Here is a 225,148-nt window from a genome sequence, read left to right as displayed (position 1 = left end):
TCGACACCTTGGTCGCATCGGAGGGCGACCACTGGATGCTGCCGGTGATACCCAGCCGCTCGCGATCGTGACCGACTTCGCCATAGCGCGGGATGCGCGGGTGGAAGGCGAGTGCCGCTTGGTCGCATGCGGCACTCGGGCGATAGCTGCCGCCGCTGTTCGCCGCCGGCGTGGTGTAGGTGACGCCGGTCGCGGCATTGCCGGTCGAATTGTAGAAACACGGCGTGCCGCCGACCGAATCGAAATACGCCTGGCTCCAGCGGACGGTATTGTTGCCGAGTTCGAGCGTGTCGGTCTTCTGATAGGCCGCCGACACCGCGACGCCGAAATCGCCGTTCGGCGACTTCCAAGACAGCAGGCCCGCGACGCGCGGTCCCCACGTCTTCGACAGATCGTTGTACGACGCGTTCGCCGAGCCGACGAGCGTGAAGCCGGTCTTCCCGCCCAGCGGATTGCCGGTGTTCAGGTCGACGACCGCGCCCAATGACCCCTCGTCGAGCGATGCCTCGGCGGTCTTGTGGACGACGATGGAGTTGAACAGCTCGGATGCAAACACGTTGAAGTCGAACGCGCGGTCGCGGTTGGCGCTGGCGCCGTCGGACGAGGTCGCGACCGTTTCCATCCCGTTGACGCGGACGCGGGTGAATTGCGCGCCGAGCCCGCGAACGGTGATCGCGCGGCCCTCGCCGCCGTCGCGCTGTATCGAGATACCGGGAATGCGCTGGAGCGATTCGGCCAGGTTCTGGTCGGGGAATTTGGCGATATCCTCGGCGACGATCGCATCGACCGCGCCGACCGAGAGGCGCTTCACGTTGAGCGCGGCGTCGAGCGACGCGCGGAAGCCGGTGACGACGATGTCCTCGCCCTGGTCGTCGGCAGGCGCGGGCGCGTCGGTCGTCGTCTGCGGGGCGGGCGTGGAATTGCCCGTCGTCTGCGGATCGGTCGCCTGGGCATGCGCCGGAGTGGCGAGCGCGAGCGCGAGGGCGCCCATCGAAACCGTGCCGATCGCGTGGCGAACCGTCTTCATGTCATCCTCCCACACCGGACAAGCGATCCGGTTCCCAAAGTCCTGACACCGGTAACCGCGCGATGCGCGCGGATCGGGGGTCGATCGATGAGCGGTGTGGGCCGGGGCGGGGAGTGGGACACTTTGGCCAGCGGGGCTGAGCGAAACCTGTCCTCTCCTCCGGCACGCTGCCCGTGCTCTCGATCGCCGGCCCTTGTGTTTTTAGGAAACCGGTGTCAATCGCATGTTTGAAGCCACCGGCGCGCCGTGTCAAGGTGCCGGGGCGCGAACAGGAGAGGCGTATGCGTGGAACTGTCGGACGGGCCGGAGTGCTTGGGCTTATGGCCGCGGCGGCATTGCTGTGGGGCGCACCGCATGCCGCCTCCGCGCAAGTGTCGGCTCCGCAGATCGCCTTCCCCGGCGCGGTCGGCCCCGCCGCGAAGACGCCCGGCGGCCGCGGTGGGCGCATCATCCGCGTGACGACTCTGTCCGCATCCGGCCCCGGCAGTTTCAAGGAGGCGCTCGACGCCAAGGGGCCGCGCATCATCGTCTTCGAAGTCGGCGGCGTCATCGACATGGGGCGCAAGAGCTGGACGATCACCGAGCCGTTCGTGACCATCGCCGGCCAGACCGCACCGTCGCCGGGCATCACGCTCATCAAGGGCGGGCTGGACATCAAGGCGCACGACGTCGTGCTGCGCCACATCCGCATCCGTACCGGCGCCGACGACCAGCCCAAGCGGTCGGGCTGGGAAGCCGACGCGCTGTCCACGGTCGGCGCGTACAATGTGATCGTCGATCACTGCACCTTCAGCTGGGCGCTGGACGAGAACATGTCCGCCTCCGGCCCGCGTTTCGATGGTGGGCCGACCGTCGCCGACTGGCGCAAGCGGACCAGCCACGACATCACCTTTCAGTACAATGCCGCGTACGAGGGGCTGGCCGATAGCTCGCATCCGAAGGGCGAGCATTCGAAGGGGTCGCTGATCCACGACAACGCGACCGGCATCACCATCTGGCGCAACCTGTACGCCCACAATGTCGAGCGCAACGCGCTTTTCAAGGGCGGGGCGCAGGGTGTGTTCGTCAACAACCTGATCTACGATCCCGGCAAGCGCGCGCTCCACTATAATCTGATGGCGCTCGAATGGGCCGGGCACCCCTATGTCACCGGCGAGATTTCCGCGGTCGGCAATGTGATGCGCGGCGGGCCGTCGACCGACGAGCGGCTGCCGTTCCTGATGCTCGGCGGCGACGGCGATCTGCGCTATTACGGCAAGGACAATCTGGCGGTCGATCGCCACGGCGTGCCGCTGCCCATGACGGGACGCTACGGCGAGACGCAGGCGAAGCTGATCCTGGCGACGAAGCCGGTGGTGTGGGTGCCGAACCTGCCTGTCCTGCCCGCGCGCGACGTCGAGACGCATGTCCTCGCCAACGCCGGCGCCCGCCCGTGGGACCGCGATGCCGACGACATTCGCGTTTTCTTCTTCGTGGCCGAGGGGCGCGGCGCGATCATCGACGACGAGAAGGATGTCAGCGCCTATCCCGCGTTCAAGCCGACCCGCGCGGCCTTCGTCGAGGGCGACTGGAACCTCGACACGATGGAGCCGCGATCGGGCCGCTATCCGGGGCAGAAAGGTCCGGGGCCGCAGGAGCATCTGAGCACGCGCGATGCCGCGATGCGGACGACCGCGCAATGATCGCGCTCGCGCTGCTGCTCCAGGCGGCGCCGATGGTGGTCGTGGACGAGCGCGACACGCTGGTGCGCGAGGCACCGCCCCACGGCGCGATCGGCATGAGCACCGCGTGGCGCATCACCGATCGCGTACCCGGGCGAGCGATGGAGTTCCGCCGCCGCACGCTCGACAGGGGCGCCGCGATCGGGGCGCATCCTATCGCTCATGACGAGGTCTATTACGTCCTGTCGGGCGAGGGCGAGGTGGAGAGCGACGGGGTGAAGCGGCGCCTGCGCGCGGGCATGACCGCCTATCTCTACGACGGCGCGAGCGTCGGCATCCGGCAGATGGGGGCGGCCCCACTGTCGCTCATCATCGCCTATCCGCTGAAGGCGCGCACGGCCCCGCAGTGAGCGATCCGCCGCGCACGCCCGACGGTCGCTACATCGTCGTCGACGGCGTCGTCTGGCGCGCGACCCGCCCCGACCTGCCCGCGGACGAGCGCGAGCACCTGGTCAAGGCACTAATGGCCGCCCGCCGCGCCGTCGGCCAGGCAACGGATGCCGACGCCACCCGCACCGCCCGCGCCGCAGTCAATGCCGCCAAGATCGCACTCGGCGAACGCGGCCCGGTGTGGTGGGACGACGGCGCCCCGGATTACAATCGCCGCAAGGTCGAGAACACGCCGTATGCGGCGTGGTGGGCGGGGCGCTGAACGGGCTTGCAGTGGCAAGCGTTTTCAGTAGCTTCGCAATCATGATCCGACCCCTCGGGCGTTCGCTCGCCGCCGCCGCCGCCACCACCGTCGCTGTCGCGACACCTGCCGCTGCCGAGTGGCGGGAGGCGAGTTCGGACCATTTCATCGTATATGCCGATTCCAGCGAATCATGGCTGCGCAACTTCGCCGGTCGGCTTGAGCGCTATGACGCCGCATTGCGCCTCGTACGTCCCGTGCCGGAGATCGACGGGCTGAAATCGAACCGCGTCGTCGTGTATGCTGTCCCGAGTGTCGAGGCGGTTCAGAAACTGTGCGGTCGCTGCGGCGCAGTCGCCGGCTTCTACGTTCCGCGCGTTGGCGGTTCGGTCGCTTTTTCGGCGCGGTCGGGTGGCGATACGGCGCGCGACATTTCGGCCGACGTCGTGCTGTTCCACGAATATGCCCACCATTACATGCTGTCGAAGACCGAGTATGCCTACCCGCGCTGGATGACAGAGGGGTTCGCCGAGTTCCACGCCACCGCCAAGGTCGATCGCGATGGCGACATCGACATCGGGCGCCCGGCAAATCACCGCGCCTACAACCTGATCAACACGCGGATGCCGGTGACTAAGGTATTCGATCCACCCACGAAACTGGATCTCCAGACCCAGGATCAGTTCTATGGCCGCGCTTGGGCGCTGTACCACATGCTGACGTTCGATCCGGCGCGCAAAAGCCAGTTGAGTACGTATCTGGCGGCGATCAACAACGGCAAGCCGGGGCTGGTCGCGGCGCGCGAGGCGTTCGGCGACCTGGCGGCGCTCGACAAGGATCTGAACGCCTATATCGGTCGCCCCATCAAGTTCGTTCCGATCAAGGCGGCCGAGCTGAAAACCGGGCCGATCGCGGTGCGGACGCTGAACGCGGCTGAGGCGGGGATGATGCTCGTTCGCATGCAGTCCGACCGCGGGCTGAACCGAGCGGCTGCGCTCGCGCTGATCCCCGAAGCCCGGCGGCGGGCCGCGGCGTTCCCGAACGATCCGGCTGTGCAGAATGCGCTGGCCGAGGCCGAATATGACGCCGGCAACGATGCCGAGGCTGAGGCCGCGGTCGATCGCGTGCTGGCCGCCAACCCAGGTGATCCACAGGCATTGCTGTACAAGGGGCGGGTGCTGACCCGCCGCGCCGCGACCGCGAAGATCCGCGATGCAAAAGTCTGGCGGGAGGCGCGCAGCTGGTTCCTGAAGGCGAACAAGGCCGATACCGATGCGGCAATGCCATTCGTCTTGTTCTATCGCAGTTTTCGCGAGCAGGGCATCGCGCCGACGCCCAGCGCGATCGCCGGGCTGGAGCGTGCGTTCGAACTTTCGCCGCAGGACCGGGGCCTGCGCTGGAACGTCGCGCAACAATATCTGGCGGACGGCAAGATGGCGCTGGCGCGGCGCACGCTGCTGCCACTTGCCTATGATCCCCACGGTGGCGATCAGGCTGGTTTTGCCGCGCGGCTGATTGCGGCGATCGACGCGGGCGAGGCCGGAGCGAAACTGGCTCGCGAGCGCCCGACGGCGGCGGCGGCAGAGGGTGCCGCGCCGACCGACTGACCGATCAGCTGCCCGGCTGGATGTAGGGCACGCGCGCGAACAGTTCGCGTTGCCAGCGGCGCGGGTCGTTTTCGATGTGGCTGGCGGTGTCGAAGATCATCGTCGCGCGGTTCTTCAGGTCGTAGCGGGGCCATAACGCTCGCCCGGTTTGCGCAAATGCGACGAAGGCGTCCTGCATCGCCTTGCTGGCGGCGCGGGCGTCGGCGCCGGTGCCGGTCTGCGATCCGGCGCGGTCGATCGTGCCGAAGACGAGCGGTATGTCCATCGTGTGGAACGCGCCGCGGCGCGGGTCGGTGCGGCTGGCGAAATCGACCTGATAGACCCAGGCGGGCACCCCGGCCTTCGCGCGGGCCTCCGCCTCGCTCACCTGCCCGCGCCAGCTGCGCGCGGCGGTGGTGGCGTCGTAGAAGACCTGCATCGGCGTCCACGCCGGATAGCGCGCGCGGTATTGCGCGACGACCCACTCGGGCAGGATGTCGACGCGCATCTCGGGCGCCATCCGCGACGGCAGATTGTCCCACGTCAGACCAGTGACCTTCGGCCCATCGGGATCGATGAATCCGCCCGTCTCCTGCCGGGTGTTGCCAAGCATCAACGGGATGGCGTTGCCCTGCGGGTTGGCATCGGGCCAGAACGGGTGGCGGTTGAGCCACTTCATGTCGAGCACCGGCCCCATATAGACGCCGCCGCCCAGCACCGGATCGGTCGCCGACAGCGCGTCGACCATCCGCTCGACCGGCATCGACAGGAGCGGGGAGATGTCGCTGTCCTTGACTCCCAGCTTCGCCAGATACGCGCGGGTGCGAAGCGTCGCGTTGAGCGGGCCCGATGCCGTCACCTGCTGCCCGCTCATCGTCGCGGCGCGGTGGAACAGGCCCTTGGCGGCGGGCATTCCCATAAGCGTTGCGATCTTGGCGCCGCCGCCCGACTGGCCGAACACCATGACGCGCGCGGGATCGCCGCCGAAGCTCGCGATATTGTCGCGGACCCATTGGAGCGCGAGGATCAGGTCGAGCTGGCCGAGGTTGCCGCTGTCGGCGAAGCGCGGGTCGAGCCGGGCGAGATAGAGGTAGCCGAGTGCGTTCAACCGGTGGTTGACCGTCACCACCACTACGTCGCCGCGCGCGGCGAGGGCATGGCCGTCGTTCAGCGGATCGACGACGCTGCCGTTCGAGTACGCACCGCCGTGGATATAGAGCATCACCGGCTTCTTCACCCGCGCATCGGGCTCGGCGGTCCAGACGTTGAGGAACAGGCAGTCCTCCGACGTCGCGCCGACCTTCCCGGTTTGCGGGCAGGAGGGGGCGAAGGCGAATGCCGAGACGATGCCAGCAGCGGGGGGCACGGGCATCGGGGCGCGAAACCGCTCGGCGCGGCCGTAACGCAGCCCCTTGAAACTGACGACACCGTTCCGCGAGGCGCCGGCAAAGGCCCCCGCGGGGCTTCTGATGACGACCGGCGGCAGCGGTGTTTCGGCGCGTGCGCCGCCTGCGGCCAGCAGGGTCGCGCCAGCGGCAATCACGGTGCGGCGATCAACGCCGGACATCGAAGCTCCCGCCCAGGAACGCGTCGATATCGCCCTGCGTGAACAGGCTGGCGTCGCCGGGCAGCGAGTGTTTCAGGGCGGTGAGGGCGAGGCCCGTCTGCGCGACATCCTCCAGCGCCAAGCCGCGGCGCAGGCCGTGGAGAATGCCGCTGGCGAACGCATCGCCCGCGCCGATGCGGTCGACGATGCCGGTTATGAGCGCCTCGTCGGTCTGGAAACCGCGCTCGCGCGTGTCGATACGGGCGGACACGCGATTGCGGTCGGCGTCGTCGGCGTGTCGGGCGGTCGAGGAGATGACCTGCAGCTTCGGGAAATGCGCGAACGCCGCCTCCGCTGCCTCGCGCCGGCGCTCGGGGCCGTCGCCGTGGAAGGTCTCTCCGAGCAGCAGCGAGACGTCGCGGTGGTTGCCGAACAGCACGTCGGCGTGCCCGATCAATTCGGTCAGCGTCGCGCGTGGATCGCTGTCCCACGCCTCCCACAATCGCGCGCGGTAATTGCCGTCGAACGAGACCGGGATGCCCAGTCGCGTGGCGGCCTCGGCGGCGGCGATCGCGGCGGCAGTGCCGTTGGGCCCCAACGCCGGGGTGATGCCCGAGAGATGGAAGCGGTCGGCCCCGGCGAGCAGCGCGTTCCAATCCCAAGCATCGGTGGGGGCAGTCGCGAAGCTCGATCCGGCGCGGTCGTACAGCACGTCGGTCGCGCGGAAGCCGGCGCCGCTGGTCGCGAAGTAGAAGCCCATGCGCCCGGCCAACCGCTGGATGCCGCGGGTATCGACGCCGTGACCGCGCAGGTGCGTGACCGCCGCGTCGCCCAAACCGTTGGCGGGGACCGCACTGACGAGGGCGGTGTCGTGGCCGAGCTTCGCCAGCTGCGTGACCACATTCGCCTCGGCGCCCGCGACCCACACGTCGAGCTTCGGCGTCTGCAACAACAACTCGCGTCCCGGCGGCGACATCCGCAGCATGACTTCGCCGAAGGCTACGAAACGACCCATAACGTTCTATTCCCCGTTCGCCCTGAGCTTGTCGAAGGGCTGCCCTTCTTCTCTTGGAAGAAAGGACAGTGCTTCGACAAGCTCAGCACAAACGGCGGAGGAGAATATCACCGCGCCAGCCACCCGCCGTCGACCGCCAGGATATGCCCCTGCACGTAGTCCGACGCTCGGCTCGCCAGGAACACCGCTGCGCCGCCCAAATCGCCGGGATCGCCCCAGCGCCCCGCCGGGATGCGATCGACGATGCCCTTGTTGCGCGCAGCATCCGCCTGCAGCGCCGCGGTGTTGTTGGTCGCGATATAGCCCGGGGCGATCGCGTTGACGTTCACGCCCTTGCTCGCCCATTCGTTGGCCAGCAGCTTCGTCACGCCGGCGATGCCCGATTTCGACGCGGCATAGCTCGGTACGCGGATGCCGCCCTGGAAAGTCAGCATCGACGCGATGTTGATGATCTTGCCGCCGCCATTTGCGATCATGTGGCGGCCCGCAGCCTGGCAGAGGAAGAACACCGATTTCAGGTTGGTGTCGATCACCGCGTCCCAGTCGGCCTCGGTAAAATCGACCGCGTCTGCGCGGCGGATGATGCCGGCGTTATTGACCAGGATGTGCAGCCCGCCCAGCTTGTCCACGGTTTCGTCCACCACGTTCTGCACAGGCGCGATGGTGGACAGGTCGGCGGACACGATCTCCGCCCGCCGCCCCAGCGCGCGGACCTGCGCGACCGTATCGGTCGCGGGCGATCGCCCGACCGCGGCGATGTCCGCCCCCGCCGCGGCGAGGGCCAGCGCGATGGCCTGGCCGATCCCGGTATTGGCGCCGGTGACGACCGCGACGCGGCCGGTGAGGTCAAAGGGGTTCATCAGCCGTCCATTCGTTTCGAGCGAAGTCGAGAAACCTTTGCCCGGAACACGTGTCTCGACTTCGCTCGACACGAACGGGGAGGGGGGAATTGCCCCCGCATCGCCTCACGCCAGCTGGCAGATATCCAGCACGTTCATGTCGGTATAATCCTGGTTCTCGCCCGCCATCGCCCAGATGAAGGCGTAGGATTTCGTCCCCGCGCCCATGTGGATCGACCAGGGCGGGGAGATCACCGCTTCCTCGTTGGCCATCACGATATGTCGGGTCGCCTCGCCTTCGCCCATGAAGTGCATCACGCGGTCGGTGTCGAGATTGTCGAGTTCGAAATAGAAATAGATCTCGCTGCGGCGCTCGTGGATGTGGGGGGGCATGGTGTTCCACACGCTGCCTGGCTTCAGGACGGTCAGGCCCATCACCAGCTGCGCCGAATCGCAGATGCCGGGGATTACGAGCTGGAAGATGGTGCGCTCGTTCGATTCCTCCAGGCTGCCGCGCTCGAGCGCATTGGCGTCGGCGATGCCGAGCTTGCGCGTCGTGAACGCCTTGTGCGCCGGGCAGGAGGCGAGGTAGAAACGCGCGCCGTCGCCTGAAAAATGCACGTCCTTCGCGCCCATCGTGACGTACAGGCAGTCCCTGTTGCCGAGCGTGAAGCTCTCGCCGTCGACGGTCACCGTGCCGTCGACCGTGCCGACGTTGACCACCGCCAGCTCGCGCCGTTCGAGGAAGGGATGGCCCGCCGCCGATTTCGGCTCGTCCTGGTCGGGCAGCTTCACGCTGCCGCTCGTCACCGCGACCCCGCCGATCACGAAGCGGTCGGCGTGGGTGTAGTTGAGGACGCACTCGCCGTCGCGGAACAGGCCCTGAATCAGGTAGCGGTCGCGCAGTTCGTCGTTGCTGACGCACTCCATCATGTCGGGATGGGTGGCGTAATAGGTGCGGTCGAACATGAAAGGCCTCTCCGGTGTCTGCGCGTCTGGTAACCGGTGTCAGGGGGTGAAGGCAAGCGTTAGCGCACGCCCCTTCAGATCCGCGCTACATTATCGTCCGGGCCCGGTGGCGGGCCGCGGTGCCTTCCCGGCGAACGTGACGAGGCTCTCCGATCCGTCCGCGGCTACCGCGGACACACCGACGAAATGATCGTCGACCGGCACGTCCTTCAGCACCGTGGTCGTCGCATCGGCGACGATGCGGCTCTGCTGCCAGCCCTGCGTATCCGTCCGCCGCCACGACACCTTGTAGCGCGCAGCGCCCGGCACCGGTGCCCACGCCACCGTCGTATCGCGGCTGAGCGCGCCGGCGATCGTCACCCCGGTCGGCGCGGCGGGGGCGGCGGCGAGTTGCGACAGCGCGGCGATGTTCACGCTCGCCACTTTCGCCAGATAGTCGAAGTCCATGCCGACGGGCAGGTCGCCGTACTCGCGCCCGTTTTCGGTGCGGACGTTCTGGTGCTGGCGATCCCAATTCTCGCCACCGGACGTAAAGCGCACCGCCGGGTAGCCGAGCGCCAGGAACGGTTCATGGTCGCCACCGCGGCCGAAGCGGTCGGGGCGGCGATCGACGAACACGTCGAACTTGCCGGGCAACGCGTCGGCCACACCGTCGATATATTTGGCGAGCGCGCGGCTGGGGCCGTCGTCCTCGCTGCCCTCTCCGCGGCGGGTCATCTGGTCGACCAGGCTGTCGCTCGCGCGGACGCCTTCGGAAAACACGCGGACGCGGTCGCCGGTTTTCGCGCCGCCTTGCGAGATCGCGTTGCCGACGATGTCGTTGTTGAGCATCGCCGACACCTGCCACCCGCGCGCCTTTACGGTGTCGGCGAGCAGGGTCGCGCCCCACAGTCCCTGTTCCTCGCCCGAGAACACCGCGTAGACGATCGTCGCGGAGAACTTGCGCTTGCTGAGCAGCCGTGCCGCCTCCAGCACCACCGCCACGCCCGACGCATCGTCGTTGGCGCCGGGCGCATCGGAGGTGAAGTCCATCACGTCGCTCGGCATCGAATCGATGTGCCCGCCGATGATGACCACACGGTTGGGATCGGTGCCGGGTTGGATGCCGAGCACATCCTCGATCAACACGCCGTTCGGCGCGCGCGGGCCGGTGAAGCGGCGCGAGATCCGCTCGACCGTTAGGCAGCCGCCGCACCCGCGCGCGATCGCCTGGAATTCCGCCGACGCCCAGTTGCGCGCGGCGCCGATGCCGCGCTTCGGATCGGTCGTGCTCGACAGCGAGTGGCGCGTGCCGAAGCCGACCAGCGTAGTGACGGTGCGCTTCAGTTGCTGCGGCGATGGCTCGTCGCGGGCAATGGCGGGAGCGGCGAGTGTAAGCGCGGCGAGCGCAAGTGCAGGTTTTAGCATGGCCGCGAATGTCGCCGGTTTGGCGCTGCCGCGCAACGCCGAAACGCACGCGGAATCTGCAACTTCGCGGATGATCCGATCGCGTCCCTGGTGCGTTCACCGTGCAGGAGAGCGACAATGACTGAGGCGAGCCGTTACGCGACACTACCCCCTGACGGCACGGCCTATCCGTGGAACACCGGCCCGAGCGGGCAGGGCGCGGAGGAATGCGGCTGGTGTGGCCGCTTCATCTATCGCCCCGCCGTGCCATGCTCGGTTGTTCCGATCGCGGGGCTGGAGGATATCGAGACCGCACCGGGTCTCGGCGAGCGGTGCAAGTACGAGGCGGCGACACGGCGGGGGAATTAGTGCTGGGCGGGGGCATCATCGATACGCTCGGCGCGCCACTGCGCCGTCGGATTTTGCGCGAGGTCCGCGCGACGATCAGCGGGGCGGCCGACGGCAGCGCCCGCATCGCGCTCAGCGACGACGCCTATTTCGCGCCCGACACCGTCATCCGCCGCGTCCACGGCGACGTGACCTCGATGATGGTCGGCGGTATCGCCGCGCTGTTGCTCCAGATGCTGCACCCGGCGGTGCTGGCGGGTGTGTGGGATCATTCGAATTTCCGCGAGGACATGCTCGGGCGGCTCCACCGCACCGCGCGCTTCATCGCGACGACGACCTATGCCCACCGCGACGATGCGGACGATGTGCTGGCGCACGTCCGCGCGATCCATGACCGGGTGTCCGGGGTGCTGCCGGATGGAACGCCCTACGACGCGAACGATCCGCGGCTGCTCGCCTGGGTGCATGTGTGCGAGGCGGTGAGCTTCGTCGATGCCTGGAAACGCTACGGCCGCACGCCGCTGTCGGCAGCGGAGGAGGATTCCTATTTCGACCAGTTCGCGCTGATCGCGGCGAAGCTCGGCGCCGACCTCATCCCCCGCACCCGCGCCGAGGCCGATGCGTTGATCGCCGACATCCGCCCCGAACTGCTGAGCGACCACCGCACCCGCGAAGTCGCCGCCCTCGTCGTCCGCCCCCGCGCGGCATCACTCGCCGCGGTGCCGGTGCAGGCGCTGACCATCCAGGCCGCAATCGACCTGTTGCCGCCGTGGGCGCGCGCGCTGCACGGGTTTGGCGGGGCGGGTGTGGGGGCACCGCTGGTGCGGGCGGGCACGAGCGGCATCGCAAGGACGCTGCGGTGGGCGTTTGCTTGACAGCTATCGCCCAATAGCGATCTTTGATCTTAGCCGTTAAACACCGTTGCATGGAACACGTGTATCTTCTGCACCACGTCCGTGAAGACGATGAATACCGTGAAGATGCCAAACTTATCGGCGTTTATCGCAGCAGAGCAACCGCAGAGCAGGCGATCACACGCCTCGCGATCCAGCCGGGTTTTTGCGACTATCCGCAAGGTTTCGAGATTGGCGAAATGCCGCTGGATCGGGACCATTGGGAAGAGGGCTTCGTTAGAATGATCGGCGTACTCATGCCGCTCCATAACGCAGGGGCGGACGTGTGGCGCCCAGTCGAAGCGGAAGTGCTTCCCCTCGAACGATTTAAGATAATTGGGCCGATGCCAAACGACGAAGTCTGGCGATATGCGCCCGGATCAATCGTCCGCTGCGAGGTTCAAAGACGCGAACATGGCGAGACATTGGTCGCGGTTGCTCGCGCCTAGCTGCCAATGGCAGCTAACTACCCAAAAGCCGTTACTAACCCTTCACCGCCGCCACGCTCCCTCGCCGGATCAGTGTTGACAGGAACATCGACGGCTCCTCGGCATCGTCCTCGCCCTCGACCGCGCCGGCCAGCAGTTTCGCCGCCGCGGCGCGGGCCATCGGGATGATCGGCCAGCGCACCGTCGTCAGCGGGGGCCAGATGTGGCTGGCGATCGCGGTGTCGTCGAAGCCGACGATCGACAGGTCGTCGGGAATCGTCAGCCCGCGCTGGCGGGCGGCGTGCATGACGCCGGCGGCCATCTCGTCGTTCGAGCACACGATCGCGCTCGGGCGCGGCGTCACGTCGAGCAGGCGGTCGCCCGCCGCGATGCCGCTTTCGAAGCGGTAGGTGCCGTCTGCGACCAGGCTGCGCGGCACCTTCAGTCCCGCCTCGGTCATCGCCTGTTCGAACCCGGCGCGGCGCTCGGCCGCCGAGCGGAAGCCGTGCGGCCCGGCGACCAGGCCGATGCGGCTGTGGCCCTGTTCGATCAGGTGGCGGGTCGCCGCCGCCACCGCTTCGCGGTCGTTGGACGCGACCATGTGGATGTCGTCGTCGAGCCGCGCCGAGCCCATGCGGACGTAGCGGGCGCCGGCCTCCCGACACACCTGCGCCAGCGCGTCGTTCTCGCTGATCGGTGGCAGCAGCATCACGCCGTACAGCCGCTGGCGATCGAGGAAGCTGCGGATGTCGTCCAGCATGGTCGGCGATCCGCGATCGACCGGATGGACGACCAGCGCGAATTCGGTGCCGCGAATCGCCTCGAGGATGCCGGTCTGCACACCCAGAACCATCTGCGCATTGGGATTGTCGTGGATCAGCCCGATCAGGAAATTGCGGCGCAGCGCCAGCGCCCGGGCCTGCGGATTGGGGACATAGCCCAGTTCCTCGATCACTGCCTCGACCTTGGCGCGCGTCTCTCCGTTCAGCAGGGGCGAGCGGTTGATGACGCGGCTGACCGTCTTCTTCGACACCCCCGCGATCCGCGCGACGTCGTTGATCGTCGATTTCCCCTCGCTTTTCATTGCCGTTCGCCCCTCATGCCCGCCACGATAGCCGGGACGGCGCGCCCAAGGAAGCGCGAAGGGGTCTTGTCGATGACACCGGTTTCCGTTACGCCGCCCGAAAGAACATGTGTTGGGGTGAGGGGGTCAGTTTGAGCGATACGGGCTTTGCCGCGGCGGACGATATCGCGCGCAGCTTCGTCGAGGCGCGGCGCGACGGACGCGGCCTGGCCGCCTATCCGGGCACCGCGCCGCGGACGCTCGCGGAATCCTATCGTATCCAGGACGCCGCGATCGCGCTCGACGGCGACAGCGTCGGCGGGTGGAAGCTCGGGCGCATCCATCCCCCGCTCGACGACTCGCTCGGCGCCAATCGCCTGGCCGGGCCGATCTTCGCGCGCTCCATCGTCACGCCGGGCACGGACGAAGCGGAAATGCGCGTGTTCGCGGACGGCTTCGCCGCGGCGGAGGCGGAATTCCTGCTGCGCATCGGTACCGCGCCGGACGCCACGCGCACCGATTACACGATCGCGGAGGTCCGCGAGATGATCGACGCGGTGCATGCGGGGATCGAGATCGCGTCGTCGCCCTATCCGTCGATCAACGCCGACGGGCCGACCGTCACCGCATCCGATTTCGGCAACAACAACGGGCTGGTGGTGGGCGAAGCGATCTATGGCTGGCGCGATACCGACCTGAACCTCTGGCCGCTCGAACTGCTCATCAACGGAGCCGTCATCGGCACGGGCAAGGCGCGCGACATGCTCGACGGGCCGTTCGGGGCGGCGGCGTTCCTGTTCAACCATGCCGCCACCCGCGGGCTTACGCTGCGCGCCGGCCAGTGGATTTCGAGCGGTGCTGTGACCGGCGTCCACCCGGTCGCGGTCGGCGACCGCGTCGAGGCGCGGTTCGACGGAAAATATCCGGTCCGCGCCGAAATCGCGGCGTACTGATACAAGAAAAAAAGCAGGAGAGAGACGATGGCGACGAATGCTGAGGCGGGCATCGCCGCCGCGGGCGAGCGGGTCGGGCGCTATCGCTGGGTGGTGGTTGCGATGCTGTTCGCCGCTACCGCGATCAATTACATCGATCGCCAGATGATCGGCGTGCTGAAGCCAACGCTACAGGGCGAATTCGGCTGGACCGAAACCGATTTCGCCAACATCATCTTCTGGTTCCAGGTCGCCTATGCGATCGGCTATATCGGGTTCGGTCGGGTGGTCGACCTGCTCGGCGCGCGACTGGGCTATACGATCGCGATCGTCATCTGGACGATCAGCCACATGGCGCATGGCCTTGCGACGTCCGTGACCACGTTCGCGATGGCGCGCTTCGGTCTGGGCGTCGGCGAATCGGGCAATTTTCCCGCCGGCATCAAGGCGGTGACCGACTGGTTCCCGCAGCGCGAGCGCGCCTATGCGATCGGTCTGTTCAACGCGGGCGCCAACGTCGGCGCGATCATCACGCCGCTGCTGGTGCCGTTCCTGGTGCTGATGTTCGACTGGCGCGTCGCCTTCTACATCACCGGCATCTTCGGCGTGCTGTGGCTGGTGATGTGGTGGGCGCTGTATCGCCACCCGAGCGAGCACAAGCAAGTCGGCGCCGCCGAGCTCGCGTGGATTCAGCAGGATCCCGCCGACACCTCGACCCCGATCCCGTGGCGCCAGCTGCTCGGCATCCGCGAAACCTGGGCCTATGCGCTCGGCAAGTTCTTCATCGATCCGATCTGGTGGTTCTTCCTGTTCTGGCTGCCGGGGTATCTGTTCACCCGCTACAACCTCGACCTGAAGACGTTTGGGCTGCCCTTGGCGGCGATCTATCTGATCTCGGACGGCGGATCGATCGCGGGCGGATGGCTGTCGTCGCGGCTCATCAAGGCGGGCAGGAACGTCAACTATGCGCGCAAGCTGACGATGTTCGTCTGCGCATGTTGTGTGGTGCCGATCTTCTTCGCGCAGGATATTTCGAACGTGTGGGGGGCTGTGCTCGTCATCGGCCTGGCGACCGCGGCGCATCAGGCGTTCTCGGCCAACCTCTACACGCTGCCGTCGGACATGTTTCCACGGAAAGCGGTGGGGTCGGTGGTCGGCATCGGCGGCACCGTCGGCGCGATCGGCGGCATGGGGATGGCGCTGTTCACGGGCTACATCCTGGACGCCACCAACAACAATTATTCGATCCTGTTCGCGATCGCCGGCAGCGCCTATTTCCTGGCGCTCGCCGCGGTCCACCTGCTCAGCCCGAAGCTGGCGCGGGTGGATCGGGTGGAGGATTAGGACCGGCGTGCCCCCGCGCAGGCGGGGGCCCAGAGCCGCGGGCATTGCGCCACGTTGCCCTGGGCTCCCGCCTGCGCGGGCGCACGAAGTTCAGTCTTCCAATATCCGGCTGTGCGCCTTGGTGTCGCGCATCTTCAGGTACGTCGCCAGCGATACCGCGATCATCGCGGTGACGTACCAGTAGAAACCGCGCTCCCACCCGGCCTGCTTGAACCACAAGGCGACATATTCGGCGGTGCCGCCGAATATCGCATTGGCGATGGCATAGGGCAGCGCGACGCCCAGTGCGCGGATGTGGGCGGGGAACAGCTCAGCCTTCACCACCGCGTTGATCGAGGTGTAGCCGGTCACCGCGACCAGCGCCGCCAGCATCAGGCCGAACGCGGTATAGGGGCTGCGCACGCTCTCCAGCGTGGCGAAGATCGGATAGGTCAGCAGCACGCCCGACACCCCGAACGCCACCATCAGCGGCTTGCGTCCGATCCGGTCGCTGAGCGCACCGGCGAGCGGCTGCAAAGCCATGAACACGAACAGCGCGGCGGCGTTGATCCACGTCGCGGTCTCGACGTCGAAGCCGCTGGTGTTGACCAGGAATTTCTGGAGGTAAATCGAATAGGCATAGAAGGCGAGGGTACCGCCTGCGGTCAGCAGCATGACCGTCGCCGCCTCGCGCGGATGCTCGCGGAACAACGCGCCGAAGCTTGAGCGGCCTTCCGCCTTCTTTTCGAAACTTTCGGTCTCCGCGATCCGTCGCCGGATCCAGAACACGACGACCGCCAGCACCCCGCCGACCAGAAACGGGATGCGCCAGCCCCACGCGGACAGCGCCGCATCGCTCATCACCGCCTTCAGCAGCAGCAGAACGCACAGCGCGACCAGCTGGCCCGAGATCAGCGTGACGTACTGGAAACTGGAATAAAAGCCGCGGTGGTGCTTCCCCGCCATCTCTGAGAGATAGGTGGCACTCGCGCCATATTCGCCGCCCACCGACAGCCCCTGCATCAGCCGCGCGATCACGAGCAGGACGGGCGCCAGCACGCCGACCTGCGCATAGCTCGGGCTGACCGCGATCAGCAGCGATCCCGAACACATCAGCGTCACCGACAGCGTCAGCCCGGCTTTCCGCCCTTTTCGATCGGCATAGATGCCCATCAGCCACCCGCCGATCGGGCGCATCAGGAAGCCGACCGCGAAGACGCCCGCGGTGTTCAGCAGCTGGGCGGTCGTATCGCTCTTCGGAAAGAAATGCGGCGCGAAGATCAGCGCGAACGCGGAATAGGCGTACCAGTCATACCATTCGACCAGATTGCCCGCCGACCCGCCGATGATCGACCGCAGGCGGTGGGGGTGCTTGGCGTCTGGCATCATGGAGTCCTTGGCGGAAAAGCGGTCAGCGCGGGGTCCGGGCGGTCAGCATACCGGTCTTGCGCAGCGCCCATTGGCCGACGCGCAGGACCGGGTAGAGCCACGCGGCACCATCGGGCAGGCGCCCGCGCGCCCGGTCGATCGGATTGGTCGCGAGCGCGGCGATGCGCCGCCCCAGTTCGCGCGGCGCGGTTTCGTAGATCATCGGGGCCAGCCCGTGGGGTATGTGGCTGAAGGTCGATGCCGCCGGGTCGCCATCCTCGCGGTGCCGAATCGCGCGGTGGGCCAGCGCGACCAGGATGCGGTCGCGCCGCGTCGTCAACGCGTCCACGGACGCCGGCACCGCCATGCCGAGCAGGTCGCGCACCAGGATCAGCGCAGGGACCACGCAGTGCCGCGCGCCGCCGGCCAGCGCGTCCTCGATCAGCCCTTCGATCTCCGCGGCGGACATCGTGCCGAGCAACGCGGCCAGGTCGGCGAGCCATTTCAGCCGTACCCAGCTGTGTTCGGCGCCGTGGACGCACAGATAGGCGGCGAGCGGCCCGCGGGCGAGCGTCGCGACGCCGACGCCATCGGCCAGCGCCACGTCGGTCCGCGGCGACGCGATGCCGAGGCTCGGCAGCAAGCTGGTGCTGGAAATCAGGCGCCAGTGCAGGTCGATTGCCCGGCCGGTCGCAGGCTCTGTCCACGTCGCCTCGTGCGCGTGGGCGGTCCATGCGGCGAGTTCTTCGAGGGACAACCCCTCCGGATAGGCGCAGCGATAGCCGGCCTCGATCAGGACCGCGAAGATGCGCCCGATGGCGGCGGCATCGACCAGGACGTCGACGTCGATCGATTCCTTGATGCCCTGGTGCCGATAGGCGATTGCCGCCAGCGCCGCGCCCTTCACGAACAGCCGGTCGATGTCGTGGCGCGCGAACAGCCGGTCGAGCCGGATCGTGGCGCCGGCCAGGTGCAGCCCCTCGATCCGCAGGATGTGCGCGGCGTTCGCCAGCCGTGCGGCATCGCGCTCGGGCAGGGGCAGCTCCGCGGCATCGACCGCGGCGGCCAGCAGTCCGCGGACCCGGTGCCGCTTGGCGACGTCGATCACGCGCGACCAGTCGGCGATGTCAGCCGCCGCCTGCCTCAGGGCCGCGACCGCGGCGGCGTCATACGGCCACCGGCAACACGCGATGACGAAACGCAATTCGGGCGAGAACCGCTCGATCGGCGGGCGTTTGTGGCGGCGCCGGAGCATGGGCAGGCAGTGATAGCCGCGGCCCGGTCAAACGCAATGCCTGGTTGGGGAGGGGCAGCTCGCCGCACGGCTCGGTCCACGCTCGCGCGCCGCGGCGGACGGGTGTAGGGCCGCTCCGGCGAGCACGGTGGCGACAGGAAGCGGCGGCAATGGTTCAGGACGCGGGAACGGGCACGGCGTGGACGCGGTTCGGGTGGTTCGTCGCGATCTGGGCGATGAGCGTCGCGGCGCTCGGGGCGGTGGCGATGGTGCTGCGCTGGTGGATCGCCTGAAAACCGGCGCATCCCCACGCTGGTTGATGCCGACTCGGGTTGAAATGGCGAAGAGCGGCTGCTAGGGGCGGCGCACTTGCCGGCGCGGATGCTGTTCGCGGCGTCGCCCAGCTATTGACCGAGGCTTTTGGATTTTATGCAGATCATCGTTCGCGACAACAACGTCGACCAGGCTCTCCGCGCGCTCAAGAAGAAGCTGCAGCGCGAGGGCGTGTACCGCGAGATGAAGCTGCGCCGTCATTACGAGAAGCCCAGCGAGAAGCGCGCCCGCGAGCGTGCTGCTGCGGTCCGTCGTGCGCGCAAGCTGGAGCGCAAGCGCATGGAGCGTGACGGCGCCAAGTAAGGCGCCGTGACCCGCGGGGAAGCCTCGCGGGTCTCGACATTCCCACCATCCGCAAGGCCGGCGACGAGTCGGCGCGTAGCAGCACTGGACCCGCCATGTCGTCGGTAACCGCCGTTCCGATTCCGCCCGTCAAGCGCCGCTATATCACCTATCTGGTCGTCGGGCTGGTGCTGGCGGTGGTCGCCGCCGCTGCGCTGGCGATGCAGGCGCCGGTCGATCCGGTCGCGCAGTTCCTGGCCAGGAACGCACGGACGTCGGGTGTGGTGACCACGCCGTCGGGCCTGCAATACCGCGTGCTGAGCAAGGGGCAGGGCGCGGCGCCGACCGACGCCGACGTCGCGCTGATCAACTACGTCGGCAAGCTGACCGACGGCACGATCTTCGACCAGAGCCGCCAGCCGACGCCGATGCCGGTCGCGGGTGTCGTCCCCGGCTTTTCAGAAGCGATGAAGCTGATGCCGAAGGGGTCCAAGTACCGCCTGTGGATCAAGCCGTCGCTCGGGTACGGCGACAAGGCGGCGGGACCGATCCCGGCGAACTCGGTGCTCGAATTCGACGTCGAGATGCTCGACTATCTGCCCGAGGCGATGGTCCGCCAGATGCAGCAGCAACAGCAGATGCAGGGCGCACCCGGCGCCGTCCCGCCGACCGGACGCTGAGCGCATGACCCATACGGTTCCGGCGGCGAAGCCCGTCGCCCCTGCCGCCAGGCCCAGCCGCAAGGCGTTCTGGATCGGCGTCGTCGTCGGCGCCTTGCTAATGGGCGTGGTGCTGACCGCGGTGTCGCTGTTCCGTCCCGGCGGGTCGGGTGCGGCGACTGCATTCCTGGTCAAGAATCGCTATGCCGAGGGCGTCGTCCAGACCGCTTCGGGCCTGCAGTACAAGGTGCTGACGCCGGGCAAGGGCGCGAAGCCGACCGACGCCGACGTCGCGCTGATCACCTATGTCGGCAAGCTGACCGACGGCACGACCTTCGACCAGAGCCAGCAGCCCACGCCGCTGCCGGTGACCGGCGTCGTGCCCGGCTTTTCGGAAGCGCTGAAGCTGATGCCGAAGGGCGCGAAGTACCGCGTCTGGATCAAGCCCGAACTCGGTTACGGCGACAAGGCGTCGGGGCCGATCCCGGCGGGCTCGGTACTGGTGTTCGATATCGACCTGATCGATTTCCTGCCCGAATCGGTCGTCCGCCAGCTCCAGGCGCAGGCCGCCGGCGCGCCTCAGGCTCCCCAGGCCCAGCCGAAGCGCTGACCCGGCTGCACGAACCGGCAAAGCGGTTGCGCGGCAAACACTTGAACTGAGGTCCACGCAGGCGCAGGGCGTTCGTTCATGGAAAGCCTCGACGCTATCGTCCTCGCCCGCGCCCAGTTCGCGTTCACGGTCAGCTTCCACTTCATCTTCCCGGCGTTCTCGATCGGGCTCGCGAGCTACCTCGCGGTGCTCGAGGGTCTCTGGTTGTGGACGAAGAAGCCGGTCTTCCTCGACCTCTACAAATTCTGGCTGAAGATCTTCGCGGTCGCGTTCGCGATGGGCGTCGTGTCGGGCATCGTCATGTCGTACCAGTTCGGCACCAACTGGTCGGTGTTCTCGGACAAGGTCGGGCCGGTGATCGGCCCGCTGATGGCGTACGAAGTGCTGACGGCCTTCTTCCTGGAGGCGGGGTTCCTCGGCGTCATGCTGTTCGGCATGAAGAAGGTCGGGCCGCGGCTGCACTTCGCCGCGACCTGCTGCGTCGCGGTCGGCACCTTCATCTCGGCGTTCTGGATCATCTCTGCGAACAGCTGGATGCACACGCCCACCGGCTTCACCACCAACGCCGCCGGTCAGTTCGTGGTGGCGGGGTCGTGGATCGACGTGATCTTCAACCCCAGCTTCCCCTACCGCCTAGTTCACACCGTCATCGGCGCGTATCTGACTACCGCGCTGTCGGTCGGTGCGGTCGGCGCGTGGCATCTGCTGAAGGCGCGACGCGGCGAGGTGCCGCACGTCGATGCCGGCGACGGCCCGGAGTTCGAGCATAGCCTGCCCAAGGGCGCGGATTCGCCCCCCGTCGCCCACGACCACGCCGTCCACCCCTCGCTCCAGGCCGCCCGCGTCATGTTCTCGATGGCGATGTGGATGCTGGCGCTCGTCACCCCGCTCCAGATCGCGGCGGGCGATGCGCAGGGGCTGAACACGCTCGCGCACCAGCCGGCCAAGTTGATGGCGATGGAGGGGCATTTCGAGAGCCACAAGGACGGCGCGCCGCTCTACCTGTTCGGCATCCCCAACCAGCGCGAAAAGCGGCTGGACTATGCGGTCGGCATCCCAAAGGCGTCGTCGCTGATCCTGAAGCATGACCCGAACGCCCCGCTCGCCGGGCTCGACACCATCCCCGACGATCGCGAGCCGCCGGTGGCGATCGTCTTCTGGTCGTTCCGGGTCATGGTGGGGCTGGGGTTTGCAATGCTCGGCCTCGGCCTCTGGAGCCTGTACGCCCGCCTCCGCGGCAAGCTCGCGCACTGGCCGTGGCTGCACCGCGCGGCGGTGGCGATGGGGCCGGCGGGGTTCGTCGCGGTCATCGCCGGCTGGATCACGACCGAGGTCGGGCGCCAGCCGTTCACCGTCTATAACCTGCTGCGCACCACCGATAGCGCCTCGCCGCTCGCCGCGCCTGCGGTCGCGACGTCGCTGATGGTGTTCGTCATCGTCTATTTCGCGGTCTTCGGCTTCGGCACCTGGTACATTCTCAAACTGATGGCGAAGGGGGTCGAGGTGGGCGAAAGCGAGCCGAGCGAGGACGTGCCGACCCGCACCGCCGGCATCGCCCCCGGCGTCGCGCAGCCGGGGGTGGGGCGATGAGCGTCTCGATCGATCTCGCCACCGCCTGGGCGTTCATCATCGCCTTTGCCGTGTTCGCCTATGTCGTGCTCGACGGCTTCGATCTGGGCATCGGCATCCTGTTCCCGGCGTTCGGGGTGGGGGAGGAGCGCGACCAGGCGATGAATTCGATCGCGCCGGTGTGGGACGGGAACGAGACGTGGCTGGTGCTGGGCGGCGGCGGGCTGATGGCGGCGTTCCCGCTCGCCTATGCCATCGTCCTGCCCGCGCTCTACCCGCCGATGATCGCGATGCTGCTGGCGCTCGTTTTCCGCGGGGTGGCGTTCGAATTCCGCTGGCGCGATCCCGCCCACCGCGCATTCTGGGACTTCGCCTTCACCGCCGGATCGGTGACCGCGGCGTTTGCGCAAGGCGTGACGCTCGGCGCGCTGCTCCAGGGGATCAAGGTGGCCAACCGATCCTACGCCGGCGGCTGGCTCGACTGGCTGACCCCGTTCTCGTTGCTGACCGGCGCGAGCGTCGTCGCGGGCTATGCGCTACTCGGCGCGTGCTGGCTGATCTGGAAGACCGAAGGCGGCGCGCAGGACCACGCCTTCCGCCTCGCCAAGCGCGCGGGCGTCATCACGCTGGCCGCGATCGTCGCGGTCAGCGCGGCGACTCCGTTCCTGCAAGGCCGCTACTTCGCGCGCTGGTTCGCGTGGCCGGCGATCCTGGAGGTGGCGATCGTGCCGGTGCTGGTTGCGGTGCTCAGCATCGCCTTCGTCCGTGCGCTCGCCAAGCGCCACGAACGCGCGCCGTTCCTGCTGGTGCTGGCGCTGTTCGGCCTGAGCTTCGCGGGCCTGGGCATCAGCATCTTCCCGACGATCGTCCCGCCCGACGTCACCATCTGGCAGGCCGCCGCGCCCGAAAACGCGCAGGTCTTCATGCTGATCGGCGCCGGCATCATGGTGCCGATCATCCTCGCCTATACTGCCTGGGCCTATTGGGTGTTCCGCGGCAAAGTGGGCGAGGGCTATCACTGAGCGCCACCGCCCGCCGGCTCACACGCCGTGGTAGTCGCGGTACCATTCGACGAAGCGCGGTACGCCCTGATCGATCGTCGTCGACGGCTGGAAGCCAAGGTCGCGCTGGATCGCGTCGATATCGGCATAGGTCGCGGGCACGTCGCCGTCCTGCATCGGTTGCAGGTCGCGGATCGCCTTCTTCCCGCAGGCCCGCTCGATCAGGTCGATCATGTGGTTCAGCTGTTCGGAACGATGGTTGCCGATGTTGTAGATGCGGTGCGGGCCGATGCTGCCCCCCGCCTTCACCGCGCCGTCGTCGGGCGGCGGATTATCGAGGCACGCGACCACGCCCGACACGATGTCGTCGATATAGGTGAAGTCGCGCTGCATGTCGCCGTTGTTGAACACCGCAATCGGCGTTCCTTCCAGGATCGCCTTGGTGAAGATCCACATCGCCATGTCGGGGCGCCCCCACGGACCATAGACCGTGAAGAAGCGCAGGCCGGTCTGCGGCAGGCGGTAGAGATGGGCGTAGGTCTCGCTCATCAGCTCGTCCGCCTTCTTCGTCGCGGCATAGAGCGACAGCGGATGGTCGACCCGGTCGTCGACGCTGAACGGCAGGTTGGTGTTGCCGCCATAGACCGACGACGACGACGCATAGACGAAATGCTCGACCCGGCGGTGGCGCGCGACCTCCATCATGTTGAGGTGCCCGACCAGGTTCGCCTGCACGTACGCGCGCGGATTCTCGATCGAATAGCGCACGCCGGCCTGCGCGCCGAGGTGGACTATCCGGTCGAACCGCTGGTCGGCGAGCGCCGCGTCCAATGCCTCGTGATCGGCGAAGTCGATGCGCAGGTGGGTGAAGCGGTCGTCGCTTTCGTCGGCGAGCAGCTTCAGCCGGTCCTCCTTCAGCGACACCGTGTAGTAGTCGTTGACGCAATCGATGCCGATCACCTCGTCACCGCGCGCCAGCAACCGCCGCGCGACGTTCATGCCGATAAAGCCGGCAACGCCGGTGACGAGTATGCGCATGTGATCTTCGTCCCTTACAGCGACCAGTAACCGATGCCGTCGCGGCCGCGCAGCGCGGGCACGCCGTTCTTCAGGTCGGCGAACACCCCGCCCGGCACGACCAGCCCGGCCAGCGCGTCGGCGCCCATCGCCAGATAGTCCTGATGCGCGACCGCCAGCACGACCAGGTCGTAGTCGCGCGACAGGGCGCCTGCGTCCAGCGTCACGCCGTATTCGTGACCTGCCTCGTCCGCGTCGGCGAGCGGATCGTGCACGGTCACGTCATGGCCCAGCGCCGTGAAACGCGCGATCAGGTCCGCGACCTTGCTGTTGCGCAGGTCGGGCACGTTTTCCTTGAACGTCAGCCCCAGGATCAGCGTCCGCCCCGCCTTGCCCGCGCGGGCGTGGATGGCATCGGCCGCCCAGGCGGCCATCGTGTCGTTGGTGCCGCGGCCCGCCAGGATCACCTGCGGATGATAGCCGAGCGTTTCCGACAGATGGCTGAGGTAGAAGGGATCAACCCCGATGCAGTGTCCGCCGACCAGCCCGGGCTGGAACGGCAGGAAATTCCACTTCGTCCGCGCCGCCGCCAGCACGTCCCACACCGACAGGTCGATGCGCGAGAAGATGCGGGTGATTTCGTTCATGAACGCGATGTTGATGTCGCGCTGCGCGTTCTCGATGACCTTGGCCGCTTCGGCGGCCTTGATCGAGGCTGCGCGAAACACGCCGCCGGTCGTCACGCGTTCGTAGAGCGCGGCCACGCGGTCGAGCACGTCGGGCGTCTGCCCCGCGACCACCTTCATGATGCGGTCGACGGTATGTTCACGGTCACCGGGATTGATGCGTTCGGGCGAGTAGCCGAGGAAAAAATCGCGCCCGCACGTCAGCCCGGTGATCGCGGCGATCTCCGGCCCGCAGATATCCTCGGTCACGCCCGGATAGACGGTGCTCTCGTAGACGATGATCGGTGTGCGCTCAGGGTCGATCATGCCGGCGACGGTGCGGGTCGCCGCGCGCACGATCGACAGGTCGGGCTGATTGTCGGCGTCGACCGGGGTCGGCACGGTGACGATATAGATGTCCGCTGGCGGACAGTCCGCCGGATCGCTCGTCAGCGTCAGCGGGGACGCCGCCAGCCGCTCCGCATCGATCTCGCCCGTCCGGTCGTGCCCGTCGCGCAATTCGGCGATCCGCTGGGCATCGACGTCCAGGCCCCACACCTCGGTCGTCCGTGCGAGTGCCACGGCCAGCGGCAGCCCGACATAGCCGAGCCCGATCACCACCACCCGTTCCGCCGTGTCCATCGCGCTTGTCCGCCCCTCGTGCGTCGGCACCGGAAGGCGGTGCGTGAGCGCGCTGCCTTTGCAAAGCTGGCCCCAAGTTTCAAGGAACGCGTGCTTTCCCGCCCACGCTGCACTGCGGCATGGATGCTTGCGCGGGCGCGGCGGTGGGGCTACTCGGCGAACGTCATGCGCAACAGGGGGTTAGCCACGCTGTGAAGAGTCCGGCGAACCGGTCGGGAGTGCATAGCGTCAGCCCGCTCAGCCGCATGCGCTACCAACTCGGTGGCGCATTGCTGGTCGCAGGCCTGCTGCCCTACGCCTGGCAGCTCGCGCTCGAGGGCACGTGGCGCTCGGACAATCCGGGCCTCTTGTGGACGCTGACGGCGGTGCTGGTGGCGATCGTGTCCGGCTTCTACGCCCTGCGCGCGATCAGTGCCTATCCGGGCGTGAAGGCCGGCATCTTCGTGATCCCGGCGTTTCTGGCAAGCTACGCCTTCGTCTTCACGCTGCTGGTGCTGACGCGCATCGATTACGTCCGGCCCGTGCTGTTCTTCAGCGTGCTCGCCTGCGTCGGGTGGTTCCTGACGATCCACGCCTCGGTCAGCCGGGCGCGGCGGATGACCATCGCCATCGCCCCGTTTGGCGACGTCGGTGACCTGCGCGAGCTGGACGGGGTCGAATGGCTCTGGCTGACCACGCCGTCCTTGCCCGACCGGCCGATCGACGGCGTTGTCGCCGACCTGCGCGCCGACATGCCCGACGAATGGGAACGGATGCTGGCCGAACAGACGCTGGCGGGCACGATGGTCTATCACGTGAAGCAGCTGCGCGAGGCGCTGTCAGGGCGCGTGCTGATCGATCACCTGAGCGAAAACACCTTCGGGTCGCTGATGCCGGTTGCGGCCTATGTCGGGATCAAGCGCGTGCTCGACACGCTGGTGGCGCTGGCGCTGCTGCCACTGTTCGCGATCGTGTTCGCGGTGCTGTACGTGGTCGTGAAGCTCGACAGCCCGGGGCCCTTCATCTTCCGCCAGCAGCGCGTCGGCTATCGTGGCCATCAGTTCACGATGTTCAAGATCCGCACGATGCGCGTGCCGTCTAGGGCCACCGATCTCACGCAGCGACGTGCGGCGGCGATCACCGCGGACGAGGATCCGCGGATCACCCGCATCGGTCGCTTCCTGCGCCGCATGCGGATCGACGAACTGCCGCAGATCGCGAACATCCTGCGCGGCGAGATGAGCTGGATCGGCCCGCGTCCGGAGGCGCACGCGCTGTCCGAATGGTACGCCCATGAAATCCCGTTCTATGCCTATCGCCACATCGTCCGGCCGGGCATCTCGGGCTGGGCGCAGGTGAACCAGGGCCATGTCGCCGAAGTGCACGAAGTGCACGAAAAGCTGCAGAACGATTTCTACTACATCAAATATTTCTCGCCGTGGCTCGACCTGCTGATCGTCGTGCGGACACTGGCGACGGTCCTGACGGGGTTTGGCGCGCGATGAACACCACCGATGCCGTGGATTGGCACACTTCGATCGCCGAGGACTTCGCCGCCGGCTATGACCGGTCGCCGCGATTCCGCGAGCGGCTGGCGGTGTGGCGCGGACTGATCGCGCGGCACGTGCACGGCGGCGACCGGGTGCTCGACGCGGGCTGCGGCGCGGGCACCTTCAGTTTCGAGGCTGCGGATCGCGGCGCTCGGGTCGAGGGGATCGACGGCAGCCCGGCGATGATCGCGCTGTGCCGCAAGCGCGCGGCGGCCAGCCCGCAGGCCGACGTGCGTTTCGACGTGGCGCTGCTCGAAACGCTGTCGACGCGGCCCGCAGGCAGCGTGGACGTCGTGATGAGCTCCAGCGTGCTCGAATATCTTCCCGATCTGGAGGGTGAGGTCGCGCGCCTGGCGCGGCTGCTGCCGGTCGGTGGGCGGCTGCTCCTGTCGCTGCCCAACGCCGCGTCGCGCTATCGGCGGATCGAACGCCTGGCGTTTCGCCTGACGCGCCGACCGCGATATTACGCGCACGTCCGCTCGCTTGCGACCGAAGCGGAGATGCGCGACATCTTCGCGCGCTGCGGGCTGGAGATGATCGAGACGACCGATTATGCCGTCCCACCGGGCCCTGCATGGCTGCGCCGCGCACTGGGGCTCGACCGCGGCGGGCAGATGCTGCTGGTCGCGGTGGGTCGGCGGGGGGTGGATGCAGATGCTACGGGTACGCCATGACGATTGAATCGATGCCGAACAGCCCCGGCGACGGGGTCGTCGATCCGACCGCTGCGTTGAACATGCCACGGAGCACGCGGTTCTATCCTGCGCTCGAGACATGCCGCGGCATTTGCGCTTTGATGGTCGCCGTCATGCACATCCCGTGGGACTGGTCGTTCCGGTCGGCCCCGCTCGTCCGGCACAGCTGGTTGTTCGTTGATTTCTTCTTCGTGCTATCGGGGTTCGTGATCGCCAACGCCTTCATCGAACGGATGCGGGATCGCGCCGCAGTCGCAACGTTCGCGAGACGCCGGTTTTTTCGCCTGTATCCGTTGCACATCGTCACCACGCTCGCCACGCTTGCCCTGATCGGCGTCAGGTACGTGATGGAACCGGCATCGACGATCGAGACGATGAAGATAAACGCGGACTGGTGGTGGCTTGCGGCATCAAACGTCTTCCTCGTGCACGCTTGGGGCGTGTCGGGCGATGCCGTTCTGAATACCGCGAGTTGGAGCATCAGCACCGAAGTTGCCGCCTACATTGCATTCGGGTTGATATGTTCGCTCGTGGCGACGCCGGGCCGCCGCGTCCTGGCTCATCTGGCGCTTGGCATCGCTTCGGCCGCGGTTCTCCTCCTCTTCCGCCACGACGTCGGACTGGGCGGGGATGTCACGCTGCGCGTCTTTCGCTGTACGTACAGCTTCGCTTTGGGGGTCGGCATCTGGTGGCTGGTGCGCAAGCGGGAGATCGGCGGCAAGGGGGAAGTTTCCAGTGCCGTCCAGGTGATGGCGTCGGCGGTTGTGATCGCAATGGTGATTGTCGTCGGCGGCTACGGTGTGTCCACGATGCTCATTCCGTTCGCATTTGCCGCCGCGATCCTGGCGCTGGCAGGCGGCCCCGACAGCTTTGTGTCGCGGTGCCTTTCGATCGGTCCCCTCCTATGGCTCGGAACATTATCCTACTCGGTGTACCTGACCCATGCCCTGGTTCAGACCGTGTTCGACGTTGCGCGCAAGCGGGCGATGGGATCGATCGACCTGACGACGGAAACCTGGATCGGCGACGCGCTGGTGTTGGTCAGCACGTTCGCCGTCCTGCTGGTATCGGCCGTCACGTATCGATGGATCGAGGCGCCCTGGCGCGACTTCGGCAAGACGCAGCGTCTGTCAGCGCGAGGCGATCTCGGGGTTGCGGCGGCTTCGTGAGGAAACGACGTGCTTGACGATCGGCGGCGAGGCGCGTCACCTTCCCGTCTGCAAATGCCAACGCTCGGTATTCCACAGTCCGAGCGCGGTTAGCCGGCCGGTTTCATACGCGCCGGTGTCGATGCCTATGCGGTTGGGCTGCGCATCGACCTCGGGGCTGATCGTATGGCCGTGAACGACGATGCCGCCATGCGGTTCGGCGTGGTCCAGAAAAGCGCCACGGATCCACCTCAGATCTTTAGGTTTCTGACGCGCCAGAGGGAGGCCCGGACGGATGCCCGCGTGGACGAACCAATAGTCCCCGATCGTCAAATAGTCGCATAAAGCGTGCAGAAACCGGATGTGATGTGCAGGCACGCGCGCTGACAGCGCGGCCATGATCTGCTCGGCAGTGCCCTGGTCGATAATGTCGGGTGGCAGGCCATAGCTGCGGAGCGTGGCATCGCCGCCATTGTCTATCCAGAAACGGATCCCGCTCGGATCGCCGTCCAGGACGTTCAGCATCAATTCTTCGTGGTTGCCGATGACGAAATCGGGCCGACTTTCGCGCCAGTCGTACGTCGCGCACAATTCCACGACTCCAGCGGAATCGGGGCCCCGGTCGATAAGGTCGCCGAGCAGGACGATGCGATGTTCGGAAGGATCGCGGAGGGCGACGTCGTCAGCAATGCGCCCGAGAAGCTCGGACAGCAGGTCGAGCCGTCCGTGGACGTCACCGATCGCATGTACGAGAACACCCTCCGGTACGCGCGCCGCGCTGGCATCGGCGGGAAGTTTGGCATCGACCTTTTGTCGGGAGCGGAAAAAGCGCATGCGGGGTCTGCGAGCAGGAGGGGAGCGGACGGATCGACGTCGCGTTCGCTCGGATGTCAGGCGGAGAAAGGCGTGTCTGGCGCGCGACCGCACCATTGTCTAGAGGCTCGGGGCAAACCCTGCGACGAAGGCGGCAGTGACCGGATGTATTTGAACGACCAACCGTCCCGGCAGCGATCGTATCGACGAGCGCCGATGGCACTCGCCGGGGCATTGCAGCCGAGCATAGTCGAACTGGCGCTCGTCGGGTTTGCCTGCCTTATTGCCCTCGTCGCTCTGTCCGATGGGCAGTTTGTTTCCCCGAACTGGAATTATGTCGTTTCGCCGATACTTTCCGTCGGATTGGCGACGGGGGTGGTGACGATGGTCTCACGCGACAGCGCCACGCTCTGGGCGCCGTTGATGTGGTGGCGTGTTGTGACCATCCTTTACACGGGCATCGGATCGATGTTGCCACTGCTCGCGTCGGCGGAAACGGTGGATTACGCCAACGGCTTCTTCAAGACTTATCCAGCCGACTCGCTCAAATACACGGCAGTCTGCGCGACCTTCAGTCTTGTTGTGCTTTCCACCCTCCGGATATCATGTGCGGTCGCCCAGTGGCGCGTGGGACGTCGTCCCACGTCCGGCGCAGTACCTTCCGAAGCCGCACGTTTCAGTATTCGCCCATGCGCACTGTCAATCCGTGATGCCGGTTTCGTAATTCTTCTGATCGGGATCCCGATCAAACTTGTCGTGAGCATTGTGCCTCTGCTGACGGGCGTCGACTCCAGTGCGCCCGTTATCATGGCGACCTTCGAGAATATCGCCAGCCTTGGTTACGCTCTGCTTGTTGCGCACTATGTCAGCATCGGTTCGCGTAAATATCTTTGGATCATATTACTCGTCGCGGCGGAAATTTTCATTGCGACACTGCAATTCAACAAGTCCAATGCGGTGTTTCCGGTGATTTTGATGTCGTTGGGATACATCTACGCCCGGCCGTCGTTCAGGGCGGCTGCCATTGCCGGCGCGACCGCTGCGGCGCTTTTCGTCTTCCTGCAGCCACTGACCGGCTACGGCCGGTCGATGGATTGGGAATTCACGGGCAATCGGCAGCCGCAGATATCGCGCAGCCTGTCCATCATCTCGACCTATCTGAGCGAGGACAAGGCCGCGGTCGAAGACAGCGACGTCAGTTTGAGTTGGGCGCGCATCGCCTATTTCCCGGCGGGTTCCTTTGCCATCAACCAGTATGACAATGGCGTCCCGGGCGATTCGTACAAGCTGATACTTATCACGCTCGTTCCGCGGGCGATTTGGCGGGAAAAGCCGGTGATCACGGAGATTGGCGCCAAGTTCAATTTCCTGGCCACCGGCAATGAGAACTCCCAGTCGAGCCCAGGCATACCCGCGGAGGCATATTGGAACGCCGGTTGGGTCGGCGTGCTGGCGGCGGCCGCCGGGTTCGGCCTCATCATGAGCTTCTGGTCGTTCTACAGCGTGGCGGTGATGACCTCTCGCGCGTGGCACCTCATGCCGGTGGTGTTGCTGGGGATCCGGTCGGGCACGCGCATCGACGGGTTGTTGGCGATCGACATCATCCCGGGCGCGGTGTTGTCGATCGTGCTGCACTACGGTCTGACGATCGCCAACGAGCTGATCATGCGACAGCGCATGACGGTCGCCGCGCGGGCCGCCGCCTGATGTGCGGTCTCGCCGGATATTTCGCGTATCGCGACGCCGCCGTAACGCCTGCGCGGGAGACGCTGGCTGCGGTGCGCGACCGGATGACGGCGCGCGGGCCGGACGGGGCGGGGCTGTGGGTCGCCGGTGACGCGCGGGTCGGGCTGGCGCATCGCCGGCTGTCGATCATCGACCTGTCCGACGCCGGCTTCCAGCCGATGCTCAGCCGCGACGGGCGCCATGCGATCGTCTTCAACGGCGAAATCTACAATTACGCCGCCCTCCAGGCCGAACTGGAGGCCGAGGGGCGGGTCTTCCGCGGGCATAGCGATACCGAGGTGCTGCTGGCGCTCTACGACCGCGACGGCGATGCGATGCTCGACCGGCTGCGCGGCATGTACGCGATCGCGCTGTGGGACATGGAGCGGCGGCGCCTGCTGCTCGCCCGCGATCCGTACGGAATCAAGCCGCTGTACATCGCCGACGTCGGCGGCTGCATCCGCTTCGCCTCGCAGGTGAAGGCATTGCTCGCCGATCCGGCGATCCCGCAGACGATCGATCCGGCTGGGCTGGTCGGGTTTCACATGACGGGGTCGGTGCCCGAGCCGTTCACGCTCTACCGCGCGATCAGCGCGGTGCCGGCGGGGCACAAGATCGTGGTCGACGCAGGCGGGGTCGGCCCTGCGGTGCCGCACGCGACCGTCGTCGACCGCATCGCCCGCGCGGAGCCACGCGCGTTCGATGCGGGCGCAGTGCAGGCGGCACTGGCGGACAGCGTCCGCGCGCATCTGGTCGCCGATGTCGAGGTCGGCATCTTCCTGTCCTCGGGCGTCGATTCGGGTGCCTTGCTCGGACTGATGCGCGATGCCGCCGATGCGCCCCCGATCGCTACGACGCTGCGGTTCGAGGAATTTGCCGGCCGCGACAACGACGAGACCCCGCTGGCCGCGGAGATCGCCCGCCTGTACGGCGCGCGCCACCACGTGCGCACGGTCACCGGCGCCGAGTTCGCTGCCGATATCGACGCGATCGGCGCGGCGATGGACCAGCCGAGTATCGACGGCATCAACAGCTGGTTCGTCAGCAAGGCGACGCGCGAGCTGGGGCTGAAGGTCGCGCTTTCGGGGCTGGGCGGCGACGAACTGCTCGCCGGATACAGCAGCTTCCGCACGATGCCGCAGACGCACCGCTACGCCGGGCCGCTGGCGCGGGTGCCGGGCCTCGGCCCGGTGGCACGCGCGGCACTGAAGCGGCTGGCACCGCGGCTGCTCGACCGCAATCCCAAGCTCGCCGGGCTGTTCGACCTGCCGGCCAGCTGGGCGGGCACGTACCTGCTGCGCCGCGCGGTGCTGCTGCCGTTCGAGCTCGACGCGGTGCTCGACCGCGACACCGTGGCCGAGGGGCTGGAGCGTCTGGACATCCTCGGGCTGATCGGACGGGCGGTGCCCGTGGGTGCGGGCAGCGACGTCGCGCGCGTCGCCTCGCTCGAATCCTCGCTGTACATGCGCAACCAGTTGCTGCGCGATTCGGACTGGGCGGGGATGGCTCACGGGCTCGAAATCCGGGTGCCGCTGGTCGATTACACGCTGCTGGGCCAGGTCGCGCCGATGATGGGCGCGATCACGCCGGGCCTGGGGAAGGCGACACTGGCGGCGGCGCCGTCGGTGCCGCTGCCCGACCATGTCGTCAACCGGCCCAAGACCGGCTTCTCCATTCCCGTCGCCTCGTGGCTGTCGAACAGCCAGTCGGCGCCCGACCGGCGCGATGCGCGGCAGTGGGCGCGGCATGTCGCGGGGCTCTTCGTCGGCGACGCCGCCGCGCCGATCGCTGCGTGAGCCGCTGCGCCGCCCATGCACATCCTGCTGCTGACGCATTACTACCCGCCTGAGGTGAACGCCCCGGCGTCGCGCTGTTCGGAAAACGCGCGGGCCTGGGTCGCGGCGGGACACCGCGTGACCGTCGTCACCTGTACCCCGAACCACCCCGCGGGCCGGCTCTTCCCCGGCTATGCCAACCGCCTGTTCCAGCGCGAGACGATCGACGGGGTCGAGGTGATCCGCGTGTGGACGTGGCTCGCCGCGAACGAGGGATTCCTGCCGCGCATCGCCGGCTATGTATCGTACCTGGTATCCGTCGTACTCCAGCGGTTCCGCATCCCCTGGGCCGACGTCGTCGTGTCGACCTCGCCGCAGTTTTTCGCCGGGCTGGCGGGGTGGGCGTTCAAATCGCGCCGGCGACCGTGGGTGCTGGAAATCCGCGACCTCTGGCCCGAAAGCATCATCGCGGTCGGCGCGATGCGACGCGGCTTCGCGATCCGCGTGCTGGAGCGGATCGAGGCGGCGGCCTACCGCGCCGCCGACCGGGTGGTCGTCGTTACCGACAGCTTCGTCGATCACGTCCGCGCGCGTCGTCCCGCCGGGCCGATCGACGTCATCAAGAACGGTGTCGACCTGACGCATTTCCGGCCGGCGACAGGCGATGCCGTCGCTGCCTTTCGCGCAGCACACGGCCTGACCGGCAAATTCGTCGCATCCTATGTCGGCACCCACGGGATGGCGCACGGACTCGACACGATCCTCGACGCGGCGGAGGTCCTGCGCGACCGTGCGGACATCGCGTTCCTGCTGGTCGGGGCGGGCGCGGAAAAGGCGCGGCTGGAGGCCGAGCGCGACCGCCGCGGCCTGACGAACGTGGTGATGCTGGGCCAGCAGCCCAAGGCCGCGATGCCGACCGTCTGGAGCGCGACCGACGCGGCGCTGGTGGTGCTTCGCGATTTCGACACGTTTCGCAGCGTAATCCCGTCGAAGATGTTCGAGGCGATGGCGCTGGCCAAGCCGATCGTGCTGGGCGTGGCGGGCGAGGCCGCGGCGCTGCTCGCGGCGGGCGATGCCGGTATCGCGATCCCGCCCGAGGACAGCGCGGCGTTGGCGGATGCCGTGCGCACGCTCTCCGACGATGCGGCGCTGGCCGCGCGGTTGGGCAGCAGCGGCAGCACGCATGTCGGCGCGGAATTCGATCGCTCGGTGCTCGCGGCACGGTATCTCGCGTTGCTGGAGGCCGCGGTCGCGGCGAAGGCATGAGCGCGCGCCGGCTGATCCGCGCCGCGCAATTCGCGCGGTACGTGCCCGTGTCGCAGCTGTTGTGGCGCGTCCGGCTGGCGGGGCAGCGGCGGCTGGGCATCGGCCTGCGTACCTCCGGAAAGCCCGCCCCACCCTTGGCGCCCGAACCGCCGCAGCCGGTATTTCCGCCGCGCACCGGCCTGATCGAGCGCGGGGAGGGCGGCTGGCGCTGCACCTTCGTCGGACGCAGTGTCGATGTCGGCGATCCTGTCGACTGGTCGCTGCCGTCGCGAGGCGCCGCCGATCAGCTGTGGCGCATGAACCTCCATTATTTCGAATATCTGGAGGCGCTCGACCGCGACGCGGGCCTTGACCTGATTCGCCAGTGGATCGCCACGCATCCCAGCGCCACGCGCGAGACGCTCGCCGATGCGTGGAACAGCTATGCGCTGTCGCTCCGGGTCGTGTGCTGGATGCAGTTCCTGGCGCGGACCGGCGGGGCGGGCGACGTGCGCGACGTCGTCGACGCCCTTGCCCGACAGATGCGGTTCCTGACCCGCAACCTCGAGCGTGATCTGGGCGGCAACCACCTGATGAAGAACATCAAGGCGCTGCTCTGGGCGTCGGCGGTGTTTTCAGGGGCCGAGGCGGGGGAGTGGCGCGCGCTCGGCACGCGCCTGTTGCGGCGCGAGCTGGCGACGCAGGTGCTGGGCGACGGGGTGCATTATGAACTGTCGCCCTCCTATCACGCGCAGGTGCTCGCCGATCTGATCGAGATCCGCCACGCCGCGGGAGAAGTGCTTCCGGGGCTCGGCGCGACGATCGCGGCGATGACGCGCGCGGCGGTCGACCTGGCGCATCCCGACGGGCGCGCGGCGCTGTTCAACGACGCCGGCCTGCACATGGCCTATCCCCCCGCGGCTTTTGCGGAGGCGGCGCCGCAGCCGGTCTTCGCCTACCGCGAAGCGGGCTATTACGGCGCCCACCTGCCGGCATGGTCGATCATCGCCGACATGGGGCGGATCGGTGCCGATTCGCTGCCCGCGCACGCCCACGGCGATATCGGTACGTTCGAGCTGTCGGTCGCGGGACTGCGCTTCGTGGTCGATCAGGGCGTCTTCGAATATGTCGCGGGTCCGCGGCGCAGCCTGTCGCGCGCCGCCCATGCCCATGCCGCGCTGGCGATCGCGGGGGCCGAGCAGGCCGATTTCTTTGGTGCCTTCCGTTGCGGGCGTCGCCCCGACGTAACCGTCACGCAGTGGCAACCGGGCGAGGCCGGCTTCGTGCTCGAGGGCACGCACGACGGCTACAGCCACCTGTCCGGGGCTCCGGTCGCCACCCGTCGCTTCGAGGTGTCGGCGGACGCGATCCGGATCACCGACCGCCTGAGCGCGCGCGTGGACGCCGCGGTGTCGGTCGGGCTGCTGCTTCACCCCGAATGCGTGGTTACGATATCGGACGGCATCGCCCTGGTACGGCGGGGCGACGCCGCCATCGCGGTTCAAGGCAGCGGCACCCTGTCGGACGCGCCCGCGACATGGTGGCCGGACATGGGCGTGGAGCACGCCACGCGCCGCCTTACCTTGACTTGGGCGGAGGGTTCGGATGAAGGCTGGCTGCAAATTCGGCCGCTGGCCGGCTGAGTGATCGGGGTACAGGCGTGAAACAGGTCGAACAGAATTATCGCAGCGGCGCGCTGCGCCTGATCGACGCGCCCGTGCCGCGCGCCGGCCGGGGTGCAAATCTGGTCGCGACGACCGTCTCGCTCATCAGCGCGGGCACCGAGAAGCAGATCATCGACCTCGCCCGATCGTCCCTGGCCGGCAAGGCGATGGCGCGGCCCGATCTCGTTCGCAAGACCTTGCAGAAGGTGAAGCAGGAAGGGCTGCTGCCGACCGCGCGCAAGGTGTTCGCAAAGCTCGATACGCCAATCCCGCTCGGTTATTCGACCGCGGGCCGGGTGGTGTCGGCGGGCAGCGACGGCGGCGGCTATGCCGTCGGCGACCGCGTCGCCTGCGCCGGTGCGGGCGTCGCCAACCACGCCGAATATAATGCCGTGCCCAAGAACCTGTCGGTGCGTATCCCCGACGGCGTCAGCGACGAGGATGCGAGCTTCGTGACGCTGGGCGCGATCGCGCTCCAGGGCGTGCGCGTGACGCAGCCGACGCTCGGCGAGCGCGTCGTGGTGATGGGGCTGGGCCTGATCGGGCAGCTGACGGTACAGCTGCTGAAGGCGAACGGCTGCCAAGTGCTGGGCTTCGATCCCAACCCGGCGCGCGCCACGCTCGCCGAGGCGATGGGCGCGGATCGCGCGGTGTCGGGCGGGCTGGAAGAGGCGGTCGCTGCCTTCACCCGCGGCGTCGGTGCCGATGCGGTCATCGTCACGGCTTCGTCCAAGTCGTCGGATCCGACCAACGTCGCCGGCGCGATCAGCCGCATGAAGGGCCGCGTCGTGCTGGTCGGCATGGTCGGCATGAACGTCGACCGCGAAGCCTATTACAAACGCGAGCTCGATCTGCGCCTGTCGATGTCCTACGGCCCGGGCCGCTACGACCCGAGCTACGAGCAGGCCGGCAACGATTATCCGATCGCCTATGTCCGCTGGACCGAACAGCGCAACATGGAGGCGTTCCTGGAGCTGATCGCCAGCGGGCGGGTGACTCCGTCGAAGCTGGTGACGCACCGCTTTCCCATCGCCGACGCCGAGACCGCCTATGCGATGATGGACGGCGACGAACCGTATCTGGCGATCCTGCTGACCTATCCCGAGGAGCCCGCCGCCATCGCGCGCGCGGTGCCGATGGCCGCGGCCGCCGCCGCGCCGGCGCCGACCGGCAAGGGATCGGCCTTCGTCGGTTTCGGCAATTACGCGAAGGCGGTGCTGCTGCCGGCGTTGAAGAAGGCAGGAGAGACGCGGCTGACTGCGGTCGTCACCTCGACCGGCATCTCCGCGCACAGCGCCGCCGAGGGCTCGGGGTTCGCCACCGCATCGACCGATCCGGCGACCGTGCTCGACGATCCCCAGACCGACTGCGTGTTCGTCGCCACTCGGCATGACAGCCATGCGCGTTTGACCATCGATGCGCTGAAGGCGGGCAAGCACGTCTTCGTCGAGAAGCCGCTGGCGATGACGCATGAGGAACTGGCCGAAGTCGCCGAGACCGCCGCGTCGGCGCCGGGCATCCTGACCGTCGGGTTCAACCGCCGGTTCGCGCCGATGGTGGTCGCCGCGCGCCAGGCACTCGCGGCATCGGGCGGGCCGCTGGTGATGCAGTATCGCATCAACGCCGGCCATGTGCCGGGCGACAGCTGGCTGCACGGGGCCGAGGGTGGCGGGCGCATCGTCGGCGAAGTCTGCCACTTCGTCGACACGCTGAGCGCGCTGTGCGGCGCCGACCCGGTGGCGGTGGAAGGGGTCAACCCGACCGGCATCGGCGACAGCCTGGCCGCGATCGTTCGCTTCGGCGACGGATCGGTCGGCACCATCCTCTACGCCTCGGTCGGCGATCCGTCGGTGCCCAAGGAGGCGATCGAGGCGTTCGGTACCGGCGTGGTCGTGCGCCTCGACGATTTCCGCAAGCTGCACGTCACGCGCGGCGGCAAGACCCAGACGACGTCGGCATCCGCGCAGGACAAGGGGCAGGCGGCGCTGGTCGGCGCGTTCCTCGCCGCAGCGCGCAGCGGCGCGGCGGCACCGATCGCGCTCGATACACTGATCGCGGTTTCGGCGGCCACTCTGGAGCTCGCCGGCGTCGGGCCCGACTGATGCGCCTCGATTCCGCGGCCAAGCCCTCGGTCACGGCGATCATCCTGTCGTTCAACGAGGAAGTGCACATCGAACGCTGCATCACGCGGCTCCAGCCGGTGTGCGAGCGGATCGTGGTGATCGACAGCTTCTCGATCGACCGCACGGTCGAGATTGCGCGCGGGCTGGGCGCGGAAGTCCTGCAAAACCCCTTCCGCGGCCATGCCGACCAGTTCGACTGGGGCATGCGCGCCGCGAAGGTGACGTCCGACTGGACGATGAAGATCGACTGCGACGAGTATCTGGAGGAGGGGCTGATCGCGCAGATCCGTCGCGATCTGGGCTCTCTGCCGGAGACCGTCACCGGATGCGATCTGAAGCTGAAGGTGATCTTCAAGGGCAAGTTCATCCGCTGGGGCGGCTATTACCGCACGGTCCTGACCCGGCTGTGGCGGACCGGCGTGGGGTCGGTCGAGAAACGCTGGATGGACGAGAAGATCGTCCTCGCGCACGGCGAGCGCCACCGGCTGAACGGGGGCGACCTGGTCGACGAGAGCCTGAAGGACATCGGCTGGTGGACCGCCAAGCATAACCATTATGCGACGCTGCAGATGATCGACTTCATCAATCTGGAGCATCGGATCTTCCCGCTGGACGAGCGGATGGCGGTCGACGCCAATGCCAACGCCCGGCGCAAACGCTTCTTTCGCAACATCCTGTATGCCGGGGCGCCGCTGTACCTGCGGGCGGTGCTGTATTTCGTCCAACGCTATTTCCTGCGTCTGGGCTTCCTCGATGGTCGCATGGGGTTCGTCTGGCATTTCATGCAGGGCTTCTGGTTCTTCATGCTGATGGACGCGAAGATCGACGAGGCACGGCGCCAGATCGCAGCGTACGGCACCGAGGGCTTCGGCGACTATCTGGAGCGGACCTATGGCATCCGTGATGCCGTTCCCGTCGCCTCGCCGGAGCAGGTAGCGTGAAGCCCCGCGTCCTGATCTGTGCTGGCAGCTATGTTCCGGGATTTGATTCCTCCGGCCCGAACCTCAGCCTGCGCGCGATGTGCGAAGCGTTGCGGGACGATTTCGATTTCAGCATCGCCGCCCGCGACCGACCGCTCGGCGCCGCCGCGTCGACCGTGGAGGCGGGCCGCTGGCACGACCTTGGATACGCCCGCTCGATCCACCTGCCCGCGCGCCGGATCGGTGTGTCGGGGCTGGGCAAGCTGCTCGCCGAGACGCCGCACGACGTTCTCGACCTGAACGGTTTCTTCGACCGGGACTTCACGATTCCGGCGCTTGTCCACCGCCGGTGGGCGGGCCGCAGCGGCGGTGTACTGCTGTCGCCACGCGGCGAATTTTCGGGCGGGGCGCTCGCGCTGAAATCGCCGCAGAAGCGGGCCTATCTGTTCGCGGCGCGTGCGCTCGGCCTGCTGCGCGGGGTGACGCTGCACGCCACCAGCGATGCCGAATTCGCCGACATCCGCGAAGCCTTGCCGGACAGCGACGTGCGGCTGGTCACGAACCTGCGGCCCATGTTCGATCTGCCGGATCATGCACCGCGTCCGCCGGGCACGCCCCTGCGCGTGGCGTTCCTCGGGCGCATCTCGCCGGTCAAGGGACTGGACGTCGCGTTGCGCGCGCTGGCCCGCGTCGTGCGGCCGGTCCGCTTCGAAATCTACGGCCCCGCGCAGGACATGGCCCATTGGGAAGGCTGCCAGCGGCTGATCGCGGCACTGCCAGGCCATATCGAGGCGGTGGCGATGGGGGAGATCGCCAACGCCGATGCCGCGCTGGCGATGGCGCGGCAGGACGTGCTGTTGCTGCCGTCGCGGTCGGAGAATTTCGGACACAGCATCTTCGAGGCGCTGGCCGCGGGCACGCCCGTCGTGATCGGGCAGAAGACCCCGTGGCGGGATCTGGCTGCGGTCCAGGCCGGGTGGGACGTGCCGCTCGATGACGTCGATGCGGTGGCCGCTGCCATCGACCGATTCGCGATCATGCCCGATGCCGAGCTTGCCGCGTGGCGGACCGGCGCACGACGCCGCGCGGAGGCGCACGTAGCGGGTAGCGATGCGCTGCCGAAGATGCGCGAACTGTTCAACGAACTCGCCGGCAAGAAGGCAAAGCGATGACCGACACCTCCGCGCTGTATGACGACTATCACGCCTGGAAAGGCTGGGGCACGGCCTTTGCCTGGACCGCCGAAGAAGGACGCTATTATGCGGCTGAATTCGCCGTGGATCCGACCGGCCTCGAGGTGCTCGAGATCGGGTTCGGGGCAGGCGAATTTCTCGGCTGGGCAAAGGATCAAGGCGCGCGCGTTAGCGGGATTGAGATCACCGCCGCGTCGATCGCCGCCGCGGAGAAGGCCGGCATCCCGCTGCTTGCAGCCGATTTCGAGCAACACAGTGCGCTGCGCGCCGAGTTCTATGACGCAGTCGTCGCCTTTGACGTGTTCGAACATCTTCCGCCCGCCGCCATACCTGCGAAGATCGCGGCGATCGCGCGTTCGCTCAAGCCCGGCGGGCGCCTCATCCTGCGCTATCCCAACGGCCAAAGCCCGTTCGGGCTCGATCCGCAGAACGGCGACGCGACCCACCTGATCGCCCTGTCTCGGGCCAAGATCGAACAATTCGCGAGCGGCACGGGATTACGAACGATACGCTATGGAGGGGTGGCGCGTGTGCGTTCTGGAAACGCCGCCCGCGATGCGGTGCGGACTGCGCGCCATATCGTGCGCCGGATGATCGAGGCGGTGGTCAGGTTCGCCTATGGTACCAGCGTCGAACTGGCGCCGGTGGCGGTTCACGTGTTGGCAAAGCAAGCCCCGAGTGCTTCCGCAGTCGTTCCCGAGCCGGGCAAGGAGTGATCGAGTGAGCCTATCCACTGCCCCCGGCGGCGACGAACGCCTGCGCTCTAAGCCAAAGAAGCGCTTGGCGATCATTGTTTCGCATCCGATTCAGCATTTCGTGTCGCTCTACCGCGCGCTCGCGGATTCACCGGACATCGTTGTCCGGGTATTTTACGCCAGTCGGATCGGTCTCGATCCTTATTTCGATGCCGAGATGAATGTCGAGCTGGCATGGAAGATGGATTTGTTGGCGGGCTACGACCACGTTTTCCTGGCCGGCGCGGAAAGAGTTAAGTCCATCGGCTTTTCCACGATTGATTCTCCCGGACTCGAAGACGCGCTGGACGCCTATGATCCGGACTCGGTGATGGTGTACGGCTACAATCAGCGTAACGCGTTGCGTGCCGCGGACTGGGGTCACCGTATGGGGCGCGCCGTCCTGATGATAAGCGACAGCGAATTGCTGCAACGACGCGCGTTCTGGCGTCGCGCAGTCAAGCGGCTGCTCGTGCCGCTGGCCTATCGTCGCATCGATGCTTTTTTATCCGTGGGTGATCGCAACGAAGCCTATTACCGCCACCACGGCGTTCCGGCATCGCGCATTTTCCGGTCTCCCTTCACTATCGACGAGGGGGCGTTCAAGCGCGCCGCCGCCGTCCGTGCGGAAGTGCGCGCCGCGTTGCGCAAGGATCTCGGACTCGAGCCTGACGCGATCATCGCTCTGTTCGTAGGCAAGCTGACCGAACGAAAGCGCCCGCAGGATCTGTTGCGGGCTGTGTCGGCACTCGCTGACGACGGTGTGACCGTCCACGCCGTCTTCGCAGGCAACGGCGCTTTGATGGAACCGATGCGGCAGGAGATCGAGGCGCTGGGTGCGCCGGGGCACCTGCTCGGATTCGTAAACGTGGATCGGCTTCCGGGCCTCTATGCGGCGTCGGACTTGCTCGTTCACCCGTCGGAAGCGGACCCCCATCCATTGGTTTGCTCCGAGGCGGCATGCGTCGGTCTGCCGGTCGTGCTGAGCGACAGGATCGGGGCCGAGGGGGCGACGGACATCGCGCGTTCTGGTGAAAACGCCTTGGTTTATCCTGTCGGCGACGTGCAGGCCCTGGCCGCCCATATCCGATCATTGGCCGAAGACGCCGACCTGCGCGCGGCGATGGGTCGGCGGGCGCTCGAGATATTTGGCGAGTTGGACCTGCACCGCAGCGTCGACGGCATCAGGCGCGCAATCGAAGCGGGACCGCGGCGTGGTCGCCGAGCATGACGGTTACGCGAGCCGTGATGGCGACGGAATTCTGGCATGGGGCTACGGGTCTGGGTCTCGCCAACGGCTTTCGCGACCTTGGATGGTTGGTCGAGCAGATCGACGTTCGTGATTTTCTGCCCCATGGCAGGGGAATTGTCAGCCGCATCGAAGCGCGTCTGCTGCAGAAATTTCATGTCGCGGACTATAATGCCGCGATTCTTCGCGCCGTGGAACGGTGCGGGGCTACCGTATTTATCACCGTTAAGGGTAGTTTCGTCACGGCTGGCACGCTTGCAAGTCTTCATGCGCGCGGTGTTCGCACCGTGAATTACTATCCCGATGTGGAATTCGAGCATGTCGGCACCGACCGTTCCGTTCTTTCGCGCTACGACCTGATCGTAACCACCAAAACCTATCACCTCGATTATCTGAAGGATTTGGTCGGATCGAACAGGCTGGCATTCGTGCACCACGGATACTCTCCGCTGGTCCACCGCCCCGTCTCTGTGCCTGCGGATGAGAACGATTACGAATACGATATAACGTACGTGGGAAATCCGTCGCCCTACAAGCTTGCTTGGCTAAGGCACGTCGTCGACGCATTTCCGGACCGAAGAATTGCGATCGTCGGATGGAATTGGGCGAACATTGCCAAAGGCCCGGCTTTCGAGCGCGCGATCATCGGACATGCGATCAGCGGCGATTTCTACGCCCATCTCGTCGGCGTGAGCCGCATCAACCTCGCGCTGCATTCCGGGCCGGTGCGTACGCCCGGATGGGAGGATGCAGTATCGACGAGAAGCTTCGAAATACCAGCATGCGGCGGGTTCATGTTGCATGTCGATAATGCTGAAGTGCGATCGCTTTACGATCCGGATAAGGAGATCGGGACGTTTTCCACACCGGGCGACCTTGTCGGGAACATCGACCGATTTCTCGCCGATGCCGATGATCGGCGGGCGGTTGCGGCTGCTGGTCATGCGAGAGCGGTGCCGGCCTATTCGCTCGATGCGCGCGCAACGGAGATCGCCAACGCCATTCAGCGGCTATGACGGTGGCGACGTCGCATCAGGACGGCGCAGCCGCCGACCAAGCATTGCGATGAGTGCACTGCGACGGCGCGCGTCAATACCGAACGCCGCGACCGCCACGGCGCCGGCAAGACCGCCTGCCAGTCCGCCGGTAACCAAGCGCAGGAGCGGCGGAGCCTCGATCATCCCGCCAAGATAAGCGGCGAAATACGTCATGCCGACGGCGGCCGCCGTCGCCAGTCCGGCGCGGATGGTCAGGAGCAGCATGGACCCCGGAACGCTTTTCCGCACGGCACGCGTCAATCCAATGCCGAGCGCGACGATTTCCGCCACGGCGAGCGCCACAAACATGCGCATTGCCGGATCCGCGATCGGCAGCGCAACGTACCCAGCGACCGACAGCAATGTCTGCACCACCCGCGACCAGGCGATCGGCCAAGGGTCGTTGATGGTCGACAGATAGGCTTGCGCCATCATGATCGATGGAAACAGCAACGGTGGCGCAATCGCGAACATCAGCATTAGGGGATCGAACAGGCTGCGGTGGCCCGACCAAAGGGCGAATACGATCTGGCCGAGCGCCATCAGGATAGCCGCCGGGATGGCGCCGAGCACGCCTAGCAGTACGACGGATTCACCGTAGGTCGATCCCACTCCGGCACGATCGCCAATCGCGAACCGCCTCGCGCTTTCCTGGCCGCATACCACCGAGAATGGTTGCAGAACGGCACGCATGACATTTGACAGCGTGCGCATGAGCGCGAATTGCGCAAGGCCGGTCGCTGTGCTGACCCCGCCCAGCAAAAAGATGGGTATGTAGGTCAAGGCCGTCGATGGGGCGCTTTGCAACCAGAAACCCAGCATCATGTGGGCTGCGCAGGGCCGTTCCTCAGGCGGGATCGCGCCGATGCCGAAGCGAAACTCCGGGAACCGGCGATTGTTGTCCAGGACGATCGTCAGCCCGTGCACAAGAATCGCTGCCCCGCATTGTGCCGCCGCGACCATTAGGAGCGGCGCACCGGCAAGGACGAAGATCGCCGTTACCAGCAAACGGGCGACGTCGCCCGCCAGCCACAGCAGCGATTGTCGGGCAAACTGCTCGTGCGCCCGATAGACCGACATCTGGATCGTCGTCGCGCTGCGCGCGAACGTCGCACCGGCGACCAGCGCAGCCGCAAGCCACAACGACGGCGAAACCTCGACGCCGCCCGTCCGCTGTGCATAGAAACCGAAGCCGATGATAACGGCCAGCAGGCCTGTGGCGCTGGCCCCTATCATCAGCAGGTTCCCCGCGCGCGCGACGGCACGTGCACGCGCGGCATCGCCGCGCTGGACGAGGAACAATACCCTGTTCGCCCAGTAGAGATTGACGCCGAAATCGAACAGGCCGACCAACCCGCCGGCGGCGAGCACCAGCGACCATTCGGCAAATCCCGATACGCCCCAAGCGCGGATCAGGAGGCCAGCGATCAGAATTCGATCGGCAATCTGGACGCCGAAGCCGAGCATCTGCACGGCCATTTCGCGACCGATACGGCCTGCGATCTTCATGCCTCGATCAGCCTCGCCATCGCGCCTCTGATACGCTTTCCGAAGGATTCGAGCGAGAAATGTGCGAGCCCCGCCGGCACGCTCTTCGGTTGCTCGATCGCGGTCAGGATCGCCTCGCGCAGCTGGTCGGAATCGTCTGGATCGACGACCTGCCCGATCAGACCGTCGCGCACGGCCTCGCGCGAACCGTCGCGGCTGCTGCCGATCGCCGGCACGCCGCAGGCCATCGCCTCGAGCAGGACGATGCCGAAACCTTCGCCTCGTCCGGGCAGTGCGAACACGTCGGCCAGGCGGTAGATATCGGCCTTGTCCGCTTCTTCTATGCTGCCGGTGAACACGACCTGGTCGGCGACGCCCAGCGCCAGCGCCTTGGCTTGCAGTCGCGGCAGGTCGCCGCCGCGACCGGCGACGAGATAGGTGAGGTCGGGGCGCATCCGCAACAGATCGGGCATCGCCTCGATCAACTCGTCGAAACCCTTGTAGCGTTCGGTCGGATCAAGCCGCCCGAAGCTGAGCACCACCGTGCGGTCGGCGAGACCGTATTTCTCGACGAGGTCGGCCCGGCGGGGCGCCATGCCGTAGGCCTCCAGGTGGATGGCGTTGTGGACGATCACGCAGCGCGCCGGATCGACAGGGCACCACGAGCGGAACCGGTCGAGCGTCACCTGGCTGACGCTGACGACCAAGTCGGCGCGGCTGGCGAAGAAGCGGGCGCGGGCCGACGCCGCGCGCGGCCAGGCGTCGATACCGTGGATCGCCAACGCCCACGGCGCGCGCGTCCACCGCGCGGCGAGCCAGGCAATGGGCGCGAGATTGATATGGCCGCACCAGATCGCGTCGAACCCGCGCCGATCCCGAAGATGCCGCCAGACGGTGGCGAGGAACGCGCGCTTGCCGGCGATGCCGCTCGTGTCGAAAGTCACCTTCGGCGGGACCGCGTCGTCGAACGGCGCGGCGATGCGCGGGATCGAGACGATCTCCGCGAGGCGCGGTTCCTCGGCCAGGGACTCGATCACGTCGCGGTTGTGGAGCGCGATACCGCCGTAGCCGCCATAGGCATCCGTCACCAGATGCAGCACGCGCAGGCCGGTTGGCGGCGCGGCGCGGGTGTCGTGCGCGCTCATCGATCAGGCGGGGACGTTGCTGACGTCCCAGTGCACCGATCGCGCGCCGATCGCATCGGCGACATCGGCGCGGACAAGCACATAGTTAGCCTCGAAATAGCGATCGAGTTCCGGATTCCATTCAGCAAACAAGGCGACCGCATCCGGCAGCACGCGCCCGACGCGGTAGCCGGTGCCGGCGACCAGCGTGAACACCTCGTGCAGGCTGCCGCGGTTGTGCAGCCAGCGGTGGTTGTATTCGAACTGCACCACGGCCGGCAGGCCGCGCGCGAGTAGGGGCGCCATCGCCCGAAGGATCGCGATGTCGTGACCCTCGGTATCGATCTTCATCAGGTCGATGTGGTCGATGCCTTTCTCGCCCACGATGGTTTCCAGAGCGGCCAGCCGTACAGTGATCGTGCGAGATCCCTGTACGGCGGGCCCGTCGAGGCTGTTGGTGCCCGCGGTCGGCCCGACCAGATGCATCTCGGTTTCACCATCTCGATCCGAGATCGCGACCGGATTGACCGTCGCGCGGTCGCCGCCGCCGACTGCCGCGATGGCATTGGTGGTTGCCGCGATCGCGTCCGGCACCGGCTCGAACACTTCGATGCGGCACGGCGCATTGCCGGCGGCGGCAAGCGCCGCGACGGTCCATTCGCCCAGGTTCGCCCCGATGTCGAAGGCGACGATCGGTCGATCGGGATGCTGCGCCCTCGCCGCGGCGAACACCCGGTGGATCAGATCGGCCTCGCCGTTGGTGGCGATGGCGTTCGCGGTCTCGTCCCGCGCCGCAAGATAGAGCGAGCGCCCGATACGCCAGGTCATGCGGCGACCAAGCAGGCCGAGGGCGAGTTTTGCGATCATGGCCGCCAGCGCATAGATGCGGCGCGCGATTATTCAAGCGGATTGGCAGTTGCGCGGGCACGCGACGATGGCGGTGGCGATCCTTGCGGCTTGCGTCAAAACCCCGTAATCGCCGCGACCCGGACTTTCCCGGCGTTCCTTCCAAAATTTTCAGCGGGCACCATGTCATTTCTGCGCCGGGCGTCCGATCGCCCCAGAACCTATTATGCGGCGATGGCGCTGCTGGTGGCCGCGGTCGTGTTCGGCGGCGCGTCGCGGTACGAGGTGCTGGGGTCGGTCGTGGTGCTGCTGACGGCGATCGCGGCGGGCGCCTACCTCGTGTGGATCACGCCCGCGGGGCGTCTGACGATCGAGCGGCCCGCCGCATGGCTGATCGCGGGGATGGTGGCATTGCCGCTGATCCAGCTGATCCCGCTGCCCTATGCGCTCTGGTCGCACCTGCCGGGCCGCGGCTTCGCCACCGACGTCTATGCCGCGATCGGCGTGCGCCCGTGGTTGCCGATCAGCATGGTGCCGCAGCGCACGGTCGCCGCCGCGCTGGCGCTCGTCGCACCGGTCGTCGCCTTCGTCGCGACGGCGCAGCTGGAGACGAAGGGCCGACGCAATCTGACCCTGGTCATCGTGACGCTCGCCGCGATCAGCGCGGTGATCGGCGTCGTGCAGATGGCGGGCGGAGCGGAAACGGCCTTCCGCTATTACGCGATCACCGCCGCCGATGCCGGCGTCGGCATGTTCGCCAACCCCAACCACCAGGGCCTGTTCCTGTCGATCGCGACGGTGCTGGCGATCGGGTGGCTGGGCGAGCAATTCCCGAGGCGCGGGCCGTTCCCGACCAACGCCTTCGTCCTGACGCTGGTGCTGCTGCTGCTGTTCGGCGGGGGCGTGGTGCTTGCCGGATCGCGCGCCGGGTTCGGCTTCTTCCTGCTGGCGGTCGTCGCGGGGGCGGCGACGCTGCCCTATGATCTGATCCAGGTTCCCGAAGCGCGGCGGCGGCGCGTGTTCGTCATCGCGGCGACTATCGCCGCCGCCTTCATCGCCGTCCTCGTCCTGCTCGCCAGCAATCCGGCGGTGCGCGCGCTGCTGGAATCCGAGTTCGCCGACGGCAGCGCTGGGCGCATCGGGTTGCTGCCCCGGTTCCTCCGGATCGCCGGAGACATGTTCCCGTTCGGCTCGGGCCTCGGCAGTTTCGACCCGGTGTACCGGACCTACGAAACGCTCGACACGATGACGATGAACTATCTGAATCAGGCGCATAACGAGCCCGCGCAGCTGCTGATCGAGGGTGGTCTGGCCGCCGCGATACTGATCGTCGCGCTGCTCGGCTGGGTGATCGTGCGGGGGCGGGCGGCCTGGTCGGGCGGGCTGGTGACGCCGGCGACGCTGCGCCTGCGCCGCGTCGCGGTGGTGGCGGTCGCGATGGTGCTCGCTCATTCGCTGGTCGATTATCCGCTGCGCACGGGGTCGATTTCGGTTGTGTTCGCGGTGCTGTGCGCGATCATGCTGCCCGCACCGGACCCCGAACGGACGCGCAGCCGCCGGAACTGATGTGTTGCGAGCCCGGGTGGTTGACCCTATGGCAGGCAACGAATGTCCGCCCCGCGTCGATGGGGCGGCGAACTATTTGTGGAAAAGGGGTGCGGCTGTGCGGAGTTTGGTGCTGCCTGCGTCGCTTGCGCTGGTATTGACGGGCTGCGGCGGCAGCAATTTCCGCCCGGAGCAGGCAGGTGCGGTCACCGCGGGTGAGACGCTGCCGGCGCCGCTGGTGTCGGACCTGCGCGAGGTCGGTGAATATCGCCTGGGGCCGACGGACAAGATCGCGATCCGCGTGTTCGGCGTGCCCGAACTCTCGGGGGACACCCAGATCGAGGCTGACGGCACCGTCGCGGTGTCGCTGATCGGCAACGTGCCCGCCAGCGGGGAGACCACCCAGTCGCTGGCGCGGACGATCCAGAACCGCCTGGGCGCGCGTTATCTGCGCGATCCGAACGTCACCGTCTCGATCATCGAGGCGCAGAGCCAGCGCGTGACGCTGGACGGCGCGGTGAAGACGCCGGGCCGTTATCCGATCGTCGGGCGGACCTCGCTGACCGAGGCGCTGGCGCTGGGGCAGGGGCTGTCCGACTATGGCAAGGCCAGCGAAGTCGTGGTGTTCCGCACCGTCGGCGGAAAGCGGTATGCGGCGCGGTTCGACCTGAAAGCCATTCGCGGCGGGCGGCTGGCCGACCCCGAAATCTACGGCAACGACATCGTCGTGGTCGGCACCGACGCGGTGCGCCTGGCGCTGCGCGACGTCGCTTCGGCGGCGCCGATCCTCGGCCTCTTCTACCTCATTCGCTGATCGATAGCGGGGACATATCCGATGACCGTCGACAACCCTGCGATCGATCCGGCGCAGGACACCGATCCCGTTCGCTATCTCGTGCAGCCGGAGGGCAGCGAGAATCCGCTGACCACGTACATGCTGATGCTGTATCGGCGGAAGTGGCTGATCCTCGGCTTCGCCGCCGCCGGCCTGCTCGCGGCGCTGCTCATCACGTTGAACGCCACGCGCCTGTACCGCGCGACCGCGTCGATCGAGATCCAGCGCGAGGCGGCCCGCGTCGTCGATCAGAAGGGCGTCGAGCCGCCGTCGTCGGTCGGCAGCATGGAATTCTACCAGACCCAATATGGTCTGCTGCGCAGCCGCGCGCTGGCCGAGCAGGTCGTGCGCAAGCTGCGGCTGTCGCAGAACACGACGCTTCTGTATGGCGGCAAGGCGCCCGACCAGCCGAGCGGTGCGGCGGCGCCGACCCGTAAGATGCTCGAGGAGCGTGCGATCGGTGCCGTTCAGGCGGGCCTTGTCGTCTCGCCGGTGCGCGGGTCGGGCCTGGTCGAAGTCAGCTTCTCCAGCGCCGATCCCCAGCTGTCGGCACAGGTCGCGAATGCCATCGCCGACGCCTTCATCGAATCGACGCTCGCGCGGCGCCTGGATGCCACGTCCTACGCCCGCGATTTCCTGGGGCGCCAGCTTGAGGCGCTGCGTGGCCGGCTTGAGGATTCCGAGCGCCGCGTGGTGGAATATGCCAACCGCGAAGGCCTCATCACCATCCAGACGCCGGGCAAGAGCGGCGAGAGCGCAGGCGAGCAGGATCTGGCCGCGATCGATCTCGCGGCGCTGAACACCGCGCTGGCCGAGGCGCGCGCCGACCGCATCGCCGCCGCCGCGCGTTCGACGGGGCAGGGCGCGCAGAGCGCGGCGCTTGCGAAGTCGCTCGCCGACCCGGCGATCGCGTCGCTGCGCCAGACGCGCGCCGACCTCGCATCGCAGCTTGCCAAGCTGCGCGTGCAGTTCAAATCCGACTATCCGCAGGTCCAGGCGACCGAGCGCCAGATCGCCGAGATCGACCGCCAGCTCGCGAGCCAGCAGGGCCTGGTGACCAGCTCGGTCGGCGCCGATTACCGCGCTGCGGTGGAACGTGAATCCGAACTCCAGGCGCGCGTCGATGCGTTGAAGGGCAACGTGCTCAACAACCGCTCGCGCTCGATCCAGTACAATATCCTGCAGCGCGAGGCTGATACCAACCGCGAGCAATATCAGGCGCTGCTCCAGCGATTCAAGGAAGTCGGCATCGCCGGTGGCGTCGGGGTGAATAACATCTCGATCGTCGACCGCGCGATGGTGCCGAGCGGCCCCTACACGCCGCGCCCGCTGGTCAACCTGCTGGTCGGACTGGCGCTTGGAACCGCGCTTGGTGCTGCCCTGGCGCTGCTACTCGCCCAGCTCGACGAGACCGTGGGCACGCCGCATGATCTCCAGTCGAAGGTCGGCTTGCCGCTGCTCGGCTCCGTGCCGCTGATGAGCAGTGATACCAACATCATCGACGAGCTGGACGATCGCCGATCGACGCTGGTGGAGGCGTATAACTCGGTCCAGACCAGCCTGCGCTTCTCGACCAGCCACGGCGTGCCGCGCACCCTCGTCATCACCTCGGCGCGTCCGGCGGAAGGCAAGACCACGACCAGCGTGGCGATCGCGCGAAACCTGGCGTTGCTGGGCACGCGCACGCTGCTGGTCGATGGCGACATGCGCAACCCGTCCATCCACCGCTCGCTGGGCCTGCCCAACAGCAAGGGGTTGAGCGATGCGCTGACCGGGGTCGAGAACCTGGGCGGCCTTATCCACCGCATGGAGGGATCGTCGCTCGCGGTGATGTCGTCGGGCCCGCTGCCGCCGAATCCGGCCGAGCTGCTGGCGGGGCGCCGTCTCGACGCGGTGCTTCAGGCGCTGGAGAAGGATTTCGACCACATCGTCATCGATGGTCCGCCAGTGCTCGGCCTCGCCGATTCGCCGCTGATCTCCAGCCATGTCGAGGCAACGGTGTTCGTGATCGCCGCCAACGAGACGCGGAGCAAGGCCGCGCGCATCGCCATCCGCCGTCTGCTCGACGCTCGCGGGCGTGTGCTTGGCGCCGTGCTGACGAAGTTCAACGCGCAGCAGATCGGCTATGATTACGGTTACAGCTATGAATATGGCGACCGCCGGCGGAACGCCTGAGCGGGCGGGATAGGCATATGACCAACGTCACGCTTCCGACCGGCGCGCGCGGCGCCCGCGTCGCGGCGCTTGCGGTCGCCGCAGTGATCGGCGTGTGCGGGCTGCGCAGTGCGCTGTCCTTTGCGGCCCTGAAGGCCAACCCGGAACTGGCCTACACGGTCGATTCGGGCAATGCCGAGGCGGTTGCCGGCCTGGCCTACCAGCGCATGCTGGAGGCGAAGGGCCCGGACGACGCCGTCGCGACACGGAAGCTGGCGACCGAGGCACTCGAAATCTCGCCCTATGCGCCCCAGGCGCTGCGCAACATCGGCTTCGTGGTGGCGCGCATGGAGGGGGAGCCGAAGGCGGAACCGATCCTGGTCGCCGCCGGCCGCACGTCGCTCCGCGATTTTCTGACGCACCTGTGGCTGTTCGACAAATATTACCGGGACGATCAGACGGCGAAGTCGATCGGCGAAGCCGACATCGTGCTCAGCCAGCAGCCCGATCGCTGGGATGGGGTATTCCCCATGCTCATCGGGCTGCTCGACGATCCCGCCACGAAGGCGCCGCTGGCCGAGGTGCTGGTGCGCAGGCCTTACTGGCGACCGACGTTTCTCGAACGGCTCGGTCTCGACAAGACCAACGCCGCCGGCAAGTACGACCTGTTGGCCGAGCTGAAGCGGCGTGGACAGCCCGCCAGCAGCGCCGAGCTGCGGACCTATTTCCTGGTGTCTCCGGAGAGCACGCCGGCACCGGTGCTGCGCGCTCGGTGGGTATCGTTGCTGACCAATCCGTCGCTCGCGCAAACGTTGTTGCTGGACGGCAGCTTCGATGGCGTCGATGCCCCGCCGCCCTATGTCTGGACGTTTACGCCCAGTGGCGACACCTATGCCGAGCGGCAGCAGCGTGAGGACGGGCGTGGCAGTGCGCTGTACGCGTCCTTCAACGGGCAGGGTAACGCGACGTTTGCGGTACAGTCGTTGGCGCTGCGGTCTGGACGCTATCGCCTGTCGGGGCAGGCGCTGGCCGAGGATGCGACGGTGGCTGGCCAGTTCAGCTGGATCGTCCAGTGCGGTATTGCGGGCGGGCGCGAGATCGGCCGCCTGGCCCTTGCGCCCGGGTCGGGGTGGACGCGGTATTCGGGCGTGGTCGACGTGCCTGCCGACTGCGCGGGCCAGACCCTGGCGCTGACCGCTACGGGCGTTGAGAATGGCCATACCGCGACACTGTGGGTGGATGACGTGTCGATCGCGCGCGCACCGGGCAGCTGAATCGATCGGCGCCGGTAAGCGGTTTTCGGCGAGATAGCGACGCGCTTTGGATGCGGGCGCCTCACGCCGTGGCTTTAGCGCGTGTCGATGTTACGGTTCGTTGGAATGCCGCCTTTGCGCGATGGGCGCTGTTGGAAGGCGCGCATTCGAGCTTGAGGTGGCCAGCGATTGTCTGGCGGGTCTGCGAGCAAGCATGTGATGCAGCCGCGCCCGCGCATTCCGTGATGCCCGACGTCGCGACGGACGGTGCCGCCCCCCATGAAAGACCCGGCCGAGTGGGCTCCACATCAGGTTGATGGCGCTACGGTTGCGATGGTGCCGGACCTCACCCGTGCGAATCGGGAACGCATCGCGTCCGCCCCAACTCGGGTCCGACGGACGGGTCTCCGTCCATCTCGCGCAGGGTGAAACTATGAGAGGCGATTCGTCGGGCCGCTGACACTTGTCCGTGTTGTCGGAAAGCACTCGGCGCCGCCGACCGAAACCGAACGCGGTGCGAGTGCGCCGTCGGCGGACGGTGACCTGGAGCCTGACTCTTGGCGATCGGTCGTGTCGGACAGGGGCAATGATCGGGTAGTGCCTCGCAGCGCAGACCGGCCCGAGGCGATGAGGCGATTTGATTCGGGAGTTGCCGGGGAAGGGCGCAGAGAGCCGTGCGGCGAGTGCGCAAGGCCTTCCATGTGTCACTATTCGTCAGCCCCGCAGCGCGGTGGCAAACTCGCAGATTTGAGGAACTGCCGCGGCATCGACGTGCTGCATGATCGCGGCTCGACGTGCGACCGCCTCGGGTCGGCGTCGGCTGCCGCTTGGTTCAGGACGCCGTGGGGCAGCAACCCGCTTCGTTGCGGATCAGGTTGTTACGTCGGCATGGCGTTTCCGATGCGCGGCCAACGCATCCACCCCATTCGCGGTACGCGCAAAAAAATTGGGCCAGGCTTTCGCCTGACCCAATCAATATCTGCAGTGCGATCCGCCAGCGATTACGGGCTGGTGGGGCTGCTGTCGCCGCTGACGGCGGCTGCGATGCCGAGGCCGACCGCGACGATCGCGAGACCGGCGACGATCCACGTGCCCGAACCGGACTTCTCTTCTTCCTGACGGCTCACGCCGCGCAGCTTGCTCGCCTTGCGAACGTCAGCCTTGACCGTCTGCTTCGCAACCGACTTCTCAGCTGCGAGGGCAGGCGCCGTCGCCAGCGACATGCTGACGATGCTCGCCGCAATGATCTTCGTAAGACGCATCTACTGCTCCCTTTTTTAATCTCTTAGGACCGCTTCGAAACGACCCCTGCCACAATTCACCATGCGGTGCAAGAAAGTTTGGCCACCAAATCCGGCTTTACGACCGCTTCCTTCCGCCTGCTTCGTCAGCGAGGTACCTCGCGTTCAATTACCGGTCAGTGAACGGAACGCAACCCGTCCGGTTCCCCAACCGCCCGGGCGAACGCGAAAAAACCGGAAAAAGAGTGCTTGTGTGTCGCGGAGGCAACTCGATAAGGCCCGGGCCGATGACCTCCGCGCCGCTCCGCACCCTCCCCATCCGCATCCTGGTCGTCTTCGGCACGCGTCCCGAGGCGATCAAGCTGTTCCCGCTATTGCAGCGCCTGGCAGGCGACCCGCGCGTCGCGCTGAGAGTCTGTGTCACCGCGCAGCACCGCGGCATGCTGGACCAGGTGCTGGCGATCAGCGGGATCGTGCCCGACATCGATCTGGACGTGATGCAGCCCGGGCAGACGCTCGACGCGCTGACCGCACGGCTGCTGACCGAGCTGGGCGCCGTAATGGACGCCGAAAAGCCCGACCGGGTTGTGGTGCAAGGCGACACCGCGACGGCGATGGTCGCGGGGCTGGCCGCCTATTACCGCAAGATTCCGGTCAGCCATGTCGAGGCGGGGCTGCGATCGTTCGACATCCATCATCCCTGGCCCGAAGAGGTCAATCGCAAGATTATCTCGACCTTCGCCGACCAGCATTTCGCGCCGACCGAGACGGCCGCCGCCGCGCTGCGCCGCGAATCGGTCGATCCGGCGAGCATCCATGTCACGGGCAACACCGTGATCGACGCGCTGCATGTTACCCGCGAGCGTATTGCGGCCGACCCGACGCTTGCCGCGGGGCTCGATTCGCTGATCGAGCGGGTCGCTGGTCGCCGCATCGTCGCGGTGACCACCCACCGCCGCGAAAATTTTGGCGACGGCATGGAGGCGATCGCCCGTGCGGTCCGGCGAATCGTCGAGCGCCCGGACGTCGTGGCGGTGTTCCCGGTGCATCCCAATCCCAACGTGCGCGAACCGATGAACGCGCTGCTCGGCGGGCGCGACGACGTGTTCCTGATCGACCCGCTCGACTACCCCCATTTCGTTCGGCTGCTGTCGGTCGCGCACGTCCTGCTGACCGACAGCGGCGGCGTGCAGGAGGAGGCACCCGCCTTCGGCAAGCCGGTGCTGGTGATGCGCGACACCACCGAGCGGCCCGAGGGAGTCGAGGCCGGCACCGCCCGGCTGGTCGGCACCGACGAGGAGCGGATCGTCGCGGAGACCGCGCGCCTGCTCGACGATTCGGCGGCCTATGACGCGATGGCCCGCGCCCACAACCCGTTCGGCGATGGCCATGCGAGCGAACGGATCGCCAAGGTGATGATCGATGGGAAGTGATCGTTCGGTGGACTGCGCCGTCATCGGCCTGGGCTATATCGGCCTGCCGACCGCGGCGGTGCTCGCCCGGTCGGGCACGCGGGTATGCGGCGTCGACGTGTCGCCGCACGTCGTCGAGACGGTCGGATCGGGCGGCATCCACATCGAGGAAAAGGATCTGGACGCGCTGGTGCGCCAGGTCGTCGCCGACGGGCTGCTGACCACATCGCTGACGGTGCCGCAGGCCGATGTCTTCGTCATCGCCGTGCCGACCCCGTTCAAGGACGATCATGCGCCCGATATCGCCTATGTCCTGTCGGCGACGCGCAGCATCGCGCCGGCGCTGAAGGCGGGCGATACGGTGATCCTCGAATCGACCTCGCCCGTCGGCACGACGGAAGCGATCCGCGACGTGCTGGCCGAAGCGCGGCCCGATCTGCGCCTGCCCCATGAGGGGCAGGAGGGCGCGACCGTCGCGGTCGCCTATTGCCCGGAGCGCGTGCTGCCGGGCAAGATCATCGAGGAGCTGGTCAGCAACGACCGCAGCATCGGCGGCATCACCCCGGCCTGCGCCGAGAAGGCGCGCGCCTTCTACAAGCGATTCGTCGCCGGCGAATGCACGATCACGACCGCCCGCACCGCGGAGATGGTGAAGCTGGTCGAGAATGCATCGCGCGACGTCAACATCGCCTTTGCCAACGAACTGTCGGTGATCTGCGATACGCTGGCGCTCGACGTGTGGGAGGTCATTCGCCTCGCCAACCGGCATCCGCGGGTCAACATCCTGCAACCCGGACCCGGCGTCGGCGGGCACTGCATCGCGGTCGACCCGTGGTTCATCGTCCACAGCGATCCCGACAATGCCCGGCTGATCCGCACCGCGCGTCACGTCAACGACGACAAGGTCGCCTATACGGTCGGTCGCGCGGACGCCCTGATCGAGGCGTGCGACGGCCCCGTCGCGTGCCTGGGCCTGGCGTTCAAGGCCAATATCGACGACCTGCGCGAAAGCCCGGCGATGGCGGTCGCCAGTGCGCTCGCCCGGCGCTGGGGCGACCGCATTCGCATCGTCGAGCCGTACATCGACGCGCTGCCCGCCGCGTTCGACGGCACCGGTGCGCGCCTCGTGCCGCTCCACGAGGCGTTGCGCGACAGCGCGGTGGCGGTCGTCCTCGTCGATCACGACGCGTTCCGCGCGGTGCCGGCGGCGGCGCGCGCGCATCTGGCGGTGCACGACAGCCGCGGCATCTGGAATGGCGCGCCGCGCTGACCGGCGCATGATCGCGCTCGCGGCGCTGCTGGCGGCGGGAGTCGCCGGGGCGACGGCGCTGTCGAGCGCGCCGGCGGACGACCCGCTCTTCCCCGCGCTGCGGGCGCTGCAGGCGCAGGACGCCCGCGTTGCCGAGGTCGCATTCCGGCTGACGACCCGTGCGGTCGCGCTGTGCCCCGTGCAAGAGCCGGCGACCGGCCTGTCGATCCAGACCGCGGATGCTTACCGCGGCGCCTATAACGCCGCCGCCCGCCGCCTCTACGGGCTCGACGCCGGGGCGGGGGTGCTGGCGGTCGCTGGGGGCAGCCCGGCCTCGCGCGCCGGTGTGCGCGTCGGCGATGTCATCGTCGCGATCGCCGGGCGACCGCTGGTCCTGGCGAAGGGACGCGACGCGATCGGCAGCGTGCTGGTGCGCGACCAGCTCGTCGCTGCACTCGCCGGGGGCGGCGCCGTCGTCACGGTGCAGCGCGACGGCACCCGCCGCGACGTCCGCATCGTCGCGGTCCCGTCCTGCGCTTCGCGGTTCGAAGTCACCGACGGCGACGACCTGAGCGGCGCGGCGGACGGGCGCGTGATCCAGATCAGCAGCGGCCTGATCGACGCGGCGGACACCGACGATGCGCTGGCGGCGGTGATCGCGCACGAACTCGCGCACAATGTCCTCGGCCACCGCGCCCGCCTCGAATCGCAAAGGGTGTCGAAGCGCACGCGCCTGCGCTGGAGCCGGGCGCTGGAGATCGAGGCGGATCGGTTTTCCCTGCGCCTGCTCGACCGCGCCGGGGTGGCGCCTGCGGCGGCGGTCGATTTCTGGCAGGACTATGCCCGGCGCCTGGCCCGCCGGATCGACGGGCGGGGCACGCATCCCGACTGGGAGGCGCGGCTGTCGGCGATGCGCGACGAAGCCCGCGCCATCGATGCCGCGCGGGCGCCATTGCGATAGCCCGGCGGCGCGACTAGGGGCGCTGACATGACCTTCAAACCCCTGCGCAAGGCCGTGTTCCCCGTCGGTGGACTCGGCACCCGGTTCCTCCCCGCGACGAAGGCGTTGCCCAAGGAGATGCTGCCTGTCGTCGATCGCCCGCTGATCCAGTACGCGGTGGACGAGGCGCTGGAGGCGGGGATCGAGCAGATGATCTTCGTCACCGGGCGCGGCAAGTCGGCGATCGAGGATCATTTCGACGTCGCCTATGAACTCGAAACGACTATGGCGCAGCGCGGCAAGTCTATGGAATTGCTGCACCAGACCCGGCTGAAGCCCGGCGCGGTCGCCTATGTACGTCAGCAGGAGCCGATGGGCCTCGGCCATGCCGTCTGGTGTGCGCGCGACATCGTCGGCGACGAACCGTTCGCGGTGCTGCTGGCCGACGACCTGATGGTCGGGGAGCCGGGCTGCCTGAAGCAGATGGTCGACGCCTACAACCGCACCGGCGGCAACATGATCTGCGCTCAGGAAGTGCCGCATGACCAGACCCACATGTACGGCGTCATCACGCCGGGCGCGCGTGGCGGCGCGCTGACGCAAGTGCAGGGGCTGGTCGAGAAGCCGAAGCCGGGCACGGCACCGTCGAACCTGTCGGTGATCGGTCGCTATATCCTCCAGCCCGAGGTGATGCGCGTGCTCGAGGGGCAGGAGAAAGGCGCGGGTGGCGAGATCCAGCTGACCGACGCGATGGCGCGGATGATCGGCGACCAGCCGTTCCACGGCCTGACCTTCGCCGGACGCCGCTTCGACTGCGGCGACAAAGCGGGCTTCATCCAGGCGAACATCGCGCTCGCTCTGGCGCGGGAGGATATCGGCGGCGCGGTGCGCGATTTCGCGCGCGCCGAACTGGGCTGATTCGCGCCCGGGCGGGAGGCCTCAGTCGCGAGCGGGGCGCGATCCGGCCAGTTGGACGATGGCCGAGCGCCCCAGGATGCGCGGTCGCTGCGATTCGGATTCGTAGATCAGCAACAGCGCCTCTGCCTGCGAGGCTTCGGGCAATCGGCTCCACTGCGAAATCGCCTGGTCGACCGTGGTGGGGACGGCGGGTGCCGCGACCGGATCGAATGCCGTTATCAGCTGTGCGCTGCCGCTTGCCTGCGCCATTTCGGACCCCTTCAACGCTGAACGCGTGGCGATGCATACCACGCGCGCCGAACGCGCCTTTAGCGAAGATTGTTCCAATTCGGCCGCATCAGGCAACGACCAGGCGATCGTCCCCCAAGTCGCTGAAAAGCGAGATCATTCCTCCCGCCTCGACCCCGTCGGGCAGCGCCACGCCGTGCTCCGCCAGCGCCGACTGGCAGGCGACGACCGCAACCCCCAGTTCCAGCGCCATCGCCAGCAGCGGACCCGGCGCCAGCAGCGTCACCGCCGAGTCGTGGAGGTAGAGCCGCGCTCGCGCGCCGAGCGCCGCCTGCGCGTTCGCCATCGTCAGCGCGGCGTCGAATCGCGCCGCGTCGGCGCCCGCCACCACGGTCGTCAGCCCGCGCATGCCGGACACCCCGGATCCTTGGGCAGCGCGATGGTGCGGAAGCGGAAGGCGAGTGCATCGACCAGCAGCAGCCGGCCCGCGGGATCGTCGCCGAACGGCACGATGCTGCGGATCGCCTCGAGCGCGGCGAGGCTGCCGATGACCCCGGTCAGCGCGCCGAGCACACCCGCCTCGGCACAACTCGCTTCCGCCCGGTCGGGATCGTGGCCGACGAGGCAGCGGTAGCAGGGGAGCGTCGGCTCCCACCCGCGATACACCGCCAGCTGCCCCTCGAACTGCGCGACCGCGGCGGAGACGAGCGGGATGCGCGCCGTTAGACACGCATCTGCCACCGCCAGCCGCGTCGCGAAATTGTCGCAGCCGTCGACGACCACGTCGTGGCCGGACAGGATGGCGGCGGCGTTGGCCGCGTCGATCCGAACGGGCGTTGCGTGCACGGTGACGCCCGGGTTCAGGCGCGCGACCGCCGCCTGCGCCGCCGCCACCTTTGGCGCGCCCACATCGCCGTCGCCGAACAACGTCTGGCGCTGGAGGTTCGACAGGTCGACCCGGTCGTCGTCGACCAGCGTCAGCGTGCCGACCCCCGCGGCGGCAAGATACTGGATGACCGGCGATCCGATTCCGCCGGCGCCGATCACCGCGACGCGCGCCGCCTTCAGCCGCGCCTGTCCGGCGCCGCCCACTTCCTTCAGCACTATGTGGCGTGCGTAGCGGTCAAGCTCCGCGTCGGTCAGCGTCATCGGCTCCAGGCGATCGTCAGGTCGGCGTGGTACCAGCCCGCGGCGGGCAGGCGCAGGTTGTTGCGCGCGAAGCTGGTGACGAGCCCCGCGCCATATTGCTCGACATTGGGGCAGGCGATGGCGCGCGGTACGACGCTACGCACCCCGCCGTCGGAGCGCACGAGCACCGCGAATTCCATCCTGAGCGCGCCCGTCGGCAGCGTGCAGCGCCCGGCGCGGACTTCATCGGCGATGAAGTCGCCCATGTCGGGCGTGACCGCCGGCGCGGTCTTCCACGGCAGCGGCGGCAACGACGGCAGCGCGGCGAGCGGCGGCGGTGCATCGGTTGCGACGACCGGCGGCGGTGCGGTCTGCACCCCCAGCAGCAAGGCAGCGATCAGCATCATCGTCCCGTCGATCCGAATCCTCCGACCCCGCGTACTGTCTCGTCGAGATCGACGACCTCGTCCAGCCGGGCGCGCTGGACCGGGGCGGGGACGAGTTGCGCGATCCGGTCGCCGCGCGCGATCACGAACGCCGCGTCGCCCAGATTGGCGAGGACCACCTTTACCTCGCCGCGATAGTCGCTGTCGATGGTGCCGGGGGTGTTGAGGCAGGTGACGCCGTGCTTCAGCGCGAGGCCGGAGCGCGGGCGCACCTGAACCTCGTACCCGACCGGTATCGCCATCGCGAACCCCGTCGCCACTGCCGCCCGCGCGCCGGGTGCAAGCGTCACATCCTCTGCCGACACCACATCCATCCCCGCCGCGCCGGCGGTGGCGTAGGCGGGCAGCGGCAGGCCGTCGCCGTGCGCCAGTCGCTTCACCGAAATCGCGATGTCCTGCATGTGGCTCGTGCCCCCAAATCGTCGATCGGCAGGTAGGCTTCGAAACCACCCCGGACAAGCGTCAGCCGTTGTGCACCACGGCCAGCTTGTTGCCCGTGGGGTCGCGGACGTACGCCGCATACCAGTTCGGACCGTAGTTGGGGCGTTCGCCGGGCGCGCCCTCCTCGGCCCCTCCGTGCGCCATCGCCGCGGCGTGGAAGGCGTCCACCGCCGCTCTCGACGGAGCGGCCAGCCCGATCATCACGCCGTTGCCGGCAGTAGCGGTTTTCCCGTCGAACGGCGTGACGATCCAGACGGTCAGGCCGGCGTCGCCGCCACCTGCCGAATAGGCGCGCCAGCCGGGAAACTCCATGCGCTTGGCAAAGCCGATCGTCGCGAACACTGCATCGTAGAAGGCGAATGACGCTACCGGATCGATCGCGCCCAGCGTGACATAATGGTCCATCGTCCTGCTCCCGTTCGTTGTTTCAGGATGAGAACAAAGGAGGAACTTGTCAATCCGCCAGTGCGACCGCGATCCGCTGGACCAGTCGGCGGGCGACGTCGGCCTTGGGGAGCGGCTCCCAGTCCTCGACGCCGGTCGCGGTCACCAGATGCACGGTGTTGCGGTCGCCGCCCATCACGTCGCCCGACACGTCGTTGGCGACGATCCAGTCGGCGCCCTTGCGCGTGCGCTTGGCGGTGGCGTGTTCGACCACGCGCTCGGTCTCGGCGGCGAAACCGACCAGCAGGCGCGGGCGCTGCTGGTTGGCGGCGAGCCCTGCCAAGATGTCCGGATTGGGCGTGAGGGCGAGGGCGGGGGGCGCGTCGCCCTTCTTCAGCTTTTGAGCGGCCGCGGCGACGTGCCAGTCGGCAACCGCGGCGACCATGATCGCGGCGTCGGCGGGCAGGGCGGCGGCGACCGCGTCGGCCATCGCGCGCGCGGTTTCGACGTCGATGCGCGTTACGCCGGACGGGGTCGGCAGCGCGACCGGGCCGGCGACCAGAGTCACCCGCGCCCCCGCCTCGGCCAGCGCCGCGGCAATCGCGAAGCCCTGTTTCCCCGACGATCGGTTGGCGATGTAGCGTACCGGGTCGATCGGTTCGTGGGTCGGTCCGGCCGTCACCAGCACATGCTTGCCGGAGAGCGGCCCGGTGCCGGCGAAATGTCGCTCGATCGCCGCGAAGATCGCCTCGGGTTCAGGCAAACGACCGGGACCGAACTCGCCGCACGCCATCGCGCCCTCGTCCGGCTCCATGACGGTGATGCCGTCGCCGCGCAGCGTGGCGACGTTGCGGGCGGTCGCGGCATGCTGCCACATCCGCACGTTCATCGCGGGCGCGGCGAGCACCGGCGTGTCGGTCGCCAGCAGCAGGGTGGTGGCGAGGTCGTCGGCGTGGCCGCCGGCCATCCGCGCGATCAGGTCCGCGGTGGCGGGGGCGACGACGATCAAATCGGCCTGGCGGCTCAGCTGGATATGGCCCATCTCGGCCTCGTCCTTCAGATCCCACAGGGTCGTATAGACCTTGTTTTCGCTGAGGGCCGCGAGCGTCATCGGGGTTACGAAATGCGCGCCGCCATCGGTCAGGACGCAGGTCACGGCCATGCCCGTCTTGCGGCACAGGCGGACGAGTTCGCACGCCTTGTACGCGGCGATGCCGCCGCCGACGATCAGCAGGATGCGCTTCATTGGGTAATTCTCTGCACCCGCACCCGCGGCCTGTCGAGCAGCGCGCGCCACAGGTCGCGCAACGCGTCGGGCGCGAAGGCAAGGCCGGCCAGGAACACCGGCGCCGCCATCAGCGCCCAGTAGAAGGTATCGGCGCGCGCGAAGATCGCGATCGCCGCGCCGTAGCCGAGCAACACCGCCAGCGTGCGCTCGGCCAGCGGATCGCGCCACGCGCTCCACCCGAACAGCGCGAACGCGACCAGCGGCGCGGCGACGATCGTCGGCAGCAGCTGGATCGCGGTCGAATCGATCAGCGCGCGGGTGAAGAAGCCGGGTCCGAGCAGCCCGCTCCAGCCGGGCGATGCGGGGTCGAGCGGGTTGACGACGCGCGATACGCCCCACGCATGCGCAACCAGCGCCAGCGCGAACGCGGCGAGCGCGATGCCCCATCCCGCCGCCTCCCGCCGCTCACCGTCACGCCACGCCGCCAGCAGCATGAGACCCGCGAACAGCGCCGCAGTCTCGCGCACCAGCATCGCGATCAGCGCGAGCGCCAGTGCCGCGATCCAATGCCCCGGCCTCCGAACCGCCAGCGCGAGCGCGGTCAGTTGCGCGGACCAGACTTCGGGAAAGGCGATCAGCCCGCTCTGGACGAAAACGACCATCCCGCCAGCCAGCAGCAGCATCGCCGCCACCCGCGCCGGTGGCCGCGCCAACGCCGGCGCCAGCCGCCGCCACCACGCCGCCATCACCCCCAACGCCAACGCATAGAGCAGGGCGAGCGTGACGATCGGCGGAAGGGCTGCCTGCACCACCGCATGAACCGGCAGCCGGAACGTGACGAAGGGGCGCAACGGATAGCTGCCCGACCGCAACGCGTCGGCGGCGACCTGATAATAATCCCCGCCCGCGCGCAGACCGGCGATGATGCCCTCATAGAGCAGCAGATCGGTAACCTGCGCATTCGCCTCCGGGCTGTCGGGGGCGGGGCTGGGCGTTGCCAGGGCGGAGAGCGCTGCGATCAGCAACAGCGCGAGTAGGGCCGCCACCCATGTCGCACGACGGCGGTCGAAACCAGCGAAGCGGCTCGGGGCGGCGAGCCAGAAGGGGGGACGTACTCGGGCCAAATTTCAGCCCCTAACCGTTCGTTTCGAGCGTAGTCGAGAAACGCCGGACAGCGCCTGAAGCCGGATTTTCGACGACGCTCGAAACGAACGGCCACCGGCTCATCCGAGGAAGCCCCAAACCCCCGCCGCGCCCGCCAGCGCCGCCAACACCGCGACTGCCGCATAGCGCCAGCCGCCGCCGACCCGCACGACCTCTATCTCGCGCAAGGGGGGCGCAGGCGGCGCGCCGCCGGGGGCGGGATAGCGTGCCTCGATGTTGCGGATCAGGTCGGGCAGGCGGGCAAAGGTTTTCAGGTCCGCGACGATGCGGTCGGCGGCCCATGCCTCCGGGCCCAGTTCGGTGCGGATCCATTCCTTCACGAACGGGCCCGACGTCTCCCACATGTTGATGTCGGGATCGAGCCGGGTGGCGACGCCCTCCACCACCACCATCGTCTTTTGCAGCAGCAGCAGGTGCGGCTGGGTCTGCATGTCGAAATCGCGGGTGATGCTGAACAGCCCGTCGAGCATCGCGCCGACCGACATGTCCTTGACCGGGCGCCCGCGCATCGGCTCACCGACCGCGCGCAGCGCCGTTGCGAACTCGGCCATATTGTGGTGCGAGGGCACATAGCCCGCCTCGAAATGGATCTCGGCCACGCGCTTATAGTCGCCGGTGATCAGGCCGTAGAGGATTTCCGCCAGCCACACCCGTGCGCGCCGGTCGATCCGGCCCATGATCCCGAAATCGATCGCGGCGATGCGCGCGTGTCCATTGGCACCCGGCAGCGCGAACAGATTGCCCTGGTGCATGTCGGCGTGGAAGAATCCTTCCGAAATCGCCTGGCGCAGGAACGATCGCACGATCAGCTTCGCCATCGCCGCCATGTCGTATCCCGCGGCGACCAGTGCGGCGCGGTCGTTCAGCTTGATGCCGTCGACCCACTCCAGCGTCAGCACCTTGCCGGTCGTGCGTTCCCAGTCGATCGCGGGGACGTGGAAATCGGGCTCGGCCTCCATCCCCTCGGCGAGTTCCGACGCCGACGCACCCTCGCGCCGCAGGTCGAGTTCGCGCGCAGTCCAGCGCTTGAACGTCTCGATCACCAGCCGCGGGCGCAGGCGCGACGCCTCGCCGCCAAGCCCCTCCAACTGAGCGGCAGCCCATTCATACGTGGCGATGGCGCGCGCGAACTCGGCCTCGACGCCGGGGCGCAGCACCTTGATCGCGACGGTGCGCCCGTCGGTCGTCACCGCACGGTGGACCTGCGCGATCGACGCCGCGCCGATCGGCGATTCTTCTACCGAGGCGTAGAGATCGGTCAGCGGTCGCCCGAAACTCGCCTCGATCGCGGCGCGGATCGTGTCGAAGGGGACCGGCGGCAGCGAATCCTGCAATCGCATCAGGTCGTGCGCGGCATCCTCGCCGATCAGGTCGACACGGGTGGCCAGCGTCTGCCCGAGCTTGATCGCCGCCGGCCCGATCGCCTGGAAGGCATCGGCATAGCGCGGCACCTTCGGCACGCGCGCGCCGAAACGGGCCACGCGCGCCAACCGCCGCACCGCGGCCGGCGTGTTGGGATCGCGCTCGATCCCGCGCAGCGCCCCATGCCGCGCGAGAATGCGCCCCCATTTCAGGAGCCGCCAGAGATGGGTGACAGACGACGTCACGGGCGGGTCAAATCTTCCAGCCCGAATGAATCGCGACCAGCCCGCCGAGCAGTGGCTCGACCTTGGTCTGCACGAACCCGGCGTCGGCGATCATGCCCTTGAACGTCGGCATGTCGGGGAAGCGGCGGATCGATTCGATCAGGTAGCGATAGCTGTCCTCGTCGTTCGCCAGCAGCTTGCCGAGCTTCGGGACGACCTTGTGCGAATAGGCGTCGTACACGTCCTTGAACCCCGGCCAGGTCGTGGTCGAGAATTCCAGGCAGTAGAACCGCCCGCCACGGCGCAGCACGCGGTGCGCCTCCCGCAGCGCCTTCGGGATGTCGGTCACGTTCCGAATGCCGAAGGCGATGGTGTAGGCGTCGAAGAATCGGTCGGGGAATTGCAGGTCCTCGGCATTGGCCTCGGTCCACACGAGTCCGTCGAAGCCGCGCTCGGCGGCGCGCTCCATGCCGACGTCGAGCATCGCCGGGTTGATGTCGGCGACCGTGATCGCCGCTCCGGATTTAGCCAGCCGGAACGCGATGTCGCCGGTGCCGCCGGCCATGTCGAGGATCTGTTCGTGCGCCTGCGGTTTCACCCGCGCGACGAAGCGGTCCTTCCACAACCGGTGCATGCCCCCCGACATGGCGTCGTTCATCAGGTCGTAGCGGCTGGCGACGCCGGCGAAGACTTCGCCCACGCGGGCAGTCTTCTCGGTCGCGGGGATGTCTTCGTAGCCGAAGGAAACGATGTCGGTCATGGCGGCGGCGATAGCGAAGCCTTGTGGGGGGAGCAAACGCAACCTAGCTGCGCCTCATGCCTGAGCTTCCCGAAGTCGAGACGACCGTGCGCGGGCTGGAGCCCGTGCTGCTCGGCCATCGCATCGCCCGCGTCACGCCGCGTCGCGCCGACCTGCGTCGCGCGATGCCCGCCGACCTTGGCCAGCGGCTGACCGGCGCCACCGTCACGCGGCTGCACCGGCGCGCCAAGTACGGGCTGATCGACACCGACCGCGGCGACACATTGGTCTTCCACTTGGGCATGTCGGGGCGGTGGCGCGTCGATCCGGCGGACCTGTTGCCGCACGACCACCTGCTGATCGACACCGACGCCGGGCGGCACCTCGCGCTCAACGATCCGCGGCGGTTCGGGTCGCTCGACCTGATGGCGACCGCGGTGCTCGACGACTGGGCGCCGTTCCGTGCGCTGGGTCCGGAGCCGCTCGGCCCAGAACTGACCGGTGCCTATCTCGAGGCGGCGTTCGAAGGCCGAATCGCGCCGGTGAAGGCGCTGCTGCTCGACCAGCGCGTCGTCGCGGGGCTCGGCAACATCTACGTCTGCGAGGCGCTGTTCGAGGCCGGCATCCGCCCGTCGCGCCCCGCCGGGCAGATCGCGCGCAAGCGGCTCGACCGGCTGGTCGAGACGATCCGCGCCGTGCTATTGTCGGCGATCGACGCGGGCGGATCGACTCTGCGTGACTATGCCCGGCCTGACGGCGAGCTCGGCTATTTCTCGAAACAGTTCAAGGTGTACGGGCGCGAGGGGGAGCCGTGCGCGTGCGGCGGCACCGTCCGTCGCTATACCGAGGGCGGGCGATCGACCTTCTGGTGCCCGGCCTGCCAGCGGTGAGCGCCAACGCTGACTGGTTGACCGAATCGCGAGGCGCGGTTACAGGGCGCGCTTTCCCGGCTCGTGGAGGCTTTCCGCGCGCCCTCAAGACAGCAGGATTTTGAAGCAATGGCGAATACGCCTCAGGCGAAGAAGCGTATCCGGCGCAACGACCGTCGCGCGGAGATCAACGGTGCCCGCGTGGGCCGTATCCGGACGTTCGTGAAGAAGCTCGAATCGGCTCTGGCCGCGGGCGACAAGGATGCCGCCACCGCCGCCATCGCACAGGTTCAGCCGGAGCTGGCGCGCGGCGTTGCCAAGGGCGTGCTGCACAAGAATACCGCGTCGCGTAAATTCTCGCGCCTGACCAAGCGGGTAGCGGCCCTGGGCTGATTCGCCCGCCGCTTCGGCTTTCAACAAGACCCCGCCGGGACGATCCCGGCGGGGTCTTTTTTTGTTCGCGCGGGGGCGCGTCGGAACGCTTGGCGAACGCGGTTTCGGACGTTTTTTGCAAAGCCGAGGATTCCCGCCGATTCGCGAAGAGCCATCTGCTTCAAAGTTCACAAGACATTGATTTTGCCGGATAAAATAATTTCCCCGCGGGAATCCGTGTGTCAATTCCCTTTATTTCAGAATCTTTACAGGCCGGCGCTTGATCGCCCGCCCCAAGCGTTTCAAACAGACGCTCCGGGCGGCGCTCGCTGCCTGGGACATCCAGCCTTGGGTGGACGTGCGGGCGATGAACGGGGGTGTTCGTCCGCGGGGGATTTGCGGTTTGATCGACTTGGGCACCGGCGCGTGGCGTCGGGGCGACGGAGAGGGCGTGTCTGTGGTGGTTTCGGTGGCAAGGACTGGGGAAGCGGACGACGTCGTGGGCAAGGCCTGGGCGCGCGTTCGTCAGAACCTGCGCCACTCGGCCGGGCAGCGCCTGTTCGACCAGTGGCTGAAGCCCGCCGAGCTGATCGAGGGCAGCGACGCCGAATCGATTCGCCTGGGGCTGCCGAGCGCCTTCGCCGCGACCTGGGTGAAGAGCCATTATTCCGACCGGCTGTTCTACGAATTCCGCGCGATCCTCCCCGGCGTCCGCTCGGTCACCGTCGAGACGATCAGCGAGGCGCGGCCCGTTCGCAAGCTGGTAGTCGAGACTCCGATCGTCCGCGAGGAACCGGCCCGCGCGCCCGCCCGCAGCACTGCGCCGCAGTTCGACGCGCGCTTCACCTTCGACCGATTCGTCGTCGATGCGTCGAACCGCGTCGCGTTCAATGCGGCAAAGGCGCTGGCCGAGCCCGGCCGCCCACGGTTCAGCCCGCTGTACCTCCATTCGGGCACCGGGCAGGGCAAGACCCACCTGATGCACGCGATCGGCCACGCGTTCCTCGACGCCAATCCCGACGCGACCGCGCTGTACATGCCGGCCGAGCGGTTCATGTTCGAATTCGTCCAGGCGCTGCGTGCCCGCGACACCCACGCTTTCAAGGCGCGGCTGCGCGGCGTCGACCTGCTGATGATCGACGACCTGCAGTTCATCGCCGGCAAGGACGCGACGCAGGAGGAATTCTTCCACACCGTCAACGAGTTCATGGGCGCCGGCAAACGGCTGGTGATCGCCGCCGATCGCAGCCCGATGACGCTCGACGGCGTCGAGCCGCGGCTGCTGTCGCGCCTGGGGTCGGGCCTGGTCGCCGACATCAAGCCGCCCGAGCTGGAGCTGCGCCGCGCGATCCTCGCCCGGAAGCTCGACGACACGCCCGACGCCGCGGTCCCCGCCGACGTCACCGACCTGCTTTCGACCCGTATAACCGGCTCCGTCCGCGAGCTGGAGGGGGCGCTGACCCGCGTCGTCGCCTATGCCCAGCTGACGGGCGAGACGATCACGCTCGACTTCGCGGTGACGACTCTCGGCGAAGTGCTGCGGGGTGCCCAGCGCCGCGTGACGATCGACGAGATCCAGAAGGCGGTGTCGACCCATTTCGACCTGAAGCCGATCGACCTGCTCTCCGCCCGCCGCGCCGTCGCCGTCGCACGCCCGCGCCAGATCGCGATGTACCTCGCCAAGCGCCTGACGACGCGCTCGCTGCCGGAAATCGGCCGCAAGTTCGGCAACCGCGATCATTCCACCGTCATCCACGCCGTCCGCCGCATCGAGGAACTCCGCGGCACCGACCGAGACATCGACGGCGCGGTGAACACGCTGTTGCGGCAGCTGGAGCGCTGACGGGCGGCGCGCGGTTTGCTCAAGCAAATCGCCGACTCGCCACGGCGGGCAGCGGCGCGGCGCAGCCGCTCCGGCTGACGGCGTGGCGGGCTATCTGGACTTCGGCTAAGGTCGCCCTGCCAGCGTGACGGAATGGATAGACGTATCGCTACAGCGGTCCCCGGTTACGGGGTGCAGGTTCGATCCCTGTCGTTGGCAATCGACTAGACCAGCAACCCCACCGCTTCCTGCGCCGCCCGCAAGGTCGGCGCCGCCAGCGCATTGGCTCGCGCCGCGCCCTTGGCCAGTTCTGCACCTACCGTGTCGCGATTATCCAGCAACCCGGTCAGCCGCTCACGGATTGGCCTGAGCACCGAAATCGCCAGGTCGGCCAGCGCCGGCTTGAACGCCCCGAAGCCTTGCCCCGCGAACCGCTCCACCACCGCCTGCGGCGCCATGTCGGCAAGGGCTGCGTAGATCGTCACCAGATTGCGCGCCTCCGCCCGCTCGGCCAGCCCCGCGAACGTATCGGGGAGCGGCTCCGCATCGGTGCGGGCTTTCCGGAATTTCTGCGCGATCACATCGTCCGAATCGATCAGGTTCACGCGGCTCATGTCCGACGGATCGGACTTCGACATCTTCGCCGTGCCGTCGCGCAGGCTCATGATCCGCGGTGCCGCGGTCGAGATCAGCGGCTCGGGCAGGGTGAAGATATCCGCGCCGACGTCGGCGTTGAATTTCTCAGCGACGTCGCGGGTCAGTTCCAGATGCTGCTTCTGGTCCTCGCCGACCGGCACGTGCGTCGCCTGGTACAGCAGGATGTCGGCGGCCTGGAGCACGGGATAGGTGAACAGCCCGACCGGCGCGCCATCGCGGTTCTTGCCGGCCTTGTCCTTCCACTGCGTCATGCGATTGAGCCAGCCCATCCGCGCCGTCCCCTGCAAAATCCAGCTGAGCTCGCTGTGCGCCGGCACGCGCGCCTGGTTGAACAGGATCGACCGGTCGTCGATTCCCGCCGCCAGCAGCGTCGCCGCCATTTCGATGGTGGTCGATGCGCGCTCGGCCGGCGTGACGTCGCCGGTCAACGAATGCAGGTCGGCGAGGAAGAACAGGCAGTCGCCGCCTTCCGCGCTGACGCTGTCCTGCATCGCCACCCACTGTTTGATCGCGCCCAGATAGTTGCCGAGGTGGAGGTTGCCGGTGGTCTGAATGCCGGACAGGATGCGCATGATGGTCCTCAGGTCTGCGAGCGGCGCCGAACGAGCGCCTTCAGGTCGGCGACGCGGTAGGCGCCGGTGACGAAGCACGCGATGCCATAGACAGCCGCCCCCGCCGACACCAGCACGGCAAGCGCCGCGACGCGGATCCAGAAGGTCGCGGTCAGATACGGATCGAGCAGCGCTTCCCCGCCGTAGAGCGCCGCCCCCATCAGCACCGCGGCAACCAGGAACCTAGGCAGGCGACGCAGCAGCCGCGCATCGGCGTGGAAATGCTCGCGCCTGGCAAGCGTCCGATACAGCATCACGACGTTGACCGTCGACGCGATCGCAGTCGCAAGCGGCGGGCCGACATGGCCGATCAGTGGGATAAGCGCGAGGTTGAGGACGAGGTTCACCGCCACCGAGATCGTCGCGAACCGCACCGGCGTCTTCGTATCGGCGCGCGCGTAGAAGCCGGGGGTGAGCACCTTCACCAGCACATAGCTCGGCAAGCCGACCGAGAAGGCGGCGAGCGCCCAGGCGCTCCGCGTCGTGTCAATCGCGGTGAACGCGCCGTGTTCGAACAGCCCGCGGATGATCGGCTCGGCCGCCACCAGGAAGGCGACCGTGGCGGGCAGGGTGAGGAACAGCGCGAGTTCGATGCCCCGATTCTGCGTTTCCATCGCCGCGGCATCCTCGCCCCGGCTCAGCAGCCGTGAAACGGTCGGCAGCAGGATGGTGCCGAGCCCGATACCGATCAGCCCCAGGGGCAGCTGGTTCAGCCGGTCGGCGTAATAGATGTACGAAATCGCGCCGGGATCGAGCAGCGCGCCCGCCATCGCCGTCGACACCAGCAGATTGACCTGCACCGCGCCGGCGCCGAGCGCTGCAGGGCCGATCAGCTTCAGCAGGCGGCGCACGTCGTCGTCGATCCGCGGGCGGCGCAGCTTCAGCGACACGCCCGCACTGCGGCACGCCCACATCAGCCACGCGAGCTGCAGCGCACCGCCGACCGTCACCGCGATCGCCTGCACCCGCGCGGTCGCATAGGGGTCGGGCCCGTGGAAGAACCACAGACCGACGACCATCGCGACGTTGAGCAGGATGGGGGCGGCGGCGTTGACCCAGAAGCGGTCGAGCGAATTGAGGATGCCACCCAACAGCGACACCAGGCTGATGAGCGCCAGATAGGGCAAAGTGATCCGCGACAGCATTACCGCGAAGTCGAACTGTGCGGGTGTCGGATCGTTGAACCCGCCCGACAGCAGCCAGGTCACCGGCCACGCCGCGACGATCAGCAGTACCGTGAAGGCGACGACGATCGGGAACAGCACCGACAGCGCGCGCTCGGCGAAGGCGAGGCCCGCGGGCAGGCCGTCGCCCTCGGCCACCTTCTTGTTGAACATCGGGATGAAGGCGGCGGAGAAGGCGCCCTCCGCGAACAAGGCGCGGAACATGTTCGGCAGCCGGAACGCGACCAGAAACGCGTCCGACGCGAACCCCGCGCCGACGAACGTCGCCTGCAGCGAATCGCGCACCAGTGCTAGCACGCGGCTGATCAGCGTCAGCCCGCCGATCGATCCGAGCGACCGCGCAAGGTTCATCTGGGTCGCCCCCGCTCAGCCGTCATACCGGTCATCCCCGCCGCGCGTCCCGAAGCACGCGCGGCGACAGGATCGAAGTCTTACGCCTGGCCCGCCGGCTCGCCCTCGGCCAGCGCGCCCTGCTCGGCGAGCTGCTGCATGTACAGCTGGCCGAAATCGATCGGATCGAGCAGCAGCGGCGGGAAGCCGCCGTCACGGACGGCGTCAGCCACGATGCGGCGCGCGAACGGGAACAGGATGCGCGGCGCCTCGCCCAGCAGGAACGGCTGGACATGCTCGTCGGGGATGTTGCGCAGGCCGAACAGCCCGCCGAACGTCAGGTCGACGACGAACGCGGCCTGGCCATCCTCGGTCTCGGCGCGCACGTCGATCTTCAACATGACCTCGTGGACGTCCTCGCCGACCTTGGCGGCGCCGATGTTGAAGCCGACGTCGATCTTCGGCGCGCCCGGCGTCTGGTAGATCGCGGGCGCGTTCGGGTTCTCGAACGACAGGTCCTTCACATATTGCGAGATCACACCCGCCACGGGGGCCGTATCCGCGCCATTTGCCAGCGGTTCGCCGCCCGCGCCGAAATTCTCGTCTGCCATGATGCTTCCTTCGTGCAACGCTTGGGACCGGTGATGCGTTTGCGGTTGTGGCCCGGCGTGAAAAATCAGGTCGGGCGACTAGCAGCCGCGGCGGGCGGTTTCAACGTCGCGTTAGGGCGGCTCCGCGTAACGCCGGTTTGTAGTTGAGCCGCCGAACGCCTATGTTGGCGGTTGCGTATCTGGGGCGGCGTGCCCCGTTGTGGAGGTCGAGTGTCCTTTTACGTCATCCTGCTCGCGATGGTCGCCGGTTTCCTGGCGCTGCGTCTGTACTCGGTGCTGGGCAAGCGGACCGGGCACGAGCAGACCTTGGCCAAGCCGGTCGAGGAGCGGCTGGGCATCAACCAGCCGCCGCGCACGATCGACGTGCCCGCCGACGTGCGCGAGCCGGCGCCCAAGGCGATCGAGAGCGGTGCTGAGGGTGGTTTGCGCGCGATCGTCCAGGCCGATCCCGGCTTCGACGTGGCGCAGTTCGTGGACGGGGCGAAGTCGGCCTATCGCATGATCCTCGAGGCGTTCTGGGCGGGCGACAAGGACACGCTCGGCTGGCTGCTGGAGGATGAGGTCCGCGCCGAATTCTTCGCCGCGATCGACGCGCGCGAAGCAGCGGGCGAGACGCTGGAGAACCGCCTGGTCGCGATCGAGCGCGCCGCCATCGCCGAGGCGTCGGTCACGGGCCGTGTCGCCAGCATCACGATGCGCTTCGACGCCGACATCGCCGCGATCACTCGCGACAAGGGCGGCGTCGTCATTGCCGGATCGATGACCGACGCGGTCGAGACGCACGACGCCTGGACCTTCCGCCGCACGCTGAAGAGCGACGATCCCAACTGGAAGCTGGCCGACACCGACGAGGTGTGAGGGTTTTACTCACGCCGTTCGTTTCGAGCGAAGTCGAGAAACAGCCACGATCGGAGCGCAGCGTTTCTCGGCTACGCTCGAAACCAACGGGCGAGGGCGACGATCAGCCCTCTAATTCTTACCGTTGCCGCAGGTTGAACCGATCACTTGGACCGGCTCAGCTTCGACACGCTCAAGCCGCTACCGCCGTCGGCCCCATGAGCGCCGCGAAGAACCCTTCGTGCGCCGCGCGCAACGTCTCCAGCGGCACGACGTGGTCGGCATCGTGGCATTCGACGATGATCCGACCGGCGATCGTGCGGCCGATTCGCTCGACCTCGACACCCGCCTCGGTCGACGCCTTCAGGAAATCGAGCAAGTGCGCGTCGTCGACGGTCGCGACGTACAGCCCTTGGTCCTCGGCGAAATAGGTCGCGGCGAGTCCACGCGGCGTGGGCAGCGACAGCATCGCGCCGATGCCCCCGGCCAGCGCCATTTCGGCGACCGCCACGATCAGCCCGCCATCGGACACGTCGTGCACCGCGGTCAGCGCGCCCTTGCCGATTTGGGCGCGAACGAAATCGCCGGCGCGGCGCTCGGCGGCCAGGTCGACGCGCGGCGGCGGACCGTCCTCGCGGCCCTTGATCTCGCGCAGCCATAGCGACTGGCCCAGATCGCCGCGGCGATCGCCGATCACGACCAGCACGTCGCCGGTGCCCTTGAACGCGATCGTCGCCGACGCCTCGTAATCGTCGAGCAAGCCGACCCCGCCGATCGCCGGCGTGGGCAGGATCGCGCTGCCGCCGCCGGTCGCCTTGCTCTCGTTGTACAGGCTGACGTTCCCCGACACGATCGGGAAGTCGAGCGCGCGGCACGCCTCGGCCATCCCCTCGATACAGCCGACGAACTGCCCCATGATTTCCGGGCGCTGCGGGTTGGCGAAGTTCATGCAGTCGGTCGCCCCCAGCGGCTTCGCACCGACCGCGCACAGATTGCGCCAGGTCTCGGCAATCGCCTGCTTTCCGCCCTCGACCGGGTCGGCGAAGCAGTAGCGTGGGGTGCAGTCGGTCGCGATCGCGAGGCCCTTGCGCGTGCCGTGGACGCGCACCACCGCGGCATCGCCGCCGGGGCGCTGCACCGTGTCGCCGCCGACCATGTGGTCGTACTGTTCCCAGATCCACCGCCGGCTGGCCAGGTCGGGCGAGCCCATCAGCGTGATGAGATCGGCGGCGAGATCGTCGGTCTCCGGCGCGTCGGTGATCGCCTGCCTCGCCGGGGTCGGCACCCAGGGGCGGTCATAGGCGGGCGCATCGTCGGCCAGCGGCCCCAGCGGGATGTCGCACACAGTCTCGCCTTGGAATTTCAGGACCATGCGACCGGTGTCGGTCACCCGCCCGATGACTGCGAAATCCAGCTCCCATTTGCGGAAGATCGCCTCCGCCTCGGCCTCGCGGCCGGGCTTCAGCACCATCAGCATCCGCTCCTGGCTTTCGCTCAGCATCATCTCGTACGGGGTCATGCCCTCCTCGCGCTGGGGGACGTCGTCCATCACCAACTCGATGCCGACCCCGCCCTTCGACGCCATTTCGACCGAGGAGGAGGTAAGGCCCGCGGCGCCCATGTCCTGGATCGCGACGATCACGTCGGTCGCCATCAGCTCCAGGCACGCCTCGATCAGCAGCTTCTCGGTGAAAGGGTCGCCGACCTGCACGGTCGGGCGCTTGGCGTCCGCGTCCTCGCCGAAATCGGCGCTCGCCATCGTCGCGCCGTGGATGCCGTCGCGCCCGGTCTTCGACCCGACATAGACGATCGGATTGCCGACGCCCGACGCTGCGGAATAGAAGATCTTGTCGGTATGCGCGACGCCGACCGTCATGGCGTTGACCAGGATGTTGCCGTCGTACGCGGGGTGGAAATTCACCTCGCCGCCGACGGTCGGCACGCCCACGCAATTGCCGTAGCCGCCGATGCCGTGGACGACGCCGGCGATCAGGTGGCGCATCTTCGGATGGTCGGGCGACCCGAAGCGCAGCGCGTTCATGTTGGCGACGGGCCGCGCCCCCATCGTGAACACGTCGCGCAGGATACCGCCGACCCCGGTCGCCGCGCCCTGATAGGGTTCGATGTACGACGGGTGGTTGTGGCTCTCCATCTTGAACACCGCGCACTGCGCGCGGCCGTCCGCGTCGGGGCCGATATCGACGATGCCGGCGTTCTCGCCGGGGCCGCAGATGACTTGCGGGCCGGTTGTCGGCAGCTTTTTCAGGTGGATGCGGCTGGATTTGTAGCTGCAGTGTTCGGACCACATGACCGAAAAGATGCCGAGCTCGACCAGATTCGGCTCGCGCCCCAGCGCGTGCAGCACGCGATCATATTCGTCGGGGGACAGGCCGTGATCGGCGACGATTTGGGGCGTGATTCCGGTCATGGCCGCACCCCTTAGCCAGCCGCGGCGCCCGCGTCACCTTGCCGCGCGACCGGCTCGCGAATACCCTGTTTACCACTGGGCATTACGGGGAATGCATGACGCAGCGGCTCACCTTCACGGCACCCGCAATCCTTGCGCCGCAACCCGTTGCGCGGGCGGGGGAAACCATTGACGCCGGCCCGCTCGAAAGCCTGCCCGCTGCGTGGCAGTGCGACCTGGCGGATGATTCGCTGACCTGGGCGCCGGGCGTGTTCGCGCTGTTCGGGGTGCCCCGCGAGCACCGGCTCGACCGGCGCGAGATCGTCGCGATGTACGCCCCCGAATCGCGCACCATGCTCGACTATCTGCGCAGCCACGCGATCGCGACCTGCGGCAGCTTCACGTTCGAGGCGCGGATCGTCCGCGCCGACGGGGCCGAACGCTGGATGCGCCTGACCGCCGACACCGCGCATGCCGGCGGGCGCGCGACCCACCTCTACGGGCTGAAACAGGATATCACCGCCGACGTCGCGGCGGGCGTCATCCGCCCCTGACGCGCCGCGCCAGCCCGCGAAGGAGCCCGCCGGTCGTCGCCTCGAACATGTCGTCGGGGTTCTCGGGATCGAGCACCTCGTTGTCGGCCAGCCATTCCTCGACCGACGACAATTCGGGCACCACATAGTCGCGTAGCGTCCGGCCTGGCCCGCGCAGTTGCTCGATCGTGGCGATCAGCGATCCCGTCGTCGCCAGCGATTCAGCAACCTCGTCCACCGACCGCCCGAGATGCTCGGCGATCAGGCCGTCGCGAATCCGCGCGATGCACGCCGCGGTCGCGGGGTTGCCCGCGGTCAGCGCGACGTCGCATTCGGTGTCCAGGCGCATCGACCGGTTGTTGAAGTTCGACGAGCCGACGCGCAGCAGCCGCTCGTCGACCACCAGTACCTTGGCATGGACGTAGATCGCCTCGCCCTTGGCGGTGAAGGGCAGGAACAGGCGCAGCCGCCGGTGCGGATCGCGGCGGCGCAGCGCCTCGACCAGCCGTGCGCGGGCGGTGTCCATCGCCAGCGGCTCCAGCCAGCCATCGGCGCTTTCGGGGTTTATGATGACGATCTCGGGACCGTCGGGCTCCTGCAGCCGCTTGCCGATCGCCTCGGCGACGCGGCGCGACGCGAAATACTGGCTTTCGGCGTAGATGAAGCGCTTGGCCGACGCGATCGCCGCCAGGTACAGCGATTCGATCTCGTGGACCGGCTGCTGGTCGTCCATCTCGGGCACGGTGCGCGCGATAGCGACGGGCAGGTCGGTGAAATCGACCGGCAGGCCGTCCGGCCAGCACCCCTGCGTCTCGGGCGGGGCGTCGATGGGATCGCCCCCGGCGACTGCCCAGCGATCGCGCGACAATTCGCCCAGCGCCGCCGCGACCGGCCCCTGCAACGCGGTCGTCGCGTCGTGCCATGGCTCGTAAGCGTCGCCGTTCGGCAGCACGCGCAAGGGATCGTCGTCGCGGTGCGCGCGCGTGTCCCACCGGCCCGCGGTCATGTCGATACCGCCGCAGAAGGCCAGGCAGTCGTCGATCACCACGATCTTCTGGTGGTGCGACGCGCCGGTCGGATGGTGGCCGTCCAGCTTGGTGTGGATGCGGTCGTGGCGCATCCAATTCAGCACGGTCAGCGCGGTCTTGCCCCGCGTCAGCGATTTGAGCGCGCCGACGTCCCAGCGCAGCAGATAGACGTTCAGCGTCGGCGTGCGTTCGATCAGCCAGCTGATGAAGTCGCCGACTTCCTCGGGCCCGTCGTCCTCGGGCGGCTCGCTGCCGCCCAGGCGGATGCGCGCGTCGAAGTCCCATCCGATCAGCAGGATCTGGTGCTTGGCCGCCACCATCGCGCGGCGCGCGACGCGGAAATAATCGTCGGCATCGACGATGACGGTGGCGCGCGTCGCCTGCTCGATCCGCCAGCAGGTTTCGCCGGGGACCAGGACGGGCGGGGTCTCGCTCACAGGATTTCCTTCACGACGTCTTGCGGCCGACACAGGCGGACGCCCTTGTCGGTCGCGACCAGCGGGCGGTTGATGAGGATCGGGTGCGCCATCATCGCATCGAGGATGGCGTCGTCGCTGGCCGACGCAAGCGCCATCTCGGTCGCCAGCGGCTCCTTCGCGCGCAAGCCGTCGCGCGGGGTCATGCCGGCGCGAGCGTACAGCGCCGCAAGCGTCTCACGGGTGGGCGGCGTCGCCAGATACTCGATCACCTCGACCTCGACGCCCGGCGTCTCGCGCAGGATGTCCAGCGTCTTGCGCGATGTGCCGCAGCGCGGGTTGTGCCAGATGGTCGCCTTCATGGACGGATTTCGCTCGCGTCGTAGATCTGCAGGTCGGGCGCCCGCGCGGCGAGCCCTGCCAGCGCCTTGCCGAACGCCCGCGACGCCGGCACCGCGAAATGCGCGGTGAGCGCCGCCATGTCCGCCCAGCGCTCGACGAACACCAGCCGCAGATCGTCCTCGCAATCGCGGTGCACGGCGTGGGCGATGCAGCCTGGCTCGGTCCGGGAGCGATGCACATGCTCCAGCGACAGCCGCAGTACGTCGGCGAAAGTGTCGGGCCGCGCGACCACGCTGCCCGTCACAAGGATCACGCCGCGGGATCCTGCTTCGCGAGCCATTCCTCCAGCCACTTGATCGTATAGTCGCCGGCTTGAAACTCCGGATCGTCGAGCAGCGCCTGATGGAGCGGGATGGTCGTGGTGATACCATCGACCACGAACTCTTCCAGCGCGCGGCGCAGGCGGCGCAGCGCGCCGGCGCGGGTGGTACCGTACACGATCAGCTTGGCGATCATGCTGTCGTAATAGGGCGGCACGCGGTACCCGGCGTACAGGCCGCTATCGACCCGGACGTGCATGCCGCCCGGCGCATGATAGCCCTTCACCAGTCCGGGCGAGGGCGCGAAGGTGCGCGGATTCTCGGCATTGATGCGGCACTCGATCGCGTGGCCGCGGAAAACGACGTCCTCCTGGCGCAGCGTCAGCGGTTCCCCTTCGGCAATGCGGATCTGCTCGCGGACCAGGTCCAGGCCGGTGATCGCCTCGGTCACCGGATGCTCGACCTGCAGCCGGGTATTCATCTCGATGAAGTAGAATTCGCCGTCTTCCCACAGGAATTCGATCGTGCCCGCACCGCGATAGCCCATGTCGGCCATCGCCTTCGCGCACACGCCGCCGATCCGCGCGCGTTCCTCGGCGGACAGGACGGGGGAGGGGGCCTCCTCCAGCACCTTTTGATGGCGGCGCTGGAGCGAGCAGTCGCGCTCGCCCAGATGGATCGCGTTGCCCTTGCCGTCGCCGAAGATCTGGATCTCGATATGGCGCGGGTTGCCGAGATATTTTTCGAGATAGACGGTGGCGTCGCCGAACGCGGCCTTCGCCTCGCTGCCCGCTTGCAGCATCTGCGCTTCGAGGTCCTGGGGCGAGGTCACGACCTTCATGCCGCGCCCGCCGCCGCCCGACGCCGCCTTGATGATGACGGGATAGCCGGCCTTCTCGGCAATCGCCTTGGCTTCCTCGATATCGCTGATCGCGCCGTCGGAGCCGGGGACCAAAGGCAGGCCGAGCGCGCCGGCGGTGCGCTTCGCCTCGATCTTGTCGCCCATCGTCACGATGTGCTCGGGCTTCGGCCCGACGAAGATCAGGCCGTGCGCCTCGACGATCTCGGCGAACTTGGCGTTTTCGCTGAGGAATCCATAGCCCGGATGGATCGCATCGGCGTGGCTGATCTCGGCTGCCGAGATGATGTTCGGGATATTCAGATAGCTGTCGGTCGCCGACGGCGGCCCGATGCAGATCGCCTCGTCCGCCAGCCGCACGTGCATGGCGTCGGCGTCGGCGGTCGAATGCACCGCGACGGTCTTGATCCCCATTTCGTGGCAGGCACGGTGGATGCGCAGCGCGATCTCACCACGGTTGGCGATCAGGAGCTTGTTTATCTTGGGCATGATTACTCGACGACGACCAGGGGCTGATCGAACTCGACCGGCTGGCCGCTTTCGACCAGGATCGCCTTGACGGTGCCGGCGGCGGGCGCGGTGATCGGGTTCATCACCTTCATCGCCTCGACGATCAGCAGCGTGTCGCCGGCGGCGACCGACTGGCCGATGCTGACAAAGTTCTTCGCCTCGGGGTTGGGCGCCAGATAGGCGGTACCGACCATCGGCGACTTGACCGCATTGGCAGCGGCGACCGGCGCAGGTGCAGCCTCGGGCGCGGCGGCAGTCGGTGCGGCGGCTGCGGGAACCGGGGCGTGTGCCGGCGCGGGGGCATAGGCCACCTGTTGCGGCGCCGGTGCGGCCTGGCGCGCGACGCGCACCTTGCGGTCGCCGTCCTCGACCTCGATCTCGGTCAGCTGGGTTTCGTCGAGCACCTGCGCGAGCTGGCGGACCAGCTCGATATCGACGTGCATGCCCCCTGATGGGTTGGTCTTGTCGCTCATTTGCCCCTCGATTTCGAAAGCGGGTGCCTCTGTCAGAAGCGGACGGCGGCGTCTAGCGCGAGAAGGTAGGAAAGCGCGCCGAACCCCGCGATGGTTCCGCGTGCGACACGACCGACATAACTCAGGTGGCGGAAGTCCTCGCGGGCATGCGGGTTGGACAGGTGCACCTCGATCACCGGCGTGCGGATCGCCTTGATCGCGTCGTGCAGCGCGATCGAGGTGTGGGTGAAGGCGCCGGCGTTCAGGATCACCGCCTTTGCATCATGCGCCTGCGCCTCGTGCAGCCAGTCGACCAGATGCCCCTCGTGGTTCGACTGGCGCAGGTCGATTTCCACGTCGTGTTCGCGGGCGCGGTCCTCGAGCATTCCGGCGATATCGTCGAGCGTATCGGCGCCGTAGATCTCCGGCTCGCGCATGCCGAGCAGGTTCAGGTTCGGGCCGTTCAGGACATAGACGGTGTCGGCCAAGAAACAGCCTTTCGGTTGCGGCGTCCGGCATGCGGACCTAGATCGTGCCCGCATCCTTACCCGCTCGAACAGAGCGAAGTCGAGAACGGAGAATATCATCTTGGCCAGCACCGACGGCACCGTCTCGATCACCGTGAACGGCGAGCACAAGCGCGTCGTCGCCGGCATGACCATCGCCGGATTGGCGGAGAGCCTGGGCCTCGTGCCCGCCAAGCTGGCGGTCGAGCGCAACCTGGAGGTCGTACCCCGCTCGACGCTCGATCAGGTGCTGGTCGAGGATGGCGACGAGCTGGAGATCGTCCACTTCGTCGGGGGTGGCGATCATGCTTCGCCGATCGACGCCGACACATGGACCGTCGCCGGGCGCACTTTCCGCTCGCGCCTGATCGTCGGCACCGGCAAATACAAGGACTTCGCCCAGAACGCCGCCGCGCTGGAGGCGTCGGGCGCGGAGATCGTGACCGTCGCCGTCCGCCGCGTGAACGTCAGCGACCCCAATGCGCCGATGCTGACCGACTTCATCGACCCGAAGAAAGTGACCTACCTCCCCAACACCGCCGGTTGCTTCGACGCCGAGAGCGCGATCCGCACGCTGCGGCTGGCGCGCGAGGCGGGCGGCTGGGATCTGGTGAAGCTGGAGGTGCTGGGCGAGGCACGCACCCTCTATCCCGACATGGTCGAGACATTGCGCGCGACCGAGGTGCTGGCCAAGGAAGGCTTCCTGCCGATGGTCTATTGCGTCGACGATCCGATCGCCGCCAAGCGACTGGAGGATGTCGGCGCGGTCGCGATCATGCCGCTGGGCGCGCCGATCGGCTCCGGTCTCGGTATCCAGAATTCGGTCACCATCCGCCTGATCGTGGAGGGCGCGAAAGTGCCGGTGCTGGTCGATGCCGGCGTCGGCTGCGCGTCGGACGCGGCGGCGGCGATGGAACTCGGTTGCGACGGGGTGCTGATGAACACCGCGATCGCCGAGGCGAAGGATCCGATCCTGATGGCCGCGGCGATGAAATCCGCGGTCGAGGCGGGCCGCCTGAGCTACCGCGCCGGTCGCATGGCGAAGCGTCGCTATGCCGACCCATCGAGCCCGCTCGCCGGACTGATCTAAATAACGACGATCTGCGGAACGCAGGACGCAATCGACCGTTCTCTTTCCACACCATGCCGAGGCGTTAGGCGCGGCATTTAAGGAGACAGATCATGGGCGAATTCGTCGACAAGGTTAAGGGCAACGCCAACGAAGCCATTGGCAAGGCCAAGCAGGCGCTCGCCGGCGACGGTGCTGACCGCAACGAAAAGCTGGCCGCCGAAGGCGCCGCTCAGGAAGGCAAGGGCAAGGCCCAGCAGGCAGTTGGTTCGGTGAAGGGCGCCCTCGGCGACGACATCTGAACCCGGACGAACCCCCCGCTGGGGGGCACTACGGGGAGCGGGCCGTTCGGGAAACCGGACGGCCCGCTTCGTTTCGGCGGCGTCGCTTGACCAAGCCTGATGCCCGCGATCACATGACTGCGTGGATTGCCGAAAGGATCCTGGGATGACTGTGCTGGTGACGTTGAATCCTCCCCACGCTGCTCCCCGCGGCGATGCGTAGCCATTCCGAGGGGCATTTGGTGTCGCGCATCGGCTGGCTGCGGGCCGCCGTGCTGGGCGCGAACGACGGCATCGTGTCGACCGCCAGTCTCATCATGGGCGTCGCTGCCGCCGACCCCTCGCGCGCGACGATCCTGTTGACCGGGCTAGCCGGGCTGGTCGCTGGCGCGATGTCGATGGCGGCGGGCGAATATGTCTCGGTGCGCTCGCAGGCCGATACCGAAGCGGCGGATCGGGAGAAGGAAGTCGCCGAACTGGCGGCTGCGCCCGAGGCCGAACTGATCGACTTGGCCAGCATCTATCGGGAGCGCGGCGTCGATCCCGCGACGGCGCGGGCGGTTGCCGAGCAGTTGATGGCCCACGACGCGATCGGCGCGCACATGCGCGACGAACTCGGCCTTCACGAGGCGCTGGCGGCCAGGCCGGTGCAGGCCGCCGCTGCCTCGGCCGCAAGTTTTGCAGCCGGGGCGATCGTGCCGCTGCTGACCGCAATCCTGACGCCGCATGCGATGCTGGTCTGGGTGTTGCCAACGGTCACCGTCGCGTTGCTCGCGGCCTTGGGCGGATTGGGCGCCCGGGCCGGCGGTGCTCCGGTTGCGGCAGCTATGGTGCGCGTGGCCTTCTGGGGCGCGGCGGCGATGGCGGTCACCGCAGCGATTGGGCGCGTGGCCGGCGCCAACCTGTAGCAACCAAGTTGAATACCCATTCACCTTGGCTTGACCGCACCCTGCGCGTCGCCCTAATCGGCGACACACGCCAGGAGGGATGCCGATGAAGAAGCTGTACCCGGATGCCGCCGCCGCGCTCGACGGGCTGCTGCACGACGGCATGACGATCTGCGCGGGCGGGTTCGGCCTGTGCGGGATCCCCGAACGGCTGATCGACGCGATCCAGGCATCGGGCGTCACCGGCCTGACCATCGCCAGCAACAACGCCGGCATCGACAATGAGGGGCTCGGCAAGCTGCTGCGCAGTCGCCAGGTCGCCAAGATGATCTCGTCCTACGTCGGCGAGAACAAGGAGTTCGAGCGCCAGTATCTGTCGGGCGAACTCGAGGTCGAATTCTGTCCGCAGGGCACGCTCGCCGAACGCTGCCGCGCGGGCGGGGCGGGCATCCCCGGCTTCTACACCAAGACCGGCGTCGGCACGAAAGTGGCCGAGGGCAAGGAAGTGAAGAGCTTCGACGGGGAGGATTACATCCTCGAACGCGGCATCCGCGCCGATTTGTCGATCATCAAGGGGTGGAAGGCGGACGAGGCGGGCAACCTGATCTTCCGGAAGACCGCGCGCAACTTCAACCAGCCGATGGCGACCGCGGGGCGCATCTGTGTTGCCGAGGTCGAGGAAATCGTGCCGGTCGGCACGCTCGATCCCGATGCCGTCCACCTGCCCGGTATCTATGTGAAACGGATGATTGTCGGCGCGCCCTACGACAAGAAGATCGAGTTCCTGACGACGCGCCCGCGCGCCGACGCGGTATCTGCGGCGTGATCCGCGCGCTGGCGGCCGTGTCGCTGATGGCGCTGACCAGCGGCTGCATTGCTGCTGCCGTCGTGCCCATCGCGGCATCGTCGTCGGCGATCGTCAAGTCGCGCATGGCGGAGAAGCGCGCCGCGCACCAGGGCGCGGCGCCGCAGACGCTCCCGGCCCCGTCGGCGGGGGAGGGGCTGACCAATCTCGTCCCGACCCTGAAGGAGCGGCAGGTCGGCGCCGAGGCGCCGCCCGCACCCGGCATTCCGGCGACGCTCCCCGCACGCGGTGTCGTCCCCGAGGGCATGCAGTATCTCTACGGCTCCGGCGAGGCGTCCGCGGGGTCGATCCAGGCGTATCGCGCGCTGCAACGCTACCTTGCCGACATCGTCACCTACGGGAAGAAGGGCGCGGCACGACAGGTCGTGCTCTCCGACGGCGCCTCGCTCAACGCGCCGCAATTCGAACCGTGCGGGCCAAAGCCGCTCGCCGTCGTGCTCGACATCGACGAAACCGCGGTGCTGAACCTGGGTTACGAGGCCGACGCCGCGCGCCGCGGCGAAAGCTACGACGCCGCTCGCTGGTCGCGCTGGGAACAGAGCGGCGCGGATAAGGTCGTCGCGGTACCCGGCGCCAAGATGGCGCTCGACGCCGCGCGGGCGGCGGGCATCACCGTCATCTTCAATTCGAACCGTCTGGCCGAAAATGCCGCCGCGACCGAAGCGGCGCTGGCGCACGCCGGGCTCGGGCCTGCCAAGCACGGCACCACTTTGTGGCTGAAGGGCGACGACGGCGGGGGCTCTGGCAAGGACGACCGCCGCTGGGCGATCGCATCGGGCTACTGCGTGATCGCACTGGTCGGCGACCAGCTCGGCGATTTCAGCGACCTGTTCAACGAGGCGCGGCTCGCCCCCTCCACCCGCCGCGCGCTCGCCGGCTCGCCCGCGCTCGCTGCGCTGTGGGGCAACGGATGGTTCATGCTGCCCAACCCGGTGTACGGCACCGCGCTGAAGGGCAGTGCGGACGAGATCTTCCCCCACGACATGCGCTGGACCGATCCCGGGCCGGCGGCGACAGCGCCGGCGGCGGGCACGGCGGTGCAGCCGAAATAGTCCGTCGCGGCGACGTCCCGCCAGTCGAACTCTACATAGAAGGAATGCCGAAGGAATGCCCTGGGATCGCAATCAGATGGCCGCCCGCGCCGCACAGGAGCTGCGCGACGGCTATTACGTCAACCTCGGCATCGGCATCCCGACCCTGGTGGCGAACAACATCCCCGCGGGCATGACCGTCACGCTGCAGTCGGAAAACGGCATGCTCGGCATCGGGCCGTTCCCCTATGAGGGAGAGGCCGACCCCGACCTCATCAATGCGGGCAAGCAAACCATCAGCGAGCTGCCCTCCAGCGTCTACTTCTCCAGTGCCGACAGTTTCGCGATGATCCGCGGCGGGCACATCGACCTGACCGTGCTGGGCGCGATGGAGGTCGCGGAGAACGGCGACATCGCCAACTGGATGATCCCGGGCAAGATGATCAAGGGCATGGGCGGTGCGATGGATCTGGTCGCCGGCGTGAAGAAGATCATCGTCGTGATGGAGCACACGTCCAAGAACGGCGACCCGAAGTTCATCCCCGACTGCACCCTGCCGCTGACCGGCAAGAACGTCGTCGACATGATCGTCACCGACCTGGCCGTTTTCCAGCGCCCTGACCACCAGTCGCCGTTCAAGCTGGTCGAGCTTGCCCCCGGCGTGACTGCTGACGAAGTCGCGGCAAAGACCACCGCCCGCTACGACGCCTGATGCTGCGCTGGGCGATCGTCGCGGCGGTGGCCGTCCTCGCCGCGCTGGGAATTGCGGCGGCATTCACCCAGCCGCCGAAGCTGCTGAGCATCCTCGATGGCGCCGTCGGCGGCGGGCGGGGGACGCGGCAAATGGGCGACGGGATCGCGTTCGGCACACACGGCCAGCGGCTCGACGTGTGGCGCCCCGCCGTCCGCGCCGATGATCCGCGGCCCGTCGTCGTCTTCTTCTACGGCGGCGGCTGGGTGAAGGGGACGCGCGACGCCTATGCCTTTGCCGCGCGCGCCTATGCGTCGCAGGGGTTCGTCGTGATCGTGCCGGACTATCGCAAGGTGCCCGGCGTCCGCTTCCCAGCCTTCGTGCAGGACGGCGCGCAGGCGGTGCGCTGGACACGCGACCACATCGCCGAATATGGCGGCGACCCGACGCGGATTGCGCTCGCCGGCCATTCGGCGGGATCGCACACCGTCGCGATGCTGGCGCTCGACCCGCGCTTCCTGCGCGCCGAGGGCGTCGATCCGGGCATCGTCAAGGCGGGCGTGGGCCTCAGCGGCCCATACGACTTCTACCCCTTCACCGGTCGCGCGGTGGAGGCGATGAAGGGCGCCGATCCGCTCGCAACCCAGCCGATCGCCTTCGCCCGCGCCGGCGTAGCGCCGCTGCTGCTGGTGACATCGAGCAACGACACCGTCGTCCGCCCCAAGAATGCCCGCAACCTCGCGATCGAGCTGCGCCGTGTTGGCGCGCCGGTGGAGTATCGCAACTATACCGGCCTGACGCATGAAGACGTAGCGATGGCGCTGTCGAAGCCGTTCCGCGGCAAGGCGCCGATTCTGACCGACAGCGTCGCCTTCCTGAACCGCGCGATGCCCGCGCCGCGGCGATAGCTGAGGGCGGCGAGCGTGCGCATTCTCCTGACCGGATCGAGCGGCTGGCTCGGGCGGCACCTCGCGCCGATGCTGCGCGATGCGGGGCATGGGGTGGTCGGGTTCGACACCGCGCCGGGTACCGACACGCAGGTCATCGGCACCGTCGCCGACCGCGCGCTGGTCGACCGGACCTTTGCCGAGCATGCGATCGACGCGGTCGTCCACGCCGGCGCGCTGCACAAGCCCGACATCGCCCGCTTCCCGCAGCAGGCGTTCATCGACGTCAACGTCACCGGCGCGCTCAATTTGCTGGAGGCGGCGGTGGCGCACGCCGCGTCGCGTTTCGTTTTCACCTCCACCACCTCGCTGATGATTACTCAGGCGATCCGCGACGAACGCGCGGGCGAAGCCGTGTGGCTCGACGAGGGCAGCGGCCCGCTTGCCCCGCGCAACATCTACGGCGTCACGAAACGCAGCGCGGAAGAATTGTGCCGCCTGACCCAAGCCGACAGCGGGCTGCCCGTCGTCGTGCTGCGCACCGCGCGCTTCTTTCCCGAGGAGGACGACACCCACGACGCGCTGTCGGGCGAGAACATGAAGGCCAACGAATTCCTAAACCGTCGCCTGACCGTCGAGGATTGCGCCCGCGCGCACGTCGCCGCGCTGAAACGCGCGCCGCGGATCGGTTTCGGCACCTACATCGTCTCCGCCCCGACGCCGTTCGCGCGAGAGGACGCCGCGTCGCTGAAGGCGGACGCACCCGCGGTCATCGCACGCTACTTCCCCGACGCGCCCGCCCTTTACGCAGCGCGCGGCTGGTCGCTGCCGGCCAGTGTCGGCCGCATCTATGATGCCGGTGCGATCGAACGCGACCTCGGCTTCCGCTGCGCAACCGACTTCGCCGCGGTCCTCGACAGCCTCCGCGTCGGCACACCGCTGCCATTCGCGCACGACGCGAGCTACGTTTCGCCGCAACAAAATATCGCTGCGGGTTGATCGCGCGAACGATTGCGTTAACGGGAGGCCGTCATGGCCAGCCGTCCACTCACCCTTTACGAAAAGATCTGGGCCGATCACGTGATCGAGCGGCGACCCGACGGCACGTGCCTGATCTACATCGACCGACATCTCGTCCACGAAGTCACCAGCCCCCAGGCGTTCGCCGGCCTCCGCGCCGCCGGGCGCAGCGTGCGTCGCCCCGACCTGACCCTCGCGGTACCCGACCATAATCTGCCCACCACGCCGCGGGTCGATGCCGCGGGCAACGCGCTGCCGATCACCGACCCGGAAAGCGCCAACCAGCTCGCCACATTGCGCGCCAACGTCGCCGAATTCGGCGTGCCCTACATCGACGCGCTCGCCGCGGAACAGGGCATCGTCCACGTCGTCGGCCCCGAACAGGGTTTCACGCTGCCCGGCACGACGCTCGTTTGTGGCGACAGCCACACCTCGGCGCACGGCGCGCTCGGGGCGCTCGCCTTCGGCATCGGCACCAGCGAGGTTGAACACGTTCTCGCCACGCAAACCCTGCTGCTCCAGCAATCGAAGACGATGGAAATCCGCGTCGACGGCACACTCGGATTCGGGGTCAGCGCCAAGGACGTCGTGCTCGCGATCATCGGGCGGATCGGCGCGGCGGGGGGCACCGGACATGTCGTCGAATATACCGGCGACGTCATCCGCGCGCTGTCGGTCGAGGGCCGTCTGACGATCAGCAACATGTCGATCGAGGGCGGCGCCCGCGCCGGGCTGATCGCGCCCGATGAGACGACTTTCGCCTATCTGAAGGGGCGCCCGATGGCCCCGACCGGCGCTGACTGGGATCGCGCGGTCGCCGTCTGGCGCCGCCTGCCGAGCGACGCCAACGCGACCTACGACGCGGTCGTGAAGCTCGACGCCACCGACATCGCGCCATCGCTGACGTGGGGCACCAGCCCCGAGGACGTCGTCGCCATCACCGGCAGCGTGCCCGATCCCGACAGCTTCGCCGACCCGTCGAAGCGCGTCGCCGCGCGCAAGTCGCTTGACTACATGGGCCTCGCGCCGGGCACGCGGATGCAGGACGTCGCGATCGGCCACGTCTTCATCGGCAGCTGCACCAACAGTCGGATCGAGGATCTGCGCGCCGCCGCTTCGGTCGCGGACGGTCGCCACGTCGCCGACGGCGTCCGCGCGCTCGTCGTCCCCGGATCGGGGTTGGTGAAGCGCCAGGCCGAGGCCGAGGGACTCGACCGTATCTTCACCGACGCCGGCTTCGAATGGCGCGAGCCCGGCTGTTCGATGTGCCTGGCGATGAACCCGGACAAGGTGCCGCCGGGCGAACGCTGTGCGTCGACCAGCAACCGCAATTTCGTTGGCCGGCAGGGGCCGGGTGCGCGTACACATCTGGTGTCGCCGGCAATGGCGGCAGCGGCGGCAGTCACGGGGAGGCTGTCGGACGTTCGGGACTTGATGGGGGGGAAGTGACGATGAAGCGCGTATTGGCCTTGCTGGCCGCCGGAACGATCGTGTCCGGCGTCTGTGCCTATTCGGCGACCGGGCAGACCGCGGTGTCGAAACCGGTGCCGCGGGTGACGCTGACGCGGCTCGATTGCGGCGCGAACAAGACGCCGCGCGACATCGCCGCCTTTTCGGACACCCACGCGCTCGACGGGCAGAAGAAGGCACTGGTCGCCAGCTGCTACCTGATCCGCCACGGCGACGAATATATGCTGTGGGATACGGGGTACGCGGCATCGAACCGTACCGATCCGAAATCGGCGATCGCGCTGCCGCGGACCATCGTCGAGCAGCTGAAACAACTCGGGCTCGACGCCGCCGACATCGAATATGTCGGGGTCAGCCACTATCACGGCGATCACACCGGGCAGGCGCGCGATTTTCCCTCGGCCAGCCTGCTGATCGGGCAGGGCGACTGGTCGGCGCTGACCGCTAAGGACCGCGCCGCCAACGTCGATCCCGCACCGCTCGCCCACTGGATCACGGGCGGCGGCAAATATGAGGCGGTGCGCGCCGACAAGGACGTGTTCGGCGACGGCAGCGTGACGATCCTCGACACGCCCGGCCATACGCCGGGCCACAAATCGCTGCTGGTGCGGCTGCGCGGCATGGGCAACGTGCTGCTGACCGGCGACCTCGCCCATTTCGCGAGCAACTATGCGGGCAATGCGGTGCCGGCGTTCAACACCAACCGCGCCGACACGCTCGCCAGCCTCGACCGGTTCAAGCGCATGGCCGCGAACCTGAAGGCGACCGTGGTGATCCAGCACGAACCCGCCGACGTCGCCAAGCTGCCGGTGTTCCCGAAGGCGGCGGAATGAACCAGCCGGTCACCCGCGTCTCGGGCCGCGCCTATCCGTGGGGTGCGGAGAACATCGACACCGACGTCATCATCCCCGCGCACTGGCTGAAGACGACGACGCGCGAGGGGCTGGGGAAGGGCGCATTCGAAACGGTGCGCAGCGCGCCCGGCAACATCTTCGACGATCCGCGCTACGCCGGCGCGCCGATCCTGATCGCGGGCGAGAACTTCGGCTGCGGCTCCAGCCGCGAACATGCCGCCTGGGCCTTGGGCGACATGGGCCTGCGCGCGGTGATCGCGCCCAGCTTCTCGGACATCTTCTCGGGCAACGCGTTCAAGAACGGCATCGTCGCCGTCGTCCTGCCCCAGGCGGCGATCGACCGGCTGATGGAGGCCGCGCAGGACGGAGAGGTCACCGTCGACCTGGAGACGATGACCGTCACCACCAGCTACCAGGACCGCTTCGCCTTCGAGATGGATGCGTTCCGCCGCGACTGCCTGATGCAGGGGCTGGACGAGATCGGCCTGACGCTGGCAAGGGATACCGCGATTTCGAAATTCGAATCCGCGGATCGACAGCATCGCCCGTGGATCAGCGGGAGAGGCCATGATGCGAGCATTGCTGTCTGAGGCGCCGGGCGGACCGGAAACCCTGAAACTCGCCGAGCTGCCCGATCCGGTGGCGGGCGCGGGGCAGGTCGTGGTCGCGGTGAAGGCGTGCGCGATCAACTATCCCGACGTCCTCATCATCGAGGACAAATATCAGTTCAAGCCGCAGCGCCCGTTCGCGCCGGGTGGCGAGATCGCGGGCGTGATCGATTCGGTCGGCGAGGGGGTCGAGGGCTGGGCGGTCGGCGACCGCGTCATCGGCATGGTCGGTCACGGCGGGCTGGTCGAGAAGGTCGCGGTCGACGCGGCGAAACTCTACCGCCTGCCCGAGGGGCGCAGCTTCGCGGAAGGATCGGCGCTGCTGCTGACCTACGCCACCACCATCCACGCTTTGCTCGACCGTGGGCATCTGAGGGCGGGGCAGTCTCTCCTCGTCCTCGGCGCCGCCGGCGGCGTCGGCCTGGCCGCGATCGAGCTCGGCAAGGCGTATGGCGCCCGCGTCGTCGCGGCGGTGTCGTCGGAGGAAAAGGCGCAGGCCGCGCGCGATGCCGGGGCGGACGAAACCATCGTCTATGCCCGCGCGCCTTTCGACAAGGACCAGTCGAAGGCATTGGCCGACCAGTTCAAGGCGGCGGGCGGCAAAGGCGGCTACGACGTCATCTACGACCCGGTCGGCGGCGATTATGCCGAACCGGCGCTGCGATCGATCGGGTGGGAGGGGCGCTACCTCGTCGTCGGCTTCCCCGCCGGCATCCCGCGCCTGCCGCTCAACCTGACGCTGCTGAAGAGCTGCGACGTGTGCGGCGTGTTCTGGGGCGCGTTTGCCGCACGCGATCCGCAGGCAAACGCCGCCCACGTCGATACGCTGTTCCGGCTCTGGACCGAAGGCCGGATCAACCCCCGCGTCACCGATACCTTCGCCTTTGCGGACGGCGGCCAAGCCATCGCCAAGATGGCCGCGCGTGGGGCGATCGGGAAGCTGGTGGTCGAGGTTTCGCAGTAGAAGGGGGTTCAGGGAAGGCGCGAAGGGAAGAGGGGGCACGCGGAGACGCGGAGGCGTCAGCGCCAGGTCTGCGCGTAGCGCTTTAATGCGACAGCGTTGGAGCGCCTTCGGCGAGGCAAGAACGCAATCTCCGCGCCTCCGCGCCTCTGCGCGAACAATTCCCTTTCATTCTTCGCGCCTTCGCGCCTTCTCTGAACCACCTTCTCCTCCGAACCCCCGCACCGCAGGTTGCGCCACTCCCGCCCCCGCCCTATCTCATCCGCCAGGACAGCAAGGGGCATGCGATGACCAGTTTCGACGACCGCGAACGTGCATTCGAGACCAAGTTCGCGCGCGACGAGGAAATGGCGTTCCGCGTGACCGCGCGCCGCAACCGGCTGGTCGGCCAGTGGGCCGCGCAGAAGATGGGCCTGACGCCCGAGGAGACCGACGCCTATTCGAAGGCGGTCGTCCAGGCCGATTTCGAGGAAGCCGGCGACGACGACGTCATCCGCAAGCTGCTGGGCGACCTGACCGCCGCGTCGGTCGAGATCGACGAGGGCGAAGTGCGCCGCGCGCTTGAGGAAGCGACCGTCGATGCCCGCCGCCAGCTGATGGAGGCGAAATAGCCGCGATGCCGATGGCCGCCGACGATATCGAAACGCTGATCCGCGCCGGCATCCCCGATGCGCAGGTCGAGATCACCGATCTTGCCGGCGACGGCGATCATTATGCTGCGCGCGTGACGTCCGCGTCGTTCCGCGGCCAGTCGCGCCTGCAGCAGCAGCGCGCCGTGTACGCCGCGCTCGGCGAGCGGATGGGGGGCGTGCTCCACGCGCTCCAGCTCACCACCGCGGTTCCCCAGGAGTAGTTCGATGACCGACCCCACCCACGCCCGTATCGGCGACCTCGTCAACAAGGCCGACGTGCTCCTGTTCATGAAGGGCAGCCCGCTGTTCCCGCAGTGCGGCTTTTCCAGCCGCGCGATCGCGATCCTCCAGCATCTGGGCGTCGAGTTCGACAGCGTCGACGTGCTTCAGGACCAGGAGGTCCGCCAGGGGATCAAGGCGTTCAGCGACTGGCCGACCATCCCGCAACTCTATGTAAAGGGCGAGTTCGTCGGTGGATCGGACATCATGATGGAGATGTACGAGAGCGGCGAGCTCAAGGAACTTCTGTCCGAGAAGGGGATTGCCCACGCGGAGTGACCCTCCGCGTGCAAAACCTTCAAGGCGAAGTGACGTGTTGCAGAATACCCAGGCCGTCGGCGTATCGGGCGGCGTCCGTGGAGCATCCCGCCCACTGCTGCTGTGCGACCTGACGCAGAGCTATTCGCCCTCGGGCGGCGGCGGCATCAGCACCTACCTGCGCGAAAAGCGCGACTATGTGCTGACCCACACGCCGCACCATCTGCTCCAGATCGTGCCCGGCCCCGAAGACCGCGTGACCGTCAACGGTCGCCACATCTTCGTCGAGGTCGGCGCCGATCCAGTGCGGGGCAGCCCCAATTACCGTTTCATCCTGCGCACCGGAAAGGTGCGTGAGGTGCTGGCCGAATACCGCCCCGACGTCATCGAATCGCTCTGCCCCTGGCTGCTGCCGTGGACCGCGATCAACCACCGCAAGGCGTTTCCGGAAACGACACTGGTCGCCGGGTACCGCACCGATTTCCCCAACGCCCACATCTACCGCGTCGGGCGCGAGAAATTCGGTGAGACGACCGCGCGCATCCTGCGGTCGCTGATCTGGGGCTATGCCGAAGTCACCTACCGCGAATTCGACTGGGTCTATACGCTCAGCGAAGACGCGCGCGCCGCCCTGCGCAAGCGCACGATCACGCGCTCGAGCGTGCTCCCGCTCGGCGTCGATACCGACCTGTTCCACCCGTCGAAGCGCGATCCCGACTATCGCCGCTCGCTGGGGCTTAGCGGGCAGGGGCCGCTGCTCGTCTATGCCGGACGCATCGACAACGAGAAGCGCGCCGACCGGCTGGTCGAGATGATGCGCCGCCTGCCGCGCGATCTGGGCGCTGCGCTCGTCATGGTCGGCGACGGCAAGCTGCGCGCCCGCCTCGAGGCCGAGGCTGCCGACCTGCCGGTAGCCTTTACCGGTTTCGAGGAGGATCGCGGCGAACTCGCCCGCGCGCTGGCGTCCGGCGACATCTACGTCTCGGCGATGGCGGACGAGACGTTCGGGGTTTCGGTACTGGAGGCGCAGGCATCGGGCCTGCCGATCATCGGCGTGACTGGCGGTGCCATGCCGGACCGGGTGCCGGAGGGCACTGGCCTGCTCTCGCCGGTCGACGATATGGTGGCGATGGCGGCGAACGTCGCCGCGATCTGGCCCGATCGCGCGCGCGATATGGGGCAGGCAGGGCGCGCGCTCGTCGAGGCGAACTACAGCTGGCGGCGCACGTTCGAGACGCTGTTCGGCGACATCTATCCTGCGGCGATGGCGAATACCGCGCGCCGGCTGGAGGAGGATGCGGCGCTGTTGTTCCCGCCGAAGCGCGATCCACGATCGCGCACCTATCGCGGGACGCTGGCGACGGCCTGATCTGTCGAAGAGCCGGGTGCGGGCGGGTCGCCTTGGGTGGGGACCATAGGGGGTTCGACGACCCGCCCTGCTGAAGCGTGGAACGCTCGGCTGTCACAAGCGATGCAGATGCCGTGCCAGTCGCGCGCGGCGGCGCTTTTCCGCGCCGGACGGTGGTTGCCGGCGGTTAACCACGCACCGCAATTGTAAAAATCGCCGACGCTCCCCGCCCGTTCGTACTGAGCTTGTCGAAGCACGTGTACCGGCACGTGCTTCGACAAGCTAAGCACGAACGGGGGGCTGGGTGGTCCGAACTTCAAGTCATTTCCACGCCGCAGCATCAGGAAATCCCCCTATTGACTACACACGTAATCAGTACGATTACAGGCGTAGTCGTAGGGAGGATCCACGTGGCCGAACGAATCAGCGATGCCGAGCATGCGGTGATGGAGGTGCTGTGGGACGCGTCCCCGCTCACCGCGCAGGACGTGGCCGAACGCGTCGCCCCCGACCGCGGCTGGAGCGCCAACACCGTCAAGACGCTGCTTGGGCGCCTGCTGTCCAAAAGCGTCGTCGGCTATGAGGAGGACGGGCGCCGCTACCTCTACCGCCCCCTTGTCGCGCGTGACGATTATGTCGCCGGCGAATCGCGGCGGCTGATGGACCGGCTGTTCGGCGGCAAGCTGACCCCGCTGGTCGCGCACATGGCCGAACGCGACGAACTGACCGCAGAGGACATCGCCGAGATCGAGGCGCTGCTGCAGGAGCTGAAGTCGTGATCGCCTGGGCCGTCGAAACGGTCATCGCCACCAGCCTGCTGATGCTGGTGGTGCTCGCGATCCGCACCCCTGTCCGCCGCCACTTCGGCCCGGCGATCGGCTATGCGCTCTGGGCGATCCCGGCGCTGCGCATGGTCCTGCCGCCGCTGCCCGACAGCTGGCGTGGTGCCGCGATCCCGGTGCTGCCGACGCCGCAGGACATCACCATCTACCTCGGCGATCCCGTCGCCACCTTGCCCGCGGAGGCCGCCAACGGTTTCGGCTGGCCCACCGTCGTGGTGGCGCTCTGGGTGATCGGCACCGCCGGCTTCGCCCTGTGGCACATCATCGCCCACCACCGGTTCTGCGCCCGCATCCGCCGCCATGCCGACAGCGTGACGCCGGTCGCGGCGGGCAATGTTCGGGTCATCGCCACCGATGCCGCCACCGGGCCGCTGGCGTTCGGCGTCTGGCGCAAGTTCGTCGCCTTCCCGCGCGATTTTGCCGAGCGGTACGATCCGCTCGAACAGGATCTGGCGCTGGCGCACGAGCTTGGCCACCACGCCCGCGGCGACCTGATCGCCAACTGGATCGCGCTCGTCATCCTGGCGGTCCACTGGTTCAATCCGGTCGCCTGGCGCGCCTATCGCGCCTTCCGCGCCGACCAGGAGATGGCGTGCGATGCCCTCGTCCTGGCCGGTCGCGCCCGCGAGCTGCGCGCCGCTTACGGTCGCGCCATCGTCAAGTCCGCGCACGGCGGCGCCGTGTCTGCCGCCTGTCACCTGCACACCATCAACGAGATCAAAGGGAGGTTGAAGATGCTTGGAGTTCACGACCGCACGACCCGTACCCGCCTGTATGCCGGCACCGCTGCCCTCGGCGCGCTGCTGCTGACCGGGCTCGGCGTTACCGCCTCCGGCACCGCAGCGGCAGAGGGCGTCCGCACCGGCGTCGAGACCGCGACAGGCGTCGATTTCGCGGCGATGGAGCTGCCGCGTCTGCCGGCGCTGGCGCAGGACCTGCCGCCGCCCCCTCCCGCACCGCCCGCGCCCCGGGCTCCCGGCGCGCCCGGCACCTCGATCGACCGTCAGGTCACCGTGACCAATGTCGACGGCAAGCCCGTGAAGAAGGTCCGCGTCATCATGCACGACAAGGACGGGGTGACCCGCACGCTGACCGACGACGAGATCGGCGATCTCGACATCAAGCTGCCCGAGGGGCCGGGCGGCGTGAAGCATCGTTTCGTGTTCCGCAGCAAGGACGGCAAGCCGATGGCCTGGGACGACAAGGCTATCGCGGGCCTGAGCCCCGAAATGCGCGACCGCCTGAAGAACATGCCCGAGATCAGCTCGCGCACCTGCACTGAGGGCGAGGGCAAGGGCGAGAACGTCATCCGCCGCGAGGATGGCGCGAAGAAGATCGTCATCATCTGCACCAACCGCATCGAGAAGATGGCGGCGCTGTCGATGGGTGAGGCCGACAAGGCCGGCACGCGCGCCGTCGTCATCCGCCGTCACGCCGAAACCACCGCTCTGGAGGGGCTGCGCGACGCCCGCCGCAGCATCGAGGCCAATCGCGACATGACCGACAGCCAGCGCGCCGCCGCCCTGTCCGGCATCGACAGCGCGATCCGCGAGATGGAATCGATGGAATCGAACCGCAAGGATTGACGGGTCGCTCGGCGGTTCCGCCCGGCTTCGGCGCCGCGCTCCCCTGTGCGGCGACCGGACGATTGTCGGGAGGCATGCGGGCGAACCGCCAGGTGCGGGCGGCGTCGGTGGCAACACCGGCGCCGCTTCGCGCGTGGGTGAGGGGTGTGCGTGAGGACGCCCGTCTGCGTGTGGGTGCGAAGGTGGCAAACGCTGCCTCCCCGTCCGTTCGTGCTGAGCCTGTCGAAGCACTGTCCTTCTCCGTGCCGCAACCACCGCGCCAACTACCCGCGCATCCCCCGCTTGCCCCGCTCCGCGCAAATCGCCATCTGAACCCCATGACCGCCGCCACCCTCCGCGGGCCCGAGACGCTTGAGCCCGGCGTCGTCAGGCTGACCGCGAACAACCCGTCGCCCTTCACCGACACCGGCACGCAGAGCTATGTCATCGGCACCACCGATGTCGCCGTGATCGATCCCGGCCCCGCGGACGACGCCGCGCACCTCGCCGCGCTGCTATCGGTCATCGGCGACCGCCCGCTCGTCGCGATCCTGTGCACCCACACCCACCGCGACCACAGCCCGCTCGCCCGCGCGCTGAAGGCGGCCATCAGCGCGCCGATCGTCGGCTGCGCCCCGCTCGCGCTCCCCGACGACGCCCCCCGCGCCGACGCAGCGTTCGACCATGATTACGCCGCCGACCGCGTGCTGGCGGACGGGGAGGGGGTGTCGGGCACCGGCTGGACGCTGACCGCGGTGTCGACGCCCGGCCACACCTCCAACCACCTCTGTTTCGCGCTGGAGGAAAGTGGCGCCCTGTTCAGTGGCGACCATGTCATGGGCTGGTCGACCAGCATCGTTTCGCCCCCCGACGGCGACATGGGCGACTATATGGCGAGCCTTCAGCGGCTGCTCGATCGCCCGCAGGACCGCGTCTATTACCCCGGCCACGGCCCCGCCGTCGCCAATCCGCAGCGGCTGGTGCGCGGCATGATGGGCCACCGCAAGAGCCGCGAGGGCGCGATCCTGCGCCTGCTGCGCTCCGGCGACACCGACATCGCCGCGATGGTGCAGGCGATGTATTCCGGCCTCGACCCCCGCATGCACCCCGCCGCCGCGCGATCTGTACTGGCGCATCTGCTCGACCTCGAACAGCGTGGGCTCGTCACCGGACAGGAGGATGCGACATGGTCGATCGCCGCGTGAAGCCCGGCCAGATCGTCGGCGCGGTGCTCGCCATCGTCATCCTCGTCGCGGCGGTGTTCATCGGCAAGCCGCTCTACGATCGCTTCACCGACAGCTATGTCGTCGCCCGCGCCGACGACGGCCAGGCGGTGACGCAGGTGGTGCGCGCGACGTTCTCCCGCGCCAGCGCGCTGAAGGTCGGCGCGCTGTCGGGCAGCGTCCAGGCGACCGCCTCCGACAGCCGATTGGGCGGGATGCTCACCGCCGACCACGTCATCAAGGCGCCGTTTTCCGTGGATTATTTCATCGACGTCTCGCGCCTGCGCCCCTCCGATTATCGCTACGATCCCGTCAGCCGCACGCTCGTCATCGACGCCCCCGACGTCACCATCGGCGCCGCCAACGTCGACGAGGCGCGCCGGACGCTCAGCGAAACCCGCGGGCTGTTCGTGACCCGCAAGGCGTTCGACCAGATGTCGCAGCGCGTCTCCGCCGCCGCGCAATCCTCCGCCGCCACCGAGGCGCAGAAGCCCGAGCGGCTCGCCCAGGCCCGCGACAATGCCCGCCGCGCGCTCGCCGGCCTGCTCGCACCCCCGCTCGCCGCCGCGGGCGAGCGCGACGTCCGCGTCGTCGTCACCTTCCCCTACGAACGCTCGGGGCCCCGCGAACGCTGGGACCAGAGCCGCACGCCCGAGCAGGTCCTCTCCAACCGCTATTGATCCGCGCGCACGCGCGGGCCACATGACAGGCGTGGTCAGCGCAAGGGTGGAATGATGGACGCACGGAACGGCATTGGCGGCTCGCTCACCGGGCTCGACCTGCGCGCCGAGATCGATCGGCTGCGCACGGAAAAGAACGCCGTCATCCTGGCGCATTACTACCAGAAGCCCGAGCTGCAGGACATCGCCGACTTCGTAGGCGACAGCCTGGACCTGTCGAAGAAGGCGGCGGAAACCGACGCCGACGTCATCGCCTTCTGCGGCGTGCGCTTCATGGCCGAGGTCGCGAAGATCCTGTCGCCCGACAAGATCGTGGTCCTGCCCGACATGGATGCCGGCTGCAGCCTCGAGGACAGCTGCCCCCCCGACCAGTTCAAGGCGTTCCGCGAGGCGCATCCCGACCACATCGCGCTCACCTACATCAACTCGTCGATCGAGGTGAAGGCGCTCAGCGACATCATCGTCACCTCATCGTCGGCGGAAAAGATCCTCAGCCAGATCCCGATGGACCAGAAGATCATCTTCGGTCCCGACAAGCATCTGGGCGGCTACATCAACCGCAAGATGGGCCGCGACATGCTGCTGTGGCCGGGCGTGTGCATCGTGCACGAGGCGTTCAGCGAAACCGAGCTCTTGAAGCTGAAGGCGCTGCACCCCGACGCCCCCGTCGCCGCGCATCCCGAATGCCCGCCGCACGTGCTCGACCACAGCGATTATGTCGGCTCGACCAGCGGCATCCTGAATTTCGCCAAGACCTTTCCCGGCGACACGCTGATCGTCGCGACCGAACCGCACATCATCCACCAGATGGAAAAGGCGGTGCCGCACAAGCAGTTCATCGGCGCGCCGGGTGCCGATGGCAACTGCAACTGCAACATCTGCCCGTACATGGCGCTCAACACGATGGAGAAGCTCTACGTCTCCCTGCGCGACCTCGAGCCCCGCATCGAGATCGCCGAACCGCTCCGCCTGAGCGCGAAGAAGAGCCTCGACGCGATGCTCTCGATGGCAAGCGCAACGGTGGGGATGGGCGATCTCGGGCCGGCCAAGGTGACGGGGGATTGAGCGGCGGTTCGTAAATGAAGGATGACGACTTACGCCCAATTGCGGACTTTCGGGTTCGAATTTTTAAGGAATCAGCGTCCTTAGGCGCTTCTGCAAATTTCATCAGGATCAAGCATACAAGCCAGCACCACAGTTAGCGTGCGAGAGTGCCGAGTATACGTGATATGAGCGGTTCAAGGTCGAAGACGCCAACCCTTACATATTGGGATACCCGCGGCATGCCGAACACAGCAGAAATTGAGCGATTGCGGGGACGTATCATTCAAACTCGCCATATGGAATCGGAGTCGAAAGACATCTCGGTTCGCATTGCGCACCGGCAAATGGGCGACGCGCTCGACCGGCAGCTAGCCGCAATTAGCCCCAAAATTATTTTGTCGCTGGTCGCCAAAACGCCGATCTAGCCCGCAGCTACTTTGTTCGTTTGATCGATTATTTCCAAGCTCTTCTATCTGTGTGCGCGTACTCAATCTGTTCAACGGGCGGTACGATGTCGAATTGGAAGTCTAGCCTGGATGTAATGTTCAGCAAAAGTGCGGCGTTTGACCGGGCGGAAGCACTCGATTTGCCGGAGCGTCGGCGGGCACAGGTCGCCGCAGACGCCGATTTTCTCGCCCGGATGGACGAGATTGAGCCCAAATTCCTTGAAGCCGCCGCCTACTTCAAGGGGAGAAAGTGGACCGCCGAGATCGTGCGGCACGAAGCCTCGTCAGAAAGCGACACCGGACTTCGTGCTCCGGCAGGAATGCACCTGCATTTCTCGAGGCCGGGAGAGGGCCAGCCCGAAAGGTCCATCGGGCCGTACTTCTCGTTCGTCTATGTCGCGGGCAGCAAGTCGGTGGCCTTTCTAGAATCGACCCTCGGACCGAACCATTCCGGATCGATGACTGGGGGCGGACGGTGTCCACTCGGCGAATTGACACCGGCGTTGGTGCAGGCGAGGTTGTCCGAGTACCTGCGGCGCATGCTGAAGGATGCGCTGCCCGGGATGACGTAAATCGGTGCGGGCGGATGACGCGCATCACGCGCGACATCGCTGCCTTTGGGGGTTGTGCGCCGGATCAGCCGCCTAAAGCCGCTGCGTGCACATTTGCCGCTAGTTCAGTAAATCGACTTCGACGGCGGCAAATCGCAAAGGTGGCAAATTCCGCTTTCCACCCAATTCCTGCCTTCACATATCGCCCGCTACCGTGCTCCCAACCCAATCAACCACGGCTTGACCCCGCCGGTCGGCTGCGGCCTCCCATCCAGCCGCACCGCACGCCGGATATCGATCGTTTTCAGCAGCATCTGCCCCCGCATCGCCCCCGATCCGCCACCGGTCGGCATCGCCAGGATGCGCTGCACCACGTCCATGCCCGCGACGACGCGCCCGAAGGCGGCATAGCCCTCATATTGCCCCGCGGCGTCCATGTTCGGCGCGCCGCCGATCGTGATGAAGAAATTGCCCCCCGCCGATCCGCCATAGGACGGACGCGCCATCGATATCGTGCCGTCGAGGTGCTTGATCCCGGTCTGGCTGGTCTTTTCCAGCGGAAACGGCGGCAGCATCCGGCGCGCGTCGGTGCGGATGCCGCCCTGCACGAAGCCGAACTTCGGCGCGATCTTCTTGCGCGCGGCGCGGTAGAACACGGTGCCGTCGAACCGCCCGTCATCGACATAGTTCAGGAAATTGCGCGTCGTCCGTGGCGCCCGCCGCGCATCCAGCGCCAGCACGATCGGCCCGGCGGTCGTCTCCAGCCGCACCCGGACATAGCCGGGCGTCGGGCGGTTCGACGGCACCTGCGCCGCGGCGGGCAGGGCGATCAACAGAGCGAGCAGGGTGGACAGGATACGCATGTCGGGCGGGCTAGGGGCGCGACAGTGCCAGCGCAAGCACATCACGCACCGGGCAAAACCGTCGGGTGGCCCAAACTTTCGGCGGCATCGAACAAGCGTAGGTCCAGCGTCGCCAGAGCGGCGTCGAGCCGAATGGCGCACGCCAGATGGACCGCATCGGGAAGCCGCAATTTCAGTTCGTATCGCAGCACGAATTGCGTCGCCAGTGCGACATCGGTCGCGGTCACATCGACCGATCGTGCCATTCGCGAACACCACAGATCGACGTCGCTCCATGCCGCGTCGGCCTGCGCCGGCGTGAACAGACGGGTACGCACATGGCGTGCCAGCGCGGATGCCGCTTCGCCCATGCCGAAATCGCTGACGACGACGGTCATGCCATCGGGCGCCGTCACGTCCCATGCCGCAGCGGTCGATTGCTCCTGCACATGCATCGCAATGATCACCGATGCGTCGAGATAGAGCGGCGCCGGCTTAGTCGCCACGAAGTTCGTTCAGCACATCGACGCTGGAGGTGTCGGCTGCGGGGCGCTCGGCGCGCCGTTTGGCGAGCCAGGCGCGGATATCCGTACCCGGCTCGGGGAGGATATCCGTTTTGGAGACGACCCGGAGTTCGACCGCCGGTTTGCCGTGCCGCGTGATGACCACGTGCTCGCCCGCCTCGGCTGCGGCGATAAGCCGTGACAGCTGATCCTTCGCGCCTGCAATGCTGTATGTCGCCATTCAACGTCTCCGATATGGCCATATACCGAATAAAGTGGCCATATTCAATGCGCCAGCCGGTCCTTCGCCACGTCCGCATCGAACACGAACAGCACCTCGTCGTCGGGCGCCTTCACCCCGTCCGCGACCTCCGTCGGCGCCACCCTGCGCAGGATGTGGCGGATCGCGGCCTTGCGGGCATCTTTCTTGTGGTCGGTCGCCACGCACACCCACGGCGCGGCACTGGTGTGCGTCGCCAGCAGCATCGCATCGCGCGCCGCCGAATAGGCGTCCCATTTCTCCTGCGCGACCGCGTCGAGCGGCGACACTTTCAGCGCCTTCAGCGGATCGTCGCGGCGTGCCTCCAGCCGTTTGGCCTGTTCGTCCTTCGAGATGTCGAGCCACAGCTTGACCAGCCGGATGCCGCTTTCGACCAGCATGCGTTCGAAATCGGGCACGTCGCGCAGGAATTGCGCCTGCTCCGCAGCGGTCGAGAAGCCGTTGACGACCTCAACGCCGGCCCGATTGTACCAGCTGCGGTTGAAGATCACGAGCTCGCCTGCCGCGGGCAGGTGCGCGACATAGCGTTGGAGAAACCACTGGGTTTTCTCGCGGTCCGATGGTTTCGGTAGCGCAACGACACGCGTCGATCGGACCGACAGATGCTCGGTCAGCCGCTTGATAAGCCCGTCCTTGCCCGCGGCGTCCCGCCCCTCCAGCACGATGACGATGCGCTCGCCCGATGTCTGGGCGGCGACCTGCGTTTCGACCAGGGCCAGTTGCAGGGCGTCCGATCCGCTCAATGTGTCGCTCACGCGCGTTCTCCCTGTCCTACGCTGCCCAGACTATGCCACAGGAGCAGGGGCAGGCCGATACCCCCCAATCGGCCGTCAACTTTGTCAACATTCGCGAGTGACGACGGCCATGACGATCCCCGGTTTCGACATCGACGCGTTCGTCGCCGCCACGCTGGCGGAGGATCTGGGAGATGTCACGAATGGGGGTGGCGACATCACCTCTGCCGCGGTCATCCCGGCGGACGCGCGCTTCGCCGGCGTCATGGACAGCCGCGACGCGATCACCGTCGCGGGGCTCGAGATTGCCGAGGCGTTCTTCCGCGCGCTCGATCCCGATGTCACGATCGAGCGGCTGGTGGAGGATGGCGCACGCGTCGCTCCCGGCGCCGATCTGATGCACCTGACCGGCAATGCCCGCGCGCTGCTGACCGCGGAGCGCTCCGCGCTCAACACCGTGCAGCATCTCTCCGGCATCGCCACGCTCACGCGCACCTATGTCGATGCCATCGCCGGCACCGGTGCGACGCTGCTCGACACGCGCAAGACCATCCCCGGCCTGCGCCTGCTCGAGAAATATGCGACCCGGATGGGGGGCGCGACCAATCACCGCGTGGGGTTGTGGGACGCGGCGATGATAAAGGACAACCACGTCGCGGTCGCGGGCTCGGTGGGGGAGGCCGTCGCCCGCGCCGTCCGCGCCGGTATCGCCCGCATCATCGTGGAGGTCGACCGCATCGACCAGATCGAACCCGCGCTCGCCGCTGGGGCGACGCACCTGCTGCTCGACAACATGGACGTCGCCACCCTGCGCGGCGCGGTCACGCTGATCGGCGGACGCGTGCCGACCGAGGCCTCGGGCGGTGTCCGCCTCGACACCATTCGCGCGATTGCCGAAACCGGCGTGACCTACATCAGCGTCGGGCGCCTGACCCAGTCGGCGCCGGCTGCCGATGTCGGTCTGGATTTCACCGCGATGTGACGCGCCATTGCGCTGTCCGCGATCGGCGTTAGCTTGGCGGCTGCAATTGGGGGAAATGGACATGACGCGACCGACATCGATCGTGACGTTTGAGCGTGTGTATCTGGGGGCGTGGGCGCTCGGCGTCATCAACACCGCGATGACGTGGTCGGTGGTGCAGGCGAGCCCGGAAGTGGCGCTTGCCACCGCGCAGATCGGTGCCTGGTATGTGCCGACCATTACCGCGATCGGGCTGCTGATCCCGCTGCTGGTCTGGTATTTCGTGGCTCGTCGCGGCAGCGCGGTGGCGAAATGGATCATGGTCGTGCTGACGGTCATCGGCGTCGGTGGTCTCGCTTTCTCGGCACTGATGGGGCGGCTGCCGGGAACGACCGCAGCGATCATCTCGATCGTCACCGTCGCGCTGAACGTCTTCGCCGCGACCCAGCTGTTCAAGCCCGATACGCGCGTATGGTTCGGCGAAACCCCGGTCGAGCGCGCATGACCCCGGCGCGCATCGTCCTGGCGCTGGCGGCGCTCACCGCGCCCGCAGTGGCGTCGGCGCAGGCGTATAAATGCGCGATCCCCGACCGCATCGCGACGCCGCGCCCCGACGGCCCGACGCCGCGCGAGCCGCGGCGTGTGCTGCCGATCGGGGGTTATACGCTGGCGATCACCTGGGCGCCGCAATATTGCCGCAGCAACGCCGACCGCGACGCATCGGCGTTCCAGTGCGGCGGCGGCAATCGCTTCGGTTTCACGCTCCACGGCCTGTGGCCGGACGGGCGCGGCAAGCAATGGCCGCAATATTGCAGCACTGCCGCGATCCTCCCGCGGGAGGTCGTGCAGGCCAATCTCTGCGCGACGCCCTCGCCGCAGCTGCTCCAGCATGAATATGCCAAGCACGGCACCTGCATGGCGGTGCCGCCCGCGGACTATTTCCGGCGATCGACCGCGCTTTACGCCCGGCTGCGCTATCCCGACATGGACGCGCTGTCGCGACGCCCGGGGCTGACGGTCGGTCAGTTCGCGACGGCCTTCGCGCGCACCAATCGCGGGATCGCCCCGGACATGCTGCGCGTGACCGCGAACCGCGGCGGCTGGCTGGACGAAGTGTGGCTGTGCCTCGACACGCGCATGGCCTATGCGCGCTGTCCGTCGCATCAGGGCGGGCTTGCCCCCTCGAAGCGGCTGAAGATCTGGCGCGGCGCGCGGTAGATCAGGCCTCGATCGTCATCGTCGACGGGTGATGACGGTCGAGGTGTTTGCGGATGATCCGCAGGTTGCGGGTGTTGGAGCGGAAGAAGAAATCGGCGGCATCGCCGACCAGCGGCACGGCGCCAAGCAGGGCGTCGAACCCGACGTTGGCCGACATCCGCGCCAGCTGCCACTTCGACATGCCGAGATTGCGGGCCTCCCACACGAGCCAGCTCCCCATCGCCGCCGCGATCACGTCGCCGACCACGGGGACCAGCCCGACGATGAAGTCGAGCCCGACCGGCTGGTTGATCCCCGGCACGACGAAGCTGCGCTCCAGCAGCTTCTCCAGCGCCTCGATCCGCTGGCGGACGGCGGCGGGGTCGGTGCCGAGCGACAGGCGGATGTCGGGGCGGAGCGGGGTGGGGTTGGCCATGTCCCTCAATTGGGGTCGCCGCGCAAATGGTTCAACGGGTGCGCCGCGCGGGCATTGGGCGTGAACGCCTTCAGCCGCGCCGCCACCAGCGACCAGCGGAGCGGGCGCGCGATCGGGATGAAGGCCACGTCCGCCGCCAGCGCCTGATCGGCGGCGCTCAGCAACCGCGCCCGCTCCTCGAGCGTATCGGCATCGCGCGCCGCGGCGATCTGCGCCGCAACCGGCGCGCCGCACGGCTGGCACGCGGTGCGCAGATACCATCGCGCGCTGTCATAGGGGGCGACCTGATCGACCAGCCGCAGGTCGGCATCGGCATCGGCGGGGACGCGCACCGTGGCGATCCCCACGCGGCGAAGCATCGCCCCCAGCTGGCCGTAGAGCGTCGTCATCCCCGGCCCGGACGGCAATGCGATGCGCAGCCGCACCGGCTGCCCCCAGGCCGCGACCTGCGCCGCGGCCGCCGCCTGGCGCTCGTCGGGCGGCAGCAACGACCAGCCGGCAGGCGCAGGCGCTGCGGCGGCGTCGAGCTGCTCGGGAAGCACCGTCTCGCTCGTGCTCCAGCCGTCGCGGAAGACCCCGACCAGCGCGGTGCGGTCGATTGCCTGCGCCAGCGCGGCGCGGTGGTCGGCGCTCGCCAGGAACCCCGCGCGGTTGGCGATGGCGAGGCCGAACAACCCGGCGGCGGGGTCGACGCGGATATTGGCGGGCGCGACCCCGGCGAGAGCGAGCAGCGGCCAGTCGGCAAGCGTGCCCCCGGTCACCATGTCCGACCTCTTGTCGGCAAAGCGCAGCACCGCCACCGACGCGCGTTCGCCCCGCAGCCGCACGAATGCCTCGGGCGGTGGCGCCTCGTCGTCGTCGGTCTCGGCGAGCGGGCGCAGCATAACGCCCGGACCCGCGGCGCCGGCCACGATCCGGAACGGGCCGGCACCGGCGATCCCTCCCCGCGCGGCGATCGTCATGTCGCCCTGCGCGAACAGCTTCAGCAGGTCGGGGCGGGGGCGTTTCAGCCGCACCTCGATCACCTGCGGCGTCATCGCCACGATCTCGTCGATCGCGGTGAGGTAGGGCGCGACCGCCGTGCCCGGGCGCGCGGCGACCGCGCGGCGCAGGACGGGCACGATATCCTCCGCGACGACCGCTCGGCCATCGGGCCAGCTGGCCTCGCGCAGGCGGAAGATGAAGCTGCGGTTGTCGTCGCGCACGATCCAGCGTTCGGCGAGGCCCGGCTCGATCCCGCCGGCGGCGTCGAACTGGACCAGGCCCTGCGCGGTCGCCGCGACCAGCGTGCGGGTCGCGGGGGAGGGGGGCGCGCGCCCGGTCGCGGCGGTGTTGACCGGCCCGCCGATGACGCTGACGACGACCGGCACGTCATCGGGCCGGCGCTCGCACGCGGCGAGGGTCGAGAGGAGAAGAGCAGTGGTGCGGACGGCGGGACTCGAACCCGCACGCCGTTTCGGGCGAGGGATTTTAAGTCCCGTGCGTCTACCAATTTCGCCACGTCCGCGCACTGACGGAGCGAGGAACAAGCGCAGCTTGTTCCAGACTCCGTCGAGCCGGCCGGCGGGCATTAGCCCGTCCGACGTCATGCGATTTACTCGCATGACGGCTCGATACGCTAGTCGTTTCATTAGAAAAGCTATTGGCCGATATTCGCGCCGCGGCAAAGGCTCTCCTGAGCGCCTGCCTTGCAGGCAGTCGAAGGGCCGCGTCGTGACGTCGAACCTCGCATGCGCGAGGCCGGCCGGTTTTCGGCGAGTCCGTCCGTAAGGTGCGCTCGCTCCGCTCCGCTTACCTTGCGACCGGCCGCCTCAAACGTTCAGCCGTGCCCGCATTTCCTTGCCGGGCTTGAAGTACGGCACGCGCTTCGCCTCGACATCCACGGTTTCGCCGGTGCGGGGGTTGCGACCCTGGCGGGCGTCGCGGGCGCGGGTAGAGAAAGCGCCGAAGCCGCGCAGCTCGACACGGCCATCCGCCGTCAGTCGCGAGACGATCTGGTCGAAGAACACATCGACGATCTTCTCGATATCGCGCGCCGAAAGGTCGGCGTGATCGCGCATCAACATGGTCACAAGTTCAGACCGGATCATTCCGCCCCCCAGAGCGTCCCCGTTCGAATGGCCGGGCGTGGCGCATCCTTGCAGAGACCGTTCTTACGCAGCAATCCCAACTTACATCAACTGGCGGGACCAAAAAAAGCGGGGCAGCAAAGTATTTTGCTGCCCCGTTTCGATGTTACTTGGTTTCGCCGGTGCGGGCCTTGAGGGCCTCGCCCAGGATGTCGCCGAGCGACGCACCCGAGTCGGACGAACCGTACTGCTGGACCGCCTGCTTCTCCTCGGCGATCTGCATCGCCTTGACCGAGAAGGTCGGCTTCTTCGACCGGTCGAACCCGGTGACCATCGCGTCGAACTTCTGCCCGACCTGGAACCGCTCCGGACGCTGCTCGTCGCGGTCGCGACCGAGGTCGGTGCGCTTGATGAAGCCGGTCGCGCCGTCTTCGCCTGCCTGCACCTCGAGGCCCGCGTCGCGGACTTCGAGGACGGTGACCGTGACGACCGAGTTCTTGTTCAGCTTGTCGCCGGCTGCCGCCGCGCCGACCACGGGGCCACCGCGCTCGAGCTGCTTCATGCCGAGCGAGATACGCTCCTTGTCGGGCTCGATCGCGAGCACGACGGCCTGGACCGTCTCACCCTTGCGATGCAGGTTGAGCGCGTCCTCGCCCGAGATGCCCCAGGCGATGTCCGACATGTGGACCATGCCGTCGACGTCGTTGTCGAGGCCGATGAACAGGCCGAATTCGGTCGCGTTCTTGACTTCGCCCTCGACGGTCGAGCCGACCGGGTGCGCAGCCTCGAAGGCCTCCCACGGATTGGCCTGCGCCTGCTTCAGGCCGAGCGAGATGCGGCGCTTGTCCTGATCGACCTCGAGGACGACGACTTCGACTTCCTGGCTGGTCGACACGATCTTGCCGGGGTGGACGTTCTTCTTGGTCCACGACATTTCCGACACGTGGACCAGGCCCTCGATGCCGGCTTCCAGCTCGACGAACGCACCATATTCGGTGATGTTCGTGACGCGGCCCGACAGCTTGGCGCCGACCGGGTACTTCTGCATCGCGCCGTCCCAAGGATCGCTCTCGAGCTGCTTCATGCCCAGCGAGATGCGCTGCGTGTCCTTGTTGATGCGGATGATCTGGACCTTGACGGTGTCGCCGATGTTCAGGACTTCCGACGGATGGCCGACGCGCTTGTAGCTGAGGTCGGTGACGTGCAGCAGGCCGTCGATGCCGCCCAAGTCGACGAACGCACCGTAATCGGTGATGTTCTTGACGACGCCGTCGATGATCTGGCCCTCGGCCAGGCTCAGGATCAGGCCCGAACGCTGCTCGGCGCGGGTCTCTTCCAGAACGGCGCGGCGCGACACGACGATGTTGCCGCGCTTGCGGTCCATCTTCAGGATCTGGAACGGCTGCGGGATGTCCATCAGCGGGGTGACGTCGCGCACCGGACGGATATCGACCTGCGACCCCGGCAGGAAGGCAACCGCGCCCGAGAGATCGACGGTGAAGCCGCCCTTGACGCGACCGAAGATCACGCCCTCGACGCGGGCCGACTTGGCGAATTCGGTTTCCAGCGTGTCCCAGGCGGCTTCGCGGCGGGCGCGGTCGCGGCTGAGCATGGCTTCGCCGTTCGCATTCTCGACGCGGTCGACATAAACCTGGACTTCGTCACCGACCTTCAGGTCGGCCTTCTGGCCCGGCGCGGCGAATTCGCGCAGCGGCACGCGGCCTTCGCTCTTCAGGCCGACGTCGATGACGGCCAGGTCGTTCTCGATGCCGGTGACGGTGCCGATGACGACGCGGCCTTCGAACCCGTCGGCCTGGCCGAGAGTGGCGTCGAGCATTGCGGCGAAATCATCGCGGGTGGGATTGGCGGCGGTTGCCATAAATATGGGCGTCCTGTTCAACTGTTTTCCGGCCAGCCGGTTGGATCCGGCGGTCTTGGCCAAAATGCCGCGGCGGCCGGGTGCCGAACGCGGCGTCCACCGGGGCAAAGCCGCCGACGCGAAGACTTTGGGACTGATGCGCATACGGCGCGGCCAGCGATGCCGGTATCGACCGGGTGCGCTCCGCGCCTCGCGAGCTAGGGCTGTTTCGCCGTTGCCGTCCGAGCCTCCACGAGCGAAATCGCCCGCTGGACGGCGGCGTCTATAGAGAGAAAGCTGGTGTCGAGCAAGGCGGCATCCTCGGCGGCGCGCAAGGGCGCTTGGCTGCGGCTGGAATCGCGTTCGTCCCGCGCGCGGATGTCGGCCAGCACCTTGTCCAGGCTCGCAAAGCTGCCGCGGTCGCGCAACTCGGCGTGGCGGCGACGGGCGCGGATCATTGGCGTCGCCTTCACGAACAGCTTGGCGTCGGCGTGCGGCGCGATGACGGTGCCGATATCGCGCCCGTCGAGCACTGCGCCGCCGGGCTGTGCCGCGAACCTTTTCTGCCGCTGGAGCAGCGCCGCCCGCACCAGCGGGTGTGCGGACACGATCGACGCGGTCTTGCCGATCAGGTCGTCCTTCAGCCGCTCCTGCGCCAGCATCGCCTCGTCGAAATTGCACGCAGCGACCGCGTCGGCCTCCTTCTCGGGGTCGAGCTCGTTGTCGAGCACGGTGGCGGCGACCGCGCGGTAGAGCAGGCCGGTGTCGAGATGCGGCAACTTATAGTGCCGCGCCAGCGCGCGGGCGATGGTGCCCTTGCCGGAAGCCGCGGGTCCGTCGACGGCGATAATCATGCCTCGACTTCCGCCACCGGGGCGACCGCGTCAAGCGTCGCGAAGAACATGGGATAGCTGGTTGCGACCGGCGACGCGTCGTCGATCGTGACCGGTGCTGCGGCGTGCAGCCCGGCGACCGTCAGGCTCATCGCGATACGGTGGTCGAGCAGCGAGGCGATCGTCGCGCCGCCGGGCAGGGGCCCGCCGCCGGTGCCGGTCACCGACAGGCCATCGTCGTGCTCGGTGACGGCCACGCCGATTGCCGACAGCGCCGCTGCCATCGCGGCGATGCGGTCCGATTCCTTGACGCGCAATTCCTCCGCCCCGCGCGCGACCGTCGTGCCTGTGGCGAAGGCGGCTGCGACGAACAGCGCGGGATATTCGTCGATCATGCTCGGTGCCAGGTCGTGCGGCACGGTGATCGCCGACAGCGCGGCGTGGCGGACGTGCAGGTCAGCGACCGGCTCGCCCCCGACACTGCGCGCATCGCGCTCGGTGATATCGGCGCCCATCATCCTGAGTGCTGTGACCAGTCCGCTGCGCGTCGGATTCAGCCCGACATTCTCGATCACCACGTCCGACCCCGGCACCACGCTCGCCGCGACCAGCCAGAAGGCAGCGGAGGAGGGATCGCCCGGCACGACGATATGCTGTGGCGCCAGTTCGGCCTCGCCGCGGATCGATATCACGCGGCCCTCGGGCGTTTCCTCGATGGTCAGGTCGGCGCCGAACCCCGCCAGCATCCGCTCGCTGTGATCACGGGTCGCGACCGGCTCGATCACGCGGGTGATGCCCGGCGTGTTGAGTCCCGCGAGCAATATCGCCGACTTCACTTGCGCCGACGCGACCGGCAGCGTGTAGGTGATCGGCACCGCCGGTACGATCCCGCGGACCATCAGCGGGAGGCGCCCACCCGGACTCGCGGTGATCTCGGCACCCATCGTCGCCAGCGGATCGATCACGCGCCCCATCGGTCGCTTGCTGAGCGAAGCGTCGCCGGTGAACGTGGCGGTGATGGCGTGGCTCGCGACCAGCCCCATCAGCAGCCGCGTCGATGTGCCCGAATTGCCCATGTCGAGCGCACTCGCTGGCTGGAGCAAGCCGCCGACGCCCACGCCGTGGATCCGCCAGCTACCGTCGTCGTCGCGCTCGATCGTCGCGCCCATTGCGCGCAGCGCCGCCGCAGTGGCGAGCACGTCCTCGCCCTCAAGAAGTCCCTCGACCCGGCTTTCCCCGACTGCCAGCGCGGAAAACATCAGCGCGCGGTGGCTGATCGACTTGTCGCCGGGCACGCGCACCCGGCCTTTCAACGCACCGCGCGGGCCGATCGTCAGCGGGGAAGGGGCGGGGTGGCTCATGCGCCGGGGTCTTTGACAGTGCCCTTGCGCTATGGCAAGGCGCGCCCCACGTCGCTGGCACTGTCGGCGATTTCCCGATTATTCCTGTAAGCGAGAGCGGTTCATGGTGAAGCCCGAATGGGGCACGAAGCGTGCGTGTCCGAAGTGCGGAACGCGCTTCTATGATCTCGGCAAGGATGATCCGGTCACCTGCATCGAATGCGGCGTGAACTGGAACCCCGAGCCCATCCTGAAGTCCAAGCAGCCGCTGCCGTTCGAGGCGGTGAAGGCCGACAAGAAGGAAGCCGATTCCGATCTCGGGGCGGATGACGATCTGGACGCCGACGTCGAGGAAGAAGAGCCCTCGGCCGACGACGACGTCGACCTGGGCGGCGACGACGACCTGGGCGTCAAGACCGCGGACGAAGACGAGGAAAGCTGATTTTCCTGGCACGGGTTGGGCGGTGCGGTTTTTCCCGAGAAACCCCGCTCAACCCGCTTGCCAACCGCGTCGCGCCTGACTAGAGGCGACGCCTTCCCAGGGTATATCCCGCAAGGTTCGGGGCCGTAGCTCAGCTGGGAGAGCGCTGCAATGGCATTGCAGAGGTCAGGGGTTCGATCCCCCTCGGCTCCACCATCTTTCCATGATCTCAGATACTTGGGCGTCTTACGGCGCCGCGTCGGTTTTTGTGCGCGTCGCGCGTGATGCCGGCACCACTTCGATCCTGAGCGGCGCTGCCGTCAGGTAGCGGCGGACCACCGCCTGCACCGCGGCGGCATCGACCACGCGGCGCCCCTCCACATAGCTGCGGATCGATTCGACCTGGCGCGGATCGTCGAGATCGCCGCCGAGCGCCGCACGCCAATAGGCGTTACCCGCGCGGTTGCGTTCGGCGGCGGCGACGACGGTCTGGCGCGCGCGGGCAAGCGCATCGGCGTCCGGCCCGCGCGCGGCGATGTCGGCCACGATGCGCGTGACGGCGGCGGCGAAGTCGGCGATGCGTTCGGGCCGCAGCTGCGCGCTGGCGACGACCGCGCCGAAATCTTCGAAGCCGGGCGCCGCAGATCCGCTCACGCTCGGGCTGTAGCTGCCGCCTTCGGTCTCGCGGAATTCCTCGGTCAGGCGGTTCTGGATCAGCGCCTGCGCGACCAGCAGCGCGCGTGCTGTCTTCAGGTCGGCCAGCGCACCGCCCGTGCGCCAGGCGAGCATCACCGCCGCCTGATCCGGATCGCCCGCGTGGGTCGCCCGGATCGGTCCTGCCGCCATCGCCGAAATGGCGAGCGACGCGGCGGCGGGCGGCACGTCGGTGCGCGGCGGCAGCGCGCCGAACGTCCGCGCGACCGCGGCGATGGCGGCATCGCGGTCGACGTCGCCGACGATCGCGATGCGTACCGGCCCGGCCGCCATCTGCTCGGTCCAGTAGCGCCGCAGCCCCAGCACGGTCGCACCATAGACGTCGCCGGGCGCCGGCAGGCCACGGAAGCGCAGGTCGCCCCCGTAGAGCGCGGGCGCCGCGACGAGTTGCAGCACCGAGCCTGGCCGGTTGCGGATCGTCGCGAACACCGCCTTGAACCCGTCCTTCGCCTGGGAAAGCGCGACCGGATCGATGCTTGGTCGCAGCACACCCGCCAGCATCACGCGCAGTGCCTCGTCGAGGTCGCGGCGGCTGGTCGTGCCGCTGAGGCTGAGCGCCCCGGTGCCCGGCGAAACGCCGAACCCGACCTGCCGCCCCGCCGCGAAGCGCGCGAGCTCGGGCGCGGTGAAGCCCGCGATCCCGCTCGCCGCCAGCACGCCGCTGCTCCATCCCAGCCCGGCATCGCCCGGGCGCCGCCCGGCCAAGCCGTGGCCGATGCGCACGTCGATGCCGATCGAATCGCGTGCATAGTCGGTGTGCTTGATGTCCAGCTCGACGCCGTTGGCGAAGGTGACGCGCTCGATGCCGAGGTCGTTGATCCGGCGTTCCCCGGCAATGGCGCCCGCGGCGCGCGGCGGGCTGAGCGCGTCGATGGTGACGGTCCGCAGCGCGGACGCGGCACCGCCGCCGGCCTTGCGGGCATCGGTCAAGGCCTTGGCCGCGTCGCCGGCAGGGACCGGCGCTCGCGCGATCACCAGCAGGCGCGGTTCGGGCGCGAACAGCGTGCGCAATACCGACTGCACTGCCGCGGGCGTGATCGCCGGAACCTGCGCCGCGAACAGATCGGCGTAATAGGCGCGGGGGCCGGCGACGTCGCCGCTGTCCACCGCCCCGACGAACAGGTCGGCCTGCGTCGCCGACGACCATGTCGTGCTGGTATCGGCCGCGCGGCGCAGCGCCTGGCCGACGCCGGCGGTCTGCTGGTCGATCTCGGCCTGGTCGACCGGTGTCGCGAGCGTGCGGTTGACGACGCGGTACGCCTGGACCAGCGCGGGGAGCAGCCGGTCGGGGCGGGGCGAAACCGACAGCGTGGTCTGGTCGGCAAGATTGCGCGACTGCGACCGCGAGACGCTGGCGCCCAGCATGTCGCCCCCGGTCCGCGCCTCCGCATCCAGCCGCTGGTTCAGGATCCTGAGCGCGATCGTCGCCAGCGTATCGGCGCGCTCGCGCTCGGCGGTGACCACCGCGTCGTCGTGCGGCGCGATCCACGCGACCGCCAGCCCCGCCGGCACCAACGGATCGACGACGATGCGCGTGTTCGTCGCAGGGATCGTCGGCGCGCCATAGGCCGGCTCGCTCGGGCGCGGCCCGTCGCCCTGCCAGCCGCCGAAATGCCGCCGCACCAGCCCCTCCAGCACCGCCGGATCGGCATCGCCCGCGACCACCACGACCGCGCGCTCGGGACGGTACCAGCGTTTGTAGAACCGCCGCAGCCCGGCGCTGTCCGTCGCCGCCAGCGACGCCGCGGTGCCGCCGACGTCGCGGCGTTCGGCGAGCAGCCCGGACTGGAACAGCGGGCGCACCGCGTCCTGCACCTTCTGCGCGCTCGGCGTGATCCGGGCGGCGCGCTCGGCCAGCACGACCTTGCGCTCGATATCGACCAGCTTCGGCGCGATCGTCGCGTCGGTCATCATGTCGGCAAGCGCGCCCGTCGCTTCGTCGAGCGATGCGGCGTCGTTTCGCGGCAGGTCGAGCTTGTACACCGTCGCGCGCATCGAGGTGAAGGCGTTGGTGTCCGATCCAAAGCTCGCGCCCAGCCGCTGCCACAGCCGCACCGCTTCGCCGTCCGGGCGTCGGGTGGTGCCGCGGAACACCATGTGCTCCAGGAAATGCGCCCAGCCGCTCTCCGCGTCGCCCTCCATCAGCGCGCCGGCGTCGATGCGCACGCGGATCGCGACCGTGTTGGGCGGGGTGGCGTTGCGCCGCACGGCATAGCGGACGCCGTTGGGCAGCGTCCCCGTCCGCCACTCAGGATCGGCGGGAATGTCGCTGCCCGCGTGCAGCCACGACGGCGCCACCGCGGGCGCGGCGACCGGCGGCGTCGGCGTCTGGTTCCGGGCGACGCCCGCCGCCGCACAGGCCATCAGGGCGAGTGCCGAAAGGCGGCGGGCGAGCGAATTCAGGGGCATGGATGGGGAAACTCCGGTTCCCGCCAGCTTGCCCGATCGCCGCCAGGCCGCAAAGCCACTTGGCGATGACACCGGTTTCCAATAGCGTGCCTCGTATCGGGGGGGGTGACGAGATATGTGGCGAACGGCTTTGGCAATGTGGGCGGCGACGCTGGCGCAGGGAGCAGCCGGCCAGACGCCCGTTCCACCCGTCCAGCCGATCCGAGCGACGAAGATCGTCCTGGTCGGCGATTCGACGGTGCAGGCGAACAGCGGCTGGGGCGGGGCGTTCTGCGCCTATCACGTCACGTCGTTCGCGGCCTGCGTGAACCTGGCGCGTGGCGGGCGCAGCACGTCGAACTACCGGGCGGAGGGGTCATGGGCGCTGGCGCTCGCCGAGATGCGCACGCCCGGCTTTGCCGTCACCTATGTCCTGATCGGGTTCGGGCACAACGACCAGCCGGGCAAGCCGGGTCGGTCGACCGACCTTGCCACCGAATTCCCCGCCAACATGGAGCGCTACGTCGCCGAGATTCGCGCGACGGGGGCGATCCCGGTGCTGTTCACGCCGCTGACCCGGCGTCAGTTCAAGGACGGCAGGCTCGACCGCGATCTCGATCCCTGGGCGGCGGCGATCCGCGCGGTGGGCGCGCGCACCGCGACGCCGGTGATCGACCTCAACCGCCTGTCCGCCGACGCGGTGCAGGCGATGGGCCCGGTCGCCGCCAACCACCTCGCGCAGCTTCCGCCGCCACCGTTGGTGCAAGTGGCCGCCGCGACCGGCACGACGATCGCCGCGCCCAAGACCGAAGTGATGGTGCAGCCCGCCACAACGGGCCCGCGCTGGGGCGATCCCAAGCTGTCGTTCGACTACACCCACTTGGGACGCGCCGGCGCGGACTATTTCGCGACACAGATGACGACGGCGCTCGGGGAGGGCGTTCCCGCGCTGCGCCCGCTGCTGATCCCGTAGCTACAACGCGCGGTAGCGGAAGTCGCGGAACGTCGCCGCGCCCGTTCCTGCCGAATAGAGCCCGGGCCGCAGCATCAGGAAGCCGCCGCGGACATTGTGGTGATAGCCCGACACTTCCATCCCCCGGTCGAACCGCGTCCAGCTGACGCCGCCGTCGGTCGATGTGTGATAGCTGACGATGTGGCGGTTGTTCGTCACGCGCATCCGCATGCGCCGGCCGTTGGGATTGGCCGGGCGCCCGCGCTCGATGCCATATTGGTGGGTGACGAATCGCTTTTCGTCGAAGCCCAGGCCGCAATAGAGCTTCTCGTCGTAGAACAGGATCAGCCCCGCGGTGCCGCCGGGCGCGATCTCGATATCGCATTCGAACTGGTAGCCCCGGTCGCCCGCGATCAGCAGCAGCGGTGAGGACGTGGAGGGGGCGGTGCCCCGCGCCGCCAGCACCAGCGCGCCACCCACGACGTTCGCGCGCGATCGTTCGTCGGCGGCGGGTTTGAAGAAATTCCACTTGCGCCCGATGTCCAGCGTGCCGAAATCGTCGGACAGCGCCATGCCGTGGGGAGCAATTTTTGTGCCGCCCCGGGGCTTGGCGATCGGCTGCGACAAATCGCCACCCGTCATCCGGAACCAGCCGTCCGGAGTCCACTCGACCGGATCGAGCAACGTCTGCCGCCCGAGCGTCCAATAGCCGTTTTCGTACCCGTGATAAACGCTCCACCAGTCGCCCGCCGGCCCCTCGACCAAGGTGGCATGGCCGCGCGACCACCAGTTTTCGGAAAGGTCGGTGGTGCGGACGATGGGGTTGTTCGGCGCGTTGACCCACGGCCCATGGATCGATCGGGAGCGGGCGGCGATCACCATGTGCCCGGTCGGCGGGCCCGCCGTGCCGCCCACCGCCAGGATCAGGTAGAACCAGCCGCCGTGGCGCAGCACCTTCGGCCCTTCAGGGCTGAACCCCTCGACGTCCCAGCTGTCGGGGTAGCGCCATGGATCGTACACATGTTCGGGCTCGCCGATGCGGCGCAGGCCGTCGTCGGACAGCCGCACCCGGTCCCCGCCCGACAGGAACAGCCAGCGCGATCCGTCCTCGCCCACCGCATGGCCGGGATCGATGTGGGCGGGCAGCTTCAGGTCGATCGGCGCGCTCCACGGCCCCTCGATCCGGTCGGCCCAGATTACGTAAATCGTGTTCGGCGACGCCTTCACCGGGATGTACAGGAAATAGCGCCCGCCGTGCTTGGCGAGTTCGGGCGCCCACACCGACCCGATATTCTGTGTGAGGGCAGCGGTGATCGGCGTCCAGTTCACCAGATCGCGCGAATGCCAGATGACCAGCCCCGGATATGAATCGAAGGTCGAGAAGGTCATGTAATAGTCCGCCCCGTCCTTCAGGATCGTCGGGTCGGGATGGTCGCCGGCCATCAGCGGGTTGAGGAAGCGGCCGTCGCCCAGGTCGGCGATGCGTTGGTTGTCGTACCCGCGTTTCCAGTCGAGCACGGGTGCGCGCCGGGCCGGTGCCGCTGCCGCGGCGGGGACAGGCGGCAGGGCGGCGGTCAGCGCCACCGCTGCCGTCGCCCCGAATGCCTCGCGCCGCGTCAGCGCGATCTCGCCGTCCCGCCGCGCCACGGTCAGAACTTGAACCGCGCGCCGACGCGGTAGATCGGGCCCGAGCTCGCATATTGGGTCACGACCGGATTCTCCTGATAGGCAAAGCGATTGGTCGTCTGGTTGGTCAGGTTCAACCCCTCCGCCGTCACCGAGAACCAGTTGGTAAACTTGTAGCTGACCGACGCGTCGATGTTCGTCGTCGCCTTCGAATAGACGAAGTCGTTGACGAGCGGGCCGTTGCACTCGACCCCGGCGACCGACGGGTTGGCGGGGCTGTTGGTCAGGCCCGGTGCGCACGGCCCCGCCGCAATCGGGTAGGCGGTGCTGTATCCTTTACGATACGCCCCCGAAACGCGCGCACGCAGCTTCTTGGTTTCGTAGAACAAAGTCGCGTTGATTGCCTGCGGCGATACGCCCACGAACGGCGCCTTGCCCAGAATCTGCGGGGTCAGCTGCACGCCCGCTGCCGACTGGGTGCCGGGGTCGAGGATATAGTTCAGCTCGGACTTGATGTACGTATAGTTCAGCTGCGCGCCCAGGTTGCGGAAGATCCACGGCAGGAATGTGAAGTTCTGCTGATAGCTGAGCTCGATCCCGCGCAGATAGCCGCCCGGTGCATCCTGGAACTGGCGCGCGGTGAACGGGCCGTTGTTGTTCAGATACGCGATCTGGTTGGCGTTGGTGAACTGCGCGGTGATCGCCGCCACAGTCGCGGCATCGGCGAAGTTGCTGAGCGGTCCGGTGAACAGGATCGTCTGCGGGAAGCTTTCGATATCCTTCTGGAACAGCGCGACCGAGAACAGCCCGCCGCGCGCGAAATACCATTCGAAGCTGGCGTCGAGGTTGGTCGAGCGGAACGGTTTCAGCTTGGGGTTACCCACCGTCAGCGAGGCGCCGACCGTGCTGCCGTCGTTCGGGACCGACAGGGCGGTGATCGTCGGCGACAGATTGCCCAGCAGCGGACGCGCCATCACCTTCGACGCGGCGAAACGGACGATCACATTGTCGATCGGCTCGTACACCAGGTTCATCGACGGCAGGTAATCGGTGTAGCGGTTCGTGCCGACGATCGGACGGCCCGCGGTCGTGGTGCCGTTCGAGGTGACGTCGGTGATCGCGACGCGCGTGCCCGCGTTGCCGCGGAACGGACGCCCGAACAGCATCGTGTTCCAGTCTGCCTGGAAATAGAATCCGGTGTCCTTTTCGGTCACCGAAAAATTCTCGCGACCGCCGTTGCGCCGCGTCGTCAGGCGCCAGTCGCCCCATTTGTTGACGCAGTTGCAGGTGAAGTCGAACAGGTTCTGGAAACCCGCGATCGTCGGCACCAGGAAGCTGGTCGCGGTCCCCTCGGGCAGGGTCAGGCCCTGGCCGAAGTCGATCGTCTTGCTGACCGAGGCGACCGTGGCGCCGGCTTCCCTCAGTGTCGGATTGAGCAGGTCGTTGTTGCGCTCGGCCAGCGACGTCTCGAACCCGAACTCGCGATAGTTGCCGCCGAAGCCCAGGTTGAATTCGTCGTTCACCTGCCAGTCGAAATCGATCTTCGCCTGCTTGTAGGTGTTTTTCACCTTGCGGACATAATGGCGGATCGCGGAGAAACCCTTGACCGTCTGCCAGCTGGCCGGATCGGCGGCGTCGAAGCCGAAATCGATCTTGGGCATCGCCCCGTCACCGCGCTCGTCATAGACGAAGCTGCCCGGGCTATCCATGCGGTTGAACTCGACCAGCAGGCCTTGCGTATCGTTGGTCGACTGCGATCCGCCGCCGATGAACACCGCCTTGAAATTGTCGGTGAACTCGTGCGCCAGGTTGATCGACACCTGACGGAACTCGGTCGTGTATTCGCTTTGGTCTGCGGCCGAGCGGAAGTCGACGTTGCGGAGCACCAGATAGTCGGCGACGCCGTTGGTGACGTTCGCATCGAGCACGTCGACCGCCGGCCGCCCGATCAGCTGCCCGCGGAACGCCAGCCGGTTGGTCGACGCGATGTACCCGACCGAATTGGGGTTGTTATAATAGTCATAGGGATCGAGGTTGAACGGATTGACCGAGAAGATGTTGGCGGTCGCCGGGTCGTTTGCCGCCACCGCGCCCGGCGTGACTGCCGACGGCGCGAGGACGGACGGCACCAGCACGTTCGCGCTGTTGAGCGCCGTCGCGAAGGCCGGGGTCGTGCCGTACAGCTGGCTCCCGCAATCCTGTGCGGGCACGATGTCGCTGCCGGCATTGGGCACGCACAGCCCGGGATACAGCGCGCGCGCCGCGGACGGCGTCAGCGTGTTCGACGCGGTGTTGTAGGTGGCGTTGGTGTTGTTGCGGTTCAGGCCGACCGAGGAAATCTGGTTGTTGGTCGACCGGTTCTTGAAGCGCGAATAGGCGCCGTCGATCGATAGCAGGGTGCGGTTGCTGATCTGCCACTGGTACGAACCGGTGATGCCGATCCGCTCGTTCTTCACATCCTGCTGCTGCAACGTCGCGAGCGCCGGGATCCGCACCAGCGAATCATCGAAGCGCCCCGCGGTGTTGTACGGCGCGCCCGGATACAGCTTCGCATAGGCGGTCGGGTCCGATCCGGTCTGCGCCGCGATCGCTTCGGGATTGGTGATCGCGGTGCCGAAGGTCGTGCCGGCGGGCGCGGAGAAGCCGGCGCGCTGCGGGTTCTCGTTCCCGGCCCACTGCGTGCCGCGGTAGAGATAGTCCGACTGGCCCGGCTGGCGGAAATACTGGTCGAGCGAATTTTCCGACTTCGAATAGGCGCCCGAGATCAGGATGCCCATGTCGCCGTTCAAAAAGCGGGTGGAGGCGAGGCCGGCGATGCGCGGCGACCATTTCTTGCTGTTCTGCTGATAGCTGCCCTCGGTCGAGAGCGCGAAGGTCGTCTTCTTGTAGTCGAACGGACGCCCGGTCTGCAGGTCGATGGTCGCGCCGAGCGAGCCTTCATCGGTTTCGGCGGACGGGGTCTTCTGCACCTTCAGCGAACTGAACAGCTCGGATGCGAACGTGTTGTAGTCGAAACTGCGGCTGCGGTTCGGGCTGGTCCCCGCATCGTTCGACCCTGCGGTCGCCAGCGCCTCCAGCCCGTTCAGGCGGGTACGGTTGAAATCGCCGCCGAGGCCGCGGACGGTGATGCCGCGGCCCTCGCCATTGTCGCGGTCGATCGACACGCCCGGCAGGCGCTGCAGCGACTCCGCCAGGTTGGTGTCGGGGAAGTCGGCGATGTCCTCTGCATTGATCGCATCGACCTGCACGATCGATTCGCGCTTGGTCGATATCGCGCTTTGCAGGGCGGCGCGGTATCCGGTGACGACGATGTCGCCGTCCGCTGCGTCGGGGGCGGCGGTTGCGGTTTCGTTCTGCGGGGTCGGCTCGGCACCGGGGGCGATCTGGTTCGAATCGACCGATGGCTGCGGCGCGTTGTTGGGCGTGGCCGGGCGCTGCGGCGGGTTCGACGCGTCCTGCGCCAGCGCCGGCGTCGCGCCGATCAGCGCCGCGACCGCCATCGCCAGCGTCGATGCCGTCGCGCCGTGCAGCGCCTGTCGTGTGGTCTTCATCGCAATCATCCCTCCCAAGATTTCCCCAGGCGCCGCGTCATCCGCGCGGTCGCCAATTCGTGATGTCGGTTGCCTGCAGCAGCGCAGCGGCGGCGGCGCGGTCGATCATGCGCCGGGTGTCGGCGGCGGGCGCAGCGCCGGGGCCGCGGCTGCCATGCTCGACCAGCCGCGCCTCCTGCGGCGTCAGTTCCGTGCGGCGTCCGTCCGGCGCGGTGTAGCCCATCGCCGTCCACCCCGACCGCGCGATGTGCGCGTCCATCCGGCAATCGATGAAGGCGGCGGCCCCGGTCAGCGCCATGTTGCCACCCGCGCGCCACGGACGCCCCAGAAATACGGTGCCGTCGGCAAGACCGCGCTCGCGCTCCAGCCGGCAGCGGTGGAACACCAGCCCGACCGGCTGGACGGCGGGCGTACTCGGCGCGGCGACGAAGCCCGCGATCGGCCCCGGGATGGCGCGGCTGACGATCGTGCAATCCTCGAACCGCGCGGCGGCGCCGCCGAAGATGAAATCGGTCCCGCCGAGGATGCGGCAATCCTCGAACCACGCGCGCCCTTCGCGCACGTACAGAGTGTCCTGATATCCCTCGATCGCGCAGTCGCGCACGACGCTGCGGTCGGCCCCCGCCGCCAGCGACAGCGCGACCGCCTGCGCCCCGCCCGACGCGCCGCTGCTGAGGTCGGAAAGATAGTCGAAATCGTTGCGGATCGTCAGGTTGCGCAGCGTCACGCCCGGGGCCGCTACCGTCAGCGTCGCCGATCCGCCGGTGCCCCAGCGCGTGCCGTCGGGGCGGCGAAGCCCCGCGGCCGCGCCAAAGGTCAGCACGCTCGTCGCTCCATCGCCGACGATCGTCAGGTCGGGGACGTCCACGACCGGCTTCTCGCGCCAGACGCCGGCGGTCAGGCGGATGGTGGCCGGGCGCCCGAGCTGCCGCGCCATGTTGATCGCCGCAGACAGGGATGCCACATGGCCGATGCCGGGCCGGATTGACACAATGATCTCCGCGCGGGTTGCCGCCTGTGCCGGGACGGTCAGGCAGCAAAGCCCGGCAGCCCCGATCGCAAGCGCGCGCCGGCGATCGACCGGGCCGTGGCCTGGTGCACCGGTGTCATCGCGATGGCGGGCGCACGCGGCTCCCAACTCCGTCCTCCCCCGTTTCGAAGCCGGTGCGTCTTTTGCGCCCCGCAGCTCCGCTTCCGATGTTATGACACCGGTATCAGAATCACGGCATATCGCGTCCGGGCGCTCGTCGCAAGGGGAAGGGGCGCTGCCGCTGTACGCGGGCGAGGGCGCGGGTAACCACGCGGCGTCTCGCGACGGGACGGCGGTTAACCGATTGTTGACGGTGACGAATTGGTAACCGGCGCGTTAATCGATCGCCATGAAGAGACGCTACCTGGTCCTGACCGACGAAGCCCGGCGGCATCCGTTCCGCCAGTCGCTGCCGAAACTGCGCACCGTGGAGGTCGCGGATCAGGACAGCGACCTGAAGCTGTTCGCGCTGAGCTTCACCGCCTTTTTCATCTGCTTCTACACGTTCCTGATCTGACGCAGACGTGCGCCGCGCTCAGTCGCAGGCGCGGTGCAGCTTTTGCGCCAGCCACGCCGACGCGACGCACATCGCGGCGACCAGCAGCAGCATGTTTTCCGGCGTGACGCCCAAGCCGGTGATGACGATGACGGCGATCGATCCGATCGTCATCGCGCCCGAATTGACGACGTTGTTGGCCGCGACCGTGCGCGCGGTCTGATCCTTGGTGACCGTCGTCGTCAGAAACGCATAGAGCGGCACGACGAAGATGCCGCCCGTGATCGCGATCGCCAGCAGGGTCGCCATCACGACCAGCGATTGCGGGTGCGTCAGGAAGTCGCCGACACCGTACAGCGTGCCTGTCGGCGCCGGGGTGAAGCCGCGCGCCTCGAACGAGAAGGCGACGACGCACACCGCCATCGCGAGCACCGCGACGGGCGAATAGCGCGCCGATACCTTGCCCTTCAGCATGGCATTGATCGCCACCGAGCCGATCGCCACCCCGACCGAGAATACCGCGATCGTCAGGCTCGCGACCTGCTCGTCGGCGGTCAGCACGTTCTTCACCAGCGCCGGGAAAATGATGATCAGCACCGACCCGATCGTCCAGAAGAAGCTGATCGCGCAGATCGCCAGGAAAAGCCGCGGGATGTGCATCGTCGCCGAAATCAACCGCCACGACGACGTGAACGGATTGTAGTTGATCTTCAGCTTCGGCCCCATCCTTGGCGCCGGGGGCACCATCCGCCCGGCGAACCAGCCGATCAGCGCGACGATGACGACCAGCCCCGCCGCGACCTCGACAGCGACATAGCCCGCCAGGATCGTGCCGGCGAGGATCGACAGATACGTCGCCGCCTCGACCAGGCCGGTACCGCCCAGCACTTCCTCGTCCTGCAGATGCTGCGGCAGGATCGCGTATTTGATCGGCCCGAAGAACGTCGAATGGGTACCCAGCATCAGCACCGCGCCCAGCATCATGCCGATGCCGACGCTGGTATAGCCCGCCTTCGCCGCCAGCAGCCCGGCGGCGCCGAACACCATGATGAAGATTTCGACCGTCTTGACGATGCGGATGATTCGCGACTTGTCGAACGTGTCGGCCAATTGCCCCGAAAGCGCCGAGAGCAGGAAGAACGGCAGGATGGCGAGGCCGGTCGCCAGCGCGTTGAAATGCTGTTCGAGCGCGGGATCGTTGAACACCTGATAGGTGGCGAACAGGACCATCGCGGTCTTGAACAGATTGTCGTTGAAGGCGCCGAGGAACTGGGTGACGAACAGCGGCAGGAATCGCCGCTCCTTGAGAAGCCCGAGGGCGCTGATCATGAGAACTGGCGCCTCGGCCGTTGTCGAAGGCCAGGGGCATAGCGGATCGGAAAGGGTTGCGGCAACGCATGTTTCTGCGCGCCTCCGCGGCGTCGCGACGCGCGCGGCCATTGCCGTTTTCCGGTGCGGACCGTAAGCCCGGCCAACGATGCTCACTCTTCCCAACGTGCTGACCTTGTCGCGGATCGTCGCGGTGCCGCTGCTGGTCGCGCTGCTGTGGTGGCCGCAGTGGGAGGTGGGCTATGCGCTGGCGTTCGCGCTCTACTGCCTGATGGGGCTGACCGATTATTTCGACGGCTATGTCGCGCGGGCGCGCGGCACCGTGTCGAAGCTTGGCCAGTTCCTCGATCCGATCGCAGACAAGATCATGGTCGCCGCAGTGATCCTGATGCTGGTGGGCACCCGGTTCGAGGATCGCGCGATCATCACTGGCGTCCATCTGATCCCGGCGATGGTGATCCTGCTGCGCGAGATCATGGTGTCGGGCCTGCGCGAATTCCTGGGCGGCATCCAGGTGTCGATCCCGGTCTCGCGGCTGGCGAAGTGGAAGACGACACTGCAACTGGTCGCGCTCGGCGCGCTGATCCTGGCCGGCGCGCTGCCAGGACTGGCGTTCGTGAAGCTGACCGGCCTGTTTGCGCTTTGGGGCGCCGCCGTGCTGACCCTTGTCACCGGCTGGGACTATCTGCGCATCGGCCTGAAGCACATGGATAGCTGATGGACGTCCTGTATTTCGCCTGGGTGCGCGAGGCGGTCGGGAAGGGCAGCGAGAACGTGGCGCCTCCTGCGGACGTTACTACGGTTACCGAACTGCTGGACTGGCTTGCGCGTGACAGCGTGCCCCACGCCACCGCCTTCGCCGACCGCACCCGGTTGCGCGCGGCGATCGACCAGCAGTTCGTGCCGCTCGACGCGTTGCTGGCCGGCGCGCGCGAAGTCGCGATCTTTCCCCCGGTGACCGGCGGATGATCCGCGTCGGCGTCCAGAGCGAGCCGATCGACGTCGCCGCGGCGCTGGCCGCGGTCGAAGGCGACGGGGCGGGGGCGGTCGCGACCTTCACCGGCCTCGTCCGCGCCGACGACGGCGTGGCGGTGCTGGAACTCGAGCACTACCCCGGCATGACCGAAGCCGCGCTGGAGGCGGTGGCGCGGGAGGCGACCGACCGCTTCGCGCTGACCGCCGCGACGATCATCCACCGCGTCGGCGCGATGCGTCCCGGCGAGCGCATCGTCCTTGTAGCCACCGCGGCTCCACACCGCTCGGCGGCACTCGATGCGTGCGCGTATCTGATCGACCGGCTGAAAACCGACGCCCCCTTCTGGAAACGCGAAACCCGCGCCGACGCGGCCCGCTGGGTCGAGGCGCGCGGCACGGACGACGCTGCCGCGGAGCGGTGGCGGTAGGGGGAAACATCTTCCGTTCGTGCGTCGATAACCTCAGCACGACCGGGTGGGGGACGGAGATCACGACCACCCTCCCGTTCGTTTCGAGCGTAGTCGAGAAACCGCAGAGGAGCGCCCGGTAACCGTTTCTCGACTACGCTCGAAACGAACGGGGAAATTCTACCCCTCCGCCAGCACCCCCGCCAGCAACCGGAAATCCTTCTCCCGCGGCGACCCCCTTCGCCATACCAGCGCGATGTCGCGTGCGGGGTCGTCGGCGGCGAGCGGGCAGGCGACGACCTGCGTGCCCTCCAATATCCCCGCATCGACCGCCATCGCTGGCAGGATCGTCATGCCCAGGCCGTTGTCGACCATCTGCACGATCGTGTGCAGCGATGTGCCGAGCATCGTCGGCTCGGCGCGGATTTCTGGCCGGTTGCAGGCGGCGAGCGCATGGTCCTTCAGGCAATGCCCATCCTCCAGCAACAGCAGGCGGGTCTCGTCGATCGCGTCCGGGCGGATGCCGCGCGTCGGCGGGTCGATCTCGCCGCGCTGGAAGGCGAAGTGCAGGGTGTCGGCGAACAGCGTCACAGCTTCGACGTCGCCGCAGGCATAGGGCAGCGCCAGCAGCACGCAGTCAGTGCGCCCGTGGCTCAGCCGCTCGCACGCCGCCGCACTCGGCTCTTCACGCAGGTACAGCTTCAGGTCGGGGTAATCGCGCCGCAGCCGCGGCAGGATGCGTGGCAGCATGAACGGCGCGATCGTCGGGATCACGCTCATCCGCATCTCGCCCGACAAGGGGCGCCCGGCGGCGCGCGCCATGTCGCCCAGTTCGTCCGCCTCGCGCAGCACGCGCCGTGCCTTGTCGACGATGCGCTCGCCCAGCGGCGTGAACCGCACCACCCGCCGCGTCCGCTCGACCAGGGTCACGCCGATCAGCGTCTCCAACTCGCGGATGCCCGCCGACAGCGTCGATTGGGTGACGAAACAGCTCGCTGCCGCGCGCCCGAAATGCCCCGCATCGCGCAGCGCGACGAGATAGTGGAGCTGCTTGATCGTGGGCAGGTAGGTCGCAGCCAGTGATCGTCTCCGTCGATGACTGGCCCGGTTATATACGAAACCGGCGATCTACCGCCAGACCGAGGCGTAGAGATTGTAGAGGCTGGTGAGCGTCAGCAACGCGCCGACCAGCAGCATCAGCACCCGCGCCGGCACCCGCTTCGCCAGCAGCGCCCCGAGCGGCGCGGCGACGACTCCGCCGATCAGCAGCCCGACCGTCGCCAGCGTGAACGCGGCCCAACCGAGCGTGGTGATAAACGTGGCTGAAATCGTCGCCGCCAGGAAGAATTCGGCGGTGTTGACCGTGCCGACCGTCATCCGCGGGTTGGCGCCCTGCACCAGCAGGTTCGACGTCACTACGGGCCCCCAGCCGCCGCCCCCGGCGGCATCCAGAAACCCGCCGATCAGCCCCAGCGGCTCGACGATCTTGGGCTTGCGCTCGATCGGCGGGAAGTGCCAGCCGCGCCACAGCAGGTACAGGCCGATGCCGATCAGATACGTCAGCACGAACGGCTTCGCGACCTCGGCATGGAGGTTCGAGAGCATATAGGCGCCCAGCACCCCGCCGATGACGCCAGGGATGACCAGGCGGAAGAACATCTTCCACTGCACATTCCTGTGCAGCGTGTGGCTGACGCCCGACACCGCGGTCGTGAACGTCTCAACCGTATGCACCCCCGCCGACGCCGCGGCGGGCGGCACGCCCAGGCCCAGCAACAACAGGTTCGACAGCACGCCGAAGGCCATGCCCAGCGCCCCGTCGACGATCTGCGCGGCAAACCCGACTGCGATGAAGGGCAGGAGGGCTTGCCAGTCGATGCCGTCGAGCATTCGAATCCTCTCAACCGGGGGCGGCGTGGGTACCATGACGGCGCGCGGCAATTCCGACAACACAGATAGGCTATCGCGCAGCCAAGGCGAGACATCGCCGTGCTGGAAATCGCCGAAATCGCATCCTACATGGACGGGCCAAGGGGATTTGCGATCATGCCACGGCTCGTCGATTATCTGGATTCGATCAAGAGCCGCGACCCCGCGCCGCGCTCGCGCTGGGAAATCCTGCTGTATCCCGGCGTCCTCGCGGTCGGGCTGCACCGCGTCGCGCACTGGCTGTTCCAGGCCGATCTGTTCTTCCTCGCGCGGTTCGTGAACCATTTCTCGCGCTTCCTGACCGCGATCGACATCCATCCCGGTGCCGTCATCGGGCGCAATTTCTTCATCGACCACGGCTTCACCGTCATCGGCGAGACCGCGGTGATCGGCGACGACGTCACCATCTACCAATGCGTGACGCTGGGCGGGACCAGCCCCGACAACGGCGTGGCGGGCAAGCGTCATCCGACGATTGGAAACGGGGTCATCGTCGGGTCGGGCGCGCAGGTTCTGGGTCCCATCCTGGTCGGCGAACGCGCGCGGATCGGCGCGAACGCTGTGGTGACGAAGGAAGTGCCCCCGGGCGCGACGATGGTCGGCATCCCGGCACGCGCGGTGGTGGTGGAGGCGGAAACCTACCAGCGCGATTTCGTCCCCTACGGCACGCCCTGCCGCGAGATGAGCGAGGCCAGCATGACGCGGTTCGACATGATCGAGCGCGACCTGGTCGACATGCGCGCGCGGCTCGCCTCACGCGAACAGGCCGAAAATCAGGAGCGTGATCGCGCCTGATGGGCAGCGTCACGCCATTCCCGCTCGCCGCCGGACGCCCGCTTCAGATCGGGTTCGAGCGGCTGGAACTCAACCGCATCCTCGACCTCTACGGCCGCATGGTGGCCGCCGGGCACTGGCGCGACTATGCGATCGATCTCGGCCGCGACGCCGCGATCTTCGCCGCCTTCCGCCGCGCCGCCGAACGCCCCGAATTCCGCATCGAGAAGCGCCCGAGCCTGCGCGGCAAGCAGGGCATGTGGGCGCTGGTGGGGGAGTCGGGGGCGGTCCTGAAACGGGGGCATGATCTTGGCCCCGTCCTCGCACCGGTCGAGCGCCGGCTGATGAAGTTGGTCGAGGGTTAACTCCCACTTCACCGTTCGTTTCGAGCGAAGTCGAGAAACAGGATCTGTAGACAGGTTTCTCGACTTCGCTCGAAACGAACGGGTGAGGGAGAATGCCGTAAAACGCCCGGCGGTCCGTGGAGGACTGCCGGGCGCTTTCATATCAAGCCGTCAGACGTGGGCGAGGCGGGGTTGCTGCACCGGCGGCAGATACCCGGCGATCGTACCGAGCGCCCCGACGACCAGCCCGCGGGCGCGGTGCCAGAAGGCGGACAGCAGCAGCAGCGCCGACCCGATCACGAGGCCCGTGAACGCCGCCGACAGCTCGACCGCCCCCGCCGTCTCGAACAGCGACACCAGTGCGTACAGGACGTAAGCGAGGCTCGAGACGAGCAACGCCCGCCGATCAACCGCCAGCGCGACAATCGCGAAGGCGACGTACAGCGCCACCACGATCACCGCCATGCCGACGCCGATGCGGGCGTCGAACACGCCGAGCATGTGGAACACGGAGTGCGCGATCATCGGTGCGGCGGCGAGGTGCAGCCAGAAGGCGACGTCGCTGCGCCGCGTGCGCCGCTCACGGTCGCTGATGTCCCACCGCATGGCGAAGGCGAACATGGCGATGCCCGCGACCAGCACCAGCGGGAAGATCGCGTCGCGCGCCGGCGGGATCAGCCCGACGATCAGCGACATGACCACGCCCACCACCGCAACCGCACCCGCGGCGACCGTGATCGGCACCATGAACCGCCGCCAGTGCAGCCACGCCGCAAACGCCGCGACGCCCGCGATCACCGCAGCGATGGTGCCCGCAATCGCCATCTGCACGTTGCGGTCGGCGCTCTGTGCCTCGATCCAGCGACCCAGCGCGTCGCCATTGTCCGCGACTACCCCGGCCAGCGTCGCCGCGACCCCGCCGACGAAGGCAAGCAGCAGCAGGATGCTCGGCAGCGCCATCCGCCGCTCGCGCGTGAAATATTCGGCCAGCCCCCATGCCACTGCCGCAACCGCCGCGCCACCGAGCGGCGACCAGACCGACCCGCCGATCCACCCGACCGCGGCCAGCAGCAGCGCGCTGGCGATCGCGACGAAGATGTCGTTGAATCCGGTCAGCAGCCGGAACTGTTCCTCGTCCACCGACGGCGCGCCCCGCGTCGCGGCGATATGATTGCGCAGTGCCGCGGCGGCGTCGGGGGTGATCGCCCCGGCCTCCACGGCGCTCATCAGATCCTGTTCGCTATACATGGCAATCCTCCCTGTTGGGGAAGGCTACCACGAGTGTATTGGTGATGCAATACAGTGCGGCGAGCGGTCAGCCTTGGAAGTGCTTGAGGATCGTCATCGCCTGTTCGGACCCGGACTGCGGCACGATCTCTCCGGTCCGGTCGGTGATCCCGGCCCAGTGCGCGGCGACCCCCTCGGCGGTCAGCTCGTCGCCCTGCAGGCGCACCCCCGGCGTCAGCGTGACATAGGCCGCCTGGAAGACGCCCGCGCCCGCGCCCAGGATCGCGTTGGTCGGCGCATCCTCGCTCACCAGATACACCGCCGCCGGCGCGACTGTCTCGGGCGCGAACAGCTTGAAAGCGTCGGCGGGGAACAGATCCTCGGTCATCCGCGTGCCAGCGGTCGGCGCGATGGTGTTGACCCGGACGTTATACTTGGCGCCCTCCAGCGCCAGCGTCTTGGTCAGCCCGGCGAGGCCCAGCTTCGCCGCGCCATAATTCGCCTGGCCGAAATTGCCGAACAAACCGGTCGACGACGCCGTCATCAGAATGCGGCCATACGCCTGCTCGCGCATCGTCTCCCACACCGCCTTGGTGCAGTTGGCGGAGCCGTTCAGATGGACGTCGACGACGAATTTGAAGTCGGCGGGCTCCATCTTGGCGAAGCTCTTGTCGCGAAGCACGCCGGCGTTGTTGATGAGGATGTGGACGCCGCCGAACGCTTCCTTCGCGCGCGCGACCATCTCGACCATCTGGTCGTATTCGGTGACGCTGCCGCCGTTCGCCATCGCGGTGCCGCCCGCCGCCTCGATTTCCTCGACCACCTTCAGCGCAGCATCGGAATGGCCGGTGCCGTCGCGCGATCCGCCCAGATCGTTCACCACCACTTTCGCCCCGCGCCGCGCCAGATCGAGCGCATAGGCGCGGCCCAAGCCACCGCCGGCTCCGGTGACGATGGCGACTTTTCCGGCAAAATCGATGATCATTCAGGCTCTCCATTGCGGGTTTGCGAAGGGCCTTAGCGGCGGCAGCGGAAACCGGAAACACCTTCGCCGTTCGTTTCGAGCGTAGTCGAGAAACCGCCACCTGCGCTCCCGTTGCGGTTTCTCGACTACGCTCGAAACGAACGGATGGGGAGGGAACACACAACGGGCGCGGCCTCCGGTTGGAAGCCGCGCCCGCCGTAGCGTCAAGGACGGTCGATCAGCCGCCGCGCTGGCGGCAGCTGTCGGTTATCGTCTTCGAACACAGCGGATAATTCGCCTTGGGCGCCGGCGGCGGCGGGGCCGTCATCGGTGCAGGGGCGCCTGCGTCCATCGAGGGTGCGGGCGGCGGCGCCATTGCTGCAGGATCAGCCGGCGGCGGGGGCGCAGGCGGCGTGGCCGGCGTCATCGTCTGGTCGGCCATCGGTGCGGCGGGATCGGCCGGCGGCGGCGGCGGCATGGGTGCTGCGGGCGGCATCGGTGCAGCCTGCGGCGCAGGGGGCGGCGGCGGGGTCTGCATGTCCTGTGCGACGGCAGCCGTGCCGCCAAAGGCGAGCGCAGTCGCCAGCAAGAGGGCTTTCATGATCGGATCGCTCCTAGATTTCGGCGCATCTGTTCGTGCGTCATGCTGGGTAACGCGGCACGCGCGGAGTCGTTGCCTCTGCGATCCGACTTTCGTCGCTCGCTACCCGGCATCCAGCGCATAACCCGCTGAACGGACAGTGCGAATGATGTCGGGCCGGTCGCCGACGTTGATCGCCTTGCGCAGCCGCCGGATGTGGACGTCGACGGTCCGCGCCTCGATGTCAGAATCGTGCCCCCACACCGCATCGAGCAGCCGCTCGCGCGAGAACACCCAGCCGGGATGCTCCAGGAAATGCTTCAGCAGCCGGAACTCGGTCGGCCCCAGCGCGACCGTGTCGCCGCCGCGCTTCACCTTGTGGCCGACGGTGTCCATTTCCAGATCGCCATAAGTCAGCGATTCGCCCGCCAGCCCCGGCCGCACGCGGCGCAGCACCGCGTTGACGCGGGCGATCAGCTCGCGCGGGGAAAACGGCTTTGTCACGTAATCGTCGGCGCCCGTCTCCAGTCCCCGGACACGGTCCTCCTCCTCGCCGCGCGCGGTCAGCATGATGATGGGCACGTTCTGCGTGGCGGTCTGGCGGCGCAGGCGGCGGCAAACTTCCAGGCCGGAAATGCCCCCCTCGATCATCCAGTCGAGCAGGACGATGTCGGGTGCTGCCTCCTGCGCCATCAGCATCGCTTCCTCGCCGTCGGCGGTGTGGCGGACCTCGAAATCCTCGCGGCGGAAGTTCCAGGACACCAGCTCCGCCAGCGCGGGATCGTCCTCGACCAGCAGCATCGTCGCGCGGCTCACAACCTCGTCTCCCCCTGCGGGCCGTCGCCCATGATGTCGTTCTCGCGGTCGGCGAGGTAGCGGCCGGTCGCCGCGAAATAGACCATTTCGGCGACGTTGGTGGCGTGGTCGCCGATCCGTTCCAGGTTCTTGGCGACGAACATCAGGTGCGCGACCTCGCTGATCGTCTTCGGATTTTCGGCCATGAAGGTCAGCAGCACGCGGAAGATCGAATTGTAGAAATCGTCGACCGCGCGGTCGCGTTGGCACACGTCGATCGCCGCCGCCGCGTCGCGCCTGGCGAACGCATCCAGCACGTCGCGCACCATGTCGCTGGCCAGCACCGCCATCGCCGGCAGGATCGACAGCGCCTCGATGCGGTCGGCACCGGTGTGGATCATCGGCACGCGCTTGGCGATGTTCTTGGCATAATCGCCGATCCGCTCGATCACCGCGGCGATCTTCAGCGCGGCGACGACCTCACGCAAATCGTCCGCCATCGGTGCGCGCAGCGCGATGACGCGCACCGCCAGCCGCTCGACCTCCGCCTCAATCGCATCAATCGCCTTGTCCTTGTCGCGGACCTGGCGTGCGAGCGTCTCGTCGCCGCGGGTCAGCGCGGTCATCGCATCGGCGATCGCCTGTTCGGCAAGCCCGCCCATCTGCGAGATCAGGCCGCGCAGCTGGCCGATGTCGGCGTCGAACGCCTTGACGGTATGTTCGTGACCAGTCGGCATCATTTGCTCCTTGTGAGCGCGGTCGGGCAGGCCTCAACCATAACGCCCCGTGATGTAATCCTTGGTCCGCGCCTCGCGCGGCGCGGTGAAGATCTCGTCGGTCAGCCCGTATTCGACCAGCTGCCCCAGGTGGAAGAACGCGGTGCGCTGCGACACGCGCGCGGCCTGCTGCATGTTGTGGGTGACGATGACGATGGCGTAATTGCCGCGCAGGTCGGCGATCAGCTCCTCGATCCGCGCGGTCGCGATCGGGTCGAGCGCGCTGCACGGCTCGTCCATCAGGATCACTTCCGGGTCGACCGCGATCGCGCGCGCGATGCACAGCCGCTGCTGCTGCCCGCCTGACAGCGCGGTGCCGCTGTCCTGCAACCGGTCCTTCACCTCGTCCCACAGCCCGGCGCGCTTCAGCGACCGTTCGACGATGTCGGCCAGCTCGCCCTTCGACTGCGCCAGCCCGTGGATGCGTGGGCCGTAGGCGACGTTCTCGAAGATCGACTTGGGGAAGGGATTGGGCTTCTGGAACACCATGCCGACGCGCGCGCGCAGCTGTACCACGTCCATGTCCGACGCGTAGATGTCCTCGCCGTCCAGCAGGATCTTGCCGGTCACGTGCGCCGACGGGATGGTGTCGTTCATCCGGTTCAGGGTGCGCAGGAACGTCGACTTGCCGCAGCCGCTTGGCCCGATGAAGGCTGTCACCTCGTCCACCGCCATGTCAATCGACACGTCGGACACCGCCTGCTTGCCGGCGTAGGAGACGCTGACGCCGCGCGCGGCCATTTTGGGGGAGCTAAGGGTCACCAGCGGGTCTCGAACCTGTTGCGGAGGTAGATGGCGAGCGCATTCATCGCCAGCAGGAAGGCGAGCAGCACCAGGATCGCCGCCGACGTCTTCTCGACGAAGCCCTGGCTCACCTCGTCCGACCACAGGAAAATCTGCACCGGCAGCACGGTGGCGGGGTCGGTGAAACCCTGCGGCGGGCTGGCGATGAAGGCGCGCATCCCGATCATCAGCAGCGGCGCGGTCTCGCCCAACGCGCGCGCCATGCCGATGATCGTGCCGGTCAGGATGCCGGGCAGCGCGATCGGCAGGACGTGGTGGAACACGACCTGGATGCGGCTGGCACCGATGCCGAGCGCGGCATCGCGGATCGACGGCGGCACCGCCTTGATCGCGTTGCGCCCGGCGATGACGATGACCGGCATGATCATCAGGGCAAGCGTCAGTCCGCCGACGATCGGCGCCGACCGCGGCAGGCCGAACGTGCCCAGCAGCACCGCCAGCCCCAGCAGGCCGAAGATGATCGACGGCACCGCGGCCAGGTTGTTGATCGACACCTCGATCAGGTCGGTCCAGCGGTTCCGCGGCGCATATTCCTCGAGGTACACCGCCGACAGCACGCCGATCGGGAAAGCGATGGCCAGCGTCACCAGCATCGTCATCAGCGATCCCTTCAGCGCCCCCCAGATGCCGACCGCGCCGGGATCGGTGGCGTCGGCGCGGGTGAAGAAATCGGGGTTGAACCCGGTCGAGATCAGCCGAAGTCCTTCCAACCGCGCGACGATCGCCTCTGCCTCTGGCGATCCGGTCCCCCGCATCGCCGCATCGATGTCGGTCGATGCCGGCACGTCGATCGCCGCACGGGTGCGCAGGATGGCGGGGTCGGCGCGGATCGCGTCGCGCACTTTCAGCCACGCGGCATCGGCGATCACCCGGTCGCCGTCCGGGCCGAACGCGGCGACCGCCGCGCTAGAAACCGCACCCTGAAGCCCCGCGCCCGAGATGGCGAGGTCTGCGCCCGGCCCCTGCAACTGCGCGCGGGTGATCGGCAGCGCCAGGCTCTCGAAATCGATCGACAGCTTCACCTGCGTGCGTTGAAACCCGCCGATCCCGCCAGACACCATCGACCCGAGCAGGAACGCCAGGAACGCGCCCGACAGCACAACCGCCAGCAACCCCATCAGCCGGAAGCGGCGCTCGGCGGCATAGCGGCGGCGGATGCGGCGCTGCATCGCGTTGTCCCGCCAGTCGGTCGGCGTGCGCGGGGCGCTATTCATACGCTTCCCGATACCGTTTCACGACGCTCAATGCGACGATGTTCAGCAGGAAGGTGATGAGGAACAGCGTGAGGCCCAATGCGAACGCGGCGAGCGTCTTCGGGCTGTCGAACTCGGCTTCCCCGGTCAGCAGGTCGACGATCTGCTTAGTGACGGTGGTGGCGCTTTCGAACGGGTTCAGCGTGATCGTCGCCGCGCCGCTCGCTGCCATCACCACGATCATCGTCTCCCCGATCGCGCGGCTGACCGCCAGCAGCACGCCCGCCACCACGCCCGGCAGCGCGGCGGGCATCAGGACGCGGCGGATCGTCTCGTTGGTGGTCGCCCCCATCGCCAGGCTGCCGTCGCGCATCGACGCCGGCACCGCGGCGATCGCGTCGTCCGCCATCGACGACACGAACGGGATGATCATCACCCCCATCACCAGCCCCGCCGACAGCGCGCTTTCCGAACTGGCGAACGGCATGCCCAGCGCCACCGCGACCTGCCGGATCGCCGGCCCGACGGTCAGCGCCGCGAAATAGCCGTACACGACGGTCGGAATCCCTGCGAGCACCTCCAGCATCGGCTTCACCCAGCGCCGCACCGAGGGCTTGGCGTACTGCGTGAGGTAGATCGCGCTCATCAGCCCGAACGGAATCGCCACCAGCATCGCGATGACCGCACCGATGAAGAAGGTGCCCCAGAACAGCGGCACCGCGCCCAGCGCGCTGCCGGGGTCGTTCGCCGGGATGACCTGCGGGCTCCAGTTGGTGCCGAGCAGGAAGTCGGTGACCGGCACGCGCTCGAAAAAGCGCACGCTTTCGAACACGAGGCTGAGGAAGATGCCGAGCGTCGTCAGGATCGCGATCAGCGACGCGACCAGCAGCGCGAGCATTACCCCGCGCTCGACCTGCGCACGCGCCCGAAACGCCGGCGCGACGCGGCTCAGCGCATAGGCGCCGCCGGCAAAGGCCAGCAGGATCGCGACGATCGTCCCGATCCAGCGATAGCGGCTGGCCGCGGCGGCGAAGGCGGGGGCCAGGCCTTCCGACTGCGAATAGAAGGCGCCGTATGCGCTGCCCGCTGCCAGGCTGCGCGCCTCGTTCAATATTGCCTCGCGCTCGAACCCGCCCGCCGGCAGCACGCTGGCGGCGGGGTGGGAGAGGGCGGTGGCGGTGACCAGCGACGGGCTGAGCGCCGCCCACCCGGCGAGGAAGATCAGCGCCGGCACGACCACCCACAGCACGACATAGGCGGCATGCTGTCCGGGCAGCGAATTGGCCCGTGCCGGTCCGCCCGCAAACGCGAACGCCCGCGCCCGCGCGCTCATCCAGCCTATCAGGGCCAGGCCGGCGATCAGGGCGAGGAGGGCCACGCCGTTCACGTCAGTGCAGCCCCGCCGGGTCGAGCGGGGTCCGCCTGGCAACCACCGCCGCTGCACGCGCCCGCACGTCGGCGCCCGCCGCGATCAGCCCGCGCCGCACCAGCGGCCCGCCCGGTCCCCACATCGTCACATAATCGGCCAGGAACTCGCGCAGTCCCGGCACCGCCCGCAGATGCGCAACCTTCACATAGATGTATAGCGGTCGCGCGCCCGGATAGCTGCCGTCGGCGATGCTGGCATAGGTCGGCACCACGCCGTCGAGCGGCACGCCGTGCAGCCGCGCGGCATTTTCCTCGAGGTAGCTGTAGCCGAAGATGCCGATCGCATTGGGGTTGGTCGACAGGTTCTGGACGATCAGATTGTCGTTCTCGCCCTTGTCGACATAGGCGCCGTCCTCGCGCAGCCGCGTGCAATGCTCGGCGAACGCGTCGGGGTCACTGTCCTTCACCGCCTTCATCCGCGGCTCCAGCGCCTCGCAGGCGGGCACCATCACCAACTCGGCAAAGGCGTCGCGCGTGCCGCTGGTCGATGGCGGGCCGTAGGTCTGGATCGGGATGGCGGGGAGGGCTGGGTTCACGTCGCTCCACAACCGGGCCGCATTCGCCTTGCCCAGCGGGTTTGCGGCCAGCGCCAGATACACGTCGCGACGCGATAGCCGCAGTTTCGGCCCGGCATTCGATTCGGCAAGCGCGATGCCGTCGGTGCCGAACTGCACTTCCATCACCGGTCCGACGCCGTTGGCGCGGCAGGCGTCGTATTCGGATCGCTTAATCCGCCGGCTGGCGTTGACGATGTCGGGATGCTGCGGGCCGATGCCGGCGCAGAACAGCTTGATGCCAGGGCCGGTGCCGGTCGATTCGACCACCGGCGCCTTCATGTCGGGACGCGCGTTCACGAAATTCTCGGCGACCGCGGTGGTGAAGGGATAGACGGTCGACGATCCGACGACCTTGATCTGGTCGCGCGTCGTGCCCCCGCCCGAGCAGGCGGCGAGCACCAGCAGGGAGGCCAGGATCGGTCGGGCGGCTCGCATCGCGTTCGGGCAATCTCGCTGGCGACGACGCGCGATTCGTCCGCGGGCGTCGTCAGACCCCTGTTGCGGTTTCGTTACGGCATGATGACAGCGCGTCCGTGTCGTCCGCGACCGGGGCGGCGGGCAGCACCACCGCGATCGTCGTCCCCTGTCCAACCATGCTGCGGATATCCAGCCGCCCGCGGTGCCGCTCGACGATGTGCTTGACGATGGCGAGGCCCAGGCCCGTGCCTCCGACTGCACGGCTGCGCCCCGGATCGACGCGATAGAACCGCTCGGTCAGCCGCGGCAAATGCTCGGGCGCGATGCCGTCGCCCTCATCGGTCACGGTGACACGCGCGATCGTGTCGTCGCGCGCGATGGCGATCGTCACCGGGGTTCCGACCCGCCCGTATTTCATCGCATTGCCGACGAGGTTGTGCAGCAGCTGCGACAATTGCGCCGCGTCGCCCGGCACCACGACCGGCACGGACGCGTCCAGCACCAGGTCGCCCGCCCGCGCCGTATCGCCCGCGCTCAGCTCGACGCAGACGCCGCGCGCGACGTGCGCCAGATCGACCCGCGTTTCGGGCGCGCGAAATTTCTCCGCCTCGATCCGGCTGAGACTCATCAGGTCGCCGACCAGCCGCTCCATCCGACGCGCCTCGTCGTCCATCACCCGCAGGAACCGCGCGCGCACTTCAGGCTCCTCGCCCGCGCCCTCCTGCAAGGTCTCGATGAAGCCCAGGATGGAGGCGAGCGGGGTGCGCAGCTCGTGGCTGGCGTTGGCGACGAAATCGACGCGGATGCGGTCTGCGGCGCGGCTGTCGGTGCGATCGGACAGGTGGATCAGCCGCCGCTCGCCGCCGATATCGCGCAGCCGCATCTGCCAATGCTGGTCGCGCTGGCCCAGGCCGACCAGATCGACGGCAGCGTCGTCGGTGTCGTCCCGGATCAGCCGTTCGGCGGCGGCGGGGTGGCGGATGGCCAGGCGCACGTCCTGCGCGATGACATGCTCCCCGACCAGCGCGCGCGCGGCGCGATTGGCGCGCACCACCTGCGCGCCGGCGATCACCAGGATCGGTTCGTCCACCGCGTCCAGCAGCGCGTCGATGCCATTGTCCGCGGTGTCGGCGTCGCCCCCGCCGATCGCGCGCACCGGCTCGCCGAGCCCCGCGCCCAGCAGCACCGCCGCCGCGCCGATCACGGGCACCAGCAACGTCGTCGATCCGTCGCCCGTCAGCAGCCAGGCGGCGATGCCGGTCCCCGCGACCAGGGCCAGCGCCAGCATCAGCCGGATCGATCGTGCCGTCCCCATAGCGCCAAGCGGCGTAGCGGAACGGGACGCGCGCCGTAAAGCACGCGCTTGCACCGCCTTCACGATTGTGAAAGGCAAATGGCGGACAAGGGGCAGTGATGAGCGACGACAGCGACCTTCCGACCGGATCGACCCGCCGCCGCGCGCTAATGATCGGCGCGGTCGGGGCATCGGCGATCGTCTCGATCCGCCCGGCGCTGGCGCAGGCGGCCGGATCGGTCGCGAACTGCGAAATCCCGGTCCCCGATCCCGGCCGCGCCGGCAAATACATCGCCGCCGACGGCTCGCTGGTCGATCCCGGCACCCCCGGCGCCTTCCCGCCCGCAGGTGCCGCGTTCAAGGGCGAGGATGTGAAAAAGGCGCTGAACGGCGGCACGCTGCCCGGCACCGACTACGAACGCAGCAAGGCGTACACCAACTACATCCGCCGTCTGCAATCCGGCCAAAGCGGCTTCACCTGCTTCGCCTCCCTGCAAATGCCGCGCGGCTGAGGCTTTCTTATAGCGGTTCCTGTCGAGACATCTGCGCCCGCCAAATCCCTCGATACGCGATCTCGATACGGCCTGCGGCCTACTCGATCGCTACTCGGGACGAACGGTAGGGGGTGGGCAAGGGTTGTGCGGATCAGGCGCGATGCTCGACGGCGCTCACGGCGGTGCGGGATGGATAGCGTATGTCGCAGGGCGGTTGGGCTGGCATATTTCGAAAGTGAGGGATTGACCGTCGGGAGCTTCGCCGGGCTGATGTGCCGCGGCGTCGCAACGGCCGCGCAACGCCCGACGCCAACCGAAACGACCCCTGCCAAGATCGCCATGCCGCGCGCGCTTCAAAAACCGTTCTTGTCGAGGAGAGACCGAGTAGCGTGGCACACGCGTATCGAGGGCTCGTATCGAGACATCGTGGGACTCGAGACCGCGCGCCAATCCGATCCACGACTAACGGGTAGATGCGAGGGGCAAGGATAGTGACGAACCGCTACACCGCCGCCGACCCCCGCACCCTGCGCATCGTCGACCTCGACGCGCTCACTCTCATCTACCACCGCACTTCCGGCATCACCCACGTCGTCGCATCGCCGGTTCCCGAGCTGCTCGCCGCCCTCAACAAACCCCGCGATCTCGACGCATTGCTCGCCCATCTTGCCAACGAATATGAACTCCCCGACGCCGACCCCGCCGCGCTGACGGAACGCCTCGCCGAACTCGAAGCCGCCGGACTGGTATCGCGCGCATGAAGCACGTCCACCGCGTCCGCATCGGCCCGGTCGGGTTCCGCATCGGCAGCGACTGGCGCGCGCCGATCGCGCAGATCGCCGACCTCTACCGCGACTATCCCGCTCCAAACGATGGCGTTGCCGACTACAACGTCCGCCTGTTCGCCGCGCGTCCGTGGCGCCGCTGGCTGAGGCCAGCGATTACGCTCGGCGGAGATTTCACATTGCCCGACGCGGTGCCGATGCCGCTCGACTGGGGCGTGCTCGCCGCGGAAATGGCGATGAACCTGCAACTGGCGCTGGGCGAGCGGCGCTACCTGCTGCTCCACGCCTCCGCGGTCGAGCGCGACGGACGCGCGCTGCTGATGACGGGGGTGTCGGGCGCGGGGAAGTCGACCCTCGCCGCGCTGCTTGCGACGCGCGGCTGGCGCCTGATGGGCGACGAATTCGCGCTGCTCGACCCCGCGACCGGCCTGGTCCACGCCTTCCCGCGGCTCGTCAGCCTGAAGAATGCGAGCGTCGGCGTGATGCAGGCGGCGGCGCCGGCCGCCCGCTTCGGGCCGCTGCTGGCGAGCACGCCGAAGGGTGACCTCCGCCACATGGTGCCCGACGCCACCGCGATCGTGCGGATGGATCAGCCCGCGCGTCCGGCGCTGATCCTGTTCCCCAGCTTCGGCTTCGACCCCGCCACGCGCCCATTGCCGCAGAGTGAGGCGTTCGTGCGGCTGACCCAGGCATCGACCAACTACACCGCGCTCGGAGAAGCCGGGTTCGACGCGCTGACCCATCTCGTCCGCGCCGTGCCATCACGCGCGATCGACTATCCCGACACGGACGCCGCGCTGGAGATGGTCGAGGCGGAGTGGTCCGCGCTGTGACCGACGCCATGACCCTGGTCCGCGCGCTGCGCGATCCGGCCTCCACCGCGGCGCTCGACGGCGACGGCTGGACCGCGCTGATCGCCATGGCGCGGGCCGAGCAGATGGCGGGCACGCTCGCCCGCCGCGTCACCGGCATCGCCAAACCCCCCGCCGCCGACTGCCTGCTGACCGCAACCCTCGCCTCCGCCGAACAGGGCCGCATCGCCGCGCTGTGGGAGGCGGAGGCCGCGCACCGCGTCCTCGCACTGCTCGGGGTACCGGTCGTGCTGCTGAAGGGGACCGCCTATGTCGCCGCGGGCTTGCAGGCGGGGCAGGGGCGGTCGATCGGCGATCTCGACATTCTCGTGCCCCGGGCTTCGCTCGACGCGGTCGAAGCGGCGCTGCTGGCGGCGGGGTGGGAATGGGTGAAGCCCGATCCCTACGACGACGCCTATTACCGCCACTGGATGCACGAACTCCCCCCGCTCATCCACCGCGAGCGCGACCGGATGATCGACGTCCACCATACCATCCTGCCGCTCACCGCCCGCATCACGCCCGACATCGACGCGATGATCGACGACAGCGTGACACTGGGAAACGGCCTGCGCGTGCTGTCGCGTGAGGACATGGTGCTGCACTCGGTCGCGCATCTGTTCGCCGACGGCGATCTGGCGGGGGGATTGCGCAACCTGTGGGACATCCACTGCCTGCTGAAGGAGGTCGAGACGTCGGCGCTGATGGCGCGTGCCCGCCACCACGGGCTGGAGCGCGAAGCCGCGCGCGCGATGCGGCTGGCGCAGGCGCTCTACTCCCCGAGCGAAGTCGAGAAACCTGTCAGTCCGCTAACGCTCGCCGACCGTCTCTACCGCCGCCGCCTGCTCGCCCGCGACGGCTGGGGCCGCGCCACGCGCCCGCTCACGCGCCTGGCCTTCTACATCCGCTCGCACTGGCTCCGCATGCCGCCACTCATGCTCGCGCGGCACCTGTGGACCAAGTGGCGGAAAGCCGGTCCAGCGTAGGCATCAGCGCGCCGTAATCGTCGATCACAGCGTCCGCCCCCAGATCCTCGACCGGCCCGGTCAGGAAGCCGAAGCTGACCGCGATCGCCGGCACGCCCGCATTCCGCGCCGCCATCATATCGTAGATCGAATCGCCGACGAACGCCGCGCTGCCGCCGCCGCAGCGCTCGATCATCTCGCGGAGCGGGGCGGGGGAGGGCTTGGCGTTGCCGGGGCCGAGCGTGTCGCCCCCGATCACGCACGCGAACCGCTCGCTGAGTCCCAGGTCGTCGAGCAACTTCACCGCAAAGCTCTCGAACTTGTTGGTCACCACCGCCACGGTCACGCCCAGCCCCGCCAGCCGGTCGAGCGCGTCCACCGCGCCGGGGAACGGCTGGCTATGCACCGAAATACTGGCCTCATATGACGCCAGCAACATCTTGTAATATCGCCGAAAGTCCGCCTCGTCGCAGCCGCCGGTGGCGTCCAGCGTCAGCCGCAGCATATGCTTCGCGCCCCCGCCGATCATCGGTCGCACCTCGTCTGCGCTCAGCGGTGCCCTCCCGGCGGCGGCCAGCGCGACATTCACCGCCGCGGTCAGGTCGCCCGACGTGTCCACGAGCGTACCGTCCAGGTCGAAACCGACGATGTCGAAGGGTTTTGCGGTCATGGCGCCGATGCCTGCACGCGCGGCTATGGAATTGGCAAGACGTTCGTGGCAGTGCGGCGCGCGTGACCACACCGCGCCCCCTCGCTGCGATCATCCTGGCTGCCGGCCAGGGTACGCGCATGAAATCCGACACGCACAAGGTGCTGCACCCGATCGCCGGGCGCCCGATGCTGCTCCACCTGATCGACAGCGTCGCCGAACTCGCGCCCGCCCGCACGATGGTTGTGGTCGGCGCGCGCCGTGAGCAGGTCGAGGCGGCGGTCGCGCCCCTGGGGGCGGAGATCGTCCACCAGTCCGAGCAACTCGGCACCGGCCACGCCGTCGCCCAGGCCGAGGCGGCTTTGGGCGGTTTCGCGGGCGACGTGATCGTGCTCTACGGCGACGCCCCGCTGGTCCGCGCGGCCACGATGCGCGCGATGATCGACCGGCTTCACGCCGCCGACCTGCCCGCCGCCGTCGTGCTCGGCTTCCGCCCCGCCGATCCCGGCGCCTATGGCCGCGTCATAGCCGACGCGGATGGTCGCATCACGAAAATGGTGGAGTTCAAGGACGCGACCGATGCCGAGCGCGCGGTCGATCTCTGCAACTCCGGGCTGATCGCGGTTCGGGGCGAGGATCTGTTCGGCCTGCTCGCGCGCGTCGGCAACGCCAATGCCGCGGGCGAATATTACCTGCCCGACGTCGTCATGCTCGCCGATGCCGACGGTCGCCCCTCCGCGGTGATCGAGACCGCTGCCGCCGAAGTCGCGGGCATCAACAGCCGCGCCGAACTCGCCGCGGTCGAGGCCGACTGGCAACACGCCCGCCGCACGCAGGCGATGGCCGACGGCGCGACGCTGATCGCCCCCGACACCGTTTGGTTCGCCCATGACACGGTGCTCGGCCGCGACGTCACCATCGAGCCCAACGTCGTCTTCGGCCCCGGCGTGACCGTCGCCGACGGCGTCACCATCCACGCCTTCAGCCATCTGGAGGGGGCCACGATCGCATCGCGTGCCGAGATCGGCCCGTTCGCCCGCCTGCGCCCCGGCGCCGTACTGGGTGAAGGTTCGAAGGTCGGCAACTTCGTCGAGATGAAGAAGGCCGTGCTCGGCAAGGGCGCGAAGGCCAACCACCTCAGCTACATCGGCGACGCCGACGTGGGGGCGGGCGCGAACATCGGCGCGGGCACGATTACCTGCAATTACGACGGCTTCTTCAAATACGGTACGAAGATCGGCGCGGGCGCCTTCATCGGCTCGAATAGCGCGCTCGTCGCTCCGGTCAGCATCGGCCCCGGCGCGATCGTCGGTGCCGGATCGGTCATCACCCGCGACGTCGATCCCGACGCGCTGGCCGTCGCCCGCGGCGAACACCGCGCGCTCCCTAACTGGGCCAAACGCTTCCGCGACAACATGCTGGCGAAGAAGACAGGCAAATGAGCGACCGGTACGACGGCAAGCCGTTCCTGCGGCTGCTCGACAGCTACATCCTCGACGCGATCGGTCACCTCCCCGCCGATCAGGAGGCCGCGCTGACCGCGATGGAGCCGAAGTTCGCCGAGACGTTCGGCACCACCGGGCGCTGGCGCGACGTCGTCGCCACCCAGATGAAATTCCCGGCGGGCATGGCCGGCGCGGTCCGCGAAGTGTGGGACAAGGGGCGCCCGCGCTTCGTCGCCGCCCACGGTCGCGAACCCGACCCTGCGGAATTTACCCGCACCTTCGTCGACACCAATTTCCCGCGCTGAGCGGCCTGACAGGAATTAGCGTACATGTGTGGAATCGTCGGAATTCTGGGCACGAGCGACGTCGCCCCGCGCCTGTTCGAGGGGCTGAAGCGGCTCGAATACCGCGGCTATGACTCGGCGGGCATCGCCACGCTGGTGGACGGTCGCATCGAGCGCCGTCGCGCCGAGGGCAAGCTCGCGAATCTGGCGGTCAAGCTCGCCGAAGATCCGTTGCCCGGCACCATCGGCATCGCCCACACCCGCTGGGCGACGCACGGCGCCCCGACCGAGGACAATGCTCACCCTCACATCGTCGGCGAAGTGACGATCGTTCACAACGGCATCATCGAAAACTTCAAGCCGCTGCGCGACGAACTGCTGGCCGAGGGCCGCGAATTCCGATCGCAGACCGATACCGAGGTCGTCGCCCACCTCGTCAGCCGCGAGCTCGAGCGCGGCGCCACGCCCCGCGATGCCGTCGCCACCGTGTTGCCGATGCTGCACGGCGCGTTCGCGCTGGCGGCCATGTTCGCCGGCCACCCCGACCTGCTGATCGCCGCGCGGCTCGGCGCACCGTTGACGGTCGGCTACGGCGAGGGCGAGAACTACCTCGGCTCCGACGCCCATGCGCTCGCCGGCCTGACCCAGCGCATCGCCTATCTCGACGAGGGCGACTGGGCGGTGCTGACCCGGTCGAGCATCGAAATCTTCGACCGCGACAACCAGCCGGTCGTGCGCGAGATCGTCGCCTCGGGCGTCTCGCCCGCCGCGATCGAAAAGGGCAACCACGCCCATTTCATGCTCAAGGAAATCTACGAGCAGCCCGTCGTCGTCGCGCAGACGCTGCAAAGCTACATTCGCCCGGTCGAGCAGATGGTCGCCATGCCCCAGATGGATTTCGATCTGGGCGCGATCGAGCGGGTCGTCATCATCGCCTGCGGTACGGCGAGCTATGTCGGCATGATCGGCAAATACTGGATCGAACGCTTCGCGCGCCTGCCGGTCGAGGTCGATGTCGCGTCCGAATACCGCTACCGCGACCCCGTGCTGCTGCCGAACACGCTGGGCGTCGTCGTCAGCCAGTCGGGCGAAACCGCCGACACGCTGGCGGCGCTGCGCCACATGAAGGCGGCGGGCGTCACCACCGCGGGCATCATCAACGTGCCGACCAGCAGCATGGCGCGCGAGGTCGACCTGCTGCTGTCGACCCATGCCGGCCCCGAGATCGGCGTCGCCTCGACCAAGGCGTTCACCTGCCAGCTGGCGGTGATGGCGGCGCTCAGCGTCAATCTCGCGCGCGCCAAGGGGCGGCTCGATCGCGAGCAGGAGCAGGCGATCGTCCGCGACCTGATCGCATCGCCCGAGGCGATCAACGCAGCCCTGGCGCACGACGACGACATCCGCGCGATGGCGCACACGATCGCCGGCGCCCGCGACGTCCTGTATCTGGGGCGCGGCCCAGATTTCCCGCTGGCGCTGGAAGGCGCGCTGAAGCTGAAGGAGATCAGCTACATCCACGCCGAGGGCTATGCGTCGGGCGAAATGAAGCACGGTCCGATCGCGCTGATCGACGAGCATGTGCCCTTGATCGTCCTCGCCCCCTCGGGCCCGCTGTTCGACAAGACCGTGAGCAATATGCAGGAAGCGCAGGCGCGCGGCGCTCAGGTCGTCCTGATCTCCGACGCAGCCGGCATCGCCCAGGCCGGCGAGAACACAATTGCGACGATCGAGATGCCCGAGGTCCACCCGCTGATCGCCCCGCTCGTGTATGCGGTCCCGGTCCAGCTGCTCGCCTATCACGTCGCCGTCGCCAAGGGCACCGACGTCGACCAGCCGCGCAATCTGGCGAAGTCGGTCACGGTGGAGTGAGGTCGCGCCGCCTGCGGTAAGCGATTGCGACCCCGTCCGGATGCACCGGAAAGTCCGACCGCTTCGGTGGCAATGGCGTGCAGGGGCTTGACTTCGCACCGGATAGTCTTCGAGATTGCCGGTGCGGTCGGCCAGGGGGGCGGCCGCGGAGGGGGATATCATGAGGACCTATCTGATCGCGCTCGCGTGCGCGTCGGCACTCGCGCCTGCCGCAGTCTGCGCCCAGACCGCGCCGGCGCCGGCGCCCGTGCCCGCAACGGCGACCATCGCCGCATCGACCGAGACCATGCTGCGCGCCGGAACGCCGATCGCGCTGAAGACCGCCGAGCCGCTGACGACCGAGGGCAAGAAGCTGCGCATCGGCCAGCGCGTCCAGCTCGAGGTTGCCGAACCGGTCATGATCGGCAGCACCGTCGTCATCCCCGCGGGCAGTCCCGCGACCGGTGAGATCACCGACGTCCGCAACAAGGGCATGTGGGGCAAGTCCGGGCGCATCAACGCCCGCGTGCTATTCGCCCGCGTCAACGGGCGCCAGATCCGCCTGACCGGCGGCTTCGACGACAAGGGCAAGGCCGGCGGCGTCGGTGCTGCCGCGGTGTCGGCCATTGTGTTTCTGCCCGCCGGTTTCTTCATGACCGGGACCAGCGCCAAGATCCCGCTCGGCGCCCCGGTCGGCGCCTTCCTGGACGAGGATCTGCCGGTAACCTTCGCCGCGGCGGCCCCGCTGGCAGCTCCGGCGGCGACACCGGTCGTGACCGCGGCGCCCGCCGCAGCCGTACCGGTTTCGACGACCACGACGATCAAGAAGTGAGGATCGCGGGGCCTGCCGGCGCCGACCGGCAGGCCCCGCCACCACCGCTACGTCCGCGCCAAGCAATTGTTTGCGGCGCACGGGTGGTTTCCGCCTAGATAGGCGCCACCATGTCCCGCCCGACCCACCTCGACGCGCTCGAAGCCGAATCGATCCACATCCTGCGCGAAGTGGTGGCAGAGGCCGAGCGCCCGGTGATGCTCTATTCAATCGGCAAGGATTCGGCGGTCATGCTGCATCTGGCGCGCAAGGCGTTCTTCCCCGCGCCGCCGCCGTTCCCGCTGCTCCACGTCGACACCACTTGGAAATTCCGCGCGATGTACGAGCTGCGCGCCCGCGCCGCAGCGGCGGCGGGGATGGAGCTGCTCGTCCACCGCAACCCGGACGCGGAGGCGCGCGGGATCAATCCGTTCGATCACGGCGCGCTCCACACCGACCTCTGGAAGACCGAGGGGCTGAAGCAGGCGCTCGACCTCCACGGCTTCGATGCGGCGTTCGGCGGCGCGCGCCGCGACGAGGAGAAGAGCCGCGCCAAGGAACGCGTGTTCAGTTTCCGCTCGGCCACCCACCGCTGGGATCCCAAGGCGCAGCGCCCCGAGCTGTGGCAGCTCTACAACGCCCGCAAGGCGAAGGGAGAGAGCATCCGCGTCTTCCCCTTGAGCAACTGGACCGAGCTCGACATCTGGCAGTACATTCTGCGCGAGGGGATCGAGATCGTGCCCCTCTATTTCGCCGCCCCGCGCCCGACGGTCGAGCGCGACGGCATGATCCTGATGGTCGACGACGACCGCTTCCGCCTCGCCCCGGGCGAAGTCCCGGTCCATCGCTCGATCCGCTTCCGCACGCTCGGCTGCTACCCGCTGACCGGTGCGGTCGAGAGCGAGGCGACGACGCTCGGCGCCGTGATCCAGGAAATGCTGCTCGCCACCACCAGCGAGCGCCAGGGCCGCGCTATCGACCACGACCAGTCGGCCAGCATGGAGAAGAAGAAGGCGGAGGGCTATTTCTGATGCCGCCCCGCGCCTGTCCTACACACGCCCGCGCCCCTAACGTCCGCGCCATGACGGACGGTCGCAACTTCACGCGTTTTACAACACGCCTGTGGACGAACTTCGAGAAATTCGGCGGCGGCGCTTTCCCTGCGCAGGGCATCGCCCGATGACCCGCCACGCCTACCGCCCCGACGCGCTGATCGCGACCGACATCGACGCCTATCTCGCGCGGCATCAGGAAAAGTCGCTGCTGCGGTTCCTGACCTGCGGCTCGGTCGACGACGGCAAGTCGACGCTGATCGGGCGGCTGCTGTACGATGCCCGCGCGATCTTCGACGACCAGCTCTCCAGCCTCGAGGCGGATTCGAAAAGAGTCGGCACGCAGGGCGCGAACATCGACTTCGCGCTGCTGGTCGATGGCCTTGCCGCCGAGCGCGAGCAGGGCATCACCATCGACGTCGCCTACCGCTTCTTCGCGACCGATCGGCGCAAGTTCATCGTCGCTGACACGCCCGGCCACGAACAATATACCCGCAACATGGTCACCGGCGCCTCGACCGCCGACCTCGCCGTCATCCTGGTCGATGCCCGCAAGGGGGTGCTGACCCAGACGCGTCGCCACGGCTTCCTCGCCCACCTGCTCGGCATCCGCCACATCGTGCTGGCGGTGAACAAGATGGACCTGATCGGCTGGGACCAATCTGCCTACGATGCAATCGTCGCCGATTTCGCCGCGTTCGGCACCTCGATCGGGATGGGGCAGGCGGTCGCGATCCCGATTTCGGGGCTGGGCGGCGACAATATCGCGTCGCGGTCCGCGAACACACCGTGGCATGATGGGCCGACTTTGCTCGACCACCTCGAAACCGTGTCGATCGACAGCGACGACGCCTCGCCCGCGGCGTTCGCGATGCCGGTGCAGTGGGTCAATCGCCCCAATCTGGACTTCCGCGGTTTCGCCGGCACCGTCGCCGGGGGCAGCGTCCGCCCCGGCGACCGCGTGCGGATCGTGCCCTCGGGCCGCACCAGCCATGTCGCGCGCATCGTCACGCAGGGCGGCGATCTCGACGTCGCGGTGGCGGGGCAGGCCGTGACGCTGACCCTGACGGACGAGGTCGATTGCTCGCGCGGCGACGTCATCGCCGCCGCGGACGACCCGCCCGTGGTCGCCGACCAGTTCGCCGCGACCATCGTCTGGATGGACGAAACCCCGCTGCTGCCGGGTCGCGGGTACTGGCTGAAATCGGGCGCGACCACGGTCAGCGCCAGCGTCCGCGCGCCCGAATATGCGATCGACGTCAACACGCTCCAGCATCTGTCGGTCAAGACGCTCGGCCTGAACGACATCGGCGTCGCCGACGTTCAGGCCGATCGCCCGATCCCCTTCGCGCCCTATGCCGACAGCCGCGTGCTCGGCGGGTTCATCCTGATCGACAAGCTGACCAACGCAACCGTCGCTGCGGGCATGATCGAGCATGCGCTGCGCCGCAGCCAGAACGTCCACTGGCAGGCGATCGAGATCACGCGCGAGGCACATGCCGCGCAGAAGGGGCAGGCGCCGAAGCTGCTCTGGTTCACCGGCCTGTCGGGCTCGGGCAAGTCCACCATCGCCAATCTGGTCGAAAAGAAGTTGCACGCGCTCGGCCGACACAGCTTCCTGCTCGACGGCGACAACGTCCGCCACGGATTGAACCGCGACCTGGGCTTCAGCGACGCCGACCGGATCGAGAATATCCGCCGAGTGGGGGAGGTCGCGCGGCTGATGACCGACGCCGGGCTGATCGTGCTCACCGCCTTCATCTCGCCGTTCCGCGCCGAACGCGAGCTGGTGCGGGCGATGCTGCCGGAGGGCGAATTCGTCGAGGTGTTCATCGACACGCCGCTCGCCGTGGCCGAGGCACGCGACGAAAAGGGGCTCTACGCCAAGGCCCGCAGCGGTGAGATCGCGAACTTCACCGGCATCTCCAGCCCCTATGAGCCCCCCGAACACCCCGACATCCGCATCGACACCCAGCGCATGTCGGCGGAGGATGCCGCCGAGCTGATCGTCGACCGCATCGTCGGCATGTGGATGCCCGTCATATGACCGACGCCGCGCTCGCCCGGTCGATCGCGGAGGAGGCGGGGCGACTGCTGCTCTCGATCCGCCATTCGGGCGCCACCGGGCGGGCGCTGGGCGACGCGGGCGACCGCGCGGCCAACACGCTGATCCTCGACCGGCTGCGCGCGGCCCGGCCCGGCGAGTTCATCCTGTCCGAGGAATCGGAGGACGATCCGGCGCGCTGCTCTGCACGGCGCTGCTGGGTGGTCGATCCGCTCGACGGGACCGCCGAATATGCCGCGGGCCGCGGCGACTGGGCGGTGCATGTGGGCTTGAGCATCGATGGCGTGCCCGCCGCCGGCGCGGTCGCGCTGCCCGCGCGCGGCCTCGTCTTCGACACCGAAGCCTGTGCCGCCGCGCCGCCCGCGCGCGTGCCCCCGCGCATTGTCGTCAGCCGCACCCGCCCGCCGGCGGAAGCGGTCCTGCTTGCCGAACGGCTTGGCGGCGAACTCGTGCCGATGGGCTCGGCAGGCGCAAAGGCGATGGCGGTGGTGATGGGGGAGGCCGACATCTACATCCACGCCGGCGGCCAATACGCTTGGGACAACTGCGCCCCCGCCGCCGTCGCGCTCGCCGCCGGCCTCCACGTCTCGCGGCTGGACGGCACGCCGCTCACCTACAACCGCCGCGAAACATGGCTGCCCGACCTCCTGATCTGCTCGCCGGCGGTGGCGGGGACGATCCTCGCGGTGCTGGCGGAGGGTGGCGAGGGGTAGGGCTCAGCCGGTGCGCATGGCGCGGATGCCCTTGCCCTTGCCGATCTTGACGAAATAGCTGCCGAGCGCCGCCTTGCGGATCGTCATGACCTGGCCCGCCACGGGCGGCAGGCTGCCGACCCAGGCCTCGGTCGTCGCCCAGCGCGCCCCGCCCTCGATCGTGAAGCCGTATTTGCCGTAGCCCAGCGTCGAGACATTCGTGATCTTCGCCTCGATGGTATCGATCTCGTCGCCCTTGTCGGGTCCGCCTTTTCCGAACAGCCCGATCCGCGGCAGCTGGAAACCGAACAGCGACCGGCGCGTCGATTTCACCTCGTCCTTGTCGACCATCACTATCTCGCGCCGGCGCGTGGCATCGACCAGCGCGCGGCCCGCCGCGTCGAAACACTCCAGGCGCCGCGTGTTGTCGGCGATCTCCAGGCAGGCGGCGATCCTGTCGACATGCGACGGTGCGCCATCGCGCGTTGACGTTTGCGGTGCCGCTGTGGCGCCGATCATGGCCATCAGCAATGTTCCGACACTCAACTGCATGTCTTGCTCCCGAGTTTTGATTTGCTAGCTACTGTTTCAGCATAAGTAAGATTATGAAAATATTGCGGTTAGAGTCCCATGTTGCGGCGACGCAACAGCTCAATTGCAATCGGCTCGACGTTCCAATTCTAGCGTTGCGCACCGGGGCGTTCAAAGGGACGATAAGGGGGAGCGTGGTGGAACACCATGCGCATTGTGCCGCCTTGGGGGGCGGTATTTGTGGGGACCAAACTGATGAAGCCATATATCCGCCGCCGCCTGCTGGCGTCGACGTTGCTGATTTCGGCAGCCGCGCTGTCGACGCCGGCCTATGCCCAGGTTGCGGAAGCGACCGAGACCGCTCCCGACGCACAGCAGGCGCCTGAGGCGCAGGTCGGTGAAGACATTGTCATCACCGGTTCGCGCATCGCGCGTCCCGACCTGGAAGTCGCCAGCCCGGTCAATGTGATCGGCAGCGAGGAAATCGCGCTGCGCCAGCCGAACACGGCCGAAGACCTGCTCCGCGAGCTTCCGTCGGTCCGCCCGAACCTCGGCCCGGCAGTCAACAACGGCTCGGACGGCTCGGCCGCGGTCGATCTGCGCGGCATCGGCGCGAACCGCACGCTCGTCATCCTCGACGGTCGTCGTATCGTGCCGTTCGGCCTGGACGGCGTGGTCGATCTGAACGTCATCCCGACCGGCCTGGTCGAGCGCGTCGACGTCGTGACGGGCGGCGCTTCGTCGGTTTACGGCGCCGACGCTGTCGCTGGCGTGGTGAACTTCATCACGAAGCGCAACTTCTCGGGCATCCAGGCTTCGGGCAATTACCGCGTTTCCGAACTCGGCGACGCAGTCCAGTACCGCGGCGACCTGCTCGTCGGCGCGAACCTTGATGACGGTCGCGGCAACGTCGTGCTCGGCCTCGGCTATGCCAATCGCAAGGCGGTGCTCGCCACCAGCCGCAAGATCGCGGAAATCCCGATCGGTTCGGGCACCGGCACGTTCCTGGGGTCCACTGGTTCGGTTCCGGCGATCTTCCAGTCGAGCCTGGCGACGACGACCAACCCGAACGGTCTGCCGACCACCGGCCTCGGCGCGGTGATCGATCCGGCCACGGGGTCGTTCCGTGCGGCGACGCAGGCGGACACCTTCAACACCAACCTCGGCACCTATTTCCTGACGCCGCTCGAGCAGTACAACGTGTACGCGTCGGGCCGTTACGAAGTGGCGGACAACATCGAGGTCTATGCGACCGGCATGTTCACGCGCAACAAGGCCGAGCTGGCGCTGGCCTCGTCGGGGACGTTCGGCAACGCCTACGACCTGCCGCTCAACAACCCGTACCTGCCGACCACCGCCCGCAACCAGCTGTGCGCAGCCAACGGCATCTCGGTCGCCGACTGTAACGCAGCGGCGGCGGTCAACACCGGCACGGCGCGCACCGTGCGCGTGATCCCGTCGCGGCGCTTCGCCGAATACGGTCCGCGCGGCAACCCGATCGAATCGACGATGTTCCAGGTCCAGGCCGGCATCCGCGGCGACATCGTGGAAGGTCTGAAGTTCGACGTCTCGGCGCAGTACGGCGAGACCAACCAGAACCAGGCGCGCATCAACTGGGGTTCGTCGTCGAAGGTGCAGCAGGCGCTGCTCGCCTATCGCAACGCCGCCGGCCAGCTGGTCTGCTCGAACACGGCCAACGGCTGCGTTCCGCTGAACGTGTTCGGCGCCAACGGCTCGATCACCCCGGACCAGATCGCCTTCATCGACCTCGACGCGCAAATCCGCCGTCTCGTATCGCAGAAGGTCATCACCGGCTCGATCAACGGCGATCTTTTCAACCTGACGAGCCCGTTTGCCAACTCGCCGATCGCGTTCTCGATCGGTGCGGAATACCGCAAGCTGACCGCATCGGCGACGCCTGACGCGCCGTCGCAGATCCAGGGCGAAGTGCTCGGCACCGGCGCACGCACCCCGCCGGACTTCGGCACCTACGACGTGCGGGAAGCGTTCGGCGAGATCATCATTCCGCTGATCGAGGACAATTTTCTGTATCGCGCCTCGATCGAGGCAGGCGTCCGCTATTCCGACTATTCGACGACGGGCGGCAGCACCACGTGGAAGGCCGGCGGCACGATCGAGCCGATCCAGGGCTTCAAGTTCCGCGGCATGTACCAGAAGGCGGTTCGCTCGCCGAACATCCAGGAACTGTTCCAGTCGCCGGTGCAGGGCCTTTCCAACCTGCTCGTCGATCCGTGCGCCGGCGCCGCACCGACCGCTTCGCGCACGTTGTGCGAGGGCACGGGCGCTCCGGCCGGCACGTACGGCGGCATTTCGCAGCCGTCGTCGAACCAGATCAACGTCACGACTTCGGGCAACCCGAACCTCGACGTCGAGCGCGCCACGACCTACACGCTGGGCGCCGTCATCGCGCCGCGGTTCATTCCGCGGTTCTCGCTGACCGTCGACTACTTTAACATCAAGATCCGCGACCTCATCAGCGCACCGTCGCAGAATGACATCCTCAACGGGTGCTATTCGACGACGCTGAACCCGTCGCAGACGCTGAACGGCTTCTGCTCGCTCATCCGCCGCAACCCGCTGACGGGTTCGCTCAACGGTGCGGGCGAGACGCCGGGCGTCATCCTGGGTTCGTCGAACCTGGGTCGCCTGCAGACCGCCGGCATCGACGTCGGGTTCAACTATGCGATCCCGCTCGGCAACAGCGAGCTGCGTCTCGGCTTCAACGGCACCTGGCTCGACTATTACCGCATCCAGGCGACGCCGCTGTCGATCTTCCGCGAGTGCAAGAGCTATTACTCGACCAGCTGCACGAACGCGCGGCCCGAGTATAAGTGGAATGCCCGTGCCAGCTACGACTTCGGCGTGCCCGACGTCTCGCTGCTGTGGAACCACATCAGCAAGGTCCGGCTCGAAGACATTCGTCCGGCGTCGCTGGGCCTGAACGATCCGGGTCCGGGCAACACCGCGACCGCGTACAACGGCATCCTGCCGCAGTTCCGCCAGGTGAAGTCGTACGACTATTTCGACCTGAACGTGCGCTTCGACGTTTCGGACGAGTTCGAATTCGGCCTGCTGGTCGAGAACCTGTTCGACAAGAAGCCGCCGCTGCTCGGCAACGGCGTTGCCGGTACGGCGTTCAACAACGGCAACACCATGCCGACGATCTACGACGTGATCGGTCGCGCCTACACGATCAGCGGCAAGCTGAAGTTCTGATCGTCCGGTTGATCCGAGACGCCTTTCGGGGGGCGGGCCATTGGTCCGCCCCCTTTTTTTGTCTTTCCTTTGGCCAGGGCCGTCGCCACACATCGCGGCGATGCTGCCCGGCGCACCTGTCGCGATCGATCGCGCGATCGACACCGCTATCCGCCTGCGCGACGCGGGACAGGGCGGTGCTGCCCTGAACGAACTGAAGGCGGCGCTCGCGACATGGCCGGGTGAGGCGGGGCTGTGGCAGACACTGGGGACGGTGCATCGGGCGCTGGAGCAGTCGAGCGAAGCCATCGACGCATTTTCTGAGGCCGTGCGATTGCGGCCGCAGAACGTGCGCGCCGCGCAGGGTGTCGCGCAGGCGACGCTGGAAGCCGGTCGTCCCGCCGCCGCGCTGTTCGAGGCGCTCGCCCGCAAGGCACCGGGCGAGGGCCAACTGCTCCTGGGTCTCGCCGCCGCGCAATGGGCTGAGGGCGATGCAGAAGCGGCGCTGAAGGGGCTGGCGACAGCGGTCGATGCCAACCCGCTGTGGCTTGAAGGACAGGCGACGCTGGCCGACCTGCGCTGGCAGGCGGGCGACCGGCAGGGTTTTGCGGGCGGCTATGTTTCGGCGCTGCGTGCGCATCCTGCGCATCTGGGCCTGTGGCTGGCGCTGATCGACCTGTTGGTGCGCCTCGAGATGTACGACACGGCGACGAACGTGATCGCGCAGGCGCATCAGTCGACCGGCGAGATTGCGCCTCTGATGCTGGCGGAGGCGATCTGCGCGTCCGAGCTTGGCGACATCGCCGCCGCCGACGCCGCCTTCGACCGGATCGTATCGCCGACCGCCGGTGTGGCGGTCATCGAACGGCACACGCGACACCTGATCGCCACCCGGCGGGTCGAGCAGGCGGCGGACGGAATTGATGCCGCGCTTTCCCGGGCGGACGCCGATAGCCTGTGGCCCTATGCGGCGCTGATCTGGCGCGTGCTGGACGATCCGCGGTGGCAGTGGCTGGAGGGTGATCCCGCGCTGGTCGCGACCTACGATCTCGATATCGACCTGCCGGCGCTCGCGGAGCGTCTGCGTGCCCTGCACACGGCGCGAAGCGACCCGCTCGGCCAGTCGGTGCGCGGCGGCACCCAGACCGATGGCCCGCTGTTCGCCAACGCGGCGCCGGAGATCCAGTCGGCCCGCACAGCGATCGTCGACGCGGTCGGGCGTCATATCGCGGGACTGGGGCGGCGTGACCCAAGGCATCCGACGCTGCGGCATGTCGGCAAGCCGTTTCGCTTCGCCGGGTCGTGGTCGGTGCGCCTGACCGACGGCGGACATCACAGCCCGCACGTTCACTCCCGGGGATGGCTGAGTTCGGCGTGCCACATCGTTCTGCCCGGCGGGCATGCTGCCGGGGACAGTGGCGGCGTCGCCGGCGCGGGGCAGCTGCTGCTCGGACAGTCGCCCGCGGCGCTACGCCTCGATCTGGCGCCGCTCCGCACGATCGATCCGCAGCCGGGCCGCCTGGTGATGTTCCCTTCGACCATGTGGCACGGCACCACGCCTATCGGCGCGGGCGAACGTCTGAGCATCGCCTTCGACGTCGCCGCAATCGGCTGAGCTCATCTCTTAAACGGTTGTTTACCGTCCCCGCTTACGGTCGCGAAAGCAGTATTTGGGGAGCGGTCCGTGCGCATTCTTATCATCGATGACGAACCCGCGATGCATGAGAGCTACGCGCAGAGCTTTCGCCCGCGCGATGCGGGCGCGGGGGCCGGGCTCGATGCGATGGCGGCGGAGCTGTTCGGCGACGATGCGGCGGACGACGCAGGCGCGCTGAGGCCCGAATGTGCGACGTTCGACCTGACGCACAGCATGCAGGGGCTGGACGGCGTCGCCGCGGTCGAGGCGGCGCTGGCGGCAGGCACGCCATATTCGGTCGCGTTCATCGACGTGCGGATGCCGCCGGGGATCGACGGCAAGGAAACCGCGCGCCGCATCCGCGCGCTCGATCCCGACATCAACCTGGTGATCGTCACCGGCTATTCGGATTTCTCCCCGCTGGAGATCAGCCGCGCGGCGGGCCCGGCAGACAAGATCTTCTACATCGCCAAGCCGTTCGAGGTGGAGGAAGTCGTCCAGACCGCCACGGCCCTCTGCCACCGCTGGGCATCGGACCGCGAACTGGCGATCGCGCGCGAGGCGATGGCGGGCCATGTCCGGCTTCTCGAAGAACAGAAGCTGGAGCTCGCCGCGAACGAGAGCCGCGCGGTCCACATGGCGAACCATGATTCGCTGACCGACGCGCCCAATCGCCTGGCCTTTCTGCGCGCACTACATGGATCAGTACGCAGCACCGAGCGGTTCGCGATGGCGATGCTCGATCTCGACCGGTTCAAGCTGGTCAACGACAGTTTCGGCCATCTCGCCGGCGACGAGTTGATCCGGGTGGTGTGCGAGCGTCTGCATCAGGCCGCACCGCGTGGCACGTTCATCGCACGGCTGGGCGGCGACGAATTCGCCGCGCTGTTCCCCGCCACCGGCGAGGACGAGGCGTCGATGATCTGCGAGCGCCTGCTGAAGGCGTGCGCGACGACGTTCAGCGTGTTCGGCCATTCGGTGCAGGGCGGTGCCTCGGTCGGCGTGGTCGTGGTCGAGCCGGGTTCGACTGGCGACCCGATCGACGTCATGCGCCGCGCCGACCTGGCGCTGAACGAAGCCAAGCGCAGCGGGCGGGGCGTAGTGCGCGCGTTCGACGAAAGCATGGACGAATCGATCCGCTTCCGCCGCCGCATCGAAAGCGGGCTGTCGAACGCGATCGCCGGCGGCGAACTATCGCTGGTGTACCAGCCGATCGTCGCGCGCGAGACGCTGGAGATCACCGGGTTCGAGGCGCTGCTGCGCTGGCACAGCCCCGAATATGGCATGATTTCCCCGGCGATGTTCATCCCGATCGCCGAGGAATCGAACCTGATCCATGAGCTGGGCGACTGGGTGCTCGAAACCGCGCTTGCCGCCGTGAAGGCGTGGCCGGGGCAATATGTCTCGGTCAACTTCTCGCCGCGCCAGTTCCGCCGCCAGAATTTCGTGGGGCAGGTGATCGAGCGCGTCCAGCGTTCGGGCGTGTCGCCCAGCCGCGTCCAGATCGAGATCACCGAAACCGCCATCTTCGACGATGCCGAACGCGCCGCCGATACCCTTTATCGCCTGCGCCAGATGGGCTTCCGCATCGCGCTCGACGATTTCGGCACCGGCTATTCCTCGCTCTACAACATCCGCAAATTCGCGCTCGATTGCCTGAAGATCGACCGCAGCTTCATCGACGGCATGGGGCGCGAGCGGGAGTCGATGGCGATCGTTCAGTCGATCATCCATCTCGGCCGCGCGCTGGGGATGGAAGTGGTCGCCGAAGGGGTCGAGACGCAGGCGCAGGTCGAAACGCTGCGCGTCGCGGGCTGCTCGCACCTGCAGGGCTATCATCTGGCGCGGCCGATGCCGCAGGACGATGCCGATACGCTCGCCACCGCACGCTTCATCGGCACCAGCGACGAGGCGGCGACCGGGACCGCAGCCTGATGCCGACCCTGCCGGCGCGACTGGCCGAGCGGCTGGGCCTGTCGCGCGTACCGCGCTCGCTCGGGGCGAAGCTGGTGCTGATCCTGACCGCGGTGGGCCTGGCGGGTAGCATCGCCATCGCCGCGCTGCTTTCGCTGGTCATCACGCCCAGTTTCAACCGGCTGGAGGATGCCGCGGTGGCCGCGCATGTCGAACGCACGCGCGCCGCGCTCGGCGACTTCGCCCGCAAGGTCGAAACCGCGGTGCGCGACTATGGCGACTGGAATTCCAGCTACGATTACATGGCCGCGCCGTCGGCGGCGTTCGAGCGAGAGAGCTTTTCGACGCTGGCGATGCAGAACCTCGACGTCAGCGGCATGGCCTATGTCGCCAACGACGGGCGCATCGTCATCGCGCGTTGGATCGATCCGGGCGCGGGCGTCGATCGCCCCGACCTGCGCGCGCGGCTGATCGCGGCGGTGCCCGCGATGCGGCTCGACCGGCTGCTCGCAACCGACAGTTCGAAGGGCTTCTACCTGCGCCTCGGCGACCGGCTGGCGGCGATCGGGGTGGCGCGGGTGCGCCGCAGCGACGGCACCGGCACGCCGCGCGGATATGTGCTGATGGCGCGCGAACTGTCGTCGGCGCAGCTGCGCACGCTGCTGCAACTGCCCGCGCGGGTCGACCTGACGAGCGCGAGCGAGGCGGTGACGGTGGATCCCGCGCGCGAGACTTTGGGGATATCGGTGCCGGTGGTCGGCGCGGACGGGCGCCCGGTCGCGGCGACGCGGTTCAGCGTGCCGCGCGACCTGTCGCGGCTGGGGCGGCAGATGCTGTTCCTGGCGGTCGGCGGGGCGGTCGTGCTGCTGATGGTGGTGCTGATGGCGCTGCGGCGGATTATCGGGCGGCTGGTGCTGCAACCGCTGCATCGGGTCGAGCGCCACATGGGCGTCGTCCAGGCGTCCGGCACGCTTGCGCCGCTGGCGGGGGCACCGCGCGTGGACGAGATCGGCAGCCTCGTCACCAGCTTCAACGCGATGTTGCGCCAGCTGAAGGATTTGCGCGAGCAGGTCGAGGTGCAGTCGTTCAAGCTGGGCCAGAGCGAAAGCGCGGTCGCGGTGATGCACAATGTCCGCAACGCGCTGGGGCCGATCAGCACCATCCTGTCGCGCGGGCTGGCGACGCCGTCGACCGCCGACCGTGTCCTGATCGACCGGGCGCTGGGCGAGCTGGCGGGGGACGCGGTGCCGCTCGCCCGCCGGCAGAAGCTGACCGCCTTCGTCGCCGCCGCCGCCCACGCCGACGTCGCCGAGCGCGAGCAGCGTCGGGCGGATATGGAGATCGGGCGGACCGCGCTGCACAACGTGCTGGAGATCATCGGGCGCCAGCAGGAACAGGCGCATGAGAAGCCGCCGCTCGCCGCCTGCGACCTGTCCGACGTGGTCGCGCAGAATGCCGCGATCGCGCGCTATTCGGGCGAAACATCGATCGCGTTCGTGTTTCCGTCGAAGCCGCACTGGGCGCTCGCCAACCGCGTGATCCTGAGCCAGGTGATCGGAAACCTGTTCGCCAACGCCGGGGAAGCGATCACCGCGCGCGGCGGGGAGGGGGGATCGATCAACGTCGCGATCGTCGAGACGGGCGACCGCGTCGAGCTGGTAATCCGCGACGATGGCGAGGGCTTCGACGCGGGCGCCGAGCCGCGCTTCTTCCAGCGCGGGTTTTCCACGCGCGCTCACAAGTCGGGCGGGCTGGGGCTGCACTGGTGCGCCAATTCGATGCTGGCGATGGGCGGCAGCCTGCGCCTGGAAAGCGACGGGCGCGGCACCGGCGCGCGCGCGATCCTGACCGTGCAGGCGATGCCCGCCGAGGTCGATCTCAGCGAGCGTGCCGCCTGACGTCGGGCAGGACGCTCTCTCGCCGACGCAGATACGGCGCGACCAAGTTGCGGGCGCGGTAGAATTCCTGCCGCTCGGGCGCCAGCGTCGCGAAATTGCCGATGACGCGGCGGCAATCGGGGCTGCGGCATTGGCAGATCATGTGCCAGTTCGATTCGGTCAGCGTCGTCGAATAGTCCCAGCTGATTTCCTCGCCCGGCGCGATGGCGCGGATCGCGACCAGATAGACGCCGTCGTCGGCGAAACGCAGCCCGGCGTTGGGATCGCAGCTGTGGTTGACCAGATCGTCCATCCGCCCCGACGGGCCCATGTAATGATCGGGCGTCACCTGCACGTAGCGGTCACCCGCACCGCGCATCAGGCTCGGCACCTGCGCCGCGCGAAAGCGGCGACCGGTGAATTCCAGCAGCGGCTGGCCCTCTGCGAACGGGACGGCGGCGAACACCGCCTTGCCGAGGTGGGTGTCGCCGACCGCGAACAGGCTGGCGGTCTTGCGATAGGCGTCGAGCACGTAGAAGCCGCCGCGACGCCGCCCGAAGCTGCGCAAGGGGTTGATCGTCGCCAGCCCGATCATGAACCAGACGCTGGCGTGGCACAGGAATTCGACGAGCAGATAGGCATATTGGCCCGCGCCCTCGCCGCCGCCGCGCGCCGCCACCAGCAAGGTGGCCAGATCGCCGAGCGTCCACAGCCCCCATGCGGGCGAGCGTTCGCGCGCGGGATCGGCGCGGACGCTGGCCCAGGTCGGCAGGAAGCTGACCGGCACCGCGGCGACCACCAGCATGTGCGCCCAATAGGCTTCCCGGAACACCAGCCACAGGACGAGCGCGGACAGGCAGGCGGCAACGCACAGGGTTTCGGTCGGCGAGGGCGCGGCCCAGGCGGCGCGGCGCCAGATGCCGAAGGTGACGGCGACACAGGCGATCGCCGACACCAGGATGACGATGCCCTGCAACGCGCCGGGGTTCACCGCGGCATAGGTCGCCGCCTCCATCCCCGTCGCCGCGCTCCAGATCAGCCACGATGCGCGATTGGGCTCGACGAGGTTGCGGCGCAGCCCGGCGAGATAGATCGCATAGCCCGCAAAGTTGCCGGCCACCGCCACCACAAACCACGGCTCGATGACGCCCAAAGCCTTCCCCCCAGGCTCGTGCGTTTACCATCCGGCGCGAATCCCGTCCATGCGAGCCGTCGCGATCAATTACGGTACAAATAACGAACATTGTAGCAATACTGCAAAAAATCCCTGAATCAGGCGTAAAATCCCCGCTTCAGGCCCACTCTCCCCTTGCTGCGAAAGCGGCGTTGAGTTAACCCAATTGCAGAGGGGCACTCTCCCGTGTTTGCGCGTGGATTCGAAGGCGGCGAGGGGCCGTTTTCGGAAACGGGAGACGCTTGCCACTCGACGGGGCGAACGGGCGTGAACGACTTCGAACTTTACGAGGGCAGCGCGTTGCAGGGGGTCGATGCGAAGGGTCGCGTCGCCATCCCCGCCGATTTCCGCGCCACGTTCGAAAAGAATTCCGAAGCCCGCACCATCGTCATCGGCATCCACCCGCTGCTGCCGTGCCTGCGCGCCTATGACCTCGGCTGGTCGAAGATCAATTTCGCCCAGATCCAGCGCGACATGCAGAGCCCCGACGCCGACGTCCGCGCCATCGCCCAGAAGCGCAACGCCGATTTCTCCGATGTCGATCGTGCCCCGTTCGACCCGAGCGGCCGGTTCGTGCTGGATGAGTTCTTCCGCTCCGAAGCGCAGATCGAGACGCCGGGCTGGGCGTTCTTTTCCGGCGACGCGCAGACGTTCAACATCTGGAACCCCGACGTGCTGATGGCGACGACCGAGGGCGTCAGCCCGGTCACGCGCCGTCGCTGCGCGTACCTGATGGCCAATCGCAAGGTGCGGGCATGACCGCCGCGCCGCACATTCCCGTCTTGCTCGACGAAGTGCTCGCCGCGCTCGCCATCGCGCCCGGTGAAGCGCATGTCGATGCGACCTTCGGCGCGGGCGGCTACACGCGGGCCATTCTCGGCCAGGGTGCGCGGGTGTTCGCGTTCGACCGCGATCCCGACGCCATCGCCGAGGGGCAGCCGCTGGTCGACAGCGCCGATGGCGCGCTGACGCTGATCGCCGCGCCGTTCTCGGCGATGGAGGCCGAACTCGACACGCGCGACGCTGCGCAAGTGGACGGCGTGGTGATGGACATCGGCGTGTCGTCGATGCAGCTCGACCGTGCCGAACGCGGCTTCTCGTTCCAGGCCGACGGCCCGCTCGACATGCGCATGAGTCAGGAGGGCGAGAGTGCCGCCGATTTCCTGAACGGGGCCGACGAGGCTGCGATCGCCGACGTGATCTATCAGTACGGCGACGAGCCCAAGTCGCGCCGCGTCGCCCGCGCGATCGTCGCCGCGCGCCCGCTGACCCGGACGTCCGAGCTGGCGACCGTCGTGCGCAAGGCGCTGGGCCACAAGCCGCACGACAAGAAGGATCCCGCGACCCGCACCTTCCAGGCGATCCGCATCCACCTGAACCGCGAGCTCGACGAGCTGGTCGACGGGCTGGCGGCGGCGGAGCGCGTGCTGAAGCCGGGCGGGCGACTGGCCGTGGTGACGTTTCACAGCCTGGAGGACCGGGTCGTGAAGCGGTTCTTTCGCGAGCGCAGCGGCGGCACCCCGGCAGGGTCGCGGCATCGCCCGGCTGTGGCGGCGGCGGACGCGCCGACATTCGAGACACCTGCGCGCGCCGTGCGTGCCGGAGACGACGAGACCGCGCGCAACCCGCGCGCGCGGTCCGCAACCTTGCGGGTAGCGCGGCGCACGGCAGCCGCGGCGTGGGCGTAAAGAGGGAGTTGGTGCGATGGCGGTGAGCGGATTCAAGGGGTTCGGATACCTGCTTTGCTTCGCGACGGTGTCGCCGGCGTGCTACATGGTATCGTCGCAGGTCGCGGCCGAGCGGGGCCGAGTGGAATCAGTCGAGCGCGCGATCCTTCAGGCGAAGGTCGACATCCGCACGCTCGAGACCGAGTTCGACACGCGCGCCAACCACGACCAGCTCGAGCGGTGGAACGGCGACGTGCTGGCGCTGTCGGCGCCGCGGCCCGAGCAGTATCTCGCCAGCGACATGGCGCTCGCTTCGCTCCAGCCGCTGGGCGGTGGTGAGACGCGGCTCGCCGCAGCGGTGGTGCCGGCGGCGGTGACCGTACAGCCCGCCGCGATCCAGGCGGCGTCGTTCGATGCCGGCGCTCCGGCAGCGGCAGTCGCGGCACCGGCGCCCGCGCCTCAGCCGGCGATCCGCAAGGCCGTTGCGACCGTTCCCGCCGGCGCGGCGCCGCGCCCGCGTCCGATCCAGGCCGTTGCGATGGTCGAGCGCCGCCTGCTGAGCGACTCCACGCTCGGCGACCTCACGTCCAGCGCGCGCGCCGAACGCGTGGCGATGCGTTGATCGTCCTGGTCGCCCCCCACAGCGGCGATCGCCGCCGCGAGGCCGGCCGGCATTCGCTGGTCAGCGTCGCGCACCAGCGCCTGATGGTGCTGATGCTGCTGTTCGCCTTCGCCAATTGCCTGGTGATCGGGAAGCTGGGGTGGATGGCTCTGTCGGCGCAGCCGGCGACGTCGCGCGACGCGGCGGCGGCGCTGGTCCCCTTGCGCGGCGACATCGTCGACCGCAACGGCGCGCCGCTGGCCCGCACGATCGACGCCTGGTCGATCGGCATCCAGCCGCAGAACGTGATCGGCGACAAGGTGCAGCTGGCGATGCGGCTGGCCGAGCTGATCCCGGAACGTGACGCCAGCCAGTATCTCGGCATCCTGAATTCGGGCGTCCGCTTCACCTATCTGAAGCACCGCGCGATGCCCGAACTGGTGTCGGCGGTGAACGCGCTGGGCGATCCCGGCATCACCTTCGCCCGCGAGCCCGAACGCCTGTATCCGCAGGGGACGATCGGCGCGCAGTTGCTCGGCTATCTCAACTCCAGCCGCTCGGGCGTGCGCGGCGTCGAGAAGGTGCTCGACGACCGGCTGAACGATCCCGCGCTGCGCGGGACGCCCGCGGCGCTGTCGATCGACCTGCGCGTGCAGGGTGCGCTGGAGAACGAACTCGGGCGCGCGATGGCGAGCTTCCAGGCGGCAGGTGCGGCGGGCGTGGTGCTCGACGTGCACACCGGCGAAGTGCTGGCGATGTCGTCGCTGCCGAGCTTCAACCCGAACAAGGTGCAAGCGGGCGAGGGCGGCATCCTGAACAATGTGACGCAGAGCGTGTATGAGCTCGGTTCCGCGTTCAAGCCGATCGCGATGGCGGCGGCGATCGATACCGGCACCGTCACCTCGATGTCGCGACGCTTCGATGCGACCCAGCCGCTCCAGGTCGGGCGCTTCAAGATCAAGGACGATCACGCCCAGAACCGCTGGCTGAACATCCCCGAGACGCTGATCCACTCGTCGAACATCGCGACCGCACGGATCGCGGACGAGATGGGCAAGGAAAAGCTGTCGGCGATGTTCCGCAAGGTCGGCTTCGACACCGCGCCCGATATCGAGATCGAGAAGGCGCGGCCGCTGTGGCCCAAATTCTGGGCGCGCACGACGACGATGACGACCGCCTACGGCCACGGCATCGCGGTGACGCCGCTGCATCTGGCGAGCGCCTATGCCTCGCTGGTTAACGGCGGTATCTGGCGCCCGGCGACGCTGATGAAGGTTGCGCCGGGCCAGGCCGCATCTGGCCGGCGCGTCATCTCGGAATCGACCAGCGCGCGGATGCGTCAGCTGCTGCGGCTGATCGTGACCGACGGCACCGGCAAGAAGGCCGAGGCGCCGGGCTTCCGCGTCGGCGGCAAGACCGGCACCGCGGAGAAGCCGGGGGTCGGCGGCTATTCCAAACACGTCAACGTATCGACGTTCGCGGCAGCTTTCCCGATGGACGCACCGCGCTATGTGGTGATCGCCATGCTCGATTCGCCCAAGGGAAATGCCGAAAGCTTCGGCCTGACGACCGCCGCCTGGACCGCCGCACCGGTGGTCAGCCGCTTCATCATGCGCGCCGGGCCGCTGCTGGGCGTGCAGCCCGACGTGCGCCGCGACGTCGACCTGTCCGACATCACGCCGCTGCTGTGGCGGGCGCCGGGCGAGAAGCTGGGCGCGGCGGAATGAGGCTGGGCGCGCTCACCGGTCACGGCGAGAGCGAGACGGTCACCGGCTTCGCGATCGACCACCGCAAGGTGGCGCCGGGCACGATCTTCGGCGCGTTCGAGGGTGCGCGCGTCAACGGCGAGGATTTCATTCCCGCCGCCATCGCCAGCGGTGCGATCGCCGTCGTTGCGCGACCGGGTGCGGTGGTCGACGGAGCGGTGCATATCGCCACGGACAACCCTCGCGCGTGCTTCGCCGAACTCGCCGCGCGCTATTTCGCGCCGTTTCCCGCAACGACGGTCGCGGTCACCGGCACCAACGGCAAGACCTCCACGGTCGAACTCACGCGCCAGCTGTGGCGGATGGCGGGGCATCATGCCGCGTCGATCGGGACGCTGGGGGTAACGACCGCCGACGACCGCGTGACGACCGGCCTCACCACGCCCGATGTCGTCACCTTCCTGTCGAACGTCGCCGGGCTGGGGCGCGAGGGCGTCACCCACCTCGCGTTCGAGGCGTCGAGCCACGGCCTGTCGCAATACCGGACCGAGGGGCTGCCGGTCACCGCCGCCGCCTTCACCAACCTCAGCCGCGATCACCTCGATTATCACGGCGACATGGCGAATTACCTGACCGCCAAGCTCCGCCTGTTCGCCGAAGTCGTGCGCGACGACGGCGTGGTGGTGGTGTGGGCGGACGATCCCAATGCCGATCCGGTCATCGACCTGGCGCGTGCGCGCGGGCTGCGGCTGATCTCGGTCGGCACGCATGGCGAGACACTGCGCCTGACCGGGCGCACGCCCACTTTGCTGGGGCAGGGGCTGACGATCGAGGCGGAGGGGCGGACGCATCAGGTCAACCTGCCGCTGATTGGCGCCTATCAGGCGGCGAACGCGCTGACTGCGGCCGGCCTCGTCATCGCGACCGGTGGCGATGTGGCGCAGACATTGGCGGGGCTCTCGCGATTGGCACCGGTGCGCGGACGGCTGGAGCGCGCGGTCATCACGCGCAGCGGCGCGCCGGTCTATGTGGATTACGCGCATACCCACGATGCCCTCGACGCCGCGATCGCCGCGCTCAAGCCGCATGTGACGGGGCGGCTGATCGTCGTGTTCGGCGCGGGCGGGGACCGCGACGCAGGGAAACGCGAACCGATGGGCCAGGCCGCTGCTTCCGGGGCCGACGTCGTGATCGTCACCGACGACAACCCCCGCTCCGAAGATCCCGCTGCGATCCGCGCCGCGGTGCTTGCCGGGGCGCCCGGAGCGTTCGAGATAGGCGACCGCCGCGCCGCCATCGCCCACGCCGTCGCCATCGCCGGGCCCGAGGATATCGTGCTGCTGGCGGGCAAGGGGCACGAGCAGGGCCAGATCGTCGGTGACCTGGTGCTGCCGTTTGACGACGTCGCCGTGGTGCGCGATTGCGCGGCATGACCGCCGCTCGCCCGCTCTGGACCGCCGAGGAAATCGCCGCCGCCACCGACGGTACCGCCAATGCCGAGTTCGCGGCGACCGGGATCACTTTCGATTCGCGGGAGGTTGGTAAGGGCGATCTCTTCGTCGCGCTGACCGGCCAGGAAACCGACGGTCACCGCTTCCTGGGCGGCGCGTATGAGTATGGCGCGGCGGGCGCATTGGTGTGCGTGCCGACCAGCTACCCGAGCGTCTTCGTCGACGACACCATGCCCGCCCTGGAGGCGCTGGGCCGCGCCGCTCGCGCGCGTGCCGATGCGGTGGTCATCGGTGTGACCGGCTCGGTCGGCAAGACCGGCACAAAGGAGGCGCTCGCCGCGTGCCTCGCCCGCGCGCATCCCGGGCGTGTGCACTGGTCGGTCAAGAGCTACAACAACCATACCGGCGTGCCGCTGAGCCTCGCCCGCATGCCCGCCGACACCCGGTTTGGGGTATTCGAGATGGGGATGAACCATGCCGGCGAGATGACCGCGCTGGCCCAGATGGTGCGACCGCACATCGCCGTCGTCACCGCGATCGCGCCGGCGCACACTGCTTTCTTCTCGGGCGAAGAGGCGATTGCCGACGCCAAGGGCGAGATATTCACCGGATTGCAGCCGGGCGGCACCGCGATCGTGCCCTTCGACAGCCCGCACCGCGACCGGCTGATCGCCGCGGCGCGCCCGCACGCGGGGCGGATCGTCACGTTCGGCAGCGGCGCCGGCGCCGACGTCCGCGCGATCGAGACGATGCCGGTGGCGAGCGGCGGCACCTTCGTGTCGGCGCGCGTCCACGACCGCGACCTGAGCTTCACCCTGTCGCAGCCCGGCGCGCACTGGGTGTCGAACGCGATGGCGGTGCTGGCCGCAGTCGATGCCGCGGGCAGCGACCTAGGGCTTGCCGGGCTTGCCTTGGGCGACATGGCCGGGCTGCCGGGACGCGGCGCGCGCTTTGCGGCGCGGGTCGCAGGCGGCGAGGCGTTGGTCATCGACGAGAGCTACAACGCCAACCCCAGTTCGATGCGTGCGACGCTTGCGGTGCTCGGCGCCGAAAAGGGACGGCGGCTGGCGGTGCTGGGCGGGATGCGCGAACTGGGCGACGATTCCGACCGCTATCACGCAGGTCTTTCACGCCCCATCGACGAGGCGGGGCTTTCCCACGTCATACTGGTTGGCGACGAGATGGCGGCGCTGGCCGAAGTGCTTGAGGGGCGGATGGATTTCGTCCATGTGCCCGACGCCGCAGCCGCGCGCGACCGCCTGATGGCGGTGCTGGCGCCGGGGGATGCGGTTCTCGTCAAGGGTTCGAACGGAATCGGGTTGTCGGCGGTCGTCGCCGCACTCCGGGACCGGCATGGGGCAGGGGTGGCCGACTGATGCTGTACTGGATCGCCGAGCACCTCGGCTTTCCCGGGGTCCTGAACCTCATCCGCTACCTGAGCTTCCGCTCAGGCGGGGCGGTGGCGACCGCGCTCATCATCGGCTGGATCATCGGGCCGAAGTTCATCGGCTGGCTGCGCGTGCGGCAGGGCAAGGGTCAGCCGATCCGCAGCGACGGCCCGCAGACGCACTTGGCCAAGGTCGGCACGCCGACGATGGGCGGGCTGATGATCCTGACCGCGATGAGCGTGTCGATCCTGCTGTGGATGGACTTGGCCAACCCCTATGTCTGGGCGTGCCTGTTCGTGACGCTCGGCTTCGGGATGATCGGGTTCCTCGACGACTATGACAAGGTGCGCAAGGCGAGCACCGCGGGCGTCTCGGGACGGGTGCGGCTGCTCGGCGAGTTCGTGATCGCGGGCGCGGCAGCGTGGCTCATCACCCAGCACAACGGCACCGAGCTGTACGTGCCGTTCTTCAGCAATTTCAAGGTCGACCTGGGGCCGTTCTACATCGTGTTCGCAGCGTTCACGATCGTCGCGTTCGGCAATGCGGTGAACCTGACCGACGGGCTGGACGGCCTCGCGACGATGCCGGTCATCATCGCCAGCGTCACCTTCATGATCATCGCCTATCTTGCCGGTAACGTGAAATACGCGACCTACCTCGGCATCCCGCACGTGATGGGGGCGGGCGACCTGACGATCTTCACCGGCGCGATCGTCGGCGCAGGGCTCGCGTTCCTCTGGTACAATGCGCCGCCGGCCGCGGTCTTCATGGGCGACACGGGCAGCCTGGCGCTGGGCGGCGCGCTTGGCACGATCGCGGTGGTCGCGCACCACGAACTGGTGCTGGGCATCGTCGGCGGGCTGTTTGTTGTGGAGGCGCTGTCCGTCATCATCCAGGTGTTCTTTTACAAGCGCACCGGCAAGCGCATCTTCCGCATGGCGCCGATCCACCATCATTTCGAGCAACTGGGCTGGAGCGAGCCGACCGTCGTCATCCGCTTCTGGATCATCGCGCTGGTGCTGGCGCTCGCCGGCCTGTCGACGCTGAAGCTCCGGTGATTACGAGCGCCGCCTGGGCGGGGAAGCGGTACGCCGTGCTCGGGCTGGCGCGCTCGGGCGCGGCGACGGTGCGCGCGCTGTTGGCGGGTGGAGCGGAGGTATTGGCTTGGGACGATGACAAGGCAAAGGGCGCTGCGTTATCAGGCGATGCACTGTTCATGGACGACTTTTCGGACTGGCAGGAGTTCGAGGCCGACGGACTGGTCCTGTCGCCGGGGGTGCCGCTCAACCGCCTCCCACTCGCGGAAGTGGCTCGTGAACAGGGCACCCCGATCATCGGCGACATGGAACTCTTCGCCCAGGCGCGCGCCGGCCTGCCGGCACACCGCGTCGTCGGCATCACCGGCACCAACGGCAAGTCGACCACCACCGCGCTGATCGCGCATATCTGCGAGAGCGCGGGGCTGCCGACGCGGCTGGGCGGCAATATCGGTCTGCCGATCCTGGGGCAGGATCCGTTGCCTGAAGGCGGGGTCTATGTGCTGGAGCTGTCGAGCTACCAGATCGACCTGACCCACAGCCTCGACTGCGACGTCGCGGTGCTGCTCAATATCACCCCCGACCACCTCGACCGCTACGACGGCTTCGACGCCTATGCCGCGTCGAAGGCGCGGCTGTTCGCGATGCAGTCCGCCGGCCATGCCGCGATCGTTGGCATCGGCGATGAAGCCTCCGCCGCCGTCGCTCGGCAGGTGTCCCGCTCGGGTCGCGCCGAGGATGTCACGAAGATCGCGCCGGGCGTCTGCCTCGACCAGTCGAAATGGCCGGCGTTGCAGGGGCCGCACAACGCCCAGAATGCGCTCGCTGCGATCGCGGCGTGCGAGGCGTTGGGGATATCGAACGCCGCGATCGACGCCGGCCTCGCCAGCTTTCCCGGCCTGCCGCACCGCATGGAGCGCGTGGCGACGAAGGGCGGCGTGCTGTACGTCAATGACAGCAAGGCGACCAACCCGACCTCGACCGCACCTGCGCTTGCTGCGTTCGACCGCGTCCACTGGATCGTCGGCGGGCAGGCCAAGACCGACGACCTCGACGCCTGCCGCGCAGGCTTCGGCCACGTAGTCCGCGCCTATACGATCGGGGAGGCCGGGCCGATGTTCGCGCGCCTGCTGGCCGATGACATGCCGGTGACCGAAAACGAAACGCTGGCCGAGGCGGTCCGCCAAGCCGCCGCCAACGCCGCCCCCGGTGACACCGTGCTGCTCTCACCCGCGTGCGCTTCCTTCGATCAGTTTGCGAATTTCGAGGATCGCGGCGACCGGTTTCGCCGCGCAGTGGAGGCGCTGGCATGACCGGCGCGACGCGCGACGATGCCCGGGGCCTCCGCGGCCGGGTCGAGGAACGGCTGGGTCGCGCCAACCGCGGACCGGTGGCGATGTGGTTCTGGGAACTCGACCGCGTGCTGTTGCTGCTCGCGTTCCTGCTGATCGCGATCGGCCTGATCGCAGTGGCCGCCGCGAGCCCCGCGACCGCGCGGCGCTATTCGGATGGCTCGCACCAGATCGCGCCGATGTATTATTTCTGGCGGCAGGCGATGTGGGTCGGGCTGTCGATCCCGGTCATGCTGCTGGTGTCGATGATGCCGACGTCGCTCGCGCGGCGTTTCGCGCTCGGCATGGCGGCATTTTTCCTGCTGGCACTGCTGGCGACCCCGATCATCGGCGTCGAGGTGAACGGCGCGAAGCGGTGGCTGGGAATGGGCATCGCCCAGTTCCAGCCGTCGGAATTCCTGAAGCCCGTCTTCATCGTCAGCATCGCCTGGATGCTCAGCCTGCGCGCGCGCGATCCCGATCTGCCGATGGTGCCGGTGACGCTCGCGCTGACCGGCCTCGTCGGCGCGACGCTGATGCTCCAGCCCGATTTCGGGCAGACGATCGTGTTCGGCAGCGTGTGGATGATCCTGCTGATGGTGTCGGGCGTGTCGTCCCGGATCATCGGCGGGTTCGTCGGCGCGGGCGCGGCCGGCGTGGTCGCGGCCTATGTCTTCTACGACACCGCGCGCATCCGCATCGATAATTTCCTGTTCCCCGATCACGGCGGGGCAGGGGCCGACCATTACCAGACCGACATGGCCCATGCGACGATCACCGCAGGCGGCGTGACCGGCACCGGTCCGGGAGGCGGCGTCGCCAAGTTCCGCCTGCCCGAGGCGCATACCGACTATATCTATTCGGTGGTGGGTGAGGAATTCGGCTTGCTCGCCTGCGCGATCATCGCCGTCCTGTTCCTGACCATCGTCGTGCGGGTGTTCGTGAAGCTGCTGGACGAGGAGGATGCGTTCCGCGTCCTCGCCGCCGCCGGCCTCGCCGCGCAATTCGGGGTGCAGGCGACGATCAACATGGCGGTCAACACCGGGCTGGCCCCGTCGAAGGGCATGACTTTGCCCTTCATCAGCTACGGCGGGTCGTCGATGATCGCGCTGTCGATCGGCATGGGGTTGCTGCTCGCCTTCACGCGCAGAAACCCGTATCTCCACCGTTCGCCTTATATCGTGCGATAGGGAGTCATGGGAATCTCGCGTCACTACGTCCTCGCCGCCGGTGGTACCGGCGGGCATATGGTCCCGGCTGCGGCGCTGGCCGCCGAATTGTCGCGCCGCGGCCACCGCGTCGCGCTGGTCAGCGACGAGCGCGGGGCGCGCTTCCCCGATTTGTTCGACGGCATCCAGACGCATGTGCTGCCGGCCGGGCGCCTGTCGGGCGGGCCGATCGGCTGGGCGAAGGCCGCGCGGCAGATGTGGCGCGGGCGGGCGATGGCGCGGGAGCTGTACCGGACGTTCAAGCCGGCGGCGGTGATCGGCTTCGGCGGCTATCCGGCGCTGCCCGCATTGCTGGGCGCTTTCGCCGACGGGATTCCGGCGATCGTCCATGAGCAGAATGCGGTGCTGGGCCGCGTAAACCGGCTGGTCGCGGGGCGCGTCGCGGCGATCGCGACCTCCTACGCCGACGTCGCCCGCATTTCGGCGAAGCAGGCCGGCAAGGTGCGGCTGGTGGGCAATCCGGTGCGTACCTCCATCCTCGACATCCGCGAGCGGCCCTATCCGGTGATCGACGAGGACGGCATCTTCCGCGTGCTCGTCACCGGCGGCAGCCAGGGGGCGACCGTGCTGAGCAACGTCGTGCCCGACGGCCTCGCGCTGCTGCCGCTCCACTTCCGCAGCCGGTTGCAGGTGACGCATCAGGCGCGGATCGAGGATATCGACGCGGTGCGCGCCAAATATGCCGAGCACGGCATCCCTGCCGAGACGGCGACGTACCTGCCCGACCTGCCCGAGCATCTGGCGTGGACGCACCTGGTCATCGCGCGTGCGGGGGCATCGACCATCGCCGAGCTGACCGCGGCGGGGCGCCCCGCGATCCTGGTGCCGCTGCCCGGCGCCACCGACGACCACCAGACCGCCAACGCGCGCGAGATTGCCGCGGCGGGCGGCGCGCGGACGATCGCACAGCCACGCTTCACGCCGCAGGAACTCGCCAAGCAGATGCAGAAGCTCGGGCTCGATACTTCCGCGCTCCAGAATGCCGCGGCGCGCGCGAAGGGTTGCGGACGTCCGAAGGCGGCATCGGATCTTGCCGATCTGGTCGAGGGGCTGTCACAGTGAAGGGCGTCGCGACCGACATCGGCGTCATCCACTTCGTCGGGATCGGCGGCATCGGCATGTCGGGCATCGCCGAGGTGATGCACAATCTCGGCTATCAGGTGCAGGGCAGCGACGTCGCCGAGGGCTATGTCGTCGACGGCCTGCGCAAACGCGGCATTGCGGTGACGATCGGCCATGCCGCCGAGAACGTCGCCGATGCTGCGGTCGTGGTCACGTCGACCGCGGTCAAGCGCGGTAACCCGGAGGTCGAGGCGGCGCTGTCGAACCGGATCCCGGTCGTGCGCCGTGCGGAAATGCTCGCCGAACTGATGCGGCTGAAATCGACCGTCGCGGTCGCGGGCACGCATGGCAAAACCACCACCACCAGCATGATCGCCGCGATCCTGGATGCCGGCGGGGTCGACCCGACCGTCATCAACGGCGGCATCATCAACAGCTACGGTTCGAACGCGCGTTTGGGCGCCAGCGACTGGATGGTGGTGGAGGCCGACGAGAGCGACGGCAGCTTCCTGCGCCTCGACGGCACGATCGCGGTCGTCACCAACATCGATCCCGAACACCTCGACCATTACGGCAGCTTCGAAAAGGCGAAGGACGCGTATGTCGAGTTCGTCGAGAACGTGCCGTTCTACGGCGCGGCGCTGCTGTGCCTCGACCACCCGGAGGTGCAGGCGCTGATCCCGCGCGTGCGCGACCGGCGGATCGTGACCTACGGCTTCGCCGCGAGCGCCGACGTGCGCGGCGTCAACGTCACCCCCTATCCCGGCGGCAACCGGTTCGAGGCGATCATCCGCCACCGCGACGGATCGACCCGGTCGATCGAGGGCGTCGACCTGCCGATGCCGGGGCGCCACAACGTGCAGAACGCGCTGGCCGCGATCGGCGTAGCGCTCGAGCTGGGCCTCGACGACGCGACCATCGCCAAGGGCTTTGGCGCGTTTTCGGGCGTGAAGCGGCGCTTCACCAAGGTCGGCGAGGTGGCCGGCGCGACGATCATCGACGATTACGGCCACCACCCGGTCGAAATCCGCGCGGTGCTGTCTGCGGCGCGGGAGAGCGCGCAGGGCCGCGTGATCGCGGTGGTCCAGCCGCATCGTTATTCTAGGCTCGGCAATCTGATGGACGACTTCCAGGGGGCGTTCAACGACGCCGACGTCGTCTATGTCGCGCCGGTCTATGCCGCGGGCGAGGTGCCGGTCGAGGGTGTCGATGCCGATGCGCTGGTCGCCGGGCTGAAGCTGCGCGGACACCGCGCCGCCGCGACCGTGGCGGATGCCGATGCGCTGGCGCAGGTACTGGCGGGCGATCTTTCGGCGGGCGATCAGGTGATCTGCCTGGGTGCGGGCGACATCACCAAATGGGCGGCGGGTTTGGCCACGGCAATCGAGAAGGTGCGGGCGGCATGAGCGATTTCTTCTCCACCGCGATAGCCTTCCAGCAGGAAATCCTGCGCGCGCAGCAGGCGCAGATGGACGCCGCGCAGAAGGCGCTCGACATGGGTCGCCAGATGATGGCCGCGCAGGCCCAATCGCAGAAGGCGGCGAAAGCGAACCTGCAGGCGTGGAACAGATGGGCGTCGCTGTGGGGGTGGAAGTGACGGCAGCCGCCATCCACGATCCGTTCGTTTCGAGCGAAGTCGAGAAACCGGCACCCGGCGCTGGTTTCTCGGCTACGCTCGAAACGAACGGGGATAAGACAGTGCGGGGCAAGCTCACCCCCAACGCTCCCCTCGCCCCGCTGGTGTGGTTCAAGGCGGGCGGCGCGGCGGAGTGGCTGTTCGAGCCTGCCGATGTCGATGATCTCTGCGAATTCCTGCGCGATCTCGACCCGTCGGTTCCGGTCATGGGTCTTGGCCTCGGCTCGAACCTGATCGTCCGCGACGGTGGGGTGCCGGGGGTCGTCGTGCGGCTGGGCAAGGCGTTCGCGAAGGTCGTCGCCGACGAAAATTCGCTGACCTGCGGCGGCGGGGCCAGTGGCATCCTCGTCTCCTCGACCGCGCGCGATGCGGGGATTGCCGGCGTCGAATTCCTGCGCTCGATCCCCGGCACGGTCGGCGGATTCGTGCGGATGAATGGCGGAGCCTATGGCCGCGAAGTTTGCGACGTGCTGACATCGTGCGAGGTCGTGCTGCGCTCAGGCGAGCGGCGGACGCTGGCTCTCGGCGAGCTTGGCTACACCTATCGCCACAGCGCGTTGCCAGATGGCGCGATCGTCGTATCGGCGACGTTTCAGGGAGAACCCGGCGAGCCCTCCGCGATCCAGGCCGAAATGGACCGCATCGCCGCCGCGCGCGAGGCGTCGCAGCCGCTGCGGTCCAAAACCGGCGGATCGACGTTCAAGAACCCCGAGGGGCACAAGGCCTGGGCGTTGGTCGACGCGGCCGGGTGTCGCGGCCTGCGTCGCGGCGATGCGCAGGTGAGCGAGAAGCACTGCAACTTCCTGCTGAACCTCGGGCAGGCGACGAGCGCGGATATCGAGGGGCTGGGGGACGAGGTGCGGGCGAAGGTGAAGGCGCAGTCGAGCGTCGAACTCGAATGGGAAATCCAGCGGGTGGGGGTGGATTCTTCTTCTTCCCCCTCTCCCCATCGGGGAGAGGGGCCGTCACACGCACCGTCCTCTCTGCGAGGCGCCGCCCCCTCTCCCAACCCTCTCCCCGAGGGGAGAGGGCTATGAAGGCCTTGCACGTCGCCGTCCTGATGGGTGGCTGGTCGGGCGAGCGGCCCGTATCGCTGATGTCGGGTGCGGGCGTTGCCGATGCGCTGGAGCAGCGCGGGCACCGGGTGACGCGGATCGACATGGACCGCGACGTCGCCGCGCGGCTGGCGGAGGCGAAGCCCGACGTCGTGTTCAACGCCCTCCACGGCTCGCCGGGGGAGGACGGCACCGTCCAGGGCATGCTCGACCTGATGGGCATCCCGTACACCCACTCCGGCCTCGCCGCGTCAGTGATCGCGGTGGACAAGGTGCTGACCAAGAACCAGCTCGTCCCCCACGGCATCCCGATGCCGGGCGGGCGCATCGTGCGGTCGGAGGAGGTGTTCGCCGGCGACCCGCTGGCACGCCCCTATGTGCTGAAGCCGGTCAACGAAGGCTCCTCGATCGGCGTCGCGATCGTCACTGACGACGGCAATTACGGCAACCCGATCGGCCGCGACGTCGCGGGGCCGTGGCAGGATTTCGCCGAACTGCTGGCCGAACCCTATATCCGCGGGCGCGAACTCACGACCGCGGTGCTCGGCGATCGCGCGCTGGGCGTGACCGAGATCAGCCCGAAGACGGGCTGGTACGATTTCGACGCGAAATACACCGACGGGCTGGCCGATCACGTCTTCCCGGCGCAGATCCCCGACGAGATTGCGGATGCGTGCAAGCGGATCGCCGTCGATGCGCACCGTATCCTCGGTTGCAAGGGCGCGAGCCGCTCCGATTTCCGCTGGGACGACGATCGGGGCGTGGACGGGCTGTTCCTGCTCGAGGTCAACACCCAGCCCGGCATGACGCCCTTGAGCCTCGTCCCCGAACAGGCCGCACATTGCGGCATCAGCTATTCGGAGCTGGTCCAGTGGATCGTCGACGAGGCACTCGGCAAATGAGCCGCGCGCCCGCGAGCCGCACCCTGAAGCGCAAGGCGCAGCCGACGCGCGGGCGCAAGCCTGCGAAGAAGATCGGCCTGATGGACAAGGCGGTCGCCGCGCTGCCGGTCAGCGAACAGACGCTGCGCAAGACCACCGGCTGGTCGATGTTCGCGGTCGCCTGTGCCGTGCTGATCGCGATGGCGTCGTGGCTCGGCATCCCCGGCACGATCGGGACCGCGGTTGCCGAAAGCGTCGGGCGGGCGGGCTTCCGCGTCGAGCAGATCGAGGTGACGGGGCTCAATCGGATGGAGCGGATGACGGTCTATGCCGTCGCGCTCGACCAGCGCAGCCGGGCGATGCCGCTGATCGACCTGTCGGAAGTGCGGTCGCGCCTGCTCGACTATCCGTGGATTGCGGACGCGCGCGTCTCGCGGCGGCTGCCCGACACGCTCGTCATCGACATCGTCGAGCGTGAGCCGGTCGCGATCTGGCAGAGCCAGGGACAGCTGATGCTGATCGATGTGACCGGCAAGCCGCTGGAGCCGGTGTCGCCCGACGCCATGCCCGCGCTGCCGCTGGTGATCGGGGAGGGCGCCAACGAGCGCGAGCCGCAATATCAGGCGCTGATGCAGTCGGCCCCGGCGCTCAAATCGCTGGTGAAGGCGGCCACCTGGGTCGGTGACCGGCGCTGGGACCTGCTGTTCGACAGCGGCGAGCGGCTGGCGCTGCCCGAGGGGGAGGCGGCGGCGGCCAAGGCCTTGGCGAAATTCGCCGAGCTCGACCGTACCGACCGACTGCTGGGCAAGGGATATATCCGCTTCGACATGCGCGATGCGAGCCGGATGGTCTTGCGCATGCCGAGCGGATCGCAGAGCAAGGCGATCACGGGGGAAGGCGCCTGACCGGGCGCGGGGGGAATTTATGGCGAAGGCAGGACCGGAAGGTCTGATTACCGCACTCGACATCGGGTCGTCGAAGGTGTCGGCACTGATCGCGCAGAAAGGCGACGGCGGCGAGCTGGTCGTGCTCGGCACCGGCCAGCGCGAAAGCCGCGGGGTGCAACGCGGCTACATCGCCGACATGACCGCGACCGAGGCCGCAGTGCGCGAGGCGGTCGAGCAGGCGGAGCGGATCGCCGGCATCAACATCGAGGACGTGTGGGTCAGCTTTTCCGCCGGCGGGCTGGTGAGCGACGTGGTGAAGCTGGAAGTCGATCTGGGCGGCCACCGCGTCGAGCAGCAGGACGTCGACGAATTGCTGAACGCCGGGCGCAACGCCATCGACCCCAACGGGCGGATGGTGCTGCACGCCCAGCCGATGCGCTACACCCTCGATGGCCGCAACGGCGTCCGCAATCCCAAGGGGTTGCACGCCGACAAGCTCGGGGTCGATATCCATGTCGTCGCCACCGACGGATCGCCGGTCCGCAACCTCGACCTGTGCGTGCGCTCTGCGCATCTGGAGGTGAAGTCGATCATCGCCGCCCCGGTCGCGACCGGTCTCGCCTGCCTGTCCGAGGAGGAGCGTGAACTTGGCGTCGCGCTGGTCGAGATCGGCGCGGGTGTGACCAACGTCAGCGTCTTCCGCGAAGGCGTGCTCGCCAGCCTCGCGTCGATCGGCATGGGCGCCGCGGACATCACCGACGACATCGCCAGCGCGTTCGGCACCCGCCGCGCGCAGGCGGAGCGGCTTAAGTGCTTCCACGGATCGGCGAACATGAGCCCGCGCGACCATCACGAGATGATCGACGTCGCGCCGGTCAGCCAGGAGGGCGAGGCGGAGGGCACGCGCATCACCCGCGCACAGCTGAACACCGTCATCCGCGCCCGCCTCGAACGGCTGATGGCCGAGGTGCAGAAGGAATTGAAGCGGCTGAACTTCGACGACCCGGTCGGGCGCCAGCTGGTCTTGACCGGTGGCGGCGCGGAGCTGCGCGGGATCGCCGACTATGCGCAGCAGGCGCTGGGTCGCGCGGTCAGGATCGGGCGACCGCGCGGGCTGTCGGCGCTGCCGGAGGCGCATTCTGGCCCGGCGTTCGCGACGCTCGCGGGCCTTGCCACCTTTGCCGCGTCCGACCCGGTCGACCTGCGGTCGATCGAGCCGCGCCACACCGCGGTCACCCGTCCGGGGCGCGTCGGGACATGGGCGGCGCGGTTGTTCTCGGCATTCAAGGCGAATTATTAAGGATTTGCGTCGGCGCGCTCGACTTTGCGCTAGAACCGCGCATCCGTCTGGTGCAGAACGATCGGTAACTATGGTTTGCGCCGGGGACGAGGGGCGCTTGGGAGATTGGGTATGAGCATCGAATTTCTTCCGCCCGAAGTGGACGAGCTGACTCCGCGGATCAGCGTCATCGGGGTCGGCGGCGCGGGCGGCAACGCCATCGCCAACATGATCCGGGCGGAAGTGCAGGGCGTCGAGTTCCTCGTCGCCAACACCGACGCGCAGGCGCTGAAGCAGTCGTCGGCGCCGACGCGCATCCAGCTGGGCACGAAGATCACGCAAGGGCTGGGCGCAGGCTCGCGGCCCGAGATCGGTCGCGCCGCGGCCGAGGAAACGATCGAGCAGGTGCAGAAGTCGCTCGAGGGCGCGCACATGGTCTTCATCGCCGCCGGCATGGGCGGCGGCACCGGCACCGGTGCGGCCCCGGTCATCGCCAAGGCGGCGCGCGATATGGGCATCCTGACGGTCGGCGTTGTGACCAAGCCGTTCGCGTTCGAGGGCAAGCGCCGCGCGCAGTCGGCGGATGCGGGCATCGAGGAGCTTCAGAAGTTCGTCGATACGCTGATCGTCATTCCGAACCAGAACCTGTTCCTGATCGCCAACGCCAACACGACCTTCAAGGAAGCGTTCGAGCTGGCCGACGAGGTGCTGCAGCAGGGCGTGCGCGGCATCACCGACCTGATGGTCATGCCCGGCCTCATCAACCTCGACTTCGCCGACGTCCGCAGCGTGATGCAGGAAATGGGCAAGGCGATGATGGGCACCGGCGAAAGCTCGGGCGACGCCCGCGCGATCGAGGCGGCGCAGAAGGCGATCGCCAACCCGCTGCTCGACGGCGTGTCGATGCGCGGCGCCAAGGGCGTGATCGTGTCGATCACCGGCGGCGACGACATGCGCCTGCTCGAGGTCGACGAGGCCGCGAACCACATCCGCGAGCTGGTCGATCCCGACGCCAACATCATCTGGGGTTCGGCGTTCAACCCGGACCTGGAAGGCAAGATCCGCGTGTCGGTGGTCGCCACCGGGATCGAGGCTTCGGACGAGGTCGCGCCGGCTCCGGTCGCTGAGGCACCGCGCGTGTTCTCGTTCAATGCCCCGCGTCGCAGCGAGACGCCGAGCTTCACGCCCGCCGCGTCGGAAGCCGAGGAGCCCGCTCCGGTGGCCGACGATGCGGACGTCGCAGCACGCTTCGAGGATGCGCCGGTCGAGGATCAGGCACCCGCTGCCGTCGCGGATGAGGACGAGCTGGTGCTCGGTTCGGACGCGATGATGGACGTGCCGCCGTCGGTGACCGCGCCGCACGCCGACGCTGCCCCCGAACCCGCGCCGGAGCCGTCGATCCGCCGTCGCTGGCTGACCGGCGCGAGCGAGGACGATGTGCCCGAGGAGCCGGCGCCCAAGGTCAAGACCGGCGGTACCCTGTTCGAGCGTATGTCCGGTCGCGCGCGTAGCGAGGATTCGCAGGGGTCGGACAAGGAGCCGCTCGACATTCCGCGGTTCCTGCATCGCCAGAACAACCAGTGATGTGACGCGCCGGGCCGGTTTGTCGCCGGTCCGGCTCGCCTCGTCGCCTGCGCGTTCGCCGGACATTGCCGGTTCACGTGCGGCGGCGTCTATCCGCGATCGGCCATGACCCCCATGCACGCCCTGCGCACCGGAATTGCCGCGATCGCCGTCGCGATGGTCGCGGTGCCGTGCGCCGCACAGGAATTCGCGCCGCCGCCGACGCCGACCGCCGATGCACTGGCGGCGCAGATGCGCGTGCTTGCCGCCAATCCGCGCGACGTGTCGGCGCTGATCGTCGCCGCCGACCTCAGCACACGGCTGGGCGATCCCGCCGCCGCTCTGGCGTTCCTCGCGCGGGCGCAGGCGGTCGATGCGGGCAATCCGCGGCTGCTGGCGGGCAGGGCGAACGCCCTGGTCGCGATGGAGCGCCCGGGCGAGGCGCTGCGCCTGTTCGACCAGGCCGAGCGCGCTAACGTCTCGCTGAACCCCTATCTCGCGCAGCGCGGCCTTGCCTATGACCTGACCGGGCAGCCGGGATACGCCCAGCGCGACTATCGCCGCGCGCTGTTGACCGATCACGCCGACGAAACGGTGCGGCGCCTGGCGCTGTCGCTCGGTATTTCGGGGCGCAAGGACGAGGCGATGGCGCTGCTCGACCCACTGCTGCGCAAGAGCGATCGCGCCGCGTGGCGCGCGCGCGCCTGCATTCTGGCGATGAGCGGCGACGTGAACGGCGCGCGCACCATCGCCGCCAGCATGATGAACGGCGGCGCGGCACTGGCGCCGTTCTTCGGACGGTTGCCCTCGCTATCCGCCGCCGACCGCGCCTTTGCGGTGCATTTCGGCGAAATGACGCCGACCGCGGCGCGGATCAACGACGCCCGACTGGCCCCCGCGGTCGCGGCGCTGCCGGTCGAGCCTGCGCCGGTGGCGAAACCCGTGGTAGTCGCCGCCGCGGCGCCGCAGCGCAATTCGGGTCGCGACCGCAGCGGCCGCAACCGCCGCGCGGGTCGGCAGCCGATCGTGGTGGTGAGTGCGCCGATGGCGACGCCGACAGCGGGGGGAGCCGTGGCCAGTCGCCCGCTCGGCACCGCGACCCTTGTGCCGCAACCCGCGCCGGTCATGGCGACGTCGAGCGTGGCGGCTCCCGCAGCGCGGATCTTGGGACAGCCGACGATCACGCCCGCCCCGGTCGCGCCTCAGCCGGCGCCGGTCGCGCTGGCGTCGAACATGGCGGCGCCCGCGGCGTCGCGCCTTGCGGGGCAGCCGACGATCGCCCCGGTGCCGCTCGCATCGACGGCCACCGTTGTGGCTGATGTGCGCGTGCCAGCTTCGACCCAGCCGACGCCGGTCGCGGAGCCGACCGTTGTCGCCGCGCAGCCGGTCGCACGCCCGCCGGTCGAGATCACCACCATCGCCGCGCCGGTGCGTGCCGCGCCCGCGCCCGCCCCAACCGTGACGCCCGCGATGGAGGTCGCGCGCGCGACCCCTGCGCCCGTGGCTGCGACGCCGCGGCCCGAGCCGGCGCGCGCCGCCGTCCGGACGCCCGCCACCGCGCGACGCAACACCGCTCTGCTCGCCTCGATCATCGACGGCATCGACGTGCCGGCGGAGGAACTCGCGCCCGCTCCCGCCGCGCGCAAGGCACCGGCGAAGAAGGTCGAGATCGCCAAGGTCGAGACGAAGAGGCCCGACCCCAAGAAAGCGGACCCCAAGAAGCCCGACCCGAAGAAACCCGATCCCGCCAAGACCGATCCTGCCCGCTGGTGGGTGCAGGTCGCGGGCGGCGCCAACGAGGCCGATCTCGGCAAGGACTGGAAGCGCCTGACCACCAAGTCGCCGACCGCGTTCCGCGGCAAGGCGGCGTACACCACGCCGCTGCGCGCAACCAATCGCCTGCTCGCCGGCCCGTTCAAGGGGCAGGACGACGCAATGGCCTTCGTCAACGCGCTGAAGAAGGATGGCGCCTCGACCTTCGCGTGGCAGAGCGAGGCCGGCCAGAAGATCGAGAAGCTCAGGCCCTGATGCGGGAGGCTGCGCCCTGGGCCGCGACCCCGGAGCGCAGCAAAGGCCGGCTTCACGAGGAACAAAGCGGGTCCGAGCGTGGGCCGCGCGACGCGTTCCAGCGTGACCGCGACCGCATCGTTCACTCGATCAGCTTCCGCCGCCTGCGCCACAAGACGCAGGTGTTCATGGCTCCCGACGGCGACCATTTCCGCGTCCGCCTGACCCACAGCGTGGAAGTTGCCCAAATCGGGCGCACGATCGCCCGCGCGCTCGGCCTGAACGAGGATTTAACCGAGGCTTTGTGCCTAGCACACGACATCGGCCACCCGCCGTTCGGCCATGCCGGGGAGGATGCGCTGGAGGAGGCGCTGCGCGGGCACGGCGGGTTCGACCACAACGGCCACACGCTGCGCGCGTTGACCCTGCTCGATTCGCCCTATCCGCGGTGGGAGGGGCTGAACCTGACGTGGGATACGCTGGAGGGGCTGGCGAAGCACAACGGCCCGGTGGTCGAGCCCGGCTGGGCGCTGGCCGCGGCGAACGCGCAGATGCCGCTGACGCTCGGGGAATGGCCGTCGCTTGAGGCGCAGGTCGCGGCGCTGGCCGACGACATCGCCTATGACAATCACGACATCGACGACGGCCTGCGCGCGGGGTTGCTGAGCCTCGACCAACTGCTCGCAGTCCCGCTGGTCGCGCGCGGGTGGGACGCGGTGCGGGCGCGGTTTGCCGACGTCGCGCCCGAGCGGCTCGTGGGCGAACTGGTGCGATCGCAGATCGGGGCGATGGTCAACGACCTGATCGTGGAGACGCGGGCGGCCATCGGTACGGCGCGGGTTGAAACCGTCGATGACGTCCGCGCTGCCGGCACCGCGCTGGTGCGCTTTTCTGGCGCGATGCGTGAGGACGAGCGCGTGCTGAAGCGGTTCATGTACGCCAACCTGTACCACCACCCGAACCAGCTCGCCGCCGCCGATGCCGCGCGCCGCGTGGTCGCCGGGCTGTTCGCCGCCTACCGTGACGATCCCGCGCGCCTGCCCGCCGAATGGCGCGATCGGCTGCCCGAGGCCGACCCGGATCGCAGCCGCCACATCGCCGATTTCATCGCCGGGATGACCGATCGCTACGCCGTTACCCGCTACCGCGAACACGTGGGCGACATCGCGCTGCCCGAGGGGTTCTGACGCCAGCCGAGGCATCGCCGCGACGAAGCGAGCGCGTGACATACTTCTGCGACAGCGCGCGCCTAGGCCGGTGTCGACAGGAGACGGATCGATGACCGACGCCAGCATCGCGCTCAACCGCTTCGGGCTTGGCGCGCGCCCCGACGATGCGCCGCCCGGCGATGCTCGGCGGTGGCTGGTCGACCAGTTCGACCGGTACGAGCCGCGCGTGTCGGGCGCGCCCACCGCTGCCGCCGCGGCACAGGCGCTCGCCGATTATCAGCAGGCTCGCCAGGCGGTGCGCGCAGAGCAGGGTGGCGCGCGCCCGGGCCAGCGCCGCCGCGCCGCTATGGCAGAGCAAGCGCCGGCGATGGAGGAGGGGGCGGCGATGGCGCCGACCAACCGCCGCCCCGCCGGCCCGCGTCAGGTTGCGGGCGAGGACGCCCAACCCATGTCGGATACCGAGCGCGCGGCGGTGGCGATGCGGCGGCAGGGGCGCGAATTCTACACCCAGTCGGTCGGCCTGCGCATGAACGCCGCGCTCGCCACCCCGACGCCCTTCGTCGAACGGCTGGTGCATTTCTGGGCAAACCATTTCGCGGTGTCGGCGGATGGCATGCGCGTAGTCGGCCTGGCCGGACCGTTCGAGTTCGAGGCGATTCGCCCGCACGTGCTGGGCCGCTTCCGCGACATGCTGTTCGCGGTCGAGCGGCATCCGGCGATGCTGATGTACCTCGATCAGGCGCAATCTGTCGGGCCGAACAGCCCGCTGGCGCAGGTCGCCGCGGCGCGGGCGGCGCGCGGGCAGGGGCAGGGACGCAAGCCCGGCCTGAACGAGAACCTCGCGCGCGAGATCATGGAGCTGCACACGCTGGGCGTCCGCACCGGCTATTCGCAGGGCGACGTCACCGAATTCGCGCGCGCGATGACCGGGTGGACGGTAGCCGGGCTCGGCCGGGGCGGCGGACGGATGGCCGGGACCGATGGTCGCCCCGGCGATTTCGTGTTCGCGCCCCGCCTGCACGAACCCGGCGCCCGCACGATCATGGGGAGGGGTTTTGCGCAGGACGGTCAGGCGCAGGCGGCGGCGGTGCTCGACATGCTCGCCGCGCATCCCGCCACCGCGCGCCATATCGCGACGAAGCTGGTGCGCCACTTCGTCGCCGACGATCCCCCCGCCGCCGCGGTCGCGCGGGTCGAGGCGGCGTTCCTCCAGTCGGGCGGCGACCTGCCGACCATCTACCGCGCGCTGATCGCGTCGCCCGAGGCGTGGGCGACGCAGCCGGCGAAGTTCAAGACGCCTTGGGAATGGTCGGTGTCGACGCTCCGGGCGCTCGGCCTGCGCGAATTCGGCACGCCGCAGACGGTCGGCCTGCTCCAGCAACTGGGCCAGCCGACGTGGCGACCCGGATCGCCTGCGGGATGGGACGATACCGCGCCAAGCTGGGCGGGGCCGGATGCGATCATGCGTCGGGTCGAGGCGGCGGAGCGGTTCGCGACGCGCGCCAACCAGCAGATCGACCCGCGCGCCCGCGCCGCGCAGCTGTTCCCCGGCAGCGCCAGTGCCGCGACCACCCAGGCGATCGCTCGCGCCGAAAGCCCGTCGCAGGGCCTCGCGCTACTGCTCGTCTCACCCGATTTCATGCGGAGATAACGACCATGTTTACCCGCCGCACCTTTGTGTCGACCGGCACGCTCGCCGCGATCGGCGCCGCCTTCGCCCCGCGCATCGCGTTCGCCGCCGCGCCGACCGAGAAACGCTTCGTCTTCATCATTCAGCGCGGCGCCGCCGACGGGCTGCACACGCTCGCGCCCGTCGGCGACCCCGCCTATGCCGCAGCACGCGGCGCATTGGCGCAGGACTTCGCCAGCGCGGCGAAGCTCGACGCGATGTTCGCGCTGCATCCTGCACTCGCCAACACCGCGGCGCTCTACAAGGGCGGCGAGGCGCTGTTCGCCCACGCCGTCGCCTCACCCTACCGCGACCGCTCGCATTTCGATGGCCAGAACGTGCTCGAGAGCGGTGGCAAGGATGCCTACCAGATCAAGGACGGCTGGCTGAATCGCCTGCTGTCGGTGCTGCCGCAGGAGCAGGCTAAGGGCATCGCGGTTGCCGCGACCGTGCCGATGGCGCTGCGTGGCAAGGTGGAGGTCGCGTCCTACGCCCCCTCGGCGCTGCCGGATGCATCCGACGATTTGCTCGCGCGCGTGACGCAGCTCTATGCCGGCGATGCGCAGCTGCACGCGCTTTGGGAACAGGCGAACGCCACGCGCGCGCTGACCGGCGATCTGGCCGCGGACAATGGCCGCAACGCCGCCGCGACCGGAGCGCTCGCCGCGCGGCTGCTCGCGCCCGCTGATGGCGCGCGGATCGCGATGATCGAAACCGGGGGCTGGGACACGCATTCGGGGCAGAGCGGGCGGCTGGCCGCGCAGTTGCGCGGGCTCGACGCGATGATCGGCGCGATCAAGACGGGGTTGGGGCCGCTCTGGAAGGACACGATGGTGCTGGTCGCGACGGAATTCGGGCGCACCGTCGCGGTCAACGGCACTGGCGGCACCGACCACGGCACGGCGTCGGCGGCGATGCTGCTCGGCGGCGGCGTGAAGGGCGGGCGGGTGATCGCCGACTGGCCGGGTCTGGCGCCCGCGAACCTCTACGAAGCCCGCGACCTGAAGCCGACCGCCAGCCTCGACGGCGTCATCGCCGGCGCGACCGCGGCGCATTTCGGTGTCGACCCCGCGCGCATGACCGCGGCGCTGTTCCCGGCGGCGGGGCCGGTGCGCGCGGTGGAGGGGCTGACCCGCAGCGTTTGACCCAGTGTTCTTTGCCGGCGCCTTGGGCTAGGGGCGCGGGCATCATGACACTCTACCCACGCTTCGCCGCCCATATCGATTCCGCCCTCGACGCGCTCGTCGCCGCCGGCACGCTGCCCGCCGGGCTGGAACGCCGTGCCATCACCATCGAGCCGCCGCGCGATGCCTCGCACGGCGATCTCGCCACCAACGCTGCGATGGTGCTCGCCAAGCCTGCGGGCACCAACCCGCGGGCGCTGGCCGAGGCGCTGTCGGGCGAACTAGCCAAGGTCGCCGGCGTGTCCGCGGTGTCGGTGGCGGGGCCGGGGTTCATCAACCTCTCCCTCGATGACGCGACATGGCGCGACGAGCTGTCGGCGATCGCCGATGCCGGCGCCGATTATGGCCGCTCGACCGCGGGGCAGGGCGTCACCGTCAACATCGAATATGTCTCGGCCAACCCGACCGGCCCGATGCACATGGGCCATTGCCGCGGCGCGGTGGTCGGCGACGCACTCGCCAGCCTGCTCGAATTCGCCGGGCACAAGGTGATCCGCGAATATTACGTCAACGATGCCGGCGGTCAGGTCGACGTACTCGCCCGCTCGGTCCACCTGCGCTACCGCGAGGCGCTGGGCGAGACGGTCGAGATTCCGGAAGGGCTGTACCCGGGCGACTATCTGGTACCCGTCGGCCAGGCGCTCGCCGCCGAATTCGGCGACCGCTATGTCGCCGCGCCGGAGGACGAATGGCTGCCGCTGTTCCGCACCCGCGCGGTCGCGGCGATGTTGGTGCTCATTAAGGCCGATCTCGCGCTGCTCGGCATCCACCACGACCTGTTCTCCTCCGAAGCGGAATTGCAGGCAGCGGGCAAGCCCGAAGCGGCGGAGGCCGAGCTCCGGTCGCGCGGGCTCGTCTACGACGGCGTGCTCGAGGCACCGAAGGGCGAGACGCCCGAGGATTGGGAGCCGGTCGAGCTGCCGCTTTTCCGATCGTCGCAGTTCGGCGACGATCAGGATCGGCCCATCAAGAAGTCGAACGGCCAGTGGACCTATTTCGGCGCCGACCTCGCCTATCATTTCCAGAAGGCCGAGAGCGCCGACCAGCTGATCGACATCTGGGGCGCCGACCACGCCGGCACCGTCAAGCGCATCGTGGCCGCGGTGCAGGCGCTGACCGGCGGCAAGACGCGGTTCGACGTGAAGCTCGTCCAGATGGTCCGGCTGCTGCGCGCCGGCGAGCCGGTGAAGATGTCCAAACGCTCTGGCAATTTCGTGACGCTCGCCGATGTGGTGCGCGAGGTCGGGAAGGACGTCGTCCGCTTCACGATGCTGACGCGCAAGGCCGACGCGCAGATGGATTTCGACTTCGCCAAGGTGGTCGAGGCGTCGAAGGACAATCCGGTCTTCTACGTCCAATACGCCCACGCCCGCGTCCATTCGCTGCACCGGCGTGCGGTAGAGGCCGGGATCGTGCTGCCCGAGACAGTCGATCTGTCCCAGCTTGGCACGGCGGAGCTGGCGCTGGTGAAGCGCGCGGCGCAGTTTCCGCGGTTGGTGGAGGCGGCAGCAGCGGCGCGCGAGCCGCACCGGATCGCCTTTTATCTCTATGACTTGGCCGCGGAATTTCACGCTCTGTGGAACATGGGCAATGACGATCCGTCGCGCCGCTTCCTGATCGCCGAGGACGCAGGGCTGACCGCCGCGCGACTTTTCTTGGCGGACGCGATCGGGCAGATTATCCGCAATGGCCTGGCTGTCATGGGGGTGGCGGCCGTCGAGGAGATGGGCGGATGAACACGACGACCGATGGCGAACAGCCGGCCTTTGCCGAGGACGATCGGCTGCCGTGGCTCGAATCCGCCGAGGACGAGTATCGTGAGGGGCCATCGGCGGGTCGCGTCATCGGGCTGATCGTCGCCGGGCTGGTCGTGATCGCCGCCGCGATCTGGGGCTTCAACTATTTCCGCACGCACCGCGCCGCCACCGGATCGGGCGAGCTGATCGCCGCGCAGGAAGGCGACTATAAGGTCAAGCCTGACGAACCCGGCGGGATGAAGGTCGATGGCGAGGGCGACAGCGTGTTCCGCGCGTCCGAAGGCGCCAAGGCCGACGGCACGATCAACACCCGCGCGGTGCCCGAGGCACCGGTCGCCGGCAAGACCGCCAAGCCCGCGCCGAAGGCCGGGGCGGGCAGCGCCACCGTCGTCGCCAACGTCCCTGCCGCGGGCGGGCGGCTGACCGCGCAGGCGCCGGCGATGCCGACCATCCGCGCCAGCAAGGACGGCAGCGGTAGCGCGCTCGTCCAGCTCGGCTCGTTCCCGAGCGAAGCCGCCGCCAACGCCGCCTGGGACGCCTCGTCGAAGCGGTTCGGCTACGTCGCCTCGCTCGGCAAGTCGATCGAGAAAGCCGACGTCAACGGGCGCACCGTGTACCGGCTGCGCGTGAACGCCGGCAGCAACGGCAATGCGAACACGATCTGCGGCAAGCTGAAGGTCGCGGGCGAGGCCTGTTTCGTTCCCAACTGACAAGGCCGATCGGGGGCGATAGGATGCGGGCATGAAGCCTGTCATCTTCGGCCTGTCCGGCCTGTCGCTTACCTCCGACGAACGCGCCTTTTTCGCCGAGGCCGACCCGCTCGGCTACATCCTGTTCGGGCGCAACGTCGAGACGCGGGCGCAACTGCGCGCGCTGACCGACGAGTTGCGCGCTCTGTCCGGGCGCGACGATCTGCCGATCCTGATCGATCAGGAGGGCGGGCGCGTCGCGCGGATGAAGCCGCCCGAATGGCCCGCCTTTCCCGCCGGCCCGGCGTTCGACGCGCTCTACGAAACCGCGCCGATGTCGGCGATCGCGGCGGCCAAGGCGAACGGTCAGGCGCTGGGCGCGATGCTGGCGGACGTCGGGATCACCGTCGATTGCGCGCCGCTGCTCGACCGCCGCTTCGACGGCACCGTCGCCGCGATCGCCGACCGCGCGTTCGGGGGCGATGCGATGCAGGTGGCGGCGCTTGGCCGTGCGACGCTCGACGGACTTGCCGCGGCCGGGGTCGTCGGCGTCGTCAAGCACATGCCCGGCCACGGACGCGCGGTGGTGGACAGCCATTACGAACTGCCCGTCGTCCACGCGAGCGACGCCGAGCTGGAGGCGGACATCGCCCCGTTCCGCACGCTCGCGCCCCATGCCGTGATGGGCATGACCTGCCACCTGGTGTTCGAGGCGTGGGACCGGGCCAACCCCGCCACCCTGTCGCCCACCATCATCGCCGACGTGATCCGCAGGCGGATCGGGTTCGACGGGCTGCTGATGACCGACGATATCGACATGAAGGCGCTGTCGGGCACTGCGGGAGACAAGGCCGCGGGCGCGATCGCCGCGGGGTGTGACGTCGTGCTCGACTGCTGGGCGCGCATGGACGAGATGCACGACATCGCCGACCGGCTGGGCGAGATTTCCGACGTGTCGCGCGCGCGCCTCGACCGGGCGATGGCGAGCGTCACGCGCAGTTTCGACGGCGACATCGCCGAACATGTCGCCAAGCGCGACGCTCTGCTGGCGCTGGCGTGAACGGCGGCGACGCCGACACGCTGACGTTGGACCTTGAGGGGTGGGAGGGGCCGCTCGACCTTCTGCTGACGCTCGCGCGCACGCAGAAGGTCGATCTCAAGGCGATCTCGATCCTGGCGCTGGTCGAGCAATATCTCGCCTATATCGCCGGCGCGCGCGACCTGAAGCTGGAGGTCGCCGCCGACTATCTCGTGATGGCGGCGTGGCTCGCGTACCTGAAGTCCGCGTTGCTGCTGCCCCGCAACCCGGAGGAGACGCCGAGCCCCGAGGAGCTGGCGCTGAAGCTGCAACTGCGGCTGGAGCGGCTGAGCGCGATGCGGGAGGCCGGCGCCCGGCTGATCGCCCGCGACCGCATGGGCCGCGACGTGTTTCCGCGCGGATGCCCTGAGGGATTGCGCACGGTACGCCAGACGCAGTGGCACGCCGAAATCTATGATTTGATCGCGGCTTACGGTCGCATCAGCGCGCGCACCCGCCCGGTGATGCATGTCGTCGCCGACCGCGATGTAATGACCCTCGACGTCGCCATTGCTCGCGTGTCCGAGCTGATCGGCATCCGCATCGACTGGTCGACGATCGAGAGTTTCCTGCCCCACGGCGCGAGCGGCAGCTATCGCCGCTCGGCGCTCGCCTCCAGCTTCGTCGCGGCGCTCGAGCTCGCGCGGCAGGGACGCATCGATCTGCAGCAGGCATCGGCGTTCGCGCCGCTCTACCTTCGCGCGGCGGTATCGTGACGCCCGCCGAATCGCTCGCCCGCGCAGTCGAGGCGGTGCTGTTCGCAGCGGACGCGCCGATGAGCGTCGCCGACATCCGCCTGCATGTGGGTACGGAAGCGGACGTGGCCGCCGCGCTTACGCGCCTCGGCGAAATCTATGCCGGTCGCGGCATCGAACTGGTCGAGCGCGGCGGGCGCTGGCACTTCCAGACCGCAGCCGACCTCGCGCACCTGCTGCGCCGCGACCGCGAGGACAGCCGCAAGCTGAGCCGGGCGGGGATCGAGACGCTGGCCATCATCGCCTATCACGAACCCGTCAGCCGCGCCGAGATCGAGGCGATCCGCGGAGTGCAGATCTCGAAGGGGACGCTCGACGTGCTGATGGAGGCGGGCTGGATCCGCCCCGCCGGGCGCCGCGAAGTGCCGGGGCGGCCGCTCACCTATGCGACCACCGCGGGCTTCCTCACCCACTTCGGCCTCGCCACCCGCCGCGACCTGCCCGGCATCGACGATCTGCGCGCGGCGGGGCTGCTCGATCCGGTTGACCTCGCCTTCGAGAATGCCGTGGAAAATAACGTCGATGACGCCTAGATAACGGTCAACCGATTTGGAGACGTTCGATGGGTGGTATGAGTCTGGTTCACTGGCTGGTCGTGGCCGTGATCGTTATCCTGCTGTTTGGCGGCAGCCGCTTCTCGAACATGATGGGTGACGTCGCCAAGGGCATCAAACAGTTCAAGAAGGGCATGGCCGAGGAAGACGAGACGCCAGTCGCGCCGACCCGCCTGGAAGCGCAGAAGCCGGTCGAGCCCGCCTTCACGCCCGAGGCGGAGCGCGCGCGCGAAGAGCGTCGCTGATCCACGTCCCTCCTGATCGCCGCGGCGCCATATCGGCGCGCGGCGGGGTTTCCGCATGTTCGATGTAGCCCCTACCGAGCTCCTGCTGGTCGCGATCGTCGCGCTGCTGGTGATCGGCCCGAAGGATTTGCCGCGGGCGCTGCGCTTCGTCGGCCACTGGGTCGGCAAGGCCCGCGGCGTCGCGCGCCAGTTCCGATCCGGTTTCGATTCGATGGTGCGTGAGGCCGAGATGGCCGACATGGAAAAGAAGTGGGCGGAGGAGAACGCCCGGATCATGCGCGAGCATCCCGTCGACGCCAGCCATGCGCCGCAGGCCGCGCTGATGGCCCCCGGCGACGATGCTGCGCCTGCCGCGCAGCATGTGCCGGCGGAAGCGCCGAGCGCACCGCCGCTGATCGGCGACGGGCGGTTCGCGTCCGAGGATGCCGCGCCCCGGCTGGTCGAGCCGCCGGTGGTCCGCCCCGCCTTCAACGACGCGCCGCCGCCACCCACCAGCGACAGGGATGCGTCGTGAAGGACATCGACGATACTCAGGCCCCGTTGCTCGACCATCTGATCGAGCTGCGCCGCCGCCTGCTCTATTGCGTTCTCGCGCTGGTCGCGTGTTTCGGCGTCTGCTTCTATTTCGCGCGTCCGATCTTCGCCTTCCTGGTCCATCCGCTCGTCGCGGCGGGGCAGGACAAGATCTTCTTCACCCAGCTGTTCGAGGCGTTCTTCGTCCAGATCAAGGTCGCGTTCTTTTCCGCGATGATGCTGTCGTTCCCGGTCATCGCGATGCAGTTGTGGCAGTTCGTGGCGCCGGGCCTGTACAAGCAGGAAAAGCGCGCGCTGCTGCCGTTCCTGCTGGCGACGCCGGTGCTGTTCACGATGGGCGCGGCGCTCGCCTATTACATGGCGATCCCGATCGCGGTGCATTTCCTGCTGAGTTACCAGGGCGACTTGGGCGGCGTGCAGCAGGAGGCGATTCCGACGGTCGGGCCGTATCTGTCCTTCGTGATGCAGTTCCTGTTCGCGTTCGGCCTGGCGTTCCTGCTGCCGATCCTTCTCATGCTGCTGGAGCGAGCGGGGATCGTCACCCGCAAGCAGCTCGTCGGCGCGCGCCGTTATGCTATCGTCGGCGCGTTCGGCATCGCCGCGGTGCTGACGCCGCCCGATATCGGATCGCAGCTGCTGCTCGCGATCCCGCTGGTGATCCTGTACGAGCTGGCGCTGATCGGCATCTGGTTCACCGAGCGCAAGCGCGCGAAGCAGGTCGCGGCAGGGGATACGGCCTGACGCGACCAGGTCTATCACGGGCATAGAAAAAGGGGCTGCGTCGGGTCTGGCGCAGCCCCTTTTTCATGGACGTCGGCGCGTTACTTGGCGCCGTCCGCGGTCTTCGCCACGGTATCGCCCGCCGACTTCACGTCCTTGCCGACGCCCTCGACCGTGTTGCAGGCGCCGAGCGCCATCGTCCCGGCAAGAACGGCAGCGGTGATAAGCTTACGCATGATGGAATCCTTGGATTGCAGGGTTGGTCGAACGAGAATGTTCGATGCCGCCCTTCGTTCCGCAAACGCAAGGACGCCCGCGACGGAGTGCGACCGGCGGGCGATGGATACTGTGTCTTGGGAAGTGTTAGGCCCGGAAGCGCCACCGGGGGGGGAGGGTTGACGCTTCCGGGCCTGGGTCTTGGATAGCGAGAGCGGGGGGGCATAAATTCACTATCCGAGGTGTAGAACGTGGACAGCGCAAAAGGGTTCCAACGAAAAATTGGAAAAAAACGTCAGTCGCGTCCCAGCACCGCGATTGCGATTTCGTAAGCCCCGGCGAGCGGTTCGTGATGCAGCTTCGAACGGAGTTGGCGCGACAGGCCCTCGATGATGCGTCCGTAGCGATCGCGCAGCGCGGCGCTCAATGCCTCGCCCTCGACCAGCGCCGGCGAGCTGACACGCATGACCGCGCGCTCGGGCGTTTCGCCCGCGCTGAGCGACACCCGGACCTGCGCGGCAGGCTGGACCGACATCGCCAGCTCGACCAGCTCGGTGATGAGGAACGCGACCGCGACCGCCACGTCCTGCGACACCAGGAACGGCTCGACCTCCAGCGTGATGCCGAGCTGTGCCGACGCGTCGGGAGCGGTCGCGCGGATATTGGCCGAGAGCTCGCCGATCACCGAACGTAGGCTGAGGCCGCGGTTGACTTCCATTTCGGCGAAGTGGTTGCGGTGGACGACCGCCAGCGCATCGACGCGGCGCTGGATCGTCGCGTAGGCGCCGGCGACTTCGGGCGACGGCGAACTGCGCGCGTGGAAGTTGATGAGGCTGGCGATGACCTGCAGGTTGTTCTTCACGCGGTGATGAACCTCGCGCGTCAGCTTGGTCTGGCGCACCAGTCCTTCGGCCAGATCCGCCTCATGCGCGACCAGCGTCTGGCTGAGCCCGCGAAATGTATCGCCCAGCTCGCGGATTTCCTGCGCCGGGATCGTGCCGATGCTGACCGTGTCGAAGACGGTGCCGGGCTTGTATGCGTCGACGCCGCGGCGCAGTCGCCGCAGCGGGCGGATCAGCGATGCGTCTACAACGATCCAGCCGATGACCGATGCGACCACCCACATCACGATCGGCAGCAGCATCGCCACCAGCGCCGGCGAGGTGATCGGGGCCGCCGCGGTCGCCATGTCGAGTTGCAGCCCGTCGAAGCCGATGTCGACGATCCGCCGGTCGGTGCGCAGCAGCGCCATGTCGTCGAGCGGGCGGAGGACCAGACGGTCGCGCGGCGACGTCAGTTCGAGCGAATAGGGCGCGACGAAGCCGCTCGGGCGGCTGATTTCGGCCAGGAAGCGGGCCGGAAAGAAGACGCTGGCACGCGCCTGGCCGCGCGAGCCGCTGAGCGTCAGGGTCAGGCCGCGACCGGGCAGCACTTCGGCATGCAGGCCGTCCGCCTCGGGCAGCACCGCGTCGGGCACAATTTGTCCGCAGCGCAGCGTACCGGCGGCGTCGTAGATGCCGAAGGCGGTACCCGTCGACGTGGCGGGGGCAAAGATGCCTCGTACGCGGGCGCAGCTTGGCGCGTCGGCGGGGTCGCTCTCGATCGCGCGCAGGGCGGAGCGTAGCGCGTTGACGTCGCCGAGCAGCTCGATCGCGAGCGTGCGCGACGCTTCCGTCGCCGCCACGCGCAGCCGCGTGCGATTCTCGAGATCGGCGGTGCGCGTGGTCTGGAACGCGGCGGCGACGACGATGAGCGCCAGCGGCAGCAGCGCGGCGCTCAGGATCGCGAATACCTTCGCCCCGGTCGGCCAGCGCGCGAAGCTGCCATCCCGACGGGCCGCCGGTCGTTCGATCGTCATGTCGGGGGGCATCGCCGGCGGGGGGCCGTCAGCCGAGCTTGTTCAAAAGGTCGAGCATCTCGTCGGGAATCGTCTCGGACACGGCATCGTGATAGACGGCGCGCAGGGCATCACCGACGTTCTTTTCGCCACGCCCGGTATTTTTGCCTCCGGCCTTCGCGGGTGGCATCGCATCGTCTTCCTTCTTAGAACTCACCACTTCCCCCTCAGAACCCGGTCGTTGCCGGGGCACCCGTATCGCCGCCCGGAGCGCAGAAACAGCGCGTATCCGATGCTTGCGAGCGCGGATGAAACAAAAGACCGCGTTGTTTGTTCCATGTCCGTCGCAAATTCGGGGGAGGGCATTTCTTCCGGCTATGCCAGACGTATCATTTGACGCAGCGGGCGCCCATATGGGTGGCCTGAACAGCCAGGAGTAATCGGTAGAAATGTCGCTTGGACAACAGCTCGCTCCCCATCTTCCGTTCCTGCGCCGCTACGGGCGCGCGCTGACGGGGAGCCAGTCGGAGGGGGATCAGTACGTCCGCGCGACGCTGGAGGCGATCGTCGCGGCGCCCGAGGAATTTCCCCGCGACGTCGACCCGCGCCTGGGCCTGTACCGCACGTTCCAGGCGATCTGGGGATCGACTCACGCCGACAACCGGGCCGAGCCCGACGACGGCGGCAGCGATCAGGAAGCGATCGCGCGCGCACGCCTGTCGCGCATCGCGCCGCTGTCGCGCCAGGCGCTGCTGCTGACCGCGATGGAGGGCTTCACGGTCGAGGATACCGCCTATCTCATCAACGAAAGCACTTCGCGCGTCGACGCGCTGGTGAGCGATGCGCTGTCGGAAATCGACCAGCAGACCCGCGCCCGCGTGCTCATCATCGAGGACGAGCCGATCATCGCGATGGATATCGAGGCGATCGTGCGCGACCAGGGCCATGAAGTGACCGGCGTCGCCGTGACCCGCGACGAAGCGGTCGCGCTGGCGATGGAGGATCGCCCGGGCCTGGTGCTCGCCGATATCCAGCTGGCCGACGACAGCTCGGGCATCGATGCGGTGAAGGACATTCTGGCGAAGTTCGACGTGCCCGTCATCTTCATCACCGCCTTCCCCGAGCGGTTGTTGACCGGCGAGCGGCCCGAGCCGACGTTCCTTATCACCAAGCCGTTCCAGCGCGCGACCGTGAAGGCGGCGATCAGCCAAGCGCTGTTCTTCGACCAGTCGACCGCGCCGGTCGCGTAATAATCACGGACCCAAAACGAATCTGGGGGGTTTAAGGCGACATGTCGAACAATATCGATTCCGAAGGGCACCAGCACATCGACTCCGATCGTGCGCGCGCCGGGGCGACGCCGGGGATGACGCGCTACATCCTCGGTATCTCGCTCGGCCTGGTCATCATCGTTTTTGCGTTGATCTACCTGCTGACCTGACGCCTTCCATTTTCCATGCGGTAACGGCGCGCTCGCAATCCTGTGCGAGCGCGTTATCGTGTCGGCACGCCCCTGCGAACGGATATTGATGACTGACAACGCCCAAGACGACGATACCGACGACGCCGTGACGGAATATGTCCCGCACGTTCCGCTGAGCGACGACGAGTTCAAGGTCCAGCTGGGCCAGGTCATCCCGCACCTGCGCGCCTTCGGGCGCTCGCTGTCGGGCAGCCGCGACGTGGCCGACGATCTGGTGCAGGAAACCCTCCTGAAGGCATGGGCCGCGCGCCAGCGGTTCCAGGCGGGCACCAACATGCGCGCGTGGACCTTCATCATCCTGCGCAACCTGTACCTGTCCCAGATGCGCCGAGCGCGGTTCAAGGGCGAGTGGGACGATCTGGTCGCAGACCGCATCCTGGCCGCGCCGGCGAGCCAGGACCGGCACGTCGAGCTGACCGACATGCAGCGCGCGCTGCTCCACCTGCCGCAGCCGCAGCGCGAGGCGCTGATCCTGGTCGGCGCGGGCGGCTTCGCTTACGAGGAAGCCGCGGAAATCTGCGGCGTTGCGGTCGGTACGATCAAGAGCCGCGTCGCCCGCGGGCGCGTGGCGCTGGAGACGATCCTGACCGAGGGGCGCCTGCCGTCGCGTCGTGAGCATGACGCGGGCAGCAAGTCTGCGCTCGACACCATCATGGACGAGGTGGACGACCTCAGCCGCGACGGGCCGGGCTGACCGCGCGCGACAGCGTGTTCAAGCCGGGCAGGTTGACAGCGGTCGGTCGCTTAATGCGCCTGGTGTCTGTCGATGCGCCCGAGCGCGCCGAGCAGCGCGGACATGTCGTCGGGCACGCGCGCTTCGCGGGCGAAGGCATTGCGCAGGGACACGCCGATCGCATCGCAGGCGCGGGGCCGCGCCACCACGATCGGCTGCTTCGACGATTGATCCACATGTCCCATTCCTCCCAAACGCCCTAAGCGCGGAAATGTTGCTTCACATCAGCTTTTCGGGCGCGCAGGCTGGCGTCGCATGATCGACACGCAACCGGACGAGGCCACCGCGGGCAGACCCGTCGCGGACGCTCCCCCGGGGGGCGTGGCGGACGCGATCGAGGCGCTGGAGCGGGCCGAGCGATGGTCGCCCTTCCTTGCCACCTGCATCGCCCGCGACGGCGACGTCCGCGCGCGGATCGGGACGTGGCTGGACGATCCGCTGGCGGCGGTCGCGATCGATTCCGACCGACCCGTCGCGAGCGCGCTCAGGTTCGCCCGGCGACGGCTGGCTCTGATCGTGGCGATCGGCGACCTGTCCGGGCGGTTTGATCTGACCCGCACGACGCGGCTGCTGAGCGATTTCGCCGACCGCGCGCTCGACACCGCCATCGGCACCGCGATCGCCGAGCGCGTGCCCGGTGCGCCGAACACCGGCCTGGCCGCGATCGCGCTCGGCAAACAGGGCAGCCGCGAGCTCAACTATTCGTCGGACATCGACCCCATCCTGCTGTTCGATCCCGCCACGCTGCCACGCCGCGAGCGCGACGAGCCGCAGGAGGCAGCGGTGCGCATCGGGCGGCGCGTGGTCGAACTGCTGCAGGCGCGCGACGGCGACGGCTATGTCCTGCGCGTCGACCTGCGGTTGCGTCCGTCGCCCGAGATCACGCCGATCGTACTGCCGATCGAGGCGGCGATCGGATACTATGAATCGCAGGCGCTGCCGTGGGAGCGCGCCGCCTTCATCCGCGCCCGCGCGGCCGCCGGCGACGTCGTGCTGGGGGAGGGGTTTCTCGCCACCATCCGCCCGTTCGTATGGCGTCGCGCGCTCGATTTCGGGACCATCCGGGAAATTCGCGGCATCTCCCGCCGGGTGCGCGACCATTATGCGCAGGGGCAGCGCTTCGGCCCCGGCTACGACCTGAAGCGCGGGCGCGGCGGCATTCGCGAGATCGAGTTCTTCGCGCAGATCCACCAGCTTATCCACGGCGGCCGCGAGCCTGCGTTGCGCGCGCCCGCCACCCGCGATGCCCTTGCGGCACTGGCGTCGGCGGGGCGGATCGATTCCGATGACGCCGTCGCGCTGGCCGAGGCCTACACGCTGTTCCGCACGATCGAGCACCGCGTGCAGATGATCGACGATCGCCAGACCCACGCGCTGCCCGCCGCCGGCGAGCCGCTCGACCGGGTGGCAAGGCTGCACGGGTTGGCCGACGGTGACGCGCTGCTCGACCTGCTGCGCCCGCATGTCGAACGGGTGGGGGAGGTTTACGACGCGCTGGATGCTGAACCCGGCGTGTCGGTGGCGGTGTCCGCCGCGCCGCTGGAGGCGCAACTGGCCGTCGCCGGGTTCGACGACGCGCCCGCTGCCGTCCAGCGGATCGAGGCGTGGCGCGGCGGCGCCTATCCCGCGCTGCGCAGCGCTGCGGCACAATCGGCGCTGGAGGCGGTGCTGCCCGCACTGATCGCCGCGATCGGCGAGGCGCCCGACGCCAATGCCGCGCTGATGCGGCTCGACGCGATGTTGTCGCGCCTGCCGAGCGCGATCAACACGCTGCGGCTGATCGCCGCGCGGCCTGCGCTGCTGGCACTGCTGACCGCGATCCTGGCGCATGCGCCGACGCTGGCGGAGGCGCTGGGGCGGCGTGCGGGGCTGCTCGACGGGCTGATCGACGCGACCGCATTCGACCCGGCGGGCAGCGTCGCCGCGCTCGCCGACGAAATGCGCGCGGGCGAAGCGGGCGACGATTACCAGCGGTTGCTCGACCACGTCCGCCGTGTCGTCGGCGAGAAAAGGTTTGCGCTGGGCGCGCAGATCGTCGCTGGCGCCGCCGATCCGCTGGAGGTGTCGGCGGGCTATGCGCGGGTCGCGGAGGCGGCGATCGAGGTGCTGACCGCGGCCACCGTCACCGAGTTCGAAACCAAACACGGTCGCGTTCCCGACAGCGAGCTCGTGATCTTGGCACTCGGTCGGATGGGCGGCGCGGCGCTGACCCATGCGTCGGACCTCGACCTGATCTACCTGTTCACCGGCGACTTCGCCGGCGAGTCGGACGGGGAAAAGCCGCTTGGCGCCGTCCTCTACTACAACCGTCTGGCGCAGCGGGTGACCGCGGCGCTGTCGGTGGCGACCGCTTCGGGCCCGCTCTACGAGATCGATACGCGGCTGCGGCCGTCGGGAGCGTCCGGGCCGCTGGTCGTGTCGCTCGACGGGTTCGAGCGGTATCAGCGCGAGAGTGCGTGGACGTGGGAGCATATGGCGCTCACGCGGGCGCGGGCGATCTTCGGGTCGCCACCGGCGCGCGCGGCGGTCGATGCAATCATCGCAAAGGTGCTGGCCGGCGACCGGCCCGAGCGCGACATCGTCGCCGACGCGGTGCAGATGCGCGCCGACATGGCCGCGCACAAGCCGCCGGCAGGACCGCTCGATGCGAAGCTGCTCGACGGCGGGCTCGTCGACCTGGAATTCGCGGTGCACGTCGCGCAGTTGCGGAACCGCGCCGGGTTCGATCCTCACCTGGGCCGGGCGATCGACGCGCTGGTCGCCGCCGGATTGCTGCCAGCGTCGCTGCGGCGGGCGCACGATTTCCTCAGCCGGCTGCTGGTGACGCTGCGGCTGGTGGCGCCCGATGCACAGCCGCCCGCCCCGGCCACGCGGGCGCTGGTTGCGCGGGCGCTGGCGATCGACGACTGGGACGGCGTGCTTGCCTGTCTGGATGCCACGCGGCAGGACGTCCGCGCCGCATGGGCGCAGGTGACCGGAGACGATCGATGAGCGAGGGGCCGATGACCGAGGGCGATGCCATCCCCGACGTGACGCTGGCCGGTGCCGATGGCCCGATCCGGCTGGCCGACTATCGCGGTGCGCCGCTGGTCGTGTATTTCTACCCCAAGGACGACACGCCCGGCTGCACGCGGGAGGCACAGGATTTCTCTGTCCTCGCCGCCGACTTCGCCGCCGCGGGTGTCGCCGTGCTCGGCGTTTCGAAGGATTCTCCCGCCAAGCACGCCAAGTTCGCCGCCAAACACGGACTGACGATCCCGCTCGCCAGCGACGATGATGCGAACACTGTGCTGGGGGCGTTCGGAGCCTGGCAGGAAAAGTCGCTCTACGGGCGCAAATACATGGGCATCGACCGCTCGACTTTCCTGTTCGGCGCCGACGGCACGCTGGTGCGGGCGTGGCGCAAGGTGAAGGTCGCCGGCCACGCCGAGCAGGTGCTGGCCGCCGCGCGCGCGCTGTGACCAGCGTCGCCGCGGCGATCGCGGGCGTGCTGGCGACCGGCGATCCGCGCGCAAAGATCGCCGCCGCGCGGAAGGTCGCGCGCGACTGGCGGCTGGGACGGCTCGACTGGCGGTTCGACACGCCGATGCCCGACCGGCCTGCACGCCCCGCAGAGCCGGAACTGCTGCCGCCGAGCGCCATGCCGCGCCGGGGCAAAGGATCGCAGCATGGCCGCATCGCGCTGGTCCACGCCATCGCCCACATCGAATTCGCCGCGATCGATCTCGCCTTCGACATTGCCGGTCGCTTCGGTGGTACGTTTCCGCGTGCATTTACGGACGACTGGCTGGCGGTGGGCGCGGACGAGGCGATGCATTTCGCACTGCTCGACCGGCGGCTGCATGCGCTCGGCAGCCGCTACGGCGCGCTGCCCGCGCACGACGGATTGTGGGAAGCAGCGGGCGACACCGCCCATGATCCGCTCGCCCGGCTGGCCGTCGTACCGATGGTGCTGGAGGCGCGCGGCCTGGACGTGACGCCGGCGACGCTGGCGCGGGTCGAGGCGGCGGGCGACGCGCCGACCGCGCGGATCCTGCGTCGTATCCTGAGCGACGAGGTCCGCCACGTCGCGGCGGGCACGCGCTGGTTCGAATTCGGCTGTGCGGAGCGCGGTTTCGATCCCCAAGCGACGTGGCAAAAGCTGGTGACGCAGCATTTCCGCGGCACGATTAAGGGTCCATTCAACGACTCGGCGCGCGACTCTGCCGGTCTGACGCGGGAATATTACGCCGCTATTGCCCGTTAACCCAAAGCCCCGCATCCTTTTGGCGTCAGGGCGGAGGGGGCTCTTTTCTGACAGTCTTCAAATGCTTCAACCCCGGTTTCAGGGCGGGGACGGGCTGTTTCGGGTTGCGGGGATCAATGTCCACTTCCGTAGTTTCCACGATCGCCGTCTCGATCACGCGCGGTCGCATCGGTTTCGGTGTCGCGCTGCTCCTGTCGGGCATGGGTGTCGTTCCGACCGCCTCTGCCGAGAGCCGGCCAGCGCCCCGCGCCGCGGTGGGTGGCCCGCTGGAGCCGGTGACTGCGGTCGCTGCCGTATCGACCGACATCGGCGCGCTGCCGACCGCGACCTCCGACGCCCAGTTCCGCACGCTGTTCCAGACCTGGAAGAAGCTCGACAGCCCCGAGCAGACCGTGATCGCGATCCCGTCGATCCAGCCGGTCGCCAACCTTCAGTTCACCAGCAATTTCGGGGTCCGCTCCGATCCGTTCCGGGGCACTGCCGCCATGCACGCCGGGGTCGATATCCCGGGCCGCATCGGCACGCCGATCTACGCCACCGCCGACGGCATCGTCGGTCGCGCCGAGCGGGCGGGGGGCTATGGCAACCTCGTCGAGCTGAACCACGGTCGCGGGATCGAGACTCGCTACGGCCATCTCTCCAAGATCTTGGTCGAGCCGAATACGAAGGTCGTGCGCGGCCAGCTGATCGGCCTGATGGGGTCGACCGGGCGCTCGACCGGCAGCCACCTCCATTACGAGGTCCGCATCGACGGGCGCGCGGTCAATCCGACGCCGTATCTGCAGGTCGCCGACACGACGCCCGCTTATCAGGCGTCGCCGATGCAGCCGGTCGCGATGGGCGGTCCGGCGATCAATCGCTGAGCCGATCGCCCGCCCGGCGCAGTTGCCGCCACCGGTGATCGCGCCTATCTCCGGCGCATGGCCATTCTCGAACAAGCCGACATCGGCCTGACCCCGTCCGCCGCCGCGCGCGTCGCCGCGATCGCCGCGCGTCAGGGCAAGCCCGCCATCCTGCGCCTGTCGGTCGAGGGCGGCGGCTGCTCCGGCTTCCAGTACCAGTTCGGCTTGGCCGAGGACGCGCAGGACGATGACAGCGTGGTCGAAACCGACGGCGTGCGGCTGGTCGTCGATTCCGTCAGCCTCGATCTCGTTCGCGGTGCCAGCGTCGATTTCGTCGAGAGTCTGGGCGGCGCGGCATTCCGCGTGACGAACCCCAATGCCGCGTCGGGCTGCGGCTGCGGCTCCAGCTTCTCGATCTGACGTCCGCGTGAAGATCGTCAGCTACAACGTCAACGGCATCAAGGCGCGCCTGCCGCGCCTGGTCGAATATCTGACCGAGGCGCAGCCCGATGTCGTCTGCCTTCAGGAGTTGAAATCGGCGGACGAGGGGTTCCCGATCGCCGATATCGAGGCGGCAGGGTATGGCGCGATCTGGCATGGGCAGAAGAGCTGGAACGGCGTCGCCATCCTCGCGCGCGAGGCCCAGCCGGCCGAGCGTCAGAAGGGTCTGGCCGGCGAGCCTGAGGACGAGCACAGCCGCTATATCGAAGCTGAGGTGAACGGCGTCGTCATCGCGTCGATCTACCTGCCCAACGGCAATCCGCAGCCGGGTCCGAAATTCGATTACAAGCTACGGTGGATCGATCGCCTTGCCGAGCGCGCACGCGATCTGCTGGCTGAGGAAGTGCCGGTCGTGCTGGCGGGCGACTACAATGTCATCCCCAACGATGACGACACGTATTCGGTACGCGCGATGCAGGACGACGCGCTGATGCAGCCCGAAAGCCGCGCCGGATACCGTCGCCTGCTGGCGCAGGGATGGACCGATTCGCTGCGCACGCAATTTCCGCGCGGCGGGATGTGGACGTTCTGGGACTATCAGGCCGGCGCGTGGCAGCGCGACGCCGGGTTCCGCATCGACCATCTGTTGCTCAGCCCGCGCGCGGCGGATCGCTTCGCCGGGGCGGGCGTCGACAAGGAATATCGCGGGCGCGAGAAGGCGAGCGACCACGCGCCGACGTGGGTGCGGCTTCGGTGAAGCGGATCGCGGCGGCGATCGCGGTCTGCACCGCGACGCCGGCCATCGCGCAGGATCGCGACCTGTGTACCGACCGCCCGGGCCTCGGCACGCCGCCGTGCATCGTCGATCGCGGGCGCGTGCAGGTGGAGACGGGGCTGGCCGACTGGACCAGCACCGACGATGCCGAAGCGCGCAGCGATACGCTCATCATCGGCGAGACGGTGGTTCGCATCGGCGTGTCCGACACGATCGAGGCCCAAATCGGCTTTACGCCTTATGGTCGAGAGCGCGTCCGGACGAAGGCGACCGGTGCCATCGACAGGAGCGACGGGGTCGGCGACTTGCTGCTGGGGGCGAAGATCGGTCTCGCCAATCCCGAGGGCAGCGGGTTTTCCGCGGCGGTGCAGCCGCAGGTGACGCTGCCGGTCGGACGCGCACCCGCGGGTGCGGGGGACTGGGGAGCGGTAGTGGTCGTGCCGGTCAGCTACGAACTGCCCGGCGGCGTGTCGCTGCAAGCCTCCCCGCAGATCGCCGCCGCCGTGGACGAGGATCGCCGCGGGCGCCATGTCGCCTGGGGGACGACGGTCGGGCTCGGCATCGACCTGACCGATACGCTCGGTCTGGGGCTGGAGGTGCAGGCGGTGCGCGACTACGACCCGCTGGGTGCCACGACGCAGAGTTACGCCGGGGTGTCGCTGGCCTGGCAACGTGGCCGCGACCTTATGCTCGATGTCGGCCTCAACGCCGGGCTGAACCGCGACAGCGACGACGTGGAACTGTACGTCGGGTTCAGCCGGCGGTTCTGATAGCGCGAGCGCCAGACCCCGCCCGTTCGTGCTGAGCTTGTCGAAGCATGTGCCACGGACGGATCGTCCCCGACACGCACTTCGACAAGCTCAGTGCGAACGGATTTGGGATTGGTCTCGACCGGAGACATGAAGCGCCAGTTTTTACGCTTCACAAATCCTTGCCGTACACGTTGTACGTCTTGTTGATCGTGCAATCGATGGTCTCCGCGATCGATCGCATGCCCTGATTGTCGTCAAGGATCCAGCCGATCTCGCCGCGCGTCGCGCCATAGCGGGCGACCGAGGCTCGGCGGATATATTCGATCATCATGAAGGCCAGCTGGCTCGCCATGCGCGACGATTGCAGTTCCTTGACCACACCCATCAGCGGCACGCGCATCGTCTTCACCTTCGGGCGCCGCAGCCACAGCAGCAGCTTTGCCCAGCCGAACGGCAGCAGATTGCCCTTCAGCGGCGCGATCGCCTCGTTCAGGTCGGGAAGCGTGATCATGAAAGCCACCGGGCGCCCGTCGACCTCGGCGATGCGGATCAGGTCGTTGAACACGATCGGCTTCAGCTTGACGCCGACATCCTTGATCTCGGGCGGGGTGAGGGGGACGAATCCCCAATTGTCCGACCACGCATCGTTCAGGATGTCGAGGATGATCGCGGCCTCCTCCTCGAACTTCGACTTGTCGACCTCGCGGATGCGGATGCGCGGGTTGCGTTCGCCCGACTGGATGATCCGGCGAACGATGGGGGGGAATTCCTTCGTGATGTCGAGGTCGTAGGTGAACAGCTCCTTCACGCAGCTATAGCCCGCCCCCTCGATCCAGCCGCGATATTCGGGTTTGGCATGACCCATCATGATCGTCGGCGGATGGTCGTATCCGTCGACAAGCAGGCCCGGCTCCTCCCAGATCGACATGCTGATCGGCCCCAGCGCGCGCGTCATCCCTTGGTCGCGCAGCCAGTGTTCGGCGGTCTCGATCAGCGCCGCGCCAGTGGCTGCATCCTCTGCATCGAACAGCCCCCATTGCCCGACGCCGGGGCCGAAGCCCTGGTCGGCGGGCATGGTCAGCGCCAGCGTGTCGATATGCGCCGAAATTCGCCCCACGACGCGCCCGTCGCGTTCGGCCAGGAACAATTGCGCCTTGGCATGGCTGAACCAGCCGTTCTTTTCGGGCGTGATGAGGCCGAGCGCCTCGTTCTTCAGCGGCGGAACCCAGTTCGGATCGTCGGCGTAGAGGCGGAACGGTAGCGCGACGAAGGCCTTTCGATCGGCCTTGGACGTGATCGGACGGATGGTGGCAGGGGTCATGCGTGGCGCGGCCTCGGGAGTGCGATTTCCCCAAGCAGTCCCGCGCGATGCGGGAACTGTCAAGCCGCGCCCCTGTTGTTGCCACTCTCCCGACACTATCTATCTGCTATGGCACAGGTAATGACTCAGACTCTGACCCTAGACCCGCGTGAGATGGCGGCCGATGTCGCGGCGCCGGTGCGTCGCGAGAAAGTGGCCGACGACAAGGCGTTGCTGCGGACCGCGGCGGAATTGTCGCGAGACCTGCATGCGCCGAAACCGTGGCTCTACTGGCTCGATACCGCGGCGTCCGCTGCGGTCGGCTACGCGGCGCTGGCGGGCGCGATCCTGGCGCCGGTGACGTGGGTCGCGGTGCTGTGCGGCGTCGTCGCGGTGTTCGCGCTGTACCGCGCCGGCAGCTTCATCCACGAGGTGAGCCACATCAAGCATGCCGCCGTTCCGGGCTATCGGATGGGCTGGAACCTGATGGTCGGCGTGCCGCTGCTGATCCCGTCATTCATGTACGAGGGGGTGCATAATTTGCACCACGCCAAGACGCGCTACGGCACCGCGGATGACCCCGAATATCTGCCGCTCGCGCTGATGAAGCCGTGGTCGGTGCCGATGTTCACGCTGGCCGCCGCGCTTGGGCCGATCGCGCTCTTGTTCCGCTACGCCGTGCTGTCGCCGCTTGGGCTGCTGGTTCCCAAGCTGCGCGCCGCGATCGTCGCGCGCTTCTCGGCATTGGCGATCAATCCGGCCTTCCGCCGGCGTGCCGCCGATGGCGAGCAGCGGCGTCTGTGGATCCAGCTGGAGGTACTGACGTCGTTCTGGGCCATCACTCTGATAGCGCTCGTCGTGACCGGGGTCGTGCCGCTGCGCGCGTTTGCGATCTTCATCGGCGTGCTGTCGGCGACGATGGTCATCAACCAGATCCGCACGCTCGTCGCGCATCTGTGGGAGAATGAGGGCGAGGCGATGAGCGTCACTGCCCAGTACCTCGATTCGGTCAACGTGCCCCCGCCCGCGCTGCTGCCGATGCTGTGGGCGCCGGTCGGCCTGCGTTACCACGCGCTGCACCACCTGCTGCCGGGTCTGCCCTATCACGCGCTGGGTGAGGCGCACCGTCGCCTGTCGGCGGCGCTGGAGCAGCATTCGCCCTATCACAAGGCGAGCTACGACGGGCTGCCCGGGCTACTCCACCGGCTGGTGCGCAGCACCGTGACGGTGGGGAAGCGGACTATTCCTCTGTCCTGACCAGCACCGCTTCGCCGACCAGCAGGAACAGCAGGAACGGCGCCCAGGCCGCGAGGAACGGCGGGTAGGCGCCGAGGTTGCCCATCGCCAGCGCGAAATTGTCGGCGACGAAATAGGCAAAGCCCAGCGCCATGCCCGACACCGCGCGGACGAACAGCTTGCCCGATCGCGCCACGCCGAATGCGGCGACTGCGGCGAGCAGTGGCATCAGCACCGCCGACAGCGGTCCCGACAATTTGTGCCACAACGACCCCTCCAGCGCCTTGGTCGGGCGACCGGCGGCGTCGAGGTCGTCGATCGCCGAACGCAGCGCGCCGAACGACAGGCCATCGGCATCGACGCTCGCCAGCGTGAACTGATCGGGGCGCACGCCGCGCCCGACGACGGTGGTACCGATCGCCGCCTGCTTGCCGGTCGCCACGTCGAAGCGTTGCGCGCCGTCCAGCCGCCATCCGTCGCCGTCGCGGCGCCCGGCGGGTGCGGTGATGATCGAGGCAAGCGAGCCGCCGCGCCGCTCATAGACGCTGACGCCGCCAAGCTGGGCCGCGTCCCCGCGTCCGCGAATCTGCGCGACCTGGATCAGGTCGTCGCCGCTGCGCACCCATACGTTGGCGCGGTCGCCGCGGTCGATGGGGAGCGGGCCGTAATCGACCTTCTGCCACTGGTCGAGCGTCGCGGTCGCGCGCGCGACGATGCGGTCGTTGAACGCGAACGAGATGATCGCGACGCCGAGCCCCGCGACGATCAGCGGTGCAAGCACCTGGTGCGCCGACAGCCCGGCGGCCTTCAGCGAGATGATCTCGCTGTTCTGGTTCATGGTCGACAGCGTGATGATCGTGCCGAGCAGGACCGAGAAAGGCAGGAAGCGCGAGATGATCTCCGGCGCGCGCAGAGACACGTAGCGCCAGATTTCGCTCTCGCCATTGCCCGCATGGGCGAGGATACGGCCGGATTCGCTGAGCAGGTCGAGCGCCTGTAGCACCAGCACCAGCGCGAACAGCACCGCAAAGGTCCGCGTCACGAACAGCTTCGCCATGTAGATGGTGACCGTGCGCGACGGGAAGAACGACGGCATCTTCATGCCACGGCCTCCTCGTTTCGAGGCCGCGCGATCGACAGGCGTCGGCGCAGCCAGCCGGCGACCTTGCCCGACACGCGCTCGAGGCCACCGATCGGCTGGCCGCCGGGAACATGGGCGACCTGCCAATACATCCAGATCACCAGCGCAGCGAAGATCAGGAACGGCCCCCACAGCGCGACCAGCGGGTCGATGCGGCCCAGCCCGCCCAGGTCGCGCGCGTATTCGTTCACCTTGTGATAGGCGACGACCATCACGATCGACAGGAACACGCCGAGCGCCGAGGTCGATCGCTTGGGCGGTACGCCGAGCGACAGCGCGAGCATCGGCAGCAGGAAGATCGTTGCGACCTCCACCAGCCGGAAATGGAAGGCGGCACGGCTGGTATCACGCTCCTTCTCGCTCACGCGCGCGTCATGGCCGAGGATGGCCAGCTCAGGCAGCGTGCGCTCCAGCCCGGTGTTGCCGCGCATCCGGAACGCCTCGAACCGCGGCAGGTCGATCGGCAGGTCGTGCGAGGTGAAGCTCAATACGCGGGGGCTGGTGTAGCCGGGTGCGTAGTGGACGAGCGTGCCGTTGGTCAGGCGGAAGATGATGACGTCGGGGTCGTCGGTGCGCAGGAACTGGCCGCGCTCCGCGGTCACCGACACCCATTGGCCGGGCTTCGGCTTTGCGTTCACGAATATCCCGGTCAGCCGCGCGCCCTTGTCGCGGCTCTGCTCGATGCGCAGCGTCAGCTTGTCGCCGAGCTTGGTGAATTCGCCCACCTTGATCGACGCGCCGAGCGCGCCCGATCGCAGCTCGAACCGCAGCCCCTCATAGGCATAGCGCGCCTTGGGCTGGACATAGCCGACGATCGCCAGATTCACCGCCGCCAGCACGATCGCATACATGTACGGCACGCGCAGCAGGCGCCCGTAGCTCATGCCGACGCCGCGCAGCACGTCGAGTTCGGACGTGGTCGCGAGCTTGCGGAAGGCGAGCAGGATGCCGAGCATCAGCCCGATCGGGATGCCGAGGCCGAGATATTCGGGCAGCAGATTGGCCAGCATCTTCCACACGACGCTGACCGGTCCACCCTCCGTCGCGACGAAGTCGAACAGGCGCAGCATGCGGTCGAGGATCAGCAGCATCGCCGAGATCACCAGCGTCGAGAGCAGCGGAACCGCGATCAGGCGGGCCATGTAGCGATCGAGCGACTTCATGGAGGGTGGTTTGCTTGCCTTCGACGGGAATGGCCCCCGCTATACCCCGCCGGCTGTCGGACGCCACCGCAAAATCGGACGGGGCGATCAGGCCGCGCTGCGGCGTGCCGGGGCTGCGTCGCGCGCCGCCATCGCCTTGTCGATCGCAACTTCCAGCGCCGCGATCGTATAGGGTTTGCGGAGGACGACGCGCCCGCCGAAATCGTCGTGCTCGGCGGCTTCTCCGGCAAAGCCCGTGACGTACAGCACGGCGGCGTCGGGCAGGCGCGGGGCGATCGCCGCGATCACTTCGGGGCCGGTGCGACCCGGCATCAGCACGTCCGATATCACGAGATCGATGGCGGCGGCGCCCGCCACCACCTCCTCCACGGTCAGCGGATCGGGGCAGGGCAGCGGGCGGTGGCCGAGGTCGACTAGCACGTCGATGGTCGCCGACAGCACGCGCAGGTCGTCCTCGACGACCAGGATGTCGAGGCTGCGGGTCGCGGCATGGGGCAGGGCGGCGTCGGGCAGTGCGGTGGGCTCCGCGGCCGGCGGGGCGGCGGCGTGGCGGGGCAGGTACAGGGTGACCGTCGTGCCCGCGCCCGGCTGCGACGCGATGCCGATCTCTCCGCCGGTCTGCTGGACGAAGCCGAAGATCTGGCTGAGCCCCAGGCCGGTCCCCTTGCCGACCGGTTTGGTCGTGAAGAACGGCTCGTACACCCGCTCGATCACGTCGGCGGTCATGCCGCAGCCGGTGTCGCTGACCGCGATGGTGACATAGTCGCCGGCGACGCACTGGCCGACGCTGCCGTCACCGAGCGTTGTCGTGCCGGTGGCGATGGTCAGCGCGCCGCGCCCGTCCATCGCGTCGCGGGCGTTGACCGCGAGATTGAGGATCGCGTTCTCCAGCCCGTGGCGATCGACCCACACGTGCCACCCCGCCGAATCGTGGACGGTTTCCACCCGGATGGCGTCGCCCAAGGTCCGGTCGATCAGGTCGGACATGCCGTCGATCAGCGTCCGCGCCTCCACCGCCTGCGGCAGCAGCGGTTCGGCACGGGCGAAGGCGAGCAGCCGTCGGGTGAGGGCGGACGCGCGGTTGGCGCCCTCCGCCGCGCTGTCGAGATGGCGTCCGACCTCGTCGCTACCCTCGGCATGGCGGCGCTTGGCAAGCTCGATCCCGCCGAGCACGACCGCGAGCATGTTGTTGAAATCATGCGCGATCCCGCCGGTCAGCTGGCCGACCGCGTCGAGCTTCTGGATCTGGCGCAGCTGCGCTTCCGCCGCCTCGCGCTCGCGCGCCTCGGCATGGAGTTCATCGGTCGCGGCGACGACGGCTGCTTCCAGATCCTCGGCGCGCTGGCGCTCGCTATCGGCCTCGGCGGCGGCGATCGCGCGGTCGGTCTGCGCACGCACCGTCAGCCAGCCGAGCGCGATCGCGCCGAGCAGGATGGCGATACCGAAGCCCGCGAACACCTTGGCCGCGGTATTCGACCGCTCGATCGTCGCCTGCGCATCGGCGGTGCGCCGGGACAGCAACAGGCGCTCGGTGTCGATGAACCCCTGCAGCAGGCGGTCGATATCCTTCAGCGCCTGGTCGTCGCTGGCGGCATAGTAGCGGGCGAGCGCCTGGTCGTTCTTGCGATAGTTGGTGCTGAGCGCGATCAGCGACAATTGGTCGCCGCGCACGCGGTAGGCGGTACGCAGCGCATCGACGCGCGCGCGCTGCATGTCGTTGTCGCGCGCCAGCACGTCCAGCCGGTCGATCTGCTGCCCCGCCTGCGTCCAGCCGTCCTGGAAGCGGCGCCCGATCGCCTTGTCCCCGCTGATGACGAAGCGGCCCAGCGTCGCCTCGGCCTTGGCGATCGTCCCGGCGAGCGAGCGGGTGAGGATCATCACCTCGAAACTGTGCGATTGCAGGCTGAGCGCGCGGTCGCGGGCACGGTTCGACGCACCGAGCGCGGTGACCAGCGCAGTCAGCACCGCCGCGCCCAGCACCGCGACGATCACCATCGTGATCGTGCGCCAGCGGGCACGGACCCAGTCCACGCTGTTCGTCAGTCCCCGGTCGCTCATCGCGGCGCCCGCCTTACAGGACCGCGCGGTGCGGGGAAAGGCGGCGCATCAGGTCCGGGGCGTCAGGCGAGCACGCCCACCGCGCGGCCCGCCGCCTCGAACATGCCGAGCACGGTCCGGATCTGTTCGGGCGTGTGTTCGGCGCAGAGCGAACAGCGCAGCAGGAACGTCCCCGCCGGCGTCGCCGGCGGGCGCGCCATGTTCACGTACAGACCGCCGTCGAGCAGCGCCTGCCACATCGCGACCGCCTGTTCCTGATCGTCGAGGATGACCGCGATGATGGCGCTGTCGGGGCTCTCGGTGCCGAGCTTGAAGCCCAGCGCCTTCAGCCCGCCGTGCAGCGTGCGGGCATTGTCCCACAGCCGGGCGCGCTTTTCGTGCGCGGTCTTGAGCTTGCGGATCGACACCGCCGCGGTGGCGACGACCGACGGCGGCAAACTCGCGGTGAAGATATAGGGGCGGCAGGCGAGGCGGATCGCCTCGAACTTCGGGTGGTTCGACACGCAGAAGCCGCCGACCGTGCCGACCGATTTCGAGAAAGTGCCGACGACGAAATCGACGTCCGCCTCCAGCCCCATGTCCTCATACACGCCGCGCCCGTTGGGGCCGTAGAAGCCCATCGAGTGCGCCTCGTCGGAGAGCACCATCGCGCCGTGCTTCTTGGCGACCGCGACCATTTCCTTGAGCGGCGCGATGTCGCCGAGCATCGAATAGACGCCCTCCAGCACCACCAGCTTGCCGGCCTCGGCGGGCAGGCGCCCGAGGCGCTTGTCGAGATCCTCGACCGAATTGTGGCGAAAGCGGACGATTTCGGCGACGCCCTGCTTGCAGCCATCGTAGATCGAGGCGTGGCTGTCGGCGTCGAGGATGACGTAGTCGCCCTTGCCCGCGAGCGTCGAGATCATGCCGAGGTTGGCCATGTACCCGGTCGAGAACACGATCGCGCCGCTGACGCCGTAGAAGTCGCGCAGCGCCTCCTCGACTTCCATGTGGTCGCGGAACGTGCCGTTGAGCATCCGGCTGCCGTTGGTGCCCGACCCGAACTGGTCGAGCGCGTCCTTGCCCGCCTGGATGACGTCGGCATCGAACGTCATGCCCATGTAATTGTAAGTGCCGAGCAGAATCGTCTCGCGGCCCTTGATGACGGCCTGCGTCGGCGACTTCACCTCGTCCATCACGATCGCGAAGGGATCGGTGACGCCGGTGTCGATCAACGCCTGGCGCTCGGCGATCAGCGCGTCGAACTTCGACATCAGGTCGCGCTCGCCGCCCGGTTCGACCACCGGCTTTTCGGTCGCAAGGCCTGCATCGGTCATCGGATCAGCCCTTCAGCTTGGCGACGGCATCGACCAGCTGGCCGACGGTTTCGATCTCGGCCTGCATGTTCATCGTGATGATGATCTCGAATTCGTCCTCGATCGCGGCGACGAAATCCATGACGGTCAGGCTGTCCCACTCCAGGTCGCCCTGGAACGTGGTCGCCTCGGAGAGCGCCACGCCCTTCTTGTTGAACGGTTCGATCTGGGCGGCGACGGTGTCGAAAATGGCGGCGCGGTCGGTCATGCGAACATCCTCTGGGCGCCAAATGCGGCGCGGGTTTGGCGGCAGGCTATAGCAGGCCGTTCGCGCGATACCATGCCGCGGTCGCGGCGAGGCCGTCGGGCGTGGCGATGGCCGGGTGCCACAGGTCGGGCGGCGGGCGTTTGAGCGGATCGGCCACCCAGTCTGGGTGACAGAAATAGGACACGCGGTCGGGCGTCAGCTTGGCGCCGGTGCCGCGCACCAGCGAATCCACCCGCGCGCCCAGGTTCAGCAGGCGGCGGGGCAGGGCGATCGGGCGGACCCGCTTGCCCAGCGCATCGCCGATCGCGCGGGCGAAGGCGGCGTGGCTCCATCCGCCGGCTCGTCCGTCGTCGACTTCGTAGATGCGGTGCGCCGCCGGCGCCTTGGCGAGCGTGAGCAGCAGGCGGGAGAGGTCGTCGACATGGATCGCCGACATCCGTCCGCCCGGCGGCAACAGCGCGACCCCCAGCCGGGCAATGCGGAACAGGTCGAGCATCTCACGGTCGCCGGGTCCGTAGATCGCAGGCGGGCGCACCATGTCCCAGGCGAGGCCCGACCCCTCGACGAGCCCTTCCGCGTCCGCCTTCGTCGCGCCGTACTCCGACAGGCCGGGCTCGCGCGCGGCGAGGGAGGAGACGTGGACGAACCGCGCGACCCCGGCGTCGCGCGCAGCGGAGAGGATGTTGCGCGTGCCCTCGACATTACCCGCGACGAACCCTGCGCGGTCCGGCGCGTTCACGACGCCGGCGACGTGGACCACCGCATCCGCACCCGTGGCGAGCCGCAGCAGCGCAGCGGCGTCATCGAGCGCGCCTTCGACCCATGTTACACCCTCCGCGTCGTCGCGCGGACGGCGAGTCAGCGCGCTCACCGCCACGCCGCCCTCGCGCGCGAGCGCCAGCAGCCGCGTGCCGACAAAGCCGGTGGCGCCGGTGACCGCGATCCTCACAGCAGCGCCATGTGGTTGCGATGGACCAGCGCGGCGCGCGGGGCATAGTCGAGGATCGCGGCCTGGTGCTCGCTGTGCGTGCCGAGCAGGCGGGCAACATCGGCGGCGTCGTACTCCGCCAAGCCCCGGGCGAGCGGCCCCGCCGGCCCCTCGATCGTCACCAGGTCGCCGCGGAAGAACATGCCGCGCACGCCGGTCGCGCCGACCGCGAGCAGGCTGTTGCCCTGCGTCAGCGCGCGGGCGGCGCCGGCATCGACGACGATGCTGCCCTTCGCGGTCAGGCGCCCGGCCAGCCACGCCTTGCGCGCGCGGGCGCGGCGTTCGGGCACGAACAGCGTGTGGCGCGCGTCGGCCGCCAGCGGGCGCTCGGCATGGCCGCTGGCGATGGCAAGCGCGGCGCCCGCCGCGCACGCGATCTTCGCCGCCGCGATCTTCGATACCATGCCGCCCGAACCCATGCCCGAAGCCGAGCCGCGATCGGCCATCGCCTCGATGGCGGAATCGATCCGCTCGACCACCGCGATATGCTCGGCGCCGGGGAGGGCGGGATTGCGGTCGTACAGCCCGTCGATATCGCTCAGCAGCACGACGCCTGCCGCCCCCGCCGCCTGCGCCACGCGCGCGGCGAGCCGGTCGTTGTCGCCGAAGCGGATCTCGGCGGTCGCGACGCTGTCGTTTTCGTTGATGACCGGCACGACGCCGAGCGACAGCAGCCTGTCGAGCGTGGCCGAGGCGTTGAGGTACCGCCGGCGATCCTCCAGATCGTCGAGGGTCACGAGCATCTGCGCAGCGGTCAGCCTCTCATGCCCCAGCACCTCGGCCCACACCTGCGACAGCGCGATCTGCCCGACCGCGGCGGCGGCCTGCGCATCCTCCAGGCTGGCGCGGCCGCCCTTCGCCAGGCCCAGCCGCCGCGCGCCGAGCGCGATCGCGCCGGACGACACCACCGCCACCTGCTGACCCTCCGCGATCCGCGCGGCAATGTCCGCAGCGATCCCCGCCAGCCAGTCGCGCCGCACCGCACCGCCGGGATGGACGAGAAGCGCCGATCCGATCTTCACGATCAGTCGCGGGCAGGTGGCGGGCGCGAACACCATGACGACAGCGTTAGCGCGGCAGGACGCGCGCGCCAATCAGCCGCATCGACAGCTCAGACCGGCGACCAGTCGAGCGCATCCTCGCCCTCGTCATCGGCGGCGATGGTCTTGGCGGCATCGGCGTCGCCGATCGCCTCGATCATGCGGTCGAGCACCCAGTCCACGCCGATCCCCGCCGCGCCCGAAATGGCAATGACCTCGGCACCGCTCGCCGCCTCCAGCTCCGCGGAAATCGCAGCGATCAGTTCGTCGTCGAGCGTGTCGATCTTGTTGAGCGCAACCACGAACGGCTTGTCGGTCAGCCCGGCGCCATAGGCCTCGAGCTCCTCGCGCACGATGCGGTAGCTCTCGGCGACGTCGGGATCGTTGGCGTCAACCAAGTGGAGCAGCACGCGGCACCGCTCGATATGCCCCAGGAAGCGGTCACCGATCCCGGCGCCGTCCGCCGCACCCTCGATCAGGCCGGGGATGTCGGCGATGACGAACTCGCGCTCCTTGTGCCGCACCACGCCCAGCTGGGGGCGGGTGGTGGTGAAGGCATATTCGCCGACCTTGGCCTTCGCATTGGTGACGGCGTTGATGAAGGTCGACTTGCCGGCGTTGGGCAGGCCGACGAGGCCGGCGTCGGCGAGCAGCTTGAGGCGCAGCCACACCCACGCCTCGTCGCCCGGCCAGCCCGTGCCGTGCTGGCGCGGGGTGCGATTGGTCGAGGTCTTGTAGCTCAGGTTGCCGCGACCGCCGTCGCCGCCGCGCAGGAATATCTCGCGCTGGCCGACTTTCGTGAAGTCGAGCAGGACGTGCTCCTTGTCCTCGCTGATGACTTGGGTGCCGACGGGTACCTTGATGACCAGATCGTCGCCGCCGCCGCCTGTCATGTTCGAACCCGCGCCGCCCTTGCCGCGGGGCGCGCGGAAATGCTGGGTGTAGCGAAAGTCGATGAGGGTGTTGAGGCCGGCCACCGCCTCGAACACGATGTCGCCGCCCTTGCCGCCGTTGCCGCCGTCGGGCCCGCCATATTCGATGAACTTCTCACGCCGGAACGACACCGCGCCGCCGCCGCCGGTGCCCGAACGGACGAAGATCTTTGCCTGGTCAAGAAAATGCATGGCCGCTCCCTAGCGACTTCGCGCGGGCAAAGCGACACGGCTGTGAGAGGCCTGGCGCGCCCGGAGGGATTCGAACCCCCGACCGAGGAGGTAGAAGCTCCTTGCTCTATCCAGCTGAGCTACGGGCGCGCGGTGGCCCAATGCGTTAGCGCGGATTGCGGGCGCGTCCAACCGCGATCATAAAGGGGGCATGGATCGGGGGGATCACCAGGCGACGGCGCAGGTCGATGCGCGCGACGTGGCGGGCGGGCAGTTCCGCTATTTCGACGTCGTCATGGCGGCGTTCGTCACCATCCTGCTGCTGTCGAACCTGATCGGCGCGTCGAAGCGCGCGGTGCTCGACGTGCCCGGCATCGGCACCTGGGCGTTCGGCGCGGGGGTGGTGTTCTTTCCCGTCAGCTACATCATCGGCGACATCCTGACCGAAGTGTATGGCTATGCCCGTGCGCGCCGCGTGATCTGGACGGGGTTTGCCGCGCTGCTGTTCATGGCGTTCATGGCGTGGGTGGTGGTGGCGCTGCCGCCCGACGCCGGCTGGGGCGGGCAGGCGGCGTATCGGGAGGTGTTCGGTAGCACGTGGCGCATCGTCCTCGCGTCGATGACCGCCTTCTGGGTCGGCGAATTCGCCAACAGTTTCGTGCTGGCGCGGATGAAGGTGTGGACCGAGGGGCGCCACCTGTGGACCCGCACGATCGGCTCGACGATCGTCGGCCAGGCGTTCGACAGCCTGATCTTCTACCCGCTCGCCTTCTACGGCCAGCCCGGCTGGACGACCGCCCAGCTGGCGCAGGTGGTGCTCAGCCAGTTCCTGCTGAAGACGTTGTGGGAGGCGCTGCTGACGCCGGTGACCTATGCGGTGGTGGGCGCGCTCAAGCGGCGCGAGGGGATCGACGTGTTCGATCGGGGCACCGATTTCACGCCGTTCCGGACGGGGGTTTAGCGACCTCCTCCAATACCGTTCGCCTCAAGTAATCGTCGAGCTTGTCGAGACGACGTATCGAGAGGTGGGTGCCGCACGGAGAGGACTTCTCGATACGGGCTCTCGACTATGCTCGATCCCTACTCGAAGCGAACGGGTTGGTGAGAGTCGGCGAACTCAACCCACCGCCGCCAGTAACCCATCGAACAGCCGCCGCCCGTCCGTGCCGCCATGCGCCGCCTCGATGCGCCGCTCGGGGTGCGGCATCATGCCGAGGACATTGCCGGCTTCGTTCAGGATGCCGGCGATGCCGCGGGCCGATCCGTTGACGTCTTCGGCATAGCGGAACGCGACGCGGCCTTCGCCTTCCAGCCGGTCGAGCGTCGCGGCGTCGGCGAAGTAATTGCCGTCGTGGTGGGCGACGGGGATCGAGATCGTCTCGCCAGCCTGGTAGCCGTTCGTGAACCGGCTGTCGGCGGTCGCGACCGTCAGCGGCACGTCGCGGCACACGAAATCTAGGCCCGCGTTACGCATCAGCGCGCCGGGCAGCAGCCCCGCCTCGGTCAGCACCTGGAACCCGTTGCAGACGCCCAGCACCGGCACGCCGCGCCCCGCCTGCTCGACGACGGCGCGCATGATCGGCGACCGTGCCGAGATCGCGCCGCAGCGCAGGTAATCGCCGTAGGAAAAGCCGCCGGGCAGCGCGATCAGGCCCAGCCCATCGGGCAACTCGCTGTCGCCGTGCCACACCATCGTCGGCGCGGTGCCGGTGACGTCGCGGATCGCCACCGCCAGATCGCGGTCGCAGTTCGATCCGGGAAAGACGACGACCGCGGCCTTCATGGCTGGCGCTCGACGCGGTAGTTTTCGATGACGGTGTTGGCGAGCAGCTTGCGGCACATCTCGTCGACCGCGGCGTCGCTGGTGTCGTCGGCGACGTCCAGTTCGAAGATCCTGCCGGCCCGCACCCCGGCGACTCCGCCGAAGCCGAGGCCTGCCAGCGCATGTTCGATCGCCTTGCCCTGCGGATCGAGCACGCCCGGCTTCAACGTCACGACGATGCGGAGCTTCATATCGGGGGCCTTTGCGACGTTCGGGTCAGTCGCGCGGGCCTATGGCCGCTGACGTCGCGGCGGGCAAGGCTGGAGGGCGTCAGAAGTAGCGGGCGAGCCCGAAGCGCATGCGGACGCGGTCGGTCGCGTAATAGTCGATGTTCGACGCGTTGCGCGCATAGCTGAGCGTCAGCTGGGGCGAGAAGCCGAGCACGCGCAGCTTGCGATAGCCGAGCGTCGCGCGTGCGCTGTACCGCCAGTCGCGGCGCCGATCGAGCGAGAAGAAGGTGACCGGCGCGTCGTAGCTTGCATGGCTGACGGTCGCGGTGACGCCGAAGTTGACGCCGTAGGGCAGCTCGCCGCCCAGGCCCGCCGTCGCGCCGAATTCGCTGCTCGAATAGGCGGCGGCGTTCAGCCAGTCGCGCCGTGCGAAGCCGCCGAGCGAGGCGACGAGGATCCGTGCGACTGCCTTTTCGCCGGTGACGTACAGCCCGGCCTGCCAGCCCGAATATTGATCGTCGAACGCGGCGTCGGTGTGGCGCGCGTCGAACTGGATGCCGAGCCGCTTGCTCGGGGAGAACATCAGCTGCGTGCCGCCGCGCGCGCCGAACTGGCGGCTGGCGACGCGTCCGCCGAACCAACGCTGCGCCGCGACACCCTCCAGCGAGACGCTGGCCTTTTCCGACAGGCGCTGCTCGGCGCCGGCTGTGCCCTGCACCAGATAGTCGTCGAACATCCCGCCGGCATATTCGGTGCCGTTGGCGTCGAGCCCAAGCAGCGCGGAGGTGTTCGGCGCGACCGGCAGGCGCAGTCCGGCGGACACGGCGGCATTGACGCCGGTCCCCGACTTCGCCCGCGCATTGCCGTCGAGCGCGACGGGAAGCGTCGTATCGCCGAAATTGACGTTGATACGGTCGGCGGCTGTCGCGTTGTTGATGTTGCTGTCGGGCGCGATGCCGAGGTCCACGTCCAGCCGCCATGCGCGTTTCGACCGGATCACCTGCCGCGCGCCGCGAATCGCCGCGGCGATGTCCGGCGGCAGCTCACCCGACTGCTCGGCCAGGCGGAACTGGCGGTCGGCGCTGCCCATCTGCCCGAGCCCGAGCATCGCCCGGGCCAGCTCCAGCCGGACGCGGGTCTGGTTGGGGTCGTCGCTCAGGATAGCCTTGAACGTCGTCGCGGCGCGCGCATAGTCGCCCCGTTCGGACGCCGAATAGCCTTCGAGGAAGCGGCTCTGGAGCTTCATGCCTGGCGCCTGCGAGAGGGCGGCGATCAGGGGCGCCGCTTCGTCGAAACGCCGCTCGCGCACCAGTGCCTCGGCCTGCGCGAGCAACTGCTCCGGGGTCAGGCGGACCTGGCATGTGCCGAGGCTGCATTTGGCCCGGTGCTGCGCGGCGGCGGGCGTCGCGACCGACACGCCGAGCAGCAGCGCCGCGACGACGAATCGACGCATGACGTGTGTCCCCTACCGAACCGCGCGGACTGACTTATGGCTGCTTCGCCCCGGTGAACGCGCCGAGAATGTCGACGCGCTGGCCCGGCACACCGCCGACGATGCGCAGATTGCCGCCGACGTTGACCGCATTCGGCCCGAAGAAGGTGCCGTCGATCGAACTCGCGCCGGCAACGCTGGTCCCTTGCGCGACGCTGGTGGTGTTCACCGTGGTCGTCGTGCCGCCGTTCACGAAGCGGGCATAGTTCGCTGCCCCGCTCGCGTCGGTGCCGCCGAAGCTGCCGGTGAAGCCGCCGGTTCCGGTCAGGTTGATCGTGCCCGAACCCTTCGCCTCGAATGTCGCACCGCCCGGAATGGTCAGCTGGTTGAGCGGCACGTCCTGCCCGCCGTAGGTGGCGGTCTGGACTGTGCCCGTCAGCAGCATGCTCATCGTCTGACGGCTGAAATCGAGCGTGATCGAGCTGGAGCCCGTGATCCACTGGAAATAATTCGGCATGCGGTTGTTCGAATCGATCGTCGTGTTGACGACCATCGAGGCGAGCAGCCCGCCGGTATAGGTGCCCGTGCCGGTGATCGGAATCTGCGAGCGCACCGTATCCTGGCCGAACACCAGCGCCCCGCGCTGGAAGTTCGAGGTCGTGCCCGCCTTGAAGACGACGGGATCGCTCGTACGGTCGAAGGCATTGCGGACGTAGCCTGCCAGCGACACGTATTTGGTCTGCGAACCGGGACGCTGATAGAAGAAGGTGACGCTGTCGGCGCGGCCCAGATCGCCGGATGCGGCGTCGCGCGGTCGTGCGGAGGGACCGACGACTTCGAGATAGTTGAAGTCGCTCAGGATCGGAACGCCCCAGACCGACCCGGCGACCACGCCGATTTCGGTGCGGTGGCCGGGATCCTGAAAGCGCATCGTGCCGGTCGACATGCCGGCCTTCGAATCGCTGAACGCAACGGTGAAGATGCCGTCGCGCGGGTCGTAGCTGACCGTGCCGCTCGGCGCGCGGACGGTTGCGGCGTTGCCCTGGTACAGCACCGGGCCGCTGACCGCGTAGTTGCCGGTTTCGGTCACGTCGAGCGACTGGAAGCTGCCGATCGCGTTGAAGGTCGTCGCGGTCGACACGTCGAGCAGGTTGGCCGGGCCCGACGTGGGTGTGGGGGTCGGTGAACCGGTGCCGCCGCTCACGCCGCCGCCAGTGCCGCCCGACGTGCCGCCGGCGGGCGGCGCGATGCTGCCGATCGATTGGGGTCCGCTTGCGCCGCCGCAAGCGGTCAGTGCCAGGAGCGGCAAGGCCGCGATCACGCTACGCATTATCCGTCATTCCCCCTGATAGGTCGGGGGAAATCTATGCCGGGAAGGTTAACAGGCCGCTAAAGCCCCGCCGAAAATCGCTGCGTCGCGAACGGTTTACTTGCCACGACGCTTGCGATGGCTTTCGAGGTCGAGGACCGCGGAATCGGCGCCTTCGGGGAGCAGGCCCAGGCGACGGGCGACTTCCTGATACGCCTCGACCTCGCCGCCCAGATCGCGGCGGAAACGGTCCTTGTCGAGCTTCTCGCCCGACGTCATGTCCCACAGGCGGCATCCGTCCGGGCTGATCTCATCGGCCAGGATGATCCGGCCATAGTCGTTGTCCCAGATCCGCCCGAATTCCAGCTTGAAATCGACCAGCCGGATGCCGATGCCGGCGAACAGCCCGCTGAGGAAATCGTTCACGCGGATCGCCATGTCGGCCATGTCGTGCAGCTCGTCCTGTGCCGCCCAGCCGAAGCACAACACATGTTCCTCGGAGATCATCGGATCGCCGAGCGCATCGTCCTTGTAGTAATATTCGATGATCGTGCGGGGCAGCTGCGTGCCTTCCTCGATCCCCAGCCGCGTGCTGATCGATCCCGCCGCGACATTACGCACGACGACCTCGATCGGCACGATCTCGACCTGGCGGATCAACTGTTCGCGCATGTTCAGCCGGCGGATGAAGTGCGTCGGGATGCCGATGTGGCCGAGCAGGGTGAAGATGTGCTCGGAAATCCGGTTGTTGAGCACGCCCTTGCCGCTGATCGTGCCCTTCTTCTGGGCGTTAAACGCGGTCGCATCGTCCTTGAAATACTGGATCAGCGTGCCGGGCTCCGGCCCCTCGTACAGGATCTTGGCCTTGCCCTCATAGATCTGGCGGCGGCGAGCCATCGGCAACTTCCCCAAAAAGCGAGCGCCCCGGCGGCGCGGATAGGCGTGCCGGGGCGGATGGCCGGGCCTATATCGGAGGTGGGCAGGGGGTGCAATCAATCGGCGAGGGGCACCGGTGTCCCACGGCGACGCGCCATCAGCGGCACGCCGAATCGGCGCCACAGCAGGAACACCAGCGCCAGCAGCAGCAGCGGCGGGCCGAACGCGGCCAGCGCGCCCAGCGCGATCGCGAGCGTCCACTGGATCGATACCAGCGCGGTGTCTGCCGCCTGAAGGAACGGCGACCGCGCGTCGAACCCGCGGATGGCGGTGCCCGACCGGTAGTCGAACGTCATCGGCGTGCTGGCCAGCGACGCGCGTTGCTCCGCAGTCGAGGCCGCGACGCCGCGTGTCTGTTCGTCCACCGTGCCGCGCTGGCGCAGCATTTCGGCGCGCACGTCCGCGGACAGATCCTTGCGGGCAAGCTCGCGGTCCAGCCGGGTACGATCCGCCACCACGCGCGCGCGCTCGCCCGCCAGCCGCTCGATCTCGCCGCCGGCATCGGTGCCGGTGATCTCGGCATTGGTCAGCATGCCGTCCGCCGCCTCGATCGCGACGATGCCCTGCCGCCCGAATGCGCGCGCCAGCGTCGGGTCGAGCTTGAACGCCAGCATTGCGTCGATGCGGTCGTCGCCGGTCAGGGTGTAGCGCATGCCGGTGATCCGGCACCGCGCGATGCCGAGGCTTTCGCAGGCCTTGGCGTGGACCTCCTGCGCCGCCGCGATGCGTGCGGCGGGCAGGCGGAAGGCATAGCGATAGTTGAAGGCGACGCCGGGTGCGGCGGTGACATTGATGCCGGGCGCGGCGACATCCGCGGTCGTTACCCGCTCGCTCTCGCCACTGTCCGAGGAAGGTGGGGCGCTGCAACCCGCCAGCGCCAGAATGCACAGCCCGGCCGTCACATACCGCATTGCCCGCTCTCCCTCGTTCGTTGGATATACTATCTAACGCGGGGGATATTGCGTCAAGCTGTGGTTATTTGTCGGCGAACCCCTCGCGAATGATCCGCTTCGTCTCCGCCCAAGCGGCACTCTCCGGCGCGACGAGTTCGACATGACCGGTCGCCGGCACGGTGTGCAGTGCCGCGGTGTCGCCGGCGCGGGTGGCGGCGGCGGCGTAGGCAGTCGCCATGCGGAACGGGATGATCTTGTCCTCTCGCCCGTTGACGAGATCCTGCCGCACGCCGATCGGCAGCAGGCGCGGGACGGAGGTGTCGGTATAGGGATCGGAGCGACCGGTTCCGACGAGCTTCGCCACGACTTCGGTGCCGCAGCCGTTGTCCGGGCTGGCCGCGGTGGCCTCCAGGTCGGGCAGGCCGCCCAGGCTGATGACGCGGGCAAGGCGGATGGGCTTGCCGCCGGCGAGCGGGCTGTCCTTGGGCAGCTTGCGCCGCGCCGCCAGCCACAGGGCGAGGTGCCCGCCTGCGCTATGCCCGACCGCGACGACACGGCGGGTGTCTAGGTGATAGCGCCGCGCGTTGCGGGTCAGCAGGTCGGCGGCCTGCGCGGTGTCGGCAAAGGTGCCCGGATAGCCCCCGCCGGCGCGATCGATCCCGCGATAGTCGATGTTCCACACCGCGATACCCTCGCTGCGCAGGTCGGCGGCGATCCAGTTCATCAGGCTGCGATCGGCGATCGACGTCTGCCAGCAGCCGCCGTGCACCATCAGCACCACCGGGTGCGGCCCCTTGCCGGCGGGCAGCCACACGTCGACCTTCTGCATCTGGTCGGGCCCGTAGCTCAGTGTCGCGTCGGCGCTTGGCTGCGGGCGCTTGGTCAGGTCGGGCCAGGTGAGCAGGTCGCCGGTCATGACCGGGGCGATAGCGAGAAGTGCGGCGATGCGGAACATGGCCGCGGTGGTAGCAGGCGGGGCGGGCGAGCGTCACCCCGCCCCGCGGGGGTTACGCGTGCGAGCGCGGTTCGTGCTTCCACGGCGCGTCGAACTGGCGCGCGGTCAGCCGGCCCAGCCCGTGCGCGATCACGTGGATCAGCTTGTTGATCGACGCGGTGGAGCGATCATGCGAATCGGCCCAGTCTCGGGTCAGGAAATCATCGCGCATCGTCCGTCCTCCTTCATGAGCAGTTGGTTGGCGTGCTCCGAAATATGCGCGCCACCTGCGACGCGCGCCAACAAATCGTTCGACTCGATCGACAAGCCAGGCTTATTATTTGCCGATGCGTCACATTCCCCCGCTCGCCGCCGTCCGGGTGTTCGAGGCTGCCGCCCGGCACGAGAATTTCACGACCGCCGCCGTCGAACTCGGCATGACCCAGGCCGCGGTCAGCTATCAGGTGAAGCTGCTGGAGGAGCGGCTTGGCGTGCCGCTGTTCCGGCGCGAGCGGCGGCGGGTGGTGCTGACCGACGCCGGTCGCCGCGCCAGCGCGCAGGTGACGCGGGCGTTCGACGCACTCGACAGCGCGTTCGCGGCGATCCGGACGGAGGATGCCGGTCTGCTGACGATCTCGACCTCGAATACCTTTGCCAACACCTGGCTGGCGTGGCGGCTTGGCGGGTTCCAGATGGCGCAGCCGGAGGTGGCGGTGCGGCTGCTGACCAGCGACGCGCTCGTCGATTTCGCCTCCGACGACGTCGATGTCGCGATCCGCGCCGGGCGGGGCGGGTGGGAGGGGCTGCATCAGGAGCAATTGCTGCCAATCGACTTCACCCCGATGTGCAGCCCCGATTTCCTCAGCCGGCACGGCGGCGCGATCACGCTCGACGATCTCGCGCACCTGCCGCTGATCTCGCCGCACGATCCGTGGTGGCCGCACTGGCTGGCGGAGGCAGGCGTCGCGGTGCCGCCCGGTCCCCCGCGCGGCGGCATCCGCCTCGATTCGCAGGCGCATGAGGGGCACGCCGCAATGGCCGGGCAGGGGGTGGCGATGCTCACCCCCTATTTCTGGCGCAACGACCTGGCCGAGGGTCGGCTGGTGCAGCTGTTCGACCAGCTGTCGACCCGCGGTTACGGCTATTGGCTGGTCTATCCCGAGCACCGCCGCACGGTGGCGAAGATCCGCCGCTTCCGCGACTGGCTGATCGCCGAGCTGGCGAAGGACAGCTTTCCGGCGACCGTCGTGGTGCGCTAATCCTCCCCGGCACGGGGAGGATTACATCCGATGCGTCTGGCGGGTTTCCCCCCGGCTTGCTAACCCCCGCTCCCTATGGCTTCGCAACCGCTCGAACCGATCATCGACGCTCCCTTCGACAGCGCCCTGTCGGAGCGGTATCTCGTCTATGCGCTGTCGACGATCACCGCGCGGTCGCTGCCCGATGTGCGCGACGGGTTGAAGCCGGTCCACCGCCGCCTGCTGTGGGCGATGCGCTTGCTGAAGCTCGATCCCGCCGCCGGCTACAAGAAGTGCGCGCGCGTCGTCGGCGACGTCATCGGCAAATACCACCCGCACGGCGACCAGTCGGTGTACGACGCGATGGTCCGCCTCGCGCAGACGTTTTCGCTGCGCTATCCGCTGGTCGACGGGCAGGGCAATTTCGGCAACATCGACGGCGATAACGCGGCGGCCTACCGCTATACCGAGGCCCGGCTGACCCAGGTCGCGATCGACCTGATGGACGGGCTCGATGAAAATGCGACCGATTTCAAGCCGACCTACAACGGCGAGGAGGACGAGCCCGAGCTGTTTCCGGGCCTGTTCCCGAACCTGCTCGCCAACGGTGCCGCCGGCATCGCGGTGGGCATGGCGACCAGCATTCCGCCGCACAACGCCGCGGAGCTGATCGATGCCGCGATCGCGCTGATCGACAACCCGCAGGCCAACGTCCTCGACCATGTCCGCGGCCCCGATTTCCCGACCGGCGGCATCGTCGTCGATACGCCCGCCGCCATCGCCGAAAGCTATGCGACCGGACGCGGCAGCTTCCGCGTCCGCGCGCGCATTGCCGTCGAGCGCGAAAAGGGCGGCGGCTGGCACCTGGTCGTCAGCGAAATTCCCTACGGCGTGCAGAAGGGCAAGCTGATCGAGGGCATCGCCGCGCTCATCAACGACAAGAAGCTGCCGATCCTGGGCGACGTTCGCGACGAATCGGACGAGGCGATCCGCATCGTGCTCGAACCCCGCGCGCGCACCGTCGATCCGACGATGCTGATCGACAGCCTGTACCGCTGGTCCGACCTCGAAACGCGCGTGCCGCTGAACCTCAACGTCCTCGACAAGACGCGCACGCCGCGGGTGATGAGCCTGGCCGAGGCTCTGTCCGCCTGGGTCGAGCACGGCTTCGTCGTGTTGCGCCGCCGCAGCGAGCACCGCCTCTCGAAAATCGCCGACCGGCTGGAACTGCTCGGCGGCTATCTGATCGCCTACCTCAACCTCGACCGGGTGATCGAGATCATCCGCGGCGAGGATGAGCCGAAGCCGGTGATGGTCGCCGAATTCGCGCTGACCGATCGTCAGGCGGAAGCGATCCTGAACATGCGGCTGCGGTCGCTCCGGCGGCTCGAGGAAATGGAAATCGTGCGCGAGCGCGACAAGCTGGAGAAGGAGCAGGGCGAGCTGCAACTGCTGCTGTCCTCCGACGCGCGCCAGCGCACGCGCATGAAGCGCGACCTCGGCCGCATCCGCGACCGCTACGGCCCCGAAACGGCACTCGGCGCGCGCCGCACGACCGTCGAGGAAGCGGCACCCGCGCGCGAGATCCCGCTGGAGGCGATGATCGAGCGCGAGCCGATCACCGTCATCCTGTCGCAACGCGGCTGGATCCGCGCGATGAAGGGGCATGTCGAGCTGTCGTCGGCGGAGACGCTGAAGTTCAAGGAGGGCGACGGCCCGCTGTTCGCGTTCCATGCCCAGACCACCGACAAGCTGCTGCTCGCGGTCGACAGTGGGCGGTTCTACACGCTGGCCGCCGACAAGCTGCCGGGCGGGCGTGGCTTCGGCGAGCCGGTGCGGCTGATGATCGACCTGGAGGCGGACGCGGCGATCGTCGCGCTGACCCGCGCCGCGGCTGCCGAAAAGCTGCTGGTGGTGGCGAGCGACGGACGCGGCTTCATCGTGCGTGCTGCCGACACGATCGCCGAGACGCGCAAGGGCAAGACCGTGATGACCCCGCGCTCCGGCGCGAAACTGAAGCTCGTCCGCGCGATCGGTGCGGAGGACGATTACGTCGCCGCGATCGGCGACAACCGCAAACTGCTGGTGTTCCCGCTGACCGAACTGGTCGAGCTGTCGCGCGGGCAGGGGGTGCAGCTGCAGCGGTTCCGCGACGGCGGGCTCTCCGACGCGATCACCTTCCGCTACGCCGCCGGCATCAGCTGGGCGATGGGCGGGGAGGCGGGGCGGACCCGGACGGAAAGCGACATGGCCGCGTGGCGGGCCGCGCGCGGTGCGGCGGGGCGGATGCCGCCCACCGGCTTCCCGCGCGACAACCGCTTCTGAAGGCTTCGGAATCGCGTACCGCTTAGGGGCGGGTTAACCAGTGCCGCGCTAGCCATGCCGGCAATGCTCTTCCGCAAGCCCCGTGCATCGGCCCCCCTCGAGGTGCCGGCCGCTCCACCGCCCGCCTCGGCGAGCGTGGAAGAGGCGTTCGCGTCGCCGCGGCCCAACGACAGCGCATCCTATATCGACCTCTTCCCGATCCCCGTCGCGGTCGTCCGTCGCACCGCTGCGGGCATCGAGATCGACGTGGTCAACCAGGCGTTCCGCCGCGCCGGGCTGGG

Annotated in this window: 220 protein-coding genes, 4 tRNA genes and 1 pseudogene (2 of these 225 running past the window's edge); 136 read left to right on the top strand and 89 right to left on the bottom strand. The window is 68.3% G+C overall.

The window, feature by feature from the left end; translation table 11 throughout:
* Nucleotides 1–1,027, bottom strand: partial view of a TonB-dependent receptor gene (locus tag M9980_RS07765; RefSeq protein WP_250748678.1) — the beginning only. Its footprint begins 1,910 nt before the window's first position; only the first 1,027 of its 2,937 coding nucleotides appear in the window; the start codon lies at nt 1,025–1,027; its stop codon lies off the left edge, out of view.
* Nucleotides 1,028–1,347: 320 nt separating this feature from the next.
* Here M9980_RS07765 and M9980_RS07760 point away from each other — a divergent pair, with 320 nt between their 5' ends.
* The 4 genes from M9980_RS07760 to M9980_RS07745 are packed head-to-tail and all read left to right on the top strand — an operon-like array spanning nt 1,348 to nt 4,986.
* Entirely contained in the window at nt 1,348–2,709 is a 1,362-nt protein-coding gene (locus M9980_RS07760) for a pectate lyase family protein (protein ID WP_250754838.1), read from the top strand.
* Nucleotides 2,706–3,098 (top strand): cupin domain-containing protein, encoded by a 393-nt coding sequence (locus tag M9980_RS07755; RefSeq protein WP_250748662.1) that lies wholly within the window; start codon nt 2,706–2,708, stop codon nt 3,096–3,098. Before M9980_RS07760 ends, M9980_RS07755 begins: the two co-directional genes overlap by 4 nt.
* Nucleotides 3,095–3,400, top strand: coding sequence for a hypothetical protein (locus tag M9980_RS07750; RefSeq protein ID WP_250748660.1), 306 nt, complete (start codon nt 3,095–3,097; stop codon nt 3,398–3,400). The genes M9980_RS07755 and M9980_RS07750 overlap by 4 nt, the downstream gene beginning before the upstream one ends.
* Before the next feature lie 41 nt (nt 3,401–3,441).
* Nucleotides 3,442–4,986: a tetratricopeptide repeat protein gene (locus M9980_RS07745; RefSeq protein ID WP_250748658.1), complete on the top strand. Its 1,545-nt coding sequence runs from the start codon at nt 3,442–3,444 to the stop codon at nt 4,984–4,986.
* 4 nt (nt 4,987–4,990) lie between these two features.
* Here M9980_RS07745 and M9980_RS07740 read toward each other — a convergent pair whose 3' ends face one another.
* The 5 genes from M9980_RS07740 to M9980_RS07720 form a co-directional block, all read right to left on the bottom strand.
* The gene (locus tag M9980_RS07740; RefSeq protein WP_250748656.1) at nt 4,991–6,532 is read right to left on the bottom strand and encodes a carboxylesterase/lipase family protein; all 1,542 of its coding nucleotides are present in this window, start codon (nt 6,530–6,532) and stop codon (nt 4,991–4,993) included.
* Entirely contained in the window at nt 6,519–7,526 is a 1,008-nt protein-coding gene (locus M9980_RS07735; RefSeq protein ID WP_250748654.1) for a sugar kinase, read from the bottom strand. The genes M9980_RS07740 and M9980_RS07735 overlap by 14 nt, the downstream gene beginning before the upstream one ends.
* Nucleotides 7,527–7,633: 107 nt before the next feature.
* Nucleotides 7,634–8,386 carry a 2-dehydro-3-deoxy-D-gluconate 5-dehydrogenase KduD gene (kduD, locus tag M9980_RS07730; RefSeq protein WP_277998295.1) on the bottom strand — a complete coding sequence of 251 codons (753 nt, stop codon included), beginning with the start codon at nt 8,384–8,386 and terminating at the stop codon, nt 7,634–7,636.
* Between the two features lie 105 nt (nt 8,387–8,491).
* Nucleotides 8,492–9,334, bottom strand: a complete 843-nt coding sequence (gene kduI, locus M9980_RS07725; protein WP_250748652.1) for a 5-dehydro-4-deoxy-D-glucuronate isomerase — start codon at nt 9,332–9,334, stop codon at nt 8,492–8,494.
* 90 nt (nt 9,335–9,424) lie between these two features.
* On the bottom strand, nt 9,425–10,741 hold the full coding sequence (locus M9980_RS07720; RefSeq protein WP_250748650.1) for a M20/M25/M40 family metallo-hydrolase: 1,317 nt from the start codon (nt 10,739–10,741) through the stop codon (nt 9,425–9,427).
* Between the two features lie 117 nt (nt 10,742–10,858).
* On the opposite strand from M9980_RS07720, the gene M9980_RS07715 reads away from it, so the two are divergent.
* The 3 genes from M9980_RS07715 to M9980_RS07705 are packed head-to-tail and all read left to right on the top strand — an operon-like array spanning nt 10,859 to nt 12,410.
* A complete protein-coding gene (locus M9980_RS07715; RefSeq protein ID WP_250748648.1) occupies nt 10,859–11,089 on the top strand; it encodes a hypothetical protein in 231 nt (76 codons plus the stop codon).
* On the top strand, nt 11,089–11,943 hold the full coding sequence (locus tag M9980_RS07710; RefSeq protein WP_250748645.1) for an oxygenase MpaB family protein: 855 nt from the start codon (nt 11,089–11,091) through the stop codon (nt 11,941–11,943). Before M9980_RS07715 ends, M9980_RS07710 begins: the two co-directional genes overlap by 1 nt.
* 59 nt (nt 11,944–12,002) lie before the next feature.
* The gene (locus M9980_RS07705; RefSeq protein ID WP_250748642.1) at nt 12,003–12,410 is read left to right on the top strand and encodes a DUF7336 domain-containing protein; all 408 of its coding nucleotides are present in this window, start codon (nt 12,003–12,005) and stop codon (nt 12,408–12,410) included.
* Between the two features lie 34 nt (nt 12,411–12,444).
* Here the strand turns inward: M9980_RS07705 and M9980_RS07700 are convergent, their stop codons facing one another.
* A complete protein-coding gene (locus M9980_RS07700; protein WP_250748639.1) occupies nt 12,445–13,473 on the bottom strand; it encodes a LacI family DNA-binding transcriptional regulator in 1,029 nt (342 codons plus the stop codon).
* Nucleotides 13,474–13,604: 131 nt separating this feature from the next.
* On the opposite strand from M9980_RS07700, the gene M9980_RS07695 reads away from it, so the two are divergent.
* On the top strand, nt 13,605–14,405 hold the full coding sequence (locus tag M9980_RS07695; protein ID WP_340689097.1) for a 2-keto-4-pentenoate hydratase: 801 nt from the start codon (nt 13,605–13,607) through the stop codon (nt 14,403–14,405).
* A gap of 27 nt (nt 14,406–14,432) precedes the next feature.
* The gene (locus M9980_RS07690) at nt 14,433–15,728 is read left to right on the top strand and encodes an MFS transporter (protein ID WP_250748634.1); all 1,296 of its coding nucleotides are present in this window, start codon (nt 14,433–14,435) and stop codon (nt 15,726–15,728) included.
* Between the two features lie 90 nt (nt 15,729–15,818).
* Here M9980_RS07690 and M9980_RS07685 read toward each other — a convergent pair whose 3' ends face one another.
* Both M9980_RS07685 and M9980_RS07680 read right to left on the bottom strand, forming a co-directional pair.
* The gene (locus M9980_RS07685) at nt 15,819–17,096 is read right to left on the bottom strand and encodes an MFS transporter (RefSeq protein WP_250748631.1); all 1,278 of its coding nucleotides are present in this window, start codon (nt 17,094–17,096) and stop codon (nt 15,819–15,821) included.
* 22 nt (nt 17,097–17,118) lie between these two features.
* A complete protein-coding gene (locus M9980_RS07680; protein ID WP_250748628.1) occupies nt 17,119–18,330 on the bottom strand; it encodes a nucleotidyltransferase family protein in 1,212 nt (403 codons plus the stop codon).
* Between the two features lie 149 nt (nt 18,331–18,479).
* On the opposite strand from M9980_RS07680, the gene M9980_RS07675 reads away from it, so the two are divergent.
* The 6 genes from M9980_RS07675 to cydB all read left to right on the top strand — a co-directional run bounded on the left by M9980_RS07675 (nt 18,480) and on the right by cydB (nt 22,784).
* The gene (locus M9980_RS07675; RefSeq protein WP_250748625.1) at nt 18,480–18,602 is read left to right on the top strand and encodes a DUF2474 family protein; all 123 of its coding nucleotides are present in this window, start codon (nt 18,480–18,482) and stop codon (nt 18,600–18,602) included.
* A gap of 136 nt (nt 18,603–18,738) precedes the next feature.
* Entirely contained in the window at nt 18,739–18,945 is a 207-nt protein-coding gene (gene rpsU, locus M9980_RS07670; RefSeq protein WP_056428702.1) for a 30S ribosomal protein S21, read from the top strand.
* A 95-nt stretch (nt 18,946–19,040) separates the two neighbouring features.
* On the top strand, nt 19,041–19,604 hold the full coding sequence (locus M9980_RS07665) for an FKBP-type peptidyl-prolyl cis-trans isomerase (protein WP_250748622.1): 564 nt from the start codon (nt 19,041–19,043) through the stop codon (nt 19,602–19,604).
* 4 nt (nt 19,605–19,608) lie between these two features.
* Nucleotides 19,609–20,193 carry an FKBP-type peptidyl-prolyl cis-trans isomerase gene (locus M9980_RS07660; RefSeq protein WP_422921343.1) on the top strand — a complete coding sequence of 195 codons (585 nt, stop codon included), beginning with the start codon at nt 19,609–19,611 and terminating at the stop codon, nt 20,191–20,193.
* A 78-nt stretch (nt 20,194–20,271) separates the two neighbouring features.
* Nucleotides 20,272–21,783 (top strand): cytochrome ubiquinol oxidase subunit I, encoded by a 1,512-nt coding sequence (locus tag M9980_RS07655; protein ID WP_250748620.1) that lies wholly within the window; start codon nt 20,272–20,274, stop codon nt 21,781–21,783.
* Nucleotides 21,780–22,784, top strand: a complete 1,005-nt coding sequence (gene cydB / locus M9980_RS07650; protein ID WP_250748617.1) for a cytochrome d ubiquinol oxidase subunit II — start codon at nt 21,780–21,782, stop codon at nt 22,782–22,784. Before M9980_RS07655 ends, cydB begins: the two co-directional genes overlap by 4 nt.
* Before the next feature lie 18 nt (nt 22,785–22,802).
* Here cydB and M9980_RS07645 read toward each other — a convergent pair whose 3' ends face one another.
* Entirely contained in the window at nt 22,803–23,801 is a 999-nt protein-coding gene (locus M9980_RS07645) for an NAD-dependent epimerase (protein WP_250748598.1), read from the bottom strand.
* A gap of 14 nt (nt 23,802–23,815) precedes the next feature.
* Nucleotides 23,816–25,087 carry a nucleotide sugar dehydrogenase gene (locus M9980_RS07640; protein WP_250748596.1) on the bottom strand — a complete coding sequence of 424 codons (1,272 nt, stop codon included), beginning with the start codon at nt 25,085–25,087 and terminating at the stop codon, nt 23,816–23,818.
* 218 nt (nt 25,088–25,305) lie between these two features.
* Between M9980_RS07640 and M9980_RS07635 the strand changes: the two genes are divergently transcribed.
* From M9980_RS07635 to M9980_RS07625, 3 genes are read left to right on the top strand one after another with little or no spacing between them, the layout of a single operon-like run.
* The gene (locus tag M9980_RS07635; RefSeq protein WP_250748589.1) at nt 25,306–26,571 is read left to right on the top strand and encodes a sugar transferase; all 1,266 of its coding nucleotides are present in this window, start codon (nt 25,306–25,308) and stop codon (nt 26,569–26,571) included.
* On the top strand, nt 26,568–27,290 hold the full coding sequence (locus M9980_RS07630) for a class I SAM-dependent methyltransferase (RefSeq protein WP_250748574.1): 723 nt from the start codon (nt 26,568–26,570) through the stop codon (nt 27,288–27,290). Before M9980_RS07635 ends, M9980_RS07630 begins: the two co-directional genes overlap by 4 nt.
* On the top strand, nt 27,287–28,480 hold the full coding sequence (locus M9980_RS07625) for an acyltransferase family protein (RefSeq protein ID WP_250748571.1): 1,194 nt from the start codon (nt 27,287–27,289) through the stop codon (nt 28,478–28,480). The genes M9980_RS07630 and M9980_RS07625 overlap by 4 nt, the downstream gene beginning before the upstream one ends.
* Before the next feature lie 36 nt (nt 28,481–28,516).
* Here the strand turns inward: M9980_RS07625 and M9980_RS07620 are convergent, their stop codons facing one another.
* Nucleotides 28,517–29,293: a metallophosphoesterase gene (locus tag M9980_RS07620; protein ID WP_250748568.1), complete on the bottom strand. Its 777-nt coding sequence runs from the start codon at nt 29,291–29,293 to the stop codon at nt 28,517–28,519.
* A gap of 195 nt (nt 29,294–29,488) precedes the next feature.
* Here M9980_RS07620 and M9980_RS07615 point away from each other — a divergent pair, with 195 nt between their 5' ends.
* The 10 genes from M9980_RS07615 to M9980_RS07570 are packed head-to-tail and all read left to right on the top strand — an operon-like array spanning nt 29,489 to nt 42,916.
* On the top strand, nt 29,489–30,979 hold the full coding sequence (locus tag M9980_RS07615; RefSeq protein ID WP_250748566.1) for a hypothetical protein: 1,491 nt from the start codon (nt 29,489–29,491) through the stop codon (nt 30,977–30,979).
* Complete coding sequence (gene asnB / locus M9980_RS07610; RefSeq protein ID WP_250748564.1) at nt 30,979–32,793, top strand: asparagine synthase (glutamine-hydrolyzing); 1,815 nt, start codon at nt 30,979–30,981, stop codon at nt 32,791–32,793. Before M9980_RS07615 ends, asnB begins: the two co-directional genes overlap by 1 nt.
* A gap of 15 nt (nt 32,794–32,808) precedes the next feature.
* Nucleotides 32,809–34,038: a glycosyltransferase family 4 protein gene (locus tag M9980_RS07605; RefSeq protein ID WP_250748554.1), complete on the top strand. Its 1,230-nt coding sequence runs from the start codon at nt 32,809–32,811 to the stop codon at nt 34,036–34,038.
* Nucleotides 34,035–35,660, top strand: coding sequence for a heparinase II/III family protein (locus M9980_RS07600; RefSeq protein ID WP_250748551.1), 1,626 nt, complete (start codon nt 34,035–34,037; stop codon nt 35,658–35,660). The genes M9980_RS07605 and M9980_RS07600 overlap by 4 nt, the downstream gene beginning before the upstream one ends.
* A 17-nt stretch (nt 35,661–35,677) precedes the next feature.
* A complete protein-coding gene (locus M9980_RS07595; protein WP_250748549.1) occupies nt 35,678–37,783 on the top strand; it encodes a bi-domain-containing oxidoreductase in 2,106 nt (701 codons plus the stop codon).
* On the top strand, nt 37,783–38,745 hold the full coding sequence (locus M9980_RS07590; protein WP_250748546.1) for a glycosyltransferase family 2 protein: 963 nt from the start codon (nt 37,783–37,785) through the stop codon (nt 38,743–38,745). The genes M9980_RS07595 and M9980_RS07590 overlap by 1 nt, the downstream gene beginning before the upstream one ends.
* Nucleotides 38,742–39,896, top strand: a complete 1,155-nt coding sequence (locus M9980_RS07585) for a glycosyltransferase family 4 protein (RefSeq protein WP_250748543.1) — start codon at nt 38,742–38,744, stop codon at nt 39,894–39,896. Before M9980_RS07590 ends, M9980_RS07585 begins: the two co-directional genes overlap by 4 nt.
* Nucleotides 39,893–40,633: a class I SAM-dependent methyltransferase gene (locus tag M9980_RS07580; protein ID WP_250748540.1), complete on the top strand. Its 741-nt coding sequence runs from the start codon at nt 39,893–39,895 to the stop codon at nt 40,631–40,633. The genes M9980_RS07585 and M9980_RS07580 overlap by 4 nt, the downstream gene beginning before the upstream one ends.
* A 4-nt stretch (nt 40,634–40,637) precedes the next feature.
* Nucleotides 40,638–41,882 (top strand): glycosyltransferase family 4 protein, encoded by a 1,245-nt coding sequence (locus M9980_RS07575; RefSeq protein WP_250748537.1) that lies wholly within the window; start codon nt 40,638–40,640, stop codon nt 41,880–41,882.
* Nucleotides 41,883–41,899: 17 nt separating this feature from the next.
* Nucleotides 41,900–42,916, top strand: coding sequence for a CgeB family protein (locus tag M9980_RS07570; protein ID WP_250748535.1), 1,017 nt, complete (start codon nt 41,900–41,902; stop codon nt 42,914–42,916).
* On the opposite strand, the gene M9980_RS07565 is transcribed toward M9980_RS07570, so the two are convergent.
* Genes M9980_RS07565 through M9980_RS07555 form a run of 3 tightly spaced genes read right to left on the bottom strand, consistent with a single transcriptional unit; the run spans nt 42,911 to nt 46,377 of the window.
* Nucleotides 42,911–44,446, bottom strand: coding sequence for an MATE family efflux transporter (locus tag M9980_RS07565; RefSeq protein ID WP_250748532.1), 1,536 nt, complete (start codon nt 44,444–44,446; stop codon nt 42,911–42,913). The genes M9980_RS07570 and M9980_RS07565 overlap by 6 nt on opposite strands.
* Nucleotides 44,443–45,570, bottom strand: a complete 1,128-nt coding sequence (locus tag M9980_RS07560; protein WP_250748529.1) for a glycosyltransferase family 4 protein — start codon at nt 45,568–45,570, stop codon at nt 44,443–44,445. Before M9980_RS07560 ends, M9980_RS07565 begins: the two co-directional genes overlap by 4 nt.
* A 3-nt stretch (nt 45,571–45,573) precedes the next feature.
* Nucleotides 45,574–46,377, bottom strand: coding sequence for an FkbM family methyltransferase (locus M9980_RS07555; protein WP_250748526.1), 804 nt, complete (start codon nt 46,375–46,377; stop codon nt 45,574–45,576).
* A gap of 201 nt (nt 46,378–46,578) precedes the next feature.
* Here M9980_RS07555 and M9980_RS07550 point away from each other — a divergent pair, with 201 nt between their 5' ends.
* The 4 genes from M9980_RS07550 to M9980_RS07535 all read left to right on the top strand — a co-directional run bounded on the left by M9980_RS07550 (nt 46,579) and on the right by M9980_RS07535 (nt 52,203).
* A complete protein-coding gene (locus M9980_RS07550; protein ID WP_250748523.1) occupies nt 46,579–47,961 on the top strand; it encodes an O-antigen ligase family protein in 1,383 nt (460 codons plus the stop codon).
* Between the two features lie 97 nt (nt 47,962–48,058).
* Complete coding sequence (locus M9980_RS07545) at nt 48,059–48,754, top strand: polysaccharide biosynthesis/export family protein (protein ID WP_250748509.1); 696 nt, start codon at nt 48,059–48,061, stop codon at nt 48,752–48,754.
* Nucleotides 48,755–48,775: 21 nt separating this feature from the next.
* Nucleotides 48,776–50,950: a GumC family protein gene (locus M9980_RS07540; RefSeq protein WP_250748506.1), complete on the top strand. Its 2,175-nt coding sequence runs from the start codon at nt 48,776–48,778 to the stop codon at nt 50,948–50,950.
* Between the two features lie 17 nt (nt 50,951–50,967).
* Nucleotides 50,968–52,203, top strand: a complete 1,236-nt coding sequence (locus M9980_RS07535; protein ID WP_250748491.1) for a hypothetical protein — start codon at nt 50,968–50,970, stop codon at nt 52,201–52,203.
* A gap of 980 nt (nt 52,204–53,183) precedes the next feature.
* Here the strand turns inward: M9980_RS07535 and M9980_RS07530 are convergent.
* Nucleotides 53,184–53,444 carry a hypothetical protein gene (locus tag M9980_RS07530; protein WP_250748488.1) on the bottom strand — a complete coding sequence of 87 codons (261 nt, stop codon included), beginning with the start codon at nt 53,442–53,444 and terminating at the stop codon, nt 53,184–53,186.
* A gap of 266 nt (nt 53,445–53,710) precedes the next feature.
* Here M9980_RS07530 and wecB point away from each other — a divergent pair, with 266 nt between their 5' ends.
* The 4 genes from wecB to galU are packed head-to-tail and all read left to right on the top strand — an operon-like array spanning nt 53,711 to nt 57,942.
* Nucleotides 53,711–54,856, top strand: a complete 1,146-nt coding sequence (gene wecB / locus M9980_RS07525) for a non-hydrolyzing UDP-N-acetylglucosamine 2-epimerase (protein WP_250748485.1) — start codon at nt 53,711–53,713, stop codon at nt 54,854–54,856.
* The gene (gene wecC, locus M9980_RS07520; protein ID WP_250748482.1) at nt 54,846–56,105 is read left to right on the top strand and encodes a UDP-N-acetyl-D-mannosamine dehydrogenase; all 1,260 of its coding nucleotides are present in this window, start codon (nt 54,846–54,848) and stop codon (nt 56,103–56,105) included. Before wecB ends, wecC begins: the two co-directional genes overlap by 11 nt.
* Before the next feature lie 7 nt (nt 56,106–56,112).
* Nucleotides 56,113–57,045, top strand: a complete 933-nt coding sequence (locus M9980_RS07515; RefSeq protein WP_250748479.1) for a M48 family metallopeptidase — start codon at nt 56,113–56,115, stop codon at nt 57,043–57,045.
* A gap of 27 nt (nt 57,046–57,072) precedes the next feature.
* Entirely contained in the window at nt 57,073–57,942 is an 870-nt protein-coding gene (gene galU / locus M9980_RS07510; RefSeq protein WP_250748476.1) for a UTP--glucose-1-phosphate uridylyltransferase GalU, read from the top strand.
* A 21-nt stretch (nt 57,943–57,963) separates the two neighbouring features.
* Here galU and M9980_RS07505 read toward each other — a convergent pair whose 3' ends face one another.
* The 10 genes from M9980_RS07505 to M9980_RS07460 form a co-directional block, all read right to left on the bottom strand.
* On the bottom strand, nt 57,964–58,191 hold the full coding sequence (locus M9980_RS07505) for a hypothetical protein (RefSeq protein ID WP_250748474.1): 228 nt from the start codon (nt 58,189–58,191) through the stop codon (nt 57,964–57,966).
* Nucleotides 58,192–58,279: 88 nt separating this feature from the next.
* The gene (locus tag M9980_RS07500) at nt 58,280–58,579 is read right to left on the bottom strand and encodes a DsrE family protein (RefSeq protein WP_250754832.1); all 300 of its coding nucleotides are present in this window, start codon (nt 58,577–58,579) and stop codon (nt 58,280–58,282) included.
* Nucleotides 58,567–59,319: a HesA/MoeB/ThiF family protein gene (locus M9980_RS07495; RefSeq protein ID WP_250748471.1), complete on the bottom strand. Its 753-nt coding sequence runs from the start codon at nt 59,317–59,319 to the stop codon at nt 58,567–58,569. The genes M9980_RS07500 and M9980_RS07495 overlap by 13 nt, the downstream gene beginning before the upstream one ends.
* Complete coding sequence (locus tag M9980_RS07490; RefSeq protein WP_250748469.1) at nt 59,316–59,705, bottom strand: hypothetical protein; 390 nt, start codon at nt 59,703–59,705, stop codon at nt 59,316–59,318. Before M9980_RS07490 ends, M9980_RS07495 begins: the two co-directional genes overlap by 4 nt.
* On the bottom strand, nt 59,702–60,145 hold the full coding sequence (gene dut, locus M9980_RS07485; protein WP_250748467.1) for a dUTP diphosphatase: 444 nt from the start codon (nt 60,143–60,145) through the stop codon (nt 59,702–59,704). Before dut ends, M9980_RS07490 begins: the two co-directional genes overlap by 4 nt.
* A 61-nt stretch (nt 60,146–60,206) precedes the next feature.
* Nucleotides 60,207–60,590, bottom strand: coding sequence for a VOC family protein (locus tag M9980_RS07480; protein WP_250748465.1), 384 nt, complete (start codon nt 60,588–60,590; stop codon nt 60,207–60,209).
* A 49-nt stretch (nt 60,591–60,639) separates the two neighbouring features.
* Entirely contained in the window at nt 60,640–61,815 is a 1,176-nt protein-coding gene (coaBC, locus tag M9980_RS07475; protein ID WP_250748462.1) for a bifunctional phosphopantothenoylcysteine decarboxylase/phosphopantothenate--cysteine ligase CoaBC, read from the bottom strand.
* Nucleotides 61,812–62,843: a hypothetical protein gene (locus M9980_RS07470; protein WP_250748455.1), complete on the bottom strand. Its 1,032-nt coding sequence runs from the start codon at nt 62,841–62,843 to the stop codon at nt 61,812–61,814. Before M9980_RS07470 ends, coaBC begins: the two co-directional genes overlap by 4 nt.
* A 177-nt stretch (nt 62,844–63,020) precedes the next feature.
* Nucleotides 63,021–64,568: a 2-polyprenylphenol 6-hydroxylase gene (ubiB, locus tag M9980_RS07465; protein WP_250748453.1), complete on the bottom strand. Its 1,548-nt coding sequence runs from the start codon at nt 64,566–64,568 to the stop codon at nt 63,021–63,023.
* Between the two features lie 7 nt (nt 64,569–64,575).
* Nucleotides 64,576–65,307: a class I SAM-dependent methyltransferase gene (locus M9980_RS07460; RefSeq protein ID WP_250748440.1), complete on the bottom strand. Its 732-nt coding sequence runs from the start codon at nt 65,305–65,307 to the stop codon at nt 64,576–64,578.
* A 56-nt stretch (nt 65,308–65,363) separates the two neighbouring features.
* Here M9980_RS07460 and mutM point away from each other — a divergent pair, with 56 nt between their 5' ends.
* From mutM to M9980_RS07440, 4 genes are all read left to right on the top strand, one after another.
* Nucleotides 65,364–66,176 (top strand): bifunctional DNA-formamidopyrimidine glycosylase/DNA-(apurinic or apyrimidinic site) lyase, encoded by an 813-nt coding sequence (mutM, locus tag M9980_RS07455; protein WP_250748437.1) that lies wholly within the window; start codon nt 65,364–65,366, stop codon nt 66,174–66,176.
* A gap of 108 nt (nt 66,177–66,284) precedes the next feature.
* The gene (rpsT, locus tag M9980_RS07450; RefSeq protein ID WP_250748420.1) at nt 66,285–66,548 is read left to right on the top strand and encodes a 30S ribosomal protein S20; all 264 of its coding nucleotides are present in this window, start codon (nt 66,285–66,287) and stop codon (nt 66,546–66,548) included.
* Nucleotides 66,549–67,026: 478 nt separating this feature from the next.
* A complete protein-coding gene (gene dnaA / locus M9980_RS07445) occupies nt 67,027–68,370 on the top strand; it encodes a chromosomal replication initiator protein DnaA (RefSeq protein WP_250748417.1) in 1,344 nt (447 codons plus the stop codon).
* Nucleotides 68,371–68,488: 118 nt separating this feature from the next.
* Nucleotides 68,489–68,568 (top strand) — tRNA-OTHER (locus M9980_RS07440).
* Between the two features lie 5 nt (nt 68,569–68,573).
* Here M9980_RS07440 and trpS read toward each other — a convergent pair.
* The 3 genes from trpS to secB form a co-directional block, all read right to left on the bottom strand.
* Nucleotides 68,574–69,578: a tryptophan--tRNA ligase gene (gene trpS / locus M9980_RS07435; RefSeq protein WP_250748397.1), complete on the bottom strand. Its 1,005-nt coding sequence runs from the start codon at nt 69,576–69,578 to the stop codon at nt 68,574–68,576.
* Between the two features lie 8 nt (nt 69,579–69,586).
* Nucleotides 69,587–71,152: a murein biosynthesis integral membrane protein MurJ gene (gene murJ / locus M9980_RS07430; protein ID WP_250748396.1), complete on the bottom strand. Its 1,566-nt coding sequence runs from the start codon at nt 71,150–71,152 to the stop codon at nt 69,587–69,589.
* 80 nt (nt 71,153–71,232) lie between these two features.
* On the bottom strand, nt 71,233–71,742 hold the full coding sequence (gene secB / locus M9980_RS07425; protein WP_250748380.1) for a protein-export chaperone SecB: 510 nt from the start codon (nt 71,740–71,742) through the stop codon (nt 71,233–71,235).
* 237 nt (nt 71,743–71,979) lie between these two features.
* Here secB and M9980_RS07420 point away from each other — a divergent pair, with 237 nt between their 5' ends.
* Nucleotides 71,980–72,600, top strand: a complete 621-nt coding sequence (locus tag M9980_RS07420) for a Tim44/TimA family putative adaptor protein (RefSeq protein ID WP_250754830.1) — start codon at nt 71,980–71,982, stop codon at nt 72,598–72,600.
* Between the two features lie 172 nt (nt 72,601–72,772).
* Here the strand turns inward: M9980_RS07420 and purL are convergent, their stop codons facing one another.
* Complete coding sequence (purL, locus tag M9980_RS07415; protein WP_250748377.1) at nt 72,773–75,007, bottom strand: phosphoribosylformylglycinamidine synthase subunit PurL; 2,235 nt, start codon at nt 75,005–75,007, stop codon at nt 72,773–72,775.
* Between the two features lie 95 nt (nt 75,008–75,102).
* On the opposite strand from purL, the gene M9980_RS07410 reads away from it, so the two are divergent.
* Nucleotides 75,103–75,540, top strand: coding sequence for a PAS domain-containing protein (locus M9980_RS07410; RefSeq protein ID WP_250748364.1), 438 nt, complete (start codon nt 75,103–75,105; stop codon nt 75,538–75,540).
* Here the strand turns inward: M9980_RS07410 and M9980_RS07405 are convergent.
* From M9980_RS07405 to aroQ, 6 genes are all read right to left on the bottom strand, one after another.
* A complete protein-coding gene (locus M9980_RS07405) occupies nt 75,527–76,867 on the bottom strand; it encodes a phospholipase D-like domain-containing protein (RefSeq protein WP_250754828.1) in 1,341 nt (446 codons plus the stop codon). The two genes, M9980_RS07410 and M9980_RS07405, sit on opposite strands and share 14 nt — an antisense overlap.
* A 113-nt stretch (nt 76,868–76,980) precedes the next feature.
* Entirely contained in the window at nt 76,981–77,325 is a 345-nt protein-coding gene (gene arsC, locus M9980_RS07400) for an arsenate reductase (glutaredoxin) (protein WP_250748351.1), read from the bottom strand.
* Nucleotides 77,322–77,618: a putative quinol monooxygenase gene (locus M9980_RS07395; RefSeq protein WP_250748350.1), complete on the bottom strand. Its 297-nt coding sequence runs from the start codon at nt 77,616–77,618 to the stop codon at nt 77,322–77,324. Before M9980_RS07395 ends, arsC begins: the two co-directional genes overlap by 4 nt.
* Nucleotides 77,615–78,973 (bottom strand): acetyl-CoA carboxylase biotin carboxylase subunit, encoded by a 1,359-nt coding sequence (gene accC, locus M9980_RS07390; protein WP_250748347.1) that lies wholly within the window; start codon nt 78,971–78,973, stop codon nt 77,615–77,617. Before accC ends, M9980_RS07395 begins: the two co-directional genes overlap by 4 nt.
* A 2-nt stretch (nt 78,974–78,975) precedes the next feature.
* Nucleotides 78,976–79,467: an acetyl-CoA carboxylase biotin carboxyl carrier protein gene (gene accB, locus M9980_RS07385; protein ID WP_250748328.1), complete on the bottom strand. Its 492-nt coding sequence runs from the start codon at nt 79,465–79,467 to the stop codon at nt 78,976–78,978.
* A gap of 32 nt (nt 79,468–79,499) precedes the next feature.
* On the bottom strand, nt 79,500–79,934 hold the full coding sequence (aroQ, locus tag M9980_RS07380) for a type II 3-dehydroquinate dehydratase (RefSeq protein ID WP_250748309.1): 435 nt from the start codon (nt 79,932–79,934) through the stop codon (nt 79,500–79,502).
* Between the two features lie 100 nt (nt 79,935–80,034).
* On the opposite strand from aroQ, the gene thiS reads away from it, so the two are divergent.
* From thiS to M9980_RS07260, 23 genes are all read left to right on the top strand, one after another.
* Nucleotides 80,035–81,042 (top strand): sulfur carrier protein ThiS, encoded by a 1,008-nt coding sequence (gene thiS, locus M9980_RS07370; protein ID WP_277998294.1) that lies wholly within the window; start codon nt 80,035–80,037, stop codon nt 81,040–81,042.
* A 92-nt stretch (nt 81,043–81,134) separates the two neighbouring features.
* Nucleotides 81,135–81,323: a CsbD family protein gene (locus tag M9980_RS07365; protein ID WP_250748307.1), complete on the top strand. Its 189-nt coding sequence runs from the start codon at nt 81,135–81,137 to the stop codon at nt 81,321–81,323.
* A 194-nt stretch (nt 81,324–81,517) separates the two neighbouring features.
* A complete protein-coding gene (locus tag M9980_RS07360; protein ID WP_250748305.1) occupies nt 81,518–82,210 on the top strand; it encodes a VIT1/CCC1 transporter family protein in 693 nt (230 codons plus the stop codon).
* 85 nt (nt 82,211–82,295) lie between these two features.
* The gene (locus M9980_RS07355) at nt 82,296–83,015 is read left to right on the top strand and encodes a CoA transferase subunit A (protein WP_250748302.1); all 720 of its coding nucleotides are present in this window, start codon (nt 82,296–82,298) and stop codon (nt 83,013–83,015) included.
* Entirely contained in the window at nt 83,012–84,106 is a 1,095-nt protein-coding gene (locus M9980_RS07350; RefSeq protein ID WP_250748299.1) for an HAD family acid phosphatase, read from the top strand. The genes M9980_RS07355 and M9980_RS07350 overlap by 4 nt, the downstream gene beginning before the upstream one ends.
* A gap of 55 nt (nt 84,107–84,161) precedes the next feature.
* Nucleotides 84,162–84,797, top strand: coding sequence for a CoA transferase subunit B (locus M9980_RS07345; RefSeq protein ID WP_250748296.1), 636 nt, complete (start codon nt 84,162–84,164; stop codon nt 84,795–84,797).
* Nucleotides 84,797–85,684 carry an alpha/beta hydrolase gene (locus tag M9980_RS07340; RefSeq protein WP_250748293.1) on the top strand — a complete coding sequence of 296 codons (888 nt, stop codon included), beginning with the start codon at nt 84,797–84,799 and terminating at the stop codon, nt 85,682–85,684. Before M9980_RS07345 ends, M9980_RS07340 begins: the two co-directional genes overlap by 1 nt.
* 15 nt (nt 85,685–85,699) lie before the next feature.
* The gene (locus M9980_RS07335; protein ID WP_250748291.1) at nt 85,700–86,662 is read left to right on the top strand and encodes an NAD-dependent epimerase/dehydratase family protein; all 963 of its coding nucleotides are present in this window, start codon (nt 85,700–85,702) and stop codon (nt 86,660–86,662) included.
* A 33-nt stretch (nt 86,663–86,695) separates the two neighbouring features.
* Entirely contained in the window at nt 86,696–88,132 is a 1,437-nt protein-coding gene (gene leuC, locus M9980_RS07330; protein ID WP_250748289.1) for a 3-isopropylmalate dehydratase large subunit, read from the top strand.
* 2 nt (nt 88,133–88,134) lie between these two features.
* Complete coding sequence (locus M9980_RS07325) at nt 88,135–88,986, top strand: N-acyl homoserine lactonase family protein (protein WP_250748284.1); 852 nt, start codon at nt 88,135–88,137, stop codon at nt 88,984–88,986.
* Nucleotides 88,983–89,597: a 3-isopropylmalate dehydratase small subunit gene (gene leuD / locus M9980_RS07320; protein WP_250748267.1), complete on the top strand. Its 615-nt coding sequence runs from the start codon at nt 88,983–88,985 to the stop codon at nt 89,595–89,597. Before M9980_RS07325 ends, leuD begins: the two co-directional genes overlap by 4 nt.
* Nucleotides 89,578–90,579, top strand: coding sequence for an NADPH:quinone oxidoreductase family protein (locus M9980_RS07315; RefSeq protein WP_250754824.1), 1,002 nt, complete (start codon nt 89,578–89,580; stop codon nt 90,577–90,579). Before leuD ends, M9980_RS07315 begins: the two co-directional genes overlap by 20 nt.
* A gap of 284 nt (nt 90,580–90,863) precedes the next feature.
* Entirely contained in the window at nt 90,864–91,187 is a 324-nt protein-coding gene (locus M9980_RS07310) for a DUF1476 domain-containing protein (RefSeq protein ID WP_250748246.1), read from the top strand.
* Nucleotides 91,188–91,192: 5 nt separating this feature from the next.
* A complete protein-coding gene (locus M9980_RS07305) occupies nt 91,193–91,429 on the top strand; it encodes a BolA family protein (RefSeq protein WP_250748243.1) in 237 nt (78 codons plus the stop codon).
* Between the two features lie 4 nt (nt 91,430–91,433).
* Entirely contained in the window at nt 91,434–91,766 is a 333-nt protein-coding gene (gene grxD / locus M9980_RS07300) for a Grx4 family monothiol glutaredoxin (RefSeq protein ID WP_250748240.1), read from the top strand.
* A gap of 34 nt (nt 91,767–91,800) precedes the next feature.
* Nucleotides 91,801–93,114: a glycosyltransferase gene (locus M9980_RS07295; RefSeq protein ID WP_250748226.1), complete on the top strand. Its 1,314-nt coding sequence runs from the start codon at nt 91,801–91,803 to the stop codon at nt 93,112–93,114.
* Nucleotides 93,115–93,503: 389 nt separating this feature from the next.
* Nucleotides 93,504–93,872, top strand: coding sequence for a BlaI/MecI/CopY family transcriptional regulator (locus tag M9980_RS07290; RefSeq protein WP_250748224.1), 369 nt, complete (start codon nt 93,504–93,506; stop codon nt 93,870–93,872).
* Nucleotides 93,869–95,521 (top strand): M56 family metallopeptidase, encoded by a 1,653-nt coding sequence (locus tag M9980_RS07285; protein ID WP_250748222.1) that lies wholly within the window; start codon nt 93,869–93,871, stop codon nt 95,519–95,521. The genes M9980_RS07290 and M9980_RS07285 overlap by 4 nt, the downstream gene beginning before the upstream one ends.
* Nucleotides 95,522–95,838: 317 nt before the next feature.
* Nucleotides 95,839–96,705: an MBL fold metallo-hydrolase gene (locus tag M9980_RS07280; RefSeq protein WP_250748220.1), complete on the top strand. Its 867-nt coding sequence runs from the start codon at nt 95,839–95,841 to the stop codon at nt 96,703–96,705.
* Entirely contained in the window at nt 96,687–97,403 is a 717-nt protein-coding gene (locus M9980_RS07275) for a DUF4230 domain-containing protein (RefSeq protein ID WP_250748218.1), read from the top strand. The genes M9980_RS07280 and M9980_RS07275 overlap by 19 nt, the downstream gene beginning before the upstream one ends.
* 54 nt (nt 97,404–97,457) lie before the next feature.
* Nucleotides 97,458–98,468, top strand: a complete 1,011-nt coding sequence (gene nadA / locus M9980_RS07270; protein WP_250754822.1) for a quinolinate synthase NadA — start codon at nt 97,458–97,460, stop codon at nt 98,466–98,468.
* Between the two features lie 218 nt (nt 98,469–98,686).
* A complete protein-coding gene (locus M9980_RS07265) occupies nt 98,687–98,872 on the top strand; it encodes a hypothetical protein (protein WP_250748216.1) in 186 nt (61 codons plus the stop codon).
* A 20-nt stretch (nt 98,873–98,892) separates the two neighbouring features.
* Entirely contained in the window at nt 98,893–99,465 is a 573-nt protein-coding gene (locus tag M9980_RS07260) for a hypothetical protein (RefSeq protein WP_250748214.1), read from the top strand.
* 188 nt (nt 99,466–99,653) lie between these two features.
* Here the strand turns inward: M9980_RS07260 and M9980_RS07255 are convergent, their stop codons facing one another.
* The 4 genes from M9980_RS07255 to ppk2 are packed head-to-tail and all read right to left on the bottom strand — an operon-like array spanning nt 99,654 to nt 101,824.
* Nucleotides 99,654–100,307, bottom strand: a complete 654-nt coding sequence (locus M9980_RS07255) for a peptidylprolyl isomerase (RefSeq protein WP_250748212.1) — start codon at nt 100,305–100,307, stop codon at nt 99,654–99,656.
* Between the two features lie 41 nt (nt 100,308–100,348).
* Nucleotides 100,349–100,792, bottom strand: coding sequence for a type II toxin-antitoxin system VapC family toxin (locus M9980_RS07250; RefSeq protein WP_250748210.1), 444 nt, complete (start codon nt 100,790–100,792; stop codon nt 100,349–100,351).
* Nucleotides 100,782–101,030 (bottom strand): type II toxin-antitoxin system Phd/YefM family antitoxin, encoded by a 249-nt coding sequence (locus M9980_RS07245; protein ID WP_250748208.1) that lies wholly within the window; start codon nt 101,028–101,030, stop codon nt 100,782–100,784. Before M9980_RS07245 ends, M9980_RS07250 begins: the two co-directional genes overlap by 11 nt.
* A 44-nt stretch (nt 101,031–101,074) precedes the next feature.
* Nucleotides 101,075–101,824, bottom strand: coding sequence for a polyphosphate kinase 2 (gene ppk2, locus M9980_RS07240; RefSeq protein WP_422921341.1), 750 nt, complete (start codon nt 101,822–101,824; stop codon nt 101,075–101,077).
* A gap of 109 nt (nt 101,825–101,933) precedes the next feature.
* On the opposite strand from ppk2, the gene nadC reads away from it, so the two are divergent.
* The 3 genes from nadC (at nt 101,934) to M9980_RS07225 (ending at nt 103,982) form a co-directional block, all read left to right on the top strand.
* Nucleotides 101,934–102,785, top strand: coding sequence for a carboxylating nicotinate-nucleotide diphosphorylase (nadC, locus tag M9980_RS07235; protein ID WP_250748206.1), 852 nt, complete (start codon nt 101,934–101,936; stop codon nt 102,783–102,785).
* A 61-nt stretch (nt 102,786–102,846) separates the two neighbouring features.
* Nucleotides 102,847–103,269, top strand: coding sequence for a hypothetical protein (locus tag M9980_RS07230; RefSeq protein ID WP_250748197.1), 423 nt, complete (start codon nt 102,847–102,849; stop codon nt 103,267–103,269).
* Complete coding sequence (locus tag M9980_RS07225; RefSeq protein WP_250748194.1) at nt 103,266–103,982, top strand: ribonuclease T2 family protein; 717 nt, start codon at nt 103,266–103,268, stop codon at nt 103,980–103,982. The genes M9980_RS07230 and M9980_RS07225 overlap by 4 nt, the downstream gene beginning before the upstream one ends.
* 1 nt (nt 103,983) lies before the next feature.
* On the opposite strand, the gene M9980_RS07220 is transcribed toward M9980_RS07225, so the two are convergent.
* The 7 genes from M9980_RS07220 to aroA form a co-directional block, all read right to left on the bottom strand.
* A complete protein-coding gene (locus M9980_RS07220) occupies nt 103,984–104,397 on the bottom strand; it encodes a DUF4112 domain-containing protein (RefSeq protein WP_250748192.1) in 414 nt (137 codons plus the stop codon).
* A gap of 5 nt (nt 104,398–104,402) precedes the next feature.
* Complete coding sequence (locus M9980_RS07215) at nt 104,403–105,767, bottom strand: ABC transporter substrate-binding protein (protein ID WP_250748191.1); 1,365 nt, start codon at nt 105,765–105,767, stop codon at nt 104,403–104,405.
* Nucleotides 105,768–105,817: 50 nt separating this feature from the next.
* Nucleotides 105,818–105,904 (bottom strand) — tRNA-Leu (locus M9980_RS07210).
* A gap of 304 nt (nt 105,905–106,208) precedes the next feature.
* Complete coding sequence (locus M9980_RS07205) at nt 106,209–106,487, bottom strand: integration host factor subunit beta (RefSeq protein WP_250748188.1); 279 nt, start codon at nt 106,485–106,487, stop codon at nt 106,209–106,211.
* 145 nt (nt 106,488–106,632) lie between these two features.
* Nucleotides 106,633–108,345 (bottom strand): 30S ribosomal protein S1, encoded by a 1,713-nt coding sequence (gene rpsA / locus M9980_RS07200; RefSeq protein WP_250748180.1) that lies wholly within the window; start codon nt 108,343–108,345, stop codon nt 106,633–106,635.
* Nucleotides 108,346–108,542: 197 nt separating this feature from the next.
* Nucleotides 108,543–109,178: a (d)CMP kinase gene (gene cmk, locus M9980_RS07195; RefSeq protein ID WP_250748175.1), complete on the bottom strand. Its 636-nt coding sequence runs from the start codon at nt 109,176–109,178 to the stop codon at nt 108,543–108,545.
* Complete coding sequence (aroA, locus tag M9980_RS07190) at nt 109,175–110,518, bottom strand: 3-phosphoshikimate 1-carboxyvinyltransferase (RefSeq protein ID WP_250748163.1); 1,344 nt, start codon at nt 110,516–110,518, stop codon at nt 109,175–109,177. Before aroA ends, cmk begins: the two co-directional genes overlap by 4 nt.
* A 103-nt stretch (nt 110,519–110,621) precedes the next feature.
* Between aroA and M9980_RS07185 the strand changes: the two genes are divergently transcribed.
* Nucleotides 110,622–110,939, top strand: a complete 318-nt coding sequence (locus M9980_RS07185; protein WP_250748154.1) for an FYDLN acid domain-containing protein — start codon at nt 110,622–110,624, stop codon at nt 110,937–110,939.
* Nucleotides 110,940–111,058: 119 nt separating this feature from the next.
* Nucleotides 111,059–111,134, top strand: a tRNA-Ala gene (locus M9980_RS07180).
* A 30-nt stretch (nt 111,135–111,164) separates the two neighbouring features.
* Here the strand turns inward: M9980_RS07180 and M9980_RS07175 are convergent.
* Entirely contained in the window at nt 111,165–114,041 is a 2,877-nt protein-coding gene (locus M9980_RS07175) for a M16 family metallopeptidase (protein WP_250748152.1), read from the bottom strand.
* Nucleotides 114,042–114,177: 136 nt separating this feature from the next.
* Between M9980_RS07175 and M9980_RS07170 the strand changes: the two genes are divergently transcribed.
* On the top strand, nt 114,178–114,993 hold the full coding sequence (locus tag M9980_RS07170) for a rhamnogalacturonan acetylesterase (protein WP_250754818.1): 816 nt from the start codon (nt 114,178–114,180) through the stop codon (nt 114,991–114,993).
* Here the strand turns inward: M9980_RS07170 and M9980_RS07165 are convergent, their stop codons facing one another.
* From M9980_RS07165 to M9980_RS07155, 3 genes are read right to left on the bottom strand one after another with little or no spacing between them, the layout of a single operon-like run.
* Nucleotides 114,994–116,598, bottom strand: coding sequence for a family 43 glycosylhydrolase (locus M9980_RS07165; protein ID WP_250754816.1), 1,605 nt, complete (start codon nt 116,596–116,598; stop codon nt 114,994–114,996).
* A 23-nt stretch (nt 116,599–116,621) separates the two neighbouring features.
* Nucleotides 116,622–120,149, bottom strand: coding sequence for a TonB-dependent receptor (locus M9980_RS07160; protein ID WP_250748142.1), 3,528 nt, complete (start codon nt 120,147–120,149; stop codon nt 116,622–116,624).
* 37 nt (nt 120,150–120,186) lie between these two features.
* Complete coding sequence (locus M9980_RS07155; RefSeq protein WP_250748127.1) at nt 120,187–121,113, bottom strand: pectinesterase family protein; 927 nt, start codon at nt 121,111–121,113, stop codon at nt 120,187–120,189.
* A gap of 415 nt (nt 121,114–121,528) precedes the next feature.
* Between M9980_RS07155 and M9980_RS07150 the strand changes: the two genes are divergently transcribed.
* Nucleotides 121,529–121,696 carry a hypothetical protein gene (locus M9980_RS07150; protein ID WP_250748119.1) on the top strand — a complete coding sequence of 56 codons (168 nt, stop codon included), beginning with the start codon at nt 121,529–121,531 and terminating at the stop codon, nt 121,694–121,696.
* An 18-nt stretch (nt 121,697–121,714) separates the two neighbouring features.
* On the opposite strand, the gene M9980_RS07145 is transcribed toward M9980_RS07150, so the two are convergent.
* A complete protein-coding gene (locus tag M9980_RS07145; RefSeq protein WP_250748117.1) occupies nt 121,715–123,004 on the bottom strand; it encodes an MFS transporter in 1,290 nt (429 codons plus the stop codon).
* Between the two features lie 148 nt (nt 123,005–123,152).
* Here M9980_RS07145 and pgsA point away from each other — a divergent pair, with 148 nt between their 5' ends.
* The 3 genes from pgsA to M9980_RS07130 are packed head-to-tail and all read left to right on the top strand — an operon-like array spanning nt 123,153 to nt 124,407.
* Nucleotides 123,153–123,722 (top strand): CDP-diacylglycerol--glycerol-3-phosphate 3-phosphatidyltransferase, encoded by a 570-nt coding sequence (gene pgsA, locus M9980_RS07140; RefSeq protein WP_250748106.1) that lies wholly within the window; start codon nt 123,153–123,155, stop codon nt 123,720–123,722.
* Nucleotides 123,722–123,973: a molybdopterin converting factor subunit 1 gene (gene moaD / locus M9980_RS07135; RefSeq protein ID WP_250748097.1), complete on the top strand. Its 252-nt coding sequence runs from the start codon at nt 123,722–123,724 to the stop codon at nt 123,971–123,973. The genes pgsA and moaD overlap by 1 nt, the downstream gene beginning before the upstream one ends.
* Entirely contained in the window at nt 123,970–124,407 is a 438-nt protein-coding gene (locus M9980_RS07130; protein WP_250748089.1) for a molybdenum cofactor biosynthesis protein MoaE, read from the top strand. Before moaD ends, M9980_RS07130 begins: the two co-directional genes overlap by 4 nt.
* Before the next feature lie 159 nt (nt 124,408–124,566).
* Here the strand turns inward: M9980_RS07130 and M9980_RS07125 are convergent, their stop codons facing one another.
* Together M9980_RS07125 and M9980_RS07120 are read right to left on the bottom strand one after the other, a co-directional pair.
* On the bottom strand, nt 124,567–125,466 hold the full coding sequence (locus tag M9980_RS07125; RefSeq protein ID WP_250754814.1) for a hydrogen peroxide-inducible genes activator: 900 nt from the start codon (nt 125,464–125,466) through the stop codon (nt 124,567–124,569).
* Nucleotides 125,467–125,514: 48 nt separating this feature from the next.
* The gene (locus M9980_RS07120) at nt 125,515–126,276 is read right to left on the bottom strand and encodes a sulfite exporter TauE/SafE family protein (protein ID WP_250754777.1); all 762 of its coding nucleotides are present in this window, start codon (nt 126,274–126,276) and stop codon (nt 125,515–125,517) included.
* Between the two features lie 153 nt (nt 126,277–126,429).
* On the opposite strand from M9980_RS07120, the gene epsC reads away from it, so the two are divergent.
* Both epsC and M9980_RS07110 read left to right on the top strand, forming a co-directional pair.
* Entirely contained in the window at nt 126,430–127,110 is a 681-nt protein-coding gene (gene epsC / locus M9980_RS07115; protein WP_250754813.1) for a serine O-acetyltransferase EpsC, read from the top strand.
* The gene (locus M9980_RS07110) at nt 127,110–127,454 is read left to right on the top strand and encodes a DUF2794 domain-containing protein (protein ID WP_250754776.1); all 345 of its coding nucleotides are present in this window, start codon (nt 127,110–127,112) and stop codon (nt 127,452–127,454) included. Before epsC ends, M9980_RS07110 begins: the two co-directional genes overlap by 1 nt.
* A gap of 150 nt (nt 127,455–127,604) precedes the next feature.
* Here the strand turns inward: M9980_RS07110 and M9980_RS07105 are convergent, their stop codons facing one another.
* The 10 genes from M9980_RS07105 to M9980_RS07060 all read right to left on the bottom strand — a co-directional run bounded on the left by M9980_RS07105 (nt 127,605) and on the right by M9980_RS07060 (nt 137,462).
* Nucleotides 127,605–128,681, bottom strand: coding sequence for a hypothetical protein (locus M9980_RS07105; RefSeq protein WP_250754774.1), 1,077 nt, complete (start codon nt 128,679–128,681; stop codon nt 127,605–127,607).
* Nucleotides 128,682–128,748: 67 nt separating this feature from the next.
* Complete coding sequence (locus tag M9980_RS07100; RefSeq protein ID WP_250754772.1) at nt 128,749–129,645, bottom strand: SDR family NAD(P)-dependent oxidoreductase; 897 nt, start codon at nt 129,643–129,645, stop codon at nt 128,749–128,751.
* A gap of 217 nt (nt 129,646–129,862) precedes the next feature.
* Nucleotides 129,863–130,225, bottom strand: a complete 363-nt coding sequence (locus tag M9980_RS07095) for a Fe-S oxidoreductase (protein WP_250754769.1) — start codon at nt 130,223–130,225, stop codon at nt 129,863–129,865.
* Between the two features lie 102 nt (nt 130,226–130,327).
* Nucleotides 130,328–131,020, bottom strand: coding sequence for a phosphate regulon transcriptional regulator PhoB (gene phoB / locus M9980_RS07090; protein WP_250754767.1), 693 nt, complete (start codon nt 131,018–131,020; stop codon nt 130,328–130,330).
* Nucleotides 131,017–131,736 (bottom strand): phosphate signaling complex protein PhoU, encoded by a 720-nt coding sequence (gene phoU / locus M9980_RS07085; protein WP_250754811.1) that lies wholly within the window; start codon nt 131,734–131,736, stop codon nt 131,017–131,019. Before phoU ends, phoB begins: the two co-directional genes overlap by 4 nt.
* Nucleotides 131,737–131,769: 33 nt before the next feature.
* Nucleotides 131,770–132,516, bottom strand: coding sequence for a phosphate ABC transporter ATP-binding protein PstB (gene pstB / locus M9980_RS07080; RefSeq protein WP_250754809.1), 747 nt, complete (start codon nt 132,514–132,516; stop codon nt 131,770–131,772).
* A gap of 17 nt (nt 132,517–132,533) precedes the next feature.
* Nucleotides 132,534–133,793: a phosphate ABC transporter permease PstA gene (gene pstA, locus M9980_RS07075; protein WP_250754765.1), complete on the bottom strand. Its 1,260-nt coding sequence runs from the start codon at nt 133,791–133,793 to the stop codon at nt 132,534–132,536.
* The gene (pstC, locus tag M9980_RS07070; RefSeq protein ID WP_250754763.1) at nt 133,786–135,159 is read right to left on the bottom strand and encodes a phosphate ABC transporter permease subunit PstC; all 1,374 of its coding nucleotides are present in this window, start codon (nt 135,157–135,159) and stop codon (nt 133,786–133,788) included. Before pstC ends, pstA begins: the two co-directional genes overlap by 8 nt.
* A 1-nt stretch (nt 135,160) precedes the next feature.
* Nucleotides 135,161–136,192 (bottom strand): substrate-binding domain-containing protein, encoded by a 1,032-nt coding sequence (locus M9980_RS07065; protein ID WP_250754762.1) that lies wholly within the window; start codon nt 136,190–136,192, stop codon nt 135,161–135,163.
* Nucleotides 136,193–136,244: 52 nt separating this feature from the next.
* Nucleotides 136,245–137,462: an ATP-binding protein gene (locus M9980_RS07060; protein ID WP_250754761.1), complete on the bottom strand. Its 1,218-nt coding sequence runs from the start codon at nt 137,460–137,462 to the stop codon at nt 136,245–136,247.
* A gap of 125 nt (nt 137,463–137,587) precedes the next feature.
* On the opposite strand from M9980_RS07060, the gene M9980_RS07055 reads away from it, so the two are divergent.
* From M9980_RS07055 to M9980_RS07040, 4 genes are all read left to right on the top strand, one after another.
* On the top strand, nt 137,588–137,980 hold the full coding sequence (locus tag M9980_RS07055; RefSeq protein ID WP_250754759.1) for a hypothetical protein: 393 nt from the start codon (nt 137,588–137,590) through the stop codon (nt 137,978–137,980).
* A 473-nt stretch (nt 137,981–138,453) separates the two neighbouring features.
* On the top strand, nt 138,454–138,723 hold the full coding sequence (locus M9980_RS07050; RefSeq protein WP_250754758.1) for an HPr-rel-A system PqqD family peptide chaperone: 270 nt from the start codon (nt 138,454–138,456) through the stop codon (nt 138,721–138,723).
* The gene (locus tag M9980_RS07045) at nt 138,720–139,580 is read left to right on the top strand and encodes an HprK-related kinase A (protein WP_250754756.1); all 861 of its coding nucleotides are present in this window, start codon (nt 138,720–138,722) and stop codon (nt 139,578–139,580) included. The genes M9980_RS07050 and M9980_RS07045 overlap by 4 nt, the downstream gene beginning before the upstream one ends.
* A gap of 8 nt (nt 139,581–139,588) precedes the next feature.
* Entirely contained in the window at nt 139,589–140,584 is a 996-nt protein-coding gene (locus M9980_RS07040; RefSeq protein ID WP_250754808.1) for a nucleotidyltransferase domain-containing protein, read from the top strand.
* Here M9980_RS07040 and M9980_RS07035 read toward each other — a convergent pair.
* A complete protein-coding gene (locus tag M9980_RS07035) occupies nt 140,532–141,233 on the bottom strand; it encodes an HAD-IA family hydrolase (protein WP_250754754.1) in 702 nt (233 codons plus the stop codon). The two genes, M9980_RS07040 and M9980_RS07035, sit on opposite strands and share 53 nt — an antisense overlap.
* Nucleotides 141,234–141,352: 119 nt before the next feature.
* On the opposite strand from M9980_RS07035, the gene glmU reads away from it, so the two are divergent.
* The 7 genes from glmU (at nt 141,353) to M9980_RS07000 (ending at nt 149,430) form a co-directional block, all read left to right on the top strand.
* Nucleotides 141,353–142,654 (top strand): bifunctional UDP-N-acetylglucosamine diphosphorylase/glucosamine-1-phosphate N-acetyltransferase GlmU, encoded by a 1,302-nt coding sequence (gene glmU / locus M9980_RS07030; protein ID WP_250754807.1) that lies wholly within the window; start codon nt 141,353–141,355, stop codon nt 142,652–142,654.
* Nucleotides 142,651–142,962, top strand: a complete 312-nt coding sequence (locus M9980_RS07025) for a hypothetical protein (protein ID WP_250754753.1) — start codon at nt 142,651–142,653, stop codon at nt 142,960–142,962. The genes glmU and M9980_RS07025 overlap by 4 nt, the downstream gene beginning before the upstream one ends.
* A gap of 24 nt (nt 142,963–142,986) precedes the next feature.
* Entirely contained in the window at nt 142,987–144,810 is a 1,824-nt protein-coding gene (gene glmS, locus M9980_RS07020; protein ID WP_250754751.1) for a glutamine--fructose-6-phosphate transaminase (isomerizing), read from the top strand.
* A 160-nt stretch (nt 144,811–144,970) separates the two neighbouring features.
* Nucleotides 144,971–145,621, top strand: coding sequence for a hypothetical protein (locus M9980_RS07015; RefSeq protein WP_250754749.1), 651 nt, complete (start codon nt 144,971–144,973; stop codon nt 145,619–145,621).
* 110 nt (nt 145,622–145,731) lie between these two features.
* On the top strand, nt 145,732–146,631 hold the full coding sequence (cysD, locus tag M9980_RS07010) for a sulfate adenylyltransferase subunit CysD (RefSeq protein ID WP_250754747.1): 900 nt from the start codon (nt 145,732–145,734) through the stop codon (nt 146,629–146,631).
* A gap of 148 nt (nt 146,632–146,779) precedes the next feature.
* Nucleotides 146,780–148,699, top strand: a complete 1,920-nt coding sequence (cysN, locus tag M9980_RS07005; RefSeq protein WP_250754745.1) for a sulfate adenylyltransferase subunit CysN — start codon at nt 146,780–146,782, stop codon at nt 148,697–148,699.
* A complete protein-coding gene (locus tag M9980_RS07000) occupies nt 148,696–149,430 on the top strand; it encodes a 3'(2'),5'-bisphosphate nucleotidase CysQ (RefSeq protein ID WP_250754742.1) in 735 nt (244 codons plus the stop codon). Before cysN ends, M9980_RS07000 begins: the two co-directional genes overlap by 4 nt.
* Nucleotides 149,431–149,433: 3 nt before the next feature.
* Here M9980_RS07000 and M9980_RS06995 read toward each other — a convergent pair whose 3' ends face one another.
* Nucleotides 149,434–149,961, bottom strand: a complete 528-nt coding sequence (locus M9980_RS06995) for a hypothetical protein (RefSeq protein ID WP_250754741.1) — start codon at nt 149,959–149,961, stop codon at nt 149,434–149,436.
* 234 nt (nt 149,962–150,195) lie between these two features.
* Here M9980_RS06995 and M9980_RS06990 point away from each other — a divergent pair, with 234 nt between their 5' ends.
* The 4 genes from M9980_RS06990 to M9980_RS06975 all read left to right on the top strand — a co-directional run bounded on the left by M9980_RS06990 (nt 150,196) and on the right by M9980_RS06975 (nt 158,604).
* The gene (locus M9980_RS06990) at nt 150,196–153,177 is read left to right on the top strand and encodes a TonB-dependent receptor plug domain-containing protein (protein WP_250754740.1); all 2,982 of its coding nucleotides are present in this window, start codon (nt 150,196–150,198) and stop codon (nt 153,175–153,177) included.
* A 100-nt stretch (nt 153,178–153,277) separates the two neighbouring features.
* Entirely contained in the window at nt 153,278–154,771 is a 1,494-nt protein-coding gene (locus M9980_RS06985; RefSeq protein ID WP_250754739.1) for a 2OG-Fe(II) oxygenase family protein, read from the top strand.
* Between the two features lie 69 nt (nt 154,772–154,840).
* A complete protein-coding gene (locus M9980_RS06980) occupies nt 154,841–156,727 on the top strand; it encodes an EAL domain-containing protein (RefSeq protein ID WP_250754738.1) in 1,887 nt (628 codons plus the stop codon).
* Nucleotides 156,727–158,604: a sensor histidine kinase gene (locus tag M9980_RS06975; protein ID WP_250754737.1), complete on the top strand. Its 1,878-nt coding sequence runs from the start codon at nt 156,727–156,729 to the stop codon at nt 158,602–158,604. The genes M9980_RS06980 and M9980_RS06975 overlap by 1 nt, the downstream gene beginning before the upstream one ends.
* On the opposite strand, the gene M9980_RS06970 is transcribed toward M9980_RS06975, so the two are convergent.
* Complete coding sequence (locus M9980_RS06970) at nt 158,585–159,736, bottom strand: SET domain-containing protein (RefSeq protein ID WP_250754736.1); 1,152 nt, start codon at nt 159,734–159,736, stop codon at nt 158,585–158,587. The genes M9980_RS06975 and M9980_RS06970 overlap by 20 nt on opposite strands.
* Before the next feature lie 288 nt (nt 159,737–160,024).
* Here M9980_RS06970 and M9980_RS06965 point away from each other — a divergent pair, with 288 nt between their 5' ends.
* The 29 genes from M9980_RS06965 to tatC all read left to right on the top strand — a co-directional run bounded on the left by M9980_RS06965 (nt 160,025) and on the right by tatC (nt 190,912).
* On the top strand, nt 160,025–160,516 hold the full coding sequence (locus M9980_RS06965) for a division/cell wall cluster transcriptional repressor MraZ (protein ID WP_250754735.1): 492 nt from the start codon (nt 160,025–160,027) through the stop codon (nt 160,514–160,516).
* The gene (gene rsmH, locus M9980_RS06960) at nt 160,513–161,445 is read left to right on the top strand and encodes a 16S rRNA (cytosine(1402)-N(4))-methyltransferase RsmH (protein ID WP_250754734.1); all 933 of its coding nucleotides are present in this window, start codon (nt 160,513–160,515) and stop codon (nt 161,443–161,445) included. Before M9980_RS06965 ends, rsmH begins: the two co-directional genes overlap by 4 nt.
* 16 nt (nt 161,446–161,461) lie before the next feature.
* Complete coding sequence (locus tag M9980_RS06955; protein ID WP_250754732.1) at nt 161,462–162,046, top strand: hypothetical protein; 585 nt, start codon at nt 161,462–161,464, stop codon at nt 162,044–162,046.
* Nucleotides 162,043–163,752 carry a peptidoglycan D,D-transpeptidase FtsI family protein gene (locus M9980_RS06950; protein WP_250754730.1) on the top strand — a complete coding sequence of 570 codons (1,710 nt, stop codon included), beginning with the start codon at nt 162,043–162,045 and terminating at the stop codon, nt 163,750–163,752. The genes M9980_RS06955 and M9980_RS06950 overlap by 4 nt, the downstream gene beginning before the upstream one ends.
* On the top strand, nt 163,749–165,164 hold the full coding sequence (locus M9980_RS06945; RefSeq protein WP_250754728.1) for a UDP-N-acetylmuramoyl-L-alanyl-D-glutamate--2,6-diaminopimelate ligase: 1,416 nt from the start codon (nt 163,749–163,751) through the stop codon (nt 165,162–165,164). Before M9980_RS06950 ends, M9980_RS06945 begins: the two co-directional genes overlap by 4 nt.
* On the top strand, nt 165,161–166,558 hold the full coding sequence (locus M9980_RS06940; RefSeq protein ID WP_250754726.1) for a UDP-N-acetylmuramoyl-tripeptide--D-alanyl-D-alanine ligase: 1,398 nt from the start codon (nt 165,161–165,163) through the stop codon (nt 166,556–166,558). Before M9980_RS06945 ends, M9980_RS06940 begins: the two co-directional genes overlap by 4 nt.
* The gene (mraY, locus tag M9980_RS06935; protein WP_250754725.1) at nt 166,558–167,628 is read left to right on the top strand and encodes a phospho-N-acetylmuramoyl-pentapeptide-transferase; all 1,071 of its coding nucleotides are present in this window, start codon (nt 166,558–166,560) and stop codon (nt 167,626–167,628) included. Before M9980_RS06940 ends, mraY begins: the two co-directional genes overlap by 1 nt.
* Complete coding sequence (gene murD, locus M9980_RS06930) at nt 167,625–168,920, top strand: UDP-N-acetylmuramoyl-L-alanine--D-glutamate ligase (RefSeq protein WP_250754723.1); 1,296 nt, start codon at nt 167,625–167,627, stop codon at nt 168,918–168,920. Before mraY ends, murD begins: the two co-directional genes overlap by 4 nt.
* Nucleotides 168,917–170,128: an FtsW/RodA/SpoVE family cell cycle protein gene (locus M9980_RS06925; protein ID WP_250754721.1), complete on the top strand. Its 1,212-nt coding sequence runs from the start codon at nt 168,917–168,919 to the stop codon at nt 170,126–170,128. The genes murD and M9980_RS06925 overlap by 4 nt, the downstream gene beginning before the upstream one ends.
* Before the next feature lie 6 nt (nt 170,129–170,134).
* Nucleotides 170,135–171,229: an undecaprenyldiphospho-muramoylpentapeptide beta-N-acetylglucosaminyltransferase gene (gene murG, locus M9980_RS06920; protein ID WP_250754719.1), complete on the top strand. Its 1,095-nt coding sequence runs from the start codon at nt 170,135–170,137 to the stop codon at nt 171,227–171,229.
* Nucleotides 171,226–172,635, top strand: coding sequence for a UDP-N-acetylmuramate--L-alanine ligase (gene murC / locus M9980_RS06915; RefSeq protein ID WP_250754717.1), 1,410 nt, complete (start codon nt 171,226–171,228; stop codon nt 172,633–172,635). Before murG ends, murC begins: the two co-directional genes overlap by 4 nt.
* Nucleotides 172,632–172,826, top strand: coding sequence for a hypothetical protein (locus M9980_RS06910; protein WP_250754715.1), 195 nt, complete (start codon nt 172,632–172,634; stop codon nt 172,824–172,826). The genes murC and M9980_RS06910 overlap by 4 nt, the downstream gene beginning before the upstream one ends.
* Nucleotides 172,799–173,902, top strand: coding sequence for a UDP-N-acetylmuramate dehydrogenase (gene murB, locus M9980_RS06905; RefSeq protein WP_250754714.1), 1,104 nt, complete (start codon nt 172,799–172,801; stop codon nt 173,900–173,902). Before M9980_RS06910 ends, murB begins: the two co-directional genes overlap by 28 nt.
* Nucleotides 173,899–174,822, top strand: coding sequence for a D-alanine--D-alanine ligase (locus M9980_RS06900; RefSeq protein ID WP_250754712.1), 924 nt, complete (start codon nt 173,899–173,901; stop codon nt 174,820–174,822). The genes murB and M9980_RS06900 overlap by 4 nt, the downstream gene beginning before the upstream one ends.
* A complete protein-coding gene (locus M9980_RS06895) occupies nt 174,819–175,706 on the top strand; it encodes a cell division protein FtsQ/DivIB (RefSeq protein ID WP_250754710.1) in 888 nt (295 codons plus the stop codon). The genes M9980_RS06900 and M9980_RS06895 overlap by 4 nt, the downstream gene beginning before the upstream one ends.
* Nucleotides 175,707–175,725: 19 nt before the next feature.
* Nucleotides 175,726–176,988 carry a cell division protein FtsA gene (ftsA, locus tag M9980_RS06890; RefSeq protein WP_250754708.1) on the top strand — a complete coding sequence of 421 codons (1,263 nt, stop codon included), beginning with the start codon at nt 175,726–175,728 and terminating at the stop codon, nt 176,986–176,988.
* A 111-nt stretch (nt 176,989–177,099) separates the two neighbouring features.
* Nucleotides 177,100–178,551: a cell division protein FtsZ gene (gene ftsZ / locus M9980_RS06885; RefSeq protein ID WP_250754706.1), complete on the top strand. Its 1,452-nt coding sequence runs from the start codon at nt 177,100–177,102 to the stop codon at nt 178,549–178,551.
* 114 nt (nt 178,552–178,665) lie between these two features.
* A complete protein-coding gene (locus M9980_RS06880) occupies nt 178,666–180,558 on the top strand; it encodes an SPOR domain-containing protein (protein WP_250754704.1) in 1,893 nt (630 codons plus the stop codon).
* Nucleotides 180,558–181,724, top strand: a complete 1,167-nt coding sequence (locus M9980_RS06875; RefSeq protein ID WP_250754703.1) for a deoxyguanosinetriphosphate triphosphohydrolase — start codon at nt 180,558–180,560, stop codon at nt 181,722–181,724. The genes M9980_RS06880 and M9980_RS06875 overlap by 1 nt, the downstream gene beginning before the upstream one ends.
* Before the next feature lie 91 nt (nt 181,725–181,815).
* Nucleotides 181,816–183,357, top strand: coding sequence for a DUF1800 domain-containing protein (locus M9980_RS06870; protein WP_250754701.1), 1,542 nt, complete (start codon nt 181,816–181,818; stop codon nt 183,355–183,357).
* A gap of 5 nt (nt 183,358–183,362) precedes the next feature.
* On the top strand, nt 183,363–184,520 hold the full coding sequence (locus M9980_RS06865) for a DUF1501 domain-containing protein (RefSeq protein WP_250754699.1): 1,158 nt from the start codon (nt 183,363–183,365) through the stop codon (nt 184,518–184,520).
* A 44-nt stretch (nt 184,521–184,564) separates the two neighbouring features.
* A complete protein-coding gene (gene argS / locus M9980_RS06860) occupies nt 184,565–186,295 on the top strand; it encodes an arginine--tRNA ligase (RefSeq protein ID WP_250754697.1) in 1,731 nt (576 codons plus the stop codon).
* Entirely contained in the window at nt 186,292–187,026 is a 735-nt protein-coding gene (locus M9980_RS06855; protein ID WP_250754695.1) for an SPOR domain-containing protein, read from the top strand. Before argS ends, M9980_RS06855 begins: the two co-directional genes overlap by 4 nt.
* A gap of 31 nt (nt 187,027–187,057) precedes the next feature.
* Nucleotides 187,058–188,065, top strand: coding sequence for a beta-N-acetylhexosaminidase (gene nagZ, locus M9980_RS06850; RefSeq protein ID WP_250754693.1), 1,008 nt, complete (start codon nt 187,058–187,060; stop codon nt 188,063–188,065).
* Nucleotides 188,062–188,799, top strand: a complete 738-nt coding sequence (locus M9980_RS06845) for a segregation and condensation protein A (protein ID WP_250754691.1) — start codon at nt 188,062–188,064, stop codon at nt 188,797–188,799. Before nagZ ends, M9980_RS06845 begins: the two co-directional genes overlap by 4 nt.
* Nucleotides 188,796–189,371: an SMC-Scp complex subunit ScpB gene (gene scpB, locus M9980_RS06840; RefSeq protein WP_422921393.1), complete on the top strand. Its 576-nt coding sequence runs from the start codon at nt 188,796–188,798 to the stop codon at nt 189,369–189,371. The genes M9980_RS06845 and scpB overlap by 4 nt, the downstream gene beginning before the upstream one ends.
* 29 nt (nt 189,372–189,400) lie before the next feature.
* Entirely contained in the window at nt 189,401–189,637 is a 237-nt protein-coding gene (locus M9980_RS06835; protein WP_250754690.1) for a twin-arginine translocase TatA/TatE family subunit, read from the top strand.
* Between the two features lie 55 nt (nt 189,638–189,692).
* Nucleotides 189,693–190,151: a Sec-independent protein translocase protein TatB gene (tatB, locus tag M9980_RS06830; protein ID WP_250754688.1), complete on the top strand. Its 459-nt coding sequence runs from the start codon at nt 189,693–189,695 to the stop codon at nt 190,149–190,151.
* Nucleotides 190,148–190,912: a twin-arginine translocase subunit TatC gene (gene tatC, locus M9980_RS06825; protein ID WP_250754686.1), complete on the top strand. Its 765-nt coding sequence runs from the start codon at nt 190,148–190,150 to the stop codon at nt 190,910–190,912. Before tatB ends, tatC begins: the two co-directional genes overlap by 4 nt.
* An 80-nt stretch (nt 190,913–190,992) precedes the next feature.
* Here the strand turns inward: tatC and M9980_RS06820 are convergent, their stop codons facing one another.
* The 3 genes from M9980_RS06820 to M9980_RS06810 form a co-directional block, all read right to left on the bottom strand.
* Nucleotides 190,993–191,127, bottom strand: a complete 135-nt coding sequence (locus M9980_RS06820) for an entericidin A/B family lipoprotein (RefSeq protein WP_250754684.1) — start codon at nt 191,125–191,127, stop codon at nt 190,993–190,995.
* Nucleotides 191,128–191,402: 275 nt separating this feature from the next.
* Nucleotides 191,403–192,965, bottom strand: a complete 1,563-nt coding sequence (locus M9980_RS06815; protein WP_250754682.1) for a sensor histidine kinase — start codon at nt 192,963–192,965, stop codon at nt 191,403–191,405.
* A 28-nt stretch (nt 192,966–192,993) separates the two neighbouring features.
* Nucleotides 192,994–193,134, bottom strand: a complete 141-nt coding sequence (locus tag M9980_RS06810; RefSeq protein WP_250754680.1) for a NepR family anti-sigma factor — start codon at nt 193,132–193,134, stop codon at nt 192,994–192,996.
* Between the two features lie 259 nt (nt 193,135–193,393).
* On the opposite strand from M9980_RS06810, the gene M9980_RS06805 reads away from it, so the two are divergent.
* From M9980_RS06805 to M9980_RS06795, 3 genes are all read left to right on the top strand, one after another.
* A complete protein-coding gene (locus tag M9980_RS06805) occupies nt 193,394–194,194 on the top strand; it encodes a response regulator (RefSeq protein WP_250754679.1) in 801 nt (266 codons plus the stop codon).
* Between the two features lie 41 nt (nt 194,195–194,235).
* Nucleotides 194,236–194,385 carry a hypothetical protein gene (locus M9980_RS06800; RefSeq protein WP_250754677.1) on the top strand — a complete coding sequence of 50 codons (150 nt, stop codon included), beginning with the start codon at nt 194,236–194,238 and terminating at the stop codon, nt 194,383–194,385.
* Nucleotides 194,386–194,473: 88 nt separating this feature from the next.
* Nucleotides 194,474–195,121, top strand: a complete 648-nt coding sequence (locus tag M9980_RS06795) for a sigma-70 family RNA polymerase sigma factor (RefSeq protein ID WP_250754675.1) — start codon at nt 194,474–194,476, stop codon at nt 195,119–195,121.
* A 50-nt stretch (nt 195,122–195,171) separates the two neighbouring features.
* Here the strand turns inward: M9980_RS06795 and M9980_RS06790 are convergent, their stop codons facing one another.
* The gene (locus M9980_RS06790; RefSeq protein WP_250755080.1) at nt 195,172–195,336 is read right to left on the bottom strand and encodes a hypothetical protein; all 165 of its coding nucleotides are present in this window, start codon (nt 195,334–195,336) and stop codon (nt 195,172–195,174) included.
* A gap of 79 nt (nt 195,337–195,415) precedes the next feature.
* Here M9980_RS06790 and glnE point away from each other — a divergent pair, with 79 nt between their 5' ends.
* From glnE to M9980_RS06755, 7 genes and pseudogenes are all read left to right on the top strand, one after another.
* Nucleotides 195,416–198,151 carry a bifunctional [glutamate--ammonia ligase]-adenylyl-L-tyrosine phosphorylase/[glutamate--ammonia-ligase] adenylyltransferase gene (gene glnE / locus M9980_RS06785; protein WP_250754673.1) on the top strand — a complete coding sequence of 912 codons (2,736 nt, stop codon included), beginning with the start codon at nt 195,416–195,418 and terminating at the stop codon, nt 198,149–198,151.
* On the top strand, nt 198,148–198,621 hold the full coding sequence (locus M9980_RS06780; RefSeq protein WP_250754671.1) for a peroxiredoxin: 474 nt from the start codon (nt 198,148–198,150) through the stop codon (nt 198,619–198,621). Before glnE ends, M9980_RS06780 begins: the two co-directional genes overlap by 4 nt.
* Nucleotides 198,618–199,406: a ferritin-like domain-containing protein gene (locus M9980_RS06775; RefSeq protein ID WP_250754669.1), complete on the top strand. Its 789-nt coding sequence runs from the start codon at nt 198,618–198,620 to the stop codon at nt 199,404–199,406. The genes M9980_RS06780 and M9980_RS06775 overlap by 4 nt, the downstream gene beginning before the upstream one ends.
* Nucleotides 199,407–199,651: 245 nt before the next feature.
* Nucleotides 199,652–200,269, top strand: a pseudogene (locus M9980_RS06770) (M23 family metallopeptidase); the annotation flags it as partial.
* 57 nt (nt 200,270–200,326) lie between these two features.
* Complete coding sequence (erpA, locus tag M9980_RS06765; RefSeq protein WP_250754667.1) at nt 200,327–200,668, top strand: iron-sulfur cluster insertion protein ErpA; 342 nt, start codon at nt 200,327–200,329, stop codon at nt 200,666–200,668.
* Nucleotides 200,669–200,675: 7 nt separating this feature from the next.
* A complete protein-coding gene (xth, locus tag M9980_RS06760; RefSeq protein ID WP_250754666.1) occupies nt 200,676–201,446 on the top strand; it encodes an exodeoxyribonuclease III in 771 nt (256 codons plus the stop codon).
* Entirely contained in the window at nt 201,428–202,234 is an 807-nt protein-coding gene (locus M9980_RS06755) for a transporter (RefSeq protein WP_250754664.1), read from the top strand. Before xth ends, M9980_RS06755 begins: the two co-directional genes overlap by 19 nt.
* Before the next feature lie 151 nt (nt 202,235–202,385).
* Here M9980_RS06755 and M9980_RS06750 read toward each other — a convergent pair whose 3' ends face one another.
* The gene (locus M9980_RS06750) at nt 202,386–203,537 is read right to left on the bottom strand and encodes an N-acetyltransferase (protein ID WP_250754662.1); all 1,152 of its coding nucleotides are present in this window, start codon (nt 203,535–203,537) and stop codon (nt 202,386–202,388) included.
* A 120-nt stretch (nt 203,538–203,657) separates the two neighbouring features.
* Here M9980_RS06750 and M9980_RS06745 point away from each other — a divergent pair, with 120 nt between their 5' ends.
* A complete protein-coding gene (locus tag M9980_RS06745; RefSeq protein ID WP_250754660.1) occupies nt 203,658–204,773 on the top strand; it encodes a fatty acid desaturase family protein in 1,116 nt (371 codons plus the stop codon).
* Here M9980_RS06745 and lptG read toward each other — a convergent pair.
* From lptG to M9980_RS06700, 9 genes are all read right to left on the bottom strand, one after another.
* Nucleotides 204,757–205,854 carry an LPS export ABC transporter permease LptG gene (lptG, locus tag M9980_RS06740; protein WP_250754658.1) on the bottom strand — a complete coding sequence of 366 codons (1,098 nt, stop codon included), beginning with the start codon at nt 205,852–205,854 and terminating at the stop codon, nt 204,757–204,759. The genes M9980_RS06745 and lptG overlap by 17 nt on opposite strands.
* Nucleotides 205,851–207,056: an LPS export ABC transporter permease LptF gene (gene lptF, locus M9980_RS06735; protein WP_250754656.1), complete on the bottom strand. Its 1,206-nt coding sequence runs from the start codon at nt 207,054–207,056 to the stop codon at nt 205,851–205,853. Before lptF ends, lptG begins: the two co-directional genes overlap by 4 nt.
* 87 nt (nt 207,057–207,143) lie before the next feature.
* Entirely contained in the window at nt 207,144–209,114 is a 1,971-nt protein-coding gene (locus M9980_RS06730) for an ATP-binding protein (protein WP_250754654.1), read from the bottom strand.
* Nucleotides 209,115–209,176: 62 nt separating this feature from the next.
* Nucleotides 209,177–210,430: a serine palmitoyltransferase gene (gene spt, locus M9980_RS06725; RefSeq protein ID WP_250754652.1), complete on the bottom strand. Its 1,254-nt coding sequence runs from the start codon at nt 210,428–210,430 to the stop codon at nt 209,177–209,179.
* A gap of 4 nt (nt 210,431–210,434) precedes the next feature.
* A complete protein-coding gene (locus M9980_RS06720) occupies nt 210,435–210,677 on the bottom strand; it encodes an acyl carrier protein (protein WP_250754650.1) in 243 nt (80 codons plus the stop codon).
* Between the two features lie 46 nt (nt 210,678–210,723).
* Nucleotides 210,724–211,626, bottom strand: coding sequence for an NAD-dependent epimerase/dehydratase family protein (locus tag M9980_RS06715; RefSeq protein WP_250754648.1), 903 nt, complete (start codon nt 211,624–211,626; stop codon nt 210,724–210,726).
* Nucleotides 211,623–212,723 (bottom strand): glutamate 5-kinase, encoded by a 1,101-nt coding sequence (proB, locus tag M9980_RS06710; protein WP_250754646.1) that lies wholly within the window; start codon nt 212,721–212,723, stop codon nt 211,623–211,625. Before proB ends, M9980_RS06715 begins: the two co-directional genes overlap by 4 nt.
* Before the next feature lie 53 nt (nt 212,724–212,776).
* Entirely contained in the window at nt 212,777–213,829 is a 1,053-nt protein-coding gene (obgE, locus tag M9980_RS06705) for a GTPase ObgE (protein WP_250754644.1), read from the bottom strand.
* A 52-nt stretch (nt 213,830–213,881) separates the two neighbouring features.
* Nucleotides 213,882–213,958 (bottom strand) — tRNA-Arg (locus M9980_RS06700).
* Between the two features lie 61 nt (nt 213,959–214,019).
* Here M9980_RS06700 and M9980_RS06695 point away from each other — a divergent pair.
* Nucleotides 214,020–214,769, top strand: coding sequence for a queuosine precursor transporter (locus M9980_RS06695; RefSeq protein WP_250754642.1), 750 nt, complete (start codon nt 214,020–214,022; stop codon nt 214,767–214,769).
* A gap of 156 nt (nt 214,770–214,925) precedes the next feature.
* Here the strand turns inward: M9980_RS06695 and purQ are convergent, their stop codons facing one another.
* The 8 genes from purQ to M9980_RS06655 all read right to left on the bottom strand — a co-directional run bounded on the left by purQ (nt 214,926) and on the right by M9980_RS06655 (nt 221,536).
* Nucleotides 214,926–215,591 carry a phosphoribosylformylglycinamidine synthase subunit PurQ gene (gene purQ / locus M9980_RS06690; protein WP_250754640.1) on the bottom strand — a complete coding sequence of 222 codons (666 nt, stop codon included), beginning with the start codon at nt 215,589–215,591 and terminating at the stop codon, nt 214,926–214,928.
* Nucleotides 215,588–215,821 carry a phosphoribosylformylglycinamidine synthase subunit PurS gene (gene purS / locus M9980_RS06685; RefSeq protein WP_250754638.1) on the bottom strand — a complete coding sequence of 78 codons (234 nt, stop codon included), beginning with the start codon at nt 215,819–215,821 and terminating at the stop codon, nt 215,588–215,590. Before purS ends, purQ begins: the two co-directional genes overlap by 4 nt.
* 79 nt (nt 215,822–215,900) lie before the next feature.
* Entirely contained in the window at nt 215,901–217,253 is a 1,353-nt protein-coding gene (locus M9980_RS06680) for a surface lipoprotein assembly modifier (protein WP_250754636.1), read from the bottom strand.
* A 34-nt stretch (nt 217,254–217,287) separates the two neighbouring features.
* Nucleotides 217,288–218,562: a hypothetical protein gene (locus tag M9980_RS06675; RefSeq protein WP_250754634.1), complete on the bottom strand. Its 1,275-nt coding sequence runs from the start codon at nt 218,560–218,562 to the stop codon at nt 217,288–217,290.
* 96 nt (nt 218,563–218,658) lie between these two features.
* Complete coding sequence (gene purC / locus M9980_RS06670) at nt 218,659–219,438, bottom strand: phosphoribosylaminoimidazolesuccinocarboxamide synthase (protein ID WP_250754632.1); 780 nt, start codon at nt 219,436–219,438, stop codon at nt 218,659–218,661.
* 95 nt (nt 219,439–219,533) lie between these two features.
* The gene (locus M9980_RS06665; RefSeq protein ID WP_250754630.1) at nt 219,534–220,388 is read right to left on the bottom strand and encodes a hypothetical protein; all 855 of its coding nucleotides are present in this window, start codon (nt 220,386–220,388) and stop codon (nt 219,534–219,536) included.
* A gap of 64 nt (nt 220,389–220,452) precedes the next feature.
* The gene (locus tag M9980_RS06660; RefSeq protein WP_250754628.1) at nt 220,453–221,325 is read right to left on the bottom strand and encodes an alpha/beta hydrolase; all 873 of its coding nucleotides are present in this window, start codon (nt 221,323–221,325) and stop codon (nt 220,453–220,455) included.
* A gap of 52 nt (nt 221,326–221,377) precedes the next feature.
* Nucleotides 221,378–221,536: a hypothetical protein gene (locus M9980_RS06655; protein ID WP_250754626.1), complete on the bottom strand. Its 159-nt coding sequence runs from the start codon at nt 221,534–221,536 to the stop codon at nt 221,378–221,380.
* A gap of 115 nt (nt 221,537–221,651) precedes the next feature.
* Between M9980_RS06655 and gcvA the strand changes: the two genes are divergently transcribed.
* From gcvA to M9980_RS06640, 3 genes are all read left to right on the top strand, one after another.
* On the top strand, nt 221,652–222,563 hold the full coding sequence (gcvA, locus tag M9980_RS06650; RefSeq protein WP_250754624.1) for a transcriptional regulator GcvA: 912 nt from the start codon (nt 221,652–221,654) through the stop codon (nt 222,561–222,563).
* A gap of 75 nt (nt 222,564–222,638) precedes the next feature.
* A complete protein-coding gene (gene parC / locus M9980_RS06645; RefSeq protein WP_250754622.1) occupies nt 222,639–224,867 on the top strand; it encodes a DNA topoisomerase IV subunit A in 2,229 nt (742 codons plus the stop codon).
* Between the two features lie 63 nt (nt 224,868–224,930).
* On the top strand, nt 224,931–225,148 hold the beginning of the coding sequence (locus M9980_RS06640; RefSeq protein WP_422921396.1) for a putative bifunctional diguanylate cyclase/phosphodiesterase. 1,510 nt of this gene lie beyond the right edge of the window; the window shows 218 of its 1,728 coding nt (coding positions 1–218); its start codon is at nt 224,931–224,933; its stop codon lies beyond the right edge, outside the window.

The organism is Sphingomonas donggukensis, from assembly GCF_023674425.1.
GTDB lineage: Bacteria > Pseudomonadota > Alphaproteobacteria > Sphingomonadales > Sphingomonadaceae > Sphingomonas > Sphingomonas donggukensis.
This window is presented reverse-complemented; position numbering and strand designations above follow the sequence as displayed.

What these genes read in the sequence shown, in the direction of transcription:
- tatB (WP_250754688.1), top strand. Translation starts at nt 189,693, where the DNA reads ATGTTCGATGTAGCCCCTACCGAGCTCCTGCTGGTCGCGATCGTCGCG.
- M9980_RS06665 (WP_250754630.1), bottom strand. Translation starts at nt 220,388, where the DNA reads ATGCGGTATGTGACGGCCGGGCTGTGCATTCTGGCGCTGGCGGGTTGC.
- M9980_RS07505 (WP_250748474.1), bottom strand. Translation starts at nt 58,191, where the DNA reads ATGGCGCAGGCAAGCGGCAGCGCACAGCTGATAACGGCATTCGATCCG.
- M9980_RS06820 (WP_250754684.1), bottom strand. Translation starts at nt 191,127, where the DNA reads ATGCGTAAGCTTATCACCGCTGCCGTTCTTGCCGGGACGATGGCGCTC.
- M9980_RS07745 (WP_250748658.1), top strand. Translation starts at nt 3,442, where the DNA reads ATGATCCGACCCCTCGGGCGTTCGCTCGCCGCCGCCGCCGCCACCACC.
- asnB (WP_250748564.1), top strand. Translation starts at nt 30,979, where the DNA reads ATGTGCGGTCTCGCCGGATATTTCGCGTATCGCGACGCCGCCGTAACG.
- M9980_RS07620 (WP_250748568.1), bottom strand. Translation starts at nt 29,293, where the DNA reads ATGCGCTTTTTCCGCTCCCGACAAAAGGTCGATGCCAAACTTCCCGCC.
- M9980_RS07550 (WP_250748523.1), top strand. Translation starts at nt 46,579, where the DNA reads ATGTCATTTCTGCGCCGGGCGTCCGATCGCCCCAGAACCTATTATGCG.
- M9980_RS07410 (WP_250748364.1), top strand. Translation starts at nt 75,103, where the DNA reads ATGACGCAGCGGCTCACCTTCACGGCACCCGCAATCCTTGCGCCGCAA.
- M9980_RS07625 (WP_250748571.1), top strand. Translation starts at nt 27,287, where the DNA reads ATGACGATTGAATCGATGCCGAACAGCCCCGGCGACGGGGTCGTCGAT.
- cysD (WP_250754747.1), top strand. Translation starts at nt 145,732, where the DNA reads ATGTCCCGCCCGACCCACCTCGACGCGCTCGAAGCCGAATCGATCCAC.
- wecB (WP_250748485.1), top strand. Translation starts at nt 53,711, where the DNA reads ATGACCTCCGCGCCGCTCCGCACCCTCCCCATCCGCATCCTGGTCGTC.
- rsmH (WP_250754734.1), top strand. Translation starts at nt 160,513, where the DNA reads ATGACCGCCGCGCCGCACATTCCCGTCTTGCTCGACGAAGTGCTCGCC.
- M9980_RS07040 (WP_250754808.1), top strand. Translation starts at nt 139,589, where the DNA reads ATGACCCTGGTCCGCGCGCTGCGCGATCCGGCCTCCACCGCGGCGCTC.
- M9980_RS06940 (WP_250754726.1), top strand. Translation starts at nt 165,161, where the DNA reads ATGACCGCCGCTCGCCCGCTCTGGACCGCCGAGGAAATCGCCGCCGCC.
- pstA (WP_250754765.1), bottom strand. Translation starts at nt 133,793, where the DNA reads ATGAATAGCGCCCCGCGCACGCCGACCGACTGGCGGGACAACGCGATG.
- M9980_RS07540 (WP_250748506.1), top strand. Translation starts at nt 48,776, where the DNA reads ATGACCGTCGACAACCCTGCGATCGATCCGGCGCAGGACACCGATCCC.
- purC (WP_250754632.1), bottom strand. Translation starts at nt 219,438, where the DNA reads ATGGCTCGCCGCCGCCAGATCTATGAGGGCAAGGCCAAGATCCTGTAC.
- galU (WP_250748476.1), top strand. Translation starts at nt 57,073, where the DNA reads ATGACCTTCAAACCCCTGCGCAAGGCCGTGTTCCCCGTCGGTGGACTC.
- nadA (WP_250754822.1), top strand. Translation starts at nt 97,458, where the DNA reads ATGGACGCACGGAACGGCATTGGCGGCTCGCTCACCGGGCTCGACCTG.
- accC (WP_250748347.1), bottom strand. Translation starts at nt 78,973, where the DNA reads ATGCCCAAGATAAACAAGCTCCTGATCGCCAACCGTGGTGAGATCGCG.
- M9980_RS07740 (WP_250748656.1), bottom strand. Translation starts at nt 6,532, where the DNA reads ATGTCCGGCGTTGATCGCCGCACCGTGATTGCCGCTGGCGCGACCCTG.
- M9980_RS07275 (WP_250748218.1), top strand. Translation starts at nt 96,687, where the DNA reads ATGGTCGATCGCCGCGTGAAGCCCGGCCAGATCGTCGGCGCGGTGCTC.
- M9980_RS06720 (WP_250754650.1), bottom strand. Translation starts at nt 210,677, where the DNA reads ATGACCGACCGCGCCGCCATTTTCGACACCGTCGCCGCCCAGATCGAA.
- M9980_RS07230 (WP_250748197.1), top strand. Translation starts at nt 102,847, where the DNA reads ATGACGCGACCGACATCGATCGTGACGTTTGAGCGTGTGTATCTGGGG.
- M9980_RS06880 (WP_250754704.1), top strand. Translation starts at nt 178,666, where the DNA reads ATGCACGCCCTGCGCACCGGAATTGCCGCGATCGCCGTCGCGATGGTC.
- M9980_RS06655 (WP_250754626.1), bottom strand. Translation starts at nt 221,536, where the DNA reads ATGCGCGATGATTTCCTGACCCGAGACTGGGCCGATTCGCATGATCGC.
- M9980_RS06910 (WP_250754715.1), top strand. Translation starts at nt 172,632, where the DNA reads ATGAGCGATTTCTTCTCCACCGCGATAGCCTTCCAGCAGGAAATCCTG.
- pstB (WP_250754809.1), bottom strand. Translation starts at nt 132,516, where the DNA reads ATGGCCGCGCGCGGCGTCAGCGTCTCCTACGCCGGCAAGCAGGCGGTG.
- M9980_RS07630 (WP_250748574.1), top strand. Translation starts at nt 26,568, where the DNA reads ATGAACACCACCGATGCCGTGGATTGGCACACTTCGATCGCCGAGGAC.
- M9980_RS07130 (WP_250748089.1), top strand. Translation starts at nt 123,970, where the DNA reads ATGATCCGCGTCGGCGTCCAGAGCGAGCCGATCGACGTCGCCGCGGCG.
- M9980_RS07105 (WP_250754774.1), bottom strand. Translation starts at nt 128,681, where the DNA reads ATGTATAGCGAACAGGATCTGATGAGCGCCGTGGAGGCCGGGGCGATC.
- M9980_RS06695 (WP_250754642.1), top strand. Translation starts at nt 214,020, where the DNA reads ATGGATCGGGGGGATCACCAGGCGACGGCGCAGGTCGATGCGCGCGAC.
- M9980_RS07490 (WP_250748469.1), bottom strand. Translation starts at nt 59,705, where the DNA reads ATGATGCTGATCGCTGCCTTGCTGCTGGGGGTGCAGACCGCACCGCCG.
- M9980_RS07665 (WP_250748622.1), top strand. Translation starts at nt 19,041, where the DNA reads ATGTCGTCGGTAACCGCCGTTCCGATTCCGCCCGTCAAGCGCCGCTAT.
- M9980_RS07600 (WP_250748551.1), top strand. Translation starts at nt 34,035, where the DNA reads ATGAGCGCGCGCCGGCTGATCCGCGCCGCGCAATTCGCGCGGTACGTG.
- M9980_RS06900 (WP_250754712.1), top strand. Translation starts at nt 173,899, where the DNA reads ATGAAGGCCTTGCACGTCGCCGTCCTGATGGGTGGCTGGTCGGGCGAG.
- M9980_RS07680 (WP_250748628.1), bottom strand. Translation starts at nt 18,330, where the DNA reads ATGCTCCGGCGCCGCCACAAACGCCCGCCGATCGAGCGGTTCTCGCCC.
- M9980_RS07660 (WP_422921343.1), top strand. Translation starts at nt 19,609, where the DNA reads ATGACCCATACGGTTCCGGCGGCGAAGCCCGTCGCCCCTGCCGCCAGG.
- M9980_RS07640 (WP_250748596.1), bottom strand. Translation starts at nt 25,087, where the DNA reads ATGGACACGGCGGAACGGGTGGTGGTGATCGGGCTCGGCTATGTCGGG.
- phoU (WP_250754811.1), bottom strand. Translation starts at nt 131,736, where the DNA reads ATGCCGACTGGTCACGAACATACCGTCAAGGCGTTCGACGCCGACATC.
- M9980_RS07555 (WP_250748526.1), bottom strand. Translation starts at nt 46,377, where the DNA reads ATGACCTGGCGTATCGGGCGCTCGCTCTATCTTGCGGCGCGGGACGAG.
- aroA (WP_250748163.1), bottom strand. Translation starts at nt 110,518, where the DNA reads ATGAGCCACCCCGCCCCTTCCCCGCTGACGATCGGCCCGCGCGGTGCG.
- M9980_RS06675 (WP_250754634.1), bottom strand. Translation starts at nt 218,562, where the DNA reads ATGCGTAGCGTGATCGCGGCCTTGCCGCTCCTGGCACTGACCGCTTGC.
- M9980_RS06990 (WP_250754740.1), top strand. Translation starts at nt 150,196, where the DNA reads ATGAAGCCATATATCCGCCGCCGCCTGCTGGCGTCGACGTTGCTGATT.
- parC (WP_250754622.1), top strand. Translation starts at nt 222,639, where the DNA reads ATGGCTTCGCAACCGCTCGAACCGATCATCGACGCTCCCTTCGACAGC.
- M9980_RS07150 (WP_250748119.1), top strand. Translation starts at nt 121,529, where the DNA reads ATGAAGAGACGCTACCTGGTCCTGACCGACGAAGCCCGGCGGCATCCG.
- M9980_RS07405 (WP_250754828.1), bottom strand. Translation starts at nt 76,867, where the DNA reads ATGGTGGCGGCCAAGCACCAGATCCTGCTGATCGGATGGGACTTCGAC.
- M9980_RS07565 (WP_250748532.1), bottom strand. Translation starts at nt 44,446, where the DNA reads ATGAAGATCGCAGGCCGTATCGGTCGCGAAATGGCCGTGCAGATGCTC.
- M9980_RS06995 (WP_250754741.1), bottom strand. Translation starts at nt 149,961, where the DNA reads ATGCAGTTGAGTGTCGGAACATTGCTGATGGCCATGATCGGCGCCACA.
- erpA (WP_250754667.1), top strand. Translation starts at nt 200,327, where the DNA reads ATGGCCATTCTCGAACAAGCCGACATCGGCCTGACCCCGTCCGCCGCC.
- M9980_RS07045 (WP_250754756.1), top strand. Translation starts at nt 138,720, where the DNA reads ATGAAGCACGTCCACCGCGTCCGCATCGGCCCGGTCGGGTTCCGCATC.
- M9980_RS06780 (WP_250754671.1), top strand. Translation starts at nt 198,148, where the DNA reads ATGAGCGAGGGGCCGATGACCGAGGGCGATGCCATCCCCGACGTGACG.
- rpsU (WP_056428702.1), top strand. Translation starts at nt 18,739, where the DNA reads ATGCAGATCATCGTTCGCGACAACAACGTCGACCAGGCTCTCCGCGCG.
- M9980_RS06730 (WP_250754654.1), bottom strand. Translation starts at nt 209,114, where the DNA reads ATGAGCGACCGGGGACTGACGAACAGCGTGGACTGGGTCCGTGCCCGC.
- M9980_RS06750 (WP_250754662.1), bottom strand. Translation starts at nt 203,537, where the DNA reads ATGACCCCTGCCACCATCCGTCCGATCACGTCCAAGGCCGATCGAAAG.
- M9980_RS07480 (WP_250748465.1), bottom strand. Translation starts at nt 60,590, where the DNA reads ATGGACCATTATGTCACGCTGGGCGCGATCGATCCGGTAGCGTCATTC.
- M9980_RS07000 (WP_250754742.1), top strand. Translation starts at nt 148,696, where the DNA reads ATGACCGACGCCGCGCTCGCCCGGTCGATCGCGGAGGAGGCGGGGCGA.
- M9980_RS07720 (WP_250748650.1), bottom strand. Translation starts at nt 10,741, where the DNA reads ATGCTAAAACCTGCACTTGCGCTCGCCGCGCTTACACTCGCCGCTCCC.
- lptG (WP_250754658.1), bottom strand. Translation starts at nt 205,854, where the DNA reads ATGAAGATGCCGTCGTTCTTCCCGTCGCGCACGGTCACCATCTACATG.
- M9980_RS06805 (WP_250754679.1), top strand. Translation starts at nt 193,394, where the DNA reads ATGTCGCTTGGACAACAGCTCGCTCCCCATCTTCCGTTCCTGCGCCGC.
- M9980_RS07060 (WP_250754761.1), bottom strand. Translation starts at nt 137,462, where the DNA reads ATGCTGGCGCTGGCCCTGGTCGCGGGGACCGGCATCGCCGCCTGGCTG.
- M9980_RS07315 (WP_250754824.1), top strand. Translation starts at nt 89,578, where the DNA reads ATGCGAGCATTGCTGTCTGAGGCGCCGGGCGGACCGGAAACCCTGAAA.
- M9980_RS06945 (WP_250754728.1), top strand. Translation starts at nt 163,749, where the DNA reads ATGAGGCTGGGCGCGCTCACCGGTCACGGCGAGAGCGAGACGGTCACC.
- murG (WP_250754719.1), top strand. Translation starts at nt 170,135, where the DNA reads ATGGGAATCTCGCGTCACTACGTCCTCGCCGCCGGTGGTACCGGCGGG.
- purL (WP_250748377.1), bottom strand. Translation starts at nt 75,007, where the DNA reads ATGACCGGAATCACGCCCCAAATCGTCGCCGATCACGGCCTGTCCCCC.
- M9980_RS06835 (WP_250754690.1), top strand. Translation starts at nt 189,401, where the DNA reads ATGGGTGGTATGAGTCTGGTTCACTGGCTGGTCGTGGCCGTGATCGTT.
- M9980_RS07255 (WP_250748212.1), bottom strand. Translation starts at nt 100,307, where the DNA reads ATGCGTATCCTGTCCACCCTGCTCGCTCTGTTGATCGCCCTGCCCGCC.
- M9980_RS07590 (WP_250748546.1), top strand. Translation starts at nt 37,783, where the DNA reads ATGCGCCTCGATTCCGCGGCCAAGCCCTCGGTCACGGCGATCATCCTG.
- M9980_RS07515 (WP_250748479.1), top strand. Translation starts at nt 56,113, where the DNA reads ATGATCGCGCTCGCGGCGCTGCTGGCGGCGGGAGTCGCCGGGGCGACG.
- M9980_RS07100 (WP_250754772.1), bottom strand. Translation starts at nt 129,645, where the DNA reads ATGATCATCGATTTTGCCGGAAAAGTCGCCATCGTCACCGGAGCCGGC.
- cydB (WP_250748617.1), top strand. Translation starts at nt 21,780, where the DNA reads ATGAGCGTCTCGATCGATCTCGCCACCGCCTGGGCGTTCATCATCGCC.
- M9980_RS07365 (WP_250748307.1), top strand. Translation starts at nt 81,135, where the DNA reads ATGGGCGAATTCGTCGACAAGGTTAAGGGCAACGCCAACGAAGCCATT.
- M9980_RS07120 (WP_250754777.1), bottom strand. Translation starts at nt 126,276, where the DNA reads ATGCTCGACGGCATCGACTGGCAAGCCCTCCTGCCCTTCATCGCAGTC.
- M9980_RS07760 (WP_250754838.1), top strand. Translation starts at nt 1,348, where the DNA reads ATGGCCGCGGCGGCATTGCTGTGGGGCGCACCGCATGCCGCCTCCGCG.
- rpsT (WP_250748420.1), top strand. Translation starts at nt 66,285, where the DNA reads ATGGCGAATACGCCTCAGGCGAAGAAGCGTATCCGGCGCAACGACCGT.
- M9980_RS07535 (WP_250748491.1), top strand. Translation starts at nt 50,968, where the DNA reads ATGACCAACGTCACGCTTCCGACCGGCGCGCGCGGCGCCCGCGTCGCG.
- M9980_RS07615 (WP_250748566.1), top strand. Translation starts at nt 29,489, where the DNA reads ATGGCACTCGCCGGGGCATTGCAGCCGAGCATAGTCGAACTGGCGCTC.
- leuD (WP_250748267.1), top strand. Translation starts at nt 88,983, where the DNA reads ATGAACCAGCCGGTCACCCGCGTCTCGGGCCGCGCCTATCCGTGGGGT.
- M9980_RS06955 (WP_250754732.1), top strand. Translation starts at nt 161,462, where the DNA reads ATGGCGGTGAGCGGATTCAAGGGGTTCGGATACCTGCTTTGCTTCGCG.
- M9980_RS07570 (WP_250748535.1), top strand. Translation starts at nt 41,900, where the DNA reads ATGGCGACGGAATTCTGGCATGGGGCTACGGGTCTGGGTCTCGCCAAC.
- M9980_RS06660 (WP_250754628.1), bottom strand. Translation starts at nt 221,325, where the DNA reads ATGTTCCGCATCGCCGCACTTCTCGCTATCGCCCCGGTCATGACCGGC.
- M9980_RS06745 (WP_250754660.1), top strand. Translation starts at nt 203,658, where the DNA reads ATGACTCAGACTCTGACCCTAGACCCGCGTGAGATGGCGGCCGATGTC.
- M9980_RS07645 (WP_250748598.1), bottom strand. Translation starts at nt 23,801, where the DNA reads ATGCGCATACTCGTCACCGGCGTTGCCGGCTTTATCGGCATGAACGTC.
- M9980_RS06875 (WP_250754703.1), top strand. Translation starts at nt 180,558, where the DNA reads ATGCGGGAGGCTGCGCCCTGGGCCGCGACCCCGGAGCGCAGCAAAGGC.
- M9980_RS07280 (WP_250748220.1), top strand. Translation starts at nt 95,839, where the DNA reads ATGACCGCCGCCACCCTCCGCGGGCCCGAGACGCTTGAGCCCGGCGTC.
- M9980_RS07110 (WP_250754776.1), top strand. Translation starts at nt 127,110, where the DNA reads ATGGGCAGCGTCACGCCATTCCCGCTCGCCGCCGGACGCCCGCTTCAG.
- M9980_RS07755 (WP_250748662.1), top strand. Translation starts at nt 2,706, where the DNA reads ATGATCGCGCTCGCGCTGCTGCTCCAGGCGGCGCCGATGGTGGTCGTG.
- secB (WP_250748380.1), bottom strand. Translation starts at nt 71,742, where the DNA reads ATGGCAGACGAGAATTTCGGCGCGGGCGGCGAACCGCTGGCAAATGGC.
- M9980_RS07325 (WP_250748284.1), top strand. Translation starts at nt 88,135, where the DNA reads ATGAAGCGCGTATTGGCCTTGCTGGCCGCCGGAACGATCGTGTCCGGC.
- M9980_RS06975 (WP_250754737.1), top strand. Translation starts at nt 156,727, where the DNA reads ATGCCGACCCTGCCGGCGCGACTGGCCGAGCGGCTGGGCCTGTCGCGC.
- M9980_RS06925 (WP_250754721.1), top strand. Translation starts at nt 168,917, where the DNA reads ATGACCGGCGCGACGCGCGACGATGCCCGGGGCCTCCGCGGCCGGGTC.
- rpsA (WP_250748180.1), bottom strand. Translation starts at nt 108,345, where the DNA reads ATGGCAACCGCCGCCAATCCCACCCGCGATGATTTCGCCGCAATGCTC.
- arsC (WP_250748351.1), bottom strand. Translation starts at nt 77,325, where the DNA reads ATGAAGGCGACCATCTGGCACAACCCGCGCTGCGGCACATCGCGCAAG.
- M9980_RS07675 (WP_250748625.1), top strand. Translation starts at nt 18,480, where the DNA reads ATGGTTCAGGACGCGGGAACGGGCACGGCGTGGACGCGGTTCGGGTGG.
- lptF (WP_250754656.1), bottom strand. Translation starts at nt 207,056, where the DNA reads ATGAAGTCGCTCGATCGCTACATGGCCCGCCTGATCGCGGTTCCGCTG.
- M9980_RS06800 (WP_250754677.1), top strand. Translation starts at nt 194,236, where the DNA reads ATGTCGAACAATATCGATTCCGAAGGGCACCAGCACATCGACTCCGAT.
- glmU (WP_250754807.1), top strand. Translation starts at nt 141,353, where the DNA reads ATGAAATCCGACACGCACAAGGTGCTGCACCCGATCGCCGGGCGCCCG.
- ftsA (WP_250754708.1), top strand. Translation starts at nt 175,726, where the DNA reads ATGGCGAAGGCAGGACCGGAAGGTCTGATTACCGCACTCGACATCGGG.
- M9980_RS07735 (WP_250748654.1), bottom strand. Translation starts at nt 7,526, where the DNA reads ATGGGTCGTTTCGTAGCCTTCGGCGAAGTCATGCTGCGGATGTCGCCG.
- M9980_RS07605 (WP_250748554.1), top strand. Translation starts at nt 32,809, where the DNA reads ATGCACATCCTGCTGCTGACGCATTACTACCCGCCTGAGGTGAACGCC.
- M9980_RS07690 (WP_250748634.1), top strand. Translation starts at nt 14,433, where the DNA reads ATGGCGACGAATGCTGAGGCGGGCATCGCCGCCGCGGGCGAGCGGGTC.
- M9980_RS07360 (WP_250748305.1), top strand. Translation starts at nt 81,518, where the DNA reads ATGCGTAGCCATTCCGAGGGGCATTTGGTGTCGCGCATCGGCTGGCTG.
- murB (WP_250754714.1), top strand. Translation starts at nt 172,799, where the DNA reads ATGGGCGTCGCTGTGGGGGTGGAAGTGACGGCAGCCGCCATCCACGAT.
- M9980_RS07655 (WP_250748620.1), top strand. Translation starts at nt 20,272, where the DNA reads ATGGAAAGCCTCGACGCTATCGTCCTCGCCCGCGCCCAGTTCGCGTTC.
- murJ (WP_250748396.1), bottom strand. Translation starts at nt 71,152, where the DNA reads ATGAACCTTGCGCGGTCGCTCGGATCGATCGGCGGGCTGACGCTGATC.
- M9980_RS07065 (WP_250754762.1), bottom strand. Translation starts at nt 136,192, where the DNA reads ATGCGAGCCGCCCGACCGATCCTGGCCTCCCTGCTGGTGCTCGCCGCC.
- ftsZ (WP_250754706.1), top strand. Translation starts at nt 177,100, where the DNA reads ATGAGCATCGAATTTCTTCCGCCCGAAGTGGACGAGCTGACTCCGCGG.
- wecC (WP_250748482.1), top strand. Translation starts at nt 54,846, where the DNA reads ATGGGAAGTGATCGTTCGGTGGACTGCGCCGTCATCGGCCTGGGCTAT.
- leuC (WP_250748289.1), top strand. Translation starts at nt 86,696, where the DNA reads ATGGCCAGCCGTCCACTCACCCTTTACGAAAAGATCTGGGCCGATCAC.
- M9980_RS07035 (WP_250754754.1), bottom strand. Translation starts at nt 141,233, where the DNA reads ATGACCGCAAAACCCTTCGACATCGTCGGTTTCGACCTGGACGGTACG.
- moaD (WP_250748097.1), top strand. Translation starts at nt 123,722, where the DNA reads ATGGACGTCCTGTATTTCGCCTGGGTGCGCGAGGCGGTCGGGAAGGGC.
- nagZ (WP_250754693.1), top strand. Translation starts at nt 187,058, where the DNA reads ATGAAGCCTGTCATCTTCGGCCTGTCCGGCCTGTCGCTTACCTCCGAC.
- M9980_RS07265 (WP_250748216.1), top strand. Translation starts at nt 98,687, where the DNA reads ATGCCGAACACAGCAGAAATTGAGCGATTGCGGGGACGTATCATTCAA.
- purQ (WP_250754640.1), bottom strand. Translation starts at nt 215,591, where the DNA reads ATGAAGGCCGCGGTCGTCGTCTTTCCCGGATCGAACTGCGACCGCGAT.
- M9980_RS07145 (WP_250748117.1), bottom strand. Translation starts at nt 123,004, where the DNA reads ATGATCAGCGCCCTCGGGCTTCTCAAGGAGCGGCGATTCCTGCCGCTG.
- mutM (WP_250748437.1), top strand. Translation starts at nt 65,364, where the DNA reads ATGCCTGAGCTTCCCGAAGTCGAGACGACCGTGCGCGGGCTGGAGCCC.
- M9980_RS07420 (WP_250754830.1), top strand. Translation starts at nt 71,980, where the DNA reads ATGGTCGCCGGTTTCCTGGCGCTGCGTCTGTACTCGGTGCTGGGCAAG.
- M9980_RS07160 (WP_250748142.1), bottom strand. Translation starts at nt 120,149, where the DNA reads ATGAAGACCACACGACAGGCGCTGCACGGCGCGACGGCATCGACGCTG.
- M9980_RS06855 (WP_250754695.1), top strand. Translation starts at nt 186,292, where the DNA reads ATGAACACGACGACCGATGGCGAACAGCCGGCCTTTGCCGAGGACGAT.
- coaBC (WP_250748462.1), bottom strand. Translation starts at nt 61,815, where the DNA reads ATGAAGCGCATCCTGCTGATCGTCGGCGGCGGCATCGCCGCGTACAAG.
- accB (WP_250748328.1), bottom strand. Translation starts at nt 79,467, where the DNA reads ATGAGCGACAAGACCAACCCATCAGGGGGCATGCACGTCGATATCGAG.
- M9980_RS07345 (WP_250748296.1), top strand. Translation starts at nt 84,162, where the DNA reads ATGCCCTGGGATCGCAATCAGATGGCCGCCCGCGCCGCACAGGAGCTG.
- M9980_RS07245 (WP_250748208.1), bottom strand. Translation starts at nt 101,030, where the DNA reads ATGGCGACATACAGCATTGCAGGCGCGAAGGATCAGCTGTCACGGCTT.
- trpS (WP_250748397.1), bottom strand. Translation starts at nt 69,578, where the DNA reads ATGCGCATCCTGTCCGGCATTCAGACCACCGGCAACCTCCACCTCGGC.
- M9980_RS07340 (WP_250748293.1), top strand. Translation starts at nt 84,797, where the DNA reads ATGCTGCGCTGGGCGATCGTCGCGGCGGTGGCCGTCCTCGCCGCGCTG.
- M9980_RS07500 (WP_250754832.1), bottom strand. Translation starts at nt 58,579, where the DNA reads ATGCGCGGGCTGACGACCGTGGTGGCGGGCGCCGACGCGGCGCGATTC.
- M9980_RS07225 (WP_250748194.1), top strand. Translation starts at nt 103,266, where the DNA reads ATGACCCCGGCGCGCATCGTCCTGGCGCTGGCGGCGCTCACCGCGCCC.
- purS (WP_250754638.1), bottom strand. Translation starts at nt 215,821, where the DNA reads ATGAAGCTCCGCATCGTCGTGACGTTGAAGCCGGGCGTGCTCGATCCG.
- dut (WP_250748467.1), bottom strand. Translation starts at nt 60,145, where the DNA reads ATGCAGGACATCGCGATTTCGGTGAAGCGACTGGCGCACGGCGACGGC.
- M9980_RS07310 (WP_250748246.1), top strand. Translation starts at nt 90,864, where the DNA reads ATGACCAGTTTCGACGACCGCGAACGTGCATTCGAGACCAAGTTCGCG.
- mraY (WP_250754725.1), top strand. Translation starts at nt 166,558, where the DNA reads ATGCTGTACTGGATCGCCGAGCACCTCGGCTTTCCCGGGGTCCTGAAC.
- M9980_RS07175 (WP_250748152.1), bottom strand. Translation starts at nt 114,041, where the DNA reads ATGCCCCTGAATTCGCTCGCCCGCCGCCTTTCGGCACTCGCCCTGATG.
- nadC (WP_250748206.1), top strand. Translation starts at nt 101,934, where the DNA reads ATGACGATCCCCGGTTTCGACATCGACGCGTTCGTCGCCGCCACGCTG.
- M9980_RS06815 (WP_250754682.1), bottom strand. Translation starts at nt 192,965, where the DNA reads ATGACGATCGAACGACCGGCGGCCCGTCGGGATGGCAGCTTCGCGCGC.
- M9980_RS07560 (WP_250748529.1), bottom strand. Translation starts at nt 45,570, where the DNA reads ATGAGCGCGCACGACACCCGCGCCGCGCCGCCAACCGGCCTGCGCGTG.
- M9980_RS06895 (WP_250754710.1), top strand. Translation starts at nt 174,819, where the DNA reads ATGAGCCGCGCGCCCGCGAGCCGCACCCTGAAGCGCAAGGCGCAGCCG.
- cmk (WP_250748175.1), bottom strand. Translation starts at nt 109,178, where the DNA reads ATGATTATCGCCGTCGACGGACCCGCGGCTTCCGGCAAGGGCACCATC.
- M9980_RS06680 (WP_250754636.1), bottom strand. Translation starts at nt 217,253, where the DNA reads ATGCGTCGATTCGTCGTCGCGGCGCTGCTGCTCGGCGTGTCGGTCGCG.
- M9980_RS06865 (WP_250754699.1), top strand. Translation starts at nt 183,363, where the DNA reads ATGTTTACCCGCCGCACCTTTGTGTCGACCGGCACGCTCGCCGCGATC.
- M9980_RS07495 (WP_250748471.1), bottom strand. Translation starts at nt 59,319, where the DNA reads ATGACGCTGACCGACGCGGAGCTTGACCGCTACGCACGCCACATAGTG.
- pgsA (WP_250748106.1), top strand. Translation starts at nt 123,153, where the DNA reads ATGCTCACTCTTCCCAACGTGCTGACCTTGTCGCGGATCGTCGCGGTG.
- argS (WP_250754697.1), top strand. Translation starts at nt 184,565, where the DNA reads ATGACACTCTACCCACGCTTCGCCGCCCATATCGATTCCGCCCTCGAC.
- M9980_RS07685 (WP_250748631.1), bottom strand. Translation starts at nt 17,096, where the DNA reads ATGATGCCAGACGCCAAGCACCCCCACCGCCTGCGGTCGATCATCGGC.
- M9980_RS07025 (WP_250754753.1), top strand. Translation starts at nt 142,651, where the DNA reads ATGAGCGACCGGTACGACGGCAAGCCGTTCCTGCGGCTGCTCGACAGC.
- glmS (WP_250754751.1), top strand. Translation starts at nt 142,987, where the DNA reads ATGTGTGGAATCGTCGGAATTCTGGGCACGAGCGACGTCGCCCCGCGC.
- M9980_RS06985 (WP_250754739.1), top strand. Translation starts at nt 153,278, where the DNA reads ATGCTGCCCGGCGCACCTGTCGCGATCGATCGCGCGATCGACACCGCT.
- gcvA (WP_250754624.1), top strand. Translation starts at nt 221,652, where the DNA reads ATGCGTCACATTCCCCCGCTCGCCGCCGTCCGGGTGTTCGAGGCTGCC.
- M9980_RS07055 (WP_250754759.1), top strand. Translation starts at nt 137,588, where the DNA reads ATGAGCGACGACAGCGACCTTCCGACCGGATCGACCCGCCGCCGCGCG.
- kduD (WP_277998295.1), bottom strand. Translation starts at nt 8,386, where the DNA reads ATGAACCCCTTTGACCTCACCGGCCGCGTCGCGGTCGTCACCGGCGCC.
- glnE (WP_250754673.1), top strand. Translation starts at nt 195,416, where the DNA reads ATGATCGACACGCAACCGGACGAGGCCACCGCGGGCAGACCCGTCGCG.
- M9980_RS07170 (WP_250754818.1), top strand. Translation starts at nt 114,178, where the DNA reads ATGTGGGCGGCGACGCTGGCGCAGGGAGCAGCCGGCCAGACGCCCGTT.
- M9980_RS07220 (WP_250748192.1), bottom strand. Translation starts at nt 104,397, where the DNA reads ATGGCCAACCCCACCCCGCTCCGCCCCGACATCCGCCTGTCGCTCGGC.
- kduI (WP_250748652.1), bottom strand. Translation starts at nt 9,334, where the DNA reads ATGTTCGACCGCACCTATTACGCCACCCATCCCGACATGATGGAGTGC.
- M9980_RS06810 (WP_250754680.1), bottom strand. Translation starts at nt 193,134, where the DNA reads ATGCCACCCGCGAAGGCCGGAGGCAAAAATACCGGGCGTGGCGAAAAG.
- M9980_RS07185 (WP_250748154.1), top strand. Translation starts at nt 110,622, where the DNA reads ATGGTGAAGCCCGAATGGGGCACGAAGCGTGCGTGTCCGAAGTGCGGA.
- cysN (WP_250754745.1), top strand. Translation starts at nt 146,780, where the DNA reads ATGACCCGCCACGCCTACCGCCCCGACGCGCTGATCGCGACCGACATC.
- M9980_RS06795 (WP_250754675.1), top strand. Translation starts at nt 194,474, where the DNA reads ATGACTGACAACGCCCAAGACGACGATACCGACGACGCCGTGACGGAA.
- obgE (WP_250754644.1), bottom strand. Translation starts at nt 213,829, where the DNA reads ATGCATTTTCTTGACCAGGCAAAGATCTTCGTCCGTTCGGGCACCGGC.
- M9980_RS07715 (WP_250748648.1), top strand. Translation starts at nt 10,859, where the DNA reads ATGACTGAGGCGAGCCGTTACGCGACACTACCCCCTGACGGCACGGCC.
- M9980_RS07460 (WP_250748440.1), bottom strand. Translation starts at nt 65,307, where the DNA reads ATGACCGACATCGTTTCCTTCGGCTACGAAGACATCCCCGCGACCGAG.
- spt (WP_250754652.1), bottom strand. Translation starts at nt 210,430, where the DNA reads ATGACCGATGCAGGCCTTGCGACCGAAAAGCCGGTGGTCGAACCGGGC.
- grxD (WP_250748240.1), top strand. Translation starts at nt 91,434, where the DNA reads ATGACCGACCCCACCCACGCCCGTATCGGCGACCTCGTCAACAAGGCC.
- proB (WP_250754646.1), bottom strand. Translation starts at nt 212,723, where the DNA reads ATGGTGTTCGCGCCCGCCACCTGCCCGCGACTGATCGTGAAGATCGGA.
- M9980_RS07205 (WP_250748188.1), bottom strand. Translation starts at nt 106,487, where the DNA reads ATGATCCGGTCTGAACTTGTGACCATGTTGATGCGCGATCACGCCGAC.
- M9980_RS07095 (WP_250754769.1), bottom strand. Translation starts at nt 130,225, where the DNA reads ATGAAAGCCCTCTTGCTGGCGACTGCGCTCGCCTTTGGCGGCACGGCT.
- M9980_RS07580 (WP_250748540.1), top strand. Translation starts at nt 39,893, where the DNA reads ATGACCGACACCTCCGCGCTGTATGACGACTATCACGCCTGGAAAGGC.
- M9980_RS07015 (WP_250754749.1), top strand. Translation starts at nt 144,971, where the DNA reads ATGAGGACCTATCTGATCGCGCTCGCGTGCGCGTCGGCACTCGCGCCT.
- M9980_RS07305 (WP_250748243.1), top strand. Translation starts at nt 91,193, where the DNA reads ATGCCGATGGCCGCCGACGATATCGAAACGCTGATCCGCGCCGGCATC.
- M9980_RS07355 (WP_250748302.1), top strand. Translation starts at nt 82,296, where the DNA reads ATGAAGAAGCTGTACCCGGATGCCGCCGCCGCGCTCGACGGGCTGCTG.
- M9980_RS07700 (WP_250748639.1), bottom strand. Translation starts at nt 13,473, where the DNA reads ATGAAAAGCGAGGGGAAATCGACGATCAACGACGTCGCGCGGATCGCG.
- M9980_RS07530 (WP_250748488.1), bottom strand. Translation starts at nt 53,444, where the DNA reads ATGCGTCTTACGAAGATCATTGCGGCGAGCATCGTCAGCATGTCGCTG.
- M9980_RS06870 (WP_250754701.1), top strand. Translation starts at nt 181,816, where the DNA reads ATGACCGACGCCAGCATCGCGCTCAACCGCTTCGGGCTTGGCGCGCGC.